The organism is Streptomyces sp. ITFR-21 (assembly GCF_031844685.1).
GTDB lineage: Bacteria > Actinomycetota > Actinomycetes > Streptomycetales > Streptomycetaceae > Actinacidiphila.
In genome coordinates, this window is record NZ_CP134605.1 from 3,454,519 (window position 1) to 3,685,204 (window position 230,686).

The window sequence follows — 230,686 nt, forward strand, 5'->3', positions numbered from 1 at the left end:
AGGTCGAGGACGCGGTGGTGCGGCTGGCGTTCGACGGGCTGCGCGGGTGACGGCTCGCCGTACGTGACCGCCCTTCGGGACGGGGTACGGGAGGGGCCGGCGGCTTGCGCGGCCGGGCGGGGCCGGCCCGCGGCCCGTCACCCGGACGGGCGGACGGGGGGCGAAGCCGGCCCGTTCAGTCGCCGACGAGCAGGTCGGTCTCCTCGAAGACGAGCAGCGTCCTGCTGCTGAGCACTTCCTCGATCGCCTGCAGCCGGGTCAGTACCAGCTCGCGCAGACTGCGGTTGTCCGCGGTGTGGACCAGCAGCAGCACGTCGAAATCGCCACTCACCAGGGCGATATGGGCTACACCCGGAAGGGTGATGAGTTTTTCCCGGGCGGTCCGCCAGGAGTTCTGGACGATCTTGAGCGTGATGTACGCGGACAGTCCGCGCCCGGCCCGCTCGTGGTCCAGGCGAGCGGTGAATCCTCGGATCACTCCGTCCTCGATCAGCCGGTTGATCCTGGCGTACGCGTTGGCCCGTGATACGTGTACGCGTTCGGCCACGGAGCGTATCGAGGCCCGTCCATCCTCTTGCAGCAGCCGCAGAATCGTGCGGTCGATCGGGTCCAGAGGTCGGATCACTGGTTCGTCGTCGGCCATCTGTTCGCTCGCCATCCCCCGGAAGCTCCATACCATGGACGTACTGGCTCCATCTCAGGCTGTGCAGAACCGTTTGTCCACAGGCGGGACGACCCCGTAGCCAGAATGCCTCCGGCGACCGAACAATCGGTTGGGAGGGCGGAACCCGCTCACGCCCGACCGAACCCCCGACCGGACCCCGGTCTCCGATCACAAGGAGGTGCTTGCGATGACCGTGCTGGACACCCCTGCTTGGCGCCCCCGCACCGATGCCGCGCCGCTGCTGCCCGACCCGGAGCCGCACCGGCTGCTCGGCACCCCCGCCGCCGCCAGGTTCGACCCCGCGCTGCTGCGGACGCTGTACGGACAGCTCGTCCGCGGCCGGCGCTTCAACCAGCAGGCCACCGCACTGACCAAGCAGGGCCGGCTGGCCGTGTACCCGTCCAGCACCGGCCAGGAGGCATGCGAGGTGGCCGCCGCGCTCGCCCTGCGGGCCCAGGACTGGCTTTTCCCCAGCTACCGCGACACCCTCGCCGTCGTCACCCGCGGCGTGGACCCGGTGGAGGCGCTCACCTTGCTGCGCGGCGACTGGCACACCGGTTACGACCCGCGCGCCCAACGGGTGGCCCCGCTCAGCACCCCGCTCGCCACCCAGCTCCCGCACGCCGTCGGACTCGCGCACGCCGCGCGCCTCAGCGGCGACGACGTGGTGGCCCTCGCCATGGTCGGCGACGGCGGAACCAGCGAGGGCGACTTCCACGAAGCGCTCAACTTCGCGGCGGTCTGGCGGGCGCCGGCGGTGTTCCTGGTCCAGAACAACGGCTTCGCGATCTCCGTGCCGATCGCCAAGCAGACCGCGGCCCCGACGTTCGCCCACAAGGCGGTCGGGTACGGGATGCCGGGCCGGCTGGTGGACGGCAACGACGCGGCGGCTGTGTACGAGGTGCTGACCGAGGCCGTCGAACGGGCCCGGACCGGCGGCGGACCCACCCTGGTGGAAGCGGTCACCTACCGGATCGACGCGCACACCAACGCCGACGACGCCACCCGTTACCGCGCCGACAGCGAGGTCGGCGCCTGGCGGGAACACGATCCGATCACCCTGCTGGAGCGGGAGATGGCCGGACGCGGCCTGCTCGACGACACCTGGCGGCGGACCGTCGCGGACGAGGCGGAGACCATGGCCGCCGCCCTGCGGGAGCGGATGAACGCCGACCCCCGGCTCGACCCCACGGAGCTGTTCGCACACGTCTACGCCGAGCCCACCCAGCAACTGCGCCAGCAGGAGGCCCAGCTGCGGGCCGAACTCCGGGCGGAGCTCGAGGCCGGGCGGGAAGCGGGGCGGCCGTCATGACCACCGCGACCCGGGCCGCCGACCGCGCCGCCGCACCGGCGCGGAAACCGGCGACCATGGCACGGGCGCTGAACCAGGCGCTGCGCGACGCCCTGGCCGGTGATCCCTCGGTCCATGTGCTCGGCGAGGACGTCGGCACCCTGGGCGGTGTCTTCAGGATCACCGACGGCCTCGCCGAGGAGTTCGGCGAGCAGCGCTGCACCGACACCCCGCTCGCCGAGGCCGGCATCCTCGGCACCGCCGTAGGCATGGCCATGTACGGGCTGCGGCCGGTGGTGGAGATGCAGTTCGACGCCTTCGCCTACCCGTCCTTCGAACAGCTCGTCAGCCACGTCGCCAAGATGCGCAACCGCACCCGGGGCGCCCTGCCGCTGCCGATCACCGTCCGTATCCCCTACGGCGGGGGCATCGGCGGCGTGGAGCACCACAGCGACTCCTCCGAGGCCTACTACGCGCACACTCCCGGGCTGCACGTCGTCACCCCCGCGACGGTGGCGGACGCCTACGGGCTGCTCAGGGCCGCCATCGCCTCCGACGACCCGGTGGTCTTTCTGGAGCCCAAGCGCCTCTACTGGTCCAAGGCGGACTGGTCACCCCAGGAGCCGGCCGAGGTGCCGCCGATCGGGCGGGCCGTGGTGCGCCGCACCGGACGCACCGCCACCCTGATCACCTACGGCCCTTCGCTGGCGGTGTGCCTGGAGGCGGCCGAGGCGGCGAAGGAGGAGGGCTGGGACCTGGGCGTGGTGGACCTGCGCAGCCTGGTGCCCTTCGACGAGGAGACGGTCGCGGCGGCGGTACGCGGCACCGGGCGGGCGGTCGTCGTGCACGAGTCGTCCGGTTTCGGCGGCGTGGGCGCGGAGATAGCCGCCCGGATCACCGAGCGGTGCTTCCACCACCTGGAGGCGCCGGTGCTGCGGGTCGCCGGGTTCGACATCCCCTATCCGCCGCCGATGCTGGAGCGGCACCACCTGCCCGGGGTCGACCGGGTACTGGACGCCGTGGGACGCCTGCAAGAGGAGGAGGGGTGATGGCGGTCGTCAAGGAGTTCACCCTGCCCGACCTGGGCGAGGGCCTGACGGAGGCGGAGATCGTCCGCTGGCTGGTGGAGGTCGGCGAAGTGGTCGCCGTCGACCAGCCGGTGGTGGAGGTGGAGACCGCCAAGGCGGTGGTCGAGGTCCCCTGCCCCTACGCGGGCGTGGTCACCGCCCGCTTCGGGGATGAGGGCGAGACCATGGCGGTCGGCCGCCCCTTGGTGACGGTCGCGGTCGGGTCGGGCGACGGTACGCGGCGGGATTTGGGGTCGGAAGACCCGGGGCCGGGAGGTCCGAGGTCCGAGCGCGGCGCGGCGGACGGCTCGAATGATGAAGGCTCGGGCGACGAGGGTTCGGGCAACGTCCTGGTCGGTTACGGGACCGGTCCGGCGGCGCGGCGGCGCAAGCGGGTGCGGGGGATCGGCACGGCGGCGAATGACAGCGCCGGGGCGGCCGCGGCCGTCGCCCGGTCGGTGCCGGAGGCGGTGGCGGTACCGGTGGAGAGCGGCGGGGCGGGCGGTCCCGCCGAGGTTTCTCCGGGCGGTCCGGGCGCCCGCTTCCCGGGCCGGGAAGCGAGCGCCGCGCGCGACGGCGGCCCGGTGGCGGTGATCTCCCCGCTGGTCCGCCGGCTGGCGCGGGAACAGGGCCTGGACCTGCGGGCGGTGGACGGCACCGGTCCGGACGGGCTGATCCTGCGGGCGGACGTTCAGCGGGCGGTCGCCCGGCTTGCCGACCCGGCTGACCCGGCCGACCTGGCCGATGAGCAGGTCCGCGGGCTGCCGCGAGCACAAGCACCCGGCGGAGCCCGGTCACAGGGCCGGGCGGAGCCCGCGGGCCCGGCCGAGCCCCGGGCACAACCGCCGACGCCCGCCCCCGCCCCCGGCTCCGTCCCCGCCGGGGCGTCGCGCCGGGGCGTCGCGGCAGTAGCCGAACGTGTCCCCCTGCGGGGCGTACGCGGCGCCGTCGCGGAGAAGCTGGCCCGCAGCCGCCGGGAGATCCCGGACGCGACCTGCTGGGTGGACGCGGACGCCACCGAACTGGTCGCGGCCCGCGCCGTGATGAACGCCGCCGCGCAGGCCGCGGGCGCCGAGCGGATATCGGTGCTCGCGCTGCTCGCCCGGATCAGCACGGCGGCGCTGGCCCGGTACCCGGAGCTGAACGCCACGGTGGACACCGAGCGGGGCGAGATCGTACGGTTGCCCGCCGTGCACCTCGGCTTCGCCGCGCAGACCGAGCGCGGGCTGATGGTGCCCGTGCTGCGCGACGCGCAGTCCAGGACCACGGCCGGGCTGTCCGCCGAGATCGGCCGGCTGACCCGGGCGGCCAGGGACGGGTCGTTGACGCCGGGCGAGCTGACCGGGGGGACGTTCACGCTGAACAACTACGGGGTGTTCGGGGTGGACGGCTCCACGCCGATCATCAACCACCCGGAGGCGGCGATGCTCGGGGTCGGCCGGATCGTGCCCAAGCCGTGGGTGCGGGAAGGGGAGTTGGCGGTACGGCAGGTGGTGCAGCTGTCGTTCACCTTCGACCACCGGGTCTGCGACGGCGCCGCCGCGGGCGGCTTCCTGCGATTCGTGGCGGACTGCGTGGAGAGCCCCGCGGTCCTTCTGTCCGCCGTGTGATCCCGCGGTGCGCGGGGCCTCCGGGTCGCCGTGCCGGCGGGGCATACTCGCGGGCATGACGAGGAGCTACGACGCGGTGGTGCTGGCGGGCGGCGCGGCCAGGCGGCTCGGGGGAGCCGACAAGCCCGCGCTACCGGTCGGCGGGCGGACGCTGCTGGACCGGGTACTGGCGGCCTGCGCCGGGGCGGACCGCACGGTCGTCGTGGGCCCGCGGCGCCCCACCGCCCGCCCGGTCCGGTGGGCCGGGGAGGAGCCGCCGGGCGGCGGACCGCTGCCCGCGCTCGCCGCCGGGCTCACCGCGCTGGCCTCCGCCGCGCCGACCGCCGGCGTGCTGGCCTCCGCCGCGCCGGCTTCCGGCGGGGCGACCTCCGGCGAGCGGGTCGTCGGGGCGCCGGCTTGCGCCGTCCGGGGGCTGCCCGAGGTGGTGCTGGTGCTCGCCGCCGACCTGCCGTTCCTCACGGCGGAGACCGCGCACCGGCTGGCCGGCGTCCTGAGCGCGGATCCGTACCCGGTGCGGACCGGTGCGGCGGAGGCGGCCGAACGGAGGGAGAAAGACCCTACGGAGTGGGAAGGAGTGGTACTGACGGATGCCGGAGGACGGGATCAGCCGCTCGCGGCGGCGTACCGGATCGAGCCGCTGCGGCGCGGACTCGCCCTGCTGGGCGCCGAGCACGGCGGCCTGGCCGGGTTGCCGCTGCGGCTGCTGACGGCGGAGCTGGTGCTGCGGAGGATCGCCGACCCGACCGGGGAGGCGGCGTTCGACTGCGACACCTGGGAGGACGTCGCGGTGGCACGGGCCCGGCTGGACGCCGCGGCGCGGGGGTGAGCCTGTGCGGCGACGGACCACGGATCGGGGAGCATGGGGCTTGTGTTGGACGAATGGATCACAGCAGCCAAGATCGAACTGGGCATCGACCTGGACGTGGACACCGGCGTCCTGCTCGACCTGGCCCGTGACGCCGCGCACGGCGTGGCCCGCCCGGCCGCGCCGCTGACCACCTTCCTTGTGGGGTACGCGGCGGCGGGCGCGGGCGGCGGACCCGACGCGGTGCGGGAGGCGGCGGGCAGGGCCGCGGCCCTGGCCCTGCGCTGGGCCGAGGCCGGCGGCGAGACGGACCCGGCGGGATGAGCGGCTCGGACGGTGACGCCGCCGAACGGGCGCTCGACGACGCCCTCGCGCTCGCCAACGACCCGCGCCGCGCCGACCGGGCCCGGCCGGCGGCCAACGACCCGCTGGCCGTGGCGCTCGGGCTCGTCGACGCCCCGCCGGTCCCGTCCCGCGGCGGGCGGAGCCCGGCGCCGCCCGCTCCCCCGGCGCCCACGGACCCGCTGGCCGTAGCCCTCCAACACGGCTGGGAGGAGCCCGCCGGGCCGCCCCCGCCCGCCCGGGACCTCCGCCGGGCACCGGACCTTGACGCCGACCCCGGTTTCGGCTCTGGTATCGGCTCTGACATCGGCTCGGATTCCAGCCCGGATTTCAGCTCCGGCGCCGACGACGGGCGCCATCCCTCCCATGGACGCGAACGGGAGGGCGAGCGCCGCGGCGCCGCGGAGACCGGCCGGACCCGCGCCGCCGTACCCGTGCCCGACGGCCCGGCGGCCTCCCGTACGGCGCCCCCCCGTCCAGCGGAGCCCCGCCCCGGCACCCAGGTCCGCAACCACGCCCACGCCCACACCTCCGACACCCCCGCGGACATGACCTGGCCCGAGGCCCGGCGGATCGCCCGGCAGGCGGGGCGCCGGCTGGCCCCGCGGGTGAGGCCGCTGGGCGAGGAAGCGCTCGGGGCGGCGCTGGCCCAGGGGCTCGCGGCGCTCACCGACCTGCCGTCGTTCGACTCCTCGGCGATGGACGGCTGGGCGGTGGCCGGTCCCGGCCCCTGGCGGTTGAAGGGCCGGCTGCTGGCCGGCCGGACCGCCCCGGAGCGGCTGCCCGACGGGCACGCGGCCCGTATCGCGACCGGCGCCGTACTGCCGCCGGGCGCGGTCGCCGTCCTGCGCAGTGAGCACGGCCGGACGGAGAACCGTACCGACGGCGAGTGGCTGCGGGTCAGGGAGCCGCGGTTCGCGCCGCGGCCCGGCCAGGAGGTACGGCGGCGGGGCCAGGAGTGCCGCAGGGGCGAGGAACTCCTGCCCGCCGGGACGGTGGTGACGCCGGCCGTGCTGGGCCTGGCGGCGGCGACCGGCTACGACGAGCTGACGGTGACCGCCCGGCCGATCGTCGAGGTGCTGGTGCTCGGCGACGAGCTGCTGGACCACGGGCTGCCGCGGCCCGGCCGGGTGCGGGACGCGCTCGGCCCGATGCTGCCCGCGTGGCTGCGCGCGCTGGGCGCCGAAGTGGCCTCGGTGCGGCGCCTGGTGGACGACGCCGACGCCCTGCGGGAGACGATCGCCGGCAGCGCCGCCGATCTGATCGTCACCACGGGCGGCACCGCGGGCGGCCCGGTGGACCACGTGCACCCCGTACTGTCCGCCATCGGCGCGCACCTGCTGGTCGACGGGGTGGCGGTGCGCCCCGGCCATCCGATGCTGCTCGCCGAACTGCCGCGCCGGACCCGTAGGAGGAACGGAACCGCGCCGCCGGGGCCGTTCCTGATCGGTCTGCCGGGCAACCCGCTGGCCGCTGTGTCCGGGGTGCTGACGCTGGCCGCACCGCTGCTGCGGACTCTGGCCGGCCATCCCGTGCCGGCGCCCTATGCCGCGCCGCTGACCGCGGACGTGGCCGGGCACCCTGTGGACACCCGGCTCGTCCCGGTGGTCTTCGACGACGACTCGGCGGCCCGGCCGCTGCGCTTCACCGGCCCGGCGATGCTGCGCGGGCTGGCCGCCGCCGACGGCATGGCGGTGATCCCGCCGGGCGGCGCCCGCGCCGGACAGGAGACGGCCGTCCTCGACGCCGGCCTGCTCGGCGCGGCCCGGGGGAGCGGCGGATGAGACTGCCCGGGTGGGACGCGGCAGCCGGTCGCGCGGCGCCGCCGCCGGATGCGTCGGCCGGGACCTACCGGGTGCACTTCCCCCGCCCCGCCGCCGGGCCGCTGCGCCAGGTCGCGCGGCGTCTGGCGCTCGCCCTGCTGGTCATGGCGATCACCGTCGTGATCGTCTACCTCGGCCGTGGCGGCTACCACGACAACGCCGACGACTCGGTGTCGTTCCTGGACGCGCTGTATTACTCGACGGTGACGCTGTCGACGACCGGCTACGGCGACATCGTCCCGTACAGCACCGGTGCCCGGCTGGCCAACACCTTCCTGGTGACGCCGCTGCGGGTGATCTTCCTGATCATCCTGGTCGGCACCACCCTGGAGGTGCTGACCGAGCGGACCCGGGAGCAGTACCGGCTCAAGCGCTGGAGGAGCACTTTGCGTGATCATGTGGTGATCGTGGGATACGGCACCAAGGGCCGTTCGGCGGCGCGGACGCTCGTCGGGCGCGGGGTGCCGCGGAACCGGATCGTCGTGGTGGACCCCGACCCCAAGGTGGTGCAGGCCGCCACCGACGAGGGTTTCGTTGCCGTGACCGGCGACGCGACCCGCAACGACGTGCTGCTGCGCGCCGAAGTGGAACGGGCCAAGGAGATCGTCATCGCCGCGCAGCGGGACGACACCGCGGTCCTGGTCACCCTCACCGCCCGCCAGCTCAACAAGCGCGCGTACGTGGTCGCCTCGGTACGCGAGGAGGAGAACGCGCCGCTGCTGCGGCAGTCCGGGGCGGACGCGGTCATCACCAGTTCCGGCGCCGCCGGGCGGCTGCTCGGCCTGTCGATGCTCAGCCCCAGCGTCGGGCGGGTGATGGACGACCTGATCACGTACGGCAGCGGGCTGGACCTCATCGAACGCCCGGTGGAGCCGTCGGAGGTCGGCAAGGCGCCGCGTGAGCTGCGGGATCTGGTCGTCTCGGTCAAACGCGGCCAACGGCTGCTCGACCACGACGAGCCGGAGGCCGCTCCCCTGCGGGCCACCGACCACGTGATCGCGATCTGCCGGGACAGCCCGGCCGGACCGCCGCCGGCCTGAGGAGCCGTCACCTGTCACCCGCCACCCGTACGAGGACGCGGCGGTCACCCGTACGAAGACGCGCGCTTCACCCGTACGAAGACGGCGGGTTGTGCCCTCAGAGGACGCCGGTCCACCGTTGCGAAGACGCGCACCTCACCTTTTCGGAGACGCCCGTCCCGCTCGCACGAACAGCCGCCCTCTCACGTCGTCCGCGCGCCGGTGCGGCCCGCGCGGCCGCTCGTCCGGACTCCGCCGCCCCGCAGCGCGTCGCCTGTGCCGGGGCGCAGCCGGACCGCTCCCACCGCGGCCACCAGGGCGGCCGGCGCCAGCAGGCAGAAGGCGACGCCGTAGGACAGGGCGGGTGAGGTGCGGCCGAGGAGTCCGTGGGCGACGGGGCCGCCCAGGCGGACCGCGACCGTCGCCACCGCGACGCCGAGGCCGGCGGCCATCTGGTTGGCGGTGGCGCTCAGCGCGTTGGCGTGCCGCAGGCGTTCCTGCGGGATGTCCGCGAAGGTCAGCGTCGAGTAGCCGGTGAGGCCGAGCGAGCGGGCGGCGCCGCTGACGACCGCCAGCGCGGCGATCAGCCACAGCGGCGTGCCGGCGGTGAGGAAGGCGCAACCCACCAGCGACCCGGCCAGTACCATCCCGGAGACCGCCAGCAGCGACCGGTAGCCGAAGCGGCCGAAGAGGTGGCCGGTGGCCGGCTTGATGCCTATGTTGCCGACGAACACGAACAGCACCAGCGCGCCCGACCTGACCGCGCTCCAGCCGAACGCCTCCTGGAACAGCAGCGGCAGCAGGAACGGCACCGCGCTCACCGCCACCCAGAACGACGACCCGCCCGACACCGACGCCCGGAAGGACTGCACCCGTAGCGTCCCGAGGTCCAGCAGCGGGTTCTCGGCCCGCAGCAGGTGCCGTACCGCCAGCGCGAGCAGCACCGCGGCGGCCGCCCCGAACGCCGCGGTCTCCCGCCACGGGCCGTCGGCCTGCGACAGCAGGTGCCCGGTGTACGTCAGCGCGCCCAGCCCCGCCGAGGTCCACACCACCCCCTGCCAGTCCAGTGGCCCGACCCCGGTCGACGGCCCGCCCCCGATCAGCCGCCAGGCCACCGCGAAGGCCGCGATCCCCAGCGGGACGTTGATCAGGAAGAGCCACTGCCAGCTCGCGTACGTCGTGACGACCCCGCCCAGCGGCGGCGCGATCACCGGCGCGAGCAGCCCGGGCCACACGATGTACGAGATGATCCGCGGGATGTCCGGTGTGGCCACTCCGGAGAGCGCCACAAGGCGTCCGACCGGCACCATCATCGCTCCGCCCGCGCCCTGCGCGACCCGCAGCGCGACCAGTTCGCCGAGGCCGGAGGCGCTCGCACAGGCCAGGGAGGCCAGCGTGAAGAGCACGATGGCGGACAGGAAGACGCGCCGGGCCCCGTAGCGGGCGGTGAGCCAGCCGCTCAGCGGGATCAGTACCGCGAGGGTCAGCAGGTAGGCCGTGATGACCAGGCCGATCGCGGTCGCCGACACCCCGAGCGATGCGCCCATCTGCGGTGCGGCGGTGGACACGATCGTCCCGTCGAGGTTCTCCATGAAGAAGCAGCCGGCGATGAGCAGGGCGACGGCACGCTGCCGGCCGCCGGTGAGCGGGGGCTGCGGGGTGGTCTCGATCATGTGTTCAGCTTCGCGGGTGACAAATATTGATCACAAGGTCCGAGTAGTCAAACAACTATTGCGTCCGAGTCAGTGATCGATGGCAGACTGGTGCCGTGCTGCTCCCCGACATGAATCTGCTGCCCGCCCTCGACGCGCTGTTGCGCGAGGGCAGCGTGACGGGCGCCGCCGCTGTGATGAACGTCTCGCCGTCGGCGATGAGCCGGACCCTCGCCAGGCTGCGCCGCGTCGTCGGCGACCCGCTGCTCGTACCGTCCGGGCGCGGCCTGGTCCTCACCGCGCGCGCCCGCGAACTGCGCCCGCAGGCCGAGGCCGCCCTCATCCAGGCACTGGCCGCGCTGCGACCCCCGCCGCCGGTCGACATCGCCGAGGTCAGCAGGGAGTTCGCACTGCGGACGAACGACGGGGTCGCGGTCGTCCTCGGCTCCGCCCTGACCGCCCACGTGGCACGCGAGGCGCCCCGGATAAGGCTGCGCATCCTCCCGGAGGGCGAGGAGGACCCCGCCGACCTGCGCGACCGCGTCGACCTCGACCTCAGCGCGTTCCACGAGCTCCCGGCGGACGTGCACAGCGCGTTCCTCTACCAGGACACCTCGGTGGCGGTGCTGCGGTCCGGTGGGCGCCCGTCGGCGGCGGGCGCCGGCGCGCATCCGCCGCAGAGGCCGCCGGCCGGACCGCGGCGGCCCGGGCCGGGGGAGACCGGACCGTTGGCGCCGCCCGAGCCGCCCGGCCCGGCGGATCCGCCCGAGCCGCTCGGCGTCGAGCGGTTCGCCGCGGTCCCGCACATCACCGTGTCCCGGCGCGGCCGCATCCACGGCGTGGTGGACGACCGGCTGGCGGAACTCGGCCTGCGCCGCCACGTCCTGGCCACCGTGCCCACGTTCAGCGCCGCCTGCTTCCTGGCGCTGGAGTCGGATGCGCTCGCCATCGTGCCCGCCGTCTTCGCCGCCCGGATCGCCGGGGTGATGGGCCTGACGGTCCACCCGATCCCGCTCCGCCTGCCGCCGGTGACCCTCGACATGGCCTGGCACGTACGCCATGACACGGATCCGGCCCACCGGTGGCTGCGGGAGGCGGTCCTGCGGATCACCCGTGAGGTGCGCGGGGCCGGGCCGCCGCGGGACGGTCGCGGTGCGGGTGCGGGTGTGCCGGACGGGGCCGGGTAGCGCCGGCCGGACGCGGGCGGAGGCGGGCAGAGCGCGCCGGACCCGGGGCCGGCCGGGTGGCCGGCGGGCCCGGCGGAGGGCGGGGGACGCGGCCGATCGGGCGGGTGGGTGCGGGACCCCGGTGGCCGGGCGGCTAACGTCGGGGCATGCGTGCAATCACGATTGCCGAGCCGGGCGGCCCCGAGGCGCTGGTCCTGGCGGAAGTTCCCGACCCCGTACCCGGCGCGGGCGAAGTCCTGGTCGATGTCGTGGCCTCGGCCGTGAACCGGGCCGATCTGCTCCAGCGGCAGGGCTTCTACGCGCCCCCGCCCGGCGCGTCCCCGTACCCCGGTCTGGAGTGCTCGGGCCGGGTCGCCGCGCTCGGCGCGGGGGTGGACGGCTGGTCGGTCGGCGACGAGGTGTGCGCCCTGATCGCGGGCGGCGGCTACGCCGAGAAGGTCGTCGTGCCGTCCGGGCAGCTGCTGCCGCTGCCCAAGGGCGTCGACCCGGTCAGGGCCGCCGCGCTTCCCGAGGTCACCGCGACCGTGTGGTCGAACGTCTTCATGGTCGCCCATCTGCGGCCCGGGGAGACGCTGCTGGTGCACGGCGGCTCCAGCGGCATCGGCACCATGGCCATCCAGCTGGGCAAGGCGGTCGGCGCGAAGGTCGTGGTGACGGCCGGCAGCGCCAAAAAGCTGGCGGCCTGCGCGGAGCTGGGCGCGGACGTGCTGGTCAACTACCGCGAGCAGGACTTCGTCGAGGAGCTGGGCGCGCACGGCGCGGACGTCATCCTGGACCTGGTCGGCGCCAAGTACCTGGCCCGCAACGTGGACGCGCTGGCGGTCAACGGCCGGCTGGTGGTGATCGGCATGCAGGGAGGGGCCAAGGCGGAGCTGAACCTCCGCGCCCTGATGTCCAAGCAGGGCGCTGTCGTCTCGACCACGCTGCGGCCCCGGCCGCTGGACGAGAAGGCGGCGATCCTGGCGGCGGTGCGGGAGCACGTGTGGCCGCTGATCGAGGCGGGTGCGGTACGGCCGGTGGTCGACCGGGCCTTTCCGCTGGCGGACGCGGCCGGCGCGCACCGGCTGGTGGAGAGCAGCGAGCACGTGGGCAAGGTGCTGCTGACCGTCTGACCGTCTGACCGTCTGACCGTCTGACCGGGTGACCGGGTGGTGGTCCGACCGTGCGGCTGTCTGACCGTCTGACGTGGGTCGGCCGCGTGACGGTCCGACCGTGCGGTCGGGCGACGCTGTGGTCTTCCCGACGGGGGTCCGCGACCGGCCCGATGCCCTCAGGCGGTGTTCGGGGGCGGTGCGCCAAGTGGTGGCCTCCGGGGGCCGGGATGCCGGAAATGTCGCCGTGTGTGACGCTGAACCCACACAGGGTCCGGCGGAAGGCGATGGGTGTGCGTTCGGCGGCGGGGCGGTGGGTGGCGGTCCGGGCGGGGGCGCTGCTGATCGTCGCGGGCGCCGTGGCGGTGGCCGTCCCCGCCGAGGCCGCCGCCGCGCGGCCCGTGCCGCCGCCCGGTGCGTCGCAAGGGGCGGCGGATCCGGCGGCGGTGGCGCCCGGCGGGCCCACCCCTTCCCCCGCGCCCCCTTCCGCGCCCCTCCGCCCCGCGCCGGCTCCTGCCGCGGAACCCGCCCCGGCCCCCGCGCGGACAGGCCCCGGCACCCGTCCCCCACCGGCCGCCGCGCTCCCGCACGGGCCCGAGGCGGTGCACGGCGACGGCCACGACGGGGCCACCGGGGGGCCGGGACCGGCCGCGTCCGGGCCACCGGCGCGGCAGCAGCACCCGGCCGCTCCCGCCCCCGCCCCCGCTCCCGCCCCCGCCCCCGCCGCGCCGCCCTCCGCGACGACGCGGCCCCCGCCGGCCGCCGCCACGCGCCCGCCGGGACTGCCGTCCCCGCCGCGTACCCGGCCCGGTGGCGGGCCGCTGCGTCCGCCGCCCGCGCCGGGTCCTGCCGCCGGGCCGTGGCGGCAGCGGCAGGAGTACGGCGGGGGCCAGGTGGTACGGCCGCGGCGCGGATACGGACCGGAGCGCGTGCCGTCGCTCGTGCCTCTGGAGGGCGGGTGGGAGCCGCCGGTCACGCCGGTGCCCACGGGCTCCGCGGAGCAGCGCGATCCCGGGCCGGCGCCGACCTCGGCGGACGAGCCGGCCCGGCGGGTGATGCGGGTGGTGCCGCTCGGCGCCGGGCTGCTGCTGGTCGGTCTCGGGCTGGGATTCCTGGGGCTCCGGCTCCGCCGGTCGTAGCGCCGGCCCCGGCGCCGCAGCCGCCCGGTCCGGGCGGCGGCCCGCGGTCCGCGGCGTCCGCGGGTCCGCGCGGACCCGTCGACGGGTTCGTGCGGACCTGTATCCAATTGGGCCGCCCGGCTGAGCCGCGGTAGCGGGTGCGAGACAATGGACCCATGGAGATGCCGATGAACGAACGGTCGCCGGAGAGCCCGCAGGGCCCGCACAATCAGCAGGTTTTGGTCGTCGGACCGGACGGTATGGCCCTCGGCGGGTCTGTCGACGCGGACGGCGAGGGGCGTGCGGGGCGCGAGATCCCGGTGACGGAGATGGTCGAGCAGCCGGCGAAGGTGATGCGGATCGGCAGCATGATCAAACAGCTCCTGGAGGAGGTGCGGGCGGCGCCTTTGGACGAGGCGAGCAGGGTGCGGCTGAAGGAGATCCACGCCAGCTCGGTGAAGGAGCTGGAGGCCGGACTCGCGCCGGAGCTTGTGGAGGAGCTGGAGCGGCTGTCGTTGCCGTTCACCGACGACAGCGTGCCCAGCGAGGCCGAGCTGCGGATCGCCCAGGCGCAGCTGGTGGGGTGGCTCGAAGGACTCTTCCACGGTATCCAGACCGCGTTGTTCGCCCAGCAGATGGCCGCGCGTGCCCAGCTGGAGCAGATGCGCCGCGCACTGCCGCCCGGTGTGCTCCCGCACGAGGACGACCAGGAGGCCAACCAGGGCGCCCGGTCCGGCCCGTATCTGTAGGGGGGTACGTGATGGGCCGCCCTGTTCCCGCCGCCGTCATGACCTGCGGTGTCGCGCGCCCCTGACGAAGAACCGTTTCCCGTGCGAGGCGTGCCGGCGCCCGAGGCGCCTGACCGAGACCGGTGGGCGGCACCCTTGAGCACCCTGGGGATGCCGCCGGCCGGCCTTCCAGCGGGCCGCACGCCGTCGGGCCCGGTGGCCGCGTCCTGGCGGCGCGGCGGCGCCGGGGACCGGCGGCGCGGTGGTCCGGCGTCCGGCGCGGAGCCCGCCGCGGGGCGGGGCCTGGCCTGTGGACGGAGACGATTCCGGTCCGGGAAAACGCGGTACGGTGGCGCGACAGAGGGCATGGCCGAACGACCCACGGACGAACGACGGCGAGGACTGATGGTCGACCGGAACGATACGACGGCCGGCAGCGGAGCGTCGCAGAACTCCGGCCAGTGGGGCGTGGGCTCCATGGTGGGCGAGGGGCGCTACCGGCTGAGCGGGAAGCTCGGCCGCGGCGGCATGGCCGAGGTGTTCGCCGCCGAGGACGTCCGGCTGGGGCGGACCGTCGCGGTGAAGCTGCTGCGCAGCGACCTGGCCGAGGACCCGGTGTCCAAGGCCCGCTTCACCCGCGAGGCACAGGCCGTGGCGGGTCTGAACCACCACGCGGTGGTCGCCGTCTACGATTCGGGTGAGGACCGCACCGCCACCGGCACCGTGCCGTACATCATCATGGAGCTGGTCGAGGGCCACACCATCAAGGACCTGCTGACCGGGCCGACCCTGCCGCCGGTCGACCAGGCGCTGCTGATCACCTCCGGGGTACTGGACGCCCTCGCCTACAGCCACCAGCACGGCATCGTGCACCGTGACATTAAACCCGCCAATGTGATCATCACATCGACGGGTCAGGTCAAGGTGATGGACTTCGGCATCGCCAGGGCGCTGCACGGAGCCGCCAGCACCATGACGCAGACCGGCATGGTCATGGGCACCCCGCAGTACCTGTCCCCCGAGCAGGCGCTCGGCAAGACCGTCGACAACCGCAGCGACCTCTACGCCACCGGCTGCCTGCTCTACGAGCTGCTCGCGCTGCGCCCGCCCTTCACCGGCGAGACCCCGCTGTCGGTGGTCTACCAGCACGTCCAGGACCTGCCCCGACCGCCTTCCCAGGTCAATCACCGGGTACCGCCGGAGCTGGACGGCCTGGTGCTGCGGGCGCTTGCCAAGCAGCCCGAGGACCGCTTCCAGAGCGCCGAGGAGATGCGCGGCGTCGTCGGGTACGCCCTGCAGGCGCTCAACGACCAGGGTGGCTGGGCCGGCGGCCGGTGGAACACCGGTGCGATCGGCGCGGTCGCGCCCGGTCCCGGCACCGCGCCCACCGTCGTCGCCCAGGGCGGCCCGCAGACCGGCTTCGGCAACACCGCGGAGCTGGGCCTGCCGCTGCTGGCCGGGATCTCCGGCACCGGCGGCCCGGACGACGTGCACGGCTACGGCGCGCCCCCGCCGCCCGGCGGCAACCGCTGGCTGAAGCCGACGCTGTTCGCGGTCGTCACGGTGCTGGTCATCGTCCTCGGTGTCTTCCTCGCCGCCACTCACGGCAACGGCGCGGGCGGCAAGCCCTCCGAGACCACCTCGCCCACGGTCAGCCAGGACACCGGGCAGCAGCCGACCCCCGAGCCCTCCGACGAGCCGACCGGCAGCGGCCAGATCAGCACCGGGCCGAGCCGGACCCCGACGGAGACCCCGACCGAGACCGCCACCACCAGTACGCCGACGAGTACCGCGCCCTCCACCGAGCCGCCGACGACACCGGCCAGTAGCGCGCCTTCCACCAAGCCGCCGACGACAGCGCCGCCGACCGCGCCCCCCACGGAACCCCCGACCAGCCCCGACGACCCCCCGACGACCGACGGCGGCCTCGGCGGGAGTTCGGGCGGCGATTCCGGGGGTCCCGGGGGCGACAGCCACCCGCACCTCAGCAGGTGAAGGCGGCCAGCACCGCCTCGTACTCCTGGGTCCACCACACGGCGAGCGCCGAGGCGGCCGGGAACAGCGGGTCGGAGCGGCGGTCGCGCCGCTGGTAGCGCCAGTGCAGCATCCAGAAGTCGTTGAGCCGCTCCCACCACACCCGGTGCACGGCCGCGGCCACCTCCGCCGCGGCCACCCGCGCGCAGCGCCGGTACGCCCGCGCGTAGCCGCGGACCTTGCGCAGGTCCAGGCGGCCGGTCACCGGATGGACGAAGAAGATCGCGGCGGCCCGAACCGCCTCCTCCGCCCGCGGGAGGACGCCGAGCCGGTCCCAGTCGACGATCGCGGCCGGTTCGTCGCCGCGGTAGAGCAGGTTCAGCGGGTGGAAGTCGCCGTGCACCCAGCCGGTGACCGGTCCCTCGGCGGCGGGCGGGCGGCGGTGGGCGTACTGGCGCAGCAGCGCGCGGCGTTCCAGCAGCCGGTGCTCGGCGAGCGCGTCGAAGGCGTCGTACGGGCGGTGGCCGCGGACCAGCGCGAGCAGCTGGTCGATGTGGGCGTGGGTACGGTCGGGGTGGGCGCTGGCGTGTCGGCCGACACCCGACGGCGGCTGCACCCGGGCCAGGCCGGTGTGTACCCGGCCGAGCAGGGAGCCGAGCCGACGGGACTGGGCGGGGCTCAGATCAGTGCCCTCCCGGTGGCGGCCCTCGATCCAGGGGAAGAGGGCGTAGCCGTTGCCGTGGGCCTCGGTGACGGTGGCGCCGCCGCCGTCCGGCAGCGGGGCGGCCACCGGCAGGCCGAGCTGGGCCAGCCGCCGGGTGGCGTAGTGCTGGCGGGCGATCACGCCGGGCGCCGCCGTGTCGGCGGCGATGTACTGCTTGAGGAAGAAGCGGCCCTCGGTGGTGGTCAGCCGCCAGCCCCGGTTGAGCAGGCCGCGGGGTACCGGTTCGCAGGCCAGGGGGGTTCCCGCGTCCTCGTAGCGGCGCAGCAGAACCGTCAGCGGCGGCGGCGCCGGTGCCGTGCCCGTCACTCGCCACAGCGTAGATGACCGGACTGCCCCCCTCTGACGGAGTAGCGCCGCCCGGCGCACATCTGCTATGAGCGGGCGCTGCCCGCCGCTACCGGGGCCACCTCCTGCCGCCGTGCCCGCTGCCGCCCCCGCCCCCCGCCGCCGTCTGCCGGCGCCGCCCCCTCCGTGCCTGCGCACTCCCCGGATCCGCCGCACGCGTTGTCCCGCCGGACTTCCGCGCCCGCCGCGCCGCCGCACCCAGCCGCACGCCGTCGCCCTGCCGGACCTCCGCCCCCCTCCGCCCTCCTCCGCGCCGCAGCACCCCCAAACCTCCGCACCCCCGGACCCTCAAGGTCCGCCGTCGTCGGATCCGGCGGCTCCGCCGGTCGGCCGCGCCCGCGCCCCGTACGCCGCCGCGTGTGGGTGCCGGGTCATTCCGAGCTTCGCCAGCAGCGACGACACGTGCTTCCTGACCGTCTTCTCGGCCAGCCGCGTCCGCTGGCCGATCTGCCGGTCGGTGAGGCCGTCGCCGATCAGGTCCAGGATCCGCAGCTCCTGCTCGGTCAGGTCGCCCGGATCGTGGTCGGGATCGGAGGCGGTCCGGTTCCCGCCGCCGCGCAGCCGCGCCAGCACCGTCGCGCCGGCGCCCGGCTCCAGCAGCGACTCGCCCGCCGCGACCTCCTTCACCGCCCGGACGAGGTCACCGCCGCTGATCACCTTCAGTACATAGCCCGACGCGCCCGCCATGACCGCGTCGAAGACCGCCTCGTCGTCCGTGAAGGAGGTCAGCATCAGGCACTTCACCGCCGGGTCCCGGGAGCGGATCTCCCGGCAGACCTCCACCCCGGAGCCGTCCGGCAGCCGTACGTCGAGGAGCGCCACGTCGGGCCGGGCGTCCTGGACGGCGGTCATCGCCTCGGCCGCGTCGGCCGCCTCACCGACGATCTCGACGCCGGGTTCGGCCAGCAGCAGCTCGCGGAACCCCCGCCGGACCACTTCATGGTCGTCCAGCAGGAATACCCGGATATTTCCTTCTTCGCGCACGGTCCCAGCTTCCCACCGCGACGATCTCCCTGCCTCTTACGTACTTTCCGCATCCGGGATACGGTGCGATTGTCCCGGTGGCCTGCGGGAACGCCCCCCACGATGCCGTTTACTAGGAAATCAAAGCAAAACCGCAGGTGGGAAGGCTTCGCGCGATTGCGGAACTTGTGGGTAACGTCTGTTCTGCAGGCCCATCGCCGGGGCGTCTATACGCCTGGACCGGCCCTGCCGCACACACCCCGTGCGTCACGCCGGACCAGGTGAGCCGCACTGGCTTCCCGGCAGACCCCGGGGGCCGGACAGACGGAGGAGTGAACGTGAGCGTGAAGAGCACTGCCGCGCGGAGGCCGACCCGCGGCGGCGCGAAGCGCCGTGGGGACGAGCCTGGGCTCGTACAGCTGCTGACCCCCGAGGGCGAGCGCGTCGAGCACAGCGAGTACTCCATCGACCTGACGCCGGAAGAGCTGCGCGGCCTGTACCGCGACATGGTGCTGACCCGCCGCTTCGACGCCGAGGCGATCACCCTGCAGCGGCAGGGCGAGCTGGGGCTGTGGGCCTCGCTGCTGGGCCAGGAGGCGGCCCAGATCGGGTCCGGGCGGGCCACCCGTCCGGACGACTACATCTTCCCCACCTACCGCGAGCACGGCGTCGCCTGGACCCGGGACGTCGACCCGCTGAACCTGCTGGGCATGTTCCGCGGCGTGAACAACGGCGGCTGGGACCCCGACGAGAACAACTTCCACCTCTACACCATCGTGATCGGCTCGCAGACCCTGCACGCCACCGGATACGCGATGGGCATCGCCAAGGACGGCGCGGACGCCGCGGTCATCGCGTACTTCGGTGACGGCGCCTCCAGCCAGGGCGACGTGGCCGAGGCGTTCACCTTCGCGGCCGTCTACAACGCGCCGGTGGTGTTCTTCTGCCAGAACAACCAGTGGGCGATCTCCGAGCCGACCGAGAAGCAGTCCCGGGTGCCGATCTACCAGCGCGCGGCCGGCTACGGCTTCCCCGGCGTCCGGGTCGACGGCAACGACGTACTCGCCGTGCTGGCGGTCACCCGGGCGGCCCTGGAGCACGCCCGCAGCGGCCAGGGCCCGATGCTGGTGGAGGCGTTCACGTACCGGATGGGCGCGCACACCACCACCGACGACCCGACCCGCTACCGCAGCGACGACGAGCGGGTGGAATGGGCCACCAAGGACCCCATCGCCCGGCTGCGCAGCTATCTCGACCGTCAGGAACTGGCCGGCGAGGAGTTCCACGCCGCGCTGGAGACCGAGGCGGACGCGCTCGCCAAGCGGGTACGGGACGGGGTCCGGAACATGCCGAACCCGCAGACCATGGCGATCTTCGAGAACGCCTACGCCGACGGCCACCCCCTCGTCGACGAGGAGCGCGCGCAGTTCGCGGCCTACCAGGCCGCCTTCGCCGACGCCCCCGAGCACTCCGAAGGTCCCGCGGCAGCCTCCGGGAAGGGGCACTGACATGAGCGAGACGGCACCCCAGATGGCCATGTCGAAGGCCCTCAACGAGTCGCTGCGCAAGGCCCTGGAGAACGACCCCAAGGTCCTCATCATGGGCGAGGACGTCGGCAAGCTCGGCGGCGTCTTCCGGATCACCGACGGCCTCTACAAGGATTTCGGCGAGGACCGGGTGATCGACACCCCGCTGGCCGAGTCCGGCATCGTGGGCACCGCGATCGGCCTGGCGCTGCGCGGCTACCGGCCGGTGGTGGAGATCCAGTTCGACGGCTTCGTCTTCCCCGCGTACGACCAGATCGTCACCCAGCTCGCCAAGATGCACGCCCGCGCGCTCGGCAAGATCAAGCTTCCGGTCGTCGTCCGCATCCCCTACGGCGGCGGCATCGGCGCGGTGGAGCACCACAGTGAGTCGCCGGAGACGCTGTTCGCGCACATCGCCGGACTGAAGGTGGTGTCGCCGGCCAACCCGTCGGACGCCTACTGGATGCTCCAGCAGGCCATCGAGTGCGACGACCCGGTGATCTTCTTCGAGCCCAAGCGGCGCTACTGGGACAAGGGCGCGGTCGACGTCGGGGCGGTGCCGCGCGGGCTGCACAAGGCGGTCGTGGTCAGGCCCGGCACCGATCTGACGCTCGCGGCGTACGGGCCGATGGTCAAGGTGTGCCTGGAGGCCGCCGCCGCGGCGGCCAACGAGGGCCGCGACCTGGAGGTGCTGGACCTGCGGTCGCTGTCCCCGATCGACTTCGACACGATCCAGGCGTCGGTGGAGAAGACCCGCAGGCTGGTCGTCGTCCACGAGGCGCCGGTGTTCTACGGGGCCGGGGGGGAGATCGCGGCGCGGATCACCGAGCGGTCCTTCTACCATCTGGAGGCGCCGGTGCTGCGGGTGGGCGGTTTCCACGTGCCCTACCCGCCGGCCCGGCTGGAGGACGAGTATCTGCCGGGCCTGGACCGCGTACTCGACTCCGTCGACCGCGCGCTGGCGTTCTGAGGAGAGGGTTGTGACGACCATGACCGCACGGACGCAGCGGTTTCTCGAGTTCAGGATGCCGGACGTCGGCGAGGGGCTGACCGAGGCGGAGATCCTCAAGTGGTACGTCGGGGTCGGCGACGCGGTGACCGACGGGCAGGTGGTCTGCGAGGTGGAGACCGCCAAGGCGGCCGTCGAGCTGCCCATTCCGTACGACGGGGTGGTCAGCGAGATCCGCTTCGGCGAGGGCACGACGGTCGACGTCGGCACGCCGATCATCGTGGTGGAGGCGGGGGAGGGCGCCGGCGGGGCCGCCTCCACCGGTGAGCCGTCGGCGGGGGGCGCGCCGCGGACCGCGGAGCCCGAGCCCGCCGCGGGTACGGGCGCCGCCGGCGCCGGTCCCGACCAGGCCGAGGGCGGCAAGCGGGAAGCGGTGCTGGTGGGGTACGGGGTCGCGGCCTCGGCCACCACCCGGCGGGCGCGCAAGCCGCAGGGGCCGTCGGACGGGCCGCGGACGGCCGGGGCGGTGCCCCAGCAGCCGACCGAGGCCAACGGGCACGCGGTTCCCGCGCCGGTCCCGGCCTCCGCTTCGGCCCCCGCGCCCGCCCCGGTCTCCGCTCCGGCGTCCCCGCCGGTCCGGGCCGCCGCGCCCCCGCTCGCCCCGGAGCCCGCGCCGTCCGTCGAGCGGCCGCTCGCCAAGCCGCCGGTGCGCAAGCTCGCGAAGGACCTCGGCATCGACCTGGCGACGGTGGTGCCGACCGGCCCCAACGGCGAGGTCACGCGGGAGGACATCCGCGCCGCCGCGGTCCCGCCCGGCCGGCTCACCTCGACCGAAGCGCCCGAACCGGCCGTCGCGGCCGGCGGCGCCGCGCGGGAGACCCGGGTCCCCGTCAAGGGCGTCCGCAGGGCCACCGCGCAGGCGATGGTGGCCAGCGCGTTCACCGCGCCGCACGTCACCGAGTTCGTGACGTTCGACATCACCCGGACGATGAAGCTGGTCCAAAAGCTCAGGGAGGACCGGGCCTTCGCCGGTCTGAAGGTCAGTCCGCTGCTGCTGGTCGCCAAGGCCCTGCTGGTCGCCGTCCGGCGCAACCCGGAGGTCAACGCGTCGTGGGACGAGGAGCGGCAGGAGATCGTGCGCAAGTCGTACGTGAACCTGGGCATCGCCGCGGCCACCCCGCGCGGCCTGATCGTGCCCAACATCAAGGACGCGCAGGACAAGACGCTGCCCGAACTGGCGGCGGCCCTCGGCGAACTGGTCACCACCGCCCGCGAGGGCAGGACGTCGCCGGCCACCATGCAGGGCGGCACCGTCACCATCACCAATGTGGGCGTCTTCGGCATCGACACCGGGACACCCATCCTCAACCCCGGCGAGTCCGCGATCCTCGCGTTCGGCGCGGTCAAGCTCCAGCCGTGGGTGCACAAGGGCAAGGTGAAGCCCCGGCACGTCACCACCCTGGCGCTGTCCTTCGACCACCGGCTGGTCGACGGCGAGCTGGGCTCCAAGGTGCTGGCGGACGTGGCGGCGGTCCTGGAGCAGCCCCAGCGGATGATCACCTGGACGTGACGGTCCCGGTCCGCGACGCCCGGAGCCGTGCCGCACCGGAGCCGTGCCGCACCGGACCGCGACGGGTAGGACCGCGACGGGTAGGACCGTGCCACGAAAGGAGGGCTCGGGCGTACAAATGTCCGAGCCCTCCGGTCTGCGTGTTACCTGCACCGACCGCTCGGCGTCTGCTGCCATCGCCGTATGGTCGTCTCGGTCTCCGCCGTGCTGCTGCTCTTCGCCCTCACGGTGACGTTCATGCGCCACCGCTCCCTCAAGCCCGGCCACGCCCTCACCTGCGTGCTGCTCGGCTTCCTGCTCGCCTCCAGCAGCCTGGCGCCCAGTATCCGGTCCACCGTCGTCTCGACCGCGGACCTGGTGAGCACTCTGCGGCCCTGACGGCCGTCAGCCGATGCCGTACGTGTAGCCGGGCCGGTAGCGCTTGGCGAAGGTGCTCAGCGTGTACCAGCCGATGGACCTGACCTGGGCGGTGAAGGTGCTGTCGCCGTCGCCCCGGGAGGACTGGTTGCGCTTGGCGACGGTCCTGCCGCCGTAGGCCAGCTCGGTGGTGCCGGTGTTGCTGCCCTCCAAGCCCTCCGTGGACGGGTCCCGGAACGCCCATTCGGTGTCGTAGACCAGCCGGCCCCCGGCGAGGTACGGCACGGCGCGGGCGGTCCCCAGGCCGACCGTTAGAAGAACCGTTGGAAGATCCGCGCGTACGACGACTTCGCCGTGGCGTTGATCGCGTGCGTGCCGCCGCCGATGTCCTCGTTCACACCCTTGACGTCGGCGAACGTGTCGGAGCGCACGTCCCAGCGCGCCGCGGTCACGTGCGCCGTGAGGCCGAAGGGCGTGTCGGCGCTGCGGATCTCGCCGGCCGACAGGTCCAGCTGGCACGCCGGGCCCTGCGGCTGGAGCGTCACGTCCGCCTGCGGGCTGCCGGCCGGCCCGCAACGGGCCTGGATCGCGATACGCGCCATCAGGGACGTGTGGAAGGTGCCGCCGGGGCTGCTCGGCAGCCCCACGATGAGCCCGGTCGCCGCGTAGGGGTCCTGGGAGTCGTCGGTGCCGGTCCAGCTCGACAGGTAGCCCGGCCGCAGGTCCTAGGGGCGTTCGGCACCACGTACAGGTGGCGGCCGTCGTTCCAGGTCGACGCTGCCGATCGCGTCGGTGCCCACGCACAGCCGGGCGTCGAGCGGCTGGTCGTAGCCCGCCCCCAGCTTCGGGGGACAGCGCGACCTTCAGCCGGCGGCCCTTGCGGGCGTCGACCGTGGCGGCGACCTTGGACGCCGACACGGTCACCACCCGGGCGCCCGGGGTGTCGGTGCCGTCCTTGGCGGTCTGCACGTCGGCGATGACCGCGTACCGCCCCTTGGGAAGCGCCAGCGTCCGCCCGCCGGCCGTCCCGTACGACGCGTGCGAGGCGCGGTCGACCACCGACACCTGGCTGCCGACCTTGGCGCCGGTCCGGTCGAGGGTGGTCACCGTGACCGAGCCGCTCGCCGCCTGCGCGGGCGTGGACGAGGCCGCTGTGAGAAGCGGCGCGGCGCCGGCCGCCACCCCCAGAAAAACCTTGACGCGTCGCACGGGTTCTCCCCTGCCCCAGTCGCGAACGGTGAAAACGGCTGAGCGCGACAGGGGCCGCCTTGCCCCCTCCCGGGCCGCCGTCCCCAAATCGACTCGTCATCGTTGCCTCCGCGCCGAACCGCTCCCGGCCGGGGCAGCGCATACTGGTAGCACGATGACGAAACCTGCCGCGCCCCGGCGCCACCTCCCCACCAGCCCCTTCAACGTCCCGGTCGCCCCGCCGGTCAAGCGGTTCGAGCTGGGAGACCGTGTCTCGCACGACCGTTACGGCCTGGGCAGGATCATCGGCGTCGAGGACGGGATCGCCATGCTCGTCGACTTCGGCGGCGACCGTCAGACCCGAGTGGTCAGCCCGTACTCCGGTATGAACAAGCTCTGACCCGGCCGCGCCCGCCCGACGTCACCGACGCCGGGTGAGGGCGCCCGCCTCCTGCCCCGGGAAGGTCCTCACCGCGCCCGCGACGGCGCCGCCGGGGATCGCGCCGTCCGGGGACGCGCCCGGGATCCGCACCCCACCCGTGCGGCGCTGTGGGCTGTCCGGATCGTGGAACCGGGTATCTGCGGGATTCCTGATGTATCTATGATGTGCACATCATGAACACGGTTGCCGCGCCCAAGCCCCCGCCCGCCGCCGAGCGGGTCTACTCCCACGTCAAGTCCGCCGTGCTGGACCGCAGCTACGAAGGCGGCACGCTCCTCACCGAAGGGGATCTCGCCGAGGCCGTCGGGGTGTCCAGAACCCCGGTACGGGAGGCCCTGCTGCGGCTGGAGGCCGAAGGGCTGCTCAAGCTGTACCCCAAGAAGGGCGCCCTGGTGCTGCCCGTCTCGGCGCAGGAGATCGCCGACGTGGTGGAGACCCGCCTGCTGGTGGAGCAGCACGCGGTGGCCAAGCTGGTCGGCGCGGTGCCGGAGCGGCTGATCGCCAGCCTGGAGGAGTCGCTGGCCGAGCAGCGCGGGCACGCCGAGACCGGTGACCTGGCGGCGTTCGCCGCCGCCGACCGCGGCTTCCACGCCGAGATCGTGCGCGCCGGCGGGAACCGCATCCTCGCCCACCTCTACGACCAGCTGCGCGACCGGCAGCTGCGGATGGGTGTGGCCACGATGCACGCCGAGCCGAGCCGGGTCGCCAAGAACATCGCCGAGCACACCGAGATCCTGGAGGCGCTGCGCGACGGCGCCGCGGACACCGCCGCCGCGGTCGTCGACCGGCACGTGTCCTGGGTGAACACCCTCGCCCGGGGCCAGTCGTGAGGGCCACCGCGCACAAGACGCCGCACAACGTGCTGCCCGGCGACCCGCCCGGTGGCCGGCGGGCCGTCCTGGTCTGGGGCGTGGGCACCCTCGTCTACTTCGTCGCCGTCGTGCACCGCACCAGCCTCGGCGTGGCCGGCATCGACGCGGCCGACCGCTTCCACATCGGCGCCTCCGCGCTCTCCACCTTCTCCATCCTCCAGGTGCTGGTCTACGCCGGCATGCAGATACCCGTCGGCCTGATGGTGGACCGGCTCGGCACCAAGAGGGTGCTGATGCTCGGTGCGGTGCTGTTCACCGCCGGGCAGGGCGCGTTCGCGCTGTCCCACTCGTACGGGATGGCGCTGGCCGCCCGCGCGGTGCTGGGCTGCGGCGACGCGATGACCTTCGTCAGCGTCCTGCGGCTCGGCGCGCGCTGGTTCCCGGCCCGGCGCGGACCTGTGGTCTCGCAGGGAGCCGCGCTCTTCGGGGTGGCCGGCAACCTGGTGTCGACCGTCGCGCTGTCCCGGCTGCTGCACTCGGCCGGCTGGACGCCGACCTTTCTCGGCACCGCGCTGGGCGGCGCCCTCGTCCTCGTCCTGGTGGCCCTCTTCCTCAAGGACCACCCGGAGGGGCACGAGCCCGCGCCCGCGGAACACCTGGGCGCCGCCTACGTGCGGCGGCAGATCACCGACTCCTGGCGCGAGCCGGGCACCCGGCTCGGCATGTGGACGCACTTCACCACCCAGTTCTCCGGGATGGTGTTCCTGCTGCTGTGGGGGCTGCCGTACCTGGTCGAGGACCAGGGGCTGTCGCGCGGCGCGGCGGGCGGCCTGCTCACCTTGGTGGTGCTCGCCAACATGCTGTTCGGCCTGGTCTTCGGACAGCTCATCGGCCGCCACCACGGGCTGCGGATGCCGCTGACCCTCGGGGTGATCGGCGCCACCGCCGCGGCCTGGGCGGGCGTGCTGGCCTGGCCGGGCGGCCAGGACCCGCTGTGGCTGCTGGTCCTGCTCTGCGTGGTGCTCGGCGCCTGCGGGCCCGCCTCGATGATCGGCTTCGACTTCGCCCGCCCGGCCAACCCGCCCGAACGCCTCGGCACCGCGTCCGGCATCGTCAACCTCGGCGGCTTCACCGCCTCCGTCCTGACCCTCTTCGCCGTCGGCGTCCTGCTCGACGCGACCGGAGACAACTACCGCGTCGCCTGGAGCAGCGTCTTCGTCCTCCAGGCGTTCGGCACCGCCCAGATCCTGCGGCTGCGGCGGGCCAGCGAGCGCCTGGAGCGGGAGCGGATAGCGGTCAGCCGGATCGAGAGCGTGCACCGTACGGCGCCCGCGCCCGTCAGCGACTGAGCCGCGGGGCGGGGCGGGGCAGGGCCGGGGTGACCCGGCCCGGTCCGGCGGGTGGTTGGTCCGGCTCGGCCCGGTCCGGCGGGTGGTCGGTCCGGTCGGCCGTCGGATCGGCGGGTGGTCAGATCAGCGGAGTGAACTCCACCGGCAGCGCCGCCGGCCCCCGCAGCCACACCGAGGGCCGCCAGGACAGCTCCTCCGGCGGCCGGGACAGGCGCAGGTCGGGCAGCCGGTCCAGCAGCACCTCGACGGCCGCGGTGGCGATCACCTCGGCGATCTCCGGCGCGGGCGCCGGGCAGCGGTGCTCGCCGTGGCTGAACGACAGGTGCGCCTGATTGCCGCCGGCCCCCGCCGTGCCCCGGGTGGCGCCGCCGTCGGCCGGGGCGACCGGGCAGACCTGCGGGTCGGTGTTGGCCGCGGCCAAACCCAGCACCAGGAGGTCGCCCGCGCGGATGTGCCGCCCGGCGAGCTGGGTGTCGCGGGTGGCCCAGCGGCCGATGAAGTTCTGCGTCGGGGTGTCCGTCCACAGGACCTCGGTGAGCGCCTGCCCCACACTGCGCCGGCCGCCGGACAGCGACACCGCGAAACGGTCGTCGGTGAGCATCAGCCGCAGCGTGTTCCCTATCCAGTTGGCGGTCGGCTGCTGCCCGGCGGCGATGATGGCGATCAGGTCCTGCACGATCTGCTCGTCGGTCAGCCCCGCCGGGTGCGCCAGCAGCCGGGACGGCAGATCGGCCCCCGGGGTGTGCCGACGGCGTTCCAGCAGCAGCTCCATGGTGCCGCGGATACGGGCGTACGCCATTCCCGCGTCGGGCCCGTCGCTCAGCACCGTGGCGGTGTCGCGTTCCAGCTCGGCGGTCTCGTCGTCGCGCAATCCGAAGAGCCCGGCGAGCACCCGCAGCGGCACCTGCCCGGCGTACTCCGCCATCAGCTCCGCCCGCCCGGCGCCCGCGAAGCGGTCCACCGCCGCGTCGGCGGCCCGCTCGGCCTCGAACCGCAGCTCGAACTGGTCGACCCCGGCCAGCACCTCGGAGATCGCGCCGGCCCGCCGCCGGTGCTCGGCGCCCTCGGTGAACAGCACCGACGCGTTGTGTGCGACGAAGGGCAGCAGCGGCCAGTCCCGGGGCACCCGGTCCCAGGAGTGCCAGCGCCGCGAGTCGCGGGCGAACAGCTCCGGGTTGCCGGTGACGTAGTGCACCTCGCGGTAGCCGAGCACCAGCCAGGCGGGCAGGTCGGCGTCGAGCAGCACCGGCGCGACCGATCCGTGCACCCGGCGCAGCATCGCGTAGAGCGCGGCCGGGTCGCGCTGGAAGGCCGGCGAGTGCAGCCGTACCGGCGCGGCGTCCGGGTGCAGCGGCAGCACGGCCGGCACGTTCAACTGCTCGGGGGGCCGCCCACCGGGAAGACTGGGCTGCGGCGTCGGCACCGTGGGGCGCGCGGCGGCCTGGTAGGCGCCGGGCTGCGGGACGGCCTGGTACCCGGCCGGCGGCGGGACCGGCTGGTGGCCGGCCTGCTGCGGCGCCACCGGCACGCCCCGGTACGGGGTCGGCGGGCCGCCCGGGTGCGGATAGGGGCCGGTGTCCGGCTCCCCCGGCGCGGGGCCGTCGGGTGCCACGGGGATGGTCCAGCTCCCCGGACCCTCCAACGGGGCCTCGGGCACCGGGCCCGGGCCCTGGCCCTGGTACGACGTCACGGTATGGACTCCCAAGCGGACGAAGCGTAGGCCAGCAGATGGTCGACAAGCGTGATCAGTACCCGCTTGGCGGAGTCCCGCCGCCGCGCGTCGCAGTCGATCAGCGGCACCCCGGGCGGCAGCGACAGCGCCTCGCGCAGCTCGGCCAGGGAGTGCTGCGGCGGGCCGAAGTTGTTGCGGGCGACGATGAAGGGCAGCCCGTGGTGTTCGAGCCGGTCGATGGCGTACCAGGAGTCGGCGATCCGGCGGGTGTCGACCAGCACCACCGCGCCCATGGTGCCGGAGAACAGCCGGTCCCACAGGAACCAGAACCGCTCCTGGCCGGGGGCGCCGAACAGGTACAGCACCATCTCGTCATCCAGAGTGATCCGGCCGAAGTCGAAGGCGACGGTGGTGCTCTGCTTGGTGCCGAGCCCGGCCGGGTCGTCGATGCCGACACCCGCGCGGCTCATGGTCTCCTCGGTGCTCAGCGGCCGGATCTCGCTGACCGCGCCGACCAGCGTGGTCTTGCCGACGCCGAAGCCGCCGACGATCGCGATCTTCAGCCCGTCGCTCGCGGTGTCGCGCAGCGGCGGCCCGCTGCCGCCGGACTCCGCCCACCGGTCCGGCTGTCCCGGCCGTCCCGGTTGCCCCGAGTGCTCGGGGTACTCCGGTGGTTCAAAGGTTCTGGAGGGCACGCAGCACCTTCTTCAGCGTCTCCGGCGGCGGGACCCGGTCGCCGGACCGGGCGCTGCGCGGATGCCGGGCGCTGATCCGCCCCGCGTCCAGCAGGTCGCCCAGCAGTATCTTCACCACCGTGACCGGCAGCCCCAGGTACGCGGCCACCTCCACCACGGCGGTCGGACGGCGGCACAGGCGCAGGATCCGTACGTGCTCGGACTGCATCCCGAGGACCGGTTCGCTCTCCGCGACCACGATCGTCACCAGGTCGAACGGCGACTCCTGCGCGCGGCTGCGGCCCCCGGTGACGGTGTAGAGCCGGTCAGGTTCGCCGCTGTCGACCGGCCCGCGGTTCATGCCCGCCGCTTCCCGCGCGTGCCGTCGAGGGAGCCCGGGCGGGTGCCGTCCGCGGCGGTGGGGTCCGTACGGGACGCGATGCGGGGGTCGGTCCGCAGCCGGCTGCCCATCTGTTCGACCAGCTCGTTCATGTGGTGGCCGATGACGCCGGCGTCCGCGTACTCCTCACCGACCACGGCCAGATGGGCGCCCTCGCCGGCCTCCACGATGAACAGGACGCCGCCGTGGAACTCGGTCATGGACTGCCGGACCCCGCCGCTGCCGTCGCCGAACTCCATCGAGGCGCCGTGGGCCAGCGCCTGGATGCCGGAGGCTATCGCGGCCAGCTGGTCCGCCCGGTCCACCGAGAGCCCCGACGACAGGCACAGCTTGAGGCCGTCCCGGGACAGCACCAGCGCGTGTCGGGCGCCGGGTGTCCGCGCCAGCAGTGTCTCCAGCAGCCAGTCCAGACCCTCGTGGTCGGTGGTGGTCATCTGTCACTGTCCCCTCCCGGCGGCGGCCCGGTCGGTACGGTGTTGCCCGCGCCCCCGTCCTCCCCGCCGAAATCGCCGTACCCGCCGCCGCCCGGGGCGAATCCGCCGAATCCGCTGAATCCCCCGAAGGTGTCACGGCCCCGGCTCCCGGCCGGCAGCTCGTCGTCGGCGGGGTAGTCGGCGGCGTAGTCGGCGTCCGTCAGATAGCCGGTGTCGGCCGTTTCCACCCGGGACGGGTACGGGCGGGTGCCGGCGGGCCGGCCTCCGAACGCGACTCCGGGCGTGCCGCCGCCTTGGCCGCCGCTGTCCGCGCCGTCATGGAGACCGCCTTGGACGTTGCCCTGGGAGCCGGCCAGGGAACTGCCCTGGGAGCCGCTCGCGCCGCTGCCCTCGCCATCGGGCCCGCGGGCCGGGAGCGCGCCCTCCTCGTGGGTCCCGGGACGCGCCTGCGGCGGCTTGCGCCCCGCCGCCGCGTCCCGGAACGCGCTGAACCTCGCCCCCGCCCCGGCCCGCGACCGGGCCGCCCGCGCCGCCTCCTCCGGGGAGGGGTCGAGCCAGGCCGCCACCGGGTCGGCGGTCAGGTCGCCGTGCTGTGCGGCGGCCAGTGTCTGGCCGCGGGCCCGCTTGGGCAGCGGTACGGCGGCCGACCGCCCCCCGGGCCCGCCCTGGTGGCCCTGGCCGGGGCGGGCGTGCCCGGCCGCGCCCTGCGGATCACCCTGCGCCATCCGGCCGCCGGCGAACTCCGCGCCGCCCTCGGGCTGGTAGCCGCCGGCCGCCTGGTATCCGGCGCCGCCCTGGTACGGGGCCTTGCCCTGGTACCCACCGTCGCCGTAACCGCCGTCCTCCGCCGGGTAGTCGGCGGCCTGCTCGGCCGGCGACCGGGTGAGGATCTTCGGCGGGATCAGCACCACCACGCCCGTACCGCCCCGCGAGGACGGCCGGAAGGAGATCAGCAGCCCGTGCTTGCGGGCCAGGCAGCCCACCACCGCCAGGCCCAGCCGGGTGCCGGACAGCGACCGCAGGTCCAGCGGTTCCCCCGAGACCAGCTTCTGCGCCCTGACCAGCGTCGCGTCCGGCATCACCAGGCCCGCGTCCTCGATGGTGACGACCACTCCGGAGTGCGTCTCCTGTACGTAGACGTGCACCTCCTCGGTCGGCGGCGAGAAGTTGCAGGCGTTGTCCATGAGCTCGGCCAGCGCGTGCATGACGCCCTCGGCCGCGTAACCGGCGACCGCCGCCGTACTGGTGGAGTGCAGCCGGACCCGCTGGTAGGCGTCGATCCGGCCCATCGCGCCGCGCAGCACGCTCTCCATCACGATCGGCTTGGTCCACCGGCGCCCCGAGCGCGCCCCGGTGAGCACCGCCACGCTGTCGGCCAGCCGCCCGGCCTGCGCGGTGCAGTGGTCGAGGTGCAGCAGGTCGCCGAGCACATCCTCGCCGAGGCGGTCCTCCATCTCCCGCAGATCGGCCAGCATCCCGGTGGTCAGCGCCTGGAGCCGGCCGGCGGCGCTGGCGCAGGCCGCCATCCCGGCGGCCCGCATCCGCTCGCTGGCCGCGATCTCCTGGACCAGCACGCCCAGCAGCCTCTGGTGTGCGGGCCCGGTGGGCTGCGGCAGCCGGGACAGCACGGTGTCCGCCGAGCCGCCGGCCCGCAGCCGGTCCACCGCCAGCGGGATGGTCACCTCGGCCAGCCGGGCCGTCTCGCCCTCCAGTGCCGCCGCTCGCGTGGTCTCCGACTTCAGCGCCGCCCGCAGCGACAACTGCGCCTCGGCGGCGGTCCTGCGCTGCACCTCGGTGGCCCGCGCCGACCTCTGGGCGGCCTCCAGGTCGATGGCGGCGAGCCGGGCCGCCTCCGTGTACCGCTCCGCCTCCCGCGCCGCCTCCGCCTGTAATTCCGCGGTACGGAACCGCAGCTCCCGACGCAGCCGGTGCCGCGACATGGCGAGCGCCACCGCGACACCCAGCAGTACGGCGCCCGCCCCACCGGTCACGGTGACGAACGGACGGTCCACGGTGCTCACCCGGGCCGCCGCCCAGACACAGGCCGCGCCCGCCGCCGCGACGACGGCGAGCGGGAACACGACGGTCCAGGCGGTACGCGCTGGGCGCCGGTCGGAGGGGGGGACGGATAACGGCGAACTCTGGGCTGACATCAATCGGTACCTCATGGCGGGAGGCCGAACAACCCACCGCCGTGCCGGGGACGTTGACGTGCGAGCAGTGCGGGTGCGTGGTATTGCGCCACACCTTACTCGCCCAACTCAGCCTTCTCGGGCAGAATGCCGTTCTTTCGTCGCCGTACCGTCACCGGACCGTCACAGCTGGTGCAGCCGCCGGCGCCGTCGCCACCGGGCGTCACCGAAATGAGAGGCGGCCGTCCGGATGCCACCGGACGGCCGTTACGCCATGCCTCTTTCGGACTGGATCGACCACTCCGCCCACTCCGATCGCGGGGTCACCGTCGTCCCCTCCGACCGCCCCGGCCTACTTGGTGACCGTGATGTGCGACAGGATCGCCTCGGCCAGCTCCGGGTCGCCCTCGATCTTCAGCCGGTCGGCCACCGCGGCGGGCCTGACCCGCCCGGCCAGCAGCCGCAGGAACGTCTCCCAGTCCACCACGAAGGTCACCGCCGGGCCGAGCGAGACCGCCGAGTCGATGGTGCCGCGGCCCTCCGCGTCGACCCGTACCGTCCGCATGAACTCCAGCGGCCCGTGCACGTCGAAGACCACCGCGGAACCGGGCTTGGCGCCCGCGTCGTGCGCGACCAGCTTGGGCAGCGCGCGCAGCATGAGGTCGCGGGAGAACACGGCCGCGGCGGAGGCGAGGTTGCCCGGCTTGTCGAGCGCCCGGCGCAGGTCCTGCTCGTGCACCCACACGTCGAACACCCGCTCCCACAGCTGCTCTTCGAGGGTGATCTCGCCGCCGCCGATGGCCCGCACCTCGTGGTCGGGCTGCCGGGACTCGTTCCGCAGCTGCCGGGAGCGGCGGATGATGGTGTACTCCAGCTCCGAGGTCATCTCGGGCGCGGTGTGGTGGCGGCGGATGTCCACCGGCACCTCGGTGTAGCGGGCCCACTCGTTCTTGATGTGCCGCAGGTCGCTGGGCAGGCTGTGGATCGGTCGCGGGTCGCCGAGCAGCTCGCACTCGAAGCCGATGACGTGCGAGACGACGTCGCGCACGGACCAGTAGGGGCAGTCCGTGGGCCGGCTCCACTCCCCCTCGGTCAGTGGCGAGACCATGTCGTTGATGGATTCTACGGAGTGGGTCCAGGCGTCGATGTACGGCTGGAGCTTGCTGTGGACGGTCACGGGACGGGACCCCTCGACATTCGGTGCGCGGTCGTGGTGGTTGGCGCCTAAGTTACGCTGCGCGCGGGCGCCCACGCAGTGCTTTCGAGTGACGATGGTAGGCCCGACTTGACGACCCAACGTATGGGCGGTGACCCGGTGCGCGCAACGCTTGTGCAGATCGACGTGGACACGGAGGAAACGGTCGCGGACCGCCGGGAAAGGGCGGCCCGACTGGTCCGTGCCCAGGCCGGGGCGGACCTTGTGGTGCTGCCCGAGCTGTGGCCGGTCGGCGCGTTCGCGGCGGACGCCTTCGCCGCGGAGGCGGAACAGGCGGCCGGCGGACCGACCGCCGCCGTGATGGGCGCGGCGGCGCGCGACGCGGGGGTGTGGCTGCACGCGGGCTCCGTCGTCGAGCGGGACTTTTCCCAGGAGGGCGGCCCGCTCTACAACACCTCGCTGCTCTTCGCGCCCGACGGCACGCTGCACACGACGTACCGCAAGATCCACCGCTTCGGCTTCGACCGGGGCGAGGCCGTGCTGATGACGGCCGGTGACCGGATCGCCACCGCCCGGCTGCCGCAGGCCGTCCTCGGCCTCGCCACCTGCTACGACCTGCGCTTCCCCGAGCTGTTCCGGCTGCTGCTGGACGCGGGCGCGCAGGTGCTGGTGGTCCCGGCCGGCTGGCCGGCCCGCCGGCTCGCGCACTGGCGGGTGCTGGTCCGGGCGCGGGCGATCGAGTCCCAGGCGTACGTCCTGGCCTGCGGTACGGCGGGCACCCACGCGGGCGTCGAGCAGGCCGGCCACAGCATGGTGGTGGACCCCTGGGGCGAGGTGCTGGCCGAGGCGGGGCCGGGCGAGCAGCTGCTGACCGTCGAGCTGGACCCCGCCCGGGTGGCGGCCACCCGGGCGGAGTTCCCGGTCCTGCGGGACCGTGTGCTGGGAATGCCGACGCCTTAGGCGTACGTACGGCGGCCGCGCCCGCTACTCCTCTTCGTGCTCCCGTTCCACCAGGCGGTCCACGCACACCGCGATCGCGATCAGCATGCCCGCGTCGGCGTCCTCACGTTGCACGTCGACCGCGTACGCGTCCCGGAGGGTGAACCACTTGCGGGAGATGCGGGCGAGCCGGTCGCCCTCGTACTCGATGTCGTATTCCTTGTCGATGATGTCCCCGCGCACCTCCAGTTCCTCCCCGGAGGCCAGCTCGGCCCGGTAGACGTCGCGGAACAGCGTCAGCCGCTTCTTCCTGACCGTGACCAGCGTGTCGCCGCCGCGCTCGATCAGCATCGTGTCCCGCAGGCTGACCAGCTTCTTGTGGATGACCGCGACCACGGCCCCGCCCGGGTCCTGGAGCTCCAGGGTGTCCCGCAGCCGCATGACCTTGCCGTTTACGTAGAACGCGCGCTCGCCGCGCTCGTCCTCGATCCAGTAGTCGTCGCCGATGGCGAACATCTTCTCCCGCACCACGTATTTCATGGGGAACGCCTACCCCCGGTGATGCGGTTGGATGGGGGCATGACCGCACGTGCACGAGTCCGCGCCCCCGAACTGATCGGCAAGGGCGGCTGGCTGAACACCGGAGACCGCCGGCCCACCCTCGCCGACCTGCGAGGATCCATCGTCATCCTGGACTTCTGGACCTTCTGCTGTGTGAACTGTCTGCATGTACTGGACGAGCTGCGCGAGCTGGAGGAGCGCCACCGCGACACCGTGGTGATCGTCGGCGTGCACTCTCCGAAGTTCGTGCACGAAGCCGAGCACCAGGCGGTCGCGGACGCCGTGGAGCGCTACGGGGTGCACCACCCGGTGCTCGACGACCCCGAGATGGGCACCTGGAAGCAGTACGCGGTGCGGGCCTGGCCGACGCTGGTCGTGATCGACCCCGAGGGGTACGTGGTCGCGCAGCACGCGGGAGAGGGCCACGCGCACGCGCTGGAGAAGCTCGTCACCCGTCTGGAGGAGGAGCACGCCGCCAAGGGCACCCTGCGGCACGGTGACGGCCCCTATGTGCCGCCCGAGCCCGTCGCGACCGACCTCCGCTTCCCCGGCAAGGTGCTGGCCGTCCCGGGCACCGGCCACTACCTGGTCAGCGACTCCACCCGGCACGCGCTGGTGGAGCTGGCCGCCGACGGCGAGAGCGTGGTCCGGCGGATCGGCACCGGTGAGCGCGGCCTGCTGGACGGCGACGCCGCGACCGCGCGGTTCAGCGAGCCGCAGGGCCTGGCCATGCTGCCGGACGGCTCGGTGATCGTGGCCGACACCGTCAACCACGCGCTGCGCCGACTCGACCTGGAGACCGGCCGGGTCACCACGGTGGCCGGCACCGGGAAGCAGTGGTGGCAGGGCTCGCCGAACTCCGGCCCGGCCCGCGAGGTCGCCCTGTCCTCGCCGTGGGACATCGCCTGGTTCGAGGACCGGGTGTGGATCGCGATGGCGGGCGTCCACCAGCTGTGGACGTACGACCCCGCGACCGAACGGGTGGAGGTGGCCGCCGGCACCACCAACGAGGGCCTGGTCGACGGGCACGCGGGCGACGCCTGGTTCGCCCAGCCGTCGGGACTCTCGGCGGCCGGCGGGCGGCTGTGGATCGCCGACTCCGAGACCTCGGCCCTGCGCTGGGCCGAGCAGGCCCCCGACGGCACCGGTTACGTCGTCCGCACCGCCGTCGGCACCGGTCTGTTCGACTTCGGCCACCGCGACGGCCCGGCCGGGCAGGCCCTGCTCCAGCATCCGCTGGGCGTCACCGCGCTGCCGGACGGCTCGGTCGCGGTCAGCGACACGTACAACAACGCGCTGCGGCGCTACGACCCCGCCTCCGGCGAGGTCTCCACGCTGGCCACGGGGCTGCGTGAGCCCTCCGACGCGGCCGTGGTCGAGGGCGACGTCGTGGTCGTGGAGTCGGCCGCCCACCGGCTGACCCGGATGCGGCTGCCCGAGGCGGCGGTACGGGTCGACGCGGTCGCCCACCGTACGCGGCGGGCCGCCACCGACGTGGCCGCCGGGCCGTTTAGGCTGGACGTGGTCTTCTCGGCGCCGCCCGGTCAGAAGCTGGACGAGCGCTACGGGCCCTCGACGCGGCTGCTGGTCAGCGCCACTCCGCCGGAACTCCTGGTGGAGGGCGGCGGCAAGGGGACGGACCTGTACCGCGACCTGGTGCTCGACCCCGCGGTGGCCGAGGGCGTGCTGCACGTCTCGGCGATGGCGGCGTCCTGCGACGAGGACACCTCCGACAACCCGAACCCGTATCCCGCGTGTCACGTCCACCAGCAGGACTGGGGCGTCCCCGTCCGGCTCACCCCGGACGGGGACGCGCGGCTCGCGCTGGTGCTGGCCGGGATGGACACGGCGGTGGCCGCGGGGTGAGGGAGACCGGCCCGGCGGTGGCCGCCGGGCCGGCCCTTCCGCGCGTGCCGGGTACTCCGGCGCGCGGCGCCTCTCGCGGCGCGCGGCGCGCCGCGGCGGCCGGAACGGGCCCTCGGCCCCGGCTCAGTGCCGGTTCAGTACCGGCCGCCGGGGTAGCGGTCGTCGGTGTAGTAGCGCTCCTCGACCACGGGCGGCACGTCGCCGTTCGCGGTCGGGGGCAGCCGGCGCCGCTTGAAGATGCTGACGTAGGCGGCCAGGCCGATCATGCCGACGGCCATCATGATCAGGCCCACCAGGTCGACGTTGACGCCTTTCGCGTGCCAGTCGGTGGCGAACGTGACGATCGCTCCGACCGCAATCAGGATGATGCAGCCTCCGATACCCACAATGCCCGCCTCCGTTGATCGACTTGACTCGATGTGCATGTGGTGTCAATCAGGCGCCTGCCCGCGCTTTTGACGCTCAATCAGCGCGGGCGGGGCATGGATGCGGCGGGGTGGGCGCCGGGCGTGTGCCGGGGGCGGGCGTGTGCCTGCGGCGGGCGCGGGTCGGCGCCGGGCGTGTGCCGACGGCGGGCGCGGGTCGGCAGTGGGCGCGGGTCGGGGCGGGGGCCGCGGGGCGGCGGACGGCTTGTCCCGCGGCGGCCACCGCCGGACCGCTGTGGCTAGTGGTGCTTCTTCGAGCTCTTCGACTTGGAGTGCGAGGTCCCGTGGCCGTGGTGCCCGGTGCCGGAGGAGGTGGAGTGGCACCCGGCCAGGACGAGTACCGCGGCGGCGGTGCCCGCGGCGATGGCGACGGCGGTGCGGTGACGGCGGCTCAGCACGATGGATTCCCCCGGTTGCGACGGTTGGTTGCGGTTGGCGTGACCATGTTGGCGGAGCCGGTTCACGATTTGATGACGGAAAGATCCCGTCCCTTCGACAGTCGGCGGGCGTCAGCCGGCGGTGCCGGTACGGGCGGCGGGCGCGGGCGGGCGCGCGGGCGGGCGCGCGGGCACCCGCGGTCCGACGGAGGTCCCGGTCGCCGGTCCGGTCGGCGTCCCGGCCGGGGTCCGGGATTTTCGGCTGTCACCGGGGGACGGGTCCGCGCGTGAAGTAAGTGAAAGGCGGGGGAGACGCGGGGGCCGAACGGGACCGGACCGGAGGGGACGGGATCGGGCCGCGGTGCTCAGCCCTCGCCCTCGAGGAAGGAACGCAGCGCGGAGGCCAGCATGTGGGGGTCGTCGGCGCCGCACAGTTCACGGGCGGAATGCATGGAAAGGACGGGGACGCCGATGTCGACGGTGGTGATGCCGTGCCGGGCCGCGGTGATGGGCCCGATCGTGGTGCCGCAGGGCATCGCGTTGTTGGAGACGAAGTGCTGGAAGGGGACACCGACCCGCTCGCAGGCGCCGGTGAAGATCGCGCGGCCGGCGCCGTCGGTGGCGTACCGCTGGTTGACGTTGGTCTTGAGGATGGGGCCGCCGTTGGCCCGCGGGTGGTGGGTGGGGTCATGACGCTCGGGGTAGTTGGGGTGCACCGCGTGGCCGACGTCGGAGGAGACGCAGACGGTGCCGGCCAGGGCCCGGACGCTCTCCTCGTAGCCGCCGCCGCGTGCGTGCACCGAGCGTTCGAGGACGCGGCCGAGCAGGGGGCCCTTGGCGCCGGTGTCGGACTCGCTGCCGTTCTCCTCGTGGTCGAAGGCGACCATGACGGGGATGTGCGACAGGTCGCGGTCGTACTCGGTGGCCGCGGTCAGCGCGGCAAGACACGCGTGCACCGAGAGCAGGTTGTCCAGCCGGGGGGAGGCGAGCAGTTCCCGGTCGCGACCGAGGAAGGCGGGCGGCTGCACGTCGTGGGTCATCAGGTCCCAGCCGGCCACGTCCTCGGCGGCGACGCCCGCCTCGGCGGCCATGAAGTCGATCAGGTCGCCGTCCGTCGCGTCGCCGAGGCCCCACAGCGGCTGGAGGTGGCGCTGCTTGTCCAGGGTGAGGCCGTTGTCGGTGACCCCGCGGTCGAGGTGGATGGCGAGTTGGGCCACCCGCAGCAGCGGGCGGTCGACGTTCACCAGCCGGGTGCTGCCGTCGCGCAGCGACAGCCGGCCGGCCAGCCCCAGGTCGCGGTCGAGCCAGCTGTTGACCAGCGGGCCGCCGTAGACCTCCACGGCCACCTGACGCCACCCGGCCGCGCCCATGTCGGGGCGCGGTTTGACCCGCAGGTTCGGGGAGTCGGTGTGGGCGCCGACCACCCGGTACGGGGTCTGCGGCCGGGCGCTCTCCGGCACGAACCAGGCGAGGATCGCGCCGCCGCGCAGCACATACCGGCCGCCGGTCCGCCCGTCCCACGCCGCGGTCTCGCTGACCTGTTGGAACCCGGCCTTCTCCAGCCGGTCGGCCGCGACGGCCACCGCATGGTAGGGAGTGGGGCTGGCCTGCACGAACGAGGCCAGGTCCGCGGTGTGGTCGCGGTCGAACGTACGAGAGTGGTGACTCATACGGCCAGCATAGAAAAGACGGTGTTCCGCCACCTGGATGGTGGCGGAACACCACCGGATCGGTCACCCGGAGTATCAGCGGATGGCGGGTGTGCCGCCAGGGGCGGTCGGGCTCAGAACGCCTCTTCCGGCAGGTCCATCACATCGAGGGCCACGTTCTCCGCGATGGCCCGCTGCACGCCGACGCCCGGCAGGATGTCGGTGGCGAAGAACTTCGCCGCGGCGATCTTGCCGGTGTAGAAGGCCCGGTCCTTGGGGGAGGCGTCCGGCAGCTTGTCGGCGGCCACGCCGGCGCCCCTGAGCAGCAGGTAGGCGATGACCACGTCACCGGAGGCCAGCAGCAGCCGGGTGGTGTTCAGGCCGACCTTGTAGATGGAGCGGACGTCCTGCTCGGTGGCGGCCAGGTCGGTGAGCATGGCGCCGACGATGCCCTCCAAGTCGACCGCGGCCTTGGCGAGCTGGTCGCGGGCGGCGGCCAGCTCCTCGCCGCCGGTCGCCTCGGCGAGGAACTTCTTGATCTCCTCGCTGAGCGCGGTCAGCGCCTGGCCCTGGTCGCGGACGATCTTCCGGAAAAAGAAGTCCTGGCCCTGGATCGCGGTGGTGCCCTCGTACAGGGTGTCGATCTTGGCGTCGCGGATGTACTGCTCGACCGGGTACTCCTGGAGGTATCCGGAGCCGCCGAAGGTCTGCAGGGACTGGGCGAGCTGCTCGTAGGACTTCTCCGAGCCGTAGCCCTTGACGATCGGGAGCAGCAGGTCGTTCAGGCTGTGCAGGTGGGCGGCGTCCTGGCCGGCGGCCTCGGCGACCTGGATCGCGTCCTGGACGGAGGCGGTGTGCAGCACCAGGGCGCGCATGCCCTCGGCGTACGCCTTCTGTGTGAGCAGTGAGCGGCGGACGTCGGGGTGGTGGGTGATGGTGACCTTGGGCGCGGTCTTGTCGGTGAACCGGGCCAGGTCCGGGCCCTGGACGCGGTCTTTGGCGTACTCCAGCGCGTTGAGGTAGCCGGTGGACAGGGTGGCGATGGCCTTGGTGCCGACCATCATCCGGGCGAACTCGATGATCCGGAACATCTGCCGGATGCCGTCGTGCCGGTCGCCGATCAGCCAGCCCTTGGCGGGGTGCTTGTCGCCGAAGGTCAGCTCGCAGGTGTTGGAGGCCTTCAGGCCCATCTTGTGCTCGACGTTGGTGGCGTAGACGCCGTTGCGCTCGCCGAGTTCGCCGGTGGCGGTGTCGAACTCGTACTTGGGCACCATGAACAGCGACAGGCCCTTGGTGCCGGGGCCGGCGCCCTCGGGGCGGGCCAGCACGTAGTGGATGATGTTCTCGGCCAGGTCGTGCTCGCCCGAGGTGATGAAGCGCTTGACGCCCTCGATGTGCCAGCTGCCGTCCTCCTGCCGGACGGCCCTGGTGCGGCCGGCGCCGACGTCGGAGCCGGCGTCGGGCTCGGTGAGCACCATGGTGGAGCCCCACTGCTTCTCCACCGCGAGGGCGGCGATCCGCTGCTGCTCCTCGGTGCCCTCGTCGTAGAGGATGCCGGCGAAGGCGGGGCCGGAGGAGTACATCCAGATCGCGGGGTTGGAGCCGAGCACCAGTTCCGCGTAGGACCAGATCAGGGAGCGCGGCGCGGTGGTGCCGCCGATCTCCTCGGGCAGGCCGAGCCGCCAGTACTCGGCGTCCATGAAAGCACGGTAGCTCTTCTTGAAGGAGGCAGGGACCGGGGCGGCGCCGGTCTCGGGGTCGAAGACCGGCGGGTTGCGGTCGGCGTCGGCGAAGGACGCGGCCAGCTCGTTCTCGGCCAGCCGCGCGAGTTCGCCCAGGATGTCCTTCGCGGTGTCCACGTCCATCTCCGCGAACGGACCCGTGCCGTACAGCTGGTCGCGGCCGAGGACCTCGAAGAGGTTGAACTCGATGTCGCGGAGGTTCGACTTGTAGTGCCCCATGACGACGGCTCCGTATCGCTGCTGCTGTGTCAAGAAGAAGGAGGTGTGCTGGTACGAAATCATGCTACCCGTCGGTAATAAGAAGCAACCCCCGCCGTCCCGATGTGACCGTTACCTCGTTCCGGCCGCCGCCTTCGTTAGGCTGGGCGTGTGTACGGCTACGAGCAGAGTGTGAACGCTGGACCCGGCGGCCCCATGGGTGCCGCACCGATGGGCGGCGGCTATCCCGAGCCGTCGCCCGGTTACCAGGAGCAGGCTCCCGGCTACCCGGAGCCCTCGCCGCCGTCGCTGTCGGACGCGGTGCGGGCCTTCACCACCGGTTCGCTGGCGGCCGAGGACTTCCAGGCCATCTTCACCACGTCCAAGGTCTACTGCCCGCGGGGCGAGAACCCCGGCTTCCTGGCTCTGCACGACACCCGGCAGCCGGTCATCCCGATGTTCAGCACGCTCAAGGAGCTGCGGCGGTACGCGGGCAAGGAGTCCAAGTACTTCGTCATCACCGGTGCCGAGGTGCTGGACCTGCTGCCGACCGGCTACGGCTTCGTGCTCGACATCGACGGCCGCCACCGGATGGTGTTCGACGCGAAGGCCGTCGAGCAGATGATCGATTTCACGATGCGCCGGATGTACGGCTGACCGACGGCCGACGGCTGCCCCGGGAGGCGGCCGATCCGGTCCGGGGTCCGTGGGGGCGCCCGGCGGTGCGTCTCGGTGACGGAATAGTCACGCCTTGCGAGAGGTTAAGCCTTCAACTACATTGGAGCAGTAGCCAAGGAGGCCGTCATGCCCGCCGTGACCGTTGAGAACCCGCTGACCCTGCCGCGGGTGACCGCCGCGCCCGAGGCGCAGCCGCGCCCGGCGCTGTCCGTCACCACCGCGCCCAGCGGTTTCGAGGGGGAGGGCTTCCCGGTCCGCCGCGCCTTCGCCGGGATCGACTACCGGCACCTCGACCCGTTCATCATGATGGACCAGATGGGCGAGGTGGAGTACGCGCCGGGCGAGCCCAAGGGCACCCCCTGGCACCCGCACCGCGGCTTCGAGACCGTCACCTACATCATGGACGGCACCTTCATCCACCAGGACTCGCACGGCGGCGGCGGGGTCATCACCAACGGCGACACCCAGTGGATGACGGCCGGCTCCGGGCTGCTGCACATCGAGACCCCGCCGGAGTCCCTGGTCACCAGCGGCGGCCTGTTCCACGGCCTCCAGCTGTGGGTCAACCTCCCCAAGGCCGACAAGATGATGCCGCCCAAGTACCAGGACATCCGGGCCGGCGGCCTCAGGCTGCTCACCTCCGGCGACGGCGGTGCGCTGATCCGGCTGATCGCCGGCGAGCTGGGGGGTCACCAGGGTCCCGGGGCCACCCACACCCCGATCACCATGGTCCACCTGACGCTGAGTCCCGGCGCCTCCGTCACCATCCCCTGGCGCCCCGACTTCAACGCGCTGGCCTACGGCCTGGCCGGCCGCGGCTTCGCCGGCCCCGGCGTCCGCCCGTTCCGGATGGGCCAGGCGGTCACCTTCGGCAAGGGCGACTCCCTCACCCTGCGGGCCGACGAGACCCAGGAGTCCCGCTCCCCCAACCTCGACGTGGTGCTGCTCGGCGGCCGGCCCATCCGCGAGCCGATGATGCAGTACGGCCCCTTCGTGATGAACACCCACGCCGAACTCGCCCAGGCCTTCGACGACTTCCAGGCCGGCCGGCTCGGCACCATCCCCGCCGACACCGTCCTCGGCCGCTGACCCGCGGCGCGCGCCGGGCTCAGTCCTCGTAGAGCTCGAACCAGATGGACTTGCCGTCGCCGCGCGGGTCGACGCCCCAGGAGTCGGCGAGCTCCTCCATCAGCAGCAGGCCGCGGCCGCTGGAGGCCATCTCGCCCGGGGAGCGGCGGTGCGGCATATCGTCGGAGCGGTCGCCGACCTCGACGTGCAGCCGGCGGGTGCCGGGCACGCCGGTGACCTCGGCGGTGAGCACCGCGTCCCCCTCGGTGTGCACCAGGACGTTGGTGACCATCTCGGAGACCAGCAGCACGGCCGATTCGAGCTGGTCCGCGGAGACCCAGTCGTGCAGCAGGGCGCGGACGTCCTCCCGGGCGCTGCCGATCCGCCCGGGGTCGGACTGCGGGACGGTGAGCACGGTGCGCCGGATCGGCACGGCGCAGGTGGGGCCGTCCGGGTCGCGGCGCAGCAGGACCAGGGCGATGTCGTCCTCGCGGCGATCGGCGAGCGGACCGGTCGTGTGGTACGAGGCCGGGCCGTGCACCGCCCGCAGCAGGGAGTCGGCGAGGGCTTCGAGATCGTCGGCCGGGCCCGCCTCGAAGACGGCGCACAGCCGGTGCCAGCCGGTCTCCAGGTCGTGGCCGCCGGTCTCGATCAGGCCGTCGGTGCACAGCAGCACCACCTCGCCGGGTTCCAGGGTGAGCCGGGTGGTGGGGTAGTCGGAGTCCGGTTCGACGCCCAGCGGCAGGCCGCCGTCGGTGCGGCGGACGATGGTGGTGCCGTCGCCCAGCCGGACGGCCGGCTCCGGGTGCCCGGCGCGGACCACGTCCAGGGCGCCGGTGGCCGGGTCGACCTCCAGGTAGAGGCAGGTCGCGAACCGTACCTCGTCCCGCAGCACCCCCTCCGACAGCCCGGCCAGGAAGCGGGAGGTCCGCGAGAGCACCGCGTCCGGCCGGTGGCCCTCGGCCGCGTAGGCCCGCAGCGCGATCCGCAGCTGGCCCATCAGCCCGGCCGCCTCCACGTCGTGGCCCTGCACGTCGCCGATGACGATCGCGGTGCGGCCGGACGGCAGGCCGATCACGTCGTACCAGTCGCCGCCGACCTGGAGGCCGCCGCCGGTCGGCACATAGCGGGCGGCGACGGCCATGCCCTCGATACCGGGCTCGCGGGCGGGCATCATCTGGCGCTGGAGCCCGTCGGACAGCGCCCGCTCCGACTCGTGCACGTGCGCCCGGGTCAGGGCCTGGACCAGCATCCGGGCCACCGTGGTGAGCACCGAGCGTTCGTCGGCGGTGAACTCGACCGAGTCCCGGAAGGCGGCCATCCACACGCCGATCGTCTTGCCGGCCACCGTCAGCGGCAGGAACGCCCAGGAGGAGCGGCCGAAGACCTTCACCACCGGCCAGGTCTCGGCATAGTTCTCCTGGTACTCCTCGGGCGAGGTCAGGTAGACCGCCCGCCCGGTGCGGATCACCCGGGCCGCCGGGTAGCCGCCCTCGACCGGGAACTCCAGCGGGAAGGTGGGCGGCAGCTTCTGGCCCTGGTGCCCGACCAGGACCAGCCGGTCGCCGTCCCGGCTGAAGACGGCCAGGCCCTCCGGTGAGAATCCGGGCATCGACAAGGTGGCCGCCACCCGCAGCACCTCGGCGGTCGAGTCGGCCTCGGCCAGCGCCCGGCCCGCGTCCAGCAGGAACGCCTCCCGGGAGCGGCGCCAGTCCCGGGCGGCGGCGGAGCCGGGCAGGCCGCGCACCTCGTGCACGGTGCCGTTGAGGATGCGGCCCTGCGGGCGGACCCGGATCAGCACCGTCCGCAGGACCACCCCGTCGCCGTCCACCACCCGCAGCCGGGACTCGGCGACCGCGCCCTCGGAGCGGGCCATCGCCAGGTCGGCGGCGAAGGCCACGTAGTCGGTGGCGTGGAAGCACGCCCGGACGGCCGCGTAGGAGTGCGTGGCGGCCACTCCGGGCAGTCCCAGCAGCCGGGCCGTCCGGGCGTCGGCGGACAGGGTGCCCGTCGACCAGTCCCACTGCCACAGGCCGCAGCCCACGGCGGCAAGGACGTCCTCGGTGCGCATTACCCCAGTTTATGAGCCTTGCAATGATATGGGGCAATGTATACCGATGGGGGAGCGGCCCCGGGCGCCGGTAGGCTGTGCTCGGCCGCTGGCCCGGCCACCCCAACCGAACACCACGGCAGGACGAGAAGCTGATGCACCGGTACCGGTCCCACACCTGCGGCGAGCTACGCGCCACCGACGTCGACCTCGACGTCCGCCTGTCCGGCTGGCTGCACAATCGCCGCGACCTGGGCGGCATCCTCTTTGTCGACCTCCGCGACCACTACGGCTTCACCCAGCTGGTGGTCCGGCCCGGCTCGGCGGTGTACGACCAGCTCAGCGGGCAGTCCAAGGAGTCCGTGGTCCGGGTCGACGGGCGGGTCGTGGCCCGCTCGGCGGAGAACGTCAACCCGGAGCTGCCGACCGGCGGGGTCGAGGTCGAGGTGACCTCGTTGGAGGTGCTGGGCGCCGCCGCCCCGCTGCCCTTCCCGGTCTTCCCCGAGGACAACGCCAACGAGGAGATGCGGCTCACCAACCGCTTCCTGGACCTGCGCCGCCAGCGCATGCACCGCAACATCATGCTGCGCACCCAGGTCATCTCCTTCCTGCGCCGCGAGATGACCGCGCTCGGCTTCAACGAGATGGCCACCCCGATCCTGTCGGCCACCTCCCCCGAGGGCGCCCGCGACTTCCTGGTCCCCTCCCGCGTGCACGCCGGCCGGTTCTACGCGCTGCCGCAGGCCCCGCAGCAGTTCAAGCAGCTGCTGATGATCTCCGGCTTCGACCGCTACTTCCAGATCGCGCCGTGCTTCCGCGACGAGGACTCCCGCGCCGACCGCTCGCCCGGCGAGTTCTACCAGCTCGACGTCGAGATGAGCTTCGTCGAGCAGGAGGACGTGTTCGGCGTCATCGAGAAGGTGATGACCGACCTGTTCACCGAGTTGGGCGGCGGTCGCCCGGTCACCTCGCCGTTCCCGCGGATCCCGTTCCGCGAGTCGATGCTCAAGTACGGCAACGACAAGCCGGACCTGCGCACCACGCTGGAACTCGTCGACGTCTCCGGGGTGTTCGCCGGCTCGGACTTCAAGGCGTTCGCCGGCAAGCACGTGCGGGCGCTGGCGGTGCCGGACACCGGCGACCAGCCGCGCAAGTTCTTCGACTCGCTCGGCGAGTACGCCGTCTCGCTCGGCGCGAAGGGCCTGGCCTGGGTCCGGGTCGGCGACGACCACGCGCTCACCGGCCCGATCGCCAAGTTCCTCACCCCGGACAACGTCACCGCGCTGCTCGCCGCGGTCGGCGCCAAGCCGGGCACCGCGATCTTCTTCGGCGCGGGCGAGTTCGACGAGGTCAGCCGGATCATGGGCCCGGTCCGGGTCGAAGCGGCCCGCCGCACCGGGCAGTTCGAGGAGAACGTGTTCCGCTTCTGCTGGATCGTGGACTTCCCGATGTTCGAGCGCAACGAGGACACCGGCGCGATCGAGTTCTCGCACAACCCGTTCTCCATGCCGCAGGGCGGACTCGAGGCGCTGGAGAGCAAGGACCCGCTGGACATCCTGGCCTGGCAGTACGACATCGTCTGCAACGGCGTCGAGTTGTCCTCCGGCGCCATCCGCAACCACGAACCGGCCGTGATGTACAAGGCGTTCGAGATCGCCGGGTACTCCCGGGAGACCGTACAGGCCGAGTTCGGCGGCATGCTGCGGGCGTTCCAGTACGGCGCGCCGCCGCACGGCGGGATCGCCCCCGGCGTGGACCGGATGGTGATGCTGCTCGCCGACGAGCCCAACATCCGCGAGACGATCGCCTTCCCGCTGAACCAGAACGCCCAGGACCTGCTGATGGGCGCGCCCTCGGAGGTGCCGGAGGCCCGGCTGCGCGAGCTGCACCTTTCGGTGCGCAAGCCCAACCCCAAGAGCTGACCGCGCCGCACCGCGCGTACCGGACACCGGCGGAGCCGCCTTTCGGCTCCGCCGGTGTTCCGCGTTGCCGGGGGGCGGCGGGTTCCCGAGGGCGGCGGCCGGAACCGGCCGGGATCAGCCGGCCCCCCGCCGGCACCGGACCGCCGGTGGCTACCGGTCCGCGTCCGGGTCGCCGCCGAAGCGGGCGATGTAGGAGGCCAGGTCCTCGTCGGTGATCTTGGCGAACAGCACCGGGGGGACGGTGAAGGGCGTGCCGGCGGGGAGGCCGGCGAGGGTGCGGGCCTCGTCCGGGGTGACCCAGGACGCCGTGTCGTCGGGCAGCGCGAAGGCGCCGCGCATGGCGGCGGCCGAGGCCGGGATGACGGGCTCGGAGACGACCGCGTACAGGTGGATGAGGTTCATCGCGGTGCGCAGCGTCAGGGCGGCGCCCTCGGGGTCGGTCTTGATCTCCAGCCAGGGGGCCTTCTCCTCCAGGTAGGAGTTGCCCGCGCTCCACAGCGCCCGCAGCGCCTGGGCGGCCTTGCGGAACCGGAGGGCCTCCAGGTGGCCCTCGTACTCCGCGAGCAGCCCGGCGATCTGCTCGCCGAGCTTCACCTCGACCGCGCCGGGGGCGGCCCCGGCAGGCACCTCGTCGCCGAACCGCTTGCGGGAGAAGGACAGCACGCGGTTGACGAAGTTGCCGAGCGTGTCCGCGAGGTCCTTGTTCACCGAGGACGCGAACAGCTCCCAGGTGAAGGAGGTGTCGTCGGACTCGGGCGCGTTGGCGACCAGGAAGTAGCGCCAGTAGTCGGCCGGCAGCAGCTCCAGCGCCGCGTCGGTGAAGACGCCCCGCCGCTGGGAGGTGGAGAACTTGCCGCCGTAGTAGTTCAGCCAGTTGAAGGCCTTGACGTAGTCGACCATCTTCCACGGCTGCCGGGTGCCGAGCTGGGTCGCCGGGAACATCACCGTGTGGAAGGGGACGTTGTCCTTGGCCATGAACTCCGTGTACCGGACGCCGTTCTCACCGCCGTCCGCGTCGTACCACCACGACCGCCAGTCCCGCTCCCGGCCCTGCGGCGCCGCGTCAGACCACTCCTTGGTGGAACCGATGTACTCGATCGGGGCGTCGAACCAGACGTAGAAGACCTTCCCCGCGGCGGCCAGCTCCGGCCAGGTGTCCGCGGGGACGGGGACGCCCCATTCGAGGTCCCGGGTGATCGCCCGGTCCTGAAGGCCCTCGGTGAGCCACTTGCGGGCGATCGAGGACGCCAGGGTCGGCCAGTCGGCGCTGTTGGCGTCGATCCACGCCTCGACCTCGCCGGCCAGCTTCGACTGGAGGAGGAAGAGGTGCTTGGTGTCCCGCACCTCCAGCGCGCTGCTCCCGCTGATCGCCGAGCGGGCGTCGATCAGGTCGGTGGGGTCCAGTACCCGGGTGCAGTTCTCGCACTGGTCGCCGCGCGCCTTGTCGTAGCCGCAGTGCGGGCAGGTGCCGACGATGTAGCGGTCGGGCAGGAAGCGCTCGTCGGCCAGCGAGTACACCTGGCGGATGGCCCGCTCCTCGATGAACCCGTTCTCGTACAGCCGGCGGGCGAAGTCCTGGGTGATGTCCGCGTTCTGCGGGGAGGAGCTGCGGCCGAAGTGGTCGAAGGACAGCGCGAATCCCTCGTAGACGGCCCGCTGCGCGTCGTGGGCCTGGGCGCAGAACACGTCGACGGGCAGCCCGGCTTCCTTGGCGGCCAGTTCGGCCGGGGTGCCGTGCTCGTCGGTGGCGCAGATGTAGAGCACGTCATGGCCGCGCTGCCGCAGATACCGGGAGTAGACGTCGGCCGGGAGCATGGACCCCACCAAGTTGCCCAGGTGCTTGATCCCGTTGATATAGGGCAGGGCAGAGGTGATGAGGTGACGAGCCATTGCAGGCTGCTCCCAATTCGTTGCGCGGAGTGAGTAATCCAGCTACGGACTGTCAATATCGTATCCGACCGTACGGGTGTATACGCCGCCCCTTTTCGACCTGCGGTTACGCCGTGAGCGCCCGGCGGCCGACCGCCGACAGCAGCCCAGATGTTCACCGACGGTGACTGCACGTGCACATGCACGTGCAGATGCACGTGCGCGGATTACGAGTTATCATCTCCGGTACCAGACAAGGCACTTATGGGAGTGACTGATGCGCCGGACGCACAATGGAATGGCCGCAGAAGACCTTACGGGAGTCGTCTGGCAGAAGAGCCGGCACAGCAATGCCAATGGCACCTGCGTCGAGTTCGCGGCGCTGCCCGACGGTGAGGTCGCGGTGCGCAATTCGCGCTTCCCGGACGGGCCGGCGCTCATATACAGCCGGGCGGAGATCGAGTCGATGATCATCGGCGTCAAGGCCGGTGAATTCGACCACCTCATGCCGTGAAAGGCTTGTGAAAGGCCCCCCGAAGGGCCCTAAGGGATTAAAACCACCGCTGCGCACCCCCGTGCGTCTTCGTGTGTCCGTCGGCCGGCGCGCCCTCCGCCGTTCCTGCGCGTCCAGGGCCTGACGTGTGGATTTCCGTGGCGTCGCGGGGTGGAGCGGCGGGCCTTAGCGGCGCGGTCCGCCCGGCGCCAGGAAAAGCGCCCAGACGACCTTTCCCGCGCCGCTCAGCGGGTGCCAGCCCCAGTTCTCGCTGAACGAGTCCACCAGGTGCAGGCCACGGCCGGTCTCCGCGACGAAGTCCGGGTCCTTGGCGATCGGCGCCGCCGAACTCGGGTCGCGCACCGCGCACACCACCCGGGAGGTCCAGCGGACCAGGCTGAGTCGGACCGGAGCCCCGGTCGCACCGACCGGGACCGCGTACCGCAGCGCGTTGGTGACCAGCTCAGAGGCTACCAGTTCCATGGAGTCCCGCAGGGCGGACAGATCCCACCGCTGGAGGGTCGAGCGCGTGAAACGACGGGCCTCGCGGACCGATTCGAGGTGGGCGCCCAGCTCACAGGTGGCGCCGTTGGCCGCGGCGAGTCGCTCAGGTGCGAGCACACCCTGCCATAACGGCTCCAGCACGGCCACGGCCTCTGTCCTCATGCTAGCCCCCGAGGTATCTCCACGGTCCCCATGCTCATGGATCAGTACCCGGAGATGCAAGAGCGTCTGCACGTGCATCTGCAAGGAATGATGCACGTGACGATGGAGAGTGACTGAATGGGTACTGCGTGCTGCGCATTAGTGGCAGACTGCTGATGAACCAAGGGCGGAGCGTGACTTATGAGCGCAGGGCAGCCGGGAGGCGGGTCCATCGTGCGACGCATGCTGCTCGGGGCGCAGCTGAGGCGGCTGCGCGAGTCCCGTGGCATCACCAGGGAGGACGCGGGCTACTCGATCCGCGCGTCCGAGTCGAAGATCAGCCGGATGGAGCTGGGCAGAGTCAGCTTCAAGGAGCGCGACGTCGCCGACCTGCTGACGCTATACGGGGTCACGGAGGGCGGCGAGCGGCTCGCCATGCTCGGTCTGGTCCGCGAGGCCAACGCGGCCGGCTGGTGGCACGGCTACGGCGAGGTGATGCCCACCTGGTTCCAGACCTACGTCGGCCTGGAGGAGTCCGCGGCGCTCATCCGCACGTTCGAGGTCCAGTTCGTGCACGGCCTGCTGCAGACCGAGGACTACATAAGGTCGGTGATTCGGCTCGGTCACCCCGAGGCCGCGGGCCCGTGGGTGGAAAGACGAGTCGGCCTACGCCTGGAACGGCAGAAGCTCCTCGTATCGGAGCGGGCACCCCACTTCGTCGCGGTGATGGACGAGGGCGCGCTGCGCCGCCCGTTCGGCGGCCGCGAGGTGATGCGCGACCAGATCCGGCACATCCTGGAGGCGGCCGAGGCGCCCAACGTCAGCGTGCGCATCCTGCCGTTCGCCACCGGCGGACACGCGGCGGGCGGCGGTCCGTTCACGCTGCTCAGCTTCCCGGAGTCGGACCTGCCCGATCTGGTCTACCTGGAGCAGCTGACCGGGGCGCTGTACATCGACAAGCACGACGAGGTGGTGGAGTACACCAAGGCGATGAACGCGCTGGACAAGGTGGCGCTGTCGCCGGCCGAGTCGCTGGAGTGGCTGGCCACCTGCCGCGGCGAGCTGTGAACTTCCCCGTCCCCCGTCCGTACCGGGGAGGTTCCGGAAGGCCGGCAGCCGTTCGCGGGTGATCCGTGGACGTGCGGTGACAATTCCGGGTGCCGGACCGGGACGCCGGGACCCGAAGCAGTGTACCGACCCCGTGCGGGACCCCGTGGGCGAAGGGGAAAACGGCGGAAAGGCCGTCACGGTCGTCACGCTTCTCACCTTCTCCGCCACTCGAATTCCGGCCGGCCGCCATGGTATAACCGGCCGCCCTGATGTGACGGGAGTCATACATTCCGGCCGGAAGTGCGAGGCAAAGGCCGGGGTTTCGCCGTCTGCGCGCGAGCCCGGACCGAAGGCCGGGAAACCGGCGCTCGCCGGCGCGGGACCGAGCGCGGCCGTAAGCGACGGGTGACCGCGGGAGTCCCGGCACCCGCGGTGCCGGAGGCCGGCGGCGCCGGGGCGCCTGTCCCGAGCCCGACACGCATACCGGCACCTGCGACGCGTCCGAGCTCAGCGGGAACCGTCCCGCGGCCGCTGCCCGTCACCGCGCCGCGACTCCCGCCGCGCCGTCACCGCGGCCACCGCCCGTCACCGCGCCGCCGCCGGACCCGGGGGCCGTCGCTACTCCGCCAGCCGCGCCCACGCGGTGACCTTGTCGATCCGCCCGCGGACCAGGTACTCGCCCGGGACCGCGTTGCGGGCACCGAACTCCGCGCCCCGGCCCTCGCCCATGTAGCGGGCACCGATCCTGGTGGCCCACTTCTCCAGCTCGACCAGGTCCTCGCTCAGCTCCGCGATGCACTCCAGCAGCACGAAGGAGTAGGGCGCCTCCTGGTCGTCCACGCACAGCGCGAAGTGCGGGTCGCGGCGCAGCGCGCGGCCCTTGACGGAGTCGCGCCCGGTGTTCACGACGACCTGGACGTCGTCCGGGTCGGCGTCGTCCAGGACGAACCAGACGGGCGTCACGTGCGGGCGCCCGTCCTTGCGCTGGACGGCGAGCTTTCCGGTGCGGGTGCCGACGGACGCGAAAGTACGCCACTGGGCGGCGGTCATGTGCTCCATGACCGCCAGGCTAGGCGTCAGCCGGCCTTCGCCGCCGGACCCGCGCCGCGTACCTCCGACCCGTCCGGCAAAGTGGCGGTCGCGGCGGCCACCGCGGCCACCGCGGCGTCGAACACCTCCTGGTTGTGGGCGGCCGGTGCCCGAAACCCGGAGATCTTCCGCACGTACCGGAGCGCGGCGGCCCGGACGTCCTCGTCGTGGGCCTCGGGCGTCATCGGCGCCCTGAGCGTCCTGATGCTTCGGCACATACCCCCCCGCGTCGTCGCTCCGGGCGCCCGGCGGGCGGGTTTTCGTGGGCCTATCCCCGCCCCGCCCCACCCGTTTCCGCCCGCCTCCCGGGCTCCGCACGTTCCCCCGCGCCGGCCCCTTGGCGCGCGGGCCCGGTGGTGCTTCAATACTCCGCATTGGTTAGGAAGCTTTCCTAACCAGGTGGTTGAGTTTCCCCTGAACGGAGACGCACATGCAGCCTTCCCCCCACACGCCCCCGGCCGGCCCGGCCGCCTCCCCCGCTGGAGCCGGCCCGCGCCGGCGCCCCCGCGCCACCCGGCGGATCGCCCTCGTCACCGCCGCCGGAGTGCTGGCGGCGGGCGGCGCGTCGCTCGCGCTGGCCGCCCCGGGCAGCGCGGCGACCGTCACCGCCGGCACGCACGCCGCCGCCGCGAAGCCGAACGCCACCGGCACCGGACTGGCCGACCCGCACAAGAAGGAGATCGCGATGGAGCTGGTCAGCTCCGCCGAGAACTCCTCGCTGGACTGGAAGGCCCAGTACAAGTACATCGAGGACATCGGCGACGGCCGCGGCTACACCGCGGGCATCATCGGCTTCTGTTCCGGCACCGGTGACATGCTCGAACTCGTCCAGCACTACAAGGACCTCAAGCCGGGCAACGTCCTCGCCAAGTACATCCCGGCGCTCCAGCAGGTCAACGGCACCGACTCGCACTCGGGCCTGGGCAGCGCCTTCGTCAGCGACTGGAAGACCGCCGCCAAGGACACCGTCTTCCAGACCGCGCAGAACGACGAGCGCGACAGCGTGTACTTCAACCCGTCGGTCAGCCAGGCCAAGTCGGACGGCCTGGGCACCCTCGGCCAGTTCATCTACTACGACGCCATCGTGATGCACGGCCCCGGCAACGACCCGGTGAGCTTCGGCGGCATCCGCAAGACCGCCGTCAAGAAGGCCAAACCGCCGGCCCAGGGCGGCAACGAGACCACGTACCTCAACGCCTTCCTCGACGCCCGCAAGGCGGCGATGAAGACCGAGGACGCGCACGACGACACCAGCCGGGTGGACACCGAGCAGCGGGTCTTCCTCAAGGCGGGCAACCTCAACCTCGACCCGCCGCTGAAGTGGAAGACCTACGGGGACTCGTACCAGATCCTGACCCTGCCGTAACCGGGGCGGCCGTGCGGACGGGGCCCCAACCACGGCTTTACGCGGACGACGTCCGGTCTCCACGCTTCGGTGACCGGTGGAGATCGGATGTCTCGCGGTCCGTAGGACCCACCGAACGGACAAGGGCCTCCGCCAATGCTGCGCTACCGGCTGACCCATCCGACGATTCTGGCCGCGCTGGCGTCGGCGGGCCACTGCTCCCGGGTATCGATCAGCGATGGCCACTACCCGCACACCACCGGCGCCCATTCGGCCGCCGAGCGGGTCTATCTGAACCTCGAACCCGGCCGGCTGCTCGTCACCGAGGTTCTGGACGGGCTGGCCGACGCCACCAGGTGGAGGCGGCGGCTGTGATGCGCCCGCCGGCAAGACTCCCCGAGCCCGCCGTCTTCGCGGCGTTCCGCGCCGCCATCCCCGCCCTCACTCTCGACGGGCTGGACCGCTTCGCCTTCTACGCTTCGCCTTCTACGCTTCGCCTTCTACGCTTCGCCTTCTACGCTTCGCCTTCTACGCTTCGCCTTCTACGAGGCCGCCCGCGGCCCCGCCACCGCGCTCGTCATCGCCACCGGCGACCGGCGCACCTACGCCAACCTGCTGCTGACCGTGGGCGTGCGCGAGGACTGAGCCGGGCCCGGGAGGCCGACGGCCACCGCGCCGACCGGCTGTCGGCGCGAGGGAAGAGGGCCGCCGGCCGGCGGGTGCCGGCGCCCGGGGGGTGAACTCCCGCGTGCTCACTACGGGGCGCCGGCGGCGTACGGACGGGTCAGGAGGGGTGGATCTCCCTGATCAGCCGTCCGGTCCACGGGCACCAGTACAGACCCGGCAGGAAGGCGCCGCCGGCCTCGTCCAGGTGGCCCTCGACGTAAGGGGCCGTCGCGTCGCACACCTCGATGGCGAGGTCGGCGAAGGTGACCGTCGCGGGGTCGTAGTGGAAGCTCCACTGCGGGTTGTAGAAGGCGGGCCGCTTGACGATCCGGCCGATGACGATCTTGTGCAGGCCCTCGTCGACGATCTCGCGGGCTTCGGTGATCTCGGCGTGGCCGGTGAGCTGGACGGTGAACTCCGAGCCCGTGACGTCACGCATGACGAAGTAGGCGGGGGCGGCGGTGGCCGCGGCGGGGCCCGGGGTGGCCGCGCCCGCTGACTCGGTGGCGGTACAGGCGAGCAGGGCGACCGCCGCGAGGGCGCCGAGCTTGCTGAGGATGCGTCGCATCGCGTGGGCTCCGGGGGATCGGATGTGGGCGGAGGGTGACCGCCACGACGGGCGTCACCACGGAGAGTAGTGGAACGCGTACGGAGAGCGGAAGGTGGTCCGGTCAGGTCGCAACGTTCGGGTGAAACAGGGGTTGCGGGACTCGACGGCGGGTAACACACCGTCACCGGTAATCGGGCGGCGCGGTGGCGGCACCGGGCGGGATCCACCGGGTGCCCGCACGGTGGCCGCTGTCCCCGCTGTCGCACCGCCCACCTCCGCACCGCCGGTCGGCGTGCCCGTGTCACCACCGGACCGCCGCCGTCCACTGTCCGCCGCCTGCCCGCCTGCCCGCCTGCCCGCCTGCCCGCCTGCCCGCCGGAGCGGTCAGAGGGGGACGACGGCCAGCGGCGTGCCCGTGGGAGTGGCGGAGCCGCCGTGGGGTTCGACGGTGACTCCGACGGCTTCGGCGCCCGCCGGGCCGCCGGTGAGCAGCAGCGCGGCGGACGGATCGGCGGGGTCCAGCAGGCCCGCCGGGACCATCGTCGCGTCCCGGCTGTACCAGAGCTCGTAGACCCGGGAGCCGGGCAGCTTCGGCAGACCGTGGAAGAGGACCGCCGTCCGGCCGAGCCGGACCGAAAACACCACCGTCGCGGTGCCGCCGCCGGTCAGCGCCCGGGTGTGGAAGGCGGCGTCCGGCGCGGCGGCCACCGCGCCCACCGCCCGCGACCCGGCTTCGGCCGCGGCGGTCCGGCCGCGCTGCGCGGCCGCGTCGTGCCGGGCGTCCACGGCCACGCCGGCGGCGACCGCGGCGACCGCCAGACAGGCCGCGGCGGCCAGGTACGGCAGCCGCGGCCGCCACCGCCGGTCCCCGGCCGCGGCCGGGCGCCGCCGGGTCCGCGGCGGCAGCTGCCGGACGTCCGGCAGCGCCGCCAGCACCCGGACGCGCAGTCCGGCCGGCGGCACCTCGGCGACCGCGAGCGCCAGGCGGGCCGCGGTCTCCCGCAGTTCCCGCACTTCCCGGGCGCACGCCTCGCAGCGGGCGACATGGCGCTCGAAGTCCGCCGCCTCGCCCGCGGGCAGCGCGCCGACCGCGTAGGCGCCGGTGAGCGTGTGCAGGTCGGCGACGGTCATGAGGCCACTCCCAGGCAGTCGCGCAGCCGGATCAGGCCGTCCCGCAGCCTGGTCTTGACGGTGCCCAGGGCCACGCCGAGCACCTCGGCGGTCTCCTGGTAGGTGTAGCCGCGGTAGTAGGCCAGCGTCACCGACTCGTGCTGCAACCCGGTGAGGCGCTCCAGGCAGCGGCGTACCTGCTCGCGCTCCAGCCGCCGTTCGACCTGCTCGGTCACCTCGTCGAAGGCCGGGCTGTGGTCGCGCAGGCCCGCTTTGTGCTCCCGGTCGGCGGACGCCTGGGCTGACCGCACCCGGTCGACCGCCCTGCGGTGGGCCATCGTCATGATCCAGGCCATGGCGCTGCCCTGCGCGGCGTCGAACCTGGCCGCGTGCCGCCACACCTCGATCAGTACCTCCTGTGCGACCTCCTCCGACTGCGCGGGGTCGCGTACCACCCGGCGCACCAGGCCGAGTACGGACCCGGCGACCGCGGTGTAGAGGCTCTCGAAGGCGTCCTGGTCGCCCAGGGAGACCCGTTCGAGCAGCGACTCCAGCGCCCCGGGGCGGGGTGCCGGGGCCGGGCTCCTGTGCGCTGTCACGCGCATCGACACCTCCGGGCGGTCACGCGGTCGACGGACTCCGACGCCGACCTGCGTATCGGCGTCGAGGGGCGTTCGGAGCCGCGCGACGTCCGGATGGGTGGCGACCGGCAACCGGTCGGATTGTCCCCCGGCCGGCCCCGGCCCCGGCCTCGGCCCCGGCCCCGGCCTCGGCCCCGGCCCCGGCCGTGGCCGCGGGCGCCGCCGCCCCCGCCCCGCCGTGTGCCCGTTCCCGCCCGCGCCCCGGTCTGCCGTGTGCCCCGCCCGCCGCCCTCGCAGGAGGCTCGCCCCCGGACCGCCGCGGGGTGAACGTCCCGGCCCGGACGCCGGGACGGGGGCCGGGTCTTGACGGCACAGCTTCATCGGCCATACTGCCCCGCGTGGAGCAGCGCATAGGTTCGACCAGCCCGCCGGTGCCACCCGCAGGGATCGATCCTGCGTTCATCCCCGGCCTCACGCCCCCGGTTCCGGCCGAGGGGCCCAGCACGGACGCCGCCGCGCCGGCGGACGTTCCGCCCGAGGACACCGCGGCCACCCCGGTGGCGGCGCCCGCCGCGCCGGCCGCGGCCCCGGCCCGCCCCGCGGACTCCCCGGTGCGGGACACGGACGACCGGGACGCCGCCGACGACGGGGCCGACGGCGACGAAGGGGACGAAGGGGACGAAGGGGACGCCGCCGAGCCGGCGGACGACGGCCTGCCCGTCTTCGAGGCCACCGACCGGCGCGGCGCGATCGTCGCCGACCGCGAGGGCGTCACCTTCCGCCTGGACGACCAGGAAGCGGAGTTCGGCTGGGACGAGATCGGCGCGGTCGAGATCGACACGCCCCGGTTCGGCCGCCGCTTCTCCGTCACCGTCTACACCTCCGCCCGCCGCTGGTTCCAGTCCGACGTGGAGGCGCCCTCGCGGAGCGTCCTCAAGCAGTGGACGGCCGAACTCGACGCGGTGCTCGACGCGCGTTTCGAGGACGGCGACGAGACGGAGGCCGAGGAGGCCGCGGAGGCCGTAGAGGGCGCGGCGCAGACCGGTTCCGACGACACCGCGTCAGCCGGAGCCGAAGCCGCCGCCGAAGAGGACGCGGCGACCGACGACGGCGCCGGGTCCGGGACCGCGGGCGGGAAGGACACCGCCGCCGGAGCCGGGACGAAGGGCTGAGGCGACACCGCTCCCGGCCCTCGTACCGCACCCGCCCGCACCACCCACCCGACCCCTCCGCACCCGATCCGGGGGCAGGCGCGACACGCGCCTGCCCCCGGATCGTGTCCGGGCTCCGCCGACAGGGTGAACGCCCGTCGCCCGCCGGGTGGCGGCGCGGCTCACGCGTCAAGAAACCGCTAGGGATGCGGCAGTCGCCGGGACCCGCGTGCATACGCTTGCCTACGCCCGCTCGCGCCGTTGTGTCGTGACGCCGGCGCGGGACCGCCCACCCCCTCCCGGCAGCCGCCCCGGCCGCCGTACGACAGGAGCCCGATCTTGGCCACCACCGCCCCGACCGGCGGCCTTCGGGCCTGGCTGCTGGAGGGACTGTCCGACATCGCCAAGAACCAGCCGCGGCAGGGCGGGGAGGAGCCCGGCGGGCCCGAGCGGCGCCGGGCCGCCGAGCCCACCGGGCACCAGGGGCAGCGCTGGTGGCGGGTGATGTGCCTGACCGGTGTGGACTACTTCTCCACCCTCGGCTACCAGCCGGGCATCGCCGCGCTCGCCGCCGGGCTGCTCTCGCCGATCGCCACCGTCGTCCTCCTGATCGTGACGCTGGCCGGCGCGCTGCCGGTCTACCGGCGGGTCGCGGAGGACAGCCCGCACGGCGAGGGCTCGATCGCGATGCTGGAGCGGCTGCTGTCCCTCTGGAAGGGCAAGCTGTTCGTGCTGGCGCTGCTGGGCTTCGCGGCGACCGACTTCCTGATCACCATCACCTTGTCGGCGGCCGACGCCTCCACCCACCTGGCGGAGAACCCGCACTTCGCGGGTGCCCTGCACAGCCACCAGCTGCTGATCACGCTGCTGCTGGTGGCGCTGCTCGGCGCGGTGTTCCTCAAGGGCTTCCTGGAGGCCGTCGGGGTCGCGGTGGTGCTGGTGGCCCTCTATCTGGCGCTGAACGTCGTGGTGGTCGGCGACGGGCTGTGGCACGTACTGACCGCCCCGGAGCTGGTGACGGACTGGCGGCAGGGGCTGACCGCCGAGCGCGGCAACGTCTTCGTGATGATCGGGGTGTCCCTGCTGATCTTCCCGAAGCTGGCGCTGGGCATGTCCGGCTTCGAGACCGGGGTCGCGGTCATGCCGCACGTCAAGGGCGACCCGGACGACACCGAGGAGAGCCCGGCCGGCCGGATCCGGGGCACCAAGAAGCTGCTGACCACGGCCGCGCTGATCATGAGCGTGTTCCTGATCACGACCAGTTTCATCACCACCGTGCTGATCCCGACGTCGGAGTTCCAGGTCGGCGGCCAGGCCAACGGGCGGGCGCTGGCGTTCCTGGCGCACCGGGAACTGGGCTCCGCCTTCGGCACGGTCTACGACTTCTCCACCATCGCGATCCTCTGGTTCGCCGGCGCCTCCGCGATGGCCGGCCTGCTCAACCTGATGCCGCGGTACCTGCCGCGGTACGGGATGGCGCCGCACTGGGCGCGCGCGGTACGGCCGATGGTGCTGGTGTTCACGCTGGTCGCGTTCCTGGTGACGTGGATCTTCGACGCGAGCGTCGACAGGCAGGGCGGCGCGTACGCCACCGGTGTGCTGGTGCTGATGAGCTCGGCGGCCGTCGCGGTCACCATCGCGGCCCGCCGGCTGCGCCAGCGCAAGTCGACGGTCGGCTTCGGGATCATCGCGGTGGTGTTCGCGTACACCACGGTGGTCAACGTCGTGGAGCGCCCGGACGGGGTCAAGATCGGCGCCTGCTTCATCGGCGGCATCGTGCTGGTGTCGCTGCTGTCCCGGCTGGCCCGCTCGTACGAGCTGCGGGTGACCGGCGTGGAGCTGGACGACATGGCGGCCCGGTTCGTGCGGGACATCGCCAGCCGCCGGATCCGCTTCATCGCCAACGAACCGGACCGGCGGGACGTGGCCGAGTACCGCGACAAGGCGCACCAGATCAGGGCCGACAACGACATCCCGCCCGAGGACGACCTGATCTTCGTCGAGGTGACCGTCCTGGACGCCTCCGAGTTCGAGTCGGCGGTCCACGTCCGCGGCCAGGTGCTGCACGACCGCTACCGGGTCCTGGCGCTGGAGAGCACCTCGGTGCCCAACGCGCTGGCCGCGTTCCTGCTGCACGTGCGGGACACCACCGGCGGCAGGCCGAACATCTACTTCGAGTGGACCGAGGGCAGTCCGTTCGCCAACTTCTTCCGCTTCTTCCTCTTCGGCCACGGCGAGGTCGCCCCGGTCACCCGCGAGGTGCTGCGCGAGGCCGAACCGGACCCGGCCCGCCGCCCCCGGGTGCACGTGGGATAGCGACCGCCGCCCGCGGCCGGGGAGCCGCCTCACCGCGACTGCCAGCGCTTGGCGTTGCGGCTGCCGGGCGGGTTGGTGTGCGGCAGCTCGTCCATTAGCGCGACCTCGGGGCGGCACGTTGACGCGCCGTTGTCAGGACCCGGACCGCGCGGCGCGCTCCCCGCGCGGCGCGTCAGGGGACGCCGCCGCGGTGTCAAGCGGCCGTCAGGGGCCCCCGCGGGCGGCTCCGCGGCGGGCATCGTCGACCGCGGCGCCACGGGCCCCCGTCCCGCGGCGGGTACCACCGGCCGCGGCCACCGGCGCCCGCCGGCCCGCACACCCCCACAGGAGAACGCCCATGCCACCGAGTCGGCCGGCGCCGGACCAGGAGTCCCTCGGCCCGGCCCGGCCGGACACCGCCGCGTGACCGCTCCGGCCGCGTGACCGCTCCGGCCGCGCGGCCGTCCGCGCAGCTCGGCGACGTAGCATCGGCTCCATGGAGCAGCGAATTCTGGGCAGGACGGGCCGCGCGGTGTCCGTGGTCGGGCTGGGGACGTGGCAGTTGGGCGCCGGCTGGGGCGCGGTACGGGAGGAGGACGCCCTCGCGGTGCTGGACGCCGCCGTGGCGGACGGTGTGACCTTCTTCGACACCGCCGACGTGTACGGCGACGGGCGCAGCGAGCAGCTGATCGGCCGGTACCTGCGGGAGCGGCCGGACGCGGGCGTGCTCGTCGCCACCAAGATGGGCCGCCGGGCCGAACAGCTCCCGGAGAACTACGTGTTGGACAACTTCCGCGCCTGGAACGACCGTTCGCGGGCCAACCTCGGCGTGGACACCCTCGACCTGGTGCAACTGCACTGCCCGCCCACCGCCGTCTACTCCTCCGACGAGGTCTTCGACGCGCTGGACACCCTGGTCGCCGAGAAGCGGATCGCCCACTACGCGGTGAGCGTGGAGACGGCCGCGGAGGCGCTGACGGCGATCGCCCGGCCGGGCGTGGCGAGCGTGCAGATCATCCTCAACCCGTTCCGGCTCAAGCCGCTGGACGAGGTGCTGCCGGCGGCCGTCGCGGCCGGTGTGGGCGTCATCGCCCGGGTCCCGCTGGCGTCCGGGCTGCTGACCGGCAAGTACACCCGGGACACGGTGTTCGCCGCCGACGACCACCGCAGCTACAACCGGCGCGGCGAGGCGTTCGACCAGGGCGAGACGTTCTCCGGCGTCGACTACGCAACGGGCCTGGAAGCCGCCGCGGAGTTCGCCGGGCTGGCGCCCGAGGGCACCACGCCCGCGCAGACCGCGCTGCGCTGGATCATCCAGCAGCCCGGCGTCACCTCCGTCATCCCCGGCGCCCGCTCGGTGGCGCAGGCCCGCGCGAACGCGGCGGCGGCCGGCCTCGGCCCGCTGGACCCCGGCACGCTGGACGCGGTGCGGGACCTGTACGACCGGCGGATCAGGGCGCAGGTGCACGGGCGCTGGTGAGGCCGGCCGGCCCGCGTCCGGGAAGGCCGGCCGGCCGGGACGGCCGAGCCTGCGGGGCGGCGGGGGCCGGGCCGACGGGGGGTCGGCCTGCGGGGCGGCAGGGGCCGGGGTTGGGTCGGCGGGTCGGTCGGACGGCGGGGGCCGGGTCGGCTGGGCGACCGGGGCCGGGGGCCGGGCCGGCAGAAGGTTCGGGCCTGCGGGTCGGTCGGCGGGCGGCTGTCGGTGAGCCCCTGGTGCGCCGGCCGGCGGGGTGAGGCTCTACCGTCTTCGGCGTGACGACCTTCACCGACGAACATGCCGAGTTCCCGGGCTCCGGCGGCCCGCATGCCACCACCGAAGCCGACCCGCACCAGGTGGGCCGGGTCCGTACCGAGTACGCCCCGGCCCACGACGGCGACCCCGACCCGGGCGAGATCGTCTGGACCTGGGTGCCGTTCGAGGAGAACGACGGCCGGGGCAAGGACCGCCCGGTCCTGGTGGTGGCCCGCGAGAGCGGGGGCACCCTGCTCGCGGTCCAGCTCTCCAGCAAGCGCCACGACGAGGACCGCGACTGGGTCGCCATCGGCGCCGGCCCCTGGGACCGCGCGGGCCGCGACTCGTGGGTGGCCGTCGACCGGGTGATACGCGTGCACGAGCAGGGCATGCGCCGTGAGGCGTGCGCGCTGGACCGGGGGCGGTTCAACCTGGTGGTCAACCGGCTGAAGGAGCTCTACGGCTGGTCGTGAGACCGGCTGCCCGGCGGGCCCGCCGGCCGTTCACCGCCGGTGCCCGGTGCCCGGTGCCTGCCGGGCGGCCGGGCGGCTGTCGGCGCCCGCCGGGACCGCCCGCGTACCGGCGCGGGACCAGGCGCCACCGGCCCCGCTGCCCTGGACGTACGAACGCGCACGGTCCGTCCGCCGGCCGCGCCCGGCGCTGCGCCGCGCCCGGCGCCTCACCCGTGCCGGCGGCTCAGCGCAGCCGGCGCGGGCTCGCGGCCCGCGTCGGCCAAGAGATGAGCGTTTCGGTCAACTCGGCCAGCGCGCGGGCGAGTTCGTCCGGGGGGCCGGGTAGGGCCGACAGCAGTGCCGCCTGGTCCTCGGCCACCCGGTGCGCGCAGCGCTGGTGGAGGATGCGGCCGCGTGCGGCCAGGTACAGCAGCACCCGGCGGCGGTCGTCCGGGTCGGGCCGCCGGTAGACGAGGTTGTCGGCGACCATCCGGTCGACCAGCTTCGTCAGACTGGGCGCGGGCAGCAGCGCGTACTCGGCGATCTCCGTCATGGGGTGGCCGCCGCCGTCGCCGACGGCGGACAGCACGCGCCACTGCTCCACCGCGCAGCCCTCCTCCGCCAGCAGCGCGGCGAGCCGCTGCACCAGGCGGCGTTCGGTGTGGCTGACGAGGTGGGCGAGGTCGTAGGGCGGCTCCGGGGGCCGCTGGTCCGACGGCTCGGGCGACATGTTTGCCGGGATCCTTCCGTAGGTCTACTGTTCGGCCACATTAGGGGTCTTGGCGAGGGAGCCGGGGCCGGGTTTACGATCCCCCGCCCACAACTCCCTCCCGGAGGTGGCCTGTTGATCCCGGGAGCAGCTGACCCGGACAGACCGGTAGGACCGGCTCGGCCGGTGGCGCCCGCGGCGGCGCCGCGGCTGGGCGCCGAGGACACGCTGACCGTGGCGCTGGTGGTGCCGCTGCACGGCCCCGGCGGCATCCTCGGGCCGTCGTGCGAGCTGTCCGCCCGGCTGGCCGCCGAGGAACTCAACGCGGCCGGGGGCGTGCTGGGCCGCGAGGTGCGGCTGGTGGCGGTGGACGGCGGCGGCGCGCCGGAGCAGGTCGCCGCCGAAGTGGCCGCGCTGGTACGGCTGGGGGCGGTGGACGCGGTCGTCGGCTGGCACATCTCCGCGGTCCGCAAGGCGCTCGCGCCACGGATCGCGCACCTGGTGCCGTACGTCTACACCGCGCAGTACGAGGGCGGTGAGCGGACCCCGGGGGTGTTCCTGACCGGCGAGACCGATCTGCGCCAACTGCTGCCCGCGATGCGGCTGCTGGCCGCGTCGACCGGGGTACGGCGCTGGTGCACGGTCGGCAACGACTACGTGTGGCCGCGCGCCACCGCCCGGGTCGCCCGCGCCTACGCCCGCGAGTGCGGCGGGGCGATGGTGGGCGAGGCGTTCCTGCCGCTGGGCACGCGGGACTTCGGCCCGGTGCTGCGCCGGATCGAACGGGCGGCCGTGGACGCGGTGCTGATGCTGCTGGTGGGCGGTGACGCGGTCCGCTTCAACCGGGCGTTCGCCGGGTACGGGCTGCACGAGCGGTGCGTGCGGCTGAGCACGCACATGGACGAGAACATGCTGCTGGCCACCGGCGCCGAGGCGACCGGCGGACTGTGGGCGGCCTCCGGCTACTTCGAGACGCTGGCGACCGCCGAGTCGCTGGACTTCAACCGGCGCTACGCCCGCCGCTTCGGGGTGTCGGCGCCGGTGGTCGGCAGCCTCGGCGAGTCCTGCTTCGAGGGAATGATGCTGCTGGCCGCGCTGGCGGCGCGGGCCGGCTCGCTGGACGTCGGGGCGATGCGGGCGGTACGGGAGCCGGTGGCGTACGAAGGGCCGCGGGGCGTGCTGCGGCTGCGCGGCAACCATCTGGACCAGCGGGTCTACCTCGCGCGGGCGGACGCCTTCGATTTCGATGTCGTCGCCCAACTCTGAACTCCTCTCCGGGGGTTGGCGCGCGGGGACTGTGGACGGCCCGCCTGTGCACGGGCGTTGACATTACCTTCCCACAGAAATACTTTCTAGGGGAAACAATGGGGAGGCAGGGGTGCCCGGTCGGCCGGCCGGTACGGCCGGCCGGCGTGATCGGTGCCGGCGCGGCGCGACCGCCCGGCCCGGCGGGCCGCCCATGCGCCGGGAATTCCGCCGTACCCGCTTTTCCGCGGTATTCACGAATTCCCCTCCGTTTGAATTCTACGCGCGTCGCGCAATTCTGCCGCGAGGTCCCGCAATTTAAAGGACCGGAAACTGCCGGGAAACAATCCGGCGGGACTCTTCCAACGCCACCCGGAGTGTCCGGGGGCGAAATCCTGTGGGCGGAAGAGAGAACACCCGTGACGGAGATCATCGACGCGCAAACGCCCCCCGGCGCCGACGACGGCGCCACCACCCGCCGCTACAACGGCTGGACGCAGAACACCACGCTGGAGGACTACTCGCTGCGCTACGCGCCCAAGTCCTTCCGCCGCTGGTCGCCGTACGTCGTCGCCACCACCGCGCTGGGCGGCATCGCCTACCTCGCCGACTTCGCCATCGGTGGCTCCATAGCGATCTCCAACGGATTCCAGAGCGCGCTGGTCGCCATTCTCGCCGCGGCGGTGACCATCTTCCTCACCGGAATTCCGATCTCGTACTACTCGGCCAAGTACTCGATCGACATGGATCTGCTCACCCGGGGCGCGGGATTCGGCTACTTGGGGTCCACCCTCACCTCGATCATCTACGCGAGCTTCACCTTCATCTTCTTCTCGCTCGAGGGCTCGATCATGGCCCAGGCGCTCGATCTGGGCATGCACATCCCGCTCGCGGTCGGGTACCTGATCTGTTCGCTGATCATCCTGCCGCTGGTGTTCTTCGGGATGACCGCGCTGTCGAAGATGCAGGTGTGGACGCAGCCGGTGTGGCTGGTCCTGATGGTGGCCCCGTTCGTCTCCATCGCGATCCAGAAGCCGGAGAGCTTCTCCCGGTTCACCCACTTCGCCGGCAACTCGCCCACCGGCTCCTCGCTCAGCCTGCTCGGTGTCGGAGCCGGCGCGGGCGTCGCGCTCTCGCTCATCGCGCAGATCGGCGAACAGGTCGACTACCTGCGGTTCATGCCGGACAAGACCACGGAGAACGCCAAGAAGTGGTGGGCCGCGGTGCTCAGCGCCGGACCCGGCTGGGTGATCCTCGGCGCGGCCAAGCAACTCGGCGGCGCGTTCCTGGCGTTCTACGTCGCCGACAACGTGGGCCTGGTCAAGGCCGACGAGCCCATCCAGCAGTTCGTCTCGGGCATTCACACCTTCGCGGCGCCGGTCGCGCTGGGGCTGGCCACGTTCTTCGTGATCCTCTCCCAGATCAAGATCAACACGACCAACGCCTACTCGGGTTCGCTGTCCTGGTCCAACTTCTTCTCCCGCCTCACCCACCGGCACCCCGGCCGCGTCGTCTACATCTTCCTCAACGTGGGCATCGCGCTGGCCCTCATGGAGTTCGGCGTCTTCGGCTTCCTCAACACGGTGCTGGCCTTCTACTCCAACGTGGCCATCGCCTGGATCGGCGCGGTGGTCGCCGACCTCGTCATCAACAAGCCGCTGAAGCTGAGCCCTTCGTACATCGAGTTCAAGCGGGCCCACCTCTACAACTTCAACCCGGTCGGCTTCGGCTCCATGCTGATCGCCTCCGCCGTCTCCATCTCCGCGTACTTCCACGCCTTCGGCGCGTACGGGAAGGCGTTCTCGCCGTTCATCGCGCTGGCGGTGGCGATGGTGCTCTCGCCGCTCTTCGCGGTCGTGACCAAGGGCAAGTACTACATCGCCCGGACCGACGACCAGGAGGAGCCGCTCTTCCTCGACAGCGGGCTGCTGTCCGCCGTCACCATGACCTGCGCCGTCTGCTCCGAGGAGTTCGAGCGCCCCGACATGGCCGGCTGCCCCTTCCACTCCGGCCCGATCTGCTCGCTGTGCTGCAGCCTGGAGAAGAACTGTCACGATGTCTGCAAGACCCCGCCGGGCGCCGGCACCCCCGTCGACCTCGGCATCCCCGCCGTCCCGCACGCCTGACCCCCGCATCCGCACCCGGACCCGGCACCTCGGGAGAGGCGCCGGGTCCGGGCACGCGGCGGTCGTGACGCGGCAGGGGACCGCACCGGTGCCGGGCTTCGGCGCCTTCCCCCGGCCCCCGGCGCCCTCCCCCGGTCAGCCCTTGGGCCAGGTGCCGGTGAGGCGGCGGACGCCGGCGGCGCCCGCCCGGTTGAGGGTGCCCCTGACGACGGCGAAGACGGCCCCGTGCAGGGCCGCGGCGGCCAGCACCTCGCCCCAGCCGCGGTCCGCGTCGAGCATGTCGGGAGCGTCGTCGTCGTGCGTGGCCAGCTTCCAGATCTGCGAGAAGACCGCGCCGGCCAGCATGCCGCCGGCGACGCCGACCAGGAGGCCGACGGGTTTGTAGGCGATCGCGACGGCCTTCATCCGCGTTCGCTCCGGTGCCTCAGCCAGAGGACCGCGCCCGTACTGAGCGCCGCGGTGGCCCCGGCGGCCAGCGGGAGGTAGGTACCGCGCCACCGGTCGTCCGAGAGGCGGTTGAACTTCGCGCCGACCCGCGCGCCGACCCGCGCGCCGGCCGCGTGCGCGCTGTCGGCGAGGTGGGAGCCGCTCTGCCGGGCCGCCTCGTCGGCCGCGCCCACGTGCCCCGCGACCTCATCCGCGGCCTTGTCCCTGGCCGCGGCCACGCGCGCCACGGCCTCGTCCTTGGCGGCGGCCGCCTTGTCCCTGGCCGCGGCGACGCGCCCTGCCGCCTCGTCCTTCGCGGCCGTCACCCGTCCGGCTGCCTCGTCCCTGGCCCCGGTCGCGCGGCCCGCGGCCTCGTCCTTGGCCGCGCCGACCTTGCCCGTGACCTTGTCCCTGGTGGCGGCGGCCTTGGCCTCCGCGCGGTGGGCGGTGGCGCGGACCCGGGTGGCGGTCCGCTGGGCCTTGGCCTTGGCCCGAGCGGGAACGTCGGCCTTGGCGGCCAGTTCCTCGACGGTCTCGCCGAGCCGCTCGCGGGTCTCCGCGATCTCCTGTTCGAGTTCGGCCAGGGCCGGATCGGTGTGCCGGCCGGGTGTTCCCGGAGTCCGGCGGTCGCCCTGCGTCATCGCCTCGCCCTTTCCCTGATCGTTTCCACGTCCTGCCGCATGCTGCCGACCGCCTCGCCGGGCACCGGCGGTACGGCCTGCTTGACCTCGTGTTTTCCGAGCAGCGCGAGGACACCGGCCAGGGCCAGCAGCCCGCCCGCGACGATCAGTGAGGCGAGCCACACCGACAGCGGGATGGCGGCGATCACCGTCACGATGAGGGCGGCCAGCCCGAAGAAGGCGAACAGCGCCGCGGCGCCGAAGAGTCCGCCGCCCACACCGGCCCGCTTGCCCTTCTGGGTGAGTTCCGCCTGGGCGAGTCTGAGTTCCTGCCGCACCAGCTGGGACAGCTGCTCGGTGCCCTGCTTCACCAGCGTGCCCACCGATCGGTCGGCCCCGTCGACGTGTGTCACGGCCGTCACCTCCGTCCTTCGTCCCCAGTAGCCGGGTAGCCGGGTATCTGGCGGGCGCCGGCGGCGACCCCGCTCCTGCCCCTCGGCTTTCCACCACGGGCGGGCGGAAACAGGTCCGGACGGATCAGGCGCCGGGAGCGGTGGCGGCGGCCGCCTCCCGACGGTGGTGGCCGCGTACGCCCGGCCGGCCGCCAGGCCGAAGACCGAGCCGGACAGGACGCTGACGCCCGCGCCGTCGTCTCCGCCGCTGCGGGAGGTGGTGGAGAGGGTGAGGAAGAAGACGCCGAGGCCCGGCGTCCAGGAGAACAGGCTGCCGATCGCCACGTCGTCGGCCCGGCCGCCGCGCCCGAGGACGCCCAGCAGTGGACGGAGAGGAAGTGCTGGCCTCGGCGGTCGCCGTGCGGCCGTATCTCCGGGAGCTGGCCGGGGCCGACGCGCAGCCGATCGAGCGGGAGCTGGCGGAGCTGCTGGCGCGCGGGGCGGCGGGGGAGCCGGTCAGGGTGCCGGTGCTGACGCTGCTGACGCTGCTGACGGGGCACGCGGCGACCCGGGAGTGGATACGGCGGGCGCTCGCGGTGCCGCGCGAGTAAGTACCGGGCGTTCCAGCCGCAGGGCGGCGACGCGACCGTACCGGGGCTGCGGTACGTGTGCCCGCGGTGCGGGCGGGAGGGGTACCGGTTCAGTGTGCTGGACCCGGTGCCGGTCTGCGCCGTGGACGGGATCCGCCACGAGCGCGCGTCCTGATGCTCACCAGGTTCGGTGAGCGGGCCGGCGAGGGCCTGGCCGCCGAGATGCTGGTCCGGCTGCTCACCCCCGCGGGGATCTTCTGGGTGGGCGGGCTCGCCGCCCGGCCGAGCCGCCGCGGGTTCGGCGGGGTGCGCCAGGTTGGGCGGCAGTTCGCCGGACTGCCCGCCGTACCGCAGATCACGGTCGTTGTCGCGGTGGTCGTCGCAATCCTGACCTCGGCGTTCGTGGCCGAGAAGCTGTCGCTGCCGCCGCTGCGCATCCTGGAGGGCTACTGGCCCGAGGGGCTCGCCGAAGGCGCGCCTGAAGGCTGCTGAGGCAGCAGCGGCTTGCAGGTGTCGTACGCCTTCGCCGTCTTGGGGTCGGAGGTGTCGATGCCGCGGAAGCCGCCGAAGCCGCCGCCGGGGCGGTTGGTGGCGCCCGGGGAGGGCGCGGCGGCGGTGGGCAGTACCACGCCGTGGTCCTTCAGGCAGCTGGTGAACGCCTGGAACGCGCTGCTGTCGGCGCCGCCCCCGCCGGCCCCGCCCCGGTCGCCGAACTGCGGGCGCAGCGACGCGCAGGCGGTGAGCGCCTTCTGGGTGGCCGCGTCGGGCGAGGCGCCGCCGAGGCCGGGGAAGTAGCCGCCGCCCGCGCCGCCCCGGTCGCCGCCGTAACCGCCGCTGGGCCGCCCGGACGGCCGGCCCGAGGGCCGCGCGCCGCCCGACGGCCGGTTGAACGTGGGCAGGTTGACGCCGTGCTGTGCCAGGCACTGCCGGTACTTGTCCATCGCCGCCGCGTCGTTCGCGCCGCCCGGCGCCGTACTCCCGCCGGGGGCCGCCGCCGACACCGACCCGGACGGCCTGGCGTCCGCGTCCGAGGAGCCGGAGGAGCCGGAGGACGACGAGCACGCGGTGAGCAGCAGTGCCCCCGCCGCGGCGAGCGCGGTCACGGACACGCCGGCCCGCAGCGCGGTCCGGGCCCCGGCACTCTTGCTGGTGGTGGTCCAGGTCATGTCCGTACGTCCCCTCGGAAAAGCTCGGGCGAGCCCCGGCGGGCCCGAGCGGGGCCGCCGGTTCGCAATCGCGCCGCCTGCGCGCACGCGCGGGACAGCGGGTGCACGCAGGCGACGGCCAGACTGAACCGCACGCAGGTGGGGACTGTCGGGGACCGAGCTGTGAGTTCCCGGGGAACATCGCGCCCCGCCCGCCCCCGGGGCCCCGGATTCCGGTCCGCTAGGCGCTGAATACACCGGTTCGCCCGCCGCTCGGATGTCCCGGACGGGGTCGCGACTCCCAGCGAACTCCCAGCATTCTCCCAGGAGTTCAAAGGCGGCGGCGGCCAGGATGCGCGGCATGAAGGTGCTCCCACGGCGGCGCAGGGCCGTCCTGATCAACTCCGTGCTCGGCGTGGTGGTCCTCGCGGGCGCCGGCGGCGCCTACGCTGCGGTGCACGACGACGGCGGCGGGAGCTCCGCGGCGGTCGGCGCCCGCGTGGCGACTGTCACCAGGACCACGGTCCTGGCCACTGTCTCCGGCTCCGGCTCGCTGGCCTCCCCCAGTGACGCCGGCGTGGACTTCACCACCGGCGGCACGCTGACCCAGGTGAACGTCAAGCCGGGCGACAAGGTGAAGAAGGGCCAGGTGCTGGCCAGGGTCGACCCGACGGACGCGAACGCGACGCTCCAGCAGGACGAGGCGTCACTGACCGCGGCCGAGGCGAACCTGACCAAGGTGGAGGAGGGCGAACTGCCCGCGTCCAGCGGCAACTCCGGGTCGTCCGGCGCCGGAGGCGGGACCGGCGCCGTCGCGCCGACCCCGACGCCCACCCCCACCCCCACCGTGGATCCCGCTCAACTCGCCCAGGCACAAGCCCAGCTGACGCAGGCCCAGAACGCGGTGGACGCCGCCCGGCGGGCGGTGGACGGCTGCGTACTCAAGGCCCCGGTGGCCGGCACGGTCGCCTCGGTGGCCGCCGAGGCGGGCGACACCGTCACCGGCACCAACGGCAACGGCTCCGGCGCGAGCGGCGGTTCGGGCTCCTCGTCAAGCGGCGCCGCCTCCACCACGTCGTCCGGCACCGCCCCGACCGGCTTCGTCGTGCTGACCAACCCGGCCGGCATGCAGGTCAAGGCGGATTTCTCCGAGTCCGACGCGCTCAAGATCAAGGCCGGCCAGGCCGCCACCGTCACGCTGAACGCCGAGCCCGGCACCGTGCTCAACGCCAAGGTGCTGTCGATCAGTTCGCTGCCGGTCTCCAGCGGCTCCAGCTCCGGCGGCTCCGGCAGCGGCAGCGGCAGCGCCGTGCAGTACGCGGCCACGCTCGGCATCACCAGCGACACCTCCGACCTGCGGACCGGTCTGAGCGCCAGCATCCAGGTCACCACCGCGCAGGCGGCCGACGCGCTCAGCGTGCCGACCGCCGCGGTCTCCGGGACCGGCGCCGCCCGTACGGTCCTGGTGGTCGGCAAGGACGGCTCCACCACCCGGACCAGCGTCACCGTGGGCGTCGAGGGCGACAGCGCCGACCAGATCACCGCCGGCCTCACCGAGGGCCAGCAGGTGCAGATCCCGCAGGTCGCCTCGGCCGGCAACGGCGGCTTCCCGAGCGGCGCGTTCCCCGGCGGCATCGGCACCGGCGGCATCGGCACCGGCGGCAGCCGGTTCGGCGGCACGAGCGGCGGCTTCCGCACCGGCGGCCTGGGCGGCGGGGGTGGCCGCGGATGAGGGTGAAGCAGGGCTTCACCGAGCGGCTGGCCCGGACCCGCGGCGGCCTGCACCGCCGGGTGGCCGACGCCGCGCCGAAGAAACCGGCGGGAGCCCGGGAGGCCGGGCGGGCCCGGGGCACGGGGGAAGCGGGCGACATCGGCGCGGTCGGCGCGACCGGGGAAGCCGGCGAAGCGCGGGAGCCGTGGCAGGCCGCGGCACCCGGCGGCACCCGGGAGCCGGCGGACACCGGCCCCTGGGGACCGGCCCCCGTCATCGAGGTCCGCTCGCTGCTGAAGACGTACGGTCACGGCGACGCGACCGTACGCGCCCTCGGCGGCGCACCCGACCCGCGCACCGGCGAGTCCCCGGGCGTCGACCTGGTGGTCGAACAGGGCGACATGGTGGCCGTGATGGGCAGCTCCGGCTCCGGCAAGTCCACCCTGATGAACATTCTCGGCTGCCTCGACGTGCCGACCTCCGGCCGCTACCTGCTGGACGGCATCGACGTCGGCGGCCTGGACGAGCACCAGCTGTCGCTGGTACGCAACCGCAAGATCGGCTTCGTCTTCCAGTCGTTCAACCTGGTGCCGCGCACCCCCGCCCTCGCCCAGGTCGAACTCCCGCTGGCCTACGCCGGGGTGCGGACCGCCGAGCGGCGCCGCCGGGCGCTGGCCGCGCTGTCCCTGGTGGGCCTGGCGGACCGGGTCGACCACCGGCCCAACGAGCTGTCCGGCGGCCAGCAGCAGCGCGTGGCGGTGGCCAGGGCACTGGTCACCGCCCCGGCGATGCTGCTGGCCGACGAGCCGACCGGCAACCTGGACAGCCACAGTACCGAGGACGTCCTCGGCATCATCGACCGGCTGAACGCCTCCGGCCGGACCGTCGTCCTGATCACCCACGAGGACGAGGTGGCCCGGCACGCCAAGCGCGTCATCCGGCTGGTGGACGGGCGGATCGTGGCCGACGTACGGCAGGGGCCGGCCGCGGGGCCGCCGCCCGCGCTGCGCGACGCGGCCGGGTTCGCCGCCCACCACCCCAAGGCGCTCGCGGGAGGCGCGCGGTGAACCCCTTCGAGACCCTGCGGTTCGCGGTCGGCGGCCTCGCCGCCAACAAGGTCCGCTCCGGGCTGACCATGCTCGGCGTGCTGATCGGCGTCGCGGCCGTGATCATCCTGCTGGCGGTCGGCAACGGCTCCTCGCAGTCCGTCAAGGAGTCCATCGAGAAGCTCGGCACCAACTCGCTGACCGTCTCCTCCGGCGGCGGCTTCGGCGGCGGTTCGGGCACGACCGGCACCAAGCCGCTGACCGTGGACGACGCCCGCGCGCTGGCCGACCCCGCCGCCGCCCCCGACATCGACTCGGTCGCCCCCGAGGTGACCACCTCGCAGACCGCGCTGTACGAGGGCACCTCGCACACCGTCGGCCAGATCGTGGGCACCTATCCGGCCTACTTCAAGGCGTCCAACAGCAAGGTGGCCGCGGGCAAGGGCGACTACTTCAGCGCCGACGACGTGCTCAACTCCCGCAAGGTCGCGGTGATCGGCTCGACCACCGCCACCGACCTGTTCGGCACGGTGAGTCCGGTCGGCAGGAAGATCGTCATCGGCGGCACCCCGTTCACCGTGGTCGGCGTGCTGGAGACCAAGGGCGGCACCGGCTTCCAGGACCCGGACGACACGGTGATCGCGCCGCTGCCGACCGTGCAGAACGCGTTCACCGGCTTCGGCCCGGTCAGCCAGATCCTGGTCGAGGCGAAGTCCGCGGACGCCACCACGCCCGCGCAGAACGAGATCACCACGATCCTGATGGGCACCCACGGCATCAGGGACGCGAACGCGCTGGACTTCCGGGTCAGCAGCCAGGCGTCGCTGCTGAGCACCCAGTCGGACACCAACAAGACCTTCACCGTGCTGCTGGGCGCGGTCGCCGCGATCTCGCTGCTGGTCGGCGGGATCGGCATCACCAACATCATGCTGGTGACGGTGACCGAGCGGACCCGGGAGATCGGCATCCGCAAGGCGATCGGGGCGCCCAAGGGCGTCATCCTGGGCCAGTTCCTGGCCGAGTCCACGCTGCTGTCGCTGATCGGCGGCGGTCTGGGGGTGCTGGCCGGGCTGGCCGGCTCGCGCTTCACCATCGTCGGCATCAAACCGGTGATCATCCCGGAGTCGGTGGTGGGCGCCTTCGCCATCGCCGTCGCCATCGGGCTGTTCTTCGGCAGCTATCCGGCCAACCGCGCGGCGAGCCTGCGGCCCATCGAGGCGCTGCGGCATGAGTGACGCGGACAGTGAGCGGACGAGGACACACAAGGGAGTGGCGGCCATGGCGCGACGCCGAGGCGGGCTGGTCAGGACGACCGACGGGAACGGCACCGACGGGAACGGCACCGGCGGCTACGGCTCGGGCGGCTCCGGCGCCGCGGGCGGTGAGGACGCCGCGGACGGCGCCGCCACGGAGCTGCTGCCGATGGTGCCCCAACCCGCGGCCGGCCCCGGCGGGCTGGAGATCCTGGAGCGGGGCGAGATCCTGGAGGGACCGGCCGGCCCGCCCGCCGAGCGGCCCGAGGACATCCTGGCGCAGCCGCCCGACGCCCGGGACATCTCAGCCGAGCTGGCCGCGCCGCCGCGCCGCAGACTGCCCTGGCTGACGCTGCTGCTGTCGGCGTGCGTCGTGGCGGCCGGCGCGTTCTCCGGCGGGGCGCTGGTGGAGAAAAACCACCTGCAGAGCACGCCCGGCGGCGGGCGCTCCGACCCGTTCGCGGCGGCGGGCGGACGCACCGGGACGGGCACCGGGGCGACCGGCGGCCGTACGTTCGGCGGCGCGGGCGGCTTCGGCGGTTACGGAGGCGGTACGGGCACCGGTACCGGCGCGGGTACGGGTACCGGTACGGGCCCGGCTTCCGGCGGCGCCTCCGCGGGGGCGGCCGACGGCGGTGTGACCTTCGGCACCGTCAAGCTGGTCGACGGCAGCACGATCTACGTCAGCGACGCCCAGGGCGCCATCGTCAAGGTCACCACCGGCGGCTCCACCAAGGTCAGCGAGACCAAGGACGGCAAGGTCTCCGACCTGAAGGCCGGCCAGACGGTCACCGTCCGCGGCAGCCAGGGGCCCAACGGCGACATCGCGGCCACCACCGTCACCCAGGGCGCCGCCCCGGCGGGCGGTTTCGGCGGTTTCGGCGGTTTCGGCGCGCAGGGCGGCGGCGGTACGGGCGCGGCCGGCGGTACGGGTACGGCCGGGGCCGCGGGCGCGGCCGGTGGGACCGGCGGCGGCGACTGACACCCCGGACGCACAGATACAGGGCGTACGGTGCAGCGGCCGGCATCCGCCGCGGCACCGTACCGCCGTTTCCCCCCGAGGCCGGCCGACCGCCCGGCCCGTACCGCCCGGCCGCCCGGCCGGTCGACCCGCTCCAGGAGGTCGCCCCATGGACACGCCGGAGGCCAGCCTGCTGGTCGTCGACGACGAGCCCAACATCCGTGAACTGCTCTCCGCCTCGCTGCGGTTCGTCGGGTTCAAGGTCGTCTCCGCCGCCTCCGGGGCGGACGCGCTGGCCGCAGTGGCCCGGGAGCGGCCCGACCTGGTCGTGCTCGACGTCATGCTGCCGGACATGTCCGGTTTCGCGGTGGTGCGGCGGCTGCGCGAGGAACCCCATCACGGCACCACCGCGGACCGGCTGCCGGTGCTGTTCCTCACCGCCAAGGACGGGCTGGAGGACAAGATCAACGGCCTGACCGCGGGCGGCGACGACTACGTCACCAAGCCGTTCAGTCTGGAGGAGCTGATCGCCCGGATCCGGGCGATCCTGCGCCGCACCGGCGGCCCGACCGACGACGGCCGGCTCGTCGCGGGCGACCTCGTCCTCGACCCGGTGGGCCACCAGGTCACCCGGGCCGGGCAGCCGGTCTCCCTGTCGCCGACCGAGTTCAAGCTGCTGGCGTACCTGATGGCGAACGCCGACCGGGTCGTCTCCAAGCTGCAGATCCTCGACCACGTGTGGGCGTACGACTTCGGCGGCGACCTGAGCATCGTGGAGTCGTACATCTCCTACGTGCGGCGGAAGGTGGACACGGCGGCGCCGAAGCTGATCCACACGGTGCGGGGGGTCGGCTACGTGCTCCGCCGCCCGGTGGCCGCGGTCTGACGTGGGACCGGTCCGGTCGGTGAAGCGGTTCCCCTCCGGGGAGGGGTCCCGGGCGCCGGGGCCGTCCGGGTCCCCCGGGCCGCGCGGGCTCCTCCGCTCGGGCGGGCCGTCCGGGGCGCGCCGGCTGTCGCGGCGGCTCCGGCGGACGGACCGGCTGCGGCTGTCGGCGATGTCGCTGCGCTCGCGGCTGGTCCTGCTCTCGCTCGTCCTGGTGCTGCTCGGCCTGGCGGTGAGCGACACCGTCGTCCTGGGCTCGGTACGCGGCCAGCTGGTGCAGCGGGTGGACCAGCAGCTCCAGCGGTACGGGCAACCCCTCGCCCAGCGGCTCGGCACCGACGGGATCCCGGCGCCGCGCTACGTACAGCCGGGGGCCGGCCGCGGCGGAGCCCGGCCGTGGCTGCCGAGCCAGTTCGTGGTGGCCTTCGCGGCGGCCGACGGCAGCGTGTCGGAGCAGTTCCGGCTGCCGGTGGCGGCCGGCGACCCCCGCCCGCTGTGGCCGTCGATGGACGCGGCCTCCCTCAAGGCCCGCCTGGACAAGCCGTTCGACGTCTCCGCCGACCACGGCGGCGGCAGCTGGCGGGTGCTGATCGTGCCGGCCGGCCCGCGGGCGGCCACGGTGCCGGTCACCCGGGACGGCACGGTGGTCCCGGCGCTGCCCGCCGGGGTGGTGGTGGCCGCCTCGCTGGACGACGTGTCCTCCACCACCGACCGGCTCAGCACCGGCTTCCTGCTGATCGGCGCGGTGGTCGCGGCACTGCTCGGGGTGGCGGCCTGGTTCGCGATCCGGGCCGGGCTGCGCCCGCTGCGGCGGATCGAGGCGACCGCAGCCGAGATCGCGGCCGGCCGGCCGCTGTCCCACCGGATGCCGCAGGCGTCACCGCGGACCGAGGCCGGCCGGCTCTCCTCGGCGCTCAACGGGATGCTGGCCCAGATCGAGTCGGCGTTCGCCGCGCGCGCCGCCTCCGAGGAGCAGATGCGGCGCTTCGTCGCCGACGCCAGCCACGAGCTGCGCACCCCGCTGGCCGGCATCCGCGGCTTCGCCGAGCTCTACCGGATGGGCGCGCTGCCCGGCGAGGCCGACGTCAAGCGCACCATGGCCCGGATCGAGAGCGAGGCGGTACGGCTCGGCGGCCTGGTCGAGGACCTGCTGACCCTGGTCCGGATGGACGAGCAGCGCCCGGTCCAGCTGGCCCCGATGGACCTGCGCACCCTCGCGGTCGACGCGCTGCACGACACCACCGCGCTGGACCCCTCCCGCGCGGTGTCGCTGACCGGCCCCGGCGGCCCCGGCACCGCGCCGGGCCCGGCCCCGGTCCTCGGCGACGAGGCCCGTCTGCGCCAGGTCGTCGCCAACCTCGTCGGCAACGCGGTCGCCCACACCCCGCCCGGCACCCCGATCCGTATCGGCGTCGGCACGCTGGGCGGACACGGCGTCCTGGAGGTCTCCGACGCGGGCCCCGGCCTCACCCCCGGACAGGCCGCCCGCGTCTTCGAGCGCTTCTACCGCGTCGACGCCTCCCGCAGCCGCCACCGCGGCGGCGGCGCCGGCCTCGGCCTCTCCATCGCCGCGGCCCTGATGACCGCCCACCGCGGCCACGTCGACCTCACCACCGCCCCCGGCCAGGGCGCCACCTTCCGCATCCGCCTGCCCTCCGCGCGATAACCGCTGCCCTGTCGGAGGCGCCTCCCCCGTCCGCGCCCGCTCGCACGTCGTCGGGACCGCCCGGACCGCCCCGGCCGCGGTGCCGGCGCTCAGCGGGGCCGGCGTTCCAGGGGGACGACGACGGTCGTGTGGAACCGGTCCACCGCCTCGTCCACGCTCCGGATGAAGCCGGACTCGGCGTTGCCCCGAGTGCTGCCCATGCTCTTGAAGAGGGACAGGCGGAAGCCGGTGATGGCCGCCGGGGGTTTCGGCAGCAGGTCGGCGGGCTCGGGGCGCAGGCGTTCCAGGGTGCCGCGGGGACCGTTGCCGGGGCGGTCCACCAGGGTTTGGACGTGCACGTCGGCGGGCGCGTCGGCGAGCTGGCGGACCAGCCGCTTGGCCCAGGTGAGCGGCTGGCCTTGGTCGGGCGCGGGAATCTCAAGAGAGGTGCGCAGCTTGCCCGTTCGCAGGTCGGCGCCGAGAGCGAGCACTCCGGGGGAGTCCTGGATCTTCAACTCGGCGTGCAGTAGGCCCTCCCTGCACAGGCGTTCGGCGAGCGCGGCGCGGCGCGAGTGCGGGTCGGTGCCGCGTCTGGCCCGCTGGACGGGCAGCACCTTCTGTCCGAGTTCGCCGCCGAGCCGCAGGCAGACCTGGCGGATCAGCCGCTCCCAGCTCTCCACCACCTCCACGGCCCGCGCGTCGCCCTCGTCCAGGGTCTCGGTGTCGATGCCGTTGCGGACCGGGACCCATGCCGGGCCCATGTTCTGGAAGCCGTGGCAGCCGGAGTTGTCGTGCTGGAGGTAGAGCAGCAGCTCCTGGAGCAGCCAGGCGTGCGCGGCGTTGCCGACGCCCTCGTGTCGGATCAGCATCTGCGCCTGGTGGGCGACTTCGGCCCACGACAGGTGCCACAGCGCGACCTTGTGCTTGCGGCGCCCGTCGATCCGTACCGCGACCAGCGGACTGCCTTCCAGGGCCACGTCGTTGGAGAGGGTGATCACTGCCTCGTAGCCCCGGCGGGCCGCGATGTCGACGTAGTCCTGCACCTGCGCGGGCCGCAGTGGGTTGCCGTTGGTCTTCGTCTCGACCAGTGCGGTCCACAGCTTGCCCGCGCGCTCCACCCGGATCAGCCCGTCGGGTCGGCGCGGCCCGTCGCCGTGCGGCAACGACACCTCGGTGAACGTCTCCATCCGTCCGGCCGGCGCACCGAACCCGGCGGTCAGACGCCGCCCGAACTCGGGCACCTGGGCCATCACGGCGAGCAGTACGGAGGTGGCCCGCATCTCTCGTTCGCGGTCGCTCTTGAGCGTGCTGACCGGGAAGAGCCTGGCCGGGCGCCAGGAATCGTTCTCGGCGAGGGACTTGCGGGTGACCGCGGGGAGGGTGACCTTCTTGCGCGCGGTACGGGGGCGTTTGACGGCGGGCGGCGTGGGGGCTTCGCCGGCGGGCCGCGCGGGGAAAGACTTGGCCGGCGGTGGCGCCGCTTCGACGGCCGCCGCCTCCGTCGGCACGCCGACCGGTTCCGCCAGGGCGCCGGCCTCGTCGTTCTCCCCGTCGTCGTCCACGTCGATGCCGAAGTCCGTGGCCAAGCCGGCCAGCCCGGACTCGTAGCCCTGCCCCACCGCACGGAACTTCCAGCCGCCGTCGCGCCGGTAGAGCTCGCCGAAGATGACCGCGCGGACCGCCTCGGCGTCGTCGACGGAGAAGCCCAGCAGCACTTCGCCCGTCCGGTCGGCGAGGGTGAGCCGCAGATCGTCCAGGTCCCCGAAGCCGGCCCCGCCGTAGCGGCTGGCGGCGAGCACGATCCGGCGGACCCGTTCGGGCGCCGCCGTCAGGTCGAGGCTGATCCGGTCCTCGCTGCCGTTGGCGGTCGGCGTCTTGCCCAGCAACTGCACGCTGCCGTCCGCTGCCGCCAGGTGGTTGTAGAAGTAGAAATCGTCGTCGCTGCCGACCTTGCCGTCAGCGTCGAGCAGGAGCACCGACACGTCCGCGTCCCCGTCGCCGCTGGCGCTGCTCCAGCCGAGGCCGGCCACCACCGACCCGGCGTCCTCGCTCAGCGCGGCCAGCGCGACGTTCATCCCCTTGGTCATTTCCCGCATACGTTCCGCCCCGCCCCGCTTGTCCTGTGACTCAGCCCACACCCCCCGTGTGTGGAGACCGCACCTTACCTGCCGGAGGGGCCGTGCCACGGTGGCTTCGGGGCGATTGCCGGTTCGTGGGGCCGCCGGGTCAGGGGAAGAAGCGGGCGGCGGTGGGGTGGTCCTGGGCGGCGTCGACGGGGATGTCGGCGCCGTTGACGCCGGTGGCGCGGGGGGAGAGGAGGAAGCAGGCGGTGTCGGCTACCTCTTGGAGGGTGATCAGGCGGCCGCGGGGGAAGTCGTCCCGGGCGAAGGCGGCGTACACGTCGGGGTGGCGGGTGCGGAAGCGGTCCCAGCCGCCGCCGTCGAAGAGGACGGAGCCGGGGCTGAGGGTGTTGACGCGGATGGACCGGGGGCCCAACTCCTGGGCGAGGGCGGCGGCGAGGTGGATCTCGGCGGCTTTCGCGGCGGCGTAGGAGGAGTGCGGGCCGGGCTTGCGGCCGGTGATCGAGGAGATGATCAGCGCCGCCCCGCCGCCGCGCTGTCCGAAGTGCGGCACCGCGCAGCGGATCGCGTGGGAGGCGTGGCCCACGTTGAGGGCGTAGGTGTCCGCCCACTGCTGTGGGGTCGACTCCAGCAGACCGCGCCCGAAGGAGCCGCCGGCGTTGGCCACCAGCAGGTCGAGGCCGCCGAGGCGTTCGGCGGCCTCGTCGACCGCCCGGCCGAGCTGGTCGTAGTCGGTCACGTCCGCCCGGACACCGGGCACGCCGCACTCGGCGAGCCGCCGCTCGTCGCGCCCGCAGACCACGACCGCGGCGCCCTCCGCGAGCAGGCCGCGGGCGACGGCCAGACCGATGCCGTGGCTGCCGCCGGTGACGAACGCGGTCTTCCCCGCCAGTCCAAGGTCCATGGCCTCACCGTGCCATCCGGGCACCGGCGTCCACAACGCGGCCCGCGGCCCGCGGCCCGCCCCGCGACGCTCGCGGCGTATCCACGGCATCGCCCGCGGCGCGCTCGCGGCCCGCCGGCCCGGCGAGCCCGCCGGACCCCCGCGGCACCGCAACGGAGGCCCGCTGGCGGCCAGTTCACCCGTTCTACGAACGCCTCTTCGAATAAACGGCCCGATCCGGGGTACGCGCTGCGCATGCGTTGTGGAGTGCTCGACATCGGTTCGCAGGCGGCACAGCTCCGGATCGCCGACCTGGTGCCCGGCCTGCCGCCGCAGCCGGTGACCACGGTGAAGCGGCCGGTGCGGCTCGCGGCGGACACGGACCGGGACGGGGTCATCGGGCCGGCCGCCGTCGGGCGGCTGGTGGACGCGGTGACGGTGACGCTGGCCGCCGCGTGCGCCCACGGGGTGGAGACGCTGCACCCGTTCGCCACCTCGGCGGTGCGGGACGCGGCCAACCGGGACGACGTGCTGCGCGCGGTACGGGCCGCCTGCGGGATCCAACTCGCCACCATGACGGGGGAGGAGGAGGCACGGCTGACGTTCCTCGCCGCGCGCTCCTGGTACGGCTGGTCGGCGGGAGCCATGCTGCTGGCCGACATCGGCGGCGGCTCGCTGGAGATCGCCTACGGCCGGGGCGGCGAGCCCTCCTTCGCGGTCTCCCTGCCGCTGGGCGCCGGACGGCTGACCCGGCAGCAGCTGCCGGCGGACCAACCGCCCTACGGCAGGCGGGACATCAGGGCGCTGCGGGCGCACGTCCGCGCCGCCCTGGCGGGCCCGGCCGCGGAGGTCGCCGCCCGGCCCGCGCCGGCACTGCGGGTGGCCACGTCCAGGACCTTCGCCCAGCTCGCCCGGCTGGCGGGCGCCCCCGCGGCGAAAGCCGGCCCGCACGCCGTACGCACCCTGGACCGCGCCGCCGTCACCGACTGGATCCCGCGGCTGGCCCGGCTGACCGCGCCGCAGCGCGCCCTGCTGCCGGGCGTCTCCCGGGCCCGCGCGCAGCAGATCCTGGCCGGCGCGGTCGTCGCGGAGACCGTCATGGACCTTCTGCGCGTCGACCGCTTCGCCGTCTGCCCGTGGGGGCTGCGCGAAGGCATCCTCCTCGAACACCTCGCCGCCCTCTCGGCCCCCGCCACGGCGCCCCAGTGCCCGCGCCCGGCCCTCGCCCCGGCCACCGCGATCCTGCGCCGCCCCCGCCGGGCGGTACGCAGCTGAACGGGGAGCCGGACCGCCGGCCCGGCGCGCGGGTGGCGGGATGCCCGGCTGCCCGGCCCGCCCGCCGGGCTTCCTCGCGCGCTCGCTTCCCCGCGCGCTCGCTTCCCCGCCCGCCGGGCTTCCCCGCGGGCCCGCGGTCGGCCCGTACCCGCGCGCGCCCGGCCGGCTGGCCGGGCAGCCGCATCAGGAGGGATTCGGCGTCCCCCGTACCCGCGCGCCCGGCCGGCTGGTCCGCGACGGGACCGGGGACAGGTGGGGCGCGCCCGCGCGTTCGGCCGCCCGGCCGCCGGAGCGGTCGCGCCGCTGGTCGGGGGCATCGCGGAGCGGGGAAGGCGGCGGTGGACGCCGTTGACGTACCGGCCGGCCCCGTGATGCCATGAGGTGCGAATCCGACGCGTTCGCGCCCCGGCCGCCAAGGGAGGCCGGTCAAGGCCCGGCGCCGGTCCGCGACCGCGGGACCGCCGGCCGCACGCCAGGCGGACGCCGGCCGGTCCGGGCCGGTCCGCCGTCCGTGTGCCCGGCCGGTCCGGGCCGGTCCGCCACCATCCCGACGAGGCTCTGCTGTGATCCGATTCGACCAGGTCGGCGTGGTGTACGACGGCGCCGCCGAGCCCGTGCTGCGCGGAGTGGACCTGTGCATCGAGGAGGGTGAGCTCTGCCTGGTCGTCGGGCGGACCGGGGCCGGGAAGTCGTCGCTGCTCGGAACGGTCAACGGGCTCGTGCCGCACTTCACCGGCGGCACCCTCTCCGGCCGGGTCACCGTGGCCGGCCGGGACACCGCGCACCATCCGCCCCGCGAACTCGCCGATGTGGTCGGAGTGGTGGGGCAGGACCCGGCAGCAGGCTTCGTCACCGACACCGTCGAGGAGGAACTCGCCTACGCCATGGAGCAGTTGGCGATCCCCGCCGAGGTGATGCGCAAGCGCGTCGAGGAGACCCTGGACCTGCTGGGCCTGGCCGACCTGCGGCACCGGGCGCTGCGCGAGCTGTCCGGCGGGCAGCAGCAGCGCGTCGCCATCGGGTCCGTGCTCACCGCGCACCCCCGGGTGCTGGTGCTGGACGAGCCCACCTCCGCGCTGGACCCGACGGCGGCGGAGGAGGTGCTCGCGGCCGTGACCCGGCTGGTGCACGACCTCGGTGTCACCGTGGTGCTGGCCGAACACCGGCTGGAGCGCGTCGTGCAGTACGCCGACCGGGTCGTCCACCTCGCGGGCGACGGCACGGTCACCGACGGCCCGCCCGCCACCGTGTTCCGTACGGCGTCGGTGGCGCCTCCGGTGGTCCGGCTCGGCCGGCTGGCGGGCTGGGACCCGCTGCCGCTGTCCGTCCGCGATGCCCGGCGGGCCGCCGTCCCGCTGCGCGCGGGGCTCGCGGACCTCCCGGTGCCCCCGCCGCGTGCCGCCCTCCCGGGCGGCGGGCCGGTCCTCACCGCCCGGGGCGTCGTCGTCCGGTACGGAGGCGTGGTGGCCGTCCGCGAGGTCGACATTGAGCTGCGGGCCGGGCAGGTGACCGCCCTGATGGGCCGCAACGGCTCCGGCAAGTCCTCCCTGCTGTGGGCGCTGCACGGCGTGGGCCCCCGGCAGGGCGGAACGGTCGAGGTCACCCCGTACGGCGGCCCCCCCGCGCCCGGAGCGGGAGCCGCGCCGGTGTCCGGCGCCGCCCCTGCCGCGCCCGCGTCCGGAGCTGTGCCCCCGTCCGCCGCAGCCGCAGCCGCGCCCGGCGCCGGCCCCGAGGCCGCGTCCGCCGCGCAACCCGCCGCCCGGCGCCGGTTCGGCCGCCGTGCGGCCCCCGCGCCCGCGCGCCGCCGGGTCTGCCTGGTCCCCCAGACCCCCACCGACCTGCTGTACCTCGACACGGTCGGCGCGGAACTCGCCCAGTCCGACCGGGAGTCGGCGGTCCCGCCGGGGTCGGCACGCCGGATCCTGGACCGCCTCGCCCCGGGCGTCCCCGACCGTGTCCACCCGCGCGACCTGTCCGAAGGCCAGAAACTGGCGCTCGTCCTGGCCGTCCAGCTCACCACGGCGCCCTCCGTCATCCTGCTCGACGAGCCCACCCGCGGCCTGGACTACCGGGCTAAGCTGGCGCTCACCCGGATCATCGACGCCCTGGCCGCCGAGGGCCGCGGTGTCGTCATCTCCACCCACGACGTGGAGTTCGCCGCGTCCGCCGCCGACCGCGTCGTGGTCCTGGCCGAGGGCGAGGTCGTCGCCGACGGCCCCACCGCCGACGTCATCGTCGCCTCCCCCGCCTTCGCCCCGCAGACCGCCAAGATCCTCGCACCGCTGCCGTACCTGACGGTCGAGCAGGTCGCGGCGGCGCTGACCGGCCGCGCCGCGGACCGGTGACCTGCGCCCGGCCCGGCGGCGGCCGAGCGGAGGGCCGCCGGGCCGAATATTGCCTCCCGGTAGCGGACCTGCCGGCGGCGTACGGCAGACTCTGTGCGGGGGCGTCCGCCGCCGCGTGTCCCACGGGGAGCGGGGCCCGGTGCGACGAACGGGCCGGGCGGCCGAACCGGGCCGCGAACGGGCGGTGAACAGGGCACGAGCAGGCGGTGGTCAGGCCATGGGCAGGACATCCGCAGGACGCGAGGGGGAGACTCACGTGATCATCTTCGGCACCCGGGGCTATCTCTACCAGCTGGCCGTTCTGACGCTGGTCTGCGCGGGCTGCGGCAATCCGGCCGCGCACACGCTCAGGAAGCGCGTCACCAAGTTCACCCTGTTCTTCGTCCCGCTGTTCCCGGTCAGCGTCACCTATTCCACGCAGTGCACCTTCTGCGCGGCCCAGCACAGGCTGCCGAAGGAGCAGGCCGAGCAGCTGCACGCCCAGGCGCAGGCGATGGCCGGGGCGCAGCAGGGCTCCGGCGGCCGGTCCGTGCCGCAGCCGCAGGGGCGCAACCCCTACCAGGGCTGAGCCCGCCCCGCCGACCGGACCCGCTCCAGGGGGCCTTCGCACCACCGCTTCCCCGGTTGCGCACAGTCCTCAAACGGCTCCGTTCCGTTGTCCGGAACGACGTGACGGAACTTGCCAGAGTTCGTCCAACTGTGCTGATAATCGACGTACTTGACGGGATCGTCACCGTGAGACCCCGTGGTCAGGGCCTTCGGGCCCGCCCGTCGTAGCCCGCCCGTCACGTCCTTTCCCCAGCGAGTGAGCGATGCCGCAGAATCTGGAGCAGCGACCCAAGGTGGTCCCTCCGCCGAGCCCCGGCGAACCCACGTGGGCCCGGATCTACTGGAACACCGTCCGTTCCTTCGCCCGGCGGCGGTTCGGACTCAAGCCGCGCAATCCGTACGACCGGGACGGCGGCGGCCAGCGGCGCGGTCCGCTGGTGGCCGCGGTCGCCGTCGTGGTGGCCGTCGCGGTCGTCGTCACCGCGGTCGTGGTCGCCCGCGGCGGCGGGGACGAGCGTCCGGCGGCGCCGGCCGGGAGCGCGGCCGACCCCTCGGCCAGTGCCCCGCACAGTACCCCGGCCGTGTCCGTACCGCCGCTGTCGCCGCAGGTCGGGGCGGCGGTGGCGGCGTTCGTGGCCGGCCGGGTCGGTCCCGGGCACACGGTCGCCTGCGACTCCGCCCTGTGCGACGAGCTGATCGGCGCCGGTTTCCCCGCGGCCTCGACGCTGCGGCTGTGGGCCGGCGCCCCCCGGCTCCAGGGCGCCGACGTGGTGGTCCTTACCCCGTTCGTACGCGCCCTGCTGGGGTCCGCCGCGGACACCGGCACCGCCCGGCAGCCGCTCGCCGCGTTCGGCGACGGCGCCGGGACCGTGACGGTCGCCGAGGTCGCCGACGGCGGCCGGGCGGCGTACGAGCGGGCCGAGGCGGCCGACCGGGCCCACCGGGCGACCGTCGGGAAGGCGCTGCTGGCCGACCGGCGGATCACCTTCCGCCCCGCCGCCCGCGCCCTGCTGGCGGCCGGCCGGGTGGACGCGCGGGTGAGCACGGTGCTCACGATGCTGAGCCGGGGCCACCGGCTCACCGTGGAGTCCTTCGGCGCCCCCGCCCCGGGCGCGGGCGCGGACATCCCGCGTACCGGCCTGGACGTCTCCGCCGTCGACGGCGCCCCGGCCACCGCGACCGGCCACCCGGCCGCCGTCCTGCGCGCGCTGGTCCTCGCCCAGCGCGCCCCGTACCGCCCGCTGACCGCCGCCTTCCGCGCGCACACCGCGACCGCCCCCGCCGAGCTGGCCGTGCAGTACGCCCAGCCGGACCGGACCGGCTGACCGCACTCCCGGGGGCGGCCGAGCCCCGACGGGGGTCGGACCGCACGGATCCGGCCATCCGCGGCACGGGTCGTACGGGGCCGGGCGGTACGGGACCGCGGTGTACGCGGTACGGGACCGCGGTGTCCACGGCCCCGCCCGGAAGGGCGGGGCCGCCGCGGCGGCTACGGGACGCGGACCGCGAGCATGGCCACGTCGTCGCCCGCCGACTCGCCGGCCACGTCGGTGGCGATCTGCCGGAGCAGCTCCGGCAGCGGCAGCCGGGCGCCCGCGCTGAGCATCGCGGCGGCGCGGTGGGTGGAGGAGTCGTAGCTGCGGCCGCGGTGCTCGATCAGGCCGTCGGTGTAGAGCAGCAGCGTCGAACCGGGTGCCAGCGGCAGCCGGCGGTCGTGCCGGGGCAGTACGGGCAGCGCCGGGTGGAGCAGGACGTCGTGCTCCTCCAGTACCTCCACCGTGCCGTCCGCGCGGGCCAGCAGCGGCGCCGGATGCCCGGCGTTGGTCCAGGTCAGCCACCACCCGTCGGGGCCGGGCGTCAGATGCGCGTGCACCGCCGTACCGCCGGCCGGCAGGCCGAGGGTGCGGCAGCTCTCCTCCAGCGCGGTGATCGCGTGGGCCGGCCCCTGGCCGGGGTGGTCGCAGGTGGCCTGCCGCAGCATGCTGCGCACCTGGCCCATCACGGTGGCCGCGTCCATGTCGTGGCCGGTGATGTCGCCGACGGTGAGCGCCATCGGCACCGCGCCGGTACCGGGGTCGTACGCCGGCCGGCCGGGCACCGCCGGCAGCGGATACGCGTCGTACCAGTCGCCGCCGACCATCTCGCCCTCGGCCGCCGGGATGTACGCGGCGGCCATGTCCAGCCCCGGCACGGTGGGCAGCTCGGTGAGCATCGCCTGCTGGAGCTGGTGGGCGACGGTGATCCGGTCCTCGACGAACACCACCCGTTCCACCGCCTGCGCGGTGTACCCGGCGATGGCGCTCAGCAGCGCCCGCTCGCCGACCTCCAGGTCGTGGTGGCTGCCCCAGGCCAGGGCGAGCGCGCCCAGCACCTGCCGGGTGCCGTACAGCGGTACGCACACCAGGGACGCGAAGCCGAGCGCGCGCCAGACCCCGACCGCCGGCTCGCCGTACTGGGCCCGCATCTGCGCCTCGCCGTGCACGGTGATCAGCCGGTTCTCGCGGACCGCGCGGGCGGTGGGCCAGCTGTCGCCGGACGTGTACTGGCCGTGCTCCCGCTCCAGCTCGGAGGCGTTGTCCGGATCGACCAGCCGCCGCAGCCGGCCCTGCCCCTCCAGCAGCGACACCCCGGTCCAGATCGGCCGGAGGTCTCCGGTGATCAGCTCGCCGACCCGGCGCCGCAGGTCGACCAGCCCCTGCGCGTCGGCGAGCACCTCGGCGGCCCTCAGCTGCAGTTCGGAGCGCTCCAGCGCCCGGCGGGCCCGGCCGGACGCCTCCAGTGCCTGCGCCTGGGCGACCTCGGCGGCCGAGCGGGCCTCTATGGCGTGCCGGGAGGAGATCCGCAGCCGCAGCTCGGCGGAGCAGGCGGCGGCCAGGTCGGTGAGGTTGGCGACCTCCTGCGCGGTCCACTCGCGGGGCACGGTGTCGATCGCGCAGAGCGAGCCGAGGACGTTGCCGCGGGTGTCGGTCAGCGGCGTGCCGGCGTACGCGACGATGCCCATGTCGCCGATCGCCATACTGCTCCAGGTCCGCTCGTCCTCGCGGACGTCGGACAGCACCAGGGGCGCGCCCGAGGCCACCACGTACTGGCACAGCGAGTGGGACAGCGGGGTCTGCCGGGTGGACGCCCACGGCTCGGTGAGGCCGATCTGGCCGGGGTACACCTGGCGGTCGGCCTCCACCAGCGAGACCAGGGCGACGGGGACGCCGATCAGCCGGGAGACCAGCCGGGCGAAGCGCTCCATTCCCGCGTCGGGGGCGGCGGTCAGACCCGCGTCACCGAGCGCGCCGAGGCGTCGGGGGTCGCCGAGCCCCACCCCGGCGGGCGGGGTCCGCGTTCTGCCGTCCTGCGTCATGGACGTCTCCTCGAAACAGGTGGCCGCAACCGCGGGCCGCTCGTCCGAAGGCTCTCAGCACGGTGTCGAAACCCTTGTGGCCACCGTAACCCAATCCGCGGCCGGGGCCCGCGCCGGCGGTGGATCCGCCGGCCGCCCCGGCGGGCGCCCGACGGGGCCGGTCCGCGACGGCCGGATCCTCCGTACGGAGGAGTGATATGCCGAAAGCGCGTCTGAACGGATGACTTCCGGATGCGGCACCCTGCCTTCTGGTGATCGGCTGCCAACGCTAGGTGATCGAAGGGTGGCTGATTGTGTACCGGCCGCCGACACACGCCTCGTCCTCAAGGAGTCTTCGTGAAGCTCATGAACAAGGGTGCCGCTGTGGCCGCGCTGGCCGGCGGCATCATCCTCCTCTCGGGCGGCGCCGCCGTCGCCGACACCGGCCCGGTCGGCGGTGCCGTCGGGTCGCCCGGTGTGCTGTCCGGCAACGTGATCCAGGTGCCGGTGCACATCCCGCTCAACCTCTGCGGCAACTCGATCGACCTGCTGGCCCTGCTCAACCCCTCCTTCGGCAACAGCTGCGCCAACGCCGACGTCACGCCGGCGGCGCCGCGCAGCCACGGTGCCGGCGCGGGGATCGGCTGGGACGACCGGAGCCGCGAGCAGGGTGCGGAGCACCGGATCCAGCCGCGGGGCTGACCCCGCCCCCGGCGCACACGGCCGGCCCGGTCCCAGACCCCTGCGCAGGGGTCCGGGACCGGGCCGGTGCGGATCGCCGCCGGTCGCCGCGGGTCGCTGCCGGTCGCCGCGGATCAGCTCGGGTCACCGGGGATCCGTACGGACCGGCTCCGCCCGTCCTGACCGGTCCTGATCAGCCGGCCAGCAGCTTCGCCGCCAGCGTGGCCGCGTTGTACGAGCCCCAGCCGGTGGTGAAGTCCCAGCCGGCGGCGGCGGAGTACGCGCCGTTGCTGCCACTGGTGATGTCGTGGAAGCCGGTGCCGGCCGCCGCGTAGAGTGCCGGGTTGGCGGAGCCGAGGCGGGGCTTGCCCGCCGCGGCGGCCTGCTGGTTGTACAGGGTGGCGAACGCGGCCCACTCGGGAGCCGCCGCGCTGGTGCCGCCGACCTGGCCCCAGCTGCCCTGCGAGTAGATCGACACACCCGGCGTCGGGGCGGCCAGCGCCGCCACGTCCGGGACCTGGCGCTTGCCGCCGCCCTGGCTCTTCTGCACCGGCGTCTGCCAGCTCGGGATCGCGAAGACGCTGGACTTGCCGCCGCCGCCGCCGTTCCAGGCGGTCTCGCTGCTCCAGGCGTTGGACGAGGTGACGGTCAGCTTGGTGCCGCCGACGCCGGTGACGTACGGGTCGCTCGCCGGGTAGTCGACCGAGGTGCGGCCGTTGCCGGCGTCGTCGGAGCCGCTGTCGCCCGAGGCGGCGAAGAAGCCGAGGCCCTGGGCGGCGCCCTGCTTGAAGACCGCGTCGACCGCGTTGATGTTGGAGGTGGTGCGCTGCGACTCGGCGGCGCCCCAGCTGATGGACGTCACGGGGATGCCGCTGTCCACGATGGCCTGGTAGGTGTCGACCTCGCCCGCGTCGGAGTTCGGGCCCTCGAAGACCGTGACGGCCGCCGCCGGGGCGATCGCGTTGAGCACCTCGATGTCCAGCTCCACCTCGACCTGGCCGTCGCCCAGCGAGCCCGAGCCGCCGTCCACCTTGTGCACGGTCGCGGCCGGCGAGCTGAGGCCGTAGTGGCTGTCGAAGGTGGTGATGTTGGACTGCTGGAAGCCGTCGAACTCCAGCAGCGCGATCTTCTGGCCGCTGCCCGTGTAGCTGCCCGAGACGTTGTAGCCGCCCTTGATCTGCGCCGGGGTGTAGCCGCCGCCGGGGCCGTTGTGCGGGGTGACGGTGGCCGGGGCCTGGTGGTGCAGCACGTTGCGGTTGTTGAGGCCGGAGACGTCGCTGATCACGGAGGCCACCGACGCGGGCAGCGTGGGCGCGGCGTCGTTGGCGTAGAAGCTGCGTCCGGAGGCGCTGTCCTTCCAGGTGGACAGCGTGGTGCCGAACGCCTTCTCCAGCTGGGCGGCTGTCCCGCTGGCGTCGACCAGCAGGTTGCCGGAGTGCACGGCGCCGACGGTCAGGCCCTGGGCCCGCAGGTAGTCGGTGACCTGCTTGACCTCGGCGTCGCTGCGGCCGTAGGCGGCGGCGAACCGGGCCTTGGTCAGGTAGTGCCCGTACGTGGCCGAGCGGGGGTCGGTGACCTGGGCGACGAAGGCGTCGAGCGCCTTGTCGTTCCTGGCCTTCAGGCTCACCGCGACGGATATGCGGTGTCCGGCCGCGACATCGCCGGTGCGGACGGCGTGGCCGGCGAGGCCCGGCAGTACGTCGCCGGCCAGTGCCACGCGGGCCGTGTGCGGCTGCGCGGAGGCGGCGTACGCGGCGGGGACGGCCGCGGCCAGCAGCGCCGGGGTGGCGGCGACGGCCAGCAGTTTCAGACGGAGCGTCACGAAGGTCCTCCATGAGGGAATCCGGTTCCCGGAACGGGACGGTCTCCACGCTAAGGAGCGGCCCGCGCGCGTATAAGCGTGGTAACCCTTGCGTCGTGTGTTAACGATGCGTTGCTTGTGACGGCGGGGCGTCGCGTGTGACCCCGGTATGTCCCCCGGTGAGCGCGTGTCACCGCGGGGTTGCGCCAACGGCTCCCGTACGTACGGCGGTCGGCCGGGCGGCCCGGCGCCCGGCCGGCCGGTCCGCCGGGGCGGGGACTTCAGGCGGTGCGGACCGGGCCCGCGCCGGTCTGCGGGCCGGGCGCGGGGGCGGGCCGCCCGGCCGCCGGCGCCGCCATCGCGTGGATCAGCGCCGTGCGGGAGCGCACACCGTACTTGCGGAACACCCGGGATAGCGCGCCCTCGACGGTCTTGACGCTGATGAACAGCTCGGTGGCCACCTCGCGGTTGGTCGCGCCGCTGCGTACCAGCTCCACGATCCGGGCCTCGGACGGGGTCAGCCGGACACCCGCGGCGCCGCGGACCACCGCGTCGACCCGGGCGAGTTCGTCCCTGGCCCGTTCGGCCAGCGGGGCCGCGCCGGCCCGCTCGGCGATCTCCAGCGCCTCGGCCAGCACGGTGCGCGCCACCGTACGGTGCCGGGCCCGCCGCTCCACCGCGCCGAGGGCGGTCAGGGTGCGGACCAGCTCGACCGGCAGGCCCAGCGGGCGCAGCCGGGCGGCCGACGACAGCAGCAGCGCCGTCCCCTCCTTCACCCGCCCGCAGGCGGCCTCCCGCAGCCCGCCCGCCCGTTCCAGCGACGCCAGTACGCTGCCGGGCGCGTTGCCGGTGGCCCAGCGGTACGCCTCCTGGAGGACGGTGGCCGCCGCGTCGGTCTCGCCGAGCGTCACCAGCGACTCGGCGAGGTCGGCGTACCAGCTCAGCAGCGGCGGGTCCGCCGCGCGCATCGCGGTGCCGATCTCCAGCACCCGGCGCAGCGACTCGACCGCCTCCGCCGCGCCGGGCCGGTCGCCGGCGAAGAGCGCGGCCTGGCCGAGGACGGCGAGCGCGCGCAGCAGGAACAGCCGGTCCCCGTCCGCCTCGGAGGCCCGTACCGCCAGCACGGCCAGCCGCCGGGCCCGTACCGGCGTACCGCCGTATGTCTCGGCCAGCGCCGCCGCGTAGAGCGCGGGCGCCGACTCGGTGCCCGCCTCCGCCACCACGCGGGTGCAGCGGGCGGCGGTGCGCAGCGCCGGGCCGCACTCGCCGGCCCGGACCTGCACCCGGGTCAGCGCCACCAGCGACGCCACCGCGTCCTCGACCTCGGCGGCCTGCTCCGCGGCGTCCAGCAGGCCGACCACCTGTTCGCGGGCCCGGCCGACCCGGTCGGCGTCCAGGTCCAGGATCGCCCGCATCCGGCGCAGCACCCGGCGCTGCGGGCCCGCCTCCGCCAGCGCCAGCGCCAGCTCCAACGCCGCTTCCGCCTCGGCGGGTTCACCGCCCAGCGACCGTATCCTGGCCAGCGTGGACAGTGCCGCGATGCGGGTGGCGGTGTCCCCGGCGCGGGCCGCGCAGCGGGCGGAGTGACGCGCGTAGTCCGCTCCTTCGGCCAGCGCCCCGCACAACAGCCCGCGCAGAGCCGCCCAGTGGAGGAGGGCCGCCTCCAACCCCGGGTCCCCGGCGGCGTCCCGCAGCCCGTCCTCGATCAACTGCTGCCGGTCCCAGAGCGCTTGACCGGCGTTGCGCAGCAGCACCAGCCGGGCGCGGACCCGGTCGTGGGCCGAGGCCGAGCCGCCGAGCACCGCGCGGGCGGCCCGCTCGGACTCCTCGCGGCGCCCGGCGTCGCAGGCGAAGTCGGCCGCCGCCAGCAGGCGCCGGTCGCGGTCGGCCGGCCGGCCCGCCGGGGTCCTGCGGGCGGCGAGTTCGGCCAGTTCGGCGGCGGCCTCGGCGTCGCCGTCCGCCCGCGCCGAGCCGGCGGCGGCCGTCAGGGCGGCGGCGGTGGCCTCGTCCTCGTGCGGCCGGGCCAGCGCCAGGTGCCGGGCCCGCTCCACCGGCTCGCCGACCGCCGCGGCCAGCAGCGCGTGCGCCGCGCGGCGCGCCTGCCCGGAGGCGTCGGCGTAGAGCGCGGCCCGCAGCAGCGGATGGGTGAAGCGGACGGCGCCCGAGGGGTCGGCGGCGACCACCCCGAGCCGTTCCGCCTCGGTCAGCGCGGCGGTCGCCCCGGTCAGCCCGGCCGCCCGCAGCAAGGTCAGGCTCGGCCGCCCCGCGGCGGCGGCCACCAGCAGCACATGCGCGGCGGCGGCGGGCAGCGTGCGGACCTGGCCGAGCAGCAGCGCCCGCAGGTCGGCGGGGACCGGCAGGAAGCCGCTGGACTCCGCGGTCAGCCCGTCCCGTGGCGCGCCGCGGCCCAGCGCCAGGGCGTACAGCGGGTTCCCGGCGGCGGTCTGCTGGACGGCCCGCAGCACCGGCGGCGGCAGCGCGGCCCCGGACGACAGCAGCAGGAGGGCAACGTCGTCGTCGGCCAGCGGCGGCACGGTGATCGCGGCGGTGCCGGGCGGGCAGCAGCGGGAGCGCTCGGATTGTTCGCCGTCGGCGACCCGTTCGGCGGCCAGGATCCGGATGTCCGCGTCCTCCACCCGGTGGGCGACGAAGGCGAGCACGTCGGCGCTCGGCTCGTCCAGCCACTCCAGGCCGTCCACGACCAGCACCACCGGGCGCTGTTCGGCCAGCCGCCGCAGCGCCGCCAGCACGGCGACCCGCACCGCCAGCCCGTCGTACCGCCCGACCGGCCCGGGGCCGTGCAGCAGGGCGGCCCGCAGCGCCGCCCGCGGGCCCGGCGGCAGCGCGGCGACCACCTCCGGCGGCACCCGCGCGAACAGGTCGATCACCCCGAGGTACGGCAGCCGGGCGTCCTCGAGGGCGGGCGAGCAGCGCAGCACGGTGGCGCCCTCGTCGGCGACCGCGGCGCCCAGAGCGGCCAGCAGCGTCGACTTGCCGATCCCGGCCGGGCCGCAGAGCAGGACGCCGCGGCCGTCGAGGAGTTCGGCGTGGGCGGCCTCCAGCAGGTCCCCGCGCCCGGTGAGGGCCGCGTACGCCGGCCGGCCGCCGCCGCTGTGCGGCAGGGGGGCCGGGGCGTGGTGGACGGCGCGGTCTGGCACGGTGCGGCTCACCCGTTTCGGTTCTCGACTTCCGGCCTTTTATGTTCATGACAATCATCAAAGGCCCGTGTGTCAATGGCGCGCTTCCGGAAATCCCCGCACGGCGGCGCCGGCCGCGTTCCCGGCCGGTCCCCGCGGGCATCGGCGGGGATCCGCCGGGGCGGACCGGAAGCGGGCGCCGGAACCGCGGGCGGGCGCCGCCGCCGGCGCCCGCCCGCGGCCACCAGGGGAGAGCGCCGCAGGTGGGCGTGGTCGCGGCCGGTCGGGGCCGACCGCCCGCTCTCCCGGGGCCGGTGAATTGCCGTGTGCGGCGGGTGAGTTCCGGTTTCCGTCGGCGGGGATTCCAACGGCCGTATTCCGGCCGGGTTTTACGGAGTTTTGGGGCCCGGCCGCGTTTCCGGCCCGGATTTCCCGGTGGCCCCGTACCGAGAAGCCCGGCGGCAAGCGCGCTGCTCCCCGCCGCACCCCTCGCCCGACTGCCCGCCGCCCGCCGGGCCGCGGGGCGCGGTGCCTACCGGTGGTGCGGCCGGGAGGGCTCGAAGGACTTCAGGTACGACACGGTCGGCGAGCCGACACCGGTCGCGACGTCGAAGCCGCGGACGGCGTCGAGCGTGGTGTCCTGGCCGAAGGCGATCAGCCGGGTGGAACAGCTTGCCGTCGACGACGCCGAAGTCGGTGACGTTGCTCAGCGGGACGCCGGTGTGCCGGACAGCAGGGCCAGCCCGGCCCCCGCGACCACGCCTGTCCTGGCCCGCGGGCCGCGGGTGACGGGTATGCCGGTGATGTCGGTGATGACGACTGCAAGGTGAAGGTCGGTGGGGCAGGGGGGAGTTCGGCCGCGCACCGATCGGTGGCGGCGGGCGCTGCGCTGCAGTGTGCCCGGCACCCGTGGGCGGCGGAATAGCGACCAGGGCCTCAGCACCGGGCCTTTACCGAAAGCAGAGGAACCAACCGCCCTTACATCCGCTCAGATCCGGGCGAAGCGGTGACTCGCCCCGGCGGCGGACCGGCCGGCGCCGCCGCGCCCGCCGCCGCGGTACCCGCCGGGCACCGCGTCCGGCCACCGCGTCCGGCCACCGGCCGGTACCGCAACTGGCCCGTAGGACAGCGGAAATGCCGCCGAAACCAGGTCAACGGAAGGTTGAGGCCCCGTTCGCCCGGCGCCCTCTCCTCGTTCCGGAGGCAGATGTGTCACAGGTTCCGACCGTGTCCGAGCCATCCGAGCCATCCGAGCCACCCGAGCCACCCGAGTCGTCCCCGCCCGTGCCCGTCCCCGGCGAAGCGCTTCCGCCGGGCCGCCTCGGGCTGCTCGGCCTGCAGCACGTCCTGGTCATGTACACCGGCTGCGTCACCGTTCCGCTGGTCTTCGGCGCCGCCGCGAAGCTCGACACCCACACGATCGGCCTGCTGATCAACGCCGACCTGCTGGTGGCCGGACTGATCACCCTGGTCCAGTCCCTCGGCGTCGGCCGGGTGCTCGGCGTGCGGCTGCCGGTGGTGGCGGGCGCGACCTTCACCGCGGTGTCCCCGATGATCCTGATCGCGGGCCAGTACGGCATGCAGGCCGTCTACGGCTCGATGATCGCCGCCGGCGTCTTCGGACTGCTGGCGGCGGTGCCGTTCGCCCGCGCGATCCGGCTCTTCCCGCCCCTGGTCACCGGCTCGGTGATCACCATCATCGGGCTGTCGCTGATCGGAGTCGCGGCCGGCCTGATCGCCGGGAACGACGCCACCGCGAAGGACTACGCCGCTCCGTCGCATCTGGCGCTGGCCGGCGGCATCGTGCTGCTGATCGTCGTGGTCGGCCGCTTCACCCGCGGTTTCCTGTCCCAGATCGGGGTGCTGCTGGGGCTGGTCGGCGGCACGCTCGTCGCCGTCCCGATGGGTCTGACCGACTTCTCCTCGGTCGGGGACGCCGACTGGTTCGGTGTCACGGCGCCGTTCCACTTCGGCTCGCCGCACTTCCCGGTCGCCGCGGTGGTGTCGATGTGCGTGGTGATGCTGGTGACGTTCACCGAATCCACCGCCGACATGCTGGCGGTCGGCGACATGACCGGCCGGCCGGTCGCCCCGCGGGAGCTGGCCCGCGGCCTGGCCGCCGACGGGCTGTCCGGCGTCCTCGGCGGCGTCATGAACGGCTTCCTGGACACCGTCTTCGCGCAGAACGTCGGCCTGGTCGGCATGACGAAGGTCCGCAGCCGCTACGTGGCCGCCGTCGCGGGCGGCATGCTGGTGCTGCTCGGCCTGATACCCAAGATGGGCGAGGTCGTGGCGTCACTGCCCGGCCCGGTGGTCGGCGCGGCCGGGCTGGTCATGTTCGCCACGGTGACCGCGGTCGGTATCAACACCCTGCGCAGGGTGGAGTTCGACGGCACCGGCAACATGACGATCGTGGCGGTCTCCATCGGCGTCGGCATGCTCCCGGTCGTCGCGCCGAGCGTCTACCACGCCTTCCCCACCTGGGTGCAGACGGTCGCGGGCAGCGCCATCACCAGCGCGACGCTGACCGCCTTCCTGCTCAACCTGCTCTTCCACCACCTCCCCGGCCGCGCCGCCAAGACCCCGGCCCCCGAACCGGCCCTGTCTTCGTCCGCGCCCTGACCGCCGGCCGCCGCGCCCGGCCCCCGGCCCCGCCTTCCCGACCCGCCCGGCCCACGGGCCGCCGGCCCCCGCTCCCGGGGCTCCGCCGATCCGGCGACGCCGGGCAGTCGTAGACGGCCGAGACGTGGGCGGCGCTGCGGTCGGAACCGAGGATGCCGGGGGCCATCCGGTTCATCACGTAGGAGACCGTCATGCGGCGGTCGAGGTCCATGATGATCATCGGCCGCCCTAGCCGCCCTAGCCGCCCTAGCCGCCCTAGCTGCCCCAGCTGCCCCAGCCGCCCCAGCCGCCCCGGGAGCAGATCCGCCCGTCCGGTATCGAGGGCAGCGTCTCCTGGCGGGGCAGGGCGTAGCGATGCCCCAGCGCAGCGGCAGGCCGTCGGCGAGGTCGACGCCGTCCACCTGCGGGTCGAAGACGAGGTCGATCGTCTTCCCGCCGAGCAGCCGGACGCCGTCGACCTCGCCGCCCCTGGCCAGCACGGACAGCACACGGGCCACCGGGCGGGCGTTGCCGTGGCCGTCGGCCGCGCCGAGGTCGGCGGCCCGCCAGGCCGGGGTGTCGGCGGTCTCGGCGGTGAGCGCGGGACCGGTCAGCGTCCGGTACGCCGGGCTGTCGTGGTCCAGGCTCTCCAGGCCGAACGCCCCGGGCCGCGGCAGTCCCGGTGCCGGGGCGCGCGCCGCCGGTGGCGGGGGGCGCGGCTCGGCCCTTAATTGGAAACGAGTTTCACTACTGACAGACTCCTGTCCGCACTGACGCCCTGCCAGGTCGACCCGCCCGCCGCCGGGGCCGGCCTCGCGGCCGGGCGCCGGGCGGGGTGTTCCGCCGCGCGGGGCGGTCAGGTGTTGTTGGCGAGGTTGCGCAGGCCGGCGAGCGGGCCGTTGAAGTAGTCCTGGTCGCCGGGGAAGGTGCCGGAGTTGGCGTACTGCCAGAAGGTGTGGAAGGGCCAGCCGGCCGGAAGGGTCCCGGGGGAGGAGGCGTAGCGGGCGACGAAGAGCGGGTCGGTCGCGGCGAAGGCGGTGGTGTTGCCGGTGCAGGTGCTCCACCAGTCGTGGCTGGTGTAGATGGTCGCCCAGCGGGTGGTCCTGGCGTGCACCTCGTTGACGAAGGCCGCGATCCAGTTGACCATAGCCGTCTTGCCCAGCCCGTAGCAGGAGGCGCCGTACGGGTTGTACTCGATGTCGACCATCGGCGGCAGCGTCCTGCCGTCCTTGGACCAGCCGCCGCCGTGCGCGACGAACCAGTCGGCCTGGGCCTTCGCGCCGGAGGAGTTCGGGGTGGCGAAGTGGTACGCGCCGCGGATGAAGCCGGCGCTGTACGCCTTGGTGTAGTGCGAGTTGAAGCTCGGGTCCCGGTACGTGGTGCCCTCGGTGGCCTTGATGTACGCGAACCGGGCGCCCTTCTTGTAGGCGCCGGCCCAGTCCACCTTCGGCTGCCAGTTGCTGACGTCGAAGCCGGGGGTGCGCGGGAGCTTGGCGGTGGACGAGGCGCCGGCGCCGTCCGCCACCCTGCCTTCGTGGGCCGCGACCGTCGACCCCATCCAGTCGCGCTCGGGGTGGACCGGTCGGTGGGCGACGCCGGTGGCGCCCGCGGCCGGTTCGGGGGCGGCGGCCAGCAGGGCGAGCAGTGTGAGCAGTGCGCCGCCGGCGCCCAGCAGCGACCGGCGCCGGCGGGAGGGCGCCGGCGGCGCGGCGGGGGTTGGACGTGGTGCGACCGGTGTGATCGGGGGCCGGTGTGGTGCATGGGGGGTGCCTCCAGGAGTGGGACTGTTCCTTGGTATGGGCATGACAGTCCGGTACCGTATATGCGGACAGACCGGTATGAAATGGACCCGGTATGCCTATTGGATCAGACCGGTCGTCATCCGGCGGGCAGTCAGGTCCGAATGACGTACGGCGGCTTCCGCGGCCGGCGGGACGCCCGGCGCCGGTCCGCGGGTCCGCGCGGGGGGCCGGCCCGGTCCGCGAACGGGACGGTGTGGGCGTGCGGGGGTCCGCGCGCGCGGGCGGGGTGCCGGCCGGGTGGCCGGGTGGTACGGGGCCGCGGGTCACGGTCCGCGCGGGCGCGGGGCCGGTGCGGCCGGTGGCTACGGACGGGGTACGGCCACGTCCCCGGGCGCCGGCTCGGGTGCGGGCGCGGCGCGGCCGATCTCCAGCGCCGGGAGGAAGACCTCCGCCAGCGGGCCGATCGCGAGCGCGTAGATCACCGTGCCGACGCCCACGGTGGCGCCGAGCAGGAACCCGAGGGCCAGTACGGACAGTTCGATGACCCACCGGACGCCGCGGATGGAGTGGCCGCGGGCCGCCCAGCCGGTCATCAGGCCGTCGCGCGGACCGGGGCCGGCGCCCGCGCCGATGTAGGCCCCGGTGGCGACGCCGTTGAGCACGACGCCGCTGATCAGCAGCACCCAGCGCGCCCACAGCCCGTCCGGCGCCGCCCACAGCTCCAGCGTCACCTGCATGGCGGTGCCGACCAGCAGGACGTTGCACACCGTGCCCAGGCCCGGCTTGGTGCGCAGCGGGATCCACAGCAGCAGCACCAGCGCGCCGACGATGTTCGTCCACACGCCGATGCCCAGGCCGACGCTCCGCGACAGCCCCTGGCTGAGCGCGTCCCACGGCTCGACGCCCAGCCCGGACAGCACCACCATCGCGTCGCTCACCCCGTACAGGCCGAGGCCCAGCAGCAGCTGGGTCAGCCGCCGGGCCGGCCGGTCGGGGAGCATCGGGCGCTGGACGACGGAGTCCAGCATCCGGGCGGTGCGCCGGGCGCGGCTCAACGCCGCCGCCCGGCCCGTTCGGCGGCGGCGGCGCCGAACGCGGTGAACAGCCGCTTGGAGAGCGGGTCGGAGGCGGCGTACCACTCCGGGTGCCACTGCACGGCGAGGGCGAACGCCGGGGCGTCCGGAGCCGACACCGCCTCGATGACGCCGTCCGGCGCCACGGCCTCGGCCCGCAGACCCGGTGCCAGCCGGCCGATCGCCTGCTGGTGCAGGGAGTTGACCCGCAGCGCGGACTGGCCGGTGAGCTCGCGCAGCAGCCCGCCCTCGGCCACCGCGACGTCGTGCCGGGGCAGGTACTGCTCGTCCCTGCCGAGCGTCAGGTCCTCGCGGTGGCCGGCGCCCAGCGGCAGCGCGCCGATGTCCCGCAGCGTGCCGCCGTACGCCACGTTCAGCTCCTGCAGGCCCCGGCAGATGCCGAGGACGGGCAGCCCGGCGGCGATCGCCAGGGGCAGCGCGGACAGGGCCAGCTCGTCCCGCTCGGGGGCCCGCAGACCCAGCCCCGCCAGGTCGCCGTAGCGCTCGGGGGCGACGTCGGACTCGTGGCCGCCGAGCACCAGCCCGTCGAACCGGTCCAGCACCGACGGCAGCCACGCGGCCGGCCCCGGCAGCAGGACGACCGCGCAGCCCGCCACGTCCTCCAGCGCGGAGACGTACACCTGCCGCACCGCCGGGTGCGGCACCCCGCCCACGTCCTCGGTGACGCAGGCCAGCGCGACCAGCGGCGTCCGCGCGCCCGGGTCGGCCGGGGCGCCCGGGTCCCGGCGCGGGCCCGGGTCCGTACGGGCGCCGGCGCCGGTGCCGCTCCCCGCCTCGTCGCCGCTACCGATGCCGGCGCCGCTGCCGGTGCTCACAGGGCCTTCAGCGCCTGGTCGAGGTCGGCGAGCAGGTCGTCGATGTGCTCGACGCCGACCGCCAGCCGGACCGAGCCGCGGGTGACCCCGGCGGCCAGCTGCTGCGCCTCGGGCAGCTGGGCGTGCGTGGTGGAGGCCGGGTGGGTCGCCATGGACCGCACGTCGCCGATGTTGGTGACGTGGGAGAACAGCCGCAGCGCCTCGATGAACCGGCTGCCGGCCTCCTGGCCGCCCTTGATCTCGAACTGCACCAGCGGCCCGTTGTTGCCGCCCAGGTAGCGCCGCACCCGGGCGCCCTCCTCGCCCTCGGCCAGGCTCGGGTGCACCACCCGCTCCACCAGCGGGTGCTCCTGGAGGAAACCGGCCACCCGGGTGGAGTTCTCGCCGTGCACCCGCATCCGCAGCGGCAGCGTCTCCAGCCCCTGGAGCAGCAGGAACGCGTTGAACGGGCTCAGGCACGGCCCGAGGTCGCGCAGCAGTGTCTCCCGGGCCTTCAGCAGATAGCCGCTGCGGCCCAGCGCGCTGTCCAGATCCCGCCCGGTGCGGGTCCACACCACGCCGCCGTGCGCCGGGTCGGGGGTGGTCATCAGCGGGTGCCGGTCGGCGTGCCGCTCCCAGTCGAAGGTGCCCGCGTCCAGGATCAGCCCGCCGAGGCTGGAGCCGTGGCCGCCGATGTACTTGGTGGCCGAGTACACCAGGACGTGCGCCCCGAACTCGATCGGCCGCAGCACGTACGGCAGCATCGTGTTGTCCAGGACGAGCGGCACACCGTGCTCCTCGGCGAGCCCGGCGACCTCCTCGACCGGGAACAGCCGCAGCCGTGGGTTGGGCAGCGTCTCGCCGAACCAGCAGCGGGTGCGCGCGTCGGTGGCGGCGGCGAAGTTCGCCGGGTCGTCGGGGCTGACGAACCGGGTCTCGATGCCGAACCGGGCGAAGGTGTTCGCCAGCAGGTTCCAGGTGCCGCCGTACAGCTCGTTCGAGCTGACCAGGTTGTCCCCGGCCTGGCAGAGGTTGAGCAGCGCCAGGCTGACCGCCGCCTGGCCGGAGGCGACCGCGAGCCCGGCGGCGGCGCCGTCGACCGCGGCCATCCGCTCTTCGAGCACGTCGTTGGTGGGGTTGTTCAGCCGGGTGTAGGCGTGCCCGTCCTGGAGCAGGTCGAAGATGCCCGCCGCGGCCGCGGTGCTGGGCAGTTCGTAGGCGGCGGTCTGGAAGATGGGCGTCGTCACCGGCGGGGTGAGCCCCAGCCGGACGTGCGAACCGCCGTGCACGGCGGCCGACTCGGCCCGGCTGAAATCCTTCGGCACGGGGGTCCTCCGGTCAGGCTGCGGCATCGCGTTCCTTCCGGTTCACCGCGACGGCCTCGGCCTGCGCGGGGCGGGTCATCGAGCGGACGATGGCCGACATGGCGCTCGGCTGGCCTTCGGGGCCGGTGGTGAACAGCCCGCCCAACTGGCGGTCGACAGCCGCGTAACCGGGGTCGTGCAGCCGTACCCGGCGGGCCTTGTGCAGGTTGTAGAACGGCGTACGGGGGTCGAGGTGGTGTTCCAGGTGGTAGTTGTCGTTGTGGATGCCGGTGAGGAACTTCTCCCAGGTGCGGCTCTTGCGGTTGCGCGTCATGTACAGATCGATGTTCGAGTCGCGCACCAGCGGGGTGTGCTCGGACAGCTCGATGTACCAGCCGAGGATCTGGAAGCTGGTCAGATACGGCACCACCCAGAAGAGCAGCAGTCCGAGCAGCCAGCCGCCGTTCCAGGCCAGGCCGACCACGGCGGCCCAGAACAGCCAGAACCCGGCCCGGTCCAGGGCGCGTTTGCGCCGCTGCACCGGGGAGGGGGAGGCCGCCTGCGCCCGGCCGCCCTCTCCCTTGAGCACGCGGTAGCGGTTGCGCACCAGGTACCGCAGGTACGCCCAGGTCTGCGAGCCCAGCAGCGGCAGGATCACCACCCGCCGTACGTAGGCGGACGTCGCGCTGCTGCGGTACGCGCCCTGCTCGATGAAGAAGCGCAGGTCGGGGTCGAGGTCGGGGCTGCCCAGCCGGGGGTGGTGGGTGTAGACGTGCGAGACCTTGTACGCGTAGTGCTGCTGGAAGATGGGGTACGCGGTCATGACCGTCCCGGCCAGCATCTGCAACCGCCGGTCGGCCACGCCCACTCCGTGCGCGCAGTCGTGCAGCAGGGTGGACAGGCCGCGCTGCCGGGCGCCGATGACGAGCGCCGCCAGCGGATACAGCCAGTAGGTGCCGGCGACACAGACGGCCACCGACAGCGCCATCCAGAACACGTCCTCGGCCCAGGCCAGGAACACATGCCAGTTGTCGGCCTTGTTGAGGTCCTTCAGCTGCCGCTGGACTTCTGGCGTGAACCGGTACATCCGGTAGCGGGTACCGGCGTACGCCCACTCGGTGCTGGTACTCAAGCGACCACTCCTAGTGCGAGCGCCGTGCTCGGAAGGACCTCGGAAAGACCTGGTCCGGGAGAAGCTGCCGGGTGGCAGTGCCGAGTCTCGCCAGGGGGGTGATCGTTGGGCAACACCGTTTTCGGACATCCCGTTTTCGGACATCCGTCTTTCGGACATCCTGCTTTCGGACACGCCGCCGCGGGCCGGCCACCGGCGGCCGGCCCGCGGCGGGACGACGCGCTCAGGGATGCAGCAGGACCTTGGTCCAGCCCGCGTCGCGCTTGTCGAAGTGGCGGTAGCCGTCGGCCGCCTCGTGCAGGCCGAGTTCTTGGGAGACCAGGAAGGACGGCCGGGCCTTCCCCTCGATCACCAGGTCGCGCAGCCGGCGGTTGTAGCGCAGCACCGGGCACTGGCCGGTACCCATCCGCTGGCCCTTGGCGAAGTAGGTGCCGAAGTCGAAGGCGATCCGGCCCTGCCGGGCGTTCTCGTCGGCCGCCTCGGGGTCCTCGGGCAGGTAGACGCCGACCACACCGATCCCGCCGGTGCTGCGGACCGAGCTGACGAGGTTGTCCAGCACCAGCTCGGGGTGCTCCTGGCCGGAGCTGTCGTGGGCCTGGTAGCCGACCGCCTCCACACCGCAGTCCGCGCCGCGCCCGTCGGTGGCGTCGAGGATCTGCTCGACCGGGTCGGCCTGCGAGAAGTCGACCGGGGTGGCCCCGATCGTCTCGGCCAGCGCCAGCCGGCCGGGCTCCTTGTCGACGACGAAGACCTGCGAGGCGCCGCGGATCAGCGCGCTGTGCGCGGCCATCAGCCCGACCGGGCCGGCGCCGAACACCGCGACCCGGTCGCCGGCCCGCTGACCGGCGAGCACGGTGCCGTGCCAGCCGGTGGGGAAGATGTCGGAGAGCATCGCGAAGTCCTGTTCGTCGCCGTCCCCGGGCGGCAGCTCCAGCAGGTTGAAGTCCGCGTACGGGACCCGCAGCAGCTCCGCCTGGCCGCCGTCGTACGGGCCCATGCCGGCGTAGCCGTACGCGGCTCCGTCGACGCCCTCGGCGGGGTTGGTCCGCATACAGAAGGCGGTCCACCCGTCCAGGCAGTTGCGGCACGAGCCGCAGGCGATGTTGAACGGCACCGAGACCCGGTCCCCGACCTTGATCCGGGTGACGCCGGGCCCGACCTCCTCGACGATCCCCATGTTCTCGTGCCCGAGGATCTTGCCGCGCTCCACCGACGTCCGGCCCTCGTACATGTGCAGGTCGGAACCGCAGATGTTGGTGGTGGTGATCCGGACGACCGCGTCGTTCGCCTGTTCCGTCCGGGGCTCGGGGACATCCTCCACCGATACGTCGAAGGGACCGTTGTACACCACGGCTTTCATCTCGCCACTCCCTTGCCTGGGTCCTGTCCGGGCCTTGCCCGGCTTTGGTTGCCGTCCTGATCCGGTTCCTGATCCGGTTCCTGATCCGGGTCCTGATCCGGGTCCTGATCCGGGTCCGGGTTCTGATCCGGGTCCTGCCGGCGGCCTGGTCGGGTCCCGGCCGGATCCCGGGCGGGTTCCGTCCGCGGCCCGCCCGGGGCCGGCGCGGGTGCCGCCCGGCCCCTCACCGGGGCCGAACGCCACAGCAGTCCCACCGGCCCCGTCCTTGCGGGTGCCCGGCCCGATCCGGCCGAAACGTCCGGATCGTACGGTGCGGCGGCGCTGGTATGGGCAAGGTTGTCCCGCGATACCGGGTAAGGGTTTTTGTTCGATGCAGGTGCTCCTTGCCTGCCTTTCTGGCCTCATGGGTGTCCAGAGCGGACTGTCGCCGACAGCCCGCGGGGGGCTGCGTGCCGTGTCCGGGGGGACAGGGACGCTGACCGCTCGCGCGACCTTGGGGGGACCATGGGCGGGAGACGGACGTCCGGGCTGCCGTGGCACCGGGCCGGTACGCGGGGCCAGGGCCCCGGCCGGGCTCCGGCGCGGAGGCTGCCCGACGTGACGCCCACCGCGCGTGATCCGGCCGCGCTCGCTGACTTCGTCGAGCTGCTGGCGGCCGATCCCCGGCTGGGCGTGCACCGGCCGGCGCTGGAGGAGCTGGCGGCCCCGGTGCGCTCGCGGGACGGGCTCGCGGACTGGGCGGGGACGGACCTGGTGGCCGCGTACACCGGCCCCGGGGCGTTCGTCGCGGGTGCGGGTGCGCCGCACGGCAGTCGGCGCAGACCCTGACCGACGCGGCGCAGGAGGCCGGCGAGCGCAGCGAACTGGCCGTGCGGCACGGCGTGACCACGCTGGACGCGGCCGGCGGCGCGCTCGGACGGCTGGTGGAGTCGGCCGGTGCCGCGTTGGAGCAGGCGGGCAACGAACTCGTCGCGTCCGTGGGCCGGTTGGAGAGCACGGTCAAGGCGCTGCCCGTGGCGCTGGAGGAGTCCGCGGCCGAGGGCGCCGAGCGGATCGGCTGGGCGTACGACCAGGCCGTGCTCGCCCTCGCCACCTCGCTGCGCGAGGACGTGCAGGCCGCGTACGAGGAGGTCTCGGCGCCGATGGCCCAACTGCTCGACCTGATCAGGGCCCGCGCCGCCGCCGAACGCGACGGCATGTACGGCGACCGCGCCGCTGAACGCGAACTGCTGGCGTCACTGGCCGAGTTGGGCAGCGGCATCCACGCCGCGGTGAGCACCATGCGGGAGGGGATGGACTCCATCGCCGACACCCTCGTGCTCGTCGGCACACCGCCCCGCGCCCCGGCGCCCTCCCCGTCCCCGCCGCCCGCGCTCCGCGTCCCGCCACCACCGCCGTCCCCTCGCCGTCGCAGACCCCCTCGCCGTCGCAGACCCCCTCGCCGTCGCAGACCCCCTCGCCGTCGCGGACCCCCTCGCCAACCCGGACCGCCCCGCCGGGCATCGACCCGCACGGCGAGCGCTTCGACATCCGCGGCGACGCGCCCGCCCTGCTGTCGGGCTCGTCGGCCACCGCCGCCTCGCTGCGCAGCCAGGTGGGCCGGCACATCCGCGCCTACAAGGGGCGGTACGCGGCCCTGGTCATCGTCTGGGGCACCGCGGCGTCCGACCGCAGTGTGCGGTGCAGGCCGTCCAGCTCGACGTCGGGCCGCTCGGCACCGGTGATCTCCAGCAGCAGCTTCATCCACCCGGTCTGTCCGAACCGGCCGACAGGGGTGCGCAGTTCGGTCAAACGGCCGGCCACCGGGAATGGTTCCACCACCGGCGGCCTTGTCCCGTTGGCCGCGGGCCGCCGCCCGCGCCGCAGGATCCGACGAGTCCTCGAGGAGAAACACCGGGATGACCAGCCTTTCCGCTGTCCCCGCATACGCCGCCCCCGCGCCCAAGGCTCCGCTGGAGCGGACCACGATCGCGCGGCGCGCGGTCGGCCCGAACGACATCCTGATCGACATCAAGTACGCGGGCATCTGCCACTCCGACATCCACCAGGCCCGCGAGGGATGGGGCGAGGCCACCTTCCCGATGGTGCCGGGCCACGAGATCGCCGGCGTCGTCAGCGAGGTCGGCTCCGCCGTCAGCCGGTACGCGGTGGGCGACCACGTCGGTGTCGGCTGCTTCGTGGACTCCTGCCGGGAGTGCGAGTACTGCCGCCGGGGCCTGGAGCAGTTCTGCGAGAACGGCACCACCGCGACGTACAACGGCTTCGACAAGAACGGCGACCCGACGTACGGCGGCTACTCGACCGCGCTGGTGGTGGACGAGAACTACGCCGTGCGCATCCCCGCCGCGCTCGGCCTGGACGTCGCGGCGCCGCTGCTGTGCGCGGGCATCACCACGTACTCGCCGCTGCGGCACTGGAAGGCGGGCCCCGGCAAGAAGGTCGCCGTCGTCGGCCTGGGCGGGCTCGGCCACATGGCGGTCAGGTTCGCGCACGAACTGGGCGCCGAGGTGACCGTGCTGAGCCAGTCGCTGCGCAAGAAGGACGACGGCCTGCGGCTGGGCGCCGACCACTACTACGCCACCAGCGACCCGGCCACCTTCACCGAACTGCGGTCGACCTTCGACCTCATCCTGTCGACCGTCTCCTCGCCGCTGCCGATGGACGCGTATCTGCGGCTGCTCACGGTGGACGGCGCGTTCGTGAACGTCGGCGCCCCCGAGGAGCCCAACTCGCTCAACATGTTCTCGCTGATCTCCGGCCGCCGGACCCTGGCGGGCTCGCCGATCGGCGGCATAGCCGAGACCCAGGAGATGCTGGACTTCTGCGCCGAGCACGGCTTCGGCGCCGAGATCGAGCTGATCAGCGCCGAGCAGATCAACGAGGCGTACGAGCGGGTGATCGCCAGCGACGTGCGGTACCGCTTCGTGATCGACACCTCGACGATCTGATTCCGGCGGCCGGTACGCGGCGGGCGGCGGCCCGGCCCGGCGCGTACCGGACGGCTGCCCCGGCCCCGCCTGTCCTGCTCCCGTTCCGTCCCGAGCGTGCCGTCCCGGCCGGGGCCTGCCGGGTGGGTCGTCGCGGCGTCGCGGGCCCCGGTACGCACGCCTGCCGCGTTCCCGCCGGTCGGCGACACACGACAACGCCCCCGCCTCGGCCTCGCACGCACCGGACCCCGCTGCTTGACCAGCGGAGATCCATCCGACAGGCCCTAGCTAGCCGTGGCGGCGGGCGGGCGGGCGTTCCGCGAGTGCCTGGGTACCGAGCACGGCCAGGAGCGCGAGCCGTTCGGCGTCCCGCGTGCCGGGCTCGGCGGTGTAGACCATGATGCGCAGGTCGTCGGCCGTGACGCTGAGGACGTCGCAGTCCAGCGTCACGGTACCCACCTGCGGGTGGTCGACGGTCTTGCGCGACGCTTCGTGCCGGCCCACCGCCCCCGAGTCCCACAGCTCGGCGACCCGCTCGCTGCTCGCCCGCAGCTCCGCGATCAGCCGCCGCAGCCGCTGGTCGGCCGGGTACCGGGTCGCGGTCTCCCTCAGGTCCGCGACGAGTCCCGCCTCCAACGCGCGGCGGGCCTCCGGCGTGTGCCGGACCCGGGTGCCCGGACCGAGGAGCATCCGCCACGCCGCGTTGCGCTCGTTGCCGCGCCACCCGGACGGATCGCCCATCAGCGCCGCGTACAGCGGGTTGGCCAGCAGCAGGGTCCACGCCGCGTCGAAGACCGCGACGGGCGTCCCGGTCAGCCGGTCCAGCAGCCGCTGGACGCTCGGCGTGATACGGGCGGGCACCGTGTCCCGGCCCGGCGGCACCAGCCCCGCGACCCGGAACAGGTGCTCGCGTTCGGCCCCGGACAGCCGCAGCGCCCGGCCCAGCGCCTCGACGACCTGCTCCGACGGGTTGGTCGCCCGGCCCTGTTCGAGCCGGGTGATGTAGTCGACCGAGATCCCGGCCAGCAGGGCCAGCTCCTCACGGCGCAGCCCGGCCGCGCGCCGATGGCCGCCGGTGGGCAGGCCGGCCGCCTCCGGAGGGACCCGGTCGCGCCAGCGCCGTACCGTCTGTCCGAACTCCGCGGTCGCCATACCCCCACTGTGCACCGTCGCAGGCCGGCCGTGCCTGGTACCGGCAGTGCCAGGACGCCCGGCCCCCGGCCCGCGCCGCCGCCGGTGCGGCACCCGGGCCCCGGTCGCCGGTGCCTTCGCCCGGGACGGGTACGGCTCGGTGGGGGTGGCCCGGTGGGGGTGGCCCGGTGGCAGTGGGCGGCGGGAGTGGTCAGTGGTCGTGGTCAGTGGGAGTGGGCGCCCAGGTAGAACAGCAGCCACAGGAAACCGGCGAACAGGTGGCCGGCGACGACGTAGATCAGCACCCGCAGGACCACCCCCCGCTCCTTGTACCTCTCGCTGCCCGCGCCGCGGTTGGCGGAGGCGGGCGCGGGCGCGGTGGTGGCGGCCGGCGCCGGTGGCGAGGGGGCGGTGGTGGCGGCCGGCGAGGGTGACCCGGCCGGCGGCGGAGTGGGGGCGGGCTGGGCGGCGGTGCCGTCGGTCATCGGGCGGGGTCCCATCGTCGGAGGGTCGCGGAGGGTCGCGGAGGGTCGCGGAGGGTCGCGGAGGGTCGCGGAGGGTCGCGGAGGTCGCGGGGAGTGCGGCGGTCACGGGGCTCACGGGGGTCGGCGGGCGCGGCGGTCCCGCCGGGCCGAGACCCGCCACATGGTGCCGGGCCGGCATTGACCCGGGCGCCGGGGGCTCGGCGGCAGGACGAGGTCCCGGCAGCCGCCGGTCCCGTGTCCCGCCGCCGGCCGCAGCGGCGCGCCGCCTCACGACCGGGCCGCCGCGGGCCGCGCGGCGCGCAGCTCCGCCGGTGGTTCGCGCCGGCCGGCCGGCAGTTCGGTGAGGATGCGGCGGGCGGCCCGCATCAGGTCGGCCACGTCGCAGCCGGCCAGCGCGTAGACCACGGTGGACGCCTCGCGGGTGGCGGTGACGATGCCGGACCGGCGCAGCACCGCGAGCTGGTGGGACAGGCTGGACGACTCGACACCGGTGGCCGCCAGCAGCTCCCGTACCGGCGTCGGCCCCTCCTGCAGCAGCTCGAGTACCCGGATCCGCACCGGGTGCCCCAGCATCCGGAAGAACTCCGCCTTCGCCTCGTACAGGGGCGGCGACCCGCCGCCCGGTGCGGCCGCCCCGGGCGTCACGCACCCTCCCCGTCCGCCACCGGTTCGTCGTCGACGCCGTTCGCCCGCGCCAGCCGGAGCGCGTCGTCCAACTCGTCGGCGGCGACGGCCGCCGCGTACGCGTCCCCGGCCTCCTCGGCGGCGGCGAGCGCGGCCCGCGCCCGGCGCACCCGCTCCCGCATCACCTCGGCGAACCCGCTCACCCCGACCTCCCCACCCCGTACACGTCGCCATCTTGGCAACCAATGAATTGAAGAACTCTTCAATTGTACGCATGGACGGGAGCCGTCGTGCACCGGCGTACCGGGTGCGCGGCCGCCCGCGCCGCCGGTCCGGGAAACCCGGCGGCGCTCTATGAGGCCCTTCCGGCGGGCCGTACGGTGTGCGCGACGGTGACGGCGGAGGCCAGTGTGACAACGGAGCCGGAGACGTCGGACGAGTCCGGTCCGGATCGGCCCGCGGACCTGCTGAGCCACGGCCACGGCGACGGCCACGGCGACGGCCACGGCGGTGGCGACGGCGGTGGCCACGGCGACGGCGACGGCGGTGGCGACGGCGGTGGCCACGGCGACGGCGACGGCCACGGCTACGGCGGTGGCGACGACCGGCCGGCGGCCGGCGGTCGGCGGATCCGCGCGGCGCCGCCCGTGGCTGTGTGCGCTCGGCGGTGTCGTCGCGGCCTCGGCCGTGTGGGCGGGCGTCCTGCCCGCCACCGGATACGGCCGCGCCACGCCCCCCGGCGTGCACGGATACCACCTCTCCGGCGGCGTGTGCGGCCGCGTGAACCTGGAACCCCTCACCGACGCGGTGACCTCCGGCGGCTTCGAGCGCAACTCCCCCCTGCTGCGCAAGGAACCGGCCCTGGACCACCTGGAGTGCGAGCCGACCTCCGAACTGCCGGCCGGCGACGGCTGGGTCACCTCGTACCTCGTCCAAATCACCGTCGACCTGCACAAGAAGACCGACCCCCGGCCCGAGTTCGTGGACGCCTACCACGAGTCGCCGGTCGCGCCGACGCCTCTGGAGACCGACGGCGGGTACTCGCTGCCCGGGTACGGCGTCACGACCAGGGCCCACCCCGGCCTCGACGACCTCGCCTCCTGCGCCACCGGCACCACCCACGAGATGCTGAGCGTCCTGCACGGCGGCGCCGTCGTCTCGATCGGGGTGGACGCCGCGAACGTGTGGGGCGGCGTCGGCAAGGCGCCGCTGAACGCCGACGGTTCGCCGAAGACGCCCGCACTCGCCGATGTCACGGGGCTGCGTACGGTGCTGCCGCAGACCGTCCGGCACCTGATGGCCACCCTGGCGGCCTGACCCCCGGCCGGCTCTGGGGCCCGGCCCGGCCCGGCCGCCGGTCGGACTCCGGTGCGCTGGAGCGCGGTCCGGCCATGGAAGGCCGACGCCGCCCGCTCGGGCCGGTTTCGGACGGTCCGCCCAACCGCCGTGCCCTGAGGCGGACTTCGGCCGCCAGTTCCACTCCCGCCTTCCCAAGCGGACTTCCCGGGTGGACTCGTCGGGTGGACTTCGGCCGCACGGATCCGACTCCCGTCCGTTCGGGCCTACTTCAACCGCACCGACTTCACCTGATCCGCCCCGCGACGCCGTCCGGGCTGTGTAGCGTGCGTGCGTGACCGGGGCCGGTCCGCCGGCCGGACAGGGAGGGCGCGCGATGGCCGACGACCATCTCTTACACCCGGGCGGCGGCATGTCGCGACGGCGGATGCTGGCCGCGTCGGCCGCCGCCGGCGGCGCCGCGTGGCTGCTCAGGGGCGTGGTCCGCCCCGACAGCGCCTCCGCGCAGTCACCGGCCCCGCCCGGCTTCCCCGCCGGCCCCGACCTCTTCCAGCGGGTCTACGAGAACTGGGCCGGCGAGATCCGTACCGACCAGCTGTGGACCTGCGCCCCGCGCACCCCGCAGGACGTGCTCGACGTCGTCAACTGGGCCTACGGCGCCGGTTGGACGGCCCGCGCCCAGGGGCAGCGGCACGGCTGGGCGCCCCTGACGGTCGCCGCCGCCACACCCGCCGCCACCCAGGTGATCCTGCTGGACACCACCGCGCACCTGACCGCGCTGTCCTTCGCGGCGCAGCCGGCGGACGGTACGGCCCTGGTACGGGCGCAGGCCGGCGCCTCCCTGGAGGCGCTGCTCGCCTTCGCGGGCGGCGGCGGATACGGCGTCACCTCCGCACCCGCGCCGGGCGACCTCTCGGTGGGCGGGGCCCTCGCGATCGGCGCGCACGGCACCGCCGCACCGGCCGTCGGCGAGACCCCGGCCGCGGGCCACGGCTACGGCTCGCTCAGCAACCTCGTCACCGAACTGACCGCCGTCGTCTGGGACGCCGCCGCCGGCGCCTACGTACTGCGGACCGTCGGCCGCGACGACCCCGACTGCGCCGCGCTGCTCACCCACCTCGGCCGCGCGTTCGTCACCGAGGCGGTTTTGCGGGTGGGCGCCGACAGCAACCTGCGCTGCGTGTCCTACCTGGACATCCCGGCGACCGAACTGTTCGCCGCGCCCGGCGGCCCCGCCGCCGCGCGCACCCTCGCCGACTTCGTGGACGCCACCGGCCGGGCGGAGGCGATCTGGTTCGCCTTCACCGACAAGCCGTGGCTGAAGACGTGGCGCGTCACCCCGAACCGGCCGCTGCCCTCCCGCGCGGTCTCCGGCCCGTACAACTACCCCTTCTCGGACAACATCCCCGAGCCGGTGGCCCAGTTGGCGGGCGACCTGATCGCCGGCGCGTGGGGGAGTGCGCCGCTGTTCGGACAGGTCCAGTACCTGCTCGCCAAGGTCGCGCTGACCGGCGACATCACCGACGTGCTGCTGTCCGGCACGCTGATCCGCGACGTGCTGACCGGCGACGTCCTCACACACCTGCTGGCGGGCGGGCTGCGGTCGGACCTGTGGGGCGCCTCCCGGAACCTGCTGGAGTACATCCGCCCGACCACGCTGCGCGAGACCGCCAACGGCTACGCGGTCCTCACCAGCCGGGCCGACCTGCAGTGGGTGGTCAACCGGTTCGCGACGTACTACTCCGACCTGCTCGACACATACGCGGCGCGCGGCGAGTTCCCGGTCAACGGCCAGGTGGAGATCCGGGTGACCGGCCTGGAGGACCCGGCGGTCAGCGGTGTGCCCGGCGCCCGCCCGCCGCTGCTGTCCGCGCTGCGCCCGCGCGCCGACCGGCCCGACTTCGACACCGCGGTGTGGATCGACATCCTCTCCCTGCCGACGACGCCGGGACTGCACGGCTTCTACCGGGACATCGAGCAGTTCCTGCTGACAGAGCTGGAGGGGCCGCGCGCCGCCGTGCGCGTGGAGTGGTCGAAGGGGTGGGCCTACACCGACACCGCCGCCTGGGCGGACCCCGACGTGCTGGGTACGGTCATTCCGGCCGCCCTTCGTGCGGGCGGCGGCCCGGGATGGGACGAGGCGGTCGCCACCCTGGACCGGCTGGACCCGCACCACGTCTTCGGGAACCCGTTCCTGGACGGGCTGTTGAGCTGACCTGCGCAGCCGTGGGGCGCGGAGGCGCGGGGGCGTGGGGCGCGGGGCCGCGCGGAGGGCCGTCGGGCCGGGCCGCGGGGCCGCGCGGAGGGCGTGGTCGGGCTGAGCCGCGCCGCCGCGGGGCCGTGCCGGGCCGACCCCGTGGCCTGGCCCTTCCCAGACGGACCGGAACCGGTCGGAACCGGCCGTCCCCGGCCGTCCCCGGACGGTGAGCCGGGCGGACACCCGGGCGGAGAGAAGGAGGACGACTGTGCGCTACCGCGAACTGGGAAGCAGCGGGCTGTCGGTGTCGGTGTCGGTGTCGGAGATCGGCTACGGGCCTGGGGCATCGGCGAGGCCGCGTGGGTCGGCGCCACCGAGGAGGAGTCCGTACGTGCCCTGAACCGGGCCGTCGACCTTGGCGTCAGCTTCATCGACACCGCCCGCGGTTACGGCGAGAGCGAGCGCATCGTGGGCCGGGTGGTCCGCGAACGGGCCGGCGACGATATCCTGGTCGCCACCAAGGTCCCGCCGAAGAACGGCAGATGGCCCGCCCCCGACGGCCTCGATCCCGCCGACACCTTCCCCGGCGCGCACATCCGGCAGAGCCTGGAGACCAGCCTGCGCGCCAGCGGGCTGGACCACTTCGACGTGCTCCAGTTCCATGTGTGAAGCGACGAGTGGGTCGGCCGCGGCGACTGGCTGGAGACCGTCGCCGACCTCAAGGCCCAGGGGAGAATCCGCCTGTTCGGCGTCTCCATCAACGACGACCAGCCGGACAACGCGCTCGCGCTCATCCGCAGCGGAGTCGTGGATACCGTGCAGGTGATCTACAACATCTTCGACCAGGCGCCCGCCGAGAACCTCTTCCCCGCCTGCCAGGAGCACGGCGTCGGCGTCACCGTCCGGGTCGCGCTCGACGAGGGCGGTCTGACCGGCCGGATCACCGCCGGCACCACCTTTCCCGAAGGGGACTTCCGCAACCGCTACTTCAGCGGCGACCGGCCCGCCCAGGTCGAACAGCGCGTCGGCGCCCTCACCGCCGACCTCGGCATCACCCCCGAGGACCTCCCCGAGACCGCCCTGCGCTTCGTCCTCTCCGCCGCGACCGTCTCCACCGTCATCCCCGGCATCGCGCAGCGCCCGCAACGTCGACCGCAACACCGCGGTCAGCGCCGGCGGCTCCCTCTTCCCTGGCGTGCTCGCCACCCTTGCCGCCCACCGCTGGCAGCGCGACTTCTACGCCTGAGCGTGGCTGGCCACGGCCCCCGCGGGCGGGGCGGCCGTCGGCGGTCGCCTCACGGCGGTGGCGCGGGCCCCGGCGCCGCCCGGGGCCCGCACCCACGCGGGACTCAGCGTCCTGGCGGGCTCAGTCCTGGCGGGCCGGGTCCTCGCGGGGCGGGAGGAGGCGGGTCAGGGCGGTGTGGAGGACGAGGGAGGTGGCGAGGCCGACGGCCCAGCCGTAGTCGGCCAGCGGCTTGAGGAAGGGGATCAGACCGTCGGCGGGGAAGGGACCCGAGCTCGCGGCGGAGTAGGAGCCGCCGACGGCCAGGACGCCGCCCACGGCGAACGCGAGGACCGCCCGCCAGTTCCACCCGGCGTCGTACCAGTAGCGGCCCCCGTGCCGGTAGAGGTCGGCGAGGTCGAGCCGGGTGCGGCGGATCACCCAGTAGTCGGCGATGAGCACGCCCGCGACTGTGCCCAGCAGACCGGCGACCGTGCCGAGCCAGGTGTAGATGTACGCCTCGGGGCTGGACAGCAGCTTCCAGGGGAAGATGACGACGCCGACGCCCGCCGTGATCAGCGCCCCGGCGCGGAAACTGATCCGGCGCGGCGCCATGTTGGACAGGTCGAACGCCGGAGAGACCGTGTTGGCCGCGATGTTCACCGACAGGGTGGCGATCAGCACTGTCACGAGGGCGAACAGGAGCGCGGCCCAGTCGTCCAGCTTGGCCGCCAGCGCGACCGGGTCCCAGATCGCCGTGCCGTACACCGCCTGCGACCCGGAGGTCACCAGCACCGACAGCAGCGCGAAAGCGGTCATCGTGGTGGGCAGTCCCAGCGACTGCCCCCACAACTGGGCGCGTTGGGTGGCGGCGTACCGGGTGAAGTCCGGGATGTTCAGCGACAGAGTGGACCAGAAGCCGATCATGCCCATCAGGCTCGGGAAGAAGACCTTCCAGAAGCCCCTGCCCCAGCCCAGCTTGGACGGTTGGTCGAGCAGCGGGCCGAAGCCGCCGGCCTTCACGCTCATCCAGATCAGCAGGGCCACCGCGCCGGCGATGACGAAGGGCGCCGCCCAGTTCTCGAAACGCCGTACGGTCTCCATCCCCCGCACGATGATGCCGATCTGGAGCGCCCAGAAGAGCAGGAACGACAGCCACTGGGTCCATGGGAACTCGCCGATGTGCCCGGCCCCCGACCACCAGTCGCCGAGGAGTCTGCCGGCCAGCAGGAAGATGGCCGAGCCGCCGATCCAGGTCTGGATGCCGAACCAGACGCAGGCCACGGCGGCACGCACCAGCGCGGGCAGGTTCGCCCCGCGGATCCCGAAGGCGGCACGTGCGAACACCGGGAACGGGATGCCGTACTTGGGACCGGCGTGACCGGTCAGCAGCATGGGCACCAGCACGACGAGATTGGCCGCGGCGATCGTCAGGATCGCCTGCTTCCAGTCCATGCCGAGGGCGATGAGGCCCGAAGCGAGCGTCCAGGACGCGATGTTGTGGGCCATGCCGACCCACAGGGCGGCGAAGTTGTAGGTGGTCCAGCGTCGTTGGGCCACCGGTACGGGCAGCAGGTCGCGGTTGGCGTACGGGCCGCTCGGGACGGATCCGTCGGCGAGTTCGACGCGGCCGGCGGGGTCGGTGGTCTGGTCGGAGGGCGTGGTGACGGCGGACAAGGCACGGTCCCTTCATTCGAGACGGGGACGAAAGGGTCGAACGGTGCCGTGCGGGTGGCGGGTTGCTCCTACCGGGCCCGAAGTGAACGCGGGGCGTAGGCCGTTGTTGCCCCGCGGGCTCTTCTGCCGCCCGATCCCTTCGGTCTTCCCGAAGTCCACGTCCCGTACGCACACGGGTTCTTCCCGCTGGTACCGCCCCGCCCGCCGCCGTCTGGGCCGTCTCTCTGTCCGCTGCCCCCTTCCCGCTCCCCACCGCCCGCCGAGGTATCGCCCGCCGAGGTATCGCATGCCGGGATCCGGGACCCCGCCGTCACCCCGCCGTCACCCCGCCGTCACCCCGCCCAGGTCGCGTGCCGCCGCAGCTCGGCCGCGGTCCGCCGGATCCACGGCAGCTCGTCGTACAGCGCCTCACCCGGGCAGGTCGTCTCGAACACGTCGCGGTGCCCGGACACCACGTTCAGTTCCACGGTCTTCCCTTTGGGAAAGCGGCTCTCGCTGTTGCTGGACACCAGCCGCACCCGGCCCCCGGGGTCCTCGCCCGGCGCCAGCTTCCAGGCGGCTATCGCGGCGATGGCCTGCAGCATGGCGTGCGGCACCCGCTGGCCCGGCCCGAAGCTGCCGAGTGCGGCTATGCCGACGGTGTGCGCGTTGAACCCCTCCGCGTGCGCGCCCCGCACCGCCCGGTCGACCCCGCCGGCCCGCCCCTCGTAGATGTGGCCGCACCGGTCGACGACGAAGTTGTACCCGAGGTCGTCCCACTTCAGGTCGTGGATGTGCCGGTCCTCCATCGCCTGCAGCATGGCGGGTACGTCGGCCGCGCAGTCGTAGTCGTTGGGGTTGTCCGTGTGGTGGATGAAGACCGCCCGCACGGAGTCGTCGTACAGCGGCTTGCGCGGCACCGCCTTCTCGTCGGCGTGCCACGCCGCCCGTCCGATCACGACGGGCCGCAGCGAGGCCACGTGCAGCACCATCCGGCTGCGCGGCGCCTCCCGTGCCTGGTGTTCCGGGGCGGAACAGGTCACCAGGCACGCCACCGCCACCACAGCCGGCACCGCCTTCACCCTGTGAGGCCACATGGACTCCACCCTGGGTCCTCCCCCGCCCTGCGACCTCCACACGAAACCATTCGGGTGAACCCGCAACCCTCTTCGGGCCCCGCCGGGCCCCGCCGGGCCCCGCCGGGCCCGCGTCCCCGGCTACGCCCGCTGTCCGCTGCCCGACCAACGGCGGCTTTGCCCCGGTCGGCCTCGTCGGCGGGCAGCCCCGAGGCGGTTCCTCCGGCGGGCGGCCCGCAGACCGGGGCCCGGGGGGTGTCAAGCCAACGCGCGCCGAAGGGCGGCTGAAGGCCGGGGACGCGGCGCTGAGAGCCTGGTGAACAGTTCCGACGGCTGTCGCATCCCGGGGTCCCGCTCCCTTAGCGTCCTGGCAGGTCCCCTTCGGAGGTGCTCATGCCAATCCGGCGAACCGTACTCGCCGTACTCGCCACCACGCTGGTGTCCGCCGTTGCCCTACTGGGCTCGCCAGCCCAGGCGCAGCCCCGCGCCACGGTCGGCGACGCCGATCTCGCGTACCGCTGGGCCCCGATCCACTACCAGGACACCTCGTCCGCGTACTACACCGCCGACTACCTCGCACCGGTGAACTACGACGGCGACTGGAAGACCCTGAACAACTGGGACGACCTCGACGCCAACACCGCCCACCTCACCGGCACCGTCTACTACTCGATCGTGGAGACCAGCACCGACTGGTACCTGACGTATGCCTTCTTCCACCCCCGGGACTGGAAGGACTATCCGCTCAACATCTTCTCCCACGAAAACGACATAGAGGGGCAGGTGGAGGTCGTCCACCAGGACGGCAGCACCTACGGCGCCCTGCGGGCCGTCGTCACCCTCGCACACGACAACTTCTACTCCTACGTTGCGCCGGGCAGTCCGTACACCGACGGCCGGGAGAACATCGACGGCGACCTGATCCTCCAGACCTACGACGGCGCCCAGCACCCCACCAGCTTCCAGGAGGACCGCGGGCACGGTGCCTACGCCTGGGACGGCGGCGGCTTCCCGGGCGGCGACGGCATCGTGTACTACCCGAGCCGGAGCGCAGGCACCGTGCCGACCGGGGGCAACGACCGCAACGCCTCGTACCAGTTGGTCGACATCTTCAGCGGCGACGGCCTGTGGAGCCGCCGCAACAACGCCGAGACCTACCACAGTTGGGGCACCCTCGCCGGTGACAACGGCCAGGACAACGCCGCCCACGCCCCCTGGGCCTGGGATGACACCAACGACGGCAGCGACCTGCAGGCCGGAACCATCGCCACCGACCCCGCCTACCTGATCTCCCAGTACTTCGCCGACACCGCCCCGCTCAGTCTCACGTACACCCGCAACACCTACCGGCAGTAAGCGGTGGGGCCGCGGTAGTGGGCGCAGCCCGTCCTGCGCTCCGGAGCCCCCATCCGGGCCCCGGGGCGCACGGCCGGCACCCCTCTCACGGACCGGGCGACCCGAAACGCCGTGTACGACGAACCGTGTGCAGGTGTCCACCGCCTCCTCCTCGCCCAGCTTCTGGTCTCTCCGCGCGAGCGCTCCCTCTGGTCCGCCCCGACAGCTTCCTCGGCCTTGCCCTCGCCCACCGCCGCCGACCGCCTCGGCAGCTGCCTGGACGCCATCGGACCCCGGATACCTGCCGGTCCGCAGCTCGCCAACCGATCCCCGTGCTCGACCTGACCCGTCCGTGCGGGCTCCACCCGGCCGATCCCTGTCGGCTCCCGCCGTCCGCGAGCTGGCCGCCGCTGACAACCGCTGGAACCCTGCCGGCGCAGACGCCCCGTACCGCTCGCGACGATAATTGCCGTCATGGCGATCCCTCCTGCTCGTCTCGACGAATAGTTGATGCCCGCGCGGCCGAGCGCACGCCCGCGGGGGAAATATCGTGTGAACCGCGACCGGCGCCGCGAGCTCGCTCTTACCTCGTTCACGTCCGGCGGCGGTGAAAGGTGACAGGTGTTCTTCGCCCGTCGCGCCCGCCCGGATTCCGCTGTTCATCGAATGCACGCCCGGGGCCGGTGAAAGGTGACAGACCTCGCCGCCCCGGCGGCACCGCTGACCCGCCGCCTGTCGCTCCGGGCCGGCCTGGGCCGGTGCGGTGCGGTGAACGGTCCCGCGCGCCCGGCAGAGATGAGCCCGCGGTCGTACCGCGGCTTGAGTAGCCGTACCCATGCCGCGGCGCGGTCGGGGCAGGACGATGGACGGAAAGCGGCCGATCGGTCAAAGGCGGGGACGGCATGGGCAAGTTCACCGGGATGGTGCTGACGTTGGCGGCGACGGCGGGAGCGCTCGCGCTGGTCCACGCCGCGGGCGCGCCGCTGCCGGTGGTCCTGACCGCGGCGGTCGGCGTGTTGAGTCTGGGGTGGCTGCTGCTCCTGCTCACTGTGCCGTGGAACCTGTACTTCCGGGCGCACACCGTGCTGGCCGAGATCGCCACCAGCCGTACCAAGGGGCTCGACATACCGGCGACGCGCGACGCCGAGGCGGCCCGGATCGCCCGTCTCATGCTGCGCACCGCCGTCGCGGGCCATGTCGTCACCGCGGGCGCGGTCGCGGTGACGGCGGTCCTGACCGGACGCGGCGCCGACTACTGGTTCGCCGGATTCTTCCTGTTCAGCACGGTCTTCCGCCCGGCCGGCGCCTACTTCGCCCAGCTCCGCCGCCGTCTGACCACCCTCCTCAAGGACGTCACCTTCCCCCGCGACGACGTCCTGGAGCTGCGAACCCGCCTCGACAGCGTCCAGAGCGGCACCAGGGTGCTGGAGGACAAGGCCGAGGAGCACTACCAGGCCCTTGCCGAAATCCGTCGGAACCTGGACGCCCTCGGCACCTCCGTCTACGCCCGCGCGGCTGACGCCGACCGCAAGATCACCGCTCTGGGCCGGCAGTTCGAGGCAACCGTCAACCGCCTGACCGACAATCAGGAGATCATCACCGGTCTCAAGGCGTTCCTCCGCCTCCTGCGCGCCTCCGACGCCCTGGACGACCCCGCCGCCTCGTAGCAGCCCTCCCCGTCGGCTCGGCGCCCCCGACCGGTCGCCGGCAGCGGGTGATCGTCGGGAACGGCGCACTCCAGCCCGAAGATCGGGACGGAGGCGGGGATCGGGACGGGGCAGGACGCCGGGCTCAGCCGCGTGGTCCGAGGGATCCGGTCGTCGGCGATCCGCGCGGGCCGGCATCTCCTCGGACCGCCGGACCGGAAACGAGCTGCCGTCGCGTACTTCCACCCGAGCCGTCGGCTCTGGGCGTACCGGCGTCCCTGACCTGATGGTGTTGACATGCCCCTGATAATCAGAGCGTGGAGCCCGGTGCCGCGCCCCCGCCCCCGGCTCCGACACGTGGACCTGCCGTGCTCGAAAGCCCGAAGGGAAGGCCCGGATGTTGTTGACCCGCAGGTTCCGGCCCCGCAGAATCTGGACCGCGCTGGCGATAGTGCCCAGCCTGTTCCTCGTGCTACTGCCGGCCGTGACGGTCGCGCACGCCGCTGCGGCGCTGTGCAACAAGTACTGCGACGCGCGCGATCCGGCGGCCGCGCCGGGCGAGCGGGTGCCGGTGAGCGCGTCGATCTACTCCCGCACGATCAGCCTGCACATAGATGACAACGATGCCATGGGCTGGGCCTCGATCGACCACGGCTCTCCGGGCGACGAGGTATGGCTGGACCGCTCCTTCGACGGCGGCGCCACCTGGTCCTCGGGCAGCAAACTCGGCGACACGACCGTCCCGGCCGGCTCCACCGGCTGGCGCACCCTCATGTACAACGTCGACGACTGGAACACCGCGGGCGTCGGCGCGCTCCGCGCCTGCGGCAAGGCGGGCGACCGCGTCGAGATCGCCTGTACGGCGTGGGCCCGGTCGGACTGGAACGCGTGGAGCCGCAGTACGGCCGCGGCGACCGCGCTGATGATGTCGTTCGACCGCACCACCGGCCTGTTCGGCGGCAACGGCTGGTGGACCGGCGCCAACGCGCTGACCGCTGTCATCGACAACGCGCGGATCAGCGGTATGCCGAGCTACAAATACGCCATCGCCTCGACGTACGACAAGAACATCAACGCACAGGGCGGGAGCTTCACCAACGACTACCTGGACGACACCGGTTGGTGGGGCCTGGCCTGGGTGGACGCCTTCGACGCGACCGGCGACAGCCGCTACCTCAACACCGCGCGGGCCGACGCCGACCACATGTTCGCGTACTGGACGAGCGCTTGCGGCGGCGGTGTGCTCTGGAACCAGACCATGACGTATAAGAACGCCATCACCAACGAGCTCTTCCTCCAGCTCAACGCGGCTCTGCACAACCGCGTCCCCGGCGACACCGTCTATCTGGGCCGGGCCAGGTCCGAGTGGTCGTGGTTCCAGGCCAGCGGCATGATCAACGCCGATCACATGATCAACGACGGTCTCACCGACTCCTGCGCCAACAACGGCCAGCCCACCTGGACGTACAACCAGGGTGTCGTGCTCGGCGGACTGACCGAGCTGTACCGGGCCACCGGCGACAGCGGTCTGCTGACCACGGCCCGCACGCTGGCCGGCGCCTCCACGACCAAGCTGGAGACCGGCGGCGTGCTGCGCGAGCCCGGCGAGTCCGACGGCTGCACCGGCGACGGCCCCTCCTTCCGGGGTGCCTACGCCCGGGGCCTCGGCAAGCTCAACGTCCAGTTGAGCGACCACCCCTACAACGCCGCCCTCGACCGCTGGGCCGACGCGGCGTACGCCAAGGACCGGAACGTGCTCGATATGTACGGGCCGCACTGGAACGGTCCCTGGACCGGTGCGACCGGGTACGGCTGCCAGCAGACCACGCTCGATCTGCTGAATGCGGCCGAGGCGTCCTGACCGGGGATCTCACCGCCTGGGGGCTGTCCGGGTGCGGGTCCTGCCTGCGACCCCGCGGCCCGGCGACCCCCGCGGGCAGGACCCGCGCCCTGCTCCCGGTCTGCCCCCGGTCCGATGCCGGCCCGCCGCCTGTCCGAGACGGGTGGCGGGCCGATCCGTTGTGTTTCGTCACCTTTCTCGTTCCTCGGGCGTGAGAGTTAGCAAGAGACAACGACAACGTGCGAAACACACGAGGACAGGGGAGGACTCATGAAAGCGAGTCTGCACGACGCCGACCGGGCCGAGGGCCGGCGGACGGGTCATGCCGTGGCATTCTCAAGCGAGGCGGTCAGCGCGTTGAGCTCGTCCAGCAGGGCCTTGGCTTTCGCCCTGGTCAGACCGGTGGCCTTGGCGATGGCCAGGGGGACGCCGTCGATCGTCGTCCGCATCTCCTGACCGGTCGGCGTGAGCCGGACGATCACCGAGCGCTCGTCGTGGGTGCTGCGTTCGCGCCGCACCAGACCTGCGGACTCCAGCCTCCGTACGAGCGGCGACAGCGTGCCGGAGTCGAGCCGCAGGTGGGTGCCGAGTTTTTTGACCGCCAGCGGGCCGTGCTGCCAAAGGACGAGCATCACCAGATACTGGGGATAGGTGAGACCGGTGTCCTTGAGCAGGGTCCGATAGATGCCGTCGTAGGCCCGTGACGCGGCGTGCACCGCGAAGCAGAGCTGGTTCTCCAGCCGCAGGGCCTCGTCGGAGTCCGGCGACGGCGGCTCGGGAGAGGCAAGGGACGAGGTCATGGTGACAGTCTACCCGCAGTTTGATTATCCACAGCTTAGTTGGGCAACGCTAAGTTGTCCAAAGCATGGTTGTGCACAATTGAATTGCGTGCTTGACTCTTCCTGCGGGTCCGGAACGGCCGGGACCGCACCGATGAAAGGAACCACGATGGACGTGCTGTACACCGCCGTAGCCACCGCGAACGGCCGCGACGGACGAGCGGTCAGCTCCGATGGCAGGCTCGACCTGGCCCTCGCGTTCCCGCCCGCGCTCGGCGGCAACGGCGAGGGGACGAACCCGGAGCAGCTGTTCGCCGCCGGGTACGCCGCCTGTTTCGCCAGCGCACTCGGCCTCGCCGGGCAGCAGGCGAAGGCCGACACCAAGGACGCCTCGGTGACCGCGGAGGTCGGCATAGGTCCCGAGGGCGAGAGCTTCGGCCTCACGGTCACCCTGCGGGTCGAGCTTCCGGAGGACCTCCAGGGCCCGATAGGAAAGCAGCTGGTCGAGCGGGCACACGAGCTGTGCCCGTACTCGAAGGCGACGCGCGGCAACATCACCGTCGAGCTCGTCGTCGAGTAGCGGAGCGATCGCCGCGACTGCGGCCGCGCCGCTCCCGCCCACGGTCGTTGCGGCTCCGCACCGCCTCGCCCGCGCTCGCATCCGGTACCTGGGCGCGCTGGGGAAATCTCCGGTTGCCCGGGTCGCGGGTCGCGGGTCGGCGGCTGGGCAGCGGCGACCGGGTGACTGCGGGCGGACGGTTGCTCGGCGGTGGCGGTGGCGGTGGCGGTGGCGGTGGCGGTGGCGGTGGCGGTGGCGGTGGCGGTGGCGGAGGGCAGCGGGCGGGTGGCAACCGGCCGGGTGAAGGCGACCGTGCCACGGAACCCTGGTGCCTGGCGGTCGGTGGCCGGCGCGCGGCGCCTGGTGGATGGCGGTCGTCGGCAGGCGCCCGGGGAGGTGGGTGTGGGCGGCCGGGTCAGTCGGCGGGGTGCCAGCCGAGGGCGGGGCCGAGGCGGGTGGCGATGTCGGTGAGGATCTGGACGTAGTCCTCGTGGTCGAAGGTGAAGGGGAGCGCGAAGGCGACCTCGTGCACCTGCTGGAAGGCGGTGTGGGAGTGCAGCCGTTCGGCGATCTCGGCGGCGGGGCCCACGAGGTCGGGCGCGAACAGCATCCGGGCGGGCCCCTGGGGTGCGGCGGTACGCGGCAGTCGCTTGCGGGCGTAGTCCTCGTACTTGGCGCGCTGCTCCGGCGAGGCACTGTCGGTCGGGATGACGACCAGCCCCTGGGAGACACGGGCGCGGTCGCCGTCGGGGTGGTGGGCGCGGAAGGCGTGGATGTGTGAGAGCTGGATCGCGGCGAAGTCCCCGGACTCCTCCGCCTTCACGACGCTGCTGGTCAGGAAGTTCATCCCGTGCTCGCCGGCCCACCGGGCGGACCGCAGGCTGGCGCCGCCGTACCACATGCGGCGGCCCAGTCCGGCCGAGTGGGGTTGCACCCGGTCGGAGAAGACCTCGAAGCCCTCGGTCCCGCTGAAGTCGCTGGCGGGTTCGCCGCGGACGAAGTCCAGCAGCCGGAGTACCCGGTCGTAGCCGAAGTCCTCGGAGTCGGCGGTGTCCGGGTAGAGCGCGTCCTTTACCCGGTCGTAGTGCATCGGCGGCCCGATGCTGATTCCCGGGTTCAGCCGGCCGCCGGACAGGATGTCGACCGTGGCCAGGTCCTCGGCGAGCCGCAGCGGGTTCTCCCAGCCCAGCGGGATGACCGCGGTGCCCAGTTCGATGCGGCTGGTGCGCTGGGAGGCAGCCGCCAATACCGCGACCGGAGAGGAGATGCCGTACTGCAGATGACGGTGCCGTACCCACACACTGTCGAACCCGAGCCGCTCCCCGAGTCCGATGATCTCCAGTGTCGACTCATGTCCCCTGCCGGGGGCGGCCCCGTCGAAGAGGCCGATCGTCAAAAACCCCAGTTTCCGCAACGGTTCCGAGGCCAGCGGCATAAGGCACCTCCATCGTTCACGGCATCCTCTGCCGACCACCACTGCGTCCGACCACCACTGCGTCCGATCATCGCAGGCGGCCCCTGTGCCCACCCGCCGGGGCCGGTGGGCACGAGCAGGGGTGCCGTCCGGGGGCGGTCGGGAGTGCCTACGGGCGGGGGCGCTGGCATAGTGGCGCCACCATGCTTCACATCCGAGTGCTCGGGGCCGTCGAAGCCGATGTCGACGGGGTGCCGGCCGATCTGGGAGGGCCGCGGCAGCGGGCGGTGCTGGCGCTGTTGCTGGCCGGGCGCGGGAACACGGTGTCGGTCGAGTGGATGATCGACCGGCTGTGGCGGGGGGAGCCGCCGCCTGATCGACCAGGCCAAGGCACTCGCCGGCGACGACGGCCCGTGGAAGGGCACCGCGGCCGACTCCTTCCTCGACATGATGACCAACTTCTCCCGCCAGGTGCAGGCCAACGCCAAGGTGCTGTCCGGCGGTTCGACCGGCCTGCACTCGGTGCCGCAGCAACTGGCCGACAACGCGGTCAACCTCACCAACGCGCGCAGCAAGCTGGTCGGCATCGACAACTGGTACGCCAACCAGGCCATCGCCATGGGCGTCACGCCGATGGACAACGGCCTCATCCCGGTCAGCCAGAAGCCCGAGATCGTGCGGATGATGAACGAGAGCATGCGCCGGGTGCTGAAGAGCCTGGCCGGCGAGTACCAGGTCACCGTGGACGCGATCGTCTCGCCGACACCGGTGACCTCGCCGCTCAACGGCCCCGACACCTCGAACGACGACCCCGGCAACGACCCCGACCTGAGCCCGCCGGACCTCGGTGATCCCGACGCCCACCTCCCGGACACCGGCGACCTCTCCAACCTCGCCGCCTTCCCCGACACCGGCGCCGGCCTCGGCCCCGACGGCGGCCTCGGCGGCCTGGACCCTGGCGGGGCGGGCCCGTTCCCAAGGCGACACCGGCCTGGACACCGGGGTCGGCGACGCCTTGCCCTTCCCCGGGGACACCGGTCTCGACACCGGTTTGCCCTTCCCCGGGGACACCGGTCTCGACGGCGGCCTGGACCCGTCGGCCCTCGACGACGCGCTCAACCCGGCCGCGTTCCCCGGCGGTACGGACGTCGGCACCGGGGACCTCGGCGGCCTCTCCCCGTTCAACCCGGCCCTGACCACCCCGTCCCGGCGCCGAGACGACCGCCAAGACCACGTTCACCGGCCCGACCGACCCGTACACCTCCACGTTCCGCTACGAGGCGGCCGTCATCGACCCGGACGGCCGCCGGCTGCCCGTACCGGACGCCACCCCCATCACCGACGCCGTCACCGCCGACATCGTCCGCCCCGAACCGGACGCCGAAGGCGCCACGCCCGCCCGCTGGAACGGCTGGCAGTCCGGCGGCCCCGACCGGCCCGACGGCCGCCCGCTCGCCGTCACCGGGCTCGACGCGGTCCGGGACCGGGTCTTCGAGCTGCTGCCCGCCGAGGCCCACCCGAGCGGCACCGCGCACCGGGAGATCGTCGCCTTCCTCGACCCGAAGAACCTCGTCGACGGCTTCGAGCACGCCTCGGGCCGGGGACTGCTGTCCGAGCGGCTCGATCTGTCCGACGGCGGCCACGGCTGGCTGCGCCTGACCCTGGTCCCCGGGGAGTCGGTCTGCGAGGGGACCGTCCCTGACAAGGACACCCTCAGCGCCAGGACGACCGCCGAGCACGCCACCGGCCGTACCGAGAACTCCGGTTGGTCCCTCGGCGGCAGCGGCGGCGCGTCCGGCCGGGTCCACCGGGACCCGCACACCAAGGAGTCCACCTGGCTGACGCTCACCGGCGGGTACACCTACGCCCACACCGAGGCCCACCAGGCCAAGGGCAAGCAGACCTTCTCGCTGGAGGAGAGCCTGGAGCACGCGGGCAGCGGCGACCTGGTCACTACGGCGGTGCGCTTCCGGGTGGTGCTGCTGCGCGACGGCCTCTCGCCCGGTGCGGACGGCCTGCGCGCGGTCCACGAGGTGGCCGGGCCGACCGGGCGGGACCTGGAGGAGGCGCGGCCGGAGCCGACCGGGGAGGTGGTCCGGGTGCTGCCCCGCCCGGCCGACGTCCCGGACGGCGAGGACGCGCCGCCCGCGCCGCCGCGGGACCTGCGGGAGCCGCTGACCGCCCACCGCACCGCGTACGTCGACCTCCCCGGCTCGGCCGACCTGGAGCGGCACATCACCCGGCAGCTCCGCGCGCTGGACCCGGGCATCCTGCCGCCGCTCGAAGGCGGCAGGACCACCCCGCAGGCCGTGGACAACGAGCGTGTCCTGCGGGAGCGCGTGGCGCCGTCCGCACTGCGCGCCGGCGGCGGCCGGCTGCTCGACGGCACCTTCCGGATCACCCTGGACGCCTCCCACCTGCCGGGACGGCACGGGAACACGTACGAGGTCGTGGTCAGGGCCGACCTCGGCGGGCCGGGCCGGCACCACGCGGCCGGGGAGGCGACGGCGAAGAGCACGGTGGCCCGCAGCCACGCCGCCGACAAGGGCGTCACCCGGGGCAGCAAGCACACCGTGGGCCTCAGCGGGAACGGCCGCACCGCGATGAACCCGATGGACACCCGGCGGGTCATCGTCCTGGGCGGCGTCGACGGCACGTACGCCCCCCTGCCACCAGACGGCCACCGGCGCTGAGACGCAGGTCAAACGGGCGTTCGAACACAAGGGGTGGGCGGACGCCTACGACTACGCGGTGGCGTACCGGGTCATGGTCCGGCCCATCAAGGAGGGCGACCGGCCCGGCACGCTGCCCCCGGCCCGCCTCGGCCCGCCCGGCGGGGAACCGGCCGCCCCCGCGCCCGCTTCCGGGGGCCGGATCACGGAGGTCGAACGGACGGACACCGGCCCGATGCGCGTCGAGGTACGGCGGTCCGTGACCTCGGCGTCGGCCCCTCGCGATCTCGACGACGCCCGGCTGCCCCAGCTGCACGCCGTCTCCCACGTGGCCGACGAGGCCGGGTTCCGCCGGCGGGCGGAGGCTGCCGTACTCGACGCGTACCGGGCGAAAGAGGAGGCCGACCGGACCGCGGTCGGGAACGCGGCGAGGGCGGTCAGGGCGGCGATCGGGGATGCCGCCGGGCGCGTTGCCGGCGGCGGGGCCGGGCGCGGGGAAGGCGGGGCGGCCGGTCGCCCGGCCGGTGACCCCGGCGGAGCCGCGCCCGCCGTGCGGGACGCGGACCCGGACGCGCCCGCCGGTCGGGCGGTGCCCGCGCCCGCGAACGCCGACCGGGACGCGGTCGGCGGCGCGCGTGCGGACGAGGACGTGAACCGAGACGCGAACGGGGACGGGGACGGGGACAAGGGCGGGGGCGGGGGTGGGGGCGGGGAAGCGAACCGGGACGGGGATGTAGCGGCGGACGGACGGATCTCCGGCCTGGGCGCCGCGCTGGACGCCGTCTCCGGACAGGCCCAGCTGCGCGGCCTGGTGTCCGCCTCGCACCCGGGCTGGGCCAACACCCTCGACCGGCACGTCGGCGAGGGCCGCAACCGCGACACCGTCGGCCTGTCGGTCCGCACGCGCCTGACCGGGCTCAGCTACCGCGAGACGCTGCCCGGGGACGGCACCCTCGAACTGGAGGTGAGGTCGAGCGGCTCCACCACGGTCACCGACCAGCGGTCCGGTTCGGTCACGGGCGGCGCCGGCCCGGACTTCGGCCACTTCCCCGAGACCCCGACCGGCCACCCCGTCACCGCCTACCAGCTGCGCGGCGGCGTCAAGCTCAAAGGCTCCGGCCAGCGGGACAAGGCCGACACCGTCAAGCAGCAGAGCAGCACCACGCGCACGGTCAGCCGCACGGGCACCTGGCACGTCTACGAGGCGACCGCCGAGATGCGTATCGCCGGGCGGGTCACCGACGCCAAGGGCGTAGCGCACGTCGGCGAGCCGGCCACCAGCCGGCACCAGGTGTACGTCCTGCTGTCCGACGAGGACGTCAACCGGCTCAGGGCCGAGGCGGCCGAGGCGGCCGAGCGGGCGGCGGCCGGGCCGGAGCGGGCCGGGCGCCGGGCGGCCGGACCGCAAGCGTCCGAGCGGGCGGTGCCCGAGGCCGACGCGCCCGAGGCCGACGCGCCCGATCCGCGCCGGGCCACCCTGCTAAACCAGGGCGTGACCGGCGGTGTACTGGCGGACGTGCCCGGCTCGGACGCCATCCTGGGGGAGATCGACCGGCAGCTGCGCGGCCCCGAGGCCGGCGACGTCCCGGTCGCGGCGCTGCCCTTCGCCGACACCTACTCGCCCGACAGCCTCGTCGCCGGCTTCGACGACCTCGTCGGCGCGGGCATCCTGGACCGGTACGTCCACGAGACCCGGGCCGGGCGGACGCTGACCGAGGTCCTGGTACGCGGTGTCCCGGCGCGCTGGACGGACGACGGCCTGCGCTCGGACCTGCCGCTGACCCGGGACGTCACCAGCGCCCACACGGTCACGGGCAAGGCCGCGGGTACGTGGGCGGCCGGGGTCGAGGCCAACTTCCGCCCCTCGCTGCACCCCCCGCTGCTCCACATGGGCATCCTGACCCTGTCCGCGGGAGCCGCGGCCGAGGGCGTCCGGAGCAGCACCGCGGAGTCCGGCCTGACCGTGACCGTCGGGCACAAGACCTCGGGGTTCGGCGACCGGAACGCCCGGTTCAGTACGGACATGCGGTTCGAGGTGACGGTCACCCGGCGTGCCTACGGCGGTCGGTTCGTCAACCTGGAAAGGCCGCCGGAACCCGTACTGGCCCCCTCGCGGGTCACCGCGTGGGTCCCGGAGTCGCTGACCGAGCCCGCGACGGCCGCGCCGCACCCGGGCGTCCCGGACGAGCGGGACGGCCTCGCCGGACAGGGCGGCCACGGCGAACGGGACGGCCTCGGTGCACGGGACGGTTTCGCCGGACAAGGCGTCCCTGCTGACCGCGGCGGTGCCGCCGGACGCGACGGCCTCGGCGAAGCCGCCGTGCCCGCCCACCCGGACGACATCGAACTGGCCCCGGCGCGCGGATTTCCCGCCGAGGACGCCGGCTGGGAGACCGCCCTGCACGAGGCCCACGACCTCATCGGCTTCGACCACGCCAAGCAGCTGCTCGACCAGGCCGTCAGGGTCCAGGCCACGCCCCGCCCCTGGGACGACGGGCCGCTCGGACAGGTCGGCGCGTACTCCTCGGCGGCGCTGTCCCTGGGTGCCGGCGCGGCCAGGTGGATCGCGCGGGCGACCGTGCCGACACCGGCCATGGACCGGGCGACCCGCTGGCTCGCGACCTTCGCGGCCGATCCCCGGCTCGGCCCCGGCCACGACCTGAGCGAGGAACAGCGCCTCGCGCCGGAGGAGCAGTTCGCGATCCGCCAGGCGCTGTCCGGCCAGTCGCTGCCGGCGCTCTTCCCCCGGCTCCAGGGCCGGCCCGAGCCCTACCGGGTCCCGGGGACCTCGGTCGCCGTCTCCATGGTGGCCCTCGGGCCCGCCGTGGAACTCGGCCGACGGGAGGCCGCCCCCGACGAACTCACCGTCGCCGTCAGGGACGAGGCCGCGACCGCCGCCGGCGCCTCCTACAACGGGAGCCTGAACCCGGCCGACGGCCTGCTCCTCACCAAGGACCCCGCGCTGCTGATCCCGCTGGGTCTCGGCCGCGTCACCCGCGACCAGTCCTACGACCTCACGTCCCGCGTCACCCGCACCCCCGGCCGCCCCACCCCCGACACCGCCCTCCCGCACGGCAGACCGCCCACCGACCCCGGCAGGGCCGAACTCACCGGCGCCCAGCGCCTCATGCGGCAACCGGTCCGGATCGACCTCCACCACCGCGACGACAACAGCGAGTACGGCGCTCCGCGCCCCGTCCCCGGCCACGCCTTCTACTGGACCACCGCCGCCGAGCCCGCCCTCGAGCCCGCCCCCGAGCCCGCCGCCCACGCCCCGGCCCCCTCCCCCGCGGAAACCCCCACCCCCTCCACACCGCCCACGCCCCTGCGCCCCGACCTGCCGCCGGAGTCGGCCGACCCGGGCGAGACCCGCCCGGACGCGGCGCAGGATGTGGTTCAGCCGGCGGAGGAGCGCGGGGATGCACCGCCGGAATCGGTCGGGTCGGCCGAGGTTCGTCGGGAGGCGACACGGGAATTGGTTGACCGGGCCGGTGGGCGCCGGGGTGTGGCAGCGGAGTCGGTTGGGTCGGCCGAGGTCCGTCGGGATGTGGCGCGGGAGTTGGCCGAGCTGGTTGAGGTTCGTCGGGATGTGGCGCGGGAGTTGGCCGAGCTGGTTGAGGTTCGTCGGGATGTGGCGCGGGAGTTGGCCGAGCTGGTTGAGGTTCGCCGGGATGTGGCGCGGAAGTTGGTTGAACCCGCCGAGGTCCGTCGGGACGTGGCGCCGGAGTTGGCCGAGCCGGTTGCGGTTCGCCGGAATGTGGCGCCGGAGTCGGTTGAGCGGGCCGGGGTCCGTCCTGATGTGGCGCCGGAGCCGCTTGAGTCGGCCGGGGCCCGCCCGGAGGAGTCCGCCGAGGTGCTTCCGGAGCTGCCCGAGGGCGCTGGGGCCCGGGGGGCCGACCTGCTGCCGGAGTCGCCCACGGGCGCCCCGCCCCGTCCCCGGCCCGCCGGGTCGCCGCCGGAGCGGCACCTGTCGCCGAGCCTGTCCGCCGAGGCCCCGCCCGGCCGTACGGAGCCGCTGCCGCACGCCGGTTCGCCGTCCCGGGCCGAACGGGCGCGGCTGTCAGAACCGCCGTCTCCCGCCGAGTCCGGAACCCGCGCCGAGTCCGGAACCCGCGCCGAGTCCGGAACCCGCGCCGAGTCCGGAACCCGCGCCGAGTCCGGAACCCGCGCCGAGCCCGCGCCCCCGCACGGCGCTCCGGCTCGTTCCTCCGGTCCCGTGCGACCCCCCGCGGACACCCGCCCGCAGGACGGGGGCACCCCGGCCCCCCTCGGTGAGCCGGCCCCGCCGCACCGCGCCGAGCAGCCCGCACTGACCCGCAGCGTGCCCTTCGGGGAGGGGGCCGCCGAACTGGGCCCCGACCAGACCGCCCACGTCGACGCCATAGCCGCCGACGTGGCCCGTACCGCGGTCGAGCACACCGCCGCCGGCCTGCCCCTGCCCACCGTCACCATCACCGGCCACGCCGACGGATCCCTCGCCGGCCGGCCGCACTTCGGCCGCGCCCTGCAGACTGGCAGAGACCGCGCGAACAGCCTCACCGACGCCTTCTCCCAGCGGCTGACCATCCACCTCCAGGCCCTCGGCTCCGGCCTCACCGCCGACTCCCTCGACATCCGCCCCCGGACCCGCGGCTGGGACCCGCCCCAACCCCCCGGCCCCACCACCTGGGACACTTCGACGACCCCCGCGAACCCCCTCGACCAGGCCACCATCACGGTCACCACGCCACCCGCGACCCCCACCGACGCCGAGCACCCCCCACCCCTGGTGCGGCTGGACGACACGCCCGTCGGCAACGACGCGTAGCCCACCTGCTCCTCCCAACCCCCCACCGGACCCCGGCCCGTACCCGTTCCCCGGGCGGTAGGGCGCCTGCCGCGACGTCCTCCGCGCCCGGAAACCCCTCACGGCTGCCCGAGCAGGTCGAGGACGGCGTGGTGATAGGCGGCGTGGACCTGGGGGCGTTCGGCCAGGCGGACGCGTTCGTCGATGCCGTGCAGCCCCAGGTAGGGCAGGCCGAACCCCGCGGTGGCCGGGTTCCCTCGCCCGCCGGGAGGTTGCCGATGTTCGAAGGACGCGCGGTCTTGGCCCGCGCGGGTACGCCGACAGCGGCGGCGGCCCGGAGCAGGGCGGCGGCGGGCTCCTGCTGCGTGCGGAGCCGGAACGGCGGGTACGCCGCGACCGGTTCGACATCGGTGGGCCGGGGGCCGGGGAGTACGGCGTCGGGCTCGGCGGCAGCGTTGCGGACGGCGGTCTCCGCGTCGGCGGCGCCGGAGACCGGCGTGGTGCGGACGTCCACCGACAGTACGCACAGGTCCGCCACGACAAAGAAGCCCTCACCGCCGTGGACGGCGGTCACCGACAGCCTCGGTGCCGGCGGGAACTGCTCCCCGCCCGCCGCCGGCAGCTCCACCGCGTCCAGCAGTCGCACCAGGCGGGCCGCCCGGGTCACGGCGCCCGACACGCTGCGGCTGGACCCCGGGTGCCCGGACGCCGTGTGCACCCGCAGCGTCGCCCGCCACAGGCCGCGGCCGCCCACCACGACCTCCTCCAGCCCCGGATAGCCGATCATCACTCCTGCCGGCCGCGCGAGGCCGGGGTCGGCGAGATAGGCCCAAGCGCCGCCGAAAACCCCGGTGTGCTCGTCCACGTCCAGCAGCACCGCCGGCCCGCCGCGCGGCGGCGGTGTGCGCTCGTTCAGGTCGGCGGCGATGTGGCACAACATCGCCGCCGCCAGCTTGAGTCGGCGCTGCCCCTGCCCAGCAGCCAGCCGTCGACGACATCCCCGCACGTCGGGGGGAACGACCACGCCGACCCGTCCCCGAACGGCGCGGTGTCCACGCACGCGTCCAGCGCCCACCACCTGCCCGGGGCCTCGCCCTCGACCTCCGCCACCAGGCCGACCAGGGCTCCCGAACCTCCGTACAGCCGCCGGTGCCGGACCGCGCGATCGGACAGCCACGTCTCCAGCACCTCCAGGACGGGCCCGTGGCCGTCGACGCCGCCCCGGCTGGGCAACCGCACCAGGCGTTGCGCCAGATCGACCACGGACCCCGCGCGCACGGCCGCGGCCGCCGCCGGATCCGCCGGTCCCGCTGGTTCCCCGCCGGCGTGTCCTGTTGTCATCGATCCTCCCCGGCCGCGTTACCTCCTCGCGGGGTGTCCGTACGGCGGGTGCCGGACACCCGCGCGGGCCCGCCGGGGGAGGAGGGCCGGTGGCCGGGCGGTGGGTGACGCCGGGGCGGCGGGGGGCCGTACGCTGCCGGGAAAGGGTGGTTTCGGTGGTGGATCGATGGGGAGGGCTCGCGTGAGTGGGGAGCCGGACAGGCCGTTCCTGTATGTCGTGGTGTGTGCCGCGGGGGTGGCCGGGGGGCGTGGGGGAGCTGATCACCGCGGCGCGGGAGCGGGGGTGGGGGGTCGGGGTGGTGGCGACGCCGCTGGGGCTGGGGTTCATCGACCAGGCGGCGGTGGAGGCGCAGACGGGGTACCCGATCCGGTCGGCGTGGCGGAAGCCCGGGGACCCGCGGCCGCTGCCGCCGCCGGACGCGATCGCGGTGGCCCCGGCGTCGTTCAACACGGTGAACAAGTGGGCGGCGGGCATCGCGGACACGTTGGCGCTGGGCATCCTGTGCGAGGCGTACGGGCTCGGTGTGCCGACCGCGGTGCTGCCGGCCGTGAACGCGGCGATGGCGGCCCACCCGGCGTACGTCGCGAGTCTGGAGCGGCTGCGCGCGATGGGCGTCCTGATCGGCGGCGCGGTGCCGCATCCGCCCCGCAGCGGTGGCGGGGCGGACCGGTTCCGCTGGGAGGAGGCGCTGGAGCTGCTCGCGCCGAAGCCGGCCGCCGGGTGACGGTGGAGGAGTGAGAGCGGGGGAGTGAGAGCGGAGGGGTGGGAGCGGAGGGGTGGGAGCGGGGGCGGGGGCGGCCCCGGCGCGGGTGCAAGGGCGGCGCGGGGCGGGGGCGGGGCGTGTCCGCAGGGCGCCGCGGCCACCCGCCGCGGGCACCGGTGTCCGCCGGATCCCCGCGGGCGTCACGTCGGCGGGGCCTGGCCGTCCCGGGGCGGACCGCTGAGCTCCGGCGGACGGGCACGGGCGCCGGACACCACGGCGCCAGGCCGCCCGTACCGGGTGCCGGTCGTGGCGAAGGGGGAGTAGCGCGGCACCCAGCGCAGCAGCGCGCCGGCCGCCGCGACGCCGACGGCGCCCATGACCGCGATGCCGGCCGCCAGGCTGCCGAGCGAGGCGGCGGACGAGACGACCAGCGGGCCGCCCGCGCTGCCGGAGTCCGCGCACAGTCGCCACACGCCGAGGAACTGCGAACGGGTCTCCGGCGGCGCGACGTCCGCGCCGAGGGTCATCAGGATGCCGCTGCCGATCCCGTTGCCGAAGCCCATGACCATCGCGACCACGGTCAGTTCGGTCAGCGTGCGGGTCAGCGGCAGCGCGGCCTGGGCGCCCCCCAGCACCAGCATGGACGGCACCGCGATCCACAGCCGCCCGGCCCGGTCCATCACCTGGCCCGAGGGGTAGAAGGTCAGCGTGTCGACCAGCCCGGCGATGCCGAAGACCACGCTGGTGGACGAGGGGCTCTGGCCCAGGTGCTCGGCCCACAGCGGCAGCACCGTCTGCCGGGTGGCCCGCACCGAGGCGACCAGCAGGACGGCCGCGCCCAGCGTGCGGAAGACCGTGCGGTGCTCGCGCAGCACCGACCGTACCGGCACGGGCTTCCTGCCGGTGGCGGCGGCCGGGTCGCTGACGTCCGGCACGGTGAGCAGGACGACCGAGGTCACGGCCGTGCACAGCAGCGCGAGCCAGTAGACGTCCCGTACCGGACGCCCGGTCAGGACGGCGGCGCCGAGGAACGGCCCGACGAAGGCGCCCACCCGCGACATGCCGCCGAGCGTCGACAGCGCCCGCGCCCGCATCCCCGGCGGGACGACTTCGGTGAGGTAGGACTGCCGGGCCAGGATGAAGACCGCGTTCGACGCGCCGGTGACGGTCACCGCCAGCGCCAGCTGCCACAGGCTCCGGGCCAGCGCGCACCCGGTGAGGGTCACGGCGGTGACGCCCGAGGCGACCAGCATCGCCTTGCGGTCGCCGAGCCGCGCGGCCAGCGCCCCGGCCGGCACGTCGCCGAGGATCTGCCCGACCCCGAGCAGCGCGAGGACGAGCCCGGCGGCGCCGACGCTCGCGCCCAGCGCCCTGCCGCTGAGGGCCAGGACGGGGGCGAGCGCGCCCATGCCGGTCTCGAAGATCAGGACCGGCAGGAACACCGCCGGGACCAGGCTTTTCAGCGATACGGGATGCGCGTTCACGTGCTGACGTCCCACCTTCGTGCCGACGGCCTCCGGACCCGGCGATCCGCGCCGGGCCGGCCGCAGCCCGTGGTTCATTCAACAACAGGCCCCGCGCCCGTCCCGGCCGACCCCGTCCCGGCCGACCCCGCCCCGGCCGACCCCGCCCCGCCGACCCGGCCGCCGCTCCGTACCGCGCCGGCGCCTGGCCCGCGCGGAACCGGCGCCCGGCGCGGCCGGGCCGCCGAGCGCCCCCGCCGCCGGGAACCCCGCCCGGCCCCCGTTCCCCGCCGCTCCCGGGGGTGTTGCCCGTCTGCTGCCGGGATGCCGTTGCCGCGCCGCAACGGTGTTGCGGGCGGGCAGTCTGGTTGCCCGCCCGGCTGACCGGCCACGGCGATCCGGCGCGGCGACCACCATCGCCGCCGGCGAGAGGTAGCCCGTGCAGACCCCGTTGTTGTCCGTCAGGGCGGCGCTTGTCCTCACCTTGTCCCTGCTGACCGGCGTCGGCGCCGGGGTGCTGTCCGCGGTCGGCGGTGTCCCGTCGGCCCGGTGCGTCCTGTGCGGCGCCGGGGCGTTCGGCCTCGCCGTCCCCTTCTTCGACCGGCTCATCGGCGCGACCGGTCCCGAGTGACGCGCGGTACCCCTCATGCTTGAACCCAGGGCACTGGCCACCCGGCCCAGGGACCGAGGTGGCCGCGGCGACAGGAGGACGAGCCCCGATGGGCGAATTACGGCCGCTGGCCGACGACTTGAACGACGACTGCCGGCAGTTCGCCCAGGCACTCCGCACGTTGTTCGCCGGGCTGGAGGTGTCGGTGCGGCGCTACGCGGCCCGGCGCTACCGCGACGCGGGGACGGTCTCCCGCTACCTCAGCGGCGTCCGGGTGCCGCCCTGGGATTTCGTGGTCGACCTGTTCGCCGACCTCGCCGCCGACCACGGCGCCCCGGCCACCCCGCTGACCCTGGAGTACGTACGCGAGCTGCACGGCTGCGCGGTCCGGGCCACCGCGCCCCCGGAGCACGGAGTGGAGATCCTGCAGCAGCAGCTGGCCGACGCCGACCGCGAGGCCCGCCGCGCCACCGTCCAGGAGGACCTGCTCGGGGACGCCCTGCTGGACCGCCAGCACCGCATCGCCGACCTTGAAGTACGCCTGAACCTGCTGGAGACCCAGTGGTCGGCCCAGCGCACCAGGACCGACCTGCTCACCGCGGAACTTGAGACCGCCGACGACCTGCGCGCCGAGCACCAGCGACTGAAGGACCAGATCAGGACGCTGGAAGCGGATCTGGAGGAGGCCCGGCTGCGGGTCCTGCTCGCCGAGTCCCGGTGCGACGTGCTGGAACGCCAGCTCACCATCGCCGAGGGCCCGCTGCCCGCCCTCCCGCCCGCGGGCGCCGAGTCCGTCGCGCTGGGCACCTCCGTCGTCGGCGTGGCCGCGGCCTGCGCCGCGGGCCCGGCCGTGACCGCCACCGCCGTCGCCGCGGGCGGGTCCGCCGCGCGCATCCTGGCCGTCGACGACAAGCAGGCCAACCTCCTGGCCCTCGAAGCCGTCCTGGCCGGCCTCGGCCACGAGGTCGTCACCGCCGACTCCGGACAGGCCGCCCTCAAGGCCCTGCTGGACGCCACCGGGTTCGCCGTCATCCTGCTCGACGTGCAGATGCCCGACATGGACGGCTACGAGACCGCGATCCACATCAAGCGCCGCGCCCGTACCCGCAACATCCCCATCATCTTCCTCACCGCCATGGACCACGACCCCGCGCACATGTTCCGCGGCTACACCGCGGGCGCCGTCGACTACCTCGTCAAACCCTTCGACCCGTGGATCCTGCGCGCCAAGGTCGAGGCGTTCGTCCAGATGCATCTGGAGGCCCGCCCCACGCCGTGACGGCCGGTGCCGGGCGCCGGGCGGCCCAGACCGGCCTCGCGGCGGAGCGGCGCGGCCCCCTGCCATAAGGTCACCGCGTACGGGGGCGGCGGCGCTGAGCGGCTCACGGTCAGCGCGGGTGACGCCGGATACGGCGTCGAGTACCCGGCGGCCTCCCGGTACGTCACCTCGGTCGGCGGCACCTCGCTGAAGCGGGCGGGCAACGCGCGCGGCTGGACCGAGGCGGCCTGGAACGGCACCGGTTCCGGCTGCTCGCCCTACGACGCCAAGCCCACCTGGCAGAAGGACACCGGGTGCGGCAAGCGCTCGGTGGCCGACGTCTCCGCGGTGGCCGACCCGGCCACCGGCGTCGCGGTGTACGACACCTACGGCGGCGACCCGGGCTGGGAGGTCTTCGGCGGTACGAGCGTGTCCGCGCCGATCATCGCCGGTGTCTACGCGCTGGCCGGCGTCCCGTCGGCGGGCTCCTACCCGGTGTCGTTCCCGTACGCCCACCCGGGCGCGCTCAACGACATCACCTCCGGCTCCAACGGCTCCTGCGGTTCGTACCTGTGCACCGCGGGACCGGGCTACGACGGCCCGACCGGCCTGGGCACCCCCAACGGTGTGACGGCTTTCCAGGGCTGAACCGGCACCGGACCACCGGGGGCGGGACGGCCCCGACCGGCCGCCCCGCCCCCGGCTCCGCTCCCCGCGCCGTCCCGCCCCGGCTGTACCGGGGTGGGGCGGGCGGTGGTCTACTGGGCGCTCTTCGGCGGGAAACCGGGAAGGGCGGCTCCCGCCGCACGTGCCACCAGGGGAGATGCGCGGTGCAGAGGGAAGAGGCCATCGAGGCGCGGGCCGCCGACCGGTCATGCGACGGTCACAAGATCCGCACAGTTGCACCTAGTGGAGAGTGACTGAGGCAGTCAGACTTCAGCCATGGTTGACGATGACGACGCACGCGGTGCCAACCTCCTCGGCGCCTTCGCCGTCGCGGCGCACGACCGCCTCCTGGCCGAACTGGCCGAACACGGCGGCGGGTCCGCGAGCCGGGCGGCGGCGCTGGCGACGCTGAAGGGCTGCCCGGGTGACACGGTCGAGCAGTTGGCGGCGGTGCTGGGGCTGACGGGTTCGGGCGCCACCCGCCTCGTCGCGGGCCTGGTGGGCGACGACCTGGTCGACAAGCGGCCGGGAGCCGACGGCCGGGCCCTGGCGCTGCACCTCACCAGCCGGGGGCAGGCCGTCGCCGAGGAAATCCTGCGGGCCCGGCACGACTGCTTCGAGGAGATGCTGGGGGAGCTGACCCCCGACGAGCGCCGTACGTTCGTCCGCCTGTCGGAGCGGATGCTCGCCTCGCTGGGCGATGGCGCGAAGTGGGCGGACCACGCCTGCCGCCTCTGCGACTACGACAGCTGCCCGCAGCAGACCTGCCCGGTCGCGCGGAAGGCCGCCGCCTCGTGATCCGCGACCGGCACGGCGTGGCCCTGATCGTCGCCGCGGCGTGCTGGGGCTCGGACACCGTAGCGGTGAAGTACGCGCTGCGCGGCATCCCGGCGATGACGCTGCTGATGATCGAGCTCGTCTGCGCCACCGCGGCGCTGTGGACCGTACTGCTGATCCGCGGGCACCGGCGTCCGGCGGGCCTGGGCCGGCTGGCCCTGCTCGGCCTGTTCGAGCCGGGGCTGGCCTACGCCGCGATCAACCTCGGCCTCATCCACACCACCGCGTCCGACGCGTCGCTGCTGTCCGGTACGGAGTCGGCGTTCGTCGTCGTGCTGGCCGCCGTCTTCCTCGGCAGGCGCTTCACCCGCGGCGCGGTGGCGGCCGTCGTCATCGCGACCGTCGGCGTCGCCGCGCTGAGCGGGTCGGCGCCATCGCTGGCCGCCGGGTGGGGCGACGGGCTGGTCCTGGCCGGTTCGCTGTCCGCCGCGATCTACGTGACGCTGGCCGGCCGGATCGCCCCCGAGCTGGACTCCCTCACCATGACGGCCTACCAGTTCCTGGCCGGCACCGCGGTCAGCGTGCCGTTCGCCCTGGCGCAGTGGGCTTCCGACGGCACCGTCCTGCCGGCCGGCAGCACGCCCGGCCAGTGGGCCGCCGCGGTCGGGGCCGGGGTCGTCGGGCTGGCGCTGAGCTTCCTGCTCTACAACCGGGCGATCGGGTACATCAGCGCCACCACCGCGGGGATGGTGCTCAACCTGATCCCGCTGTTCGGACTGGCCGCCGCCGTGCTCGTCCTCGGCGAGCCGGTCGACGCCTGGCAGGGCGTGGGCGCCCTGCTCATCCTGTCCGGACTCGTCCTGTTCACCCTCGCCGAGCGCGAGCCCCCTGTCTCCGCCGACGCCGACGTCGACGCGGATCCGTACACCGAAGCGTCCGTGGACACCGACGGCCGCCCCGGCGCCGTGCCGGAACCGGACGGCGATGACGACGACGATGACGGCGGCGACCGGCGTCTGCCCAGCGGCAGCCGTCGGACGGCCGCCGAAAGCGAAGGGAAGTGATCGGATTGGCTTCACTCATTGAAGCGCTGACTCATGACGGGATCCAGCAGGCGATCCCGCTGGACGAGCGGATCGCCGCGCTGCCGCAGCTGGCCGCCGGCACCAGCCTGGGCGAGGACATCGACCAGGCCAACACGGTACTGCTCGACCCCGCGGTCGACGAGGACACCAAGCGCGCCGAGCTGATGCGGTGGGTCGCCCGTCGCCAGCCGTGCCTGTTCGGCCGCCTCGGCGCGCACGAGTCGAAGGGCGAGGCCGCGTCCAAGGGACTCGGCATCAACGTGTGCTGGATCGGCGAGGCCGACATCGCGCTGGGCGCCGACCACGTCAGCGCGAAGATCCAGCGCGAGCGGCGCGCGTGGAAGGACCGCGCCGAGGCCGGCGCCGCGAGCGGCTTCCTGATCATGTTCAACTCGGCCCGGCTCGCCTACGCGCGGCCGAGCCGCGAGCTGGTCGCGTTATGCGTCGCCCTCTCCGACCTCTACCTCGTGGAGCACGCCCCGATCCGCGCCGACGTGATCTACACCGAGGCGGTCCCGCTGCGCCGCGCCGACGGCCAGCTCACCTTGTTCAAGGCCGGGTGCAACATCTTCTACGGCGGCGCGCACCGCACCGTCAACCATGACCGCCGGGTGCCCGGCGGTCTGCTGTTCTCGATGAACTCCCCGGGCCACTACGCCAACTCGCTGGCCCTGCGCGGTCTCGCCGCCGGTCTGGACGAGGCGATCGACTTCGTCCGCGAGACCGCCTACCGGTCCGTCGGCAACGGCGGCATCGGCCACCACGGCGCGAAGAGCACCAGCTGGCACAACACCGTCCCCCACCAGCCGGCCCGGGAACCCGAACGCCGGCGTCCGGCCTATGTCCCGCCGAACTTCGACCCCGAGCGCTACTCCGCCACCTACCACACCGACGTCCTGGTCCCCACCGACGTCACCGTCGACGGCCGCCTCAGCGACGGCCCCGGCCCGGACACCGAGACCTGGCCCTATCTGATCCTCGACTACATCACCTCCGAGGCGTTCGCGGCCGACCACGTCAACTACGGCCTTTTCCACGGTCACCCGATCGAGGACTGCGACAAATACCACAACCCGTGGCCGTCGCGGGTCGCCCGCAACGAGGAACTCTTCGAGTACTGAGCCCGGCGCCCGTTCCCCGCCCCCTGTTTGCTGCCCTTGCGCCCCGCCCCACCGCCCCACCGCCGGGCCGCGGTCCGGCGGCCCGTCATCGCCCGCCGATGAGGGGCCGCCGGACCCCCGCGGGCCGCCGCCGGGCCCGGGAGAGGCCCGCGGCGGGCCTGAGAAAGGCCCGGGGGGCCCAGAGATCCGAATATCGGAATTTCATTCATCTGATCCTATTGAATTCGGAACCCGTACATGATCCCGCGGAATTGAGGGCTTCCTTCCGTGTTGACGGATCTCCAAGATTCGGTAAAGCTAGGCAAAGACTCGGCATGTGTATGTCGAAATTCCATGCCTTGTGCATGCCATACAAAGGAGAAGCGCGTGCAGTACGGAAACGCCCTGCGGAACGAAATCGCGTCCGCCGATACCACTCCCCTCATCGGGGTCTACGACATGTACTCGGCCTCCATCGCGGCCCAGCACTACAACGGCTTCTTCGTCTCCGGATTCGGATTCGCCGCCTCCTACTACGGGCTGCCCGACATCGGCTTCATCGCCTGGCCGGACATGGTCGCCTTCACCGAGCGGCTCCGGACGGCCTTCCCCGCCCACCACCTGCTGGTGGACATCGACGACGGCTACGTGGACCCCGAGGTCGCCTGCCACGTCGTGCAGCGCCTGGAGCGGGCCGGCGCCTCCGGGGTGATCCTGGAGGACCAGAAGCGGCCCCGGCGCTGCGGGCACGCGGACGGCAAGCTCACGCTGCCGCTGGAGGAGTACCTGGAGAAGCTGAACCTGGTGCTGGCCAGCCGGCAGGACCTGGTGGTCGTGGCGCGCACCGATGCCACGGAGGACGCGGACATCCTGCGCCGCGCCGCGGCGCTCGCCGAGACGGACGCCGACGTCGTCCTGGTCGACGGCGTGCGCAGTGTGGAGTGGATCCACCGCATCCGCAAGGTCATCGGGGACAAGCCGCTGCTGTTCAACCAGATCGCCGGCGGCAAGTCCCCCCGGCTGTCGCTGCCCGAACTCACCGATCTGGGCGTGGACGTCGCCATCTACAGCACACCGTGCCTGTTCGCGGCGCACACCGCGATCGAGGACGCCATGCTCAAACTCAAGCGGTCCGACGGCCGGCTGCCGGAGACCGGCGGCGCGGGAGCGGTCGGCGTGGCGGGTTCCACCCAGCTGCTGGAGCGCAACATCAGCCGGCACCACGGCAGGTCCGTGCTGCCGCACAGCTCGGCACCCGTATCGCAGCCCGTCTCCGTCTGAGCCGGAGGGCCTCCAGCGCGATGGGCAGGCACAAGCGGCAGGCGGCAGCCGGGCCGGACGGACTGTTCCGGCTCGCCGCCGCCCGCCGGGCAGGCGTGGTGGCGGTGATGGCCGCGGGCGTACTGATCGGCTGCGGTTCCCTGCAACCGGTGTCCGCGGCGACCCAGTGCTGCGGGTGCGACGGCCAGGAGGAGGACGAGCCCCCACCGCCGTCGCACGGCTCCAACCACGGACTGCTGATCATCGACAACTCCAACGCCGACTCCTGGCTGGAGGTGGACCGGACCCTCAACACCCTCGTCGACAGCAAGGGCACGGCCGGCAGCGACCACGACGGTGACGGCGGCGACGTCGACGTCACCCGGGAGCCGCCAACACCGGGCCAGGCCGCCCCACCGGAAGGACCACAAGGATCGGAAGGAGACGACTGACCACCTCCGCAGCGCCGCGGCCCCGCCGGTGGACGGGGCCGCGGACCGCACAGGGCCGGGTCGGTCCTGGTGACGTGCCGCCCGACTCGAGCCCGGACCTCTCCGCTCAATCGCGTGAACCGATCCCAAGTGCCCTCTCGGGACCCGAAGTCTGACGGCCGGGTATGGACAGGCGCAGGCCCGGCAAGCCGGCGTTCATGCCCAGCATGAGGACGTCTCCGGCCTGTGTGACGCTCTGGACGGCGTGGTAGTTGGGGATGGTGATCAAGCAGTCCAGCGTCAAGGGATCCCGGATCCTCACGGTCCGGTCGCCTTCGACCATGGCCAGCAGGTCGACGCCGCCGACACGTACCGTGACCATCGCTTCGACCTTGCCGGTGAGACCCGTCGACGGCTGGTTGTTCTCACCGGTCGTCGGATCCCACAAGCGCACGGTGTCGCCGAGGCTGTCGGCCAGCACATTCTGCCCCCGGACCGTTACCGCGCTCAGACCGGCTCCGTCCGGCGAGGTTTCGTTGTGGGCCCACCTCACGACCAACTCGCCTGTAGTCGGACGCCATAGGTTCAGCTCCGCCCTTCCGACGGCCGCAAGCAGCATCTCCCCCTTCACCTGGACGCCGCACCGCGCGGAGATCGTGCCGTCGTCGCCGTTACCGGCAGTTCGGGCGGCTCGTTGCGTAAGAGTGTCGACCGCGGCGAGGAAGGGTTTCCGCCGGATCTGGGACGAACGGCGGACGCTGGTCGGATCTCCGCCTCCCGCGCCGAGCACGGGTGCGCAGGACTCTCGGCGCGGGCTGCGGCCCGCGGTCTACGGTGCGGAAGCGCTCGATCCGGCGCGAGGGCGTCTTACGCGTAGCCCTTGCGAGGGGTACAACCGTGGTTGACGGGCCGGTCTCCAGCGGCGAGGCCGCCTGTCAGAAAGGCGACACATGCTCTCAGCCGAGCTGTGGTCCGAGGTGCTGTGCCAAGGTCCGGTACGACGATTCCGCGAGCGCGGCGTGATGCTGCGTCAGGGTGACCAAGGCACCCACCTGCTCGCCCTCACCGAGGGGCTCGCGAAGGTCGTGAGCCGGGACCGTGACGGCGTCGTCACCCTGCTCGCTTTTCGCGGAGCGGGCGACCTGCTGGGCGATGTGGCGGTGTTCGAGGGCAGTACCCGCATCGCCGACGTGGTCGCGCTCAGCCCGTGTTCCGCCGTCGTCCTGGAGGCCACCAGGTTCAAGGCGTTCGTCGAAGAGCGCGGACTGGTCGTGGACCTGATGCGCCAGGCGATGGCGAGGCTGAGGGAATCGGACCTGCTGCGGACCGAGCTGCTGACGCTCCCACTGGTCGTACGGCTGGCGCGCACTCTGGTCAGGCTGGTGGAACTCGCCGGCTCGGTACCCGGCCGGCCCGGCGCGTCGTCGACTGCCGCACTGCAGACGCTGCGGCTGACCGGTCTGACACAGGTGGAACTCGCCCAGGCCATCGGGGTGACGCGTAACGCGGTGGCCAGCGGGCTCGGGCGGTTGAGGGCGGCGGGGGCTGTGGAGACCGCGCGCCGGGAGATCGTGATCAGGGACCTGGAGACGCTGCGCCTGTGGGCCAAGACGGGCTGAGCACCGGCTCCTCAAGCCAGCGTGGCACGCGTGGGCGGCGCAACCCCCTGCGCCGGTGCGACGCGTGTGAGCCGTGTGATCGGGTGGCGTGGCGCACGCGGACAGTGTGACCGCCGTTACGTGCGGGACGCCCAGTGCTGTGCACTCCGGTCCGGGGCCGGCGTGAATGCTGGGAACAGGTCGCCGCGCGACCGCGCTGCTTGCGGCCTTCCGCACACCCCAGGAGAACGCCCATGCCCACCACCGTTCCCGTTCCCGTGCCTGGTTCCGAGAGCCGGCCACTGCCGCCTTACCGCGCCCTGCTGGCAGTGGACGCGAAGGACTTCACCGGTCTGCCGGCCGTCCAGCACGCGGCGGTCAGTGAGTTGATTCCGCAACTCGTCGATCTGGCCCTGGCGAAGGCCGGCCTTGCCGGGCTACGGGATGCCAAGAGGTTTCCGGCGAGCACCGGGGACGGCATTGTCTTCGGCTTCGATCCCGCCCGACTGCCCTTCGTGCTGTGGCCGTTCCTCCGCGTACTGGACGACGTCCTCGGTGAGTACAACGTCATTTCCGTCGGACCGCGTATCCGGCTGCGGGCCAGTGTCCACGTCGGCCCGCTACCCGACTCCGGCGCGCCCGGCGACGGAAACGGCACGGCGCGCAACGACACCCACCGGCTGCTGGACTCCCGCCCGGTCAAGGCGATGCTGGCCTCGGCGAGCGAGCAGACCACGCACCTGGCCGCGATCATCTCCGATCGCGTCTACCAGGACGCCGTCCTCGGCGGCTACACGCGGCTGCTCCCGGACCACTGCACCGAGGTGCCCGCGACCGTGGAGGGCAAGAACTTCGCCCAGCGGGCCTGGCTGTACGTCCCCTCGCCGTCGGGCAGTCTCCTGAGCGCCGGAGTGCCGGCGAAGGAGCCGGCGGCTGCCGGAAGGCCGGAGACGCCGCCCGCCCCCGCACCGTCGGCGGCCCGGTACCAGGGCAACTCCCAGCGGGTCAAGGACGGCGCGGCCGTGATGGGCGACATCGGCGGCGACTTCACCTTCACCGGCCGCTCGGACACCACGAACCGCGCCGCCAACCAGCACTGGGGCAGCGGGGACAACGTCTCCGGTTCCAAGAACGTCGGCGGCGCGACCGAGGACCGTACGTGAGCGTCACCGCGGAGGAACCGGACGACGGGGGGCGTGCGGACCGCGACCGGGAACCGTCCGAAGACGCGGGGGCGGCGGCCGAGGTCCGCACGGACCGGCCCGCAGGCGAAGCCGCTTACGAGGGGAACCGCCAGCGGGTCACGGGCAACGGGTTCGCCTTCATGGGCATGGCCAGGGACATCTACGTTCACGCGCCCCCGGAGGAAGCAGGCGACGTGGTCCCCGGCCCCCGTTTCCGCGAGGGTCCGTATCCAGCCGACGAGATCGAGGACCGGCTGAGGGGATTCGTCCAGCCGCCCTCGTACCCCGCCAGCCGGGACATCCTCGAACGCGGCCCGCTGCTGCTGCGGGGAGCGGATGGAACGGGTGCCGGTACGGCCGCCTTCGCGCTGCTGCGCGAACGGTTCGGCCCCAGCGGCATCAGCGGCCTCGACCCGGTTCTGGACCTGACGCGGTGGTCGCCGTCCGCTGCCCGCGGCTACGTCCTCCAAGGGCTGTCGCCCGAAGCCGCCGATGCGCTCAGCGGGAACACGCTGGTCGCGTTGGCCGACGATCTGCGCCGGGCCGGGGGCGCCCTGGTGGTTGTCGTCGGCAGGGAGCAGCGGCTGCCGCGTGACACATCGCCCTGGCAGGTGCCGCACGTCCCGCCCCCGGCCTACGAGGTGGCCCGGAGCCTGCTGCTGTCGATGGCGGAGCACGGCACTCTCCCCGCGCAGCTGCTCGAAACCGTCCTGGCCCATCTCGGCGAGCCCCGCTTCACCGGCTATCTCGGCGCCGGCCAGCTGCCCTCGGTCGCAGTCGACGTCGCCAGGGAACTGCGGGACGTCGCTCTCGGGGAACAACCGGTGGAGCAGGCGGTGGAAAATCTCCGCCTCGGCGGCAGCAGGGCCGCGCAGGAGACGTTGGACGCGGTACGCGGCAGTGCGGAGGGACTGGCGTTCGCCGCGGCCGTTGCGCTGCTGGAGTACCAGGACCGTACGGTGATCCACCGGTTCGCCGTCGGGTTGCGGGAGCGGATCGCCGAACGCACCCCGCGGGGCGGGGTTCTGCCGGCGCCGGCGTCCGGAGGCACGGGACACCCCGATTTACTGGGCCGCAGCTTCGAGGACCGGTTGGCCGATGTGCGGGCGAAGTTGCTCCCGCGGCGAGTGGTCCCGGTCGGCGGAGGCCGCTACTGGTCGCAACCGGTGGTCTTCCAGGGCAGTCATCAGGCGGAGTTCCTGCTGCGTCGTCTGTGGTGGGACTACGACGGCATGGACGAGGTCATCTGGACCGTCCTCCAGGACATGCCCTACCAGCCGGGAGTGGATCTTGCGGCGGGCCAGGCCCTCGGACGGACTCTCCGCCATTCCACCGGCCCCCGATGGCTCCAGTCGCTCTACGGTTTCGCGACCTCCGACTACCGCTGGCAACGCAGGCTGGCGGCGTACGCCCTGGGGGAGGTCGCCCAGAGCCCGGATCTGTCCGGCGCGGTGCGGGCTCAACTCCGGGAGTGGAGCCGACGTCGGAACGTCTCCTTGCGCTGCACGGTGGCGGAGACCTGCGCGGGCAGTTTCGGGCTCAGCAGCCCGGCCGCCGCCCTGAGTCTGCTTGGCGCCGTCCTCAACGGCGGTGCGGACGAGCTGACCGCGAACCTCCGGAACGCCGTCTCCTTCGCGCTCAACGTCCTGATCGAGGAGGAGGCGAACCGCACCGCGGTGCTCGACCTCCTGACCGGCTGGCTCGCCGAACCGGCCGGCAGCCTCCGCAGGGCGTACGCCGTCCATGCCGTCACCTCGCTCGGCGTCAGTGCCTCCACCGGCCAGTTCCGCCCCGGTGCGCCGAGGCTGCCTCTCGCGGAACTGGTGACGACCCAGGAAGAGGGTCTTCCGGCCCTCATCACCGCCGCTCTTGAGAACCCCGCTGCGCACGGCGCGATGGCCGAAGCGCTCACCGCCCTCGCCCTGTCTCCCGATACCGGCCTGCGCACCGCCACGTCCGAACTGCTCGCCGCCGTCTCCGACGCCTCGGCCGGACGCCCCGGAGTCGTCGCCTTCCTCCTTGCTCGCTATCGCGCCCGCACCACCTACCAGACCTCAGAAAGGACACGTCCATGAACGAGCCGCTGGTGGAGCAACTGACCACCCCTCCCCTGTTGGGCTTGCTGGCGATGCACAGGCGACGGACCGCGGGCACCGGCCGGGCCCTCGTCCTTCTCCGCCCGGACGGCGCGGACCGGGTGGCGTACCCCGACGGGCTTGCGCCCAGGAACCATCCGCGGCCGACGCTGCTCCACGCCTGGCGGACCGCCACGGCCGACGCGCGGTGGGTCTCCCTCGCCGAGCGCCGGTGCCACGTTGAGGCACCGAGGCACGGCCGCGGCGGTGACGGGCGTGCCGCCGAAGTCCCGTTGTCCCCACAAAGCGTTGCCTGGTGGGTGGTCGACCCGGTCGTCGTCGCCCGTGAGGCGCCCACGGAAGACGAGGTCGCCTGGCGCATCGTGGCCGACGCCGGCGTGCGGGGCGTGTGGCCCCACCGGCCTGAGCCGGTGGCGGCAGCCTTCGCGGCCGGTCCGCCTGATCCCTACCGTGCCGCCTGGGCGATGGAGCGGCTGGGGATCGCCTACCGGTTCCTGCCGCGGCCACCCGGGCCTACGGGTCCTCCCCAAGGGCCTGCCCTGCCCGCGGTATGGGGTGCGGAACACCATGAGGCGTATCGCTTCTACCGGGATGTGGTGGCAGGCGGCCCGCACGGCTTGGCGGCGCTGTGGTTGCTCTACCACCCCGAACAGGCGAAGGACGTCCTGGAGTGGACGGTGGCACACCGCAGCGTCCTGGAGGCGCCCGAGAGCTGGGAGCGGTCCCTCGCCTCCGTGCTGCGGGATCTGAACGGTGACCACCGCTCCTTCATCGGCGTCAAGCTCGCGGAGGTCCTGAGCGACGCCGGCGTGCCGTACGGCGAGGAGACGCTGAACCGGGTGCGGGAGGCCAGGGCGAACCGTACCCCCGGGGAGCCTCGGTGACCTGGCGGGGCGGTGGCGCCACAGCGCGCCGCCCACCGGGTCCGTTACGTCGCACGGCGCGGGATTCGGCACCCGACACCAGTGTGCTGCTGCGCGAGCTGATCGCCCACAACCACCTGGAGATTGGCCGGGCCGACGGCAAGGCGGCCGTACTGCTCGCCACGGGGGGTTCCTTGCTCAGCCTGTTGCTGGTTCGCAGGGCCGCCGTCGCGCCATGGGCGCAGTTGCTGTGGTGGTCGGCCGCGCTCTCCGCGGCGATGTCCGTCGGCGCGCTTCTTCTGGTCCTCATCCCCCGCCGCGAGTCCGCTCTGCGCCAAGGCGTACGGGTGCTCGCGTACTTCGAGGACGTGGTACGGGCGCAGCACGCGACCCGCCTCTCGGCGAGTTTGGAGGATAGCGCCAGAGTGCCCGAACTCCGGTTGATGCGGGCCCTCCAGGGCACCAGCCGGATCGCGCACATCAAGAACCGCTACGTGCGCTCGGCCGTCCTCCTTCTCCTCATCGCCCTCGTCATGACACTCGCGACCCTGGCAGCGCCCGGGGGCTGAAAGCCGCCGAACCGGTTCGGGCGGGGGTGCCGCTCGGGCACGATGGGTGGGTGACCTACGCCGTGACCGTGGACGTACGCCTGCCGGAGAGCGACCCAGAGCTGGATCCGTTGCAGCGCGAGGGCGTCATCTTCCTGTTGGAGAAGCAACTGGACTCGATCGAGTCCATCGAGGGTCCGGACGGGGTGGAGGTCGAGATCACCGACCACCTCATAGCCGCCCATCCCGGGGGAGCCCTGCTGAAGGTCTTCGTCGACGCCCCGGCGCTGGAGTTCGCCGAGGACTCGGTCCGCGAGGTCATGGCGGAGCTGCTGGAGCAGACCGAGCTGCTCGCCGACTGGGAGATCGCCCGGTGCGAGGTGGAACTGCACCCCGACGAGGTGCAGGAGAGCCTCGACGCGGCCGACGGCCTCGAAGTGCCGCCGGCCGATCCGGCGGAGCGGGCCCGGCTGCACGCGGGCGGACGCCCCGCCGCGCCGGCCGGCGGGATCAGCGACGAGGAGGTCGAGACGATGAGGCGCAGACTCCGGTCCCTCGCGCCGCGCCTCCAGGCGTTCCCGCCGGAGTCCTTCGGCTACTCCGGGGGCCCCGGGAAATCCCAGGGCTTCGCGGTTTCCGGGGTTTCCGGGGTTTCCGGGAGGGCCGCGGACCGTGTCGTCAGCCGTGAGGACGCCGAGATCGCCGCGGGCGCGCTCGTCTACGCCGTCGACATCCTGGTGGACGCGCTGTTCGACGATCTGGCGATCCTGGAGGAGACGGGCACGAGCGTCGCGGAGAACGACGAGGAACCGTTCATGGTCCTCGGAGACCTGCCCGGCCGGTTCGCGCTCCAGTACACGCCGCTGTTCGCCCGCCGCCTGGTCGTCACCGCCGTGGCGATGACCGGCCGCCTCGCGCAGCCCCGCTTCGGCCGGCTGAGCTGTGTCGCGGAGGAGCTCCTCATGCGCCTGCTCCTGACGCAGGCCGAGGTCGTCGCCGATCTGCACGCCCTGCACACGGCCGGCGTCGGCGCCGCGTTGGAGGCGTTCGCCGCGCGGCTGTACGGGGACGTGGACCACGAGTGGCTCTACCGGCCCGCCGTGGACGGCCCCGCCTTCGATGACCCAGCCCTGGACGGTCCCGCCCCGGCCGGCGCCGGCAAGGCCCCCGGACCCGCGGACCCCGGTATCGCTCCCCTGGGGTTCGAGGACTGGTTCACCCCCTTCGGCGAGGGGTGGTACGTCCACCCGTACGCGGCGGACGAGGACGAGCCCGAGGACGAGATGGAGGCCGAGGAGCAGGGCGCGGCGGGCGACGAGGTCGGGTGAGCCCGCCGCCGGGGCCGGGCCGCGGTCGGCCCGCGTACGGCGCCGCGCGGTCCGGCAGGGCCCCCGGCGGGGGTGGCGGCCGGCTGGGCGACCCGGATCAGACGGTGCCGTTCTCCCACCACCAGGCGCGGCCCAGGTCCGCCCGGCTGTCGACGTGCTGGTGGTCCACGGCGTAGGTCTCCAGGCCGGAGAAGCCGCAGGTCTCCGCCTTCTGGTACACGGTCTTGTTGGCCACGCCGGGGACGTCCAGGTCGGCGGCGGTGCCGTAGAGGTGCATGCTGTCGCTCGCTCCGCCGACCGAGGCGTTGTGCGCGATGCTGCGGAAGCCGGAGTTGACGGTGATCGGGACGTTGCCCAGCTTCTTGCGGAGCGCCTCCAGTTTGTACATCGCCCGGCGGGCGTTCTCCTTGGCCGCGGCGGCGCTGACCTTGCCGCCGTCGAACGTGCCGCTGACGCGGTCGGTGAACTCGCTGAAGTCGAAGTGCGCGGTGGAACCGTCGGACTGCTCCAGGGCGTTGAGCTGCGCCTGCGTGGCGGGCCCGACGGCGGCGTCGGACGACAGCCCGTAGGCGGACTGGAAGAGGCGGACCGCGGCGGCGGTGCCCGGCCCGAACTGCCCGTCGACGCCCACCCGCGTCTGGCCGGGGCTGCTGGTGGCCCAGCCGGCGACCCTGATCTGGAGTTCGGTGACGTCGGCGCCGGTCATCCCCTGCGTGAGGGTCCGCGACCACGAGTACGCGTACGCCGCGCCGGAGAGCAGCACCGGTCCCAGGACGACGCCGGCGCCCGCGGCCAGCGTCCCCCGGAGCAGGGTGCGACGGTCCAAGGGGGAGGAGGCCGGGGAGGGGGCCGATGAGAACGGTGCGGACGGTGCGGACGGAGAAGAGGAGGCCATCGTTGCCCTTTCGGTAACCGGTCGGGTCCGGGTCTGCCGCGGGTGTGGCGCTCTCAGCATGCCGCCGGTACGGGAGGTGCTCAAGGGGCCGGAGACGCCGACATCGTCCGTACGGCGGTACGCGGTGGGGGCGGGGCCGGCGTGGCCCCTCGAAGCGGAAGGCGGTGCCGGTCCCGCTCTCCCGCGCCCGGCAGCCCGCCCGCGCCTCCTACGCGGCCCGCGCCCGGCATCCCTCAGCTCACCCGCGCCCCGTAATCCGCCCGCGCCCCGCAGACCACCACCGTTTCCGGCGGCGTGATCCTGACGCCCCAGGCCCGCCTCGTCGCCGGCCACGTGACCATGGAGTTCGGCGCCCGCGCGGACTCCGACGCCGCACAGGTCGACGACATCGGCTCCACCATCGCGTGCGCGGCCTCCCTGTCCGTCCCCGCCATCACCGAGACCCTGCACTCCTGGGGCAACGCGACCAGCACCTTCACCACCAACGGCGGCAACGGCGGCAACGGCGGCGCCCTGTGGGGCAGCGACTCCAGCACCCGCCCGCACCGCCGCCACCTTCACCGGACGCCGCGAGCAGATCATCACTGAACGGCCACGCAGCCGCGGCGCGGCCCTCCGTACGCCGCCTCCCCGCGCCGCTTCCCCCCCGCCGTGGAACACACGACCGCCGCCCGCACCTCGGGGGCGGGCGGCGGTCGCAGGGCGTCGCAGGCGGGCCGGGCTACTTGCCGACGCGCGGGAGGCTGCTGAGCCGGCCGGGGAGTTCGGTGCCGGTCTGCTGGGCGCGCATGAGGGCGATGACCGCGCCCGCGCCGCCGAGGATCAGGCTGACCCAGAAACTGAAGCCGTGGCCGCCGTTCGGGCCGAAATCGGAGTGGGCGAAGATCGCGATGAGATAGAGCACGAACCCGATCGCGAAACCGAGAAAGGTCAGCAGCCGGGCCGGTGCCGGCAAGGTGACCGTCGGCACGAACAAGCTGATCGCCAGGGCGGCCGCGCCGAGCACGGTGACGACCATCGCGAACCAGGCTATGAACAGTCCGTGATCGAAGTGCCACGCACTCCAACTCACGCTGCCGAGGTCGATGCCGTATCCGCTCCCGAAATCCCAGGAGTAGTACCCGAAGAACGAGAAGACGAACACGATGAACCCGATACCGAGAATCGCCCAGTCAAGGCGGTCCACCGATGACGGGTCGAAAGATCCCCTGGCCGGGCCGCCGCCGGCGGTCGGCGGCGGAGGCGGCGGCGGGCCGGGCGGCGGCGCATCGTAGGTCATGGTCTCTGGTCTCCCCTTTGGTGTTGCTCAACGAGTACTCGGAAGCTGAGAGTAGCGGTACGCAACCCCCTGCCGTAAGCATGTGACGCAGATATGCACCCTCCGGGTTCCCTTGGCCGCCCTGGTACGCGTGGGAATTCCCGTGGCGAGAGTCGATTTCCCGGGCACACGGGGTCGCAGGGAAATAAGAATACCCGCGCACCCCTGTCCACAAGATTCAAAGGCCCGCAAATCCCGTTCCCCCGGCCCGGCGTTCCCGCAACCCCGACCGCGGTCCCCGCCATCGGCCCGCCCCTGCCGGTGTCCCCTTCGCCGCGGCCCGTGTGCGGAGCAGCCCGCCGCGTCCGGGTCGGAGGCGAACAGGTTGTACGGCAGAAAGTGGGCGAGCGCTCCTTTGCCGGTGACGGTCACCTCGCGGCGCCGCTGCTCGTGGAGGAGCCGGGCCAGCTTGGCCTCCATCCGGCGCAGCAGCCGGAAACGCCTGTTGTACCGGCGCCTGGACAGTTCGCCCAGCCCGGCCTCGTCGCGCTCGGCGCGGTTGAGGCGGTTCATGCCGAAGTCGTTGTCCCCGTAGGCGCGACAGATCTCCTCGCCTGCGCGACGGATGGCCGCCTCGATCTGTGCCGGTCGTCCCCGGCTCCGGCCGGCAGTTCCGGAAGGCTGGTGAACAGCTCCGCCGCGCGGGCGAGTTGCCGCTGCGCTGCGACCGGCCGGGCGAAGTCCTCCGGCATGGAGGTGTAGCCGTGCCAAATGTTGCGCAGCGAGTGCGCGGCCGCTTTGGCGAGCGCGGCCCCGGTGGTCGAATCAACGGCGGCGTCCTGGGCGGCGAACAGGTCCTGGACGAGGTGGGCCACGTCCTCCGGCCGCTTGCGCAAGGTGAGCGTGGCGTGCGGTTCCCACAGCAGCGCCTCGGCGTGCGGCGCCTCTTGGGCGTTCGACGACGGCATGCGCCTCGCTGTGTCTTCGCCCGCACGGGACCTGCACCGAATATCCCCTGTTCGCCGGCTTGTGGGCGCGCGAGTTCGGCGGGCGGCGGCCCGACCGCCCTTCAGCGGCCCGACCGGTCCTCGCCGTCCCGACCGGTCCTCGCCGTCCCGACCGGTCCTGGCGGCGCGGCCTGCCCGGTCCCGCAAGCCTGGCCGCATTCGGCGGCCCGGCCGGTCCCGGAAGCCTGCCCGCACCCGGCGGCGCGGCCTGCCCGCACCGCGGCGGTCGCCCCGGCGAAAACGCTTGGACGGCGCGGGCGTTGGCACGGGACACTGCGGTTCCTGGGCCGTCCGCGGGGCGGGTGGGTCGCAACGCACCGCGCCGGGCCTGCGTTCCGCCCTGCCCGCAGGAGCGAGGACACGGGCGGGCGCACGCGAACCGAAGCTCCGCGCGGCGCTACGGCAACGGCTTTTCGGTGGAGCGGCACGTGCCGGACGGCCCGCGGACCACGCAGGGTTGGGATGAAATGGGATCTCCTGAGACGAGCGCGGGTGCGCCGGGCAAGGGTTCGGTGGTCCTCGCACTGCGCTACTACGGGCGGGAGTTGGCCCGGCTGCGGTGGCTGACCGGGCCGGCGATGCTGCTGCCCGCGCTGGGCAACACCGGCATCAACTACATCGCGCCCCTGGTCGTCGCGAAGCTCGTCGGCCGCGTCGCCGACGACACCGGCACCGCACTCGGCCCGGTGCTCCCCTACGTGCTCGGCTTCGCCGGCGTCCTGCTGCTCTCGGAGACGCTGCGGCGCATCGGCCTGCACTGCATGAACCGCGTCGATGCCCTCGGCATCGAGCACCTGTACGTGCTCGGCATGGACGAACTGTTCGCCATGGACGCCGCGTTCTTCCACGACAACTTCGCGGGATCGCTGACCAAGAGGGTGCTCAGCTTCGCCTCCCGCTTCGAGGACCTCATCGACACGCTGACCTTCTCGGTGGTGGGCAGCTTCGTGCCGCTGGCCTTCGGAGCGGTGGTGCTGTGGCACTACGACCCGCTGCTCGTCGTCGGGCTGCTGACGATGATCGCGCTGACCGCGCTGGTGGTGGCGCCCCTGATCCGGCGCCGTCAGGCGCTCGTCGGCCGGCGGGAGGAGGCGATCGCGCGGGTGTCGGGCCACGTCGCCGACAGTTTGGCGAACATCGACACGGTCCGGGCGTTCGCCGCCGAGGAGGGCGAGGCCGCCGAGCACCGGTCCCGTGTGGCCGAGTCGCGGCGGCTCATGCTGCGGTCGTGGGACTACGGCAACCTGCGTATCGACACGCTGGTCGCGCCGCTGTCCGTCCTGACCAACGCGCTCGGCCTGCTGCTCGCGGTCGCGCTCGGCGGGGGTCGGCACGGCGTGGAGGAGGTGGTGGTCGCCTTCACGTACTACACCAACGCGACCCGGGTCATGTTCGAGTTCAACCAGATCTACCGCCGGCTGGAGAGCTCGATGACGGAGGCCGCGCAGTTCACCGAACTGCTGCGGACGCCGCCGACCGTGGTCGACCCGGCGTCGCCGGAGCCGTTGAGCCCGCGGAGCGCCGACGTACGCTTCGAGCGGGTGACCTTCGCCCACAAGGGTGCGGCGCCGCTCTTCGACGGCCTCGAATTAGCCGTGCCCAGTGGCGCGAAGGTCGGTTTCGTCGGCCGGTCGGGCGGCGGCAAGACCACGCTCACCCGGCTGCTGCTGCGGATGACGGACGTGGACGCGGGCCGGATCCTGGTCGGGGGGCAGGACATCAGCCGGCTGCGGCAGGCCGACCTGCGCGGGCTGATCGCCTACGTGCCGCAGGAGCCGGCGATGTTCCACCGCAGTCTGCGGGACAACATCGCCTTCGCCCGCCCGGACGCCGACGCCGCCGACATCCGCCGCGCGGCCGAGATCGCGCACGTCACGGAGTTCGCCGACGCGCTGCCCGAGGGCTTCGACACCATGGTGGGCGAACGCGGTGTCAAGCTGTCCGGCGGACAGCGCCAGCGGGTCGCCCTCGCCCGCGCCATCCTGCGCGACGCGCCGATCCTGCTGCTGGACGAGGCGACCAGCGCGCTGGACTCGGAGAGCGAGCTCCTCGTCCAGGAGGCGCTGTGGCGGCTCATGGAGGGGCGGACGGCGCTCGTGATCGCGCACCGGTTGAGCACGGTCGCCACCATGGACCGGCTCGTCGTCCTCGACCACGGGCGGATCGTGGAACAGGGCACGCACCAGGAGCTGCTCGCGTCGGACGGCGCCTACGCGCGACTGTGGCAGCACCAGTCGGGCGGCTTCCTCAGCGACGCCCGGGACGTCGGAGGTTCCGCCGAAAGCCCCGCCAAGGGCCCCTGAAACGGACCCGGCACCGCGCCGGCCGCCGCCCGGCCGACCCCCGGCCCCTGGCCGACCCCCGGCCGGCCGCCGGACCCGTACCGACAGCCGCACCGCCCCCCCGCACCGCCGCACCCGCACCCGCGACCGGCGGCACACGTCAACGGCCCGGCTCCGCGTACGACCGCGCGTACGGCTCCGCGTACGACGAAGCGCCGGGCCGCGGCTCCTCGAATGTGGTGGGGTTCACTGCGCCGGCCGGGGCGCGGGGATACCGGTCCCGCCGCCGTCCCGCCACCCGACAGTGCGCAGCTCGCGAAGCCTGCGGAGCGGCAGGACCGCCGCGGTCCCGTATACGTTCCACCGGTCGACGATCTGTCCGGGGGCGACTTTCACCGCACTTAATATCGACGAAACGTTGCCGCGTCCTTACGATGCGTAGCACCATCCCCAGCACCACCCCACCCCCCACCCCCACGGCACCGGTTCCAGGACGGGACGCAACTCGGCGGACCGACGCTCCGCGCCACACCGTGCGTGCACCCCGGGGAATGGACCTCCCTCGTCCGGCACTGCCCCGCCGCGTACCTCGTCGCCGCGCACGCCGCGGTGCCCGTGGGTCGACCTCGCGAGAAGGTGAAGCGCAGGCATGCCTACCGACACTCCCTCCGCCCGCACACGCAGACGGCTCCACCGGGTCCTCGGACTCGTCGCCGCCGTGGTCGCCGCCCTGGTGACGACCATGCTCATCCCTCCCGGCGCGACGGCGGACGCCCCGGCGTCCTCCCCGTCCCCCGCGCCGATGACCTCGCAGCAGTGGCACAGCGCCATGACGCAGCTCGCCACCCCGGCGAAGGGCTGCTTCACCGCCGCCTACCCGGCACTGGCCTGGCAGAGCGCCGCCTGCACCACGGCGCCCGACCGGCGTTACGCGCCGAAGTCCGGCGGCACCGCCGACGCCCCCCGCCTGCCCGCCGTCGCCGGCAAAGGCGTGGGCACCATAGCCGGGCCCGTGCCCTACCTGGTCGGCAACGGCATCGACTTCTCCGCCGGGGTGTCCGGGGTGCTGAACGGGGCCACCGGTTCGTTCCCCACCGTTTCCGGCGTGACCGGCGAGACCGGCGGCGGCGTCCCGAACTCCTACTCCTTACAGCTGAACAGCGCGCCCTTCGCCAGCCCGATCTGCGCCGGGCACCCCGGGTGCCAGGGCTGGGAGCAGTTCATCTTCTCCAACCCGGGCGTCGGCACCAGCGCCGCCTTCATCCAGTTCTGGATCCTGAACTACTTCACCACCTGCCCGGCCGGCTGGTCGACGTACCTCAGCGACTGCTACCGGAACGGCTCCGCCGTCGCGGTCCCCTCGCAGCCGATCGCCAACCTCGCCTCGCTGAGCCTGTCCGGCAACGTGACCGCATCGCTCGACACCGTGGTCATGTCGACCGCGGGCGGCAGCCTCAGCGCCTCGACCACCGACAGCACCCTGGGGCTGTCGGCGAACTGGAACGCCGTCGAGTTCATGATCGGCGGCAACGGCGGCGGCTCGCAGGCCACCTTCAACCCCGGCTCCACCATCACCGTGAAGACGGTCACCCACGACGGCACGACGAACGCGCCGACCTGTCTGACGGAGGGCTTCACCGGCGAGACCAACAACCTCAACCTCGTCAACTCCGCGTCCTACGCCGTCGGGGCGTCGCCCTCCATCCAGAGCGTCCAGAGCAACATCCTGACCACCCCGCCTTCCTGCGCCTCCGCCCACGGCACGGGTGACACGCACCTGGAGACCTTCGGCGGCACGTACTACGACTTCCAGGCGGACGGCACCTTCACGCTCGCCCGGTCCTCGGCCATGACCGTGCAGTCCAACCAGGTCTCCGGCGCCTCGCTCGGCTGGCCGACCGCCGCCGTCAACAGCGCGGTCGCCACGCAGATGGGCGCGGACACCGTCGCGCTGTGCGTCTCGCGCGGCCTGGTGGTCAACGGGACCGCCACACCGCTCGCCTCCGGTGGGACGATCAGCCTGGCCTCGGGCGACACGATCGTGCGCAGCGGCAGCCAGTACGTCGTGACCGACCCGCAGGGCGACAGCGTGACGGCCACGATGAACCCCGGGTACCTCGATGTCTTCGTCGGCCTCGGATCGTACCCGCAGCCGGTGACCGGGCTGCTGGCCAACGCGCCGGGCACGAACAACCAGCTCAGGACGAGCACCGGTACGAACATCCCCATCCCGGTCGACCTGACGACGCTCTACCAGGTCTACGGCGACAGCTGGCGGGTCCCGGCGGACCAGTCCCTGGTCGCGGTCTGCGGCGACCAGACCCCGGCCACCGATCCGACCACGCCGCTGTGGGCGGACCAGCTGCCGACGGCCCTCCATGACCGGGCGCAGGCGGTCTGCCAGCAGGACGCGGTGAAGGACGCCACGCTGCTGGAGGCGTGCACGCTCGACGTGGCGGTGCTCGGCGACGGCGCGGCCACCGAGTTCATCGGCGAACCGGCCCCGGTGAACGTCGCCTTCAGCGAGGACACCGCGGGATCGCCGAAGGGCGAGAACGTCGCCGTCACGCTGCCGGCGGACACGAAGGACCGCTACGTCCGGCTCAACTTCACCGCGAACAGCCAGCAGAGCGGCGCGCAGGTGGCGGAGTTCGCCGTCAACGACACCACGAACCGCGACCTCGCGCTCAACTCCCCCGTGACGGTGAGCAGTACGACCCAGGGACTGCCGGCGCAGAGCGCGGTCGACGGCAACCCCGCCTCGTACTGGCAGAGCGTGGTCGGCGGTTGGCCGCAGACGCTGACCGCCGATCTCGGCACGGCGAGCGCGCTCGGTTCGGTCGGCATCACCCTGCCGCCCGACTGGGCCGCGCGGACCCAGACCCTGTCGGTCCTGGGCTCGCTCGACGGGACGACGTGGACGACGCTCGTCGGCCCGGCGGCGTACCGGTGGGTCCCGTCGCAGTAGCGGAGACCTCCGCGTCGTCCGGCCTCCGGAGTCCGGGCCGGGCCGGGCCGGCCCAGTTTCGGGCCGGGTTTCGGGCCGGGCTGCGGATCGGCTGCGACACCGTAAGGCACTGAGCGCGGCGCGGGCCCGGAACCTGACCGGTTGCGGGCCCGCGTGCGTCCTCCCGGCGGCGGCAGGGGCCGTGCGAACGCGGGGGCAGGACGGTTCCGGTGATTGACATGTCCATTGTTGTTGGGGATGCTGTTGGAATCTGCCTCCCACCGGTGTCGATCCCTGTGCGGAAGCAGGGGAGATGGTGGAACGCAGACGGTCAGAGCGCCCAGAAGCCCCCTCCGACGCGGTACTGACCGGACGTCGTCCCCGGCCGGCGTTCCGCCGCGGGCCCGGCGTCGAAGCGGAGGCCGACCATGGAACGGGACGATGAAGCTGCTGCGAAGTCTCCGCGGTCCCCTGGCCCTCACCCTGTGCGGCGCCCTCGCCGCCGTGCTGTCGCTGGTGTGCCCCGCGCCCGCCCTGGCGTCGCAGACCGGCGTGCACAACGCGGACCCGAGCGTGATCAGGGTCGGCGGCACGTACATCTCGGCGGAGTCGTCCGGCGGCGGCATCGCCGTACGGGAGGCGTCCTCCCCGGACGCCCTCGGCGCGGCAACCCCCCGGCAGGTCTGGTCGGACACCAAGGGCCGCGGTGAGGTGTGGGCCCCGGAGATCGTGGTGGACGGCACCCGCTACTACGTCTACTTCACCGCCGGCACCGGATCGGCCCACCGGATGTACGTGATCAGCTCCGCCACCGCCGACAGCGGGTACGGCGCCGAGATGCAACTGGCCCTTCCGGACGGCAAATGGGCCATCGACGGCATTCTGTTCACCTTCAACGGCCAGCGCTGGTTCGTCTGGTCGGGCTGGGCGGGCGACACCAACGTCGAGCAGAACCTCTACATCGTCCGGATGAGCGGCCCGACCACGCCGACCGGCGCCCGGTACGTCATCTCGCAGCCGCGTGAGAGCTGGGAGCGGGTGGTCGGCAACCCGTACATCAACGAGGCGCCGGCGGCCGTCAGGGACCCGGCCGGCCGGTTGCACGTCGTGTACTCCGCCAACGGAAGCTGGAGCGACCGGTACTGCATGGCCGATCTGCGGCTGCGGTCCGGCGGCGACCCGACCTACGTCTGGGACTGGTACAAGTCCAACGGCTGCCTGTTCGGCTCCAACGCCGCGACGATGATGTCCGGTTGGGACCCCACCTTGTACGTCGACGGCCCCGGCAGCCACAGCTTCGTGCTGCTCGACGGCGACATCAGCACCAGCCCGCCGGCCGGCCCGACGTTCCCCCTGATGTTCACCGCGGTCCCGAAGGGCACCCCCTACTCGTGGGCCAACCGCTACTGGTTCACGGGCGGGTTCTGCTGGTGGGGCAACACCACCTACACCCGCGCCAACGTCCCCGGCGCGACCGGCGACACCGGCTGGGGCCTGAAGTTCTTCGAGTAGGCGCCGGCCGGCCCGCCCGGCGGACGAGGCCGCTCCCGGCCGGCCGCAACGGTCGCGCCCCGGAGCCGCGCGGCCGGGTACGCCGCCGGTGTCCCGACGGCCGTGCGGCGCGGCGGGCCGGGCGGCGGCGCCTTCGGCGAGCGGCGCACCGGCCCGCGCACCGGCCCGGTGGTGAGGGGCGGCCTCCCGGCGACCCGCGACGCCGGTGATCGCGGTTCCCGCGCGGCCGAGCGGGCACCCGGCGGAGCCGTCTTGCAGCCACTCTGCGCGCGGCTGCCGCGCGGGCCGGCTGCCGGGACCGGGGCGGGCCGCGATACGGGCGGCTTGCCCTCCGCGCGGCACGGCCATTGACAGTGCGGCACACCGCCTTCATGGTGGGAGCGCTCCCACAACTGGGGGCAGCAGGCCCGGCACGCATCCAGCGACCCCCCACGCCCCGCCTCCTGAAGGTGAGTATTGCCGTGCGTCTTGTCATGTCCAGCAGTCCATCACACCGGCACCGACGCCTCGTCGCGGCTGCCTCCGCCGCCGCGCTCACCGGCGCTTTGCTGCTCGGCGGGGCGTCCGCGCGGGCCGACGCCCCGCCGTCGGCGCCGGCCGACGCCACCGTCACGGTCAACGCCGGCGAGGGCCTGGGGACGATCCCCGACACGGCGTACGGCCTGAACAGTGCCGTGTGGGACGCGCAGATGAACGTGCCCGAGGTGCAGGACCTGGTCAAGGCCGCCGGCGTCGGCATGCTCCGCTATCCCGGCGGTTCCTACGGCGACATCTACCACTGGCAGACCAACTCCGCGCCCGGCGGCTACGTCGCGCCCGGCACGGACTTCGACGCGTTCATGGGAACGGTGCGGAAGGTCGGCGCCCAGCCGATCCTCATCGCGAACTACGGCTCGGGCACACCGCAGGAGGCCGCCGACTGGGTGCGCTACGCCAACATCACCCAGGGGTATGGCGTGAAGTACTGGGAGGTGGGCAACGAGCTGTACGGCAACGGGCATTACGGCTCCGGCTGGGAGCACGACGACCACGCCGACACCTCACCCGCCGCGTACGCCGGCAACGTGCTCCAGTACGTCTCGGCGATGAAGGCCGTCGACCCGACCGTCAAGGTCGGCGCCGTTCTCACCATGCCCGGCAACTGGCCGGACGGAGTGATCGGGAACGGCGAGAGCGCGGACTGGAACCACACCGTGATCCCGCTGATCGCGGGCAAGGCCGACTTCGTGATCGTGCACTGGTATCCGAGCAGTGCCGACGCCGCCCGGATGCTCGGCACCCCCGCCCAGCTCACCGGCGAACTCGCCCAGCTGCGCGATCAGTTGGACGACGCCGGCGCGGGCGGCACGCCGATCGCGCTCACCGAGGTCAACGGGGGCGTCGACGAGGACACCCAGCCCAACGCCCTGTTCGGCGCGGACGCCTACCTCACCGCCCTCCAGAGCGGGGTGTTCACGGTCGACTGGTGGGACACCCACAACGGTCCCCGGCAGATCTCGACCGCGCCCGACGGCGCCACCGACTACGGCGACTGGGGTGTGCTCTCCAGCGGCGACTGCATCGGCGAGGTGTGCGAACCGCCGCTGAACACGCCGTTCCCGCCGTACTACGCGATCGCGATGCTGAGCCGGCTCGGCCTCCCCGGTGACCTGATGGTCGCCTCCGGCAGTACCGGTGCGACGGTGGCGGCGCACGCCGTGCGCCGGGCGAACGGCGACCTGAGCGTCCTGCTGATCAACAAGGACCCCGCCGCCGCGCAGACCGTCGACCTGCGCTACACCGGCTTCACCCCCGACCTCTCGGCACCGGTGACCGTGGCCACCTACCGCGACGGGGCCCACGCGATCGACACCGCCACCTCGGCGGACGGCACCCGGCAGACCCTGCCGCCGTACTCGCTCACCACCCTCACCCTGCACGCCGAGCCCGGTACGGCCTCGGCCCTGTCCGCGCCCGGCGCGCCGAGGGTGACCGCGGTCGGCGACACCACCGCCACCGTGAGCTGGACCCCGTCCACCGGCGGCGCGGCCACCCGCTACGAAATCTACCGGCAGCTCGGCACGACCGGCGAACTGCTCGCGGACAGCACGGGCACCTCCGCCACCGTCCGCAACCTCACCCCCGGCACCACCTCCACCTGGAACATCCTGGCCCGTGACGCCGACGGCCGGCTCTCGGCGCCGTCCGACCCGGTCATTGTGCGCACCGGCACCCCCGCCCACTCCACCTGCCGGGTCGGGTACGCGACCACCGCCGGCTGGGGCAACGGGTTCAACGCCGCCGTGACCGTCACCAACACCGGCCCGACACCGATCACGGGCTGGACGCTGGCCTTCGACTTCCCCGCCGCCGGCGAGTCGGTCGCCGGCTACTGGAACGCCCACGTCAGCGAGAACGGCACGCACGTCGTGGCCACCCCCGTGGACTGGAACGCCACCCTGGCCGCCGACGGCGGCAACTCGGTGTCCTTCGGCTTCACCGGCGCCAACGACGGCGCGGCGCCACCGCCCACCGTCTTCACGCTCAACGGAACGGTCTGCACCACCACATGACCGCCTGACCGGGCCGGCCCGACCGCCGGCCCCCACCGGCCCGGCGGCGCGCGTACCTCCGACACGCCCGCCGCCGGGCCGGCATCCCCCCACCGTGCCGACCGCCCTCCCAGGAGGACGCCATGCCCCGACTCCCCCTCGCCCTGTCCCGGGCCGCCACCGCGCTGGCCGCCCTGCTCCCGCTGACCCTGACGGCGATCGCCGCCGCACCTGCCGGACACGCGGCCGCGCCGACCGCCGCCGCACCGGCCGCCGCCGCCTCGTACAACTACGCCGAGGCGCTGCAGGACTCGATGCTCTTCTACGAATCCCAGCGCTCCGGGAAACTGCCCGCCGACAACCGCGTCGCCTGGCGCGGCGACTCCGACCTGACCGACGGCGCCGACGTCGGCCTCGACCTGACCGGCGGCTACCACGACGCCGGCGACGAGGTGAAGTTCGGCTTCCCCATGGCGTTCTCCATGACCATGCTCGGCTGGGGCGGCCTGGACGAAGCCCCCGGCTACGCCGACAGCGGCCAGAGCGCGTACCTGCTGCGCAACCTGCGCTGGGGCGACGACTGGCTGCTCAAGGCGCACCCCTCGCCCAACGTGCTCTACGGCCAGGTCGGCGACGGCGGCAGCGACCACGCGTTCTGGGGGCCGCCCGAGGTCAACCCGTCGCCGCGGCCGTCGTTCAAAATCGACGCCTCCTGCCCCGGCTCGGACCTCGCGGGCGAGGCCGCCGCCGCGCTCGCCTCCTCGTCCATCATCTTCACCGCGAGCGACCCGGCGTACGCGGCGACGCTGTTGACCAACGCCAAGCAGCTGTACACCTTCGCCGACACCTACCGGGGAACCTACGACCAGTGCATCACCGCCGCCCAGGGCTACTACAACTCCTGGAGCGGCTACTGGGACGAGCTGGTCTGGGGGGCGATCTGGCTGTACCGGGCCACCGGCGACAGCGCGTACCTCGCCAAGGCGGAGACGTACTACGCCCAACTGCCCAAGATGCAGCAGACCACCACCCCCGAGTACAACTGGACGCTCGCCTGGGACGACAAGTCCTACGGCGACTACGTGCTGCTCGCCGAACTCACCGGCAAGCAGGGCTACATCGACGACGCCGAGCGCTGGCTCGACTGGTGGACCACCGGTGTGGACGGCAAGAAGGTCGGCTACTCGCCCGGCGGCGAGGCGTTCCTCGACACCTGGGGCTCGCTGCGGTACTCCGCCAACACCGCCTTCGTCGCCCTCCAGTTCAGCGGCTGGCTGACCGGCCGGGGCACGGACGCCGCCAGGGCGCGCACCTACCACGACTTCGGTGTCCGGCAGATCGACTACGCGCTCGGCGACAACCCGGCCGGCGTGAGCTACGAGATCGGGTTCACCAACTCCGGTACCAACAGCGCGTGGCCGCGCAATCCGCACAGCAGGGCCGCGCACGGTTCCTGGTCCCAGTCGATGACCGAACCCGCCGCCACCCGCCACCTCGACTACGGCCTGCTGGTCGGCGGACCGGGCTCCGCCGACGACGGGTTCTCCGACGACCGCGCCAACTACGGCGAGACCGAAGGCGCGCTCGACTACAACGCCGGCTTCTCCGGCGCGCTCGCGGCACTCACCGCGGAGTACGGCGGCACCCCGCTCGCGAACTTCCCGCCGAAGGAAACCCCCGACGGCCCCGAGGAGTTCGTACAGGCGGCGGTGAACGCGGCGGGCACGAACTTCTACGAGATCAAGGCGCAGGTGGTCAACAAGTCCGGCTGGCCCGCCCGCCACCTCACCCACGGCAGCTTCCGCTACTACTTCACCCTCGACCCCGGCACCACCCCGTCCCAGGTGACGCTCACCTCGGCGTACAACCAGTGCTCCGCCCCCAGCGGCCCCACCCAGTACGCCGACAGCGTCTACTACCTGACCGTGAGCTGCGAGGGCCAGGACATCGCCCCGGCCGGGCAGTCCGCCTTCCACCGCGAGGTGCAGTTCCGGCTGAGCTTCCCCGGCCCGCACGATCCGACCGGGGACTGGTCCTACCAGGGCGTCTCCACCACCCCCGGCTCGACCCCGGTCACCGTCAACGACATCGTGCTCTACGACGGCGCCACGGCGGTGTGGGGCAGCGCGCCCGGCGCGCCGGGTACGCCCCCCGCCTCGCCCACGCCGCCGTCCGCGCCCGGCGCCCCGGTCGCGTCGGAGGTCACCGCCACCTCGGTCGCCCTCACCTGGCCCGCCGCCACCCCCGGCAGCCGGCCGCTCGCCGGATACCGGGTGTTCGCCGACAGCGGCTCCGGCCCGGCGGCGGCCGGCGCCCCCGCGGCGGCCTCGGCGACGGTCACCGGCCTCACCCCGGCGACCGCCTACACCTTCACCGTCAAAGCGGTCGACGACACGGGCACCCTCTCGGCCGCGTCCCCGCCGCTGACGGTCACCACGAAGCCGGCCGCGACGGGCACGGGCTGCCCGATCACCTACACCGTCACCAACGACTGGGGCACCGGCTTCCAGGCCGACGTCAAGATCACCGACACCGGCGCGACCCCGGTCAACGGCTGGACGGTCACCTGGACCTTCGGCGCCGACCAGCAGGTCGGCAACGCCTGGAACGGCACCCTGACCCAGAGCGGCCAGACCGTCACGGCCCGGGACGCCGGCTACAACGCCACGATCCCGCCGGGCGGCTCCGTCGTCATCGGCTTCACCGCGACGTACCGCACCGCCAACACCGCCCCGCATGACTTCACCCTCAACGGACAGGCGTGCGGCACGTCCTGAACCCCCTGCCGCACCGTCCGGGCGGACCGGGCCCCGCAACCGGTCCGGTCCGCCCGCCGCCTCCGCCGCCTCCGCCGCCTCCGCCGCCTCCGCCGCCTCCGCCGCCTCCGCCTCCGCCTCCCCGCGGCGCCTCTCCGCACCGCCTCCTGTCGCCGTCTGCCGCGCCGGCGGCCCGTGTTCCCCGCGCGGACGAACGCACGATCGTCGCGGCCATGGAGATCCGGCGCGACGTCCGCGCGGTTCTGCTCGACTTGGGCACCGGCGGCGACAACAGCCCCATGGACACGGGAGAGTTCGTCGAGGGCGCCGTCACCGGGGGCTTCCCGACCGACGCGACCGGGAACGCCGTGCAGGCCAACATCACCGCGGCCGGCTATGCGAACAACACCACCACGTTCCCGCCGCCCACCGAGTCGGTCAGCAGCCTCAAGGCCCACGCCAACGGCAAGTACGTCGACGCGCCGAACAGCACCACCTCGCTCATCGCCGACGCCGCTTCGGTCGGCACGAACGAGACCTTCTCCACGGTCGCCAACAACAACGGCACCGTGAACCAGAAGGCGCGTTCCGACAACCAGTGGGTCACCGCCGAGAGCAACGGGAACTCCCCGCTGATCGCGAACCGCGGCGGGCCCGGCCCGTGGAAGACCTTCCACCTCGTCCACAACGCCGACGGCAGCGTCAGCTTCCGCGCCTACGACAACCAGCACCTCGTCACGGCCGAGAACGGCGGGGCGTCCGCCCTGATCGCCAACCGTACGGCGATCGGCCCCTGGGAGGAGTTCGACCTCGCCACGCAGCCGTCCCGGTGAGCCCGCGCGCCCGCGCTGAGGTGGACTGAGGCGCGGGCTGCACGCCGCCTCCATCGCAGCCGGCTCCGATCCGGATGCGGACGGATCGGGCGATTGCGTCCTCCCCCGCGAGGTCGCTCACCGGCCCGCTTCGGCCGGGCCCGCGGGCGCGTTCGGGAAGTTAACGCCGTCTCACAGGTTGACACGCCTTCCGCCCCACTGGCTTCATGAGTCACAGCGGTGAACGGACTTGACACCCCTGTGCGTCCTGCGTGCCGGCCACCGCGAGCCGGCACTCCCGGTCCGGCTCCGGCTTCCCGGACCTTCCCCTCCGCAGCCCTGAGGTTCCGGTCGGCCGCGTCGCGGCCACATTTGGGAGCGCTCCCGTCACCTGTGCGGGCAGGACTGAGTCGCCATACCGGCTGACCCGGGCAATCCGGCCGGCCGGTGACCGAAAGGATCGCCGTGCAAAGAAGCTTGATCGGCCCGCGTCGGCACGCCATGGCGTGGCCGGGGCTGCTGTCGGCCCTGCTGCTGGCCGCCTTGTCGCTCCTGACCGCTCCGTCCGCGCACGCCGCCACCACCATCTGCGACAAGTTCGGCAGTACCCACGTGTCGGGCGACACGTACGTCGTGCAGAACGACGAGTGGGGCGACACGATTCAGCAGTGCATCAACGCCACCGACGACGGATTCCAGTACACGACCGGCTACCACAACCTGTCCGGGGGCGCCCCGGCCGCCTACCCCTCGATCTACGTGGGCTGCCACTACGGAAACTGCTCCACCGGCAGCGGCCTGCCCCTGCAGGTCTCGGCGTTCGCCAACCCCACTTCCAGCGTGGACTTCACCACCGCTGACGGGCAGTGGGACGCCGCCTACGACATCTGGTTCGACTCCACGCCCAACCCGACCGGTCAGAACGACGGCGCGGAGCTGATGATCTGGGCCAACCACGCCGGCCCGCCGCAGCCGTTCGGCGCCAAGGTCGGGACCGTCGGCTTCGAGGGCGCCGTCTGGGACGTCTGGTACGGACGGCAGGGCACCAGCCCCGCCTGGAACACGGTCTCCTACGTCCGCCAGCAGAGCGCCAACGCCGTCACGGTGAACATCAGGGACTTCACCGACGACATGGCGGCCCGCGGCTACCTCTCCACAGCGTGGTACATGACCAGCGTCCAGTTCGGGTTCGAGCCGTGGGTCGGCGGTCCCGGGCTCGGCGTGAACTCGTTCTCCTACGACCCCCATGGCACGGGCACCGGCGGTACCGGCGGAGCGGGGCTGCTGTCCCAGGGCCACGACGCCTGGGCGTCCTCGTCGGAGACCACCGATTACCCGGCCTCCAACGCGGTCGACGGTAACGCCTCGACCCGCTGGAGCAGTTGCTTCTGCGACGGCCAGTGGCTGAACGTCGATCTCGGCGCGAGCCACCGGTTGTCCAACATCACCCTGAACTGGGAGGCGGCCTACGCCTCCGCTTTCAAGCTCCAGGTCTCCGACGACCCGGCCTTCGGTACCTGGAGCGACCTGACCACCGTCACCAACGGCACCGGAGGCAGCGTCAGTTACAGCGTGTCGGGCACCGGCAGATACGTGCGCCTGCTGGAACAGCAGCGCGCCACGCCGTACGGGACCTCGCTGTACGAGTTGCAGGTCTACGGCACCTGATCCCGGACTCCGCCGGCGGCCGGCTGCGGGGGTGCCACCTCTCATGGCCGCGTCCACCGGTCGATGCGGACTTTGCCCGTCTGCGCGTAGGCGTATGCGCCGATGGCACCTCGGTAGGGGGCGCACGGCAGTGCTGCTGGCTCGGCGAGAAGCTAACAAGGCTCTGACCTGGATGTCTTGACCAGCATTGGTGCAGTCAGAAGTGAGGCTGGCCCGACGTCGAGTGCGGTGACAGCGTGGTACCAGAACCGGTACCTGAAAGGAGTGATGATGCCCGCGCTCAACGTGACGTTCACCGACGAGGAAATGGCCACGCTCCGCCGGCAAGCGGCAAAGGAGGACACCAGTCTGAAGACGCTCGCTCACGATGCCGTCCTTGCCGAGGTCCATCGGCGCAAGGTGGCTGCGGCCGCCATGCGTACTGCGCGTATCTCTGCTGGACTGAACAAGCGCCTCGCAGACCTTTAGGGACCCAGCCATAACTGAGTATGTGGACGTCAGCGACGTCATCCAGATCGCAGAGATCACCCTCGGCGTACGTGTCGGTGTACGTGACTGGGGTCTCTTGCAGAGCGCAGTAGCACGACCGCAGGCCAGCGTGTTCGGAGAAGACGCCTACCCGACACTGTTCGAGAAAGCCGCGGCACTCCTGCACTCTCTCTCCAGTAGCTACAGCCTTGTCGACGGCAACAAGAGGACGAGCTGGGCGTCTGCCGTTGTCTTCCTCGATATCAACGGCTATGCCCGCAAGGAACCGCTGGACGAGGACGCCGCGGAGAAGCTCGTACTGGCTGTGGCTCGGTCTCAGCTGACCAACCCGGTGGTCGCAGATCGAATCCAGACCTTCGTCGCAGCCGCAACAAGCGGGGAATACCGCGCGGCCTGGGCCCGCTAGCCGCCCCCAGGCGTGATGCCTGGGGGCGGTTCAGGCCTCATTGATTTTGATTTCGTGCATCCGTTGCCGAGGGTGTATGTAAGCGTGCTGCCGTTAGCTCGATGACAACGAAGCCCCAGGTCCACGACCTGGGGCTTTATGCTGGAGCGGATGACGGGAATCGAACCCGCGCTCTGAGCTTGGGAAGCTCATGTTCTACCATTAAACTACATCCGCAGAGATGAACCGTGGGCCCTGCCGGGTGGGTTCGGGGAGAGTCTAGCGCATGGGGTGGCAAGGAGGGGGGAGGGGTGGTGCGGGAGTAGGTTGGCGGGGTGCGGTGTGGGGGGCTTCGGTGAGGGTGGGGGATCCCCTAATGTGGGGGTTTGTCTGCCACGCGGAGTTGGGGAAGGGGCTTCATGGAGCGCACCGTTGTTCGTTGTGCGGAGGGGCACGTGTTCAGTACGGGGTCGTTTCCGATGCAGCATTTGGGGGCTGATCGGCTCGGGCCCGGGCGGCTGTTGAGGTGTCCCAAGTGTGCACGGCTGCGGCATGCGGTGCCGGTCTCGGTGTCGGAGGGTGCCGGGAAGTAGGGGTCGGGGGCGCGGCCCCGGTGGGGGCCGCGTTCGTTGTCGCGTTAGTCTCGGGGCGTGCTTCTCTCAGACAAGGACATCCGGGCCGAAATCGACAACGGGCACGTACGCGTGGACCCGTTCGAGGCGTCGATGGTGCAGCCGTCGAGCATCGACGTGCGGTTGGACCGGTTCTTCCGGGTGTTCGAGAACCACCGGTATCCGCACATCGACCCGGCGGTGGAGCAGCCGGATCTGACCCGGCTGGTGGAGCCGGACGGGGATGACGCGTTCATCCTCCATCCGGGGGAGTTCGTGCTGGCGTCCACGTACGAGGTGATCTCGCTGCCGGACGACATCGCCTCGCGGCTGGAGGGGAAGTCGAGCCTGGGGCGGCTGGGGCTGCTGACGCACTCGACGGCCGGGTTCATCGACCCGGGGTTCTCCGGGCATGTGACGCTGGAGCTGTCGAACGTGGCGACGCTGCCGATCAAGCTGTGGCCCGGAATGAAGATCGGGCAGCTGTGCCTGTTCCGGCTGAGCTCGCCGGCCGAGTTCCCGTACGGCTCGCAGCACTACGGCTCCAGGTACCAGGGACAGCGCGGGCCGACGGCCTCCCGCTCGTACCTCGACTTCCACCGTACGAAGGTCTGATTGACCGCCGCTGGGGCCCGCCGGCCCCGGCGGCCGGAACCCGGGGCCGAACCCGGCCCCTGCCGCAGGCCCGAACGCCGGCCCCCGCAACCCGGCCCCGCCGTCCCGCCGCCCCCGCTAGATCAGCGGCAGCTTGAACAGCATCAGCAGGGCCAGCAGCTGGATCGACGACGCGCCCAGCGCCTTCAGCCACGGCAGGTCGTGCGACTTGCCCACCATCGAGGTCAGCAGCCACGCGCAGCCGAACCAGGTCAGCCAGCCCAGCAGCTGCACGAAGCCGTTGCCGCCGCCCAGGAAGATGGCGAACAGCAGCCGCGGGGCGTCGGTCAGCGAGGTGATGATCATCGCCAGGCCGACGGTGGGCGCCCAGGCGCCGTCGCCGCCGAGCTGGCGGGCCAGGGTGTTGGTGACCGCGCCGAGTGTGAGGCCGCACAGGACGACCGCGACGCCCGTGGTCAGCACCCAGGGGACGCTGGTGGCCAGGGTCGCGTCGAGGATGTCGTTGCGGGCGGCGTCGAAGCCGAAGACGGCGAGCAGGCCGTAGACGAAGGTGACGATCAGCGCGGGTGCCCAGACCTTGTGGTCCCGCGTCTGCCAGAACGTGCGGCCCGGGTGCCGGACGATGCCGCGCAGCAGGTCCTTCCAGTGCAGGCGGGGGCCGGCGGGCGGGGTGGCCGCCTGGCCGGCGCGGTAGGTGGCCACGTTGTCGTCGCCGTAGTGCGGTGACCCGGGCTGCGGGTCGGCGAGCGACGCGTCGCCGCCGAAGGTGAAAGCCCGGGTGTGCCCAGGGGCGTCGTCCTGCCCGGGGGAAGGGGCCGGCGCGTAGTACTCGGGCTCCCCGGCGGGCACCTGGCCCCGGCCCGGACCGTAACCAGGCCCGTAACCAGGTCCCTGCCCCGGCCCGCGGCCCTGCCCCGGCCCGCGGCCCGGGACCTGCCCGTACCCGCCCCCGTACGGCCCCGGCTGCCCGCCCGCACCCCCTGCGCCGCCCGCCCCGCCGCCGTACGGTCCTGACGGCCCCTGCTGCCCGTACCGCGGTGCGTAGCCGCCCCGCTGAGCGCCGTCGCCCTGTCGTCGTCCCTGGAAACCTGCCACGCCTTCGAACGTACCCGGTGCGCCCCGTTCCCGTACCGCGGCCGCGAACGGGGCCCGCCATTGCTGCCAACCTGTGACACGCCCCCTACCCGGGGTGGCGCCCTACACCGGGTCGGGCGACTCCTGCGCCACGCCCGCCGGCACCGGGGTCCGTACCGAGTCCAGCAGCAGCTGGGCCACGTCCACCACCACCAGCGACTCCTTCGCCGTGCCCTCGTTCTTGCGGCCGTTGACCGAGTCCGAGAGCATCACCAGGCAGAACGGGCAGGCCGTGGAGACGATGTCCGGGTCGAGGGACAGCGCCTCGTCCACCCGCTCGTTGTTGACGCGCTTGCCGATCCGCTCCTCCATCCACATGCGCGCGCCGCCCGCGCCGCAGCAGAAGCCGCGCTCCTTGTGGCGGTGCATCTCCTCGCTCCGCAGGCCGGGCACCTTGGCGATGATCTCGCGGGGCGGGGTGTAGATCTTGTTGTGCCGGCCCAGGTAGCAGGGGTCGTGGTAGGTGATCAGGCCCTCGACCGGGGTGACCGGGACCAGCTTGCCGTCGTCCACCAGGTGCTGGAGCAGCTGGGTGTGGTGGATGACGTCGTACTCGCCGCCGAGCTGCGGGTACTCGTTGGAGAGCGTGTTGAAGCAGTGCGGGCAGGTGGCGACGATCTTCTTCGCGGCGCGCGGCTTGCGGGTGGCCGGGTCGTCCTCGTCCTCGCCGAAGGCCGTGTTCAGCATGGCGACGTTCTCCATGCCGAGCTGCTGGAAGAGGAACTCGTTGCCCAGCCGGCGGGCCGAGTCGCCGGTGCAGTTCTCCTCGCCGCCCATGACCGCGAACTTCACACCGGCGATGTGCAGCAGTTCGGCGAACGCCTTGGTGGTCTTCTTGGCCCGGTCCTCCAGGGAGCCGGCGCAGCCCACCCAGTACAGGTACTCCACGTCCGTGAGGTCCTCGACGTCCTCGCCGACGATCGGCACCTCGAAGCCGACCTCCTGGACCCAGGCGAGGCGCTGCTTCTTGGGCAGGCCCCAGGGGTTGCCCCTCTTCTCCAGGTTCTTGAGCATCGTGCCCGCCTCGGAGGGGAAGGCCGACTCGATCATCACCTGGTAGCGGCGCATGTCCACGATGTGGTCGACGTGCTCGATGTCCACCGGGCACTGCTCGACGCAGGCGCCGCAGGTGGTGCAGGACCACAGGACGTCGGGATCGATGACGCCGTTCTCCGCGAGGGTGCCGACCAGCGGGCGCTCGGCCTCGGCGAGGGCGGCGGCGGGGACGCCGGCCAGCTGCTCCGCGGTGGCCTTCTCCTCGCCCTCCGCGGTCTTGCCGCCGCCGGCCAGCAGGTAGGGCGCCTTGGCGTGCGCGTGGTCGCGCAGCGACATGATCAGCAGCTTCGGCGACAGGGGCTTGCCGGTGTTCCAGGCGGGGCACTGCGACTGGCAGCGCCCGCACTCGGTGCAGGTGGAGAAGTCGAGGATGCCCTTCCAGGAGAACTGCTCGACCTGGGAGACGCCGAAGACGTCGTCCTCGCCCGGGTCCTCGAAGTCGATCGGGGTGCCGTTGGAGGTCATCGGCTGGAGGGCGCCGAGCGCGACCGGGCCGTCGGCGTGGCGCTTGAACCAGATGTTGGGGAAGGCCAGGAAGCGGTGCCAGGCCACGCTCATGTCGGTGTTGAGGCCGACCGTGATCGCCCACGTCATGGTGACGCCGAGCTTGATCATCGCGGTCAGGTAGATCAGCGTCTGCAGGGTGCCGGCGCCCAGCCCGCGGAAGGCCGCGACCAGCGGGTACGACACCCAGTACGACGCCTCGTAGTGGTCCACCCCGTGGATGGCGCCCTCGAGGCCGCGCAGGGTGAGGATGGCCAGGCCGATCACCAGGATGACGTATTCGACGAAGTACGCCTGCCAGGCCGTGGAGCCCGCAAAGCGGGACTTGCGGCCGGCCCGGGAGGGCAGGTTCAGCAGCCGGACCGCCATCAGGACCAGGATGCCCGCGGTGGTGCCGAGCGCGATGAACTCGATGTACACCTCGTACGGCGGCCAGGTGCCGATCACCGGGAGGACCCAGTCGGCCCGGAAGAGCTGGCCGTAGGCGTTGACGATGGTCAGGCCCAGGGTGAGGAAGCCGACCGCGACGAACCAGTGGGCGACGCCGACGACGCCCCACCTGTTCATGCGGGTGTGCAGGGCGAACTCCCTGGCCAGCGTCCTGGTGCGCGCCACCGGGTCGTCGGTGCGGCTGCCGGCCGGGACGGGCTGGCCGAGCCGGACGAACCGGTAGATCTGCGCGACGGCGAGGCTGACGAGCGCGACGCCGACCGCGGTGAGGACCAGCGACACGATGATCGCGGCGAGTTGCATGAGGGCTCCTCGGGCCTGCGCGAGCGATACGTACTAAGCGGTAACTTACTTCGGTCTCGGCTGAGGTTACCCGGGAATCCGGGGCCCATAAAGTTCCCGGCCCGGTGATCTGTGTCGCGGGCCCCCGGCGTGTCGCGTGGTGTGTCCTGCGGCGGTTTCCGCGGGCACGGCATGGTGGCGCGGGCCTTCCCGCCGCGGCGCTGCGGTTGAAGCTTCCCGGATCGTGACAAACATGGAGTCAGCGGCCTTACCCGCCGCCCCGACCCCGTCCGGCGGCCTTTTGCCGCCCGGCCCGTCCGGCGGCCTCGGCCGTCCGATTTGCCCGGCGGCCTTAGCCGCTCCGACCGCCCCGCTCCGACCGCCCCGCCCCCTGCCGGCCCGCCCCCTGCCGGCCCGACCGAGGAGGACCCGACGATGCGCACCCTGCTCCGCTGGGTGGCGGTCAGCGCCGGCCTCGCCCTGGTGGTGACGGCCGGCCTCGGCTGGGCGGCCTACCGCAAGTTCAGCGACAACATCCGCACCGACAGTGCCGCCGAGCGCGTGCTGGCCCGGTACGCGGCCGAGCGGCCCCCCGTCCTGGTGCCGGGTGCGCGCAACATCCTGGTGATGGGCACCGCCGACGGCGCCCGGGGCGGGGACGGCGAACCCGAGGCGGCCGTCCTGCTGCACCTGTCCGCGGACCGGCGGCGGGCCGCGGCGGTCGGTGTGCCCCGCGAGCTGATGGTGGCCGCACCCCGGTGCGCCCGGCCCGGCGGCGGCACCACCCCGGCGGCGTACGAGCCCTTCGGCGCCGCCTTCCGCAGCGGCGCGGCGTGCTCGATCCGCGCCTTCGAACGGCTCAGCGGCATCCGGATCGACCACCATCTGGTGGTGGACGTGGCCGGCTTCCAGAAGATCGCCGGCGCGGTCGGCGGCCGTGCGGTGGACGCCAGGGGCGACCTGCCGCAGGCGCTGGCCCGCGGCGCGCGCGGTGGCGACGGCGGGCTCGCCCATCCCGCGCGGCTCTACGGGTTCCTGGACACCGCGACCTCCTCGATCACCGCGGACCCCGGACTCAGCTCGCTGCCCGCGCTGTACGACCTGGCCGGCAGCCTGCGCCGGCTCCCGGCCGGCGGCCTGGTGCTCCGTACGGTCCCGGTGGCCCGTCACGGCGTGCCCCGGCAGCCGGGGGCGGGGGAGCTCTTCCAGGCGCTACGGGCCGACCGGCCGCTGTCCTGTGCTGCCTGCGCGCGAGCCGCGCGGCAAAATTGAGCCGACCCGACTCATCTCTGTTGACAGAAGATCCGGGCTGAGGCACTCTTGAGTCAGTTCCACTCAAGTGCGGTTAGCTGGAGGATTTCACCATGGCAGAACGTGCGGTCGGCATCGACCTGGGCACGACTAATTCCGTCGTCAGCGTTCTGGAAGGCGGCGAGCCCACCGTCATCACCAACGCAGAGGGCGCCAGGACCACGCCGTCCGTCGTCGCCTTCGCGAAGAACGGCGAAGTGCTCGTCGGCGAGGTCGCCAAGCGACAGGCCGTCACCAACGTCGACCGGACCATCCGCTCGGTCAAGCGCCACATGGGCACCGACTGGCGGATCAACCTCGACGGCAAGGACTTCAACCCGCAGCAGATCTCCGCGTTCATCCTGCAGAAGCTGAAGCGGGACGCCGAGTCGTACCTGGGCGAGAAGGTCACCGACGCGGTGATCACCGTCCCCGCGTACTTCAACGACTCCGAGCGGCAGGCCACCAAGGAGGCCGGCGAGATCGCCGGGCTGAACGTCCTGCGCATCGTCAACGAGCCGACCGCCGCCGCGCTGGCGTACGGCCTGGACAAGGACGACCAGACGATCCTGGTCTTCGACCTCGGCGGCGGCACCTTCGACGTGTCGCTGCTGGAGATCGGCGACGGCGTGGTCGAGGTCAAGGCCACCAACGGCGACAACCACCTCGGCGGCGACGACTGGGACCAGCGGGTCGTCGACTACCTGGTCAAGCAGTTCCAGTCCGGCCACGGTGTGGACCTGGCCCGCGACAAGATGGCCCTCCAGCGCCTCCGTGAGGCCGCGGAGAAGGCGAAGATCGAGCTGTCCTCGTCCACCGAGACCTCGATCAACCTGCCCTACATCACCGCCTCCGCCGAGGGCCCGCTGCACCTGGACGAGAAGCTCACCCGGGCCCAGTTCCAGCAGCTGACCGCGGACCTGCTGGAGCGCTGCAAGACCCCGTTCCACAACGTCATCAAGGACGCCGGCATCCAGCTGTCCGAGATCGACCACGTGGTCCTGGTCGGCGGTTCCACCCGGATGCCCGCCGTCGCCGACCTGGTGCGCGAGCTGACCGGCGGCAAGGACGCCAACAAGGGCGTCAACCCGGACGAGGTCGTCGCCATCGGCGCGTCCCTGCAGGCCGGTGTGCTCAAGGGCGAGGTCAAGGACGTCCTGCTGCTCGACGTCACCCCGCTGTCCCTCGGTATCGAGACCAAGGGCGGCATCATGACCAAGCTGATCGAGCGCAACACCACGATCCCGACCAAGCGCTCCGAGATCTTCACCACCGCCGAGGACAACCAGCCGTCGGTGCAGATCCAGGTCTACCAGGGCGAGCGCGAGATCGCCGCGTACAACAAGAAGCTCGGCATGTTCGAGCTGACCGGCCTGCCGCCGGCCCCGCGCGGGATGCCGCAGATCGAGGTCACCTTCGACATCGACGCCAACGGCATCATGCACGTCGGCGCGAAGGACCTGGGCACCGGCAAGGAGCAGCGGATGACCGTCACCGGCGGCTCCTCGCTGCCCAAGGACGAGGTCGACCGGATGCGCCACGAGGCCGAGCAGTACGCGGACGAGGACCACAAGCGCCGCGAGGCCGCCGAGACCCGCAACCAGGGCGAGCAGCTCGTCTACCAGACCGAGAAGTTCATCGCGGACAACAAGGACAAGCTCCCCGAGGACGTCAAGTCCGAGGTCGAGACCGCGATCGCGGACCTCAAGGAGAAGCTGAAGAACGAGTCCGCGGAGGACGGCAACACCGCGTTGATCCGCGAGGCCACCGAGCACGTCGCGGCCGTCAGCCAGAAGCTGGGCCAGGCGCTGTACGCCAACGCCGGAGCCGAGGGAGCCGCCGCCGCGGGCGCGCCGGCCGGTGAGCAGGCCGCGGCCGACGACGACGTGGTGGACGCCGAGATCGTCGACGACGAGAACGGCAACAAGAGGGACGGTGCCGCGTGACGGAGGAGCCGAAGGGCTTCGAGGAGCCCGACGTCCCCTCCGAGGCCGCCGACAAGCCCGCATCCGCCAAGGACGCCGGGACCGCCGACCAGGCGGGGTCGGCGGCCCAGGGCGGGGACGCCAACGAACTGACGGCCCTGAGGGCGCAGCTGGACCAGGTGCGTACCGCGGTCAACGAACGCACCGCGGACCTCCAGCGCCTCCAGGCCGAATACCAGAACTACCGCCGCCGGGTGGAGCGGGACCGGGTCGCGGTCAAGGAGATCGCGGTCGCCAACCTGCTCATCGAGCTGCTCCCGGTGCTGGACGACATCGGCCGGGCCCGCGAGCACGGTGAACTGGTGGGCGGCTTCAAGTCGGTCGCCGAGTCGCTGGAGACGGTCGCCGCCAAGCTGGGGCTCCAGCAGTTCGGCAAGGAGGGCGAGCCCTTCGACCCGCTGGTGCACGAGGCGCTGATGCACAGCTATTCGCCCGATGTCACGCAGACCACATGCGTGCAGATCCTCCAGCCGGGGTACCGCATCGGGGAGCGCAATCTCCGGCCCGCCCGGGTCGCGGTCGCCGAACCGCAGCCGGGCGCGCACGGCAAGCCGGAGGGCCTGTCGGAGGAGGACGACGAGAAGCCGGACAGCGAGGAGACCGGTGGCCCGGACGAGGGCTGACGGAGCGGCAGGAGTGACGGAGAGGAGGGACGTCGGGGATGAGCATCAGTAGGGACCTGTTGGAGAAGGACCTGTACAAGGTCCTCGGCGTCCCCAAGGACGCCACCGACGCGGAGATCAAGAAGGCGTACCGGAAGCTCGCCCGCGAGTTCCACCCGGACGCCAACAAGGGCGACGCGAAGGCCGAGGAGCGCTTCAAGGAGATCTCCGAGGCCAACGACGTCCTCTCCGACGCCAAGCGGCGCAAGGAGTACGACGAGGGCCGCGCGCTGTTCGGCAACGGCGGTTTCCGCCCCGGGCCGGGCGCGGGCGGCCCCGGCGGCTTCAACTTCGACCTCGGCGACCTCTTCGGGGGCGGCGGCACCCCCGGCACCGGCGCGCCCGGTACGGGTCAGGGCGGCGGCTTCGGCGGCGGTCTCGGTGACGTGTTCGGCGGGCTGTTCAACCGCGGCGGCACCACCCGGGTGCAGCCGCGGCGCGGCCAGGACGTCGAGTCCGAGGTGACGCTGAGCTTCACCGAGGCGGTCGACGGGGCCACGGTCCCGCTGCGGATGTCCTCGCAGGCGCCCTGCAAGGCGTGTTCCGGCACCGGCGACAAGAACGGCACCCCCCGGGTGTGCCCGACCTGCGTCGGCACCGGGCAGGTCTCGCGCGGCGGCGGTGGCGGCTTCTCGCTCACCGACCCGTGTGTGGACTGCAAGGGCCGTGGCCTGATCGCGGAGAACCCCTGCGAGGTCTGCCACGGCAGCGGCCGGGCGAAGAGCTCGCGCACCATGCAGGTCCGTATCCCCGCCGGGGTCACCGACGGGCAGCGGATCCGGCTGCGCGGCAAGGGAGCGCCCGGCGAGCGCGGCGGCCCGGCCGGCGACCTCTACGTTGCCGTACACGTCGGACGGCACCCGGTGTTCGGCCGCAAGGACGCCAACCTCACCGTGACCGTGCCGGTCACCTTCGTGGAGGCGGCCCTCGGCGGAGAGATCAGGGTGCCCACCCTCGGCGGGCCCCCGGTCACCCTCAAGCTGCCCGCCGGCACCCCCAACGGCCGTACGCTGCGGGCCCGCGGCAAGGGCGCGCTGGGCAAGGACGGCTCTCGCGGGGACCTGCTGGTCACCGTCGAGGTGACGGTGCCGGAGAAGACCGAGGGCAAGGCGCTCGACGCGCTGGAGTCGTACCGGGAAGCAACCGCGGACGTCGATCCGCGGGCGGAGCTGTTCAAGGCCGCAAAGGGAGCGTGAGGCGATGAGCATCGACGGAGGCGGGGTCCGCAGGCCGGGCGGACCGATGGGCCGCAGCCCGTACCAGCTGACCGAGGAGTCCCCGGTCTACGTCATCTCGGTGGCGGCCGAGCTGTCCGGGCTGCACCCGCAGACCCTGCGGCAGTACGACCGCCTCGGCCTGGTCTCCCCGGACCGTACGGCCGGCCGCGGCCGGCGCTACTCGGCCCGCGACATCGAGCAGCTGCGCGAGGTGCAGCGGCTCTCGCAGGACGAGGGCATCAACCTGGCCGGCATCAAGCGGATCATCGAACTGGAGAACCAGGTGGCCGCGCTCCAGGCCCGCGTCGCCGAGCTCGGCGCGGCCGTCGAGGGCGCCGCCGCCGTGATCCAGCAGCGCGAGGCGGCCGTCCACGCGTCCTACCGCCGCGACCTGGTCCCGTACCAGGACGTGCAGCACACCAGCGCCCTGGTGGTGTGGCGGCCTCGGCGGGACGGCTGACGCCCCGCCGGGTGCCCAAGAGGTGCGGGGGCGCCCCGTCGGGCGTCTTCCGGCGGGGCCCGTGCGGCGTCCTGGGCGGCGTGGCGGGCTCGGGCGTCCTGAGGACGCCGGCTTGGTCAGGCGTCCTCGGCGGCGGGATCCCGGCCGGCGGGTGTCAGGCGTTGCCCATCGCGCGGGTGAGGGCGATCTCGATGACGATCCGCTCCGGGTCGGGCGCGGGCGTGCGGCCGTAGCGTTCGGCGTAGCGGCTGACCGCGTCGGCGATCCGGGCCGGGTCCTCGCACACGGTGGCGAGCCCTTCGAGGGTGGCCCACTTGCCGCCCGCCACCTGGGAGACCGCCACCGCGGCGCCGGCCGGGCCCGCGGCGCGGACATGGGCGGCCTTGGCGCTGGCCCGGCCGGTGATGACGCGGGCCAGACCGGCCCGCGGGTCGTAGGTGACACCGACCGGTACGAGGTGCGGGGTGCCGTCCGGGCGCGGGGTGGCCAGGGCGCACAGGTGGTACTCCTGCCAGAAGGCGAGGTAACCGGGTGTGGGCGCGCGGGGATCGAGAGGTGCCATGCGGACGACGTTAGCCCCTCGCCCCGCACCCCGGCCGGTCCGGCCACCCGGGCTCCGCCGGCCACCCGGGCTCCGCCAACTCCTGCGGCTCCGCCGGCCCCCGCGGCTCCGCCGCCCGCCCCTGCTCGACAGACCGCCCCGAGCCGCTCGGCGGCCCCGGCTCCGCCGCTCACCCCAGCCGTACGGGCAGCTCCGTCACGCCGTTGCCGACGAAACCCGGCAGCGGCGGCAGCGACCCGTCCGGCACGGCCACGGTCAGGCCGGGGTGGGCCGCGTACAACTCGCGCAGCGCGATCACCGCTTCCAGGCGGGCCAGCGGCGCGCCCAGGCAGTAGTGGGCGCCGTGCCCGAAGGACAGGTGCCGGCCGGCCGGGCGGGTGACATCGAACCGGTCGGCGTCCGGCCCGTACTCGCGCCGGTCGCGGCCGGCGGCGGCGTATCCGGCCAGGACCGGGGTGCCGCGCGGCACCGTGACGCCGTCCACCTCGATGTCGGTGGTCGGGTACCGGAACGGGAAGTTGGCGACCGGGCTGTCCCAGCGGAGCGTCTCCTCGACCACCGCGTCCCAGGACGCCCGCCCGGCCAGGACCAGCGCGAGCTGCTCGGGGTGGCCGCTGAGCGCGCGGACCGCGTTGGTGATCAGGTTGAGGGTGGTCTCGTGGCCGGCCACGATCATCAGCAGCAGGGTGCCGGTGAGTTCGGCGTCGCTGAGCCGCTCCGCGCCGCCGTTCAGGGCGTCGTCGCGGGCCGCGATCAGCGCGCTGGTCAGGTCCTCGCCGGGCCGGGCCCTGCGGTCGGCGACGACCCGGGCGAGCACCGCGTGGATCCGCGCCTGGGCGGCCATCGCGTCGGCGGCCGGGCTGGAGGTGCTGACCAGGACGCGGACCAGCTCGTGCAGCTCGTCGCGGTAGGCGGCGTCGACGCCGAGCAGCTCCGAGATGACCCCCATGGGCAGCGGGTACGCGAAGTGCAGCCGCAGGTCCACCACCCCGTCGCCGTCGCGGTGTCCGGGCAGCGCGGCGAGCAGTTCCCCGGCCAGCCGGCCGATCCAGGGCCGCATGGCGGCCACCCGGCGCGGGGTGAACGCCTTGGTGGCCAGGCCGCGCAGCCGCCGGTGGTCGTCACCGTCCGCCGTGGTCATGCCGTCGACCAGGGCGAACGCGTTGAGCTGCCACTGCTCGGGGACACGGCCCTGCTGGTAGGCGGCGAAGTGACGGGCGCTCTTGGCGACCTTGGGGTCGGCCAGGAAGTCGCGCAGCTCCTTGTAGCGGGACACGATCATCCCGGGCACGCCGCCGGGCAGCAGCACCGGGCAGGCGGCCGCCGCCTCGCGCAGGGCGCCGGCCTCCGCGTGGACGGCGGTACCGGAGGGGTCCATGGGGTGCGCAGCGGTCATGTCACATCCTCACCAGCGGGGACCTGCGGAGGTACGGGGGTGTACGGCATGGCGTACACGACAGGGCTGCGAACGGTGCCGGTCGCGGTGCGTTTTGGGCAACTCCGTTGGACTCCGCCGGAGTTGTGCCGGCATTGTCGCACCGCCGCGGGGGCTTCTTCAACGATCAAACAAAATCCGGCAACGCGGCGCGTAGTCGCCCTGACATACCCTTGAGTGGAATAGACTCAACTTACCGTACGTTGATGAACGCAGGTTTACCCGATGAGGAGAGGATGCCGCACCCGTGGACGCCGAGCTGACCAACAAGAGCCGGGAAGCGCTGAACGCCGCCAACACCCGGGCCGTCGCCGAGGGGAACCCGGACCTGACGCCCGCGCATCTGCTGCTCGCCCTGTTGAGCGGCACGGAGAACGAGAACATCCTGGACCTGCTGGCCGCGGTGGGCGCCGACCCGGCGGACCTGCGCGCGGCGGCCGGGCGCCTGGTGGACGCGCTGCCCACGGTGCAGGGCTCCACGGTCGCGCCCCCGCAGGCCAACCGCGACCTGCTGGCCGTCATCGCCGACGCCTCGCAGCGCGCGAAGGAGCTCGGCGACGCGTACCTTTCCACCGAGCACCTGCTGATCGGGATCGCCGTCAAGGGCGGTCCCGCGGGGGAGTTGCTGGCCGACCGGGGCGCCCGTGCCAGGGCGCTGCTGGCGGCGTTCGAGACCGCCAGGGGAGGGCAACGGGTGACCAGTCAGGATCCGGAAGGCACGTACAAGGCGCTGGAGAAGTACGGCACCGACTTCACGGCCGCGGCCCGCGAGGGCAAGCTCGACCCGGTGATCGGCCGGGACCAGGAGATCCGCCGGGTCGTACAGGTGCTGTCCCGCCGCACCAAGAACAACCCGGTGCTGATCGGTGAGCCCGGCGTCGGCAAGACCGCCGTCGTCGAGGGCCTGGCCCAGCGGATCGTCAAGGGCGACGTGCCCGAGTCGCTGCGCAACAAGCGGCTGGTGTCGCTCGACCTCGGCGCGATGGTGGCCGGCGCGAAGTACCGCGGCGAGTTCGAGGAGCGGCTGAAGGCCGTACTCGCCGAGATCAAGGACAGCGACGGCCGGATCGTCACCTTCATCGACGAGCTGCACACCGTGGTCGGCGCGGGCGCCGGCGGCGACTCCGCGATGGACGCCGGCAACATGCTCAAGCCGATGCTGGCCCGCGGCGAGCTGCGGATGGTCGGCGCCACCACGCTGGACGAGTACCGCGAGCGGATCGAGAAGGACCCGGCGCTGGAGCGGCGCTTCCAGCAGGTGCTGGTCGCCGAGCCGAACGTCGAGGACACCGTGGCGATCCTGCGCGGCCTCAAGGGCCGCTACGAGGCCCACCACAAGGTGCAGATCGCGGACTCCGCGCTGGTGGCCGCGGCCACCTTGTCCGACCGCTACATCACCGCCCGCTTCCTGCCCGACAAGGCCATCGACCTGGTGGACGAGGCCGCGTCCCGGCTGCGGATGGAGATCGACTCCTCGCCGGTCGAGATCGACGAGCTCCAGCGCGCGGTGGACCGGCTGCGGATGGAGGAGATGGCGCTCAAGAACGAGACCGACCCCGGCTCCGTCCAGCGGCTGGAGAAGCTGCGCAAGGACCTTGCCGACCGCGAGGAGGAACTGCGCGGCCTGAACGCCCGCTGGGAGAAGGAGAAGCAGGGCCTGAACCGGGTCGGTGAGCTTAAGGAGCGGCTGGACGACATCGACACCCGCATCGAGCGCGCCCAGCGTGACGGCGACTTCGAGACCGCGTCCGAGCTGCTCTACGGCGAGAAGCCCAAGCTGGAGGCCGAACTGGACGAGGCCACCCGCGAGGAGCAGGCGGCCAGGTCCCAGGGCCCCTCGACGAAGATGGTCAAGGAGGAGGTCGGCCCCGACGACGTGGCCGACGTGGTCGCCGCGTGGACCGGCATCCCGGCCGGCCGGCTGCTGGAGGGCGAGACGCAGAAGCTGCTGCGGATGGAGGAGGAGCTGGGCAAGCGGCTGATCGGCCAGGGCGAGGCCGTGCGGTCCGTCTCCGACGCGGTACGCCGCGCCCGCTCCGGCATCGCCGACCCCGACCGCCCCACCGGCTCGTTCCTCTTCCTCGGCCCGACCGGCGTCGGCAAGACCGAGCTGGCCAAGGCACTGGCCGACTTCCTCTTCGACGACGAGCGCGCGATGATCCGCATCGACATGAGCGAGTACGGCGAGAAGCACTCGGTCGCCCGGCTGGTCGGCGCCCCGCCCGGATACATCGGCTACGAGGAGGGCGGCCAGCTCACCGAGGCGGTACGCCGCCGCCCGTACAGCGTGGTGCTGCTGGACGAGGTGGAGAAGGCCCACCCCGAGGTCTTCGACGTCCTGCTCCAGGTGCTCGACGACGGCCGGCTCACCGACGGCCAGGGCCGTACCGTCGACTTCCGCAACGCCATCCTGGTCCTCACCTCCAACCTGGGCAGCCAGTACCTGGTGGACATCACCCTCGGCGAGGAGGAGAAGCGGGAGAGCGTGCTGGAGACGGTCCGGTCGTCCTTCAAACCGGAGTTCCTCAACCGGCTGGACGACATCGTGGTCTTCTCCGCCCTCAGCAAGGACGAGCTGCGCCGCATCGCCCGGCTCCAGACCGGCCGCCTCGCCGCCCGCCTGAAGGACCGCCGCCTCACCCTCGACGTGACCGACGCGGCCCTGGACTGGCTCGCCGTCGAGGGCAACGACCCGGCCTACGGCGCCCGCCCGCTGCGCCGCCTCATCCAGACCGCCATCGGCGACCCGCTGGCCCGCGCCATCCTCTCCGGCGAGATCCTCGACGGCCAGACCGTCCTGGTCGACCGGGCGCTCGACGGACTGATCGTGGGCCCGGCGACGGCGCCCGACCTGACGAAGTAAGGGTGACCGGTCCGGTCGGGCGGGGATTCCCCGGGGACGGGCAGGGGCGGCCCCCGCCGATACGCCGAGCGCGTACCGGCGGGGGTTGTCACGTGCGGGGGCCGATGGGGGAGGATGGAGAGGGAAACGTCACGAAGGGACTTCACGGTGACCATCGATCCGTCCTCGATTCCTGATTTCGGGGGCCAGCCGGACCCCGAGCCGACCGGAGCCGCTCCCAGCGTGCTCATTCCGGACCAGGAGCTGGTGAAGCAGCTGCTCGACCAGATGGAACTGAAGTACCTCGTCGACGAGGAGGGCGACCTCGCGGCGCCGTGGGAGGAGTTCCGGACCTACTTCATGTTCCGGGGCGAGGGCGACCAGGAGGTTTTCGCGGTCCGGACCTTCTACGAGCGCTCCTACAGCGTCGACGACAAGCCCCACCTGCACGAGGTGATCGACGACTGGAACCGCCGTACCCTGTGGCCGAAGGTCTACACGCACACCCACGACGACGGCAGCGTGCGGCTGATCGGCGAGGCGCAGACCGTGATCGGCATGGGCGTCAGCCTGGAGCACTTCGTGTCCAGCACGGTGAGCTGGGTGCGCGCGTCGATCGAGTTCGACAAGTGGGTCGGCGAGACCCTGGGCCTGGAGAAGGACGCCGACAGCGGCGTCGAGGGCGACGACTCCGGGGACTGACCGGCCGCCCGGCTTGACCGGGCGCTCCGGGGGCCGCGCCGACGGAGCACCGGAGCGCCGGTCGGGCGGGTGTCAGATGGGCACGGGGACCACGGTCAGTACGTAGGCGCCGTAGCCGAGCGAGATCCCGGCCAGCGCGACCACCGCCACGGCGGCGGCGCGCGGCCGGGCCCCGGCCAGCGCCACCGCGCACGGCACCAGGAGCGGGAAGGCCGGCAGCAGGAAGCGCGGCTTGCAGGAGAAGAAGTCGGCGCCGCCGAGCGCGATGGCCGCCAGGACCGCGGAGTAGACCAGCAGCGGCAGCGGCATCCGGTCCAGTACCGCCAGCACCAGCAGGACCACCGCGCCCGCGCACAGGGCGGCCGAGAGGTAGGCGGACAGCGTGTCGGGGAAGAGCACCAGGTGCTTGACGTACCGCAGCGCGTACCGCCCGAAGTCGTACCGCGAGCCCCAGCCGCGTTGCACCGCGAAGTAGCCGTGCAGGGCGCCGTGCAGCCCGCTCTCGGTCTGCAGGCCGGCCCAGCCGACGTAGCCGAACCAGCCGAGCGGTGCGATCAGCGCGGCGGCCCAGGCGCGCGGCAGCTGCGGCCGGCCGGTACGCCGTCGGTGCCGTGCGTCGGCGAGCACGGCCGCGGCGACGGCCGCCGCGACCGCGGCGGCGTTGGGCCGGGACAGCCCCGCGAGCAGGCTCAGCAGGCCGGCGGTCAGCCAGCGGCGGGTCAGCGCGGCGTAGAGCGACCAGGCGGCCAGCGCGCACATCATCGGCTCGGTGTACGCCATGGACAGCACGACCGCGTGCGGCAGCAGCCCCCAGAGGACGACCAGCGCGATGCCGACCCGGCGCCCGTACGCGTGGTCGACGACCGCGAAGACCCCCCAGGCGGCCACCACCGCCGACAGCCACGCCACCAGCAGCGCGCACGCCACCGAACCGACCGGAAACACCGCGTCCACCGCCCGTACCGTCATCGGGTAGAGCGGGAAGAAGGCCAGGTCGCTGTAGCGGACGCCGGGGTGTTCCCAGCCGGGGACGAAGGTGCCGTAGCCGTAGTCGGCGATGCGGTGGTACCAGAGCGCGTCCCAGCCCAGGCCCAGCAGGTTGCGGGGATGGTCGCCGCGCCGGTGCGCCCACAGGGTGACCACGGTCAGGCCGGCGAGCCGGGCCGCGACGAAGACGGCCATCGCGGGCAGCGCCCGCCGCCCGGCCGCCCCCAGGGCCCGCCACCGGCTGCCCGGCCGGCCGCGGGCCGGGGCCGGGGACGGGCCCGCCGGACCTGCCGGGTCTGACGGGCCTGCCGGGTCGGGCGCCGGTTCGGAAACGGGTTCTGAGACCGGTCCGGCGGTGAACAAGCGAGCGCTCCTCGGGGTGTCCTCGGCGGGGCATATCGTGCGCTGATCAGACAAAGCGACTATCGGTCATCGCCTTGACCGGGCCCCTGAGACACGCCGGAGGCCGGCGGCCGTGTTCGCCTCCTCGCCTCCTCGGCGCTCCCGATGCCTGGAGTCGAGCGCGGCCAGTAGGCCCGAGGCGCCGGCGACAACGACGATCACGTTGTGGCCCCGGAGCCGCCGTCACGCCGGGCGCCGGCGTCCGGCGTGACGGCGGCTCCGGCGGTGGCGGAGCCCGCGGCCCCGGTTCAGGCCAGTCGGCGGACCGCGTGCGCCGCCGGCGGGAGTACGTCGTCCGGGGCGCGGAAGCGGTGCAGCAGGGCATGGCCCTCCGCCCCGCGCAGGCGTCCGGCCAGCCGGGCCGGGAGGGCCGCGGTGAGCAGCGATCCGGTGTTCCCGAAACCCTCCACCAGCCAGACCACCCAGGGAAGTTGCAGGTTGGCCGCCGGACTGAAGAACAGCGCGGGCCCGCTGCCGAACGTCAGGTCGTAGAGCCCGAAACCCCTCCAGTTGGAGAAGGTGATCCTGCGCCTGGCCGGATCGAAGCCCAGCGGCACGCAGTCGCCCAGCCGGGTTTGCCCGACGCTGTCCAGGAACGCGCGGTTGGCCCGCAGGTTGAGGTGCGAGCCGGTGAAGTCCGCCACCGCCGCCCGCAGGCGCGCGGCCAGTTGCTCGGGAGCGCAGCCGGCCGGGGTGTCCAGGTTGATCTCTCCGAGGAGGTTGCCGAGCACGCCCTGCGGCAGGCCCAGCGGACGCCGCACGTTCACCGGCACGGTCAGCGCTCCGGCCCCGTCGCCCCCGTCCAACTCCCGCACCGCGCACACCACATGGGCGCACAGCACGTCACCGCTGGACAGCCGGCGGCCGGCCGCCGCGCTGTAGGTCTCGCGCATCCGGTCGGTCTCGGCGTCACCGAAGTAGACCTGCACGGTCCGGTTGGCCCGGCCCGAGACCGCGACCTCACGAGCGAGGACGGCCGCCTCGTCCGGCCCCGGCACGCGGAACCCGGGACGCCCGCAGTCCTCCGCCGGGAGCACCCGGTCCAGATACGCGTCCCGGTCCGTGACCAGCTCCACCTCCGGAAGCGCGCGCCCCTCCACAGCGGCCGACCAGGCCCGCATCAGCAGGACGAAACTCTGCACGTCGCCCACCGCGTGATGCCATGAGACGCCCAGGACCGCGCCGCCGTCCGACGTACGGCTGATCCGTACCGTCAGCAACGGGGCCTCCCCGGCCCGTGCCTTCGTCGCTTCGACGTGGTCGACCAGCCCGGCACCGGGCAGCGTGACCCGGCCCATCACCTCGCCCAGGGGCGCGTCCACGTCGTAGCTGTCCACCGGTACGCCCGAGCCGTCGCAGACGATCTCCAGCCCGCCGCCGGCCGCCCGCAGCCGCCCGGCGAACAGCGGCACCCGGTCCAGCGCCGCGGCCAGGCCCGCCGCGAGACGCTCCTCGTCCGGGGCCGTTGCGAAGCCGTGCGCGACCGACACGGTGAGTTCGCCCAGCAGCGTGTCCGTCAGCCCGCACCGCACCACCACGGGCGGCTCCGCGACGGACTCCGGCCGGACCGTACGCGACCCGCGCAACCGGGACCAGTCACCCACGACACCACGCTCCCCCCGCCGGACCCGACCGACCACCCCGAACGATAGGGCCGGCCGCGGGCGCCCGGCCAGTCACCGCCGGCCCGATCCCGATCCGCCCGGCGCGGAAACCGGTCCACCCGCGCCCCGCCCCGCCCGGCCACGGGCCCGTCCGGCGGCGGGCCCGTCCGGCGGCGGCACCGCTCAGACGTAGGGCGTAGGGCACCAAGGGCCTCAAGGGCCTCAAGGGCTCTCGGAGGACTGCCCGAAACGATCGGCCCCGGTGCCGTCGGCCCGCCAGCCCATGCGGCGCCGAGCGGCAGAGGACGTCCGTGCCGTCGGACAAGCGGCATGCCGTGAGGGTGACTGCCCGCACCCCCGTAAACCGGCGCTGCCGCGGTCACGCCGTTGGCCGGGGCCGTCCGCCGGCCTGTCCCGGCGTTCCCGTCCGGTGTGGTCGGCTACCGGCGGTGGTGGTTCCCAGGCGCCTGATGCGTGGTCAATCCGTGCCGCCTGCGCGTCGATTGGGTCTGCTTTGCGTGGTACGTTCTGTGACCAACGAACTCAATAAGGTGACCCCGGCAGCGCGGGAACGCTCCGGGGTCCGGCACAAGGAGTGGTACCTCCTCATGCAGATTCATCGTAGCCGCCATACGCGCGGCTTCACGGTCCTGCCCAACGCGCTGCTGCAGGACCGGCAACTGTCCTACACCGCCCGCGGGCTGCTGGCCGACCTCCTCTCCCGGCCCGATGGCTGGTCGGAGGACGGTCGGCGGATGGCCGACACCAGCCCGCAGGGCCGCCTCACCGTGGCGAAGGCCCTGCGGGAGCTGACCGCCGCCGGTTACTACCGGGTCGAGCGGGTGCGGCGCGGCGACGGAACGTTCGTCAGCGAGGCCCACGTCTACGACACCCCGCGGCTCCGTCCGGGTCTCACCCGTCCGGGATCCGGTGAAGCGGCAGCCGATGACCGTGGCGCCCACCCCGTAAAGAACCGTGGGAAAGAACTCACCCTCCCCGCCCAGCGGTCACGCCCCGCAGACGCCGGGTCGGCCGCAGGAGAGGAAGGGCGGGGGAAGCCGCCCATGATCCAGCCCAACGAGGTCGGTACGACAGGTCCGGCCGACGCCGCTGTCGGCGAAGCGGTCTCCACGCTGTTCCGGGTGCTGCGGCCCGAGCCGCGTCTGCGGCTCGGCACGGTCGAGGCCATGGCCCTGGCACCGCTGGTCACCCCGTGGCTGGAGCGCGGCTACGGCCAGCGTGACCTGGCCGAAGCGCTCCTCGGCGGCCTGCCCGCCCGCGTCCACAGCGCCCCGGCGATCCTGCGCGACCGCCTCACCCGCAAGCTCCCCCCAGGACCTGAGCCGGTTGGCCCGGCGAAACCCCGCTGGTCCGAGTGCGGCGGCTGCGCACGCCCGATCCCGCACGAAGGCGTCTGCCGCTCTTGCGCAGGGTTTGCCCGCGAGCCCGGACGAACCGGGGACGTGGCGGCCCGCACGAGCGTCGCCGCCCGTGGCAGGGCCAGGGTCCGCGCCGCCCTGCAGGCCGACTCCGGCCGGCTCCTTACCGCCAGAGCCTGACCCCCCGCCACCGCACCGTCCGCCGCCGCGCTCAGCGGGCAGCAGGCAACCGTGTGCCCACGTCCGCGCCCCGACCCGCGCGGGTAGCGGTCAAGCCGCCGGTCGCTCCCACCTGCGCCGACCACGCCCGTGTGCGCCCGCCCCGCCCCGCCTCCCTCCGGCATGCCCCGGGGCACCCCGCCACCAGCCCGTCCCTGACTGGGGCCTTCATGCCCACCACCGCGCTTCCGCCCTCCACCCGCACGGTCCCGCCACCGTCCGAGCCCGCCTCCGACGGCCGCGCGTCCTGGTGGGACCCGCTCGCGCTGTGGCGGTCCAGGTCCGGCCGCCGACCGAGCCCCGGGCCCGCGGAGGAGCAAGAAGTGACGGGCACGGTGCGGCCTGTCGGCATCGTCCCGTTCGGATACGTGGTCATCGCGAACCCTCCAGGCTTGCGCTCCCGCTCTCCAGGTCGACGACGCTGAACTCGGTCAGTCGCATGATCAGCTGGCCGGCGCACATCCAGGGCATCCGGAGATCGCCGAAGGGGAGGGTGACGGCGTCGATTGCCTGCGGCGGACCGGTGGTGGGCCCGTAGAGGGCGCCGCGAACCCCGTAAGGGCTGAAAGCGCGGACGCGGAGGACCGTGAAGGAGCGCCGGAGGTGGGGGCAGGCGGAGGTCGAGCGGACGGCGCAGGGCATGCAGACCGGGGGGTGGGCGGTGCGTTCCTGGCCGTTCCAGAGCGTGGGGTCGTCCGGGTCGGCGTCAAGGAGCCAGAGCACCCCCTCGGCGCTGCGGTCGGCGGGACCTCCGCAGATCTGGCAGCGCAGTCCGCTCATCGCCAGCCGCTGGCGCAGGAGGTGGACGCTGCCGTATTCCGGGCGGCCTCGCCCCGGCTGCGAGGGCATCCTGGCCCACAGCACGCCGTGCTCGTCGCGGTCGAAGGACCGTTCGTCGGTGTACGCGACGCCCGTACCCCTTCGCCGGTAGGTCATGGGCATGGAGCCGTCGGCCTCCCCACTCCATCGGGTGATGTACGGCACGTCGAAGGCCACGGGTGGCTGCGGGCTCGCGGACCTGGCGCGATGCACGCGGTCCGCCGTCACATGAGACATGCTGGGCTCGTCTCTCGCGGGTCGGGCGGCTTGTCCGCCTGACGTGCGACGGGACGTTACGAGCCGGCCCGGGCGGCAGTGTTCACGTCGGTGAACCCTCCACGAGGAGCGGCTGAACCGGTCCGCTCAGCCCTGAACGCCCATGCGGTGGGCCAGCGCCCGCACTTCGCGGGCGGTGCGGGAGGGCAGCTGCCGGTCCAGGAGCGCGGAGACCGTGTCGCGGACCATCGCGTTAGCGTGGATGCGCTGGGGGGCGGTGCGTTCGGCGGTCAGGAGTTCCGTCACCGCGTCGGCGTCGTGGCCGCGCAGATGGGCCAGTGACCGCCCGAGGTCGGCGTGGAAGGCGGCGTCACGGCCGGGTGCGCCGAGGATGCGGGGCCGTAGCCCCCGGGAGGCGGCGACGGCGTGACCGTGGCGGCCCAGGTCGGTGTTCAGGCTGACGCGGTGGATACCGACGTTCGTGGGCCCGAAGTTCAGGTGCCAGGCTTTGGTCTCACCGGTACGTGCCGCCAATTCGCCCGCTGCGGCCAGGTGTTGCTTGACCTCGGAGGCGCGGTCGGCGCCCGAGCGTCGGACGTCCTGGGTGAGGCAGGTCGCCCGGATCAGGTGCAGTTCGCCGAGGAGAGCGTGCGCCTCAGGGCCGACAAGGTGGCGTTCCACCATGTCGGCGGCCAGTTCGGCATGGTTCAGCGCCAGATCGGGGCTGCCGGCCGAGATGAGCACGTGGGCGTGGAAGAAGCCGGACAGGGCGTCGCGCAGAGGATCATCGAGCTCGGCCGTGGCCTCGTCGGCACGGATGACGGCGACGTACGCCAGATCCGGATAGCCGAGGTACTTGAGCAGCATCGTGCACGCCGGGTGATAGGCGTCCGCCAACAGCCTCAGCAACCGCGGACGTCGATCCGGCGAGGCGTCGTCGACCGCGGCGCGCAGGTCGGCCAGCAGCGGGGGCAGCTTGTGGGCGAGGACGCCGTACTCGCAGCGGTGATAGAGACGGTTGGCCTGTGCCACCCGGGCAGCCAGCGGGCCGCGGGAGCCCGATGTCGGCGGGTGGCCGACGCCCATCAGTGCGAGCCGGAGCGCCGGGACCGCTTCGTGCGCCGACGCGGTGGCGGGGTCGGTCGGTGCGAGCACCTGCCCGGTCAGCTCCGTCGGGGCGATCCGCAGAGCATCGGCCAAGGCCGTGATGTGCCCGGTGCGGTCCAGGTGGCGTTGGCCGTTCTCGACCATCGACAGGAACCCGGCGGACAAGCCCGACAGCCCCGCCAACGTACGCAGTGACATGCCGCGTTGGCGTCGGGCGGACCGCAACCTCGCCCCGATGTCGTGTGCCCGCTCTTCGCTCATCGCCGTCGTCCATCGTCCGTCGTTCACCGGCAGGAAGCAGTACGGGCCTCAGCGTAAGCGTTCCGTGACAGCGCGTCGACGCCGCTTCGGAACCGGCGTCGCTACGGCAGACCGGCCCGGCGCGCGGTGGCCCGCACGCGCTCGACCCGCACGTGCTCGGCCCGCTCACGTTCGGCGAGGCGGGGCGGAAGTGCCACCAGCAGTTCCCGCGCGAACGGATCGAGCCGAAACCGCAGCGGTGCCGTCACCTCAGCCGCCATCAGTTCGTCGGCGGCCCGCGAGAAGTCACCCGCGCGGGCCGCCGACGCGGCCAGGCTCACCAGGGCCGCCACGCGGTCGGCCGGGTCGAGTGCGTCCAGGCCCGGGAGTGCGTCCGGGCCGGAGAGCTCGGCGTATCCGCTCGCCACGTCGGCATCGGGTGCCTCGACCGCGACGGCCACCCGTGCGGCTGCCACGGCCGCGAACGAACAAGGGTCCCGGGCAAGGCCGGTGGCGGCATCCAGCTCCGTGCCTGCTCGTTCGGGACGGCCCGCCATGGCGTGGGCCAACGCCACAAGGACCGACATCTCCACGCTGCGAGGGGCGAGCCCGCTTCGCTCCGCACAACCCAGCGCCTGTTCCGGCAGTCCCAGATCCAGCAACAGCCGTGTCTCCTCCGCTGCCACGGCCGTGGCGCCCTCACGGCCGCCGGCCCGTACCCGGTGCAACACGAGCCAGGCCAGATCGCGGTAGCCCAGTCGCCGCAGCAGCCCCGCCACGACAGCGTGCGCACGCGACCGCAGCTCAGCAGTCCGTTCGCGCGTCGCGCTTCCCGTCACCCTCTCAGCCCGCTCGGCTGCGGAGATCAACTCTGGCGCCACGACAGCCAGACCGTGATCGTCCCCTGCGCCATCAGCAGCCACAGCCGCAGCCAGAAGGCGTTCCAGCTCGTCCGTCGCCCCTGTGGTCGGGTCCAGGGGACGCCGCAGGTCGGCGGCCAGCACCTTGCGCAGACGATGCGCGACCGCCCGCGCCTCCGCGTGCTCCGGCCCCATGGGCGGATACGGCTGACCGGCCAGCTCGCCGGCCTCCACGTGTAGGGCCGCGGCCAGCGCGGCCCAGACGCGTCGCCGATCCACCCACGTACGGCCCGCCTCCAAGTCCTCCACCAGATCGTGCGGGAGTCCGGACCGCTCCGTCAGTTCCGCCGGGCTCAGCCCGCGCCGCAGCCGCCACGTCCATACCGCGCCACCTATGGGACCGGTGACCGCGGCAGCGCTCGTGCCCGCGCCCGTCGCACCCACCATGCCTGCCACCTCCACCCGTCGCCGACCGTGATGACTTCCGGACACAGCGCCGCTCCAGCGGACACCGCCGTGCGCCACGCACCTGCCCGATGCGCGACACCCTAACCGCCGCCCTGCGGACGGCAAGGGAAGCCGGTGACCTCGTCCTTCGAGCCCGCTCAACTGTGAGCGATGCGGGTCCCGACGAGCCACGAAGCGCGTAGTGGGGGCCGGAACTCGATGCCTGCGCGGGCGGCCGGGGCTATGTTCACAGCGGTGAACACCCCACGGCGACAGCGCCGATACGTTGTGTCACGCGGACCGGCTCCTGGCCACGGCCCAGAGGCTCTGCCGTATTCGGCCATCTGCTGCGCCACACCGCAAGGCCCAAGCTGTCGCAGCGTGGGAGAACACCCTCACCGCACGACCTGGGAACAGCTGAGAAGGGAACGTCCCACGTGACTGAAGCGTCCGACGAGTCGAGCCGCGCCGCGGAACTGCGGAGCAAGCTCGTCGCAGAGTTGACGGCCGCCGGCTCGATCGCGTCGAAAGAGGTCGAGGCCGCTTTTCGTACGGTGCCTCGGCACCTGTTCGCGCCCGGAGCGACCTTGGAAGAGGCGTACGCCCCCTTCAACGTGGTCGTCACCAAACGGGACGAGCACGGGACCACGATCAGCTCGGTGTCCGCGCCCTCCATCCAGGCCGTGATGCTGGAGCAGGCCGACCTCCGGCGCGGCATGCGCTGCCTGGAGATCGGGTCGGGCGGCTACAACGCGGCCCTGATGGCGGAGTTGGCTGGACCGGACGGTGAGGTCACCACGCTCGACATCGACTCGGACATCACCGACCGCGCCCGCGCCTGCCTGTCGGAAGCCGGCTACGGCGACCGGGTGCGCGTCGTCCTGGGCGACGGCGAGGAAGGCTGCCCCGAACACGCCCCCTATGACCGGACGATCGTGACCGTTGGCGCCTGGGACATCCCGCCGGCGTGGACCGACCAGCTCACCGACGACGGCACCCTCACCATCCCCCTGCGGATGCGCGGCCTGACCCGCTCGATCACCTTCGCCCGCGAGGCGGACCACCTGGTCAGCAGGTCGGCGGAGATCTGCGGCTTCGTGACGATGCAGGGGGCCGGGGCGCACCGCGAACGCCTGCTGCTCCTACGCGGTGAGGAGATCGGGCTGCGCTTCGACGAGGAGCTGTCGGCCGATCCGGACGCCCTGAACGGCGCACTCGACACTCCGCGGACCGAGGTGTGGACGGGCGTGACGGTCGGACGCGCCCAGCCGTTCGACACGCTCCAGATGTGGCTGGCCACCGCCCTCGACGGGTTCTGCCTGCTGTCGGTGGACCCGAAACTCGACACGGGTCTGGTGGCGCCGCAGAACCGCATGGCCTGCCCGGCGGTGGTGGAGGGCGGTTCGTTCGCCTACCTCGCGCTGCGGAAGCTCGACCAGGACCAGGACCAGGACCACCCGGACCGGACGGTGTTCGAGTTCGGCGCGCACGGCTTCGGGCCGGAGGCCGCCGCTCTCGCCGAGGCACTGGCCGCGCAGATCCGCGTCTGGGACCACGACCACCGGACCGGGCCCGGCCCGCGCATCACGGCCCACCCGGCGGGCACCGCCGACGAGCGGCTCCCGGTAGGGCGGGTCATCCCCAAGCGGCACGTCCGCGTCGTCATCTCCTGGCCCGCGGCGGTTCTGCCGACGACCGGCCAGGCCGCCCCGTACCACCTCGACGAGAAGGAGTGACCTTCATGGCAGAAGTCCCCATGGGCGACACGGCGTTCGACATGGAGTTCGAGCTCGACGTGCGCGTCATCGAGGCCGGCCTGCCGGTCCGCGACCTGATGCGCGACACCAGCGACAACTGCGGCTCGACGTGCTCGGGCACCGCCTGCACCTCGTACGTGGGCGACCCGGCCTGAGACGAGGAGCCGTTGCCGTCGCGTCGTTGTCCGTGTGTCCATGGCTTCGACGCGGCGGCAACCCTGACCTCCCGCGCCACGGACGGCGTCGGCGGGAGGCCAGGCGCGCGAGTACTTCGACGGAGGGATCGTGGTGGGCACAACCGACCGGCTGCTGTACCGGCACGCCGACGTACTCCTGATACGGGCCACGACCCGCCCAGGCGGGCTGACGTTCTCCGCTGACCCCGATCTGGAGGGCGCCCCCGACGAAGTGCTGGCGCGGGCTTCCGCATGGCTGGAGGAGGTGTGGCGGCCGGACGCCTTCCGACGTGCGGTCGAGGTCGCCAGCCCCGTGCTGTCAATGGCGGTTCGCGAGGCGGTGGCCGGCGGCCTCACGGATGTCCGTCAGGCTCGCCGCCTCGTCCACTCCGTGGCCTCGTACCTCCTGCGCTGGCGGGGCCGGGCCACTCCTTTCGGCCTCTTCGCGGGCGTGGCAGTCGCTCGGATCGGCAGCGAGCCAAAGGCGCGGTGGGGCAGCGACCACCGCGTAGTGGTCCGGCCGGACGCCGAGTGGACGGGTGCGGTTGTCGATTGCCTGGAGCACTTCCCCGACCTGCTGCCGCGTCTGCCGGTGGTGGCGAACAATTGCGCGTTCCCGCGTGGCAACCGGCTCGTCGTCCCCGGCCGGGCCGCCGGAAGCCGGCCAAGAGAGCTGGCCCCCTCGGAGGTGTCGATCCGCCGCACCGGACCGGTCCGCAGTGCGCTCGACCTGGCCCGCAAGCCTCTTCCCTACGCCCAGCTGGGGAAGCTGCTGACCGCCGAGTACCCGCAGGCGTCCGCTGCCCAGATCGACGCCTTGCTCATGCGGCTCGTCGCCGAAGGCTTCCTGCTCACCAGTCTCCGAGCCCCGATGACCGTTCCCGATTCCTTGGGACACCTGTGCGCCGAGCTGGTTGCCGCCGGTGCGGACGAACTGCCGAGCGTCGATGGCACGGTGCGCGAACTGCACGCGCTCCAGACGGCGATGGCCCGCCACAATCAGACAGCATCGCCCGCCGAAGCCGCGATGATCCGCACCACTATGGCCGAGCGCATGGCGGCGCTCTCCGACACCACGGCGCAGCCGCTCGCCGCTGAAACGGCTCTCGACTGCGACATCACCGTGCCCGAAGCGGTGATCCGCGAGGCGCAGACGGCGGCCTCCGTACTCCTGCGCCTGACGCCGCACCCGTTCGGCCACCCGCGGTGGAAGGACTTCCACGGCCGCTTCCGGCAGCACTACGGCGTCGGCGCCGCCGTCCCCGTGGCCGATCTGGTGGCGGACAGCGGGCTGGGGCTACCGGCTGACTACCTGGGGTCGGCGCTGAGGACGCCGCCGCGTCCACTCACCTCGCGCGACGAGACACTGCTCGCCTTGATCCAACAGGCAGCGTTCGACGGTGCCGAGGAGATCGTGCTGACCGAGGCGACGATTCGAGCGCTCACAGTGGGAGATCCCACCGAGATCCTTCCGCCGCCACGCGCCGAGCTGGCCTTCCAGCTTCACGCGGAGTCGGACGACGCTCTACGGCGCGGGGCCTTCCGCCTGCTGGTCACGGGGGTCCCGCGCGTCGCGAGCAGCATGGCCGGACGCTTCGCCGAGGTGCTGCCGGAAGCCGATCGCCGCCGCCTGAGCAGCGCCTACGCCGCAGTGAGCACCGACGACCCCGGCACGGTCGCGGCTCAGCTGTCGTTCACCCCGAGGCGGCGACGCAGCGGGAACGTTGCGCGCACGCCGCAGTTGTTGCCGTTGACGATCCCGTTGGCCGAACACCGTGACCCCGAACACGGCGACCTCATAGCGCTGGACGACCTCGCGGTCAGCTCGGACGCCCGCCAATTCCGCCTGGTTCAGCTGTCGACTGGCCGGGACGTCGAGCCGCGCGTCCTGCACGCGCTGGAAGCCGGAACCGCGACGCCGCCCCTGGCCCGCTTCCTCGCCGAAATCACGACGGCGCGCTGCGCCACCTACCAGGCGTTCGACTGGGGCGCGGCGGCCCGTCTGCCGTACCTCCCGCGCCTGCGGCACGGCCGAACCGTCCTCTCCTCGGCCCGCTGGCTCCTGAACGCCGCCGACCTCGTCCCGCGTATGGCCTCGACCTCCGCCTGGGACGCAGCGCTGACGACTTGGCGCAGCCGGCTGCGCGTCCCGGCCGCCGTCGTCCTGTGCGAGGGAGATCTCCGCCTGCCCCTGGACCTCGACCGGCCGCTGCACCGGGCGCTGCTGCGTTCCCGCCTCGACCGCACGGGCGGCGTCGAGTTGCGCGAGGCCCCGTCGTCGGCCGACCTCGCCTGGGTCGGCCGGGCGCACGAGTTCCTTCTGCCATTACGCCTGGTACGTCCCGAGAACGCCGGTGGTCTTTTGACGACGCCCAGTCCGGTCCGGCGTGACGCCGAGCATCTGCCCGGTGCTTCCCCGTGGCTCCACGTACGCGTCCACGGGCACCCGGACCGCCAGAACGACATCCTGACCGGCTACGTGCCCCGACTCTTCGCCGCATGGGACGAACCGCCGCTGTGGTATTTCACCCGGCACCGCGACACCACGCGGCCCGATAGCGCCCAACACCTCACGCTGCACGTACGGTTGCCGTCGCCCGACCATTACGGCGCCGCCGCCGGCAGAGTGGGCGCGTGGGCTGCCGACCTGCGTGCCGACGGTCTGGCGCCCGGCGTCGAGCTGGTCGGCCACCGACCCCAGACCGGTCGCTACGGTCACGGCACGGCGATGACGTCCGCCGAAAGGGTGTTCGCCGCCGACTCCACCGCCTCGTTGGTCCAGATCGAGTTGGCCATCCGCACCGGCGTACCCGCCGAGGCCGTCACCGCAGCCGGGTTCGTCGACCTCGCGTGCTCCTACGCCGCGACGACGGCCGACGGCTTACGTTGGCTGGCGGCCGAACTGCCCCGGGAACGTGGACGACTCGACACCGGCCTGCGCGACGCGACGTTCCGGCTCGCCGACCCGAGCGGCGAGTGGACGGCCCTGCGAAGCCAACCCGGCGGTGAAGCAGTCCTGTCGGCCTGGGAACAGCGGAAGATCGCGCTGGCCGACTATCGTGAGCAGCTCGCTCTTCAGCAGGACGATCCGTTCTCCGTCCTCCGGTCGCTCCTTCACCTGCACCATGTGCGCGCCCTCGCCGTCGACCCCGAACGCGAGTGCGTTACCAACCGCCTCGCCCGCGCCGTCGCACTACGCCTGATCGCCCGCGGTTCCGGGACCTCCTCGTGACCGCCCCGAATCTCTCCGCTGCCACTGCGGCCGAAGTCCTCGCCGGTCATCTGGCCACGCCTCCGACGCCGTCGGCCGACCGCCCGTGGCTCGCGCAGTCCCTCCACCAAGGCGCCGCCGGGATGGCACTCGTGCACATCGAACGCGCGCACCACGGCAGTGGCAGTTGGCAGACGGCACACGCCTGGGTGACCGCCACGACTCACGACGGAGTCAGCGCCGCCGACGACACCGGCCTGCACTTCGGCGCCCCGGCGGTCGCGTACGTCCTCCAAGCGGCACAGGCCGACGGGACCGCTCGCTACGGCAGTGCCCTGGCAGCCCTCGACCGGCACGTCAGCGCGCTCGTCCACCGCCGCGTCGATGCCGCTTTCGCACGTATCGACCGCGGTGAGCTCCCCGACTTCGCTGAGTACGACCTGCTGCACGGCCTGACCGGCATCGGTGCGCACCTGCTGCAACGCGAAGCAGGCGGTGAAGGGTTGGGGCGCGTCCTTCGGTATCTGGTCACCCTGGCCAGGCCCTTGCGCGTCGACGGGACCGCGCTGCCGGGCTGGTGGGTCGGCCACGATCCGCAGCGACGCGACGGCTCGCCTGAGTTCGCTGGCGGCCACGCCAACCTGGGCATCGCGCACGGCGTCACGGGGCCGCTCGCGCTGCTCGCCCAAGCTCTACGCCGGGGAATGGAGGTGGACGGCCATCGCGAGGCCATCGAGACCATCTGCGCCTGGCTGGACGCCTGGCGGCAGGACGCCGACACCGGACCGTGGTGGCCGCAGTGGATCACCCGCGATGAACTGCACACGGGACGTCCGCGGCAGCGCGGCCCACTCCGGCCGAGTTGGTGCTACGGAACCCCCGGCATCGCCCGCGCGCACCAACTCGCCGCGATCGCCACCCATGACGTCGCCCGCCAGGAGATGGCCGAGTCCGCCGTCGCGCGATGCCTGTCCGACCCGGCCCAGCTCGACCGCATTACGGACGGCGGTCTCTGCCACGGCTGGGCCGGCGTCCACCAGACCGCTTGGCGGGCTGCCCAGGACGCTCGTACGCCGGAGATCCGCGGGTGCCTGCCGCGGTTGGCGGACCACCTCCTTTCGTACGCCCAGACCGAAGCGTATGAGCGGGCCGGGCATGTCGGCCGAGGCACAAGGACCGCTGATCCGCGCGGACTATTGGAGGGCGCCGTCGGCCTCGCGCTCGCCCTCCAGACCGCCGCGCACGACGCGTCGCCGATCACGTCGTGGGATGCGTGCCTTCTGATCAACTGACTTGTTTCCAGGTGGAATGAGGAGCTGATGCCCGTGACCTCACACGCTTCGCCGAACGCGGCGGTGGAGGGCGTTCTGGCTGTGCTGGCGGGCGCACCTCTTGAGCGAGCCGCCGAACGGTGTGGGATGGTCGCCGCCGACCTGGCCGACGCCGTCGAGGTGTACCGGGCGGCAGGGGAGGCGGCTCTCAACGCGGCCTCGCCGGATGGCCGTTGGTACCACGTGCACATCGAGTTCCCGGACTGGGCTGCCGCCGAGCGGACCGGCGCCGACCACCTCGGCCCGATCCTGCACCGGCTCGCTCCTGCGATCGGGTCCTGGTGGTTCATCCGCAAGGCGCCGTGCTGGCGCGTCCGTTGCCGTCCGGCTCCGGGAGCCGGCCTCGCCGATACCCGGGCCGCCGTCATTGAGGCCCTGGACCGCCTCACCGCGGCGGGGGAGGTGAGCCGGTGGTGGGAGACCGTCTACGAGTCGGAAGCCCTCGCGTTCGGCGGGCCCGTGGGAATGGAGGCCGCCCACGCCCTCTTCGTCGCCGACAGCGGTGCCGTCCTTGACTGCGTACGCCGCCAGCACGGCACGGCTGAGCCCCACCCCGCGATCGGCCGCCGCGAAGTGTCGATCCTGCTGTGCGGCGCGCTGTTCCACGGCGCAGGACAGGAGTGGCACGAGCAGGGCGACGTATGGCACCGGGTGGCCCGGCTGCGCCCGCTGCCCGCGGATGTGCCCGCCGACCGGCTGCGCGAGCTGACTGCGAGCCTCCGCCGCCTGATGACGGTGGACACAGGGCCGCGAAGCCCGCTCCTCGCCGCCGACCGGCCCTTGGCCTTCGCGGCCCCTTGGGCTGCCGCCTTCACCACCGCCGGCCAAGCCCTCGGCCGTGCCGCCCACGACGGCATCCTGGAACGAGGACTGCGAGACGTCCTCGCGCACCACGTGATCTTCCACTGGAACCGCCTCGGCCTACCAGGCCGGACCCAGGCCATCCTCGCGCGCGCCGCGCGCGACCTGGTGATGAACTCCTCGGGTTCGTGACGTACGCGCAGCCTGACAACCCGGCCGCCATCGAGCGGATGCGTACCGCGCACCGCCGTGCGTGTACCGCTCTACGCGTCCGCCCTGATGCGGCTCGCCGCTCGCAGGAAGTGTGGGGCTGGCAGGGCCGCACGTACAACCGCCCGGTCACAGCCTCCGACGGCCGAGCCTGGCTCCGCCTCGCCGCTTCGCTGACCGACCGGATCAACGCGACCTTCTGGAACGGCTCCCTCGCGGCGGCGAGGTCCCTCCCGCCCGGCGTGCCGCGCCCTCGCCTACGCGATGTCCACGACTGGACCGAAGGCTGCTGGAGCTACCGCGCCGAACTCTACGACCACGAGCCGGTAGGCCCCGTTGCAGGCACCCCCACGTTGACGAGGGCGCCCGACCTCCCGCCCGGCTGGTGGAAGGACCTCGCCAGCGCCCTCACTGACATCACCGCAGTCTCCACGAACCGCTTGTCCGTCCACCAGCCGTTCCTCGACCGCGCGATGCCCCGCTACCTCGGCACCCCCATCACCACAACGGCACCGTCCTGTTCCACCGCCCACGGCGACCTCCACTTCGCCAACCTCTGCGCCCCCACCCTCCGCATCCTCGACTGGGAAGGCTGGGGCCTCGCGCCCACCGGCTACGACGCGGCGGTCCTCCACACCCACAGCCTCCTGGTCCCACCCGTGGCCGCCCGCATCCGCCACGAGCTCGCCCACCTCCTCGCCACCCCCGCCGGCCGCCACGCAGAGCTGGTCGTGATCACCCAACTCCTCCACACCAGCAAGGACCCCCACCTCCTCGCTGCCCTCCGCTCGCGCGCCGCGTACCTTCTCGGGCGCCCGCTCCTCGGCTAACCCACCGGTGGCTGTGACCGCGCACACAGCGAGCAGCCGGGCCCACAGTGCCAAGCGGTCCGTCGATCCCTGCGTCGCAGCTCGGGTCTAGAGTTGGCCTAACGTTTCACCGTGCCGTGCAGTTCAACGGCCTTCATCGCGCTCCACGGTCTCGAATTAGGCCGCGGCGCGAGCGAGAGCAGCAGGCTATGGTCCCGCTGCCCGAGCCCGAACTCACTAGGCCGCAGATGGTCTGCTGAGAACATGCGCGCTGCCAGGGTCAAGAATTCGCCTGCTGATCGACCGCCGCTTCGTAGAAGGCATCCGCGAGGGCCACGATGATCGCGTTGATAGCCGGCCCGTCGGTGAAGAAGTAGTCAGCCATCGCGTTGTGGGCGTCCTGGTTATCCGCAACCGCTTCCGTGACGGCTTCCTGGAAGTCCGGCGACTCCAGGAACTGCTTCTTGGTGTTGGCCTTGGTCTGGTTGACCAGGTCAGTGTTGGCGAGCAGCCGCTGGACGAGCCCCTGAACGAACTCCCGGACCTGGGAGGCAGCGAAGGACTCCGCGCCGAAAAGGTCGTTCATCTTGTCTATGACGACCTGGAGCGCGACGTACTTCGGGTCCTTCTTTGCCCCAGTGCCGGCGGCGCTGATGCCCTTCAGCTGCCCGTCGCCCACGAGGGAGATGTCGACCGGGATCGCCTTGTTGTGCTTGACCCCGACCAGCACCACGTCGGAGAGGTCGACCTCCGCCGTCCACGAGGACTCGGCGATGACCTTCTCCAGCAGCCGGAGGAAGATGGAGAGCATCTCCATGTAGGGGTCGCCGTAGTCGACGATCTGGGACATGAAGTCGTAGAGGCGTACATAGGTGGAGACGTCCTTGCGGAAGAGGTCGAGCTCGTTGAGCGTGACCTTGTCCTCTTCCTCGATCGCCCGCGCGTAGCGGCGGCGGAAGTCATGCTGCGCCGGGCTGATCGCCGCCGAGAGCGCATTGTTGCCCTTCCGGGTCACCCACAGCGCGGCGACCTTGCGGACGTCGTCTTCGGTGTAGACACCGAGCTGGGCGAGCTTGTTGGCCAGGTGGACGACGACGTACGGGTCGGTCTCGGTCTCCAGTGTGGCGTCCTTGAAGTACGGCTCAAAGGCCGCCTTGATCTCCTCGGGCTTGTTGGCGAAGTCGATGACGAACGTCTTGCGCTTCTGCTCGCCGCCGGCGGTGCGGTGGGTGCGGTTCAGCCGTGAGAGCGTCTGCACCGCGGTGATGCCCGGCAGCTTCTTGTCGACGTACATGGCCGACAGCAGCGGCTGGTCGAAGCCGGTCTGGAACTTGTTGGCGACCAGCATGATCTTGTAGGTCTGCCCCTTGAAGGCGGCTGCCAGATCCGTCCCGGCACCGGGGTTCATGTTGGCCTCGGTGTACTCGTCGTCCTCTGACGGCTGCGGGCCCCAGTCGCTGTGCCAGGTCTCGTTCTCGGGCATCGTCACCCCGCCGGAGAAGGCGACCAGAGTGCGGTAGTTGTACGAGGCGTCCGCAGCGCGGCGCTTGGTGATGTAGGCGTCTATGGCCAGCTTGTACTTCACCGCGGACCTACGGGAGCCGGTCACCACCATTGCCTTCGCTCGGCCTTCCAGGAGGTAGGCCACGTTGATGTGGAAGTGCTCGACGATGATCTGCACCTTCTGGCTGATGTTCGTCGGGTGGAGCAGCACCCACCGCATCAGGCCCTTACGGGCGGTGCCCTCCTCGACCTCGCCCCCGGCATCATCACCGCTCCCGGCCTTGCCCGCGATCTTCAGTGCGGTGTCGTAGCTCTGGTAACCCTTGAGCACGTCGAGGATGTAGCCCTCCTCGATCGCCTGCTTCATCGAGTACAGGTGGAACTCGCGCGGCTTCCCGTCGGCGCCCTTGCGGCCGAACAGTTCGAGGGTCTTGCTCTTCGGCGTCGCGGTGAAGGCGAAGTAGGAGATGTTCTCCGACTCGGCTCGCTCTGCCATCTCGGACGCGAGGACCGCCTCCACGTCGACCTCGCCGCCGTCCTCGATCTCCTGGATCTCCTCGGCGGTCAGCACCTGCTTCAGCTTCGCGGAGATCTGGCCCGACTGGGAGGAGTGCGCCTCATCGGCGATGACGGCGAACCGCTTGCCCTTCAGACCTGCGTCGCTACGGATCTCGTCCAGGGCGTATGGGAACGTCTGCAGCGTCACGACGATGATCAGCTCGCCGTTCTTCAGCGCCTGCGCCAGCAGGCCCGACTTCGACTTCGCGCCGGCCTTGCGGACATCCTCGGGCCCGATGGTGGCGACGATCTTGCCGGTGCCGTCGATCTGCCGGATCGCGTCCTGCAACTGGGTGTCGAGCACGGTGCGGTCCACGACGACGATGACCGAGTCGAAGACCTTCTGGTCGTCGATGTGCAGCCGCGCCAGGCGGTGGGCGGTCCAGGCGATGGTGTTCGTCTTCCCCGATCCGGCCGAGTGCTCGACCAGGTACCGCTGCCCGACGCCTTCCTCGCGCACCGCGTCCACGATGTTCGTGACGGCCTCCCACTGGTGGAACCGCGGGAAGAGCATGCTCATGCGCCGTACCGAGGTGCCGGTCGAGACGTCCCATTCCTCCCTGGTCTGGACGATCATCAGCCGGCCGACGATGTTCAGCCAGGCGTGCTTCTCCCACACCCGTTCCCACAGGTACGCCGTCGCCGACCGGCCGTCAGTGCCGGGCGGGTTGCCCTCGCCGCTGTCGAAGCCGGTGTTGAACGGCATGAAGTGGGTCTTGTCGCCTTCCAGCCTCGTCGTCATCGCTGCCAGGTCGTTCGAGACAGCGAAGTGCACCAGAGCCCTGTGCCCGAAGGAGAGCAACGGCTCGGGACGGCCGTTCGTCAGCGGGTTGCGGTCCTGCTTGTACTGGTTGACCGCCTCGTTCAGCGACTGGGTGAAGTCGGTCTTCAGCTCCACCGTGGCCACCGGGAGCCCGTTGATGAAGAACACCAGATCGATGCTGCGCTGGTCGGCGGTCGAGAAGTGCACCTGCCGCACGACCCGCACCCGCATCGCCTCGTACTGAGCCGTGCTCGTCGCATTGAGCGACGTCTCCGGACGGAACTGCGCCATCTTCAGCCGGCCGCCGCCGATGAACTGCACCCCGTTGCGCAGGATGTTCAGCGTCCCGCCGCCGTGCTCCAACGGCCGGTCGAGCGCAGCGGTCAGCACGTCGAGGAACTTCGCTTGCGATCCTGCTGCCTTCAGCGCCTTCTCGTACGCCGGCTCCTGGGTCGCTTCCAGCCACGCGAACAGGTCAGCCGGGAACAGCGCCCGCTCCCGGTCGTACTCCCCGCCGTCGTGGTCGTTCGTCGAGTACAGCCAGCCGTAATCCCGGAGGTATTCGCAGATCTCCTTCTCGAAGACGGCCTCGTTGTGATCGGCCACTACGCCGCCTCTCGGACGTTGATCTGGCCGGTGACAGCGGCCGTGATGAGCGCCGACCGGCGCTCGCGGGCGAGTTCGATGAAACGTTCGGTCTCGGCGATGAGCGTGTCGATCTTTGCCGTCCGCTCATCGAGGGATGCCGCGATGTTTCGCTGTTCGTTGATGGGCGCGAGTGGTACACGAAGTCCCCTGATGTCATCGAGGGCCAACTGCATCTTCGCCCCGCCTGCGGCACCCTCCTTGAGCTGGTCTTGGCCCGTGGTGGTCAGCATGAACCACCCGATGAACCTGGAATCCATGTGCTCTGACTCCAAACGGCAGAGAGCCACATGCTGGCTAACATACGCACCTACCCAGTCGCCCCCAACCACGGCGACTGATCCCAAGTAGGCGGTGATGGAGAAGAGCAGATCTTCCGCCTTCAGTATCGTTCGGGACCCCTCGGTAACTTCCAATGGGATGTCTACGAACTGGATATCACCTCGAAGATCAAGATTACCTCGCGGCAAGTTTCCAATGCGAACGAAGCGCTCGCCCTCATCTGCATAGTAGTCGCCCCAGCCGCGGGATCCACTCGTCAAAAATCTGATGTGCCTGCGCAATTGAATGCGCGGCGATTCGAGCATCGAGAAAGCCAAATCAATGATTGCTTGACGGCGCTCGCGGAGCATCTCGACCAGCCGCTGCTGCTCCTCGATGAGCGTGTCGATGCGCGCCGTCTCGCGGTCGAGATAGTCGGCGATGGTTCGCTGCTCCTGCACCGGTGGCAGCAAGATAGGCATGAGTCTGAGCTGATCGTTGTCGATCTCTGCCTGCCCGATCCGGACGCCCCGGGAAAGCAAGCTGTAGCCGTTTGCGTAAGCCGTCGACCGCAATAGCCAGTTGAGATATCGATTGTCTTCGCCGTGGCGAGGAGCGAAGCAGATGTAGTGCCCGGAGACGATGCCCCGGAGAGATGAGATCCCGACCGAGCCCTGCCAGGCTTTCATGCGGTTGGCGACGAGCCAGCCAGGATGCACCAGTTGATAGATGCTGCGGTTCTCAGCGGTCTGGTTGAGATTATCGCGAGAGTCCTTCGCGATAACCCCGAACTCGCGGAACACGGAGAGCATCCGCTCATCGGGATGGTCGACATCCTTGATCCGCTCGAACATCGACCAAAGGGGCTTCATCGTCCAACCTGGCGGCACATGACCAAGCCACGGTACTTCGGAGTCGACCAAATTCGTACGCAGCGTCATCCCTCGACCTCCCGCAAAAGGTTCAGGATCTTGGCGACCTGCTTCTCCAGATCAGCGTCGATCTCGGAGAGTGGGCGGGGTGGGGCGTACCTGTAGAAATGGCGGGTGAAGGGGATCTCGTAGCCGGTCTTGGTCTTGGCCCAGTCGATCCAGGCGTCCGGGACGTGCGGCTTCACTTCCGTGTCAAAGTACGTCTGGACGACCTCGCGCAGCCCTTCCGCGCCGGCGGTCGAGCCGCCGTAGGTGAAGGGCACGTTCTCAGTGTCACGCTTCTTGGAGTCGGCCTTCGGGGCGCCCTTGCGGTCGACGATAGGCTTGCCGTCCTCGTCGAGCAGAGGACGTTCGACAGTGACGGTCCAGTAGCCGAACTCGTCGTTGCGCAGAACCTTGGAGAGGTCAGGGTCGGCTGCCTCGAAGTCGGCGTACAACTGTACGACCTTGGCGCGGTCGGCATCGCTGATCTCGCGCCCCTTAGCTCCGAGGTTCTTACGCATCTTGGTCCAGAACGACGTGCCGTCGATGAGCTGGACCTTGCCCCGCCGGTCGGGGTGCTTGGTGTTGTCGAGGATCCAGATGTAGGTGGCGATGCCGGTGTTGAAGAACATGTTGGTCGGCAGTGCGATGATCGCCTCAACCAGGTCGCTCTCGATCAGCCACCGGCGGATGTTGGAGGGACCGGACTCGGCGCCACCGTTGAACAGGGGCGAGCCGTTCATGACGATGCCGACGCGACCGCCGCCGTCCTCCGGGGCGCGCATCTTGTGAGCCAGGTGCAGCAGGAAGAGCATCTGGCCGTCGGAGGTGGCAGGCAGGCCCGGGGCGAAGCGGCCGTAGGGGCCGGCAGAGGCACGCTCCTCCTGCACTGCCTTGGCGTACTGCTTCCAGTCCACCCCGTACGGCGGGTTGGACATGCAGTAGTCGAACTGGCGTTCCTTGAAGGCTGGATCAGTGAGGGTGTTACCAAACGCGATATGGGCTACTTCGTGCCCCTTCGCCAGTAGGTCGGACTTGCAGATGGCGTACGACTGCGGGTTGTACTCCTGTCCCCACAAGCTCAGCCGTGCGTCGGGATGCTGCCCGAGCAGGTGCTCTTCGGCCAGGGAGAGCATGCCGCCAGTGCCAGCGGTGGGGTCGTAGAGCGACCTCACAATGGCGCCCTCGGCGCGGCCGGCCTCCTCCTCGACGTCCTTCTCCGCGAAGAGCAGGTCGACCAGCAGCCGGATGGCGTCGCGCGGCGTGTAGTGGTCTCCGGAGGTCTCGTTCGCGGCCTCGTTGAACTTGCGGATGATGTACTCGAACGCATCACCCATGTCGGCGTTCGACACCACGTCGGGATGCAGGTCGACGCCGCTGAAGGACCGGACGATCTCGCGCAGGAGCCCGGCCTTTTCCAGCGCCAGGATCTCCTTCTTGAAGTCGAAGTACTCGAACACGTCCACGTCGGCGGAGAACCGGTCGATGTAGTCGGTGAGGTTGTCCGCCAGCCCGTCCGCGTCGGCCAGCAGGTTGGCGAACCCGTAGTTGGAGGTGTTGTAGAACTGCCGTCCCGTGAGCTTCTTGACCTCGACCTTGAGCCGGTTCGGGTTCTCGTACCGCGCAGCCAGCTCCCGTACCGCGGCTCGGTCCGGCTCGAGCACACAGTCGAGCCGCCGCAGGATGGTGAACGGGAGGATCACCGTCCCGTACTGATTGGGGCGGTAGGGGCCCCGAAGCTGGTCAGCGATTGACCAGATGAAGCTACCGAGCGTGCTCACAAGGTTCCTCACGAGAATCGTCTAGCAGTGACGACCACTTTGCCAGAGCCAGCGATCAGCGTCTTATGGTTCAGCTGCGGGACTCAGCCTCACCTCGTGACTCCGTGACGTCCAGCTCCTCGGCGGGCTGTTTCGGCGCTGAGCTCTCAGGCATCGCTGGGGGCCAGTTGGGACCCGACTCGGTCCCCAAGCTCCGCGAGACGGCCCTCAGCGACTCGGGTCAGTGCTCTGATCTGCGCTCATGCCCAGCTTCAGGGTGGTGATCTTGACTGCGACTACATCGAGTGGGCGTGCCAGTTCAGGACGACAACCGCCGCAGGCGGCTGGCGGCTGCCGCCAGGACGTCCTGCTTCTTGCAGAAGGCGAAGCGGACCTGGGTGCGGCCGGCGTCCGGGTCGTCGTAGAAGACGGAGTTGGGGACGGCGACCACGCCGCAGCGTTCGGGGAGGGCGCGGCAGAAGGCGAGGGCGTCCTTCTCGCCGAGGGCTGCGATGTCCGTCGTGATGAAGTACGTGCCCTGGGGGCGGTAGACCTCGAAGCCCGCGGTGGTGAGGCCGGCTGCCAGGAGGTCGCGCTTCGCCTGGAGGTCGTCGCGGAAGGCGGTGAAGTACGAGTCCGGGAGGCGGAGGGCTTCTGCGATGGCGTACTGGAAGGGGCCCGAAGCGACGTAGGTGAGGAACTGCTTGGTGGTGCGGACGGCCGCGAGGAGGGGAGCGGAGGCGGTAACCCAGCCGACCTTCCAACCCGTAAACGAGAAGGTCTTGCCCGCCGAGGAGATGGAGACCGTCCGGTCGCGCATGCCGGGCAGGGAGATCAGCGGGGTGTGGGCGCCGCCGTCGAAGACCAGGTGCTCGTAGACCTCGTCGGTGACAACGATGAGGTCGCGTTCGACGGCGAGTTCGGCGATAACCGTCAACTCGTCGCGGGTGAGGACCATGCCCGTGGGGTTGTGGGGAGAGTTGAGGAGTAGCAGGCGGGTGCGAGGTGTGACGGCCTGCCGTAGCGCGTCGAGGTCGGGGCGGAAGTCGGGGGCGCGCAGAGTCAGCGGGACGCGGACGCCGCCGGCCATGGCGATGGAGGCCGCGTAGGAGTCGTAGAACGGCTCGAACGCGATCACCTCGTCGCCGGGTTCGAGCAGCGCGAGCATCGCCGCCGCGATCGCCTCCGTCGCGCCCGCGGTGACCAGCACCTCCGTGTCCGGGTCGAAGCTCAGACCGTAGAACCGCTGCTGGTGGTCGGCGATCGCCGTACGCAACTCCGGAACGCCCATCCCCGGCGGGTACTGGTTACCGCGGCCGTCGCGCAGCGCGCGCACCGCGGCCTCCCGGATCGCCTCCGGACCGTCCGTGTCGGGGAAGCCCTGGCCCAGGTTGATCGCACCAGTCGCCAGCGCCAGCGCGGACATCTCCGCGAAGATCGTCGTCCCGAGCCCGTCCAGCCTGCGGTTCAGCAGCGGCCTTCCGCTCATCTCTCCACCGTCCTCAACCCGAGCACCGTCGTCCGTGGACCATCTTGGCCGATCGCTAGCAGCACGCCTACGCGGCCAGCGTCCAGTAGGTAGGTGAAAACGGCTTGACCCAGCCGACCTTCCAGCCAGTGAAGGAGAAGGTCTTCCCCGCCGAGGAGATGGAGACCGTGCGGTCGCGCATGCCGGGCAGGGAGATCAGCGGGGTGTGGGCGCCGCCGTCGAAGACCAGGTGCTCGTAGACCTCGTCGGTGACGACGATGAGGTCGCGCTCGACGGCCAGTTCGGCGACGGCCGTCAGCTCGGCGCGGGTGAGGACCATGCCGGTCGGGTTGTGGGGGGAGTTGAGGAGGAGCAGGCGGGCGCGGGGGGTGACCGCGTCGCGGAGGGCGTCGAGGTCGGGGCGGAAGTGCGGGGCGTGGAGGGTGAGGGGGACGCGTACGGCACCGGCCATGGCGACGCAGGCGGCGTAGGAGTCGTAGAAGGGCTCGAAGGCGATCACCTCGTCGCCCGGTTCGAGCAGCGCGAGCATCGTCGCGGCGACGGCCTCGGTGGCGCCCGCGGTGACGAGGACCTCGGTGTCGGGGTCGAAGCCGAGGCCGTAGCAGCACTTGTGGTGGTCGGTGACGGCGGTGCGCAGCTCGGGGACGCCGGGGCCGGGCGGGTACTGGTTGCCGCGGCCGTCGCGGACGGCGCAGACGGCCGCCTCGCGGACCGACTCGGGGCCGTCGGTGTCGGGGAAGCCCTGGCCGAGGTTGATCGCACCGGTCGTCTGCGCCAGCGCCGACATCTCGGCGAAGATCGTGGTGCCGAGCCCGTCCAGCCGCCGGTTCAGCAACGCCCGGTCACGCATCCGTCCACCTCCAGGTCAGAAGTCGAGCGTACTGCCCGAAGCGCCGTTCCCGGCGGTGGTCCCGGCGGTCGGGGCGGCCACCGCGGCGGCCACGGGCGGTCCTTCGCCGCTGCGCCGGACGAAACGGCGGACGTTTCGAACAACGCGGTGGCTGAACGCCGTTGACCGTTTCGGTGCGGTTGGCTGTCCGATCGGGCGCCCTGCCTGAACACCTGGACCCGTAAGCGTTCCACAGGAGGGAAAGAAGGCACAGATGGGTAAAAACGCTGAAGTGCGACGGCGTTTCGTGATTCGGTTGTTCTACGGACCCCACGTGGGCACGAGTCGGCGCACGCCCTCCGAGGCGGGGGGAAAAGTGCGGTCGGCCCATCATCCACTGCGTGCTTGCGGAGCCGACCCATGCTCACCACCTTGCACACCGCCTATACGGACACCCGCGCCGGAGACCTCGCCTGGTCCCTCGACAAGGAGCCGCTGCCCGCGCTGGCCGACCTCGACGTCGAGGTGGGGGACGAGTGGGGGTTGCGCGCCCGGGTCGGGTTACGCCTGCTCGGTGCCTCCCACCAGGTGCTGGTCGCCTCCGAGCGCGGGGAGTGCGCGGAGACGGTGGCCTGTATGCCGGGCAGCCGGGCGCCGCTGCCCTTCGGGGTGGCCAGGCGGGTCGGGCCGTGGGACTACGAGTTCGCGGCCAGGATCGAGACGTTGTCGCGGGGGTCCTTCGCCGGCCGCGCCCAGGAGCTGCTCGCGCTGGTCGCCGACCATCCGCACGGGCTGGCCGGCACATTTCCCGGCGACCCGCACGCGTTCACCGCGATGCTGGTGCAGTGCGCGGAGGGCAGCGTGCGGTGGCGGACCTGGCACGCGTACCCGCAGGAGGGGCGGCTGGTGACGACCCGGTCGCAGGTCAGAGTGCTGGGGTGAGGGGCCCGCCACCCGCGGGCGGACGGCGGTGACGCGGCGCGGCGCCGCACTGTGCGGCGGGGACAAGGTGGGGCCGGGGCGGGGCCGAGGTGCGGGCGGAACAGGGCCGAGGTGCGAGCTGAACCGGCGCCGAGGTGCGAGCTGAACGGGGCCGCGGCGCGGGCGGGAACAGGGCGGGAACGGGGAGCGGGTCGGCGTTCGGCCGCGGGGCGCGAGCCCGGCCGGGCGGACGCGGGGAACCGCGGCGACACGCCGCGGGTACGCGTATATGTGCCGCCTCCTGTCCCTGATTGCACCCTTGTGGGTGACTTGGCGGCGCGCCCGCCTGACTTAGCGTGCATGCATGATCGACCAGCGAGGCCCGGCACGGGCCCCCCGACTCGCCCCGACGCTCCCCGTGCCCGCGGGGGCGGCCCGTGCGCTGGTCCTCGCCGCGGTCTTCGTCTGCGCCGCCTGCGGCCTGGTCTACGAGCTGGAACTCGTCGCCCTCGCCTCGTACCTGGTGGGCGACTCGGTCACCCAGGCGTCGATCGTGCTGTCGGTGATGGTCTTCGCGATGGGCTGCGGCTCGCTGCTGGCCAAGCGGCTGCGTACCCGCGCCGCCGCCGGGTTCGCCGCAGTCGAGGCCGCTCTCGCACTGGTCGGCGGGCTGTCGGTGATGGCGCTCTACGCGGTCTTCGCCTGGTACGGGCAGGCCAAGCCGGCCATCGCCGGCTGCTCGTTCGCCATCGGCGTGCTGATCGGGGCGGAGGTGCCGCTGCTGATGACGCTGGTGCAGCGGATCAGACGGCAGGACGCCGGCGGCGCCGTCGCCGACCTCTTCGCGGCCGACTACGTGGGCGCGCTGGTCGGCGGGCTCGCCTTTCCGTTCCTGCTGCTGCCGACGTTCGGGCAGCTGACGGGAGCGCTGGTCACCGGGATGGTCAACGCGGTGGCCGGCGGAACGGTCGTCCTGTGGCTCTTCCGCGGCGACCTCTCGGCGCGGGCCCGCGGCTGGCTGGCCGTCGCCAACCTCACCGTGCTCGCGGTGCTCTCCTGCGCGGCCCTGGCCGCCGGCCCCTTCGAACGGGCCACGCGGCACGCGGTGTACGGGGCCTCGGTCCGGATCGCCGAGCAGACCGCCGTGCAGGAGGTCGTGCTCACCGGGACCCCGCACGCGCCGGACTCGCTGCGGCTCTACCTCGACGGCCGGCTGCGGGTCTGCGGGGCCAACGTGGACCGCTACGAACACGCCCTGGCGGCACCGGCGATGGCCACCGGCCCGCACACCCGGGTGCTGGTCCTCGGCGGCGCGGACGGCCTGGCGCTGCGGGAGGTGCTGGGCTTCCCCGGCGTACGGCGGGTGACGGTGGTGGACAGCGACGCCGAACTGCTGCGGCTCGGCCGCGCCGACCCCGGGCTCACCGCGCTCAACGGCCGCGCCTTCGCCGACCGGCGGGTCCGGGTCGCCACCGCCGACGTCTTCGACTGGCTCCGCACGGCGGCCACCACCGCCCCCGGCGGCTACGACGTGATCCTCGCCGACCTGCCGGACGCGGGCGTGGCCGGCGGCGCGAAGTTCTACTCGCAGGAGTTCTACGGCCTGGCCGCCCGCGCCCTCGTCCCCGGCGGCCGGCTCGCCGTCCACGCCGCCCAGGCGCTGTGGACCGTCGCCGCCACCCTGCGGGCCGCCCGCCTGCCGGCCACCGCCTACCTGCTGCGGGCCCCCGTCTGCCGCGGCTCTCCCGGCCTGATGGCCGCCCGCGGCAGCTGGCCCTTCCTGCTGGCGGCACCCTCCCGGCCGACGCTGCCGGCCTCCTTCCACCCCGCGGCACTGGCCGCGGCACGCTCGCGCCCGATGCGCCCGCCGCCGCCCTCGACGCTGCTGCGCCCCCGGCTGTAGGGCGCCTTCGGGAACGCGCCGGCGGGGCGGCGGTGGTTCGGGCCGGAGGGGCGGCCACCGGGCGATCCGGACCGGTCCGACACCGGGTGTTCGCGCCGCGTTCACCCGTCCGGCGCGGCCGGCGACGGCGGCCTGAGCCGTACCGACGGCGGCCTGAGCCGTACCGAAGGGGGTGTGGGCGGGAAAAATGACCTGACCGCACCCGCCAAGGCGGCGCACTCCTGGGTAGGCTCCGCCGCATGGAGCACGAGTCCTTCGTCCCGATCCCGCCGGCCCGGCTGCTGGCAGCGCTGTGCGCGCCTGCCGTGATCGCCGCGAGTCTGCCCGGGTGGCAGCCCGACGAGGGCGGCGATGGGACGGGTGCGCTCACCGGGCGGCTGCGGCTGCGCGTCGGCGGCTCCACGATCACCTACCGGGGCACCGTGGGGGTGACGGGCGACGGCCCGGCGTTCACCGTGGTGGCCGAGGGCACGGAGGTACGCGGTGGCGGCACGGTGAAGGCGACCGCCCGGGTCGGCGTGGCGGAGACCGGGCGGCCGCGCCCCGGTACGGCACTGGTCTGGCAGGGCTCGGCCCGCGCGGACGGCCGCCTGGCCGGATACGGGGAAGCCGTGGTGGAAGCCGCGGTACGCCGGCTGCTGGACCGTTTCGCGGCCGAACTGGGCCTGCGCGCGCCGGCTGCCGACCAGGGGCCTGCGGCGGCGCAACCCGGGCCCGGAGCGGATGAAGCCGGCGCCGCGGCTGCCGAAGTCGCCGTCGTGGAGGCCGGAGCCCCATCCGGAGCGGAATCCGGACCCGCGGCGGAAGGCGGCCACGAGCCCGCGGTGGCGGGTGAGGACGGGCTGGCGGCGGCGGGCGACCACGGCCTGGGTACGGCAGGCACGGCAGCCGCGCCCGGCTCCGCGGCGCCCGGCTCCGCGGCACCCGGGCCCGCGGCACCCGGGCGCGCCGCGGCCGAAGACACCGCGGCCGAAAGCGCGGCAGCCGAGAACCTACCGGCCGACAACGGAGCGGCCGACAGCGTACCGGCCGAGACGGCGGACGTACCGGAAGAGCCGGCGCTGGAGCCCGGCGCCGAAAGGCCGGACGCCCTGGGCGCGAGGGACTTCGCGGAGGTCGGGGAGCCGGACGTCGTGGACGACCTGGGCGAACCCCTGCCGGGCGCCGGGCTGGACGACTTCGGGCTGGTCGAGGTGGAGGTCGAGGTGCCGGAGAGCGCCGCAGCCCTGGACGACCTCGTACCACCGGCCGAAGCCGCCCACGCCCGCCGCACGATGATCGGCCGCAGCGCCGAGGAGGTCGACCACGCCCCGCCGCGCGGCCGGTACGCCCCGGTCCCCGCGCCGAACTCCGGCACCGCCACGGCGACCCTGCGCTGGGCCGCCCCCGCGGCAGCCGCCCTGCTCGCGTCCGCGGTAGTCGTCGGACGGGTGCTGCGGCGTCGCAGGTAACGGCCGCTACGCTCGTCCCGTGGAGACCGAGAAGAAGCTGACGGCGGGCGACGCCGAACTGACCTTGCAGCCCGAGCACGGCTGCCGGATCGCATCGCTGAAGGTCGGCGGGACCGAACTCCTGCGCCAAGGCGACACATTCGGTGCCTTCATCATGGTGCCGTGGTGCGGCCGGACCGAGAACGGCGTGTTCCGCAACGGCGGAGTGACCCACCAGCTCCCCGTCGACGCACCCCCGCACGCCATCCACGGCACCGGACGGCACACCGCCTGGCACGAGGCGGCCCCCGCCACTGACACCACCGCCTCGTACTACTTCGACCTCGTCGAGCCGTGGCCGTACCCCGGTCGGGTGACGCACACCGTGGAACTCGCACCGCACTCGGTCAAGCTGACCCTCGCTGTGGAGGGGGCCAACGACTCCTTCCCGGCGCAGGCCGGCTGGCACCCCTGGTGGCTGCGCAACCTCGGCCAGGGCGGCCAGGACGTCGAGCTGGCCTTCAGTGCCGCCTGGCAGGAGGAGCGCGGCGACAACCACCTGCCGAACGGCAACCGCATCGATCCTGAGCCGGGCCCCTGGGACGACTGCTTCGGCATGCCCGACGGCGTCGACGTCACCCTCACCTGGCCGGGCGAGCTGCGGGTCCGGGTGGAGAGCCCCGCCGAGTGGGCCGTGATCTACACCGAGCCGCCGGAGGCGGTCTGCGTGGAGCCGCAGTCCGGCCCCCCGAACGGCCTCAACACACTGCCCCGGCTGGTCACCCCGATCGACCCGCTGGAGATCACCACCACCTGGTCCTGGCAACGCATCGGCTGAACCCCGGGCGGGCGGTCGGCCGCTCGCCCGCCCGATGTCCCGGCGTCTCCCACCGGACGGGACCCGTTTCACCGCAGCCGGGGGCCCGCCGGGCCCTCGGCTAGTCTCATGGCCATGAGCGACGACGTACGCGCTGCCTTGCTGCGGCACATCAAGGAAAAGGCCGTGGTCCACGGCAAGGTGACCCTCTCGTCGGGACTGGAAGCCGACTTCTACATCGACCTGCGCCGGATCGCCCTGGACGGGGAGGCCGCACCGCTCGCCGGCCAGGTGATGCTGGACCTCACCGCCGACCTCGACTACGACGCGGTGGGCGGGCTGACGCTCGGCGCTGACCCGGTGGCCACGTCGATGCTGCATGCCGCGGCCGCCCGCGGCGGACGGCTGGACGCGTTCGTGGTCCGCAAGGCGAACAAGACCCACGGTCTGCAGCGCCGTATCGAGGGCCCCGACGTCAAGGGCCGCCGGGTACTGGTCGTCGAGGACACCTCCACCACCGGCGGCTCGCCGCTGACCGCGGTCGAGGCGGTGCGGGAGGCCGGTGGCGAGGTGGTGGCCGTCGCGGTGATCGTGGACCGCGGAGCGGAGGCGAAGGTTACCGGCGCGGGTCTGCCGTATCTCGCCGCCTACTCGCTCGCCGACCTGGGCCTGGCCTGACGGCCCGTCCGCAAGGCGGTTGTATTCCGCGCGCTGAGCTGCGGCTTCACGGCTCGCGGGATGTTCCACGTGAAACACTCCGGAGGCCGTGGCACGTCCTTCCCGGACCGAGGTGGTGTATCCGTTCGCGTCTGGGAAGATGGGGACGACGATGACGTCGCCACGCCAGCCGTACTCGTATGCCGGCTGCCACGCCAGCCGTACCACCCGCAGATCATGAGGAGCGGACACGATGCCCATCGCAACCCCCGACGTCTACAACGAGATGCTGGACCGGGCGAAGGCAGGCAAGTTCGCCTACCCGGCGATCAACGTCACCTCCTCGCAGACGCTGCACGCAGCGCTGCGCGGCCTGGCCGAGGCGGAGAGCGACGGCATCATCCAGATCTCCACGGGTGGCGCGGAGTTTCTCGGCGGCCAGTACAAGAAGGACATGGTGACCGGCGCGGTCGCGCTCGCCGAGTTCGCGCACATCGTCGCCGAGAAGTACCCGGTCACCGTGGCGCTGCACACCGACCACTGTCCCAAGGACAAGCTGGACGGCTACGTGCGTCCGCTGCTCAAGATCTCGCAGGAGCGGGTGGCGGCCGGCCGCAACCCGCTGTTCCAGTCGCACATGTGGGACGGCTCCGCCGAGACGCTGGACGACAACCTCGCCATCGCCAAGGAGCTGCTGGCCGAGGCGGTCAGGGCCAACATCATCCTGGAGATGGAGATCACCCCGACCGGCGGTGAGGAGGACGGCATCTCGCACGAGATCAACGACTCCCTCTACACCACCGTGGACGACGCCTTCCGTACCGTCGAGGCGGTCGGCCTCGGTGAGCACGGCCGCTATCTGCTGGCCGCCTCCTTCGGCAATGTGCACGGCGTCTACAAGCCGGGCAACGTGGTGCTGCGCCCGAGCATCCTCAAGGAGCTCCAGGAGGCGGTGGCCGGGAAGTACGGCAAGCCCGACGCCTTTGACTTCGTCTTCCACGGCGGCTCCGGTTCGACCCGCGAGGAGATCGACGAGGCGCTGGAGAACGGCGTGGTCAAGATGAACATCGACACCGACCTGCAGTACGCCTTCACCCGGCCGGTCGCCGACCACATGCTGCGCAACTACGACGGCGTGCTCAAGGTCGACGGCGAGGTCGGCAACAAGAAGGTCTACGACCCCCGGGTGTGGGGCAAGTCCGCCGAGGCCGGCATGGCGGCGCGGGTCGTCGTCGCCGCGCAGGACCTGCGGTCGGCGGGCAACAAGCGCAAGTGAGGCGGCCCGACCGGCCCCCCGGCGGATCCGCAGGGGGCCGGCCGCCGGCCGGGCCGTCGGGGCCGCGGGCCGTCGGATCGCGCGGTGGGCCGGTCCGGGACGGCCCGGGACGGGCGTCGGGCCGAGGAGTCCTGCCGGGTCCGGCGCCCGGCCGATCGGCCCCGAGCCGGACCGCAGCAGGCTCCGTCGGACCGCGTCGGACCGCGTCGGACCGCGTCGGACCGCGTCGGATGGCGTCGGACCGCGTCGGACCGCGTCGGACCGCGTCGGATGGCGTCGGACCGCGTCGGATGGCGTCGGACCGCGTCCGGGCCCGGCCCCACGTCGAGCACCCACAACGCGTCAACCCCGGGCACGGTCCGCGGCCCCCGGTATCCGCCGGGGGCCTTCCGCTTTCCCGCTCGGGCAGACTGGGGACCATGGCCATTCAACAGAACCTGCTCGGGGGACCCGCCCCGACCCACCTGCCCGACGACCCGGAGCCGCGTGAACTGCTGGCCTCCGGCACCGCACCCGCCGAGGTCGCGGCCAAGTACCCGGCCTCCTCGCTGGCCTGGGCCCAGCTGGCCGACGACGCCTTCGAGGCCGGCCGTGTCGTGGAGTCCTACGCCTTCGCCCGCACCGGCTACCACCGCGGCCTGGACGCCCTGCGCCGGGCCGGCTGGAAGGGCCACGGCCCGGTCCCCTTCGAGCACGAGCCCAACCGCGGCTTCCTGCGTGCCCTCCACGCCCTCGGCCGCGCCGCCGAGGCGATCGGCGAGCAGGACGAGTACGAGCGCTGCACCACCTTCCTCCGCGACAGTTCCCCGACCGCCGCGGACACCCTGAGCTGACTCCCGGCCGGTCCGGGGCGTACGCCGCCGCCGGGGCCCTCTGCCGCGGTCGCGCCGCGGACGGTCCCGGTTCGGCCGCCGTTCATATGGGCGTGCGACCGTGTGCGTGCCGTCCGGGCGCCGAACGGCACGCGGAACGGCACGCACGGCATGCGCACCGCGCATCGTCACGTCGACACGCAGTACGCACGAGCGGCCGGGGGCCGAGGCCGCGGGTTGCGCCGCCGCAGGGGGAAGCCCTCGGCCGCACGTCGCGGCCGTCGGCACGGCCGCCGACGGCCGCGACGCCTTCCGGCTGGTGAACTCGGGACCCGCCGACTGCGTGCCCAAGATCGCCACCCCGGACACGGTCGACGCCATCCGCGGCGCGGCCGGTCCGCTCACCCGCGGCGAGGTCGACCGCGACGTCGGCGCCACCGTCGTGGGCAACCTCAAGCGCTGGGAGCTGGGCTCGCCCGAGTTCGGCGGTGCCCTCCACGGCTACCGCGCCCTGACCATCAACCACGAGTCGGCCACCGCGTCGGCCACGGCCACGAGGGCTGCCCCGGCCCCGGCAGGCCCGCGCCGGTGACGACGCAGCAGATCAAGGGGCTGCACAGCTGCGTCGCCAACGACCGGTCCTACGACCGCCACGGCCGCCACGACCCCCACGGCCGCTCCCTGAGCGGACCGCCGACCGCCTGAGTGCTCTTGCCCGATCGTCCCGGACCACAGATGATCGGCACGGCCCGGCCACCCCGGGCGCACGCTCTGGAGGTACCCCATGTCCGACCGTCCGACCGACGAGGCGGCGACCCCGAACCTCGCGTTCGAGGGCTCGACCCCCTACGAGGACTACGTGCAGGCGTCCGTCCTCACCCACCTGCAGCACCCGCTGTCCGACGAACCCGGCGAGATGGCGTTCCTGGTCACCACCCAGGTCATGGAGCTGTGGTTCACTCTGCTCGTCCACGAATGGAGCACCGCGGCCGCCGCACTGCGCCGCGACGACCTGCCCACCGCGATGGCGGCGCTCAGGCGCAGCCTGCCGGAGCTCGAATCGCTCAACGCGTCCTGGAGGCCGATCGCCCACCTCACCCCGGCCCAGTTCAACGCCTACCGCTCCGCCCTCGGCGAGGGCTCCGGCTTCCAGTCCGCGATGTACCGGCGGCTGGAGTTCCTGCTCGGCGACAAGTCCACGTCCATGCTGGTGCCGCACCGCGGCACCCCCGGCGCCCACGCCGAGCTGGAGAAGGCGCTCACCGAGCCGAGCCTCTACGACGAGGTGCTGCGGCTGCTGGCCCGCCGCGGTCACCCGGTGCCCGCCGAGGTGCTCGACCGCGACCCCGCGCTGCGCTACGAGCCGCACCCCGGGGTCGAGGCGGTCTGGGAACGGGTCTACGCCGCCGTGGACCAGGACTCCGAGCTGATCCGGCTCGGCGAGGCCCTCACCGACGTCGCCGAACTCGTCTGGCGCTGGCGCAACGACCACCTGGTGGCGACCCGGCGCGCGATGGGCGCCAAAGCCGGCACCGGCGGCTCCGCGGGGGTGGCCTGGCTGGAGAAACGTGCCACCAAGAACGTCTTCCCCGAACTCTGGACGGCCCGCAGCCATGTCTGAGCCGAGCGCGTACGAAGCGGATCCGTACCGGCCGGGTGCCGGCGGGCCGGGCGCCGGCGGGCCGGGCGGCTACGGACTGGGCGCCGGTGAGACGGGCGTCGGGGGGCCTGGTGCCGGCGGCGCAGATGCCGGCGGACCGGGCGGGTACGGGCTCGGCGCCCGCCGGCCCGGTGGCAGCCACCGGACCGGCGGCGTGCTTCCAGACGAGGCCGCTCTGGCCGTGCGGGCCGCCGAGCTGGACGCCGCCGACCGACTCGCCGCCGTCCGGCGGCGCTTCGTGCTGCACAGCGGTACGGACGAGAGCGGTGGCGGCGACCGCCCGGAGCAGGTCTACCTCGACGGCAACTCGCTCGGCGCCCTGTCCACCGGGGTGCTGCCGAGGCTGACCGAGGTGATCACCCGGGAATGGGGCGAGCTGCGCATCCGCTCCTGGGAGGAGAGCGGCTGGTGGACGGCGCCGGAGCGGGTCGGCGACCGGATCGCCCCGCTGGTCGGCGCCGCGCCCGGCCAGGTCGTGGTCGGCGACTCCACCAGCGTCAACGTCTTCAAGGCGCTGGTGGCCGCCGTGCGGATGGCGCCCCGGGGCCGGGACGAGATCCTGGTGGACGCCGCGACCTTCCCCACCGACGGCTACATCGCCCGGTCCGCCGCCCGGCTGACCGGCCATACCGTACGAGCGCTGCCCGCCGCGGAGCTCGCCGCCGAGGCCGGCCCCCGTACGGCAGTGGCCCTGGTCAACCACGTCGACTTCCGCACCGGGCGGCTGCACGACCTGCGGGGAATCACCGCGGCGCTGCACCGGGCCGGCGCACTGGCTGCCTGGGACCTGTGCCACAGCGCGGGCGCCCTGCCCGTCGCCCTCGACGCGGACGGGGTGGATTTCGCGGTCGGCTGCACCTACAAGTACCTCAACGGCGGCCCCGGTGCGCCCGCCTACCTGTACGTGCGCCGGGATCTGCAACCGCGCTTCGACTCGCCGCTGCCCGGCTGGAACTCGCACGCCGACCCCTTCGGCATGGCGCCCGGCTACGAACCGGCGGACGGCGCCCCGCGCGGCCGGGTCGGCACCCCGGAGATCCTGTCACTGCTCGCGCTGGACGCGGCGCTCGACGTGTGGGACGACGTGGCCGTGCCCGACGTACGGGACAAGAGCCTCGGCCTGACCGACTTCTTCCTGGAGTGCGTCGCCGCGCTGGCGCCCGCCGGGCGGGTCGAGTCCATCACCCCCCGGGCGCACGCCGAGCGCGGCAGCCAGGTCTCGCTGCGCTGCGCGGGCGCGGGTGACGTCATGCGCGAGCTGACCGCCCGCGGCGTGGTCGGCGACTACCGTCGGCCCGACGTGCTGCGCTTCGGCTTCACCCCGCTCTACACCCGCTACACGGACGCGCTGCGCGCCGCGCGGGAGTTGGCCGCCGTGCTGGAGGGAACCGGCTGACCCGCGGTGGAGCGAACCGGCCGACTGACGACCGCAGCCGACTCGTGTGCGGCCGTCAGCGGCGCCGTGGGCGAGGCCGGCCCGGCCTCGCTCCACGTTCGTCGTGTCGGCGTGCCATGGGGCGCGTGAGCGCCGGCCGCCGTATTGGAAGGGACCGACTGACCGATGACCGCCGCCGACTCCCATACGCCCGTCACCGACGCTGTGGACTGCGAGGACCGGACGGCCGCCGAGGAGGCGTCGGCCTTCGGGCAGCCGCCGGTGCCGCCGGACGCCACCGAGGCGTACGGCGGCCACCGCGACCAGGTGATCGACTTCTACCGGCCCCGCACGGCGGCCGACCGGCCCGCACCCCTGGTCGCGCTGCTGCACGGAGGCGCTTGGCGGGCCGCCTACGACCGGGTCCACGCCTCCCCGCTCGCCGCCCACCTGGCCGCCCAGGGCTACGCGGTGGCCTCGGTGGAGTACCGCCGCGGCCACGCGCCGAACGCCCCGCGGCAGCCGCTCCAGGGCCCCGGTGCGCCCGGACCCGGACCCGGCGGGCGCTGGCCGGAGACCTTCGACGACGTGGCCGCCGCCCTCGACGCGCTGCCCGAGCTGGCCGTGCGGACGCTGGGCGCCCGCACCGTGGACCCCGGGCGCGCCGTGCTCACCGGGCACAGCGCGGGCGGGCAGCTCGCGCTGTGGGGCGCCGCACGCCATGTGCTGCCCGCTGACTCGCCTTGGCACCGCTCCGCACCTCCCCCGTTCCGCGGCGTCGTGGCCCTCGCGCCGATCGCCGACTTCACCACGGCGATCCGGCTGCGCGTCTGCTCCGGCGCGGTCGTCGATCTGCTCGGCGGCCCCGACCACCTCACCGACCGCCTCCCCCACACCGACCCCGCCGCGCTGCTCCCCACCGGAATCGCCACCACCATCGTGCACGGCACCACTGACAACGTGGTCCCACCGGAGGTGACCAGGGCTTTCGCCCGCGCGGCAGCCGCGGCGGGCGAGGAGTCGGCGGTCTGCTGGCTGCCGTCCACCGGGCACTTCCCGCTGATCGACCCGACCGCGCCCGCGGCGGCGGCCGTCGCCGTCGAGATCGCCCGACTCCTCCGGTGATCGCACCGGCCCGGGGGCCCACCCGAGACCACCCCGGGCCGCGCCCGCACCCCGCCGTGCCCCCGACGCCCACTGCCTCCGTTGGGCGCGCACCCGCCCACGGGAGGGCCCTGCGGCGAGCAGAGACCCGCGGACCAAGGGGGGCCGGCCCCGGCCGGCCGGAGCCGCGTCAGGTGGGCCGGTAGCGCCCGGCGTCCGCGCGCCCGCCGGGCCCGTCCGCGCGGCCCCTGAGGGCGGCGGAAGCACGCCGTGCCGACGCCGGGCGGGATCGGCGACAGCGGGCCGTCGGCCCCGGCGCGGGCCCGGTGGCGGTCGGCAACCCGGCAGTCCGGGCGGGCACGGGCCCCGGTGGGCCCGGGAGCCGGCGCCTAGCGGCTGCGCTTGGCGAGCCGCTCCACGTCGAGCAGGATCACCGCCCGCGCCTCCAGGCGGAGCCAGCCGCGGCCGGCGAAGTCGGCGAGCGCCTTGTTGACGGTCTCGCGGGACGCGCCGACGAGCTGGGCCAGCTCTTCCTGGGTCAGGTCGTGGACGACGTGGATGCCCTCCTCGGACTGGACGCCGAACCGGCGGGACAGGTCGAGAAGCGCCTTGGCCACTCGGCCGGGCACGTCGGAGAAGACCAGGTCGGACATGACGTCGTTGGTGCGGCGCAGCCGGCGCGCGACCGCCCGGAGCAGGGCGGTGGAGACCTCCGGCCGGACGTTCAGCCAGGGCTGGAGGTCGCCGTGGCCGAGGCCGAGCAGCTTGACCTCGGTGAGCGCGGTGGCGGTGGCGGTCCGCGGCCCGGGGTCGAAGAGCGACAGCTCCCCGATCAGCTCACCGGGCCCGACGACGGCCAGCATGTTCTCCCGGCCGTCGGGCGAGGTGCGGTGCAGCTTCACCTTGCCTTCGGTGACGACGTACAGCCGGTCCCCGGGGTCACCCTCGTGGAACAGTGAGTCGCCACGTGCGAGCGTGACCTCCGACATGGAGCCACGCAGTTCAGCGGCCTGCTCGTCGTCGAGCGCCGCGAAAAGCGGGGCACGGCGCAGAACGTCGTCCACGAGCTCTCTCCTTGTCGACATCGACGGGTCTTCCCCATGATGCATGACGTCTCAAACAGTGCGATCAATCACAAGGATGTCTTATCAGAGCGCGCGGGGGTTCCCCGGGGGTCCGATCGGGGGTCCGGATTCGGCCCCCGGACCGGGTTCGAGGGCGGATGTCAGCGGCGAGGCTTAGGCTGGCCGGGTGTCAGATACGCCGAGCGTGCAGAAGAAACGGACGGCCAGGACGGCCGAACGGGTGGCCGCCCCGTCGGATTCAGCTGTGAGCGAACAGCCTCCGCCGGCTGCCCTGGTCCGGCGGGCCCGGCGGATCAACCGCGAACTCGCCGAGGTGTATCCGTACGCCCATCCCGAGCTGGACTTCGAGAGCCCCTTCCAGCTGCTGATCGCCACCGTGCTGTCCGCGCAGACCACCGACCTGCGGGTCAACCAGACGACGCCCGCGCTGTTCGCGAAGTACCCGGCGCCCGAGGACATGGCCGCCGCCGACCCGGCCGAGCTGGAGCAGATCCTGCGCCCGACCGGCTTCTTCCGGGCCAAGGCAAAGTCCGCGATCGGCCTCTCCGCGGCGCTGCGGGACGAGTTCGGCGGTGAGGTGCCGGGCCGGCTGGCGGACCTGGTCAAGCTGCCCGGGGTCGGCCGCAAGACCGCCAACGTGGTCCTGGGCAACGCCTTCGGCGTACCGGGCCTGACCGTGGACACCCACTTCGGCCGCCTTTCCCGCCGCTTCGGCTGGACCACCTCGGAGGACCCGGAGAAGGTCGAGCGCGACGTGGCCCGGCTCTTCCCCAAGTCCGACTGGACGATGCTGTCGCACCGGGTGATCTTCCACGGCCGCCGGATGTGCCACGCCCGCAAGCCCGCCTGCGGGGTCTGCCCGATCGCCCACCTGTGCCCGTCGGTCGGTGAGGGCGAGATGGACCCGGAGAAGGCGAGGAAGCTGCTCAAGTACGAGAAGGGCGGCTTCCCGGGACAGCGGCTCAACCCGCCCCCGGACTACCCGGGGCAGCCCGCGCCGCCGCTGGCCGCCTCATGACCCAGGCGCGGGACGCGGGCGCTTGGGGCGTCCAGGTCAGCGCCGCCGGGGTGCCGTCCTGGCTGCGCCCGGTGGCGGACGTGGTGGACGAGGTGTACCCCGAGCAGCTCAGCCGCTTCCTGCCGCCTCCCGAGGGCGGCCGGCAGTCGGCGGTACTGATCCTGTTCGGCGAGGGGGAGCGCGGCCCCGACCTGCTGCTCATCGAGCGCTCGGCGGCCCTGCGGTCGCACGCCGGACAGCCCTCCTTCCCCGGCGGCGCCCTGGACCCGGAGGACGGCGACCCGGAGGGCGAGGGGCCGCTGCGGGCCGCGCTGCGCGAGGCCCGGGAGGAGACCGGCCTGGATCCGGCCGGAGTGCAGGTCTTCGGGGTGCTGCCGCGGCTCTACATCCCGGTCAGCGGCTTCGTGGTCACCCCGGTGCTGGGCTGGTGGCGCGAGCCCAGCCCGGTCGCCGTGGTGGATCCGGCCGAGACCGCCCGGGTCTTCCGCGTGCCCGTGAGCGAGCTCACCGACCCGGCCAACCGGGCGACGCTCGTCCACCCCAGCGGCTTCCGCGGGGCGGCTTTCCTGGTCGCGGGCGCCCTGGTCTGGGGCTTCACCGCGGGCCTGATCGACAAGATCCTGCACTACGCGGGCTGGGAGCGTCCCTGGGACCACGACCGCACGGTCCCGCTGGGCTGAGCTGTTCTTCGCCGGGCCGGGCGGTTCGCCCGGCGGACACCCGGGCCCGTGGAACCGCGGCCACCCGAGCCGTATGACCGCGGCACCCGTATGCCTGCGGCCACCTGCGCCGTAGGACCGCACACCGGTGCGACCACCCCGCCCGTACGACAGCGGCCCGCGCCGTACCGCCTCCCGCGGGCCGTCCGGGCCGCGGCTCGCCCGCACCGCGCCGGTTTCCCGCCGGGCGCGGGCGGTCCCCGCGGTCCGCGCGCGGGCCCGCCGGGGCCGTATGCCGACGTTCACCTGGGCCGTACGGTGCCGCGCGGACAGTTCCGCGTGAGACCGTGTTCTTCGTGAACGTGCTGGACATCCTGCTCATCCTCGCCGCCGTGTGGTTCGCCGTGGTCGGCTACCGGCAGGGGTTCGTCGTCGGCGTCATGTCGGTGACGGGCTTCCTCGGCGGCGGCCTCGCCGCGATCTACCTGCTGCCGGTGATCTGGGACAGCGCCACCGACAGCGCCACGCCGGGCTCGGTGGCGGTAATCACCGCCGTGGTCATCGTGATCGTGTGCGCGTCTGTCGGGCAGGCGCTGACCACCCACCTGGGCAACAAGGTGCGCGGCCGGATCACCTGGTCCCCGGCCCGGGCCCTGGACGCGAGCGGGGGTGCGCTGGTCAACGTGGCGGCCATGCTGGTGGTGGCCTGGCTGATCGGCAGCGCGCTGGCGACCACGACGCTGCCGACCATAGGCCGCGAGGTGCGTTCCTCCAAGGTCCTGCTCGGGGTGTCCCAGGTGGTGCCGGCCCAGGCCGACACCTGGTTCGACGACTTCAGCACGACTCTGGCGCAGAACGGACTGCCGCAGGTGTTCGGCACCTTCGGCTCGGAGCCGATCACCTCGGTGCCCGCGCCCGACCCGGCGCTGGTGCGCAGCGCGGTCGTCACCGAGGCCTGGCGCAGCATCGTGAAGGTGGTCGGCACCGCGCCCGGCTGCGGCAAGGTGCTGGAGGGCTCGGGCTTCGTGTTCGCCAAGGACCGGGTGATGACCAACGCGCACGTCGTCGGCGGCGTGCGCGAGCCCACCGTGCAGGTCGGCGGCGAGGGCAGGCTGCACGACGCCCGGGTGGTGCTCTACGACTGGCAGCGCGACGTCGCGGTGCTGGACGTGCCGGGCCTGGACGCGCCCTCGCTCTCCTTCGCCACCAGCGACGCGCGTTCCAAGGACGACGCGATCGTGGCCGGCTTCCCGGAGAACGGCGGCTTCGACGTCCGCGCGGCCCGCGTCCGCGGGCGGATCGAGGCCAGCGGCCCGGACATCTACCACCGCGGCACCGTGCACCGCGACGTGTACTCGCTGTACGCCACCGTCCGCCAGGGCAACTCCGGCGGCCCGCTGCTCACCCCCGACGGCAAGGTCGCGGGCGTCGTCTTCGCCAAGTCGCTGGACGACGCCAACACCGGCTACGCGCTGACCGCCGACGAGGTGGCCCCGGACGCGAGCGCGGGCCGTGGCGCGGACCAGCGGGTGGACAGCGAGGGCTGCGCGCTGTGAGGGGCCGGCGCCGTTGCGGCCGGCGCCGACCGCGGGGTGGCGCGAGCTCTCAGCGGCGCGGGCCGCGGCGTCGGCCCCGAGGGACGCGGGGGCCGTTCAGTCGCGGGGATGCCGCAGCCTGGCGCCGACCCAGCGGGCTCTGCGGCCGAGGATGCGGGGGATGCCGAGTCGGCTCTGCCCCGACGGGAGTACCGCCATGGGGGCCGCGTTCTCGACGGCGGTGAAAGTGCTGCTGCGGCGATTGCGTGATACGTCACGGTAGTCGTGCGTCCAACCCATACGAAGCTACGTGCCCGCGCCTCTTGGTCGGTAATCGCCGTTTGCCCGTCCGATTGGCCTATGCGTCCGGCATTTTGACCGATCATCTGACAGTCGTACCGGCGAGGTAAGAGGCTCGTCTTCCCCGTTCCGCCGAGGGCATGCCACACCTGGCGGCAAAACCTCAGCGGTCCGGTTCCGGGTCCTGCAGCCAGTTGATCAGCTCGGCCGAGAACGCCGCCGGGTCCTCCTCGTGCGGAAAGTGCCCCAGCCCGTCGAAGAGCCGCCAGCGGTAGGGCGCCTCCACGTACTCCCCGCTGCCGGCCACGTTCCGGGTCCCGATCGCCGGGTCGAGCGAGCCGTGCATCTGCAGCGTCGGCACCCGTACCGGGCGCTTCATCCGCCGGTTGAACTGGATACCGTCCGGCCGGGCCATCGACCGCACCATCCAGCGGTACGGCTCGACCGCGCAGTGCGCCGTCGACGGGATCTGCATCGCCCGCTGGTACAGCTCCACCGCGCGCCGGTCCGGCGGCTGCGGCCCCGACCACTCCCGCATCAGCTTGCCGACCAGCGCCGCGTCGTCCGCGATCAGCTGACGCTCCGGCAGCCACGGCCGCTGGAAGCCCCAGACGTACGCCCCCGACCGGCTCTGCCGCAGGTCGGTGAGCATCGCGGCCCGCCAGCGGCGCGGGTGCGGCATCGAGCAGACCGCGAGCCGCCGCACGAGCTTGGGCCGCATCGCCGCCGCCGTCCAGGCCAGATAACCGCCCAGGTCATGCCCCACGAGTGCCGCGTCCGGCTCGCCCAGCGAGCGGATCACGCCGGTGACGTCGAGCGCGAGGTTGCCGGCGTCGTAGCCGCGGGGCGTGCGGTCGCTGCCGCCGACGCCGCGCAGGTCCATCGCCACCGCGCGGAAACCGGCGTCGGCGAGCGCCGCCAACTGGTGCCGCCACGTCCACCAGAACTGCGGGAAGCCGTGCAGCAGCAGCACCAGCGGTCCGTCGCCCATCTCGGCGATGTGGAAGCGGGCGCCGTTGGCGGCCACGTCCCGGTGTGTCCACGGCCCTTCGATGCGCGGAAACGGCGTGTTCGAATAGGCGGGGTTGTGCGACTCGGACGGCCGGGTGGCGGCATTCATGCCCCAGAGCGTGTCACATCCCGGCCTCGATCGCCTCGGCCTCGGCGGGCTCCAGCCGGCGCTGGTGCGGCTTGGCCTTCTGCAACACGGCCGCGGTCTCCTTGGCGGAGGCGATGGAACGCTCCGGCTTGGTCACCTTCTTGAACCGGCCGCGGGCCAGTACCAGCAGCAGCAGGGCCAGTACGAGGAAGGCACCGCACACGATGCCGAACGTCGCGTCGAGCGGCAGACCGGTCCGGTGCAGTACATACGCCAGGGCCATGCAGCCCATGGGAACGGCGAAAATCGCCAGCGCGAGGGATACCACGAGCGTGAGGCTGCCGACCGTGGCGCGCTTGACGTCCTGCCGCAACTCGGCCTTGGCCAGGGCGATCTCGTCATGCACCAGGGCGGACATCTCCGCCGTGGCGGCGGCGAACAGCTGCCCGATGCTGCGCCCGTCGCCGCTGTGCTCTGGGGCTGGGCTCATCGCGTCCTCCGTCGTCGATACGGTCCGTCCCCCGATCATGCCCTACGGGTCCTCCTCCCCGCCGCCGTCCCCGGACTGTCGGGCGAGCCCGCGGTACCAGTTGTTGCGCGACCTGAGCAGAGCCGCGGCCAGCAGCCCGGAGATCAGCGAGCCCAGCAGCACCGCGGCCTTGGTCTCCTCGGTGAGCCGCGGATCGCCCTTGAAGGCGAGTTCGCCGATCAGCAGGGAGACGGTGAAGCCGATGCCGGCCAGCGCCGCCACCGCGGCGACATCGGGCGGGCGCAGGCCGGCGCCGCCCCGGCCCCGGGTGAGGCGGCCCGCCAGCACGGTGCCGCCGAAGACGCCCAGCGACTTGCCGAGTACCAGCCCGAGGAGCACGCCCAGTGTCTCCGGCCGCTGGAAGACGTCGGACAGCGCCTTCGCGGACACCGGCACCCCGGCGGAGAACAGCGCGAACAGCGGGACCGCCACTCCCGCGGACACCGGTCGTACCAGATGCTCGACGCGCTCGCCGGGGGAGTACCGCTCGCCGTCCCGGGTGGTGCAACGCACCATCAGGCCCATGGCGACACCCGCGATGGTGGCGTGCACGCCGCTGTTGAGCATCAGCGCCCAGATGACCAGCGCCAGCGGCACGTACACGTACCAGCCGCGCACCTCCCTGCGCAGCAGCACCCGGAAGACCACCAGCCCGGCGGTGGCCCCGAGCAGGGGCGCGTAGTGGATCCGGGAGGTGAGGAAGACGGCGATGACCAGGATCGCGACGAAATCGTCGACGACCGCGAGAGTGAGCAGGAAGGCCCGTACGGCGGGGGGCAGCGCGGCGCCGACGACGGCGAGTACGGCGAGGGCGAACGCGATGTCGGTGGCGGTCGGGACCGCCCAGCCGGTGAGGGAGCCGCCGCCCGCGGCGCTGACCACCGTGTAGACGAGCGCCGGCATCGCCATGCCGCAGAGCGCCGCGATGACCGGGAGGGCGGCGGCGGCCGGCCGGCGCAGCTCACCGGCGACCAGCTCACGTTTGAGTTCGACGCCGGCCACGAAGAAGAAGACCGCGAGCAGGCCGTCGGCGGCCCAGTGCGCGACCGACAGGCGCAGGCCGACGGCGGCGGGGCCGAGGTGGAAGCCGCTGACCGCCGCGTAGCCGTTCCGGCCGGTGTTGGCCCAGACGACGGCGGCGACGGCGGCGACCAGCAGCAGGAGGCCGCCGACGGTCTCGGCGCGCAGCGCGTCGGCGATGGCGTAGCGCTCGGGGAGGGAGATCCGGCCGAGCCGGGTCGCGCGGCGGCGTCCGGGAGCCGGTGCGGGTCGGTCGGGTGCGGGTCGGTCGGGTGCGGGGCCGGGCGGGTCGGGCACGGGGACGACCTCCTGGGCGGTCCGGGGCGGTTGCGGACACAGCGGTACCGTGTGCCGACCAGACTTCCCGGCGCGCCTCTTTCAGCCTCGTCTTCAGTTTTGTCGCGATCCGTCCACGACGTGCGGCCAGCCTAACCCGAACGTGTGAAGGGGCGCCCGGCCGCGTGTGCCGTGTGCCTGCGCCGCACGCACCGGGCGCCCCTTGCGTTTGCCGCCGGGCGTGTCAGTCCTCGGTGGACGCCGACGGCAGCCTGCTCTGGATCAGGTCCATCACGGAGGAGTCCGTGAGGGTGGTGACGTCGCCCAGCGCCCGGTTCTCCGCGACGTCGCGCAGCAGACGGCGCATGATCTTGCCGGACCGGGTCTTGGGCAGCTCGGAGACGGTCAGGATCCGCTTGGGCTTGGCGATCGGGCCGAGCGCCTTGCCGACGTGCTCGCGCAGCTCGGACACCAGCCCCGCGCTGTCCTCGGCGCTGCCGCGCAGGATGACGAAGGCGACGATGGCCTGCCCGGTGGTCTCGTCGGTGGCGCCGACCACCGCGGACTCGGCCACCTTCGGGTGCGAGACCAGCGCCGACTCCACCTCGGTGGTGGAGATGTTGTGGCCGGAGATCAGCATCACGTCGTCCACCCGGCCCAGCAGCCAGATGTCGCCGTCGTCGTCCTTCTTGGCGCCGTCACCGGCGAAGTAGCGGCCGGGGAAGCGCGACCAGTAGGTGTCGATGTAGCGCTGGTCGTCGCCCCAGACAGTGCGGAGCATCGACGGCCACGGCTCGGTCAGCACCAGGTAGCCGCCGGAGCCGTCGGGCACCTCGTTGGCCTCGTCGTCCACCACGGTCGCGGAGATGCCGGGCAGCGGGGTCTGCGCGGAACCCGGCTTGGCCTGGGTGACACCCGGCAGCGGGGAGATCATGATGGCGCCGGTCTCGGTCTGCCACCAGGTGTCGACCACCGGGGTCTTCCCGGCGCCGATGTGCTGCCGGTACCAGATCCACGCCTCGGGGTTGATCGGTTCGCCGACACTGCCCAGCACCCGCAGGCTGCTCAGGTCGAACGCGGCCGGGATGTCGTCCCCCCACTTCATGAAGGTCCGGATCGCGGTGGGCGCGGTGTAGAGGATCGTGACCCCGTACTTCTGCACGATCTCCCAGAACCGGCCCCGGTGCGGTGTGTCCGGGGTGCCCTCGTAGATCACCTGGGTGGCGCCGTTGGAGAGCGGGCCGTAGACGATGTACGAGTGGCCGGTGACCCAGCCGATGTCGGCGGTGCACCAGTAGACGTCGGTCTCCGGCTTGAGGTCGAAGACGGCGTGGTGGGTGTAGCTGGCCTGGGTCAGATAGCCGCCGGAGGTGTGCAGGATGCCCTTGGGCTTACCGGTGGTGCCCGAGGTGTAGAGGATGAACAGCGGCTGCTCGGCCTCGAACGCCTCCGGGACGTGCTCGGTGGACTGCCGCCCGGTGATCTCGTGCCACCAGATGTCCCGGCCCTCGGTCCACTCCACGTCCTGGCCGGTACGGCGGACCACCAGGACGTGCTCGACCTGCGAGGTGCGGGACACCGCCTCGTCGATGGCCGGCTTGAGCGCGGACGGCTTGCCCCGCCGGTAGCCGCCGTCGGCGGTGATGACGAGCTTGGCGTCGGCGTCGTCGATCCGGGAGACCACCGCGTCGGCGGAGAAGCCGCCGAACACCACCGAGTGCGCGGCCCCGATCCGGGCACAGGCCAGCATCGCGATGACCGCTTCGGGGATCATCGGGAGGTAGACCGCGACCCGGTCGCCCTTGCCGACGCCCAACTCGGCCAGCGCGTTGGCGGCGCGCGACACCTCGTCCTTCAGTTCCGCGTACGTGATGGCGCGGGTGTCGCCCGGCTCGCCCTCGAAGTGGACGGCGACCCGGTCGCCGTTCCCGGCCTCGACGTGCCGGTCCACGCAGTTGTAGGCGACGTTCAGCTTCCCGTCGGCGAACCACTTGGCGAACGGCGGGTTCGACCAGTCCAGCGTCTGGGTGGGTTCCGTCGCCCAGGTCAGCCGCCGGGCCTGTTCGGCCCAGAAGCCCAGCCGGTCGGCCTTGGCCTGTTCGTACGCCGCCGCCGTGACATTGGCCGCCGCCGCCAGTTCGGCCGGGGGAGCGAATCGCCGCTCCTCCTTCAGCAGGTTGGCCAGGCTCTCGTTGCTGCTCACGCCAGCTCCTTGTCAGGGTCTCCCAGATGTCCCGGCACTACCTCACCAGTCCTGAGGCACCCTGACAAGAGCTCCTCCGGTAATGGTTTAGACCTTTGCGTTGACTCATTCGCATCCCTCCTGACCACCGCCGGTGCCGGTGCCGGAGCCGGTCAGCACGGGGCCGACGGGGGCCGGGGCCGGGGCGGCCGGGCTCGTCGCCGTGGTCGCCGTGGTCGCCGTGGTCAGGGTCGCCGATGCCGTCGGGGCCGCATCGGGACCTACCGCCGAGAACACCCCCGTCCCGCGCTCGACGATGTACGCCTGCGCCTCGGCCACGTGGAAGTACATTCCATGCAGCTGCAGGGTGCCGTCGCGAACCCGGCGGGCCACACACGGATGGGCCGTCAGATGGTCCAGCTGTGCCATCACGTTGACCAGGGCCAGCCGCTCCAGGTCGTCGGTGATCGGGCGGTCGGCGACCGCCACCTCTTCGCTGCGCAGCCGGGCCAGGCTCGGCCGGCCGTGCCGCAGCCACCTGGCCAGCGGGGTCTGCGCGCCCGGCTCGTGGTCGCAACCGAGCAGTGCCTGCATGGCACCACAGCCCGAGTGGCCGCACACCGTGATGCTGGAGACCTGGAGCACCTCCACCGCGTACTCCACCGCCGCGGCCACCGAGTCGCAGGAGCCGTCAGAGCCGGGCGGCGGCATCAGGTTGCCGACATTGCGGACCGTGAAGAGGTCTCCGGGACCGCTGGACGTGATCATGCTCGTGACCAGCCGCGAGTCGGCGCAGGTCAGGAAGAGCTGACCGGGACTCTGGCCCTCCCGGGCCAGCCGCGCCAGCTCCTCGCGGACCAGTGGAGCCGTGTTGCGCTGGAACGCGCTGACCCCGCCGAGCAGTTGACCCCCGCTGGTCGCCGGTACCGCGGCCGGGCGGGTGCAGTGGTGGTTGCGCCACGGCGTCCAGGGGCGGCAGGCGTGCGCGCCGAC

190 protein-coding genes, 1 tRNA gene and 6 pseudogenes (2 of these 197 running past the window's edge) are annotated in these 230,686 nt (G+C 73.1%); 116 read left to right on the top strand and 81 right to left on the bottom strand.

The genetic code is table 11. The annotated features are described in order from the left end of the window. Window positions 1-50, top strand: partial view of a TetR/AcrR family transcriptional regulator gene (locus RLT57_RS15110; RefSeq protein ID WP_311297913.1) — the final stretch only. 538 nt of this gene lie to the left of the window's left edge; 50 of the gene's 588 nt are visible here — the last part of the coding sequence; the start codon falls outside the window, past its left edge; its stop codon occupies window positions 48-50. Between the two features lie 125 nt (window positions 51-175). Here RLT57_RS15110 and RLT57_RS15115 read toward each other — a convergent pair whose 3' ends face one another. Further along, a complete protein-coding gene (locus RLT57_RS15115; RefSeq protein WP_311297914.1) occupies window positions 176-658 on the bottom strand; it encodes an Lrp/AsnC family transcriptional regulator in 483 nt (160 codons plus the stop codon). Window positions 659-851: 193 nt separating this feature from the next. Here RLT57_RS15115 and pdhA (RLT57_RS15120) point away from each other — a divergent pair, with 193 nt between their 5' ends. Genes pdhA (RLT57_RS15120) through RLT57_RS15145 form a run of 7 tightly spaced genes read left to right on the top strand, consistent with a single transcriptional unit; the run spans window position 852 to window position 8,642 of the window. Further along, window positions 852-1,976, top strand: coding sequence for a pyruvate dehydrogenase (acetyl-transferring) E1 component subunit alpha (gene pdhA, locus RLT57_RS15120; RefSeq protein ID WP_311297915.1), 1,125 nt, complete (start codon window positions 852-854; stop codon window positions 1,974-1,976). Beyond that, on the top strand, window positions 1,973-3,004 hold the full coding sequence (locus tag RLT57_RS15125) for an alpha-ketoacid dehydrogenase subunit beta (protein ID WP_311297916.1): 1,032 nt from the start codon (window positions 1,973-1,975) through the stop codon (window positions 3,002-3,004). Before pdhA (RLT57_RS15120) ends, RLT57_RS15125 begins: the two co-directional genes overlap by 4 nt. Continuing rightward, the gene (locus RLT57_RS15130; RefSeq protein ID WP_311297917.1) at window positions 3,004-4,632 is read left to right on the top strand and encodes a dihydrolipoamide acetyltransferase family protein; all 1,629 of its coding nucleotides are present in this window, start codon (window positions 3,004-3,006) and stop codon (window positions 4,630-4,632) included. Before RLT57_RS15125 ends, RLT57_RS15130 begins: the two co-directional genes overlap by 1 nt. 55 nt (window positions 4,633-4,687) lie before the next feature. Then, on the top strand, window positions 4,688-5,458 hold the full coding sequence (gene mobA / locus RLT57_RS15135; RefSeq protein ID WP_399128711.1) for a molybdenum cofactor guanylyltransferase: 771 nt from the start codon (window positions 4,688-4,690) through the stop codon (window positions 5,456-5,458). A 33-nt stretch (window positions 5,459-5,491) separates the two neighbouring features. Further along, window positions 5,492-5,761, top strand: coding sequence for a DUF6457 domain-containing protein (locus tag RLT57_RS33385; RefSeq protein ID WP_399128713.1), 270 nt, complete (start codon window positions 5,492-5,494; stop codon window positions 5,759-5,761). Continuing rightward, window positions 5,758-7,563 (top strand): molybdopterin molybdotransferase MoeA, encoded by a 1,806-nt coding sequence (locus RLT57_RS15140; RefSeq protein ID WP_311297918.1) that lies wholly within the window; start codon window positions 5,758-5,760, stop codon window positions 7,561-7,563. Before RLT57_RS33385 ends, RLT57_RS15140 begins: the two co-directional genes overlap by 4 nt. Continuing rightward, the gene (locus RLT57_RS15145) at window positions 7,560-8,642 is read left to right on the top strand and encodes a potassium channel family protein (protein WP_311297919.1); all 1,083 of its coding nucleotides are present in this window, start codon (window positions 7,560-7,562) and stop codon (window positions 8,640-8,642) included. Before RLT57_RS15140 ends, RLT57_RS15145 begins: the two co-directional genes overlap by 4 nt. Before the next feature lie 182 nt (window positions 8,643-8,824). Here RLT57_RS15145 and RLT57_RS15150 read toward each other — a convergent pair whose 3' ends face one another. Then, window positions 8,825-10,294, bottom strand: coding sequence for an MFS transporter (locus tag RLT57_RS15150; RefSeq protein ID WP_311297920.1), 1,470 nt, complete (start codon window positions 10,292-10,294; stop codon window positions 8,825-8,827). Window positions 10,295-10,389: 95 nt separating this feature from the next. Here RLT57_RS15150 and RLT57_RS15155 point away from each other — a divergent pair, with 95 nt between their 5' ends. From RLT57_RS15155 to RLT57_RS15175, 5 genes are all read left to right on the top strand, one after another. Next, entirely contained in the window at window positions 10,390-11,460 is a 1,071-nt protein-coding gene (locus RLT57_RS15155) for a LysR family transcriptional regulator (RefSeq protein ID WP_311297921.1), read from the top strand. 146 nt (window positions 11,461-11,606) lie between these two features. Next, entirely contained in the window at window positions 11,607-12,572 is a 966-nt protein-coding gene (locus tag RLT57_RS15160; protein ID WP_311297922.1) for an NAD(P)H-quinone oxidoreductase, read from the top strand. Window positions 12,573-13,480: 908 nt separating this feature from the next. Beyond that, window positions 13,481-13,690 carry a hypothetical protein gene (locus RLT57_RS15165; protein ID WP_311297923.1) on the top strand — a complete coding sequence of 70 codons (210 nt, stop codon included), beginning with the start codon at window positions 13,481-13,483 and terminating at the stop codon, window positions 13,688-13,690. Between the two features lie 155 nt (window positions 13,691-13,845). Next, a complete protein-coding gene (locus tag RLT57_RS15170) occupies window positions 13,846-14,418 on the top strand; it encodes a bacterial proteasome activator family protein (RefSeq protein WP_311297924.1) in 573 nt (190 codons plus the stop codon). Between the two features lie 384 nt (window positions 14,419-14,802). After that, complete coding sequence (locus RLT57_RS15175) at window positions 14,803-16,392, top strand: protein kinase domain-containing protein (RefSeq protein WP_311297925.1); 1,590 nt, start codon at window positions 14,803-14,805, stop codon at window positions 16,390-16,392. On the opposite strand, the gene RLT57_RS15180 is transcribed toward RLT57_RS15175, so the two are convergent. Next, window positions 16,382-17,401, bottom strand: a complete 1,020-nt coding sequence (locus RLT57_RS15180; protein ID WP_311297926.1) for a phosphotransferase — start codon at window positions 17,399-17,401, stop codon at window positions 16,382-16,384. The genes RLT57_RS15175 and RLT57_RS15180 overlap by 11 nt on opposite strands. Window positions 17,402-17,728: 327 nt before the next feature. Next, window positions 17,729-18,424, bottom strand: a complete 696-nt coding sequence (locus tag RLT57_RS15185; protein ID WP_311297927.1) for a response regulator transcription factor — start codon at window positions 18,422-18,424, stop codon at window positions 17,729-17,731. A 317-nt stretch (window positions 18,425-18,741) separates the two neighbouring features. On the opposite strand from RLT57_RS15185, the gene pdhA (RLT57_RS15190) reads away from it, so the two are divergent. The 4 genes from pdhA (RLT57_RS15190) to RLT57_RS15205 all read left to right on the top strand — a co-directional run bounded on the left by pdhA (RLT57_RS15190) (window position 18,742) and on the right by RLT57_RS15205 (window position 22,826). Beyond that, on the top strand, window positions 18,742-19,911 hold the full coding sequence (gene pdhA, locus RLT57_RS15190) for a pyruvate dehydrogenase (acetyl-transferring) E1 component subunit alpha (protein ID WP_311297928.1): 1,170 nt from the start codon (window positions 18,742-18,744) through the stop codon (window positions 19,909-19,911). A gap of 1 nt (window position 19,912) precedes the next feature. Next, window positions 19,913-20,899, top strand: a complete 987-nt coding sequence (locus tag RLT57_RS15195) for an alpha-ketoacid dehydrogenase subunit beta (RefSeq protein WP_311297929.1) — start codon at window positions 19,913-19,915, stop codon at window positions 20,897-20,899. Between the two features lie 19 nt (window positions 20,900-20,918). Beyond that, window positions 20,919-22,448, top strand: a complete 1,530-nt coding sequence (locus tag RLT57_RS15200) for a dihydrolipoamide acetyltransferase family protein (RefSeq protein WP_311300724.1) — start codon at window positions 20,919-20,921, stop codon at window positions 22,446-22,448. 183 nt (window positions 22,449-22,631) lie between these two features. Beyond that, window positions 22,632-22,826, top strand: a complete 195-nt coding sequence (locus RLT57_RS15205; RefSeq protein ID WP_311297930.1) for a hypothetical protein — start codon at window positions 22,632-22,634, stop codon at window positions 22,824-22,826. Between the two features lie 6 nt (window positions 22,827-22,832). On the opposite strand, the gene RLT57_RS15210 is transcribed toward RLT57_RS15205, so the two are convergent. Next, window positions 22,833-23,090 carry a hypothetical protein gene (locus tag RLT57_RS15210; protein ID WP_311297931.1) on the bottom strand — a complete coding sequence of 86 codons (258 nt, stop codon included), beginning with the start codon at window positions 23,088-23,090 and terminating at the stop codon, window positions 22,833-22,835. Window positions 23,091-23,116: 26 nt separating this feature from the next. Further along, window positions 23,117-23,452, bottom strand: a complete 336-nt coding sequence (locus RLT57_RS15215; RefSeq protein WP_311297932.1) for a hypothetical protein — start codon at window positions 23,450-23,452, stop codon at window positions 23,117-23,119. Window positions 23,453-24,168: 716 nt separating this feature from the next. On the opposite strand from RLT57_RS15215, the gene RLT57_RS15220 reads away from it, so the two are divergent. The 3 genes from RLT57_RS15220 to RLT57_RS15230 all read left to right on the top strand — a co-directional run bounded on the left by RLT57_RS15220 (window position 24,169) and on the right by RLT57_RS15230 (window position 26,596). Beyond that, complete coding sequence (locus RLT57_RS15220) at window positions 24,169-24,393, top strand: hypothetical protein (RefSeq protein WP_311297933.1); 225 nt, start codon at window positions 24,169-24,171, stop codon at window positions 24,391-24,393. 215 nt (window positions 24,394-24,608) lie between these two features. Further along, a complete protein-coding gene (locus RLT57_RS15225; protein ID WP_311297934.1) occupies window positions 24,609-25,265 on the top strand; it encodes a GntR family transcriptional regulator in 657 nt (218 codons plus the stop codon). Next, window positions 25,262-26,596: an MFS transporter gene (locus RLT57_RS15230; protein ID WP_311297935.1), complete on the top strand. Its 1,335-nt coding sequence runs from the start codon at window positions 25,262-25,264 to the stop codon at window positions 26,594-26,596. Before RLT57_RS15225 ends, RLT57_RS15230 begins: the two co-directional genes overlap by 4 nt. A 118-nt stretch (window positions 26,597-26,714) precedes the next feature. Here the strand turns inward: RLT57_RS15230 and RLT57_RS15235 are convergent, their stop codons facing one another. The 6 genes from RLT57_RS15235 to RLT57_RS15260 form a co-directional block, all read right to left on the bottom strand. Next, window positions 26,715-27,965, bottom strand: coding sequence for a cytochrome P450 (locus RLT57_RS15235; protein ID WP_399129852.1), 1,251 nt, complete (start codon window positions 27,963-27,965; stop codon window positions 26,715-26,717). Window positions 27,966-28,282: 317 nt separating this feature from the next. Beyond that, a complete protein-coding gene (locus RLT57_RS15240) occupies window positions 28,283-28,855 on the bottom strand; it encodes a GTP-binding protein (RefSeq protein WP_311300726.1) in 573 nt (190 codons plus the stop codon). Between the two features lie 88 nt (window positions 28,856-28,943). Further along, window positions 28,944-29,303: a DUF742 domain-containing protein gene (locus RLT57_RS15245; RefSeq protein WP_311297936.1), complete on the bottom strand. Its 360-nt coding sequence runs from the start codon at window positions 29,301-29,303 to the stop codon at window positions 28,944-28,946. Further along, window positions 29,300-29,776: a roadblock/LC7 domain-containing protein gene (locus RLT57_RS15250; protein ID WP_311297937.1), complete on the bottom strand. Its 477-nt coding sequence runs from the start codon at window positions 29,774-29,776 to the stop codon at window positions 29,300-29,302. The genes RLT57_RS15245 and RLT57_RS15250 overlap by 4 nt, the downstream gene beginning before the upstream one ends. Then, a complete protein-coding gene (locus RLT57_RS15255; RefSeq protein ID WP_311297938.1) occupies window positions 29,773-31,929 on the bottom strand; it encodes a sensor histidine kinase in 2,157 nt (718 codons plus the stop codon). Before RLT57_RS15255 ends, RLT57_RS15250 begins: the two co-directional genes overlap by 4 nt. A gap of 331 nt (window positions 31,930-32,260) precedes the next feature. Beyond that, a complete protein-coding gene (locus RLT57_RS15260; protein ID WP_311297939.1) occupies window positions 32,261-33,085 on the bottom strand; it encodes a maleylpyruvate isomerase family mycothiol-dependent enzyme in 825 nt (274 codons plus the stop codon). Between the two features lie 138 nt (window positions 33,086-33,223). On the opposite strand from RLT57_RS15260, the gene RLT57_RS15265 reads away from it, so the two are divergent. Then, complete coding sequence (locus tag RLT57_RS15265; protein WP_311297940.1) at window positions 33,224-34,024, top strand: carbon-nitrogen family hydrolase; 801 nt, start codon at window positions 33,224-33,226, stop codon at window positions 34,022-34,024. A 24-nt stretch (window positions 34,025-34,048) separates the two neighbouring features. Here the strand turns inward: RLT57_RS15265 and RLT57_RS15270 are convergent, their stop codons facing one another. Further along, a complete protein-coding gene (locus RLT57_RS15270) occupies window positions 34,049-34,543 on the bottom strand; it encodes an LURP-one-related/scramblase family protein (RefSeq protein WP_311297941.1) in 495 nt (164 codons plus the stop codon). Between the two features lie 39 nt (window positions 34,544-34,582). On the opposite strand from RLT57_RS15270, the gene RLT57_RS15275 reads away from it, so the two are divergent. Then, window positions 34,583-36,430, top strand: a complete 1,848-nt coding sequence (locus RLT57_RS15275; protein WP_311297942.1) for an NHL domain-containing thioredoxin family protein — start codon at window positions 34,583-34,585, stop codon at window positions 36,428-36,430. 134 nt (window positions 36,431-36,564) lie between these two features. Here RLT57_RS15275 and RLT57_RS15280 read toward each other — a convergent pair whose 3' ends face one another. The 4 genes from RLT57_RS15280 to RLT57_RS15295 form a co-directional block, all read right to left on the bottom strand. Beyond that, window positions 36,565-36,816, bottom strand: a complete 252-nt coding sequence (locus RLT57_RS15280) for a hypothetical protein (protein ID WP_311297943.1) — start codon at window positions 36,814-36,816, stop codon at window positions 36,565-36,567. 278 nt (window positions 36,817-37,094) lie between these two features. After that, window positions 37,095-37,253, bottom strand: a complete 159-nt coding sequence (locus tag RLT57_RS15285) for a hypothetical protein (RefSeq protein WP_311297944.1) — start codon at window positions 37,251-37,253, stop codon at window positions 37,095-37,097. A gap of 344 nt (window positions 37,254-37,597) precedes the next feature. Further along, complete coding sequence (locus RLT57_RS15290; protein ID WP_311297945.1) at window positions 37,598-38,902, bottom strand: M18 family aminopeptidase; 1,305 nt, start codon at window positions 38,900-38,902, stop codon at window positions 37,598-37,600. Between the two features lie 113 nt (window positions 38,903-39,015). Next, a complete protein-coding gene (locus RLT57_RS15295; RefSeq protein WP_311300727.1) occupies window positions 39,016-40,842 on the bottom strand; it encodes an acyl-CoA dehydrogenase in 1,827 nt (608 codons plus the stop codon). A 150-nt stretch (window positions 40,843-40,992) separates the two neighbouring features. Here RLT57_RS15295 and RLT57_RS15300 point away from each other — a divergent pair, with 150 nt between their 5' ends. Continuing rightward, window positions 40,993-41,478 (top strand): SseB family protein, encoded by a 486-nt coding sequence (locus RLT57_RS15300; protein WP_399128724.1) that lies wholly within the window; start codon window positions 40,993-40,995, stop codon window positions 41,476-41,478. Between the two features lie 147 nt (window positions 41,479-41,625). Further along, window positions 41,626-42,588, top strand: a complete 963-nt coding sequence (locus RLT57_RS15305; protein WP_311297946.1) for a pirin family protein — start codon at window positions 41,626-41,628, stop codon at window positions 42,586-42,588. Between the two features lie 19 nt (window positions 42,589-42,607). On the opposite strand, the gene RLT57_RS15310 is transcribed toward RLT57_RS15305, so the two are convergent. Continuing rightward, window positions 42,608-44,638, bottom strand: coding sequence for an ATP-binding SpoIIE family protein phosphatase (locus RLT57_RS15310; RefSeq protein WP_311297947.1), 2,031 nt, complete (start codon window positions 44,636-44,638; stop codon window positions 42,608-42,610). Between the two features lie 134 nt (window positions 44,639-44,772). Here RLT57_RS15310 and aspS point away from each other — a divergent pair, with 134 nt between their 5' ends. Next, window positions 44,773-46,539 carry an aspartate--tRNA ligase gene (gene aspS, locus RLT57_RS15315; protein ID WP_311297948.1) on the top strand — a complete coding sequence of 589 codons (1,767 nt, stop codon included), beginning with the start codon at window positions 44,773-44,775 and terminating at the stop codon, window positions 46,537-46,539. A 150-nt stretch (window positions 46,540-46,689) separates the two neighbouring features. On the opposite strand, the gene metG is transcribed toward aspS, so the two are convergent. Beyond that, the gene (gene metG, locus RLT57_RS15320; RefSeq protein WP_311297949.1) at window positions 46,690-48,429 is read right to left on the bottom strand and encodes a methionine--tRNA ligase; all 1,740 of its coding nucleotides are present in this window, start codon (window positions 48,427-48,429) and stop codon (window positions 46,690-46,692) included. A gap of 256 nt (window positions 48,430-48,685) precedes the next feature. On the opposite strand from metG, the gene RLT57_RS15325 reads away from it, so the two are divergent. Next, window positions 48,686-48,922: a DUF397 domain-containing protein gene (locus RLT57_RS15325; RefSeq protein ID WP_311297950.1), complete on the top strand. Its 237-nt coding sequence runs from the start codon at window positions 48,686-48,688 to the stop codon at window positions 48,920-48,922. Window positions 48,923-49,087: 165 nt separating this feature from the next. Here the strand turns inward: RLT57_RS15325 and RLT57_RS15330 are convergent, their stop codons facing one another. Next, a complete protein-coding gene (locus tag RLT57_RS15330) occupies window positions 49,088-49,567 on the bottom strand; it encodes an ATP-binding protein (protein ID WP_311297951.1) in 480 nt (159 codons plus the stop codon). 180 nt (window positions 49,568-49,747) lie between these two features. Between RLT57_RS15330 and RLT57_RS15335 the strand changes: the two genes are divergently transcribed. After that, window positions 49,748-50,614, top strand: coding sequence for a helix-turn-helix domain-containing protein (locus RLT57_RS15335; RefSeq protein WP_311297952.1), 867 nt, complete (start codon window positions 49,748-49,750; stop codon window positions 50,612-50,614). Window positions 50,615-51,214: 600 nt separating this feature from the next. Here RLT57_RS15335 and RLT57_RS15340 read toward each other — a convergent pair. Both RLT57_RS15340 and RLT57_RS15345 read right to left on the bottom strand, forming a co-directional pair. Continuing rightward, the gene (locus tag RLT57_RS15340) at window positions 51,215-51,646 is read right to left on the bottom strand and encodes a PPOX class F420-dependent oxidoreductase (RefSeq protein ID WP_399129855.1); all 432 of its coding nucleotides are present in this window, start codon (window positions 51,644-51,646) and stop codon (window positions 51,215-51,217) included. Window positions 51,647-51,672: 26 nt separating this feature from the next. Next, window positions 51,673-51,903, bottom strand: coding sequence for a DUF2277 family protein (locus tag RLT57_RS15345; protein ID WP_311297954.1), 231 nt, complete (start codon window positions 51,901-51,903; stop codon window positions 51,673-51,675). A gap of 212 nt (window positions 51,904-52,115) precedes the next feature. Here RLT57_RS15345 and RLT57_RS15350 point away from each other — a divergent pair, with 212 nt between their 5' ends. The 3 genes and pseudogenes from RLT57_RS15350 to RLT57_RS15360 form a co-directional block, all read left to right on the top strand. Beyond that, window positions 52,116-53,051: a chitosanase gene (locus RLT57_RS15350; protein WP_311297955.1), complete on the top strand. Its 936-nt coding sequence runs from the start codon at window positions 52,116-52,118 to the stop codon at window positions 53,049-53,051. Window positions 53,052-53,186: 135 nt separating this feature from the next. After that, window positions 53,187-53,405, top strand: a complete 219-nt coding sequence (locus RLT57_RS15355) for an RbsD/FucU domain-containing protein (RefSeq protein WP_311297956.1) — start codon at window positions 53,187-53,189, stop codon at window positions 53,403-53,405. A gap of 159 nt (window positions 53,406-53,564) precedes the next feature. Beyond that, window positions 53,565-53,675: pseudogene (locus RLT57_RS15360) on the top strand (RbsD/FucU domain-containing protein); the annotation flags it as partial. Window positions 53,676-53,814: 139 nt separating this feature from the next. Here the strand turns inward: RLT57_RS15360 and RLT57_RS15365 are convergent. The 3 genes from RLT57_RS15365 to RLT57_RS15375 form a co-directional block, all read right to left on the bottom strand. Next, the gene (locus RLT57_RS15365; protein WP_311297957.1) at window positions 53,815-54,264 is read right to left on the bottom strand and encodes a calmodulin-binding protein; all 450 of its coding nucleotides are present in this window, start codon (window positions 54,262-54,264) and stop codon (window positions 53,815-53,817) included. A 366-nt stretch (window positions 54,265-54,630) separates the two neighbouring features. After that, window positions 54,631-55,377, bottom strand: coding sequence for an anti-sigma factor (locus RLT57_RS15370; RefSeq protein WP_311297958.1), 747 nt, complete (start codon window positions 55,375-55,377; stop codon window positions 54,631-54,633). Further along, window positions 55,374-55,961: a sigma-70 family RNA polymerase sigma factor gene (locus tag RLT57_RS15375; protein WP_399128730.1), complete on the bottom strand. Its 588-nt coding sequence runs from the start codon at window positions 55,959-55,961 to the stop codon at window positions 55,374-55,376. The genes RLT57_RS15370 and RLT57_RS15375 overlap by 4 nt, the downstream gene beginning before the upstream one ends. Before the next feature lie 374 nt (window positions 55,962-56,335). On the opposite strand from RLT57_RS15375, the gene RLT57_RS15380 reads away from it, so the two are divergent. The 4 genes from RLT57_RS15380 to RLT57_RS15395 all read left to right on the top strand — a co-directional run bounded on the left by RLT57_RS15380 (window position 56,336) and on the right by RLT57_RS15395 (window position 61,588). Further along, the gene (locus tag RLT57_RS15380; protein ID WP_311297960.1) at window positions 56,336-57,109 is read left to right on the top strand and encodes a hypothetical protein; all 774 of its coding nucleotides are present in this window, start codon (window positions 56,336-56,338) and stop codon (window positions 57,107-57,109) included. Window positions 57,110-57,427: 318 nt separating this feature from the next. Then, on the top strand, window positions 57,428-59,404 hold the full coding sequence (locus RLT57_RS15385; RefSeq protein WP_311297961.1) for an amino acid transporter: 1,977 nt from the start codon (window positions 57,428-57,430) through the stop codon (window positions 59,402-59,404). Between the two features lie 475 nt (window positions 59,405-59,879). After that, the gene (locus RLT57_RS15390) at window positions 59,880-60,863 is read left to right on the top strand and encodes an aldo/keto reductase (protein ID WP_311297962.1); all 984 of its coding nucleotides are present in this window, start codon (window positions 59,880-59,882) and stop codon (window positions 60,861-60,863) included. A 272-nt stretch (window positions 60,864-61,135) separates the two neighbouring features. Further along, entirely contained in the window at window positions 61,136-61,588 is a 453-nt protein-coding gene (locus tag RLT57_RS15395) for a type II toxin-antitoxin system PemK/MazF family toxin (RefSeq protein WP_311297963.1), read from the top strand. Window positions 61,589-61,811: 223 nt separating this feature from the next. Here the strand turns inward: RLT57_RS15395 and RLT57_RS15400 are convergent, their stop codons facing one another. After that, the gene (locus RLT57_RS15400; RefSeq protein ID WP_311297964.1) at window positions 61,812-62,297 is read right to left on the bottom strand and encodes a MarR family winged helix-turn-helix transcriptional regulator; all 486 of its coding nucleotides are present in this window, start codon (window positions 62,295-62,297) and stop codon (window positions 61,812-61,814) included. Window positions 62,298-62,462: 165 nt separating this feature from the next. Here RLT57_RS15400 and RLT57_RS15405 point away from each other — a divergent pair, with 165 nt between their 5' ends. Next, window positions 62,463-63,542, top strand: a complete 1,080-nt coding sequence (locus RLT57_RS15405; protein WP_311297965.1) for a substrate-binding domain-containing protein — start codon at window positions 62,463-62,465, stop codon at window positions 63,540-63,542. A 398-nt stretch (window positions 63,543-63,940) separates the two neighbouring features. Next, a complete protein-coding gene (locus tag RLT57_RS15410) occupies window positions 63,941-65,647 on the top strand; it encodes a purine-cytosine permease family protein (protein WP_399128735.1) in 1,707 nt (568 codons plus the stop codon). 135 nt (window positions 65,648-65,782) lie between these two features. Here RLT57_RS15410 and RLT57_RS15415 read toward each other — a convergent pair whose 3' ends face one another. From RLT57_RS15415 to RLT57_RS15425, 3 genes are read right to left on the bottom strand one after another with little or no spacing between them, the layout of a single operon-like run. Next, entirely contained in the window at window positions 65,783-66,052 is a 270-nt protein-coding gene (locus RLT57_RS15415; protein ID WP_311297966.1) for a DUF4235 domain-containing protein, read from the bottom strand. Further along, window positions 66,049-66,714 carry a DUF3618 domain-containing protein gene (locus RLT57_RS15420; RefSeq protein WP_311297967.1) on the bottom strand — a complete coding sequence of 222 codons (666 nt, stop codon included), beginning with the start codon at window positions 66,712-66,714 and terminating at the stop codon, window positions 66,049-66,051. The genes RLT57_RS15415 and RLT57_RS15420 overlap by 4 nt, the downstream gene beginning before the upstream one ends. After that, the gene (locus RLT57_RS15425) at window positions 66,711-67,430 is read right to left on the bottom strand and encodes a phage holin family protein (RefSeq protein WP_311297968.1); all 720 of its coding nucleotides are present in this window, start codon (window positions 67,428-67,430) and stop codon (window positions 66,711-66,713) included. The genes RLT57_RS15420 and RLT57_RS15425 overlap by 4 nt, the downstream gene beginning before the upstream one ends. A 38-nt stretch (window positions 67,431-67,468) precedes the next feature. On the opposite strand from RLT57_RS15425, the gene RLT57_RS15430 reads away from it, so the two are divergent. Together RLT57_RS15430 and RLT57_RS15435 are read left to right on the top strand one after the other, a co-directional pair. After that, window positions 67,469-67,696: a hypothetical protein gene (locus tag RLT57_RS15430; RefSeq protein WP_311297969.1), complete on the top strand. Its 228-nt coding sequence runs from the start codon at window positions 67,469-67,471 to the stop codon at window positions 67,694-67,696. Window positions 67,697-67,849: 153 nt separating this feature from the next. Beyond that, window positions 67,850-68,167, top strand: a complete 318-nt coding sequence (locus RLT57_RS15435) for a hypothetical protein (protein WP_311297970.1) — start codon at window positions 67,850-67,852, stop codon at window positions 68,165-68,167. Here RLT57_RS15435 and RLT57_RS15440 read toward each other — a convergent pair. Further along, window positions 68,122-68,841 (bottom strand): hypothetical protein, encoded by a 720-nt coding sequence (locus tag RLT57_RS15440; RefSeq protein WP_311297971.1) that lies wholly within the window; start codon window positions 68,839-68,841, stop codon window positions 68,122-68,124. The genes RLT57_RS15435 and RLT57_RS15440 overlap by 46 nt on opposite strands. Before the next feature lie 340 nt (window positions 68,842-69,181). On the opposite strand from RLT57_RS15440, the gene RLT57_RS15445 reads away from it, so the two are divergent. The 6 genes from RLT57_RS15445 to RLT57_RS15470 all read left to right on the top strand — a co-directional run bounded on the left by RLT57_RS15445 (window position 69,182) and on the right by RLT57_RS15470 (window position 76,340). After that, a complete protein-coding gene (locus tag RLT57_RS15445) occupies window positions 69,182-70,552 on the top strand; it encodes an efflux RND transporter periplasmic adaptor subunit (RefSeq protein ID WP_311297972.1) in 1,371 nt (456 codons plus the stop codon). Further along, window positions 70,549-71,598, top strand: coding sequence for an ABC transporter ATP-binding protein (locus RLT57_RS15450; RefSeq protein ID WP_311297973.1), 1,050 nt, complete (start codon window positions 70,549-70,551; stop codon window positions 71,596-71,598). Before RLT57_RS15445 ends, RLT57_RS15450 begins: the two co-directional genes overlap by 4 nt. Further along, on the top strand, window positions 71,595-72,812 hold the full coding sequence (locus RLT57_RS15455) for an ABC transporter permease (protein ID WP_311297974.1): 1,218 nt from the start codon (window positions 71,595-71,597) through the stop codon (window positions 72,810-72,812). The genes RLT57_RS15450 and RLT57_RS15455 overlap by 4 nt, the downstream gene beginning before the upstream one ends. Window positions 72,813-72,855: 43 nt before the next feature. Beyond that, on the top strand, window positions 72,856-73,812 hold the full coding sequence (locus tag RLT57_RS15460) for a hypothetical protein (RefSeq protein WP_311297975.1): 957 nt from the start codon (window positions 72,856-72,858) through the stop codon (window positions 73,810-73,812). A 148-nt stretch (window positions 73,813-73,960) separates the two neighbouring features. Then, entirely contained in the window at window positions 73,961-74,677 is a 717-nt protein-coding gene (locus tag RLT57_RS15465) for a response regulator transcription factor (RefSeq protein WP_311297976.1), read from the top strand. A gap of 169 nt (window positions 74,678-74,846) precedes the next feature. Beyond that, window positions 74,847-76,340 carry a sensor histidine kinase gene (locus RLT57_RS15470; protein ID WP_311297977.1) on the top strand — a complete coding sequence of 498 codons (1,494 nt, stop codon included), beginning with the start codon at window positions 74,847-74,849 and terminating at the stop codon, window positions 76,338-76,340. Between the two features lie 89 nt (window positions 76,341-76,429). On the opposite strand, the gene RLT57_RS15475 is transcribed toward RLT57_RS15470, so the two are convergent. After that, window positions 76,430-78,406, bottom strand: coding sequence for a TerD family protein (locus tag RLT57_RS15475; RefSeq protein WP_311297978.1), 1,977 nt, complete (start codon window positions 78,404-78,406; stop codon window positions 76,430-76,432). Between the two features lie 139 nt (window positions 78,407-78,545). Then, the gene (locus RLT57_RS15480; protein ID WP_311297979.1) at window positions 78,546-79,304 is read right to left on the bottom strand and encodes an SDR family NAD(P)-dependent oxidoreductase; all 759 of its coding nucleotides are present in this window, start codon (window positions 79,302-79,304) and stop codon (window positions 78,546-78,548) included. 234 nt (window positions 79,305-79,538) lie between these two features. Here RLT57_RS15480 and RLT57_RS15485 point away from each other — a divergent pair, with 234 nt between their 5' ends. The 4 genes from RLT57_RS15485 to RLT57_RS15500 all read left to right on the top strand — a co-directional run bounded on the left by RLT57_RS15485 (window position 79,539) and on the right by RLT57_RS15500 (window position 84,777). Continuing rightward, complete coding sequence (locus RLT57_RS15485) at window positions 79,539-80,558, top strand: Ppx/GppA phosphatase family protein (protein ID WP_311297980.1); 1,020 nt, start codon at window positions 79,539-79,541, stop codon at window positions 80,556-80,558. 563 nt (window positions 80,559-81,121) lie between these two features. Continuing rightward, the gene (locus RLT57_RS15490) at window positions 81,122-82,903 is read left to right on the top strand and encodes an ABC transporter ATP-binding protein (protein ID WP_311297981.1); all 1,782 of its coding nucleotides are present in this window, start codon (window positions 81,122-81,124) and stop codon (window positions 82,901-82,903) included. Window positions 82,904-83,159: 256 nt separating this feature from the next. After that, complete coding sequence (locus RLT57_RS15495; RefSeq protein ID WP_311297982.1) at window positions 83,160-83,471, top strand: zinc-ribbon domain-containing protein; 312 nt, start codon at window positions 83,160-83,162, stop codon at window positions 83,469-83,471. Between the two features lie 244 nt (window positions 83,472-83,715). Beyond that, entirely contained in the window at window positions 83,716-84,777 is a 1,062-nt protein-coding gene (locus tag RLT57_RS15500; protein ID WP_311297983.1) for a hypothetical protein, read from the top strand. A gap of 164 nt (window positions 84,778-84,941) precedes the next feature. Here the strand turns inward: RLT57_RS15500 and RLT57_RS15505 are convergent, their stop codons facing one another. Beyond that, window positions 84,942-86,807 carry a GAF domain-containing SpoIIE family protein phosphatase gene (locus RLT57_RS15505; protein WP_311297984.1) on the bottom strand — a complete coding sequence of 622 codons (1,866 nt, stop codon included), beginning with the start codon at window positions 86,805-86,807 and terminating at the stop codon, window positions 84,942-84,944. A 345-nt stretch (window positions 86,808-87,152) separates the two neighbouring features. Here RLT57_RS15505 and RLT57_RS15510 point away from each other — a divergent pair. Next, window positions 87,153-87,380, top strand: a pseudogene (locus RLT57_RS15510) (chaplin); the annotation flags it as partial. A gap of 280 nt (window positions 87,381-87,660) precedes the next feature. Here the strand turns inward: RLT57_RS15510 and RLT57_RS15515 are convergent. Next, window positions 87,661-89,289: a S53 family peptidase gene (locus tag RLT57_RS15515; RefSeq protein WP_311297985.1), complete on the bottom strand. Its 1,629-nt coding sequence runs from the start codon at window positions 89,287-89,289 to the stop codon at window positions 87,661-87,663. A 260-nt stretch (window positions 89,290-89,549) separates the two neighbouring features. Continuing rightward, complete coding sequence (locus RLT57_RS15520) at window positions 89,550-92,438, bottom strand: helix-turn-helix transcriptional regulator (RefSeq protein WP_311297986.1); 2,889 nt, start codon at window positions 92,436-92,438, stop codon at window positions 89,550-89,552. 599 nt (window positions 92,439-93,037) lie between these two features. Here RLT57_RS15520 and RLT57_RS15525 point away from each other — a divergent pair. Then, on the top strand, window positions 93,038-93,235 hold the full coding sequence (locus RLT57_RS15525) for a hypothetical protein (RefSeq protein WP_311297987.1): 198 nt from the start codon (window positions 93,038-93,040) through the stop codon (window positions 93,233-93,235). A 397-nt stretch (window positions 93,236-93,632) separates the two neighbouring features. Next, a complete protein-coding gene (locus RLT57_RS15530; protein ID WP_311297988.1) occupies window positions 93,633-95,027 on the top strand; it encodes a nucleobase:cation symporter-2 family protein in 1,395 nt (464 codons plus the stop codon). Between the two features lie 835 nt (window positions 95,028-95,862). Here the strand turns inward: RLT57_RS15530 and RLT57_RS15535 are convergent. From RLT57_RS15535 to RLT57_RS15560, 6 genes are all read right to left on the bottom strand, one after another. Beyond that, on the bottom strand, window positions 95,863-96,810 hold the full coding sequence (locus RLT57_RS15535) for a lysozyme (protein ID WP_311297989.1): 948 nt from the start codon (window positions 96,808-96,810) through the stop codon (window positions 95,863-95,865). A 300-nt stretch (window positions 96,811-97,110) separates the two neighbouring features. Further along, window positions 97,111-97,776 carry a YczE/YyaS/YitT family protein gene (locus RLT57_RS15540; RefSeq protein ID WP_399129857.1) on the bottom strand — a complete coding sequence of 222 codons (666 nt, stop codon included), beginning with the start codon at window positions 97,774-97,776 and terminating at the stop codon, window positions 97,111-97,113. Window positions 97,777-97,799: 23 nt separating this feature from the next. Then, complete coding sequence (locus tag RLT57_RS15545) at window positions 97,800-98,657, bottom strand: gamma-glutamyl-gamma-aminobutyrate hydrolase family protein (RefSeq protein ID WP_311297991.1); 858 nt, start codon at window positions 98,655-98,657, stop codon at window positions 97,800-97,802. After that, the gene (locus RLT57_RS15550; protein ID WP_311297992.1) at window positions 98,654-99,961 is read right to left on the bottom strand and encodes an O-acetylhomoserine aminocarboxypropyltransferase/cysteine synthase family protein; all 1,308 of its coding nucleotides are present in this window, start codon (window positions 99,959-99,961) and stop codon (window positions 98,654-98,656) included. Before RLT57_RS15550 ends, RLT57_RS15545 begins: the two co-directional genes overlap by 4 nt. A gap of 13 nt (window positions 99,962-99,974) precedes the next feature. After that, window positions 99,975-101,072: a fatty acid desaturase family protein gene (locus RLT57_RS15555; RefSeq protein WP_311297993.1), complete on the bottom strand. Its 1,098-nt coding sequence runs from the start codon at window positions 101,070-101,072 to the stop codon at window positions 99,975-99,977. Window positions 101,073-101,295: 223 nt separating this feature from the next. Continuing rightward, window positions 101,296-102,432, bottom strand: coding sequence for a glutathione-independent formaldehyde dehydrogenase (locus tag RLT57_RS15560; RefSeq protein WP_311297994.1), 1,137 nt, complete (start codon window positions 102,430-102,432; stop codon window positions 101,296-101,298). 597 nt (window positions 102,433-103,029) lie between these two features. On the opposite strand from RLT57_RS15560, the gene RLT57_RS15565 reads away from it, so the two are divergent. Next, on the top strand, window positions 103,030-103,260 hold the full coding sequence (locus RLT57_RS15565; RefSeq protein WP_311297995.1) for a hypothetical protein: 231 nt from the start codon (window positions 103,030-103,032) through the stop codon (window positions 103,258-103,260). 786 nt (window positions 103,261-104,046) lie between these two features. Here the strand turns inward: RLT57_RS15565 and RLT57_RS15570 are convergent. Then, window positions 104,047-104,253 (bottom strand): hypothetical protein, encoded by a 207-nt coding sequence (locus tag RLT57_RS15570; protein WP_311297996.1) that lies wholly within the window; start codon window positions 104,251-104,253, stop codon window positions 104,047-104,049. A 77-nt stretch (window positions 104,254-104,330) separates the two neighbouring features. Between RLT57_RS15570 and RLT57_RS15575 the strand changes: the two genes are divergently transcribed. After that, complete coding sequence (locus RLT57_RS15575) at window positions 104,331-105,380, top strand: NAD(P)-dependent alcohol dehydrogenase (protein ID WP_311297997.1); 1,050 nt, start codon at window positions 104,331-104,333, stop codon at window positions 105,378-105,380. Window positions 105,381-105,647: 267 nt separating this feature from the next. Here the strand turns inward: RLT57_RS15575 and RLT57_RS15580 are convergent, their stop codons facing one another. The 4 genes from RLT57_RS15580 to RLT57_RS15595 all read right to left on the bottom strand — a co-directional run bounded on the left by RLT57_RS15580 (window position 105,648) and on the right by RLT57_RS15595 (window position 107,802). Next, on the bottom strand, window positions 105,648-106,511 hold the full coding sequence (locus RLT57_RS15580; protein ID WP_311297998.1) for a helix-turn-helix transcriptional regulator: 864 nt from the start codon (window positions 106,509-106,511) through the stop codon (window positions 105,648-105,650). A gap of 203 nt (window positions 106,512-106,714) precedes the next feature. Further along, window positions 106,715-106,975, bottom strand: coding sequence for a DUF6126 family protein (locus RLT57_RS15585; protein WP_311297999.1), 261 nt, complete (start codon window positions 106,973-106,975; stop codon window positions 106,715-106,717). A gap of 267 nt (window positions 106,976-107,242) precedes the next feature. Then, window positions 107,243-107,620 carry an ArsR/SmtB family transcription factor gene (locus RLT57_RS15590; RefSeq protein WP_311298000.1) on the bottom strand — a complete coding sequence of 126 codons (378 nt, stop codon included), beginning with the start codon at window positions 107,618-107,620 and terminating at the stop codon, window positions 107,243-107,245. After that, on the bottom strand, window positions 107,617-107,802 hold the full coding sequence (locus RLT57_RS15595) for a hypothetical protein (protein ID WP_311298001.1): 186 nt from the start codon (window positions 107,800-107,802) through the stop codon (window positions 107,617-107,619). Before RLT57_RS15595 ends, RLT57_RS15590 begins: the two co-directional genes overlap by 4 nt. Window positions 107,803-108,121: 319 nt before the next feature. On the opposite strand from RLT57_RS15595, the gene RLT57_RS33700 reads away from it, so the two are divergent. From RLT57_RS33700 to RLT57_RS15610, 3 genes and pseudogenes are all read left to right on the top strand, one after another. Beyond that, on the top strand, window positions 108,122-108,916 hold the full coding sequence (locus tag RLT57_RS33700; RefSeq protein WP_311298002.1) for a hypothetical protein: 795 nt from the start codon (window positions 108,122-108,124) through the stop codon (window positions 108,914-108,916). A 355-nt stretch (window positions 108,917-109,271) separates the two neighbouring features. Then, window positions 109,272-111,110 carry a cholesterol oxidase substrate-binding domain-containing protein gene (locus RLT57_RS15605; RefSeq protein ID WP_311298003.1) on the top strand — a complete coding sequence of 613 codons (1,839 nt, stop codon included), beginning with the start codon at window positions 109,272-109,274 and terminating at the stop codon, window positions 111,108-111,110. A 250-nt stretch (window positions 111,111-111,360) separates the two neighbouring features. After that, window positions 111,361-112,338 (top strand): annotated as a pseudogene (locus RLT57_RS15610) (aldo/keto reductase). Between the two features lie 120 nt (window positions 112,339-112,458). Here the strand turns inward: RLT57_RS15610 and RLT57_RS15615 are convergent. Both RLT57_RS15615 and RLT57_RS15620 read right to left on the bottom strand, forming a co-directional pair. Then, window positions 112,459-113,991: an NCS1 family nucleobase:cation symporter-1 gene (locus tag RLT57_RS15615; protein WP_311298004.1), complete on the bottom strand. Its 1,533-nt coding sequence runs from the start codon at window positions 113,989-113,991 to the stop codon at window positions 112,459-112,461. A gap of 332 nt (window positions 113,992-114,323) precedes the next feature. After that, a complete protein-coding gene (locus RLT57_RS15620) occupies window positions 114,324-115,067 on the bottom strand; it encodes an N-acetylmuramoyl-L-alanine amidase (protein WP_311298005.1) in 744 nt (247 codons plus the stop codon). A gap of 372 nt (window positions 115,068-115,439) precedes the next feature. Here RLT57_RS15620 and RLT57_RS15625 point away from each other — a divergent pair, with 372 nt between their 5' ends. The 3 genes from RLT57_RS15625 (at window position 115,440) to RLT57_RS15635 (ending at window position 119,888) form a co-directional block, all read left to right on the top strand. Beyond that, entirely contained in the window at window positions 115,440-116,402 is a 963-nt protein-coding gene (locus RLT57_RS15625) for a hypothetical protein (RefSeq protein WP_311298006.1), read from the top strand. Between the two features lie 881 nt (window positions 116,403-117,283). Then, entirely contained in the window at window positions 117,284-118,048 is a 765-nt protein-coding gene (locus tag RLT57_RS15630; RefSeq protein WP_311298007.1) for a hypothetical protein, read from the top strand. 376 nt (window positions 118,049-118,424) lie between these two features. Then, window positions 118,425-119,888, top strand: a complete 1,464-nt coding sequence (locus RLT57_RS15635) for a glycoside hydrolase family 76 protein (RefSeq protein ID WP_311298008.1) — start codon at window positions 118,425-118,427, stop codon at window positions 119,886-119,888. Between the two features lie 299 nt (window positions 119,889-120,187). On the opposite strand, the gene RLT57_RS15640 is transcribed toward RLT57_RS15635, so the two are convergent. Beyond that, a complete protein-coding gene (locus RLT57_RS15640; RefSeq protein WP_311298009.1) occupies window positions 120,188-120,667 on the bottom strand; it encodes a MarR family winged helix-turn-helix transcriptional regulator in 480 nt (159 codons plus the stop codon). A gap of 148 nt (window positions 120,668-120,815) precedes the next feature. Between RLT57_RS15640 and RLT57_RS15645 the strand changes: the two genes are divergently transcribed. Further along, the gene (locus tag RLT57_RS15645) at window positions 120,816-121,226 is read left to right on the top strand and encodes an organic hydroperoxide resistance protein (protein ID WP_311298010.1); all 411 of its coding nucleotides are present in this window, start codon (window positions 120,816-120,818) and stop codon (window positions 121,224-121,226) included. Between the two features lie 394 nt (window positions 121,227-121,620). On the opposite strand, the gene RLT57_RS15650 is transcribed toward RLT57_RS15645, so the two are convergent. The 3 genes from RLT57_RS15650 to RLT57_RS15660 form a co-directional block, all read right to left on the bottom strand. Continuing rightward, window positions 121,621-122,640 (bottom strand): LLM class flavin-dependent oxidoreductase, encoded by a 1,020-nt coding sequence (locus RLT57_RS15650; protein ID WP_311298011.1) that lies wholly within the window; start codon window positions 122,638-122,640, stop codon window positions 121,621-121,623. After that, window positions 122,598-123,404, bottom strand: a complete 807-nt coding sequence (locus RLT57_RS15655; protein ID WP_311298012.1) for a hypothetical protein — start codon at window positions 123,402-123,404, stop codon at window positions 122,598-122,600. The genes RLT57_RS15650 and RLT57_RS15655 overlap by 43 nt, the downstream gene beginning before the upstream one ends. 396 nt (window positions 123,405-123,800) lie before the next feature. Then, on the bottom strand, window positions 123,801-124,262 hold the full coding sequence (locus RLT57_RS15660) for a hypothetical protein (protein WP_311298013.1): 462 nt from the start codon (window positions 124,260-124,262) through the stop codon (window positions 123,801-123,803). Between the two features lie 318 nt (window positions 124,263-124,580). Between RLT57_RS15660 and RLT57_RS15665 the strand changes: the two genes are divergently transcribed. Both RLT57_RS15665 and RLT57_RS15670 read left to right on the top strand, forming a co-directional pair. Then, window positions 124,581-125,312 (top strand): hypothetical protein, encoded by a 732-nt coding sequence (locus RLT57_RS15665; protein ID WP_311298014.1) that lies wholly within the window; start codon window positions 124,581-124,583, stop codon window positions 125,310-125,312. Between the two features lie 58 nt (window positions 125,313-125,370). After that, window positions 125,371-130,098, top strand: a complete 4,728-nt coding sequence (locus RLT57_RS15670; protein WP_311298015.1) for a hypothetical protein — start codon at window positions 125,371-125,373, stop codon at window positions 130,096-130,098. Here RLT57_RS15670 and RLT57_RS15675 read toward each other — a convergent pair. Both RLT57_RS15675 and RLT57_RS15680 read right to left on the bottom strand, forming a co-directional pair. Further along, window positions 130,010-131,017 (bottom strand): peptidase dimerization domain-containing protein, encoded by a 1,008-nt coding sequence (locus RLT57_RS15675; RefSeq protein ID WP_311298016.1) that lies wholly within the window; start codon window positions 131,015-131,017, stop codon window positions 130,010-130,012. The two genes, RLT57_RS15670 and RLT57_RS15675, sit on opposite strands and share 89 nt — an antisense overlap. Continuing rightward, window positions 130,990-131,418 (bottom strand): hypothetical protein, encoded by a 429-nt coding sequence (locus tag RLT57_RS15680; RefSeq protein ID WP_311298017.1) that lies wholly within the window; start codon window positions 131,416-131,418, stop codon window positions 130,990-130,992. The genes RLT57_RS15675 and RLT57_RS15680 overlap by 28 nt, the downstream gene beginning before the upstream one ends. A gap of 166 nt (window positions 131,419-131,584) precedes the next feature. Here RLT57_RS15680 and RLT57_RS15685 point away from each other — a divergent pair. Beyond that, window positions 131,585-132,143: pseudogene (locus tag RLT57_RS15685) on the top strand (flavoprotein). A gap of 179 nt (window positions 132,144-132,322) precedes the next feature. Here RLT57_RS15685 and RLT57_RS15690 read toward each other — a convergent pair. Next, window positions 132,323-133,606 carry an MFS transporter gene (locus tag RLT57_RS15690; protein WP_311298018.1) on the bottom strand — a complete coding sequence of 428 codons (1,284 nt, stop codon included), beginning with the start codon at window positions 133,604-133,606 and terminating at the stop codon, window positions 132,323-132,325. Between the two features lie 418 nt (window positions 133,607-134,024). Here RLT57_RS15690 and RLT57_RS15695 point away from each other — a divergent pair, with 418 nt between their 5' ends. The 8 genes and pseudogenes from RLT57_RS15695 to RLT57_RS15730 all read left to right on the top strand — a co-directional run bounded on the left by RLT57_RS15695 (window position 134,025) and on the right by RLT57_RS15730 (window position 140,793). Then, window positions 134,025-134,216 (top strand): hypothetical protein, encoded by a 192-nt coding sequence (locus tag RLT57_RS15695; RefSeq protein ID WP_311298019.1) that lies wholly within the window; start codon window positions 134,025-134,027, stop codon window positions 134,214-134,216. An 88-nt stretch (window positions 134,217-134,304) separates the two neighbouring features. Beyond that, window positions 134,305-135,474, top strand: a complete 1,170-nt coding sequence (locus tag RLT57_RS15700) for a response regulator (protein WP_311298020.1) — start codon at window positions 134,305-134,307, stop codon at window positions 135,472-135,474. A 102-nt stretch (window positions 135,475-135,576) separates the two neighbouring features. Beyond that, window positions 135,577-136,101, top strand: a pseudogene (locus RLT57_RS15705) (peptidase S8); the annotation flags it as partial. A gap of 294 nt (window positions 136,102-136,395) precedes the next feature. Then, window positions 136,396-136,917 carry a MarR family winged helix-turn-helix transcriptional regulator gene (locus RLT57_RS15710; RefSeq protein WP_311298021.1) on the top strand — a complete coding sequence of 174 codons (522 nt, stop codon included), beginning with the start codon at window positions 136,396-136,398 and terminating at the stop codon, window positions 136,915-136,917. After that, entirely contained in the window at window positions 136,914-137,960 is a 1,047-nt protein-coding gene (locus RLT57_RS15715; protein WP_311298022.1) for a DMT family transporter, read from the top strand. The genes RLT57_RS15710 and RLT57_RS15715 overlap by 4 nt, the downstream gene beginning before the upstream one ends. A 5-nt stretch (window positions 137,961-137,965) precedes the next feature. Beyond that, complete coding sequence (locus tag RLT57_RS15720) at window positions 137,966-139,102, top strand: hypothetical protein (RefSeq protein WP_311298023.1); 1,137 nt, start codon at window positions 137,966-137,968, stop codon at window positions 139,100-139,102. Window positions 139,103-139,468: 366 nt separating this feature from the next. Next, window positions 139,469-140,362, top strand: coding sequence for an isocitrate lyase/PEP mutase family protein (locus RLT57_RS15725; protein ID WP_311298024.1), 894 nt, complete (start codon window positions 139,469-139,471; stop codon window positions 140,360-140,362). A 20-nt stretch (window positions 140,363-140,382) separates the two neighbouring features. Continuing rightward, a complete protein-coding gene (locus tag RLT57_RS15730) occupies window positions 140,383-140,793 on the top strand; it encodes a hypothetical protein (protein ID WP_311298025.1) in 411 nt (136 codons plus the stop codon). A gap of 106 nt (window positions 140,794-140,899) precedes the next feature. On the opposite strand, the gene RLT57_RS15735 is transcribed toward RLT57_RS15730, so the two are convergent. Next, complete coding sequence (locus tag RLT57_RS15735; protein WP_311298026.1) at window positions 140,900-141,562, bottom strand: hypothetical protein; 663 nt, start codon at window positions 141,560-141,562, stop codon at window positions 140,900-140,902. A gap of 160 nt (window positions 141,563-141,722) precedes the next feature. Here RLT57_RS15735 and RLT57_RS15740 point away from each other — a divergent pair, with 160 nt between their 5' ends. The 6 genes from RLT57_RS15740 (at window position 141,723) to RLT57_RS15765 (ending at window position 148,389) form a co-directional block, all read left to right on the top strand. Continuing rightward, complete coding sequence (locus RLT57_RS15740; protein ID WP_311298027.1) at window positions 141,723-142,391, top strand: Crp/Fnr family transcriptional regulator; 669 nt, start codon at window positions 141,723-141,725, stop codon at window positions 142,389-142,391. A gap of 233 nt (window positions 142,392-142,624) precedes the next feature. Then, window positions 142,625-143,533, top strand: a complete 909-nt coding sequence (locus tag RLT57_RS15745; protein ID WP_311298028.1) for a hypothetical protein — start codon at window positions 142,625-142,627, stop codon at window positions 143,531-143,533. Then, a complete protein-coding gene (locus tag RLT57_RS15750) occupies window positions 143,530-145,629 on the top strand; it encodes a hypothetical protein (RefSeq protein ID WP_311298029.1) in 2,100 nt (699 codons plus the stop codon). The genes RLT57_RS15745 and RLT57_RS15750 overlap by 4 nt, the downstream gene beginning before the upstream one ends. Continuing rightward, the gene (locus RLT57_RS15755) at window positions 145,626-146,534 is read left to right on the top strand and encodes a hypothetical protein (protein WP_311298030.1); all 909 of its coding nucleotides are present in this window, start codon (window positions 145,626-145,628) and stop codon (window positions 146,532-146,534) included. The genes RLT57_RS15750 and RLT57_RS15755 overlap by 4 nt, the downstream gene beginning before the upstream one ends. An 83-nt stretch (window positions 146,535-146,617) precedes the next feature. Further along, entirely contained in the window at window positions 146,618-147,082 is a 465-nt protein-coding gene (locus RLT57_RS15760) for a Pycsar system effector family protein (protein ID WP_311298031.1), read from the top strand. A gap of 50 nt (window positions 147,083-147,132) precedes the next feature. Continuing rightward, entirely contained in the window at window positions 147,133-148,389 is a 1,257-nt protein-coding gene (locus RLT57_RS15765) for a hypothetical protein (protein ID WP_311298032.1), read from the top strand. Between the two features lie 97 nt (window positions 148,390-148,486). Here the strand turns inward: RLT57_RS15765 and RLT57_RS15770 are convergent, their stop codons facing one another. Continuing rightward, window positions 148,487-149,215 (bottom strand): D-Ala-D-Ala carboxypeptidase family metallohydrolase, encoded by a 729-nt coding sequence (locus RLT57_RS15770; RefSeq protein WP_311298033.1) that lies wholly within the window; start codon window positions 149,213-149,215, stop codon window positions 148,487-148,489. Between the two features lie 363 nt (window positions 149,216-149,578). Between RLT57_RS15770 and RLT57_RS15775 the strand changes: the two genes are divergently transcribed. After that, window positions 149,579-149,872, top strand: a complete 294-nt coding sequence (locus RLT57_RS15775) for a hypothetical protein (RefSeq protein ID WP_311298034.1) — start codon at window positions 149,579-149,581, stop codon at window positions 149,870-149,872. A gap of 133 nt (window positions 149,873-150,005) precedes the next feature. Here RLT57_RS15775 and RLT57_RS15780 read toward each other — a convergent pair whose 3' ends face one another. Both RLT57_RS15780 and RLT57_RS15785 read right to left on the bottom strand, forming a co-directional pair. Further along, window positions 150,006-150,563: a hypothetical protein gene (locus RLT57_RS15780; RefSeq protein WP_311298035.1), complete on the bottom strand. Its 558-nt coding sequence runs from the start codon at window positions 150,561-150,563 to the stop codon at window positions 150,006-150,008. A gap of 548 nt (window positions 150,564-151,111) precedes the next feature. Next, the gene (locus RLT57_RS15785; protein ID WP_311298036.1) at window positions 151,112-151,510 is read right to left on the bottom strand and encodes a hypothetical protein; all 399 of its coding nucleotides are present in this window, start codon (window positions 151,508-151,510) and stop codon (window positions 151,112-151,114) included. Between the two features lie 506 nt (window positions 151,511-152,016). Between RLT57_RS15785 and RLT57_RS15790 the strand changes: the two genes are divergently transcribed. The 9 genes from RLT57_RS15790 to RLT57_RS15830 all read left to right on the top strand — a co-directional run bounded on the left by RLT57_RS15790 (window position 152,017) and on the right by RLT57_RS15830 (window position 166,952). After that, window positions 152,017-153,852 carry an ABC transporter ATP-binding protein gene (locus RLT57_RS15790; protein WP_311298037.1) on the top strand — a complete coding sequence of 612 codons (1,836 nt, stop codon included), beginning with the start codon at window positions 152,017-152,019 and terminating at the stop codon, window positions 153,850-153,852. A gap of 628 nt (window positions 153,853-154,480) precedes the next feature. Next, entirely contained in the window at window positions 154,481-156,799 is a 2,319-nt protein-coding gene (locus RLT57_RS15795) for a discoidin domain-containing protein (protein ID WP_311298038.1), read from the top strand. A gap of 420 nt (window positions 156,800-157,219) precedes the next feature. Continuing rightward, on the top strand, window positions 157,220-158,290 hold the full coding sequence (locus RLT57_RS15800) for a glycoside hydrolase family 43 protein (RefSeq protein ID WP_311298039.1): 1,071 nt from the start codon (window positions 157,220-157,222) through the stop codon (window positions 158,288-158,290). Between the two features lie 461 nt (window positions 158,291-158,751). Next, window positions 158,752-160,842, top strand: a complete 2,091-nt coding sequence (locus tag RLT57_RS15805; RefSeq protein ID WP_311298040.1) for a cellulose binding domain-containing protein — start codon at window positions 158,752-158,754, stop codon at window positions 160,840-160,842. Window positions 160,843-160,964: 122 nt separating this feature from the next. Beyond that, complete coding sequence (locus RLT57_RS15810) at window positions 160,965-163,598, top strand: glycoside hydrolase family 9 protein (protein WP_311298041.1); 2,634 nt, start codon at window positions 160,965-160,967, stop codon at window positions 163,596-163,598. Window positions 163,599-163,810: 212 nt separating this feature from the next. Then, window positions 163,811-164,410, top strand: a complete 600-nt coding sequence (locus RLT57_RS15815) for a fascin domain-containing protein (RefSeq protein WP_311298042.1) — start codon at window positions 163,811-163,813, stop codon at window positions 164,408-164,410. Between the two features lie 444 nt (window positions 164,411-164,854). Continuing rightward, window positions 164,855-166,057, top strand: coding sequence for a GH12 family glycosyl hydrolase domain-containing protein (locus RLT57_RS15820; protein WP_311298043.1), 1,203 nt, complete (start codon window positions 164,855-164,857; stop codon window positions 166,055-166,057). A 270-nt stretch (window positions 166,058-166,327) separates the two neighbouring features. Next, complete coding sequence (locus tag RLT57_RS15825; protein WP_311298044.1) at window positions 166,328-166,525, top strand: hypothetical protein; 198 nt, start codon at window positions 166,328-166,330, stop codon at window positions 166,523-166,525. Window positions 166,526-166,547: 22 nt separating this feature from the next. Next, complete coding sequence (locus RLT57_RS15830) at window positions 166,548-166,952, top strand: type II toxin-antitoxin system death-on-curing family toxin (RefSeq protein WP_311298045.1); 405 nt, start codon at window positions 166,548-166,550, stop codon at window positions 166,950-166,952. A 142-nt stretch (window positions 166,953-167,094) separates the two neighbouring features. Here the strand turns inward: RLT57_RS15830 and RLT57_RS15835 are convergent. Continuing rightward, window positions 167,095-167,168, bottom strand: a tRNA-Gly gene (locus RLT57_RS15835). Between the two features lie 413 nt (window positions 167,169-167,581). Between RLT57_RS15835 and dcd the strand changes: the two genes are divergently transcribed. Next, window positions 167,582-168,157 (top strand): dCTP deaminase, encoded by a 576-nt coding sequence (gene dcd, locus RLT57_RS15840; RefSeq protein ID WP_311298046.1) that lies wholly within the window; start codon window positions 167,582-167,584, stop codon window positions 168,155-168,157. Window positions 168,158-168,274: 117 nt separating this feature from the next. Here dcd and RLT57_RS15845 read toward each other — a convergent pair whose 3' ends face one another. Both RLT57_RS15845 and RLT57_RS15850 read right to left on the bottom strand, forming a co-directional pair. Further along, on the bottom strand, window positions 168,275-169,006 hold the full coding sequence (locus RLT57_RS15845; protein WP_399128760.1) for a Yip1 family protein: 732 nt from the start codon (window positions 169,004-169,006) through the stop codon (window positions 168,275-168,277). Between the two features lie 348 nt (window positions 169,007-169,354). Next, window positions 169,355-171,604 (bottom strand): (Fe-S)-binding protein, encoded by a 2,250-nt coding sequence (locus RLT57_RS15850; RefSeq protein ID WP_311298048.1) that lies wholly within the window; start codon window positions 171,602-171,604, stop codon window positions 169,355-169,357. A gap of 414 nt (window positions 171,605-172,018) precedes the next feature. Here RLT57_RS15850 and RLT57_RS15855 point away from each other — a divergent pair, with 414 nt between their 5' ends. From RLT57_RS15855 to RLT57_RS15875, 5 genes are all read left to right on the top strand, one after another. Then, window positions 172,019-172,855, top strand: coding sequence for an LCP family protein (locus RLT57_RS15855; protein WP_311298049.1), 837 nt, complete (start codon window positions 172,019-172,021; stop codon window positions 172,853-172,855). A 92-nt stretch (window positions 172,856-172,947) separates the two neighbouring features. Next, window positions 172,948-174,819 (top strand): molecular chaperone DnaK, encoded by a 1,872-nt coding sequence (gene dnaK / locus RLT57_RS15860; protein ID WP_311298050.1) that lies wholly within the window; start codon window positions 172,948-172,950, stop codon window positions 174,817-174,819. Beyond that, window positions 174,816-175,481 carry a nucleotide exchange factor GrpE gene (grpE, locus tag RLT57_RS15865; protein WP_311298051.1) on the top strand — a complete coding sequence of 222 codons (666 nt, stop codon included), beginning with the start codon at window positions 174,816-174,818 and terminating at the stop codon, window positions 175,479-175,481. The genes dnaK and grpE overlap by 4 nt, the downstream gene beginning before the upstream one ends. 38 nt (window positions 175,482-175,519) lie before the next feature. After that, complete coding sequence (gene dnaJ, locus RLT57_RS15870; RefSeq protein WP_311298052.1) at window positions 175,520-176,716, top strand: molecular chaperone DnaJ; 1,197 nt, start codon at window positions 175,520-175,522, stop codon at window positions 176,714-176,716. 4 nt (window positions 176,717-176,720) lie between these two features. Further along, window positions 176,721-177,197, top strand: a complete 477-nt coding sequence (locus tag RLT57_RS15875; protein WP_311298053.1) for a heat shock protein transcriptional repressor HspR — start codon at window positions 176,721-176,723, stop codon at window positions 177,195-177,197. Between the two features lie 154 nt (window positions 177,198-177,351). Here RLT57_RS15875 and RLT57_RS15880 read toward each other — a convergent pair whose 3' ends face one another. Further along, window positions 177,352-177,759: a pyridoxamine 5'-phosphate oxidase family protein gene (locus RLT57_RS15880; protein ID WP_311298054.1), complete on the bottom strand. Its 408-nt coding sequence runs from the start codon at window positions 177,757-177,759 to the stop codon at window positions 177,352-177,354. Window positions 177,760-177,928: 169 nt separating this feature from the next. After that, entirely contained in the window at window positions 177,929-179,155 is a 1,227-nt protein-coding gene (locus RLT57_RS15885) for a cytochrome P450 family protein (RefSeq protein ID WP_311298055.1), read from the bottom strand. Window positions 179,156-179,441: 286 nt separating this feature from the next. Here RLT57_RS15885 and clpB point away from each other — a divergent pair, with 286 nt between their 5' ends. Together clpB and RLT57_RS15895 are read left to right on the top strand one after the other, a co-directional pair. Next, window positions 179,442-182,057 carry an ATP-dependent chaperone ClpB gene (gene clpB / locus RLT57_RS15890; RefSeq protein ID WP_311298056.1) on the top strand — a complete coding sequence of 872 codons (2,616 nt, stop codon included), beginning with the start codon at window positions 179,442-179,444 and terminating at the stop codon, window positions 182,055-182,057. Window positions 182,058-182,204: 147 nt separating this feature from the next. Then, window positions 182,205-182,738, top strand: coding sequence for a YbjN domain-containing protein (locus tag RLT57_RS15895; protein ID WP_311298057.1), 534 nt, complete (start codon window positions 182,205-182,207; stop codon window positions 182,736-182,738). A 72-nt stretch (window positions 182,739-182,810) separates the two neighbouring features. Here the strand turns inward: RLT57_RS15895 and RLT57_RS15900 are convergent, their stop codons facing one another. Next, on the bottom strand, window positions 182,811-183,920 hold the full coding sequence (locus tag RLT57_RS15900) for a glycosyltransferase family 39 protein (protein ID WP_311298058.1): 1,110 nt from the start codon (window positions 183,918-183,920) through the stop codon (window positions 182,811-182,813). 455 nt (window positions 183,921-184,375) lie between these two features. Next, on the bottom strand, window positions 184,376-185,731 hold the full coding sequence (locus RLT57_RS15905; protein WP_311298059.1) for an acyltransferase: 1,356 nt from the start codon (window positions 185,729-185,731) through the stop codon (window positions 184,376-184,378). A 608-nt stretch (window positions 185,732-186,339) separates the two neighbouring features. Between RLT57_RS15905 and RLT57_RS15910 the strand changes: the two genes are divergently transcribed. Further along, window positions 186,340-187,290 (top strand): hypothetical protein, encoded by a 951-nt coding sequence (locus tag RLT57_RS15910; RefSeq protein ID WP_311298060.1) that lies wholly within the window; start codon window positions 186,340-186,342, stop codon window positions 187,288-187,290. 411 nt (window positions 187,291-187,701) lie between these two features. On the opposite strand, the gene RLT57_RS15915 is transcribed toward RLT57_RS15910, so the two are convergent. From RLT57_RS15915 to RLT57_RS15925, 3 genes are all read right to left on the bottom strand, one after another. After that, window positions 187,702-188,376 (bottom strand): hypothetical protein, encoded by a 675-nt coding sequence (locus RLT57_RS15915; RefSeq protein ID WP_311298061.1) that lies wholly within the window; start codon window positions 188,374-188,376, stop codon window positions 187,702-187,704. A 135-nt stretch (window positions 188,377-188,511) separates the two neighbouring features. Continuing rightward, entirely contained in the window at window positions 188,512-189,732 is a 1,221-nt protein-coding gene (locus tag RLT57_RS15920; protein ID WP_311298062.1) for a helix-turn-helix domain-containing protein, read from the bottom strand. Window positions 189,733-189,833: 101 nt separating this feature from the next. After that, a complete protein-coding gene (locus RLT57_RS15925) occupies window positions 189,834-191,018 on the bottom strand; it encodes a helix-turn-helix transcriptional regulator (protein ID WP_311298063.1) in 1,185 nt (394 codons plus the stop codon). A gap of 437 nt (window positions 191,019-191,455) precedes the next feature. On the opposite strand from RLT57_RS15925, the gene fxlM reads away from it, so the two are divergent. From fxlM to RLT57_RS15955, 6 genes are all read left to right on the top strand, one after another. Next, window positions 191,456-192,754 carry a methyltransferase, FxLD system gene (fxlM, locus tag RLT57_RS15930; protein ID WP_311298064.1) on the top strand — a complete coding sequence of 433 codons (1,299 nt, stop codon included), beginning with the start codon at window positions 191,456-191,458 and terminating at the stop codon, window positions 192,752-192,754. 5 nt (window positions 192,755-192,759) lie between these two features. After that, a complete protein-coding gene (locus tag RLT57_RS15935; RefSeq protein ID WP_311298065.1) occupies window positions 192,760-192,930 on the top strand; it encodes an FxLD family lanthipeptide in 171 nt (56 codons plus the stop codon). A 130-nt stretch (window positions 192,931-193,060) separates the two neighbouring features. Then, window positions 193,061-196,183 carry a lantibiotic dehydratase gene (locus RLT57_RS15940; protein WP_311298066.1) on the top strand — a complete coding sequence of 1,041 codons (3,123 nt, stop codon included), beginning with the start codon at window positions 193,061-193,063 and terminating at the stop codon, window positions 196,181-196,183. Continuing rightward, window positions 196,180-197,454: a lanthionine synthetase C family protein gene (locus RLT57_RS15945; RefSeq protein ID WP_311298067.1), complete on the top strand. Its 1,275-nt coding sequence runs from the start codon at window positions 196,180-196,182 to the stop codon at window positions 197,452-197,454. Before RLT57_RS15940 ends, RLT57_RS15945 begins: the two co-directional genes overlap by 4 nt. Before the next feature lie 27 nt (window positions 197,455-197,481). Further along, window positions 197,482-198,486, top strand: a complete 1,005-nt coding sequence (locus RLT57_RS15950; protein WP_399128768.1) for a thiopeptide-type bacteriocin biosynthesis protein — start codon at window positions 197,482-197,484, stop codon at window positions 198,484-198,486. Continuing rightward, window positions 198,483-199,334 carry a hypothetical protein gene (locus tag RLT57_RS15955; RefSeq protein ID WP_311298069.1) on the top strand — a complete coding sequence of 284 codons (852 nt, stop codon included), beginning with the start codon at window positions 198,483-198,485 and terminating at the stop codon, window positions 199,332-199,334. The genes RLT57_RS15950 and RLT57_RS15955 overlap by 4 nt, the downstream gene beginning before the upstream one ends. A 259-nt stretch (window positions 199,335-199,593) precedes the next feature. Here the strand turns inward: RLT57_RS15955 and RLT57_RS15960 are convergent, their stop codons facing one another. From RLT57_RS15960 to RLT57_RS15980, 5 genes and pseudogenes are all read right to left on the bottom strand, one after another. Continuing rightward, window positions 199,594-202,743 (bottom strand): type I restriction endonuclease subunit R, encoded by a 3,150-nt coding sequence (locus RLT57_RS15960; protein WP_311298070.1) that lies wholly within the window; start codon window positions 202,741-202,743, stop codon window positions 199,594-199,596. Next, window positions 202,743-203,984 (bottom strand): restriction endonuclease subunit S, encoded by a 1,242-nt coding sequence (locus tag RLT57_RS15965; protein WP_311298071.1) that lies wholly within the window; start codon window positions 203,982-203,984, stop codon window positions 202,743-202,745. The genes RLT57_RS15960 and RLT57_RS15965 overlap by 1 nt, the downstream gene beginning before the upstream one ends. Next, window positions 203,981-205,738 (bottom strand): class I SAM-dependent DNA methyltransferase, encoded by a 1,758-nt coding sequence (locus RLT57_RS15970; RefSeq protein WP_311298072.1) that lies wholly within the window; start codon window positions 205,736-205,738, stop codon window positions 203,981-203,983. The genes RLT57_RS15965 and RLT57_RS15970 overlap by 4 nt, the downstream gene beginning before the upstream one ends. A gap of 298 nt (window positions 205,739-206,036) precedes the next feature. Next, the gene (locus RLT57_RS15975; protein ID WP_311298073.1) at window positions 206,037-207,206 is read right to left on the bottom strand and encodes a pyridoxal phosphate-dependent aminotransferase; all 1,170 of its coding nucleotides are present in this window, start codon (window positions 207,204-207,206) and stop codon (window positions 206,037-206,039) included. Between the two features lie 106 nt (window positions 207,207-207,312). Next, window positions 207,313-208,056, bottom strand: a pseudogene (locus RLT57_RS15980) (aminotransferase class I/II-fold pyridoxal phosphate-dependent enzyme); the annotation flags it as partial. Between the two features lie 399 nt (window positions 208,057-208,455). Here RLT57_RS15980 and RLT57_RS15985 point away from each other — a divergent pair. The 11 genes from RLT57_RS15985 to RLT57_RS16035 all read left to right on the top strand — a co-directional run bounded on the left by RLT57_RS15985 (window position 208,456) and on the right by RLT57_RS16035 (window position 220,011). Continuing rightward, window positions 208,456-208,977: a DUF2617 family protein gene (locus RLT57_RS15985; RefSeq protein ID WP_311298074.1), complete on the top strand. Its 522-nt coding sequence runs from the start codon at window positions 208,456-208,458 to the stop codon at window positions 208,975-208,977. Between the two features lie 343 nt (window positions 208,978-209,320). Then, on the top strand, window positions 209,321-210,859 hold the full coding sequence (locus tag RLT57_RS15990) for a polyamine aminopropyltransferase (protein ID WP_311298075.1): 1,539 nt from the start codon (window positions 209,321-209,323) through the stop codon (window positions 210,857-210,859). Between the two features lie 239 nt (window positions 210,860-211,098). After that, entirely contained in the window at window positions 211,099-212,310 is a 1,212-nt protein-coding gene (locus tag RLT57_RS15995) for a CoxG family protein (RefSeq protein ID WP_311298076.1), read from the top strand. 19 nt (window positions 212,311-212,329) lie between these two features. Beyond that, window positions 212,330-213,127: an aldose 1-epimerase gene (locus RLT57_RS16000; protein WP_311298077.1), complete on the top strand. Its 798-nt coding sequence runs from the start codon at window positions 212,330-212,332 to the stop codon at window positions 213,125-213,127. 114 nt (window positions 213,128-213,241) lie between these two features. After that, on the top strand, window positions 213,242-213,784 hold the full coding sequence (pyrE, locus tag RLT57_RS16005) for an orotate phosphoribosyltransferase (RefSeq protein WP_311298078.1): 543 nt from the start codon (window positions 213,242-213,244) through the stop codon (window positions 213,782-213,784). 232 nt (window positions 213,785-214,016) lie between these two features. Next, window positions 214,017-215,039, top strand: a complete 1,023-nt coding sequence (gene fbaA, locus RLT57_RS16010) for a class II fructose-bisphosphate aldolase (protein WP_311298079.1) — start codon at window positions 214,017-214,019, stop codon at window positions 215,037-215,039. A 419-nt stretch (window positions 215,040-215,458) separates the two neighbouring features. Further along, window positions 215,459-215,872, top strand: a complete 414-nt coding sequence (locus RLT57_RS16015) for a DUF3151 domain-containing protein (protein WP_311298080.1) — start codon at window positions 215,459-215,461, stop codon at window positions 215,870-215,872. Between the two features lie 298 nt (window positions 215,873-216,170). Beyond that, the gene (locus RLT57_RS16020) at window positions 216,171-216,443 is read left to right on the top strand and encodes a hypothetical protein (RefSeq protein ID WP_399128774.1); all 273 of its coding nucleotides are present in this window, start codon (window positions 216,171-216,173) and stop codon (window positions 216,441-216,443) included. 192 nt (window positions 216,444-216,635) lie between these two features. After that, on the top strand, window positions 216,636-217,472 hold the full coding sequence (locus tag RLT57_RS16025; protein WP_311298081.1) for a tryptophan 2,3-dioxygenase: 837 nt from the start codon (window positions 216,636-216,638) through the stop codon (window positions 217,470-217,472). A 193-nt stretch (window positions 217,473-217,665) separates the two neighbouring features. Beyond that, window positions 217,666-218,907 carry a kynureninase gene (gene kynU / locus RLT57_RS16030; protein WP_311298082.1) on the top strand — a complete coding sequence of 414 codons (1,242 nt, stop codon included), beginning with the start codon at window positions 217,666-217,668 and terminating at the stop codon, window positions 218,905-218,907. Between the two features lie 165 nt (window positions 218,908-219,072). Beyond that, window positions 219,073-220,011 (top strand): alpha/beta hydrolase family protein, encoded by a 939-nt coding sequence (locus RLT57_RS16035; protein WP_311298083.1) that lies wholly within the window; start codon window positions 219,073-219,075, stop codon window positions 220,009-220,011. Between the two features lie 368 nt (window positions 220,012-220,379). Here RLT57_RS16035 and RLT57_RS16040 read toward each other — a convergent pair whose 3' ends face one another. Further along, a complete protein-coding gene (locus tag RLT57_RS16040; protein WP_311298084.1) occupies window positions 220,380-221,054 on the bottom strand; it encodes a Crp/Fnr family transcriptional regulator in 675 nt (224 codons plus the stop codon). 241 nt (window positions 221,055-221,295) lie between these two features. On the opposite strand from RLT57_RS16040, the gene nth reads away from it, so the two are divergent. From nth to RLT57_RS16055, 3 genes are all read left to right on the top strand, one after another. Continuing rightward, a complete protein-coding gene (gene nth / locus RLT57_RS16045) occupies window positions 221,296-222,093 on the top strand; it encodes an endonuclease III (protein WP_311300731.1) in 798 nt (265 codons plus the stop codon). Beyond that, entirely contained in the window at window positions 222,090-222,773 is a 684-nt protein-coding gene (locus RLT57_RS16050) for an NUDIX hydrolase (RefSeq protein ID WP_311298085.1), read from the top strand. Before nth ends, RLT57_RS16050 begins: the two co-directional genes overlap by 4 nt. A 335-nt stretch (window positions 222,774-223,108) precedes the next feature. Then, entirely contained in the window at window positions 223,109-224,308 is a 1,200-nt protein-coding gene (locus RLT57_RS16055) for a MarP family serine protease (RefSeq protein WP_311298086.1), read from the top strand. Window positions 224,309-224,404: 96 nt separating this feature from the next. On the opposite strand, the gene RLT57_RS16060 is transcribed toward RLT57_RS16055, so the two are convergent. The 6 genes from RLT57_RS16060 to RLT57_RS16085 form a co-directional block, all read right to left on the bottom strand. Continuing rightward, window positions 224,405-224,587 carry a hypothetical protein gene (locus tag RLT57_RS16060; RefSeq protein WP_311298087.1) on the bottom strand — a complete coding sequence of 61 codons (183 nt, stop codon included), beginning with the start codon at window positions 224,585-224,587 and terminating at the stop codon, window positions 224,405-224,407. 163 nt (window positions 224,588-224,750) lie between these two features. Further along, a complete protein-coding gene (locus RLT57_RS16065; protein WP_311298088.1) occupies window positions 224,751-225,707 on the bottom strand; it encodes an alpha/beta fold hydrolase in 957 nt (318 codons plus the stop codon). A gap of 13 nt (window positions 225,708-225,720) precedes the next feature. Further along, a complete protein-coding gene (locus RLT57_RS16070; RefSeq protein ID WP_311298089.1) occupies window positions 225,721-226,176 on the bottom strand; it encodes a phage holin family protein in 456 nt (151 codons plus the stop codon). Window positions 226,177-226,218: 42 nt separating this feature from the next. Next, window positions 226,219-227,532 carry a Na+/H+ antiporter NhaA gene (nhaA, locus tag RLT57_RS16075; RefSeq protein ID WP_399128779.1) on the bottom strand — a complete coding sequence of 438 codons (1,314 nt, stop codon included), beginning with the start codon at window positions 227,530-227,532 and terminating at the stop codon, window positions 226,219-226,221. 223 nt (window positions 227,533-227,755) lie between these two features. Further along, entirely contained in the window at window positions 227,756-229,714 is a 1,959-nt protein-coding gene (gene acs, locus RLT57_RS16080; RefSeq protein WP_311298090.1) for an acetate--CoA ligase, read from the bottom strand. A gap of 105 nt (window positions 229,715-229,819) precedes the next feature. Further along, on the bottom strand, window positions 229,820-230,686 hold the end of the coding sequence (locus RLT57_RS16085; protein ID WP_311298091.1) for a SulP family inorganic anion transporter. Its footprint extends 1,470 nt past the window's final position; 867 of the gene's 2,337 nt are visible here — the last part of the coding sequence; its start codon lies off the right edge, out of view; its stop codon occupies window positions 229,820-229,822.

What these genes read in the sequence shown, in the direction of transcription:
- RLT57_RS15115 (WP_311297914.1), bottom strand. Translation starts at nt 658, where the DNA reads ATGGCGAGCGAACAGATGGCCGACGACGAACCAGTGATCCGACCTCTG.
- pdhA (WP_311297915.1), top strand. Translation starts at nt 852, where the DNA reads ATGACCGTGCTGGACACCCCTGCTTGGCGCCCCCGCACCGATGCCGCG.
- RLT57_RS15125 (WP_311297916.1), top strand. Translation starts at nt 1,973, where the DNA reads ATGACCACCGCGACCCGGGCCGCCGACCGCGCCGCCGCACCGGCGCGG.
- RLT57_RS15130 (WP_311297917.1), top strand. Translation starts at nt 3,004, where the DNA reads ATGGCGGTCGTCAAGGAGTTCACCCTGCCCGACCTGGGCGAGGGCCTG.
- mobA (WP_399128711.1), top strand. Translation starts at nt 4,688, where the DNA reads ATGACGAGGAGCTACGACGCGGTGGTGCTGGCGGGCGGCGCGGCCAGG.
- RLT57_RS33385 (WP_399128713.1), top strand. Translation starts at nt 5,492, where the DNA reads ATGGGGCTTGTGTTGGACGAATGGATCACAGCAGCCAAGATCGAACTG.
- RLT57_RS15140 (WP_311297918.1), top strand. Translation starts at nt 5,758, where the DNA reads ATGAGCGGCTCGGACGGTGACGCCGCCGAACGGGCGCTCGACGACGCC.
- RLT57_RS15145 (WP_311297919.1), top strand. Translation starts at nt 7,560, where the DNA reads ATGAGACTGCCCGGGTGGGACGCGGCAGCCGGTCGCGCGGCGCCGCCG.
- RLT57_RS15150 (WP_311297920.1), bottom strand. Translation starts at nt 10,294, where the DNA reads ATGATCGAGACCACCCCGCAGCCCCCGCTCACCGGCGGCCGGCAGCGT.
- RLT57_RS15160 (WP_311297922.1), top strand. Translation starts at nt 11,607, where the DNA reads ATGCGTGCAATCACGATTGCCGAGCCGGGCGGCCCCGAGGCGCTGGTC.
- RLT57_RS15170 (WP_311297924.1), top strand. Translation starts at nt 13,846, where the DNA reads ATGGAGATGCCGATGAACGAACGGTCGCCGGAGAGCCCGCAGGGCCCG.
- RLT57_RS15175 (WP_311297925.1), top strand. Translation starts at nt 14,803, where the DNA reads ATGGTCGACCGGAACGATACGACGGCCGGCAGCGGAGCGTCGCAGAAC.
- RLT57_RS15195 (WP_311297929.1), top strand. Translation starts at nt 19,913, where the DNA reads ATGAGCGAGACGGCACCCCAGATGGCCATGTCGAAGGCCCTCAACGAG.
- RLT57_RS15200 (WP_311300724.1), top strand. Translation starts at nt 20,919, where the DNA reads ATGACCGCACGGACGCAGCGGTTTCTCGAGTTCAGGATGCCGGACGTC.
- RLT57_RS15205 (WP_311297930.1), top strand. Translation starts at nt 22,632, where the DNA reads ATGGTCGTCTCGGTCTCCGCCGTGCTGCTGCTCTTCGCCCTCACGGTG.
- RLT57_RS15220 (WP_311297933.1), top strand. Translation starts at nt 24,169, where the DNA reads ATGACGAAACCTGCCGCGCCCCGGCGCCACCTCCCCACCAGCCCCTTC.
- RLT57_RS15225 (WP_311297934.1), top strand. Translation starts at nt 24,609, where the DNA reads ATGAACACGGTTGCCGCGCCCAAGCCCCCGCCCGCCGCCGAGCGGGTC.
- RLT57_RS15245 (WP_311297936.1), bottom strand. Translation starts at nt 29,303, where the DNA reads ATGAACCGCGGGCCGGTCGACAGCGGCGAACCTGACCGGCTCTACACC.
- RLT57_RS15250 (WP_311297937.1), bottom strand. Translation starts at nt 29,776, where the DNA reads ATGACCACCACCGACCACGAGGGTCTGGACTGGCTGCTGGAGACACTG.
- RLT57_RS15255 (WP_311297938.1), bottom strand. Translation starts at nt 31,929, where the DNA reads ATGTCAGCCCAGAGTTCGCCGTTATCCGTCCCCCCCTCCGACCGGCGC.
- RLT57_RS15270 (WP_311297941.1), bottom strand. Translation starts at nt 34,543, where the DNA reads ATGAAATACGTGGTGCGGGAGAAGATGTTCGCCATCGGCGACGACTAC.
- RLT57_RS15275 (WP_311297942.1), top strand. Translation starts at nt 34,583, where the DNA reads ATGACCGCACGTGCACGAGTCCGCGCCCCCGAACTGATCGGCAAGGGC.
- RLT57_RS15290 (WP_311297945.1), bottom strand. Translation starts at nt 38,902, where the DNA reads ATGAGTCACCACTCTCGTACGTTCGACCGCGACCACACCGCGGACCTG.
- RLT57_RS15295 (WP_311300727.1), bottom strand. Translation starts at nt 40,842, where the DNA reads ATGGGGCACTACAAGTCGAACCTCCGCGACATCGAGTTCAACCTCTTC.
- RLT57_RS15305 (WP_311297946.1), top strand. Translation starts at nt 41,626, where the DNA reads ATGCCCGCCGTGACCGTTGAGAACCCGCTGACCCTGCCGCGGGTGACC.
- RLT57_RS15310 (WP_311297947.1), bottom strand. Translation starts at nt 44,638, where the DNA reads ATGCGCACCGAGGACGTCCTTGCCGCCGTGGGCTGCGGCCTGTGGCAG.
- aspS (WP_311297948.1), top strand. Translation starts at nt 44,773, where the DNA reads ATGCACCGGTACCGGTCCCACACCTGCGGCGAGCTACGCGCCACCGAC.
- metG (WP_311297949.1), bottom strand. Translation starts at nt 48,429, where the DNA reads ATGGCTCGTCACCTCATCACCTCTGCCCTGCCCTATATCAACGGGATC.
- RLT57_RS15325 (WP_311297950.1), top strand. Translation starts at nt 48,686, where the DNA reads ATGCGCCGGACGCACAATGGAATGGCCGCAGAAGACCTTACGGGAGTC.
- RLT57_RS15330 (WP_311297951.1), bottom strand. Translation starts at nt 49,567, where the DNA reads ATGAGGACAGAGGCCGTGGCCGTGCTGGAGCCGTTATGGCAGGGTGTG.
- RLT57_RS15335 (WP_311297952.1), top strand. Translation starts at nt 49,748, where the DNA reads ATGAGCGCAGGGCAGCCGGGAGGCGGGTCCATCGTGCGACGCATGCTG.
- RLT57_RS15340 (WP_399129855.1), bottom strand. Translation starts at nt 51,646, where the DNA reads ATGACCGCCGCCCAGTGGCGTACTTTCGCGTCCGTCGGCACCCGCACC.
- RLT57_RS15345 (WP_311297954.1), bottom strand. Translation starts at nt 51,903, where the DNA reads ATGTGCCGAAGCATCAGGACGCTCAGGGCGCCGATGACGCCCGAGGCC.
- RLT57_RS15350 (WP_311297955.1), top strand. Translation starts at nt 52,116, where the DNA reads ATGCAGCCTTCCCCCCACACGCCCCCGGCCGGCCCGGCCGCCTCCCCC.
- RLT57_RS15355 (WP_311297956.1), top strand. Translation starts at nt 53,187, where the DNA reads ATGCTGCGCTACCGGCTGACCCATCCGACGATTCTGGCCGCGCTGGCG.
- RLT57_RS15365 (WP_311297957.1), bottom strand. Translation starts at nt 54,264, where the DNA reads ATGCGACGCATCCTCAGCAAGCTCGGCGCCCTCGCGGCGGTCGCCCTG.
- RLT57_RS15370 (WP_311297958.1), bottom strand. Translation starts at nt 55,377, where the DNA reads ATGACCGTCGCCGACCTGCACACGCTCACCGGCGCCTACGCGGTCGGC.
- RLT57_RS15375 (WP_399128730.1), bottom strand. Translation starts at nt 55,961, where the DNA reads ATGCGCGTGACAGCGCACAGGAGCCCGGCCCCGGCACCCCGCCCCGGG.
- RLT57_RS15390 (WP_311297962.1), top strand. Translation starts at nt 59,880, where the DNA reads ATGGAGCAGCGAATTCTGGGCAGGACGGGCCGCGCGGTGTCCGTGGTC.
- RLT57_RS15400 (WP_311297964.1), bottom strand. Translation starts at nt 62,297, where the DNA reads ATGTCGCCCGAGCCGTCGGACCAGCGGCCCCCGGAGCCGCCCTACGAC.
- RLT57_RS15415 (WP_311297966.1), bottom strand. Translation starts at nt 66,052, where the DNA reads ATGAAGGCCGTCGCGATCGCCTACAAACCCGTCGGCCTCCTGGTCGGC.
- RLT57_RS15420 (WP_311297967.1), bottom strand. Translation starts at nt 66,714, where the DNA reads ATGACGCAGGGCGACCGCCGGACTCCGGGAACACCCGGCCGGCACACC.
- RLT57_RS15435 (WP_311297970.1), top strand. Translation starts at nt 67,850, where the DNA reads ATGCTCACCAGGTTCGGTGAGCGGGCCGGCGAGGGCCTGGCCGCCGAG.
- RLT57_RS15440 (WP_311297971.1), bottom strand. Translation starts at nt 68,841, where the DNA reads ATGACCTGGACCACCACCAGCAAGAGTGCCGGGGCCCGGACCGCGCTG.
- RLT57_RS15445 (WP_311297972.1), top strand. Translation starts at nt 69,182, where the DNA reads ATGAAGGTGCTCCCACGGCGGCGCAGGGCCGTCCTGATCAACTCCGTG.
- RLT57_RS15450 (WP_311297973.1), top strand. Translation starts at nt 70,549, where the DNA reads ATGAGGGTGAAGCAGGGCTTCACCGAGCGGCTGGCCCGGACCCGCGGC.
- RLT57_RS15460 (WP_311297975.1), top strand. Translation starts at nt 72,856, where the DNA reads ATGGCGCGACGCCGAGGCGGGCTGGTCAGGACGACCGACGGGAACGGC.
- RLT57_RS15465 (WP_311297976.1), top strand. Translation starts at nt 73,961, where the DNA reads ATGGACACGCCGGAGGCCAGCCTGCTGGTCGTCGACGACGAGCCCAAC.
- RLT57_RS15470 (WP_311297977.1), top strand. Translation starts at nt 74,847, where the DNA reads ATGTCGCTGCGCTCGCGGCTGGTCCTGCTCTCGCTCGTCCTGGTGCTG.
- RLT57_RS15475 (WP_311297978.1), bottom strand. Translation starts at nt 78,406, where the DNA reads ATGACCAAGGGGATGAACGTCGCGCTGGCCGCGCTGAGCGAGGACGCC.
- RLT57_RS15480 (WP_311297979.1), bottom strand. Translation starts at nt 79,304, where the DNA reads ATGGACCTTGGACTGGCGGGGAAGACCGCGTTCGTCACCGGCGGCAGC.
- RLT57_RS15485 (WP_311297980.1), top strand. Translation starts at nt 79,539, where the DNA reads ATGCGTTGTGGAGTGCTCGACATCGGTTCGCAGGCGGCACAGCTCCGG.
- RLT57_RS15500 (WP_311297983.1), top strand. Translation starts at nt 83,716, where the DNA reads ATGCCGCAGAATCTGGAGCAGCGACCCAAGGTGGTCCCTCCGCCGAGC.
- RLT57_RS15505 (WP_311297984.1), bottom strand. Translation starts at nt 86,807, where the DNA reads ATGACGCAGGACGGCAGAACGCGGACCCCGCCCGCCGGGGTGGGGCTC.
- RLT57_RS15535 (WP_311297989.1), bottom strand. Translation starts at nt 96,810, where the DNA reads ATGCCCATACCAAGGAACAGTCCCACTCCTGGAGGCACCCCCCATGCA.
- RLT57_RS15540 (WP_399129857.1), bottom strand. Translation starts at nt 97,776, where the DNA reads ATGCTGGACTCCGTCGTCCAGCGCCCGATGCTCCCCGACCGGCCGGCC.
- RLT57_RS15560 (WP_311297994.1), bottom strand. Translation starts at nt 102,432, where the DNA reads ATGAAAGCCGTGGTGTACAACGGTCCCTTCGACGTATCGGTGGAGGAT.
- RLT57_RS15575 (WP_311297997.1), top strand. Translation starts at nt 104,331, where the DNA reads ATGACCAGCCTTTCCGCTGTCCCCGCATACGCCGCCCCCGCGCCCAAG.
- RLT57_RS15580 (WP_311297998.1), bottom strand. Translation starts at nt 106,511, where the DNA reads ATGGCGACCGCGGAGTTCGGACAGACGGTACGGCGCTGGCGCGACCGG.
- RLT57_RS15585 (WP_311297999.1), bottom strand. Translation starts at nt 106,975, where the DNA reads ATGACCGACGGCACCGCCGCCCAGCCCGCCCCCACTCCGCCGCCGGCC.
- RLT57_RS15605 (WP_311298003.1), top strand. Translation starts at nt 109,272, where the DNA reads ATGGCCGACGACCATCTCTTACACCCGGGCGGCGGCATGTCGCGACGG.
- RLT57_RS15620 (WP_311298005.1), bottom strand. Translation starts at nt 115,067, where the DNA reads ATGTGGCCTCACAGGGTGAAGGCGGTGCCGGCTGTGGTGGCGGTGGCG.
- RLT57_RS15625 (WP_311298006.1), top strand. Translation starts at nt 115,440, where the DNA reads ATGCCAATCCGGCGAACCGTACTCGCCGTACTCGCCACCACGCTGGTG.
- RLT57_RS15630 (WP_311298007.1), top strand. Translation starts at nt 117,284, where the DNA reads ATGGGCAAGTTCACCGGGATGGTGCTGACGTTGGCGGCGACGGCGGGA.
- RLT57_RS15635 (WP_311298008.1), top strand. Translation starts at nt 118,425, where the DNA reads ATGTTGTTGACCCGCAGGTTCCGGCCCCGCAGAATCTGGACCGCGCTG.
- RLT57_RS15640 (WP_311298009.1), bottom strand. Translation starts at nt 120,667, where the DNA reads ATGACCTCGTCCCTTGCCTCTCCCGAGCCGCCGTCGCCGGACTCCGAC.
- RLT57_RS15645 (WP_311298010.1), top strand. Translation starts at nt 120,816, where the DNA reads ATGGACGTGCTGTACACCGCCGTAGCCACCGCGAACGGCCGCGACGGA.
- RLT57_RS15650 (WP_311298011.1), bottom strand. Translation starts at nt 122,640, where the DNA reads ATGCCGCTGGCCTCGGAACCGTTGCGGAAACTGGGGTTTTTGACGATC.
- RLT57_RS15675 (WP_311298016.1), bottom strand. Translation starts at nt 131,017, where the DNA reads ATGTTGTGCCACATCGCCGCCGACCTGAACGAGCGCACACCGCCGCCG.
- RLT57_RS15680 (WP_311298017.1), bottom strand. Translation starts at nt 131,418, where the DNA reads ATGACAACAGGACACGCCGGCGGGGAACCAGCGGGACCGGCGGATCCG.
- RLT57_RS15700 (WP_311298020.1), top strand. Translation starts at nt 134,305, where the DNA reads ATGGGCGAATTACGGCCGCTGGCCGACGACTTGAACGACGACTGCCGG.
- RLT57_RS15710 (WP_311298021.1), top strand. Translation starts at nt 136,396, where the DNA reads ATGGTTGACGATGACGACGCACGCGGTGCCAACCTCCTCGGCGCCTTC.
- RLT57_RS15730 (WP_311298025.1), top strand. Translation starts at nt 140,383, where the DNA reads ATGGGCAGGCACAAGCGGCAGGCGGCAGCCGGGCCGGACGGACTGTTC.
- RLT57_RS15740 (WP_311298027.1), top strand. Translation starts at nt 141,723, where the DNA reads ATGCTCTCAGCCGAGCTGTGGTCCGAGGTGCTGTGCCAAGGTCCGGTA.
- RLT57_RS15745 (WP_311298028.1), top strand. Translation starts at nt 142,625, where the DNA reads ATGCCCACCACCGTTCCCGTTCCCGTGCCTGGTTCCGAGAGCCGGCCA.
- RLT57_RS15755 (WP_311298030.1), top strand. Translation starts at nt 145,626, where the DNA reads ATGAACGAGCCGCTGGTGGAGCAACTGACCACCCCTCCCCTGTTGGGC.
- RLT57_RS15780 (WP_311298035.1), bottom strand. Translation starts at nt 150,563, where the DNA reads ATGACCTACGATGCGCCGCCGCCCGGCCCGCCGCCGCCTCCGCCGCCG.
- RLT57_RS15785 (WP_311298036.1), bottom strand. Translation starts at nt 151,510, where the DNA reads ATGCCGTCGTCGAACGCCCAAGAGGCGCCGCACGCCGAGGCGCTGCTG.
- RLT57_RS15790 (WP_311298037.1), top strand. Translation starts at nt 152,017, where the DNA reads ATGGGATCTCCTGAGACGAGCGCGGGTGCGCCGGGCAAGGGTTCGGTG.
- RLT57_RS15795 (WP_311298038.1), top strand. Translation starts at nt 154,481, where the DNA reads ATGCCTACCGACACTCCCTCCGCCCGCACACGCAGACGGCTCCACCGG.
- RLT57_RS15800 (WP_311298039.1), top strand. Translation starts at nt 157,220, where the DNA reads ATGAAGCTGCTGCGAAGTCTCCGCGGTCCCCTGGCCCTCACCCTGTGC.
- RLT57_RS15810 (WP_311298041.1), top strand. Translation starts at nt 160,965, where the DNA reads ATGCCCCGACTCCCCCTCGCCCTGTCCCGGGCCGCCACCGCGCTGGCC.
- RLT57_RS15815 (WP_311298042.1), top strand. Translation starts at nt 163,811, where the DNA reads ATGGAGATCCGGCGCGACGTCCGCGCGGTTCTGCTCGACTTGGGCACC.
- RLT57_RS15825 (WP_311298044.1), top strand. Translation starts at nt 166,328, where the DNA reads ATGCCCGCGCTCAACGTGACGTTCACCGACGAGGAAATGGCCACGCTC.
- RLT57_RS15850 (WP_311298048.1), bottom strand. Translation starts at nt 171,604, where the DNA reads ATGCAACTCGCCGCGATCATCGTGTCGCTGGTCCTCACCGCGGTCGGC.
- RLT57_RS15855 (WP_311298049.1), top strand. Translation starts at nt 172,019, where the DNA reads ATGCGCACCCTGCTCCGCTGGGTGGCGGTCAGCGCCGGCCTCGCCCTG.
- dnaK (WP_311298050.1), top strand. Translation starts at nt 172,948, where the DNA reads ATGGCAGAACGTGCGGTCGGCATCGACCTGGGCACGACTAATTCCGTC.
- dnaJ (WP_311298052.1), top strand. Translation starts at nt 175,520, where the DNA reads ATGAGCATCAGTAGGGACCTGTTGGAGAAGGACCTGTACAAGGTCCTC.
- RLT57_RS15875 (WP_311298053.1), top strand. Translation starts at nt 176,721, where the DNA reads ATGAGCATCGACGGAGGCGGGGTCCGCAGGCCGGGCGGACCGATGGGC.
- RLT57_RS15880 (WP_311298054.1), bottom strand. Translation starts at nt 177,759, where the DNA reads ATGGCACCTCTCGATCCCCGCGCGCCCACACCCGGTTACCTCGCCTTC.
- RLT57_RS15885 (WP_311298055.1), bottom strand. Translation starts at nt 179,155, where the DNA reads ATGACCGCTGCGCACCCCATGGACCCCTCCGGTACCGCCGTCCACGCG.
- RLT57_RS15900 (WP_311298058.1), bottom strand. Translation starts at nt 183,920, where the DNA reads ATGGCCGTCTTCGTCGCGGCCCGGCTCGCCGGCCTGACCGTGGTCACC.
- RLT57_RS15910 (WP_311298060.1), top strand. Translation starts at nt 186,340, where the DNA reads ATGCAGATTCATCGTAGCCGCCATACGCGCGGCTTCACGGTCCTGCCC.
- RLT57_RS15920 (WP_311298062.1), bottom strand. Translation starts at nt 189,732, where the DNA reads ATGAGCGAAGAGCGGGCACACGACATCGGGGCGAGGTTGCGGTCCGCC.
- RLT57_RS15925 (WP_311298063.1), bottom strand. Translation starts at nt 191,018, where the DNA reads ATGGTGGGTGCGACGGGCGCGGGCACGAGCGCTGCCGCGGTCACCGGT.
- RLT57_RS15935 (WP_311298065.1), top strand. Translation starts at nt 192,760, where the DNA reads ATGGCAGAAGTCCCCATGGGCGACACGGCGTTCGACATGGAGTTCGAG.
- RLT57_RS15950 (WP_399128768.1), top strand. Translation starts at nt 197,482, where the DNA reads ATGCCCGTGACCTCACACGCTTCGCCGAACGCGGCGGTGGAGGGCGTT.
- RLT57_RS15965 (WP_311298071.1), bottom strand. Translation starts at nt 203,984, where the DNA reads ATGACGCTGCGTACGAATTTGGTCGACTCCGAAGTACCGTGGCTTGGT.
- RLT57_RS15975 (WP_311298073.1), bottom strand. Translation starts at nt 207,206, where the DNA reads ATGAGCGGAAGGCCGCTGCTGAACCGCAGGCTGGACGGGCTCGGGACG.
- RLT57_RS15985 (WP_311298074.1), top strand. Translation starts at nt 208,456, where the DNA reads ATGCTCACCACCTTGCACACCGCCTATACGGACACCCGCGCCGGAGAC.
- RLT57_RS15990 (WP_311298075.1), top strand. Translation starts at nt 209,321, where the DNA reads ATGATCGACCAGCGAGGCCCGGCACGGGCCCCCCGACTCGCCCCGACG.
- RLT57_RS15995 (WP_311298076.1), top strand. Translation starts at nt 211,099, where the DNA reads ATGGAGCACGAGTCCTTCGTCCCGATCCCGCCGGCCCGGCTGCTGGCA.
- pyrE (WP_311298078.1), top strand. Translation starts at nt 213,242, where the DNA reads ATGAGCGACGACGTACGCGCTGCCTTGCTGCGGCACATCAAGGAAAAG.
- fbaA (WP_311298079.1), top strand. Translation starts at nt 214,017, where the DNA reads ATGCCCATCGCAACCCCCGACGTCTACAACGAGATGCTGGACCGGGCG.
- RLT57_RS16015 (WP_311298080.1), top strand. Translation starts at nt 215,459, where the DNA reads ATGGCCATTCAACAGAACCTGCTCGGGGGACCCGCCCCGACCCACCTG.
- RLT57_RS16025 (WP_311298081.1), top strand. Translation starts at nt 216,636, where the DNA reads ATGTCCGACCGTCCGACCGACGAGGCGGCGACCCCGAACCTCGCGTTC.
- RLT57_RS16035 (WP_311298083.1), top strand. Translation starts at nt 219,073, where the DNA reads ATGACCGCCGCCGACTCCCATACGCCCGTCACCGACGCTGTGGACTGC.
- RLT57_RS16050 (WP_311298085.1), top strand. Translation starts at nt 222,090, where the DNA reads ATGACCCAGGCGCGGGACGCGGGCGCTTGGGGCGTCCAGGTCAGCGCC.
- RLT57_RS16060 (WP_311298087.1), bottom strand. Translation starts at nt 224,587, where the DNA reads ATGGGTTGGACGCACGACTACCGTGACGTATCACGCAATCGCCGCAGC.
- RLT57_RS16065 (WP_311298088.1), bottom strand. Translation starts at nt 225,707, where the DNA reads ATGAATGCCGCCACCCGGCCGTCCGAGTCGCACAACCCCGCCTATTCG.
- RLT57_RS16070 (WP_311298089.1), bottom strand. Translation starts at nt 226,176, where the DNA reads ATGAGCCCAGCCCCAGAGCACAGCGGCGACGGGCGCAGCATCGGGCAG.